The sequence below is a fragment of the Paenibacillus sp. 1SOY10 genome (genome assembly GCF_056836745.1).
In genome coordinates this window covers 458,744-689,429 of record NZ_JBXENK010000002.1, presented here as the reverse complement: position 1 = coordinate 689,429, position 230,686 = coordinate 458,744, and the positions used below count along the sequence as shown (strand labels likewise).

Sequence of the window (230,686 nt, the reverse complement as noted above, 5' to 3'; positions counted from 1 at the left end):
CAAATGAAACTCGTTCCTTGGTCGAAGCTATTTAACGGTGTATCAAACAAAATATATGATAACAAACTTATCTTAATAGCTGGCTGCTGTCAAGAAGTGAAGACAAGTCACCTAAACCCTTTGCCTACTGACCATAATAGGCTTGCAGCAGCGGAATTAATCCCAGCGGGTTCTTACGCAAGTCTTTGGCACTGAAGAAGATGCTGCCTCGTATTTCCGGAACCTGACGATTATAGTCCAGTTGGTTGATGATCTCCTGCGCACTCGACCAGCCAATCTCCGGCGTCCCTAGCTTGTATGGCGCGTGTCCGATGTACAGCTTGACGTTAGTTCCTTTGACTTCGCCTGCCCACCAGTCGGCCAACAAATCATATTGAACCTCTTTACGGGACATACTCCAATATAACTGTGGAGCTACATAATCAATCCACTCCCGCTTAATCCACGTGCGAACATCCGCGTACATATGATCATAAGTCGTAACCCCGGCCTTCGTATTTGAGCCGGTAATATCTACGGCCTTATTGCGCCATACCCCAAACGGACTGATACCGAAGGATACGTCTGGCTTAGATTGATTAATGCTTTGTCCCAGCTTCTCGACAAACCGGTTGATATTATCTCTTCTCCAGTCGCCTTTATCTTTCAGCTTCTGAGCATTATAGGTTCTATAGGTCGTATCGTCATTAAATTTCTTGCTGGAAGTTTCCCCGGTCGGGTAGAAATAATCATCTAGATGAACTCCATCGATATCATACCCTCGAACAACCTCCATAACTGCGGCAATAACATGATCACGAGCCTCCGGGACTCCAGGATTAATATACAATTTATCATTGTACTTGACGATCCAGTCGGGGTGCTCGTTAGCTACATGATTCTTCGGTAGCTTAGTAGCATCTCCACCCGTGCTAGCGCGGAACGGGTTAAACCAGGCATGGAACTCCATACCTCTGCGATGAGTTTCTTCAATAAGAAATTGAAGGGGATCGTATCCCGGGTCCTTGCCCGCGGTTCCAGTCAGGTAAGCCGACCAAGGAACCAGCTTGGATGGATAAATTGCATCGGCTTCCGGACGAACCTGTACAAACACAGCATTCATCCCCATGGCCTGTACCTCATCAAGCAGCTTGATATATTCCGCTTGTTGTACATCTGCCTTACCGTAAGAAGCTTTGGTTGGCCAATCGAGATTAAATACAGTGGAGACCCACACCCCACGCAACTCATCGGTAGAGCTGCCTGGCGTTGATGGCGGTAATGAAATATCAATTGGCGGAGTATCCGTGCCTGGCTCAGGTTGAGAAGCTTCTTCACCCGTGCCGGAGCTTAGGGTAATCGTCCGGTTTGTCTTATTCCAATTAACCGTAAGTCCAAGCTGTTCACTGACAAAGCGCAAAGGAACCATCGTCCGTCCCCCGCTGATTTCTACGGAAGCATCCAATTGAATCGTCGCCCCATTGACCTTGGCACTGGCGGCTCCGCTTGCCAGAATTAACGTATTGCCATCCTTCTCAATCGTTGCCGTCTTGTCCAGTTGGGACCAGGCCACCCGCGCGCCCAGGCCTTCGCTGATCACGCGAAGCGGCACCATTGTTACATCCGCCCTAGGCTTAATATACGGGGGAGCATCTGTGGACAACAATGCCCCGTCCAAATAAATGCGAATGTCGGGTGTACCAGAAGCTTCCAGCTTCCCGGCATTCGGCCATACCAGCATCAGAATGAAAATAGGAATCCACCAAACGCGTAATTTCATGAGTAACCTCCAAAACATTTTTGATGTACAAGCAAATGCGTGCACCCATATTAACGCTTTGAACCACCCAAGAGTTGCGTTTTTCTATAAAAGCAGGTTAAGCAAGCCAATCTAGGCGCACAGAAAAAAGCATCTGCCTTGGTCATAAGACAGATGCTTTCTCTAGGATTCATTTAATAATTCCTGATGAACATTCTCAAGCTCATTCATACGAGAAGCATCACGTTTGAAATACTCTACAAGCGTCGCGATACGCGTGATCGAGTCCCAGCTCAAATGATGCTCAATTCCTTCGACATCTTTATAAATGTTCTCATGCTCGACACCAATCATGCCAAGGAATTCCTCCAGCAGTTGATGGCGGTCCACAAGTCGTTTGCCGATTTTCTTCCCTTTGCTGGTCAGGACAAGACCCCTGTATTTCTCGTAAATCAAATATTCATCCTTGTCCAATTTTTGGATCATTTTCGTAACGGAGGAAGGATGAACCTCCAAACCTTCCGCAATATCGGATACACGAGCGTAGCCTTTCTCGTCGATCAGCTTATAAATCCGCTCCAAATAATCCTCCATACTGGGCGTTGGCATCTGATGATTCCCTCTTTTCCATGAGTTAACGCGGACTTAATGTACGCAAAACATTACTCTGTTAATGATACATGTTATGATTGTCCATTGGCAAGTACACTTCAGACACTGCCCGGTTTACTCTTAGAATTTCAGCCATTCGGGAGTGATTTGCTGGAGCCAGATGGTAATCTGTGCCATACGGTTTGTAAACAGTAGCACACCCATCAGCAACATAAGGGCCCCGCCGATCTTCATGATTACCGCAGAATATTTGAGAATCCATTTGGTCGAACCGATAAAAAAGGCCAGCACGAAAAATGGCAACGCGAAGCCAAGCGTATATGCTGTAATGAGTCCGATCCAAGCGCCCGGTTCCGTCACTGCCATCGCAATAATTGCTGCCAAAATCGGCCCTACACATGGCGACCACCCCGCCGAGAAGCCGATACCAAATATAAATGAACCAATATACCCGGCTGGCTTGGACGTAAGGTTCATCTTCCGTTCCTTCATCAGAAATTGCGGCTGGAACAAACCTAACAGGACCAAGCCCATCACCATAATCAATATAGCTGATAATTGCCGGATCAGAACGCGGTATTGATTGAAGAATTCTCCAAACAAGCCGGCCCCGAATCCCAGCGTGTAAAATACGACAGAAAAGCCAAGGATGAACGCCAATGTATGCGTCATCGTCCGGAAGCGAACTTCCCGCTTCCCCTGCTCCGTCTTGAGCTGTTGTACAGACATTCCTGTAATATAGGACAGATAGGACGGATACAAAGGCAGGCAGCAAGGGGATATAAACGATGCTATTCCCGCGCCAAAGGCAATGCCGAGATGAATATCAGCCATACAAACCTCCTATGTATATCCCAGGTAGGGGCTACGCGGAGAACCCCCGTTTTCCCAGCAGGGTTAATATAAGCATAGCAATCAACAACAGCACGATCGTCGCTCCGGGTGCCAAATTCCAGATACCCGCTACCATCAGCCCTGCCACCACAGCAATCTCTGCAATAATAACAGAGAAGATCACAGAAGATTTGAAGCTTCTGGCAATCAACAGGCTGCAAGCCGCTGGAATCGTTAGCAAGGCGGAAACGAGCAAGGCACCTACAATTTTGATGGCCGTACTGATAACAAGAGCCGTCATGACTGTAAGCAGCAGGTTCAGCATTTTTACAGGCAGACCGCTAACAGATGCGGCATCCTCTTCAAAGGTAAGCAGGAAGAACTCCTTGAAGAAGGCAAACACGACGACGATCACTACAATGGTAACGGCAAAAGCAACATATAAATCCGTAGTATTCAGTGTAAAGATGCTACCAAACAAATAACTGGTTACATCTGTATTGTAGCCCATTCCCAGCGTAAAGAACAAGGAAGCCAGTGCTACGCCCCCGGACATAATAATAGCGATGGATAACTCGGCGTATCCCTTGTAAGCCTTACGCAGCTTCTCAATAGCGAAAGAAGCCACCACGGCAAACACCAAGCCGACACCCACAGGATATGCCCCAATCAAGAGACCCAGAGCAACTCCTGCAATGGTCACATGAGCAAGGGTATCTCCAATCATGGACAAACGCCGCAGCACAAGGAAGATACCAATCAGCGGGGCCGTAAGCCCAATCAGCAGCCCACCGGTCAGCGCTCTTTGAAAGAAATCAGCAGTTAAAATTTCCAAAACCCACAACTCCTAAAGGTTCTGCCAAGCAAAACCAACTTCGCAAAACTTATGTCTATTTGTTTCAAGTACATCAACTGCCTATACCAATGAATGCTGTAGGTCTTGAATCGCGCAGTCCTGATCATGCGAGTGGCGCACATAGAATTTGATTCCGCCACACTCCTTGCGAGGCTCTTGTCCCAAGCGTCCTTCAATCATGGCAATATCATGCGACACCATAAGAAAGGTCATGTGATGGTGAGCATGCATATGGAAGATTAACTCAAAAAAATCAGCCTGCGTCTGCGCATCAATCCCCACCGTCGGTTCATCCAGCACAAGCAAATCCGGCTTATTGATTAAGGCTCTGGCCAAAAAGACGCGTTGCTGCTGCCCTCCGGATAGCTGCCCGATCCGCTTGTCGGCAATGCTGCCAATGCGCATCACTTCCAGAGCATCATTGCATTTCTGTTGCTCTACACGGCCGACCCGGCGGAAAATTTGCCGATTATGGTACAGACCCGACATGACCACCTCGCGTACCGTCGCGGGAAACAAAGGATTAAAAGCGTTCTTCTGCGGCACATAGCCAATTCGCTTCCAATCGCGAAAACGCTTGATGGATTGACCAAACAAGCGAATCTCTCCCTGCGTCGGCTGCAAGAGCCCGACCATCATGCGCAGTAATGTCGTTTTCCCGGCTCCGTTGGAACCAATCACCCCGACGAAATCCCGTTCATGCACCTCAAAGCTAAGGTCAGAGATGACCTTCTGCTCCTGATAGGAGAAGGACACTCGGTCCAGTTCAATGATGCTGTCATGACAAACGGCCTTTTCGGGCGTATTAACGTTGTATTTCATCCGTTTATAGCATCCTTCCGCGTACTAATATCTACTATCTATTGTAGGGCCAGCATCAAATTTTGCAAATTTTTCTCCATCAGCGTGAAATAATTATCTCCCGCCTGCTCCTGATTCTTCGTTAATCCTTCTACCGGGTTCAGGACAAGGGTTTCAACGCCAGCTTCGGCAGCCAAGGTCTTGGCTAACTTGTCAGAGACTAGCTCTTCAAAGAAAATGTAGCGTATATCCTCTTCCTTCACCATCTTCGCCAGCGCGATTAAGTCCTGCGCTCTAGGTTCTGCCTCGGGAGAAAGTCCCATAATAGCATGTTGAGTTAGACCATAATCCCGGCACAAGTAGCCAAAGGCCTGATGAGACACGACAATTTCTTTCTTAGGTAAGGACGCTAGCTGTTCAGTGAACTTACCATCCAATGCCTGCAGCTTGCTGACAAGCTCTTCATAACGAGCCTCATACAACTTCTGATGTGCAGGATCTGCCTCAATGTAGCTATTTTTAATGTTCTCCGCCATAATCATGGCCGACTTCGGACTGACCCAAGTATGCGGGTCCACGGCATGGCTATCCATCTCACCCTCAGACTCATGATTTGCGTCATGGTCCTCATCCGCGTGGTTATGTTCATTCTCAGCCCCATCTTCTTCATGATCATGAGCATGTCCATGTCCGTGACCATCATCACCGGTGGCTTCAATCAACTTAATGCCTTGGCTAACCTCTACTGCCTTCACGGTCGCATCAGCACTGAGTCCCTTTAAGAAATTAGGCACCCAGCCCTCCAGGCCCGCTCCGTTATATAAAAACAATTGCGCTTTGGACGTATTTAAAATGTCCTGGCTCCGCGGAGTCCAATCATGTGGCTCTACGCCGGTGGGCAACAGATTGATTACATTCGCTTCCTCGCCGCCGATCTCCTTGGCAAACTCATATATCGGATAAAAGCTGGTAATGACATTCACCTTGCCCTCTACGATGCCTCCGCCTGTACTTTTTCCGCAAGCGGACAATACCAGCAGCACCGTGAGCAGCAAGACTGCAAAGCCGGCTCTCCGTTTCAATTGGGGCAAAACCATATAAATCCTCCTCGTTACAAATCGTAATGATTACCAAAAGGATTATAGGACTATTTCGAGAGCATTGTCAACTTAAAAATCTATTCTGTCATAGCAATAACAAGTTTTAGCTGGAGGATTCCCCCTTAAATTTCAGCATGCCCACTTGGTCAAGGGATTCTACTCACAGTCCAAGCTTCCTGACTTCCAAGTCGAACTGGAGGAGGACTTAGGCAAGAAAAAAGCCACCGGGATGATGTCCCGGCGGCTAAAACAGCCCAAATTGACTATTTCACAACTGCTCCATTAGGCATCGAATCCGGCACTGTTGCCAGCGTCAGTTGCTCCCCTTGGGAAGCAGCCAAGATCATGCCCTGCGATAGCTCCCCACGCAGCTTAACCGGCTTCAGGTTGGTTACACAAATGACTTTACGTCCCACCAACTCTTCAGGCTTATAAAACTTGGCAATGCCAGACACGACCTGACGTTGCTCATAACCCAAGTCGAGTTGCAGTTTAAGCAGTTTGTCGGCCTTCGGAACGGGTTCACATGCTAATACCTGCGCCACGCGAAGCTCGACTTTGGCAAAGTCGTCAATACCGATTTCTTCCTTAAGCTCCGGTGTCTCCACAGCGGTAGTAGAAGCAGGGGCCGTCTCTGCTGCTGCCGCCGGAGTTCCGCCTGTCATTGAGCCTGCAATAAATTCAATCTCCTGATCCACCTCAAGACGTGGGAAGATCGGATCGCCCTTCACCAGCTTCGTGCCACCTGGAAGCTGACCAAAGGTCTTCAGGCTCTCCCATGAGGTTAATTCGCCCGAAGTGATTCCGAGTTGAGTCCAGATTTTCGCTGGAGCCTGGGTTAAGAACGGCTGTAGCAGGATCGAAGCAAAGCGCAGCGATTCGGCGAGATGCGCCATCACAGAAGCCAATTCTCCACGCTTGGCTTCATCCTTCGCCAGCATCCATGGTTGCGTCTCGTCTATATATTTGTTGGTGCGGCTAATGAAGGCACCGATATGGGTCAGAGCTACAGAAAACTCCATATTCTCCATAACTTCCTCAACTTTACGGACTGTCTCATGAGCTGTCTTCACCAATTCCTCGTCAAAGGCAGTAACATTTGGTACGTACGCCGGCGCCTCGCCATCAAAATACTTGTCAATCATCGCCACCGTACGGTTGAGCAGGTTGCCAAGGTCATTGGCCAGGTCTGAATTGACCCGTTGCACAAAGCTTTCCGGCGTAAAGGAACCGTCCGAACCGAATGGTACCTCGCGCAGCAAGTAATATCGAGTAGCATCGAGGCCATAACGATCAATCAATACATTCGGGTCAACCACATTCCCCTTGGATTTGGACATTTTGCCGCCCTTCATCAGCAGCCAGCCATGGCCAAATATCTTTTTGGGTAATGGTAGCCCCAAGGCCATCAACATAATCGGCCAATAAATTGTATGGAAGCGAACAATCTCTTTCCCCACCAGATGTACATCTGCTGGCCAATACCGTTCATAATTCTCGGCATGCTCTGTGCCGTAGCCAAGCGCCGTAATGTAATTGGTTAAAGCGTCGATCCACACATAAACTACATGCTTGGGATCACCCTTCACCTTGACGCCCCAATCAAAGGTTGTGCGCGAGACGGCCAAATCCTCCAGACCCGGCTTAATGAAGTTGTTGATCATTTCATTCTTACGGGATTCCGGCTGAATGAAATCCGGATTTTCTTCATAATATTGCAGCAACCGATCAACATATTTGCTCATCCGGAAGAAGTAACATTCCTCCTTGACCAATTCAACGGCGTGCCCGCTTTCCGGACTTTTCCCACCAATGACCTCATTGTTGTCATTCCGAACTACATCCACAAGCTGCGATTCCGTATAATACGTCTCGTCGGGAATGCTGTACCAGCCTTCATATTCTCCCTTGTAGATGTCCCCTTGCTGCAGCAACTGATCGAATATTTCTTCAACAACCAGCTTGTGCCGTGGTTCGGTGGTACGAATAAAATCATCATAGGAAATGTCGAGCTTATCCCACAATTGCTTGATTCCGGTCACGATACCGTCCACAAATTGCTGCGGGGTTTGTCCCTTTTCCTTAGCCTTCTGCTCAATCTTCTGCCCATGCTCATCCGTTCCCGTCAGATATCGAACATCAAAGCCGCGAAGTCGCTTGTAGCGCGCCATGGCATCCCCTGCCACCGTGGTATAGGCATGGCCAATATGCAGCTTATCACTTGGATAATAGATCGGTGTTGTAAGGTAAAATGTTGGTTTGTCAGACATCACATCTTCAGCTCCTTCTGTAAAATGACAACAAAAAAACTCCCATCCCCTATGGGACGAGAGAGTTCTCACGTGTTACCACCCAAATTCCCTGATTCTTCACAGAATACAGGCTCTGTTGGTCTTGACGACCTGCCGTTAACGCCGGCCCATGCGCTGCCCCCTTACCGAAGCCCCTCTCAGGTCTTTCAGCTCGAAAACAGTTCCTCCCGGACCATCTTCCAAAGAAGCTCCAGACCGGTTTGCAGCTCCCCCGGCTCTCTGTGGCTGGATTATCCCTTGTACTCATCCGTTCACTGGAAGTATATAGATATCATTTATAATAAAAGTTGTTCCATGGCATGTCAAGCCACCCGCTACCTCCAAACCTACGGCTTGGCCTGGTCGCTCTGCAGTGGAGTGGCTATCTCTTCGCCCCGTGGCTTCTGCACCTTGGGGGGAACCAGATCAATACCACCCGGATGAAACGGATGGCACTTCGCAATGCGCTTAGCAGCAAGCCAAGAGCCCACCAGCGGACCATGGACCTCAATCGCCTCTAAAGCATAAGCCGAACAAGTCGGATAGAACCGGCAGGTCGGCGGTTTGAGCGGCGATATGAACTTGCGATAAACGTAAATCGGAGCCTGGAACGTCTTGCGGACCACGCCCATCTTATGCCCCCTCGTGCTGCTCCGGTGACGGCTGTGCCTGTGCTTTGCCGTCCGTGCGGCAGTTCTTGCAATAGCCGAACACCTCGAACTTGTGCTTCACGACTTGGAATTGCTCCGGAGCATCCGCCATTGGCATCGGGCAGAAGTGGATAGGGTATGTCTTCTCACATTGCAGGCAGATCATATGATGATGATGGTGCCCTTCGCTACAACCCGCTCTGAACTTCAGACCATCTTCAAAGACAACCTGTTCAAGCACACCCAACTCCTCCATCACCCGCAAATTGCGGTACACGGTATCGAAGCTAAGTCCACTGTACTGCTTGCACATATATTGGTAAACATCCCTTGGCGTGAGATAAGCATCCCGTTCCGCGAACAGCTTGGCCAAGCTTCTGCGCTGGTCGGTAATTCTCAGGCCCCGGCTAGACATTACTCTGATAATTTCCTCTGTCGACAGCATGTGACATTCCTCCCGTCTACATCCTACCTCCATGCGTCTTATCTAATAATGCCCCAAATTCGCGGCTGCGTCAATGAAGGGGGGGATATGGGGAATGATTGCAAAAAGACACAGCGTGATTCAACGCTGTGTCTTGGTCCTTACTCTATTCGTTATTCTTCTCCGGCATTTGCTGGAACAACAGATTGACGGAAAGATTGCTGCCCGGCGAAGCGGTAAACAATATTTCTACAGTTTGCTCGCGCTCCCCGTTACGGAACAGTACGGCACTGTCATTCGGCGCATTGACCCCGCCGTTATTTGGCAAGTTGATAATGCTACCATTCACCATAATTGATCCGGAATAGAAGCCCCCCCGCGGATTGAAGGTAATCAACGTATTCGGAGCCACACGGTGAAGTCTTATCTTGTAGAGCACCCCGAAATTCCCGGCATTCATCCGGTATTCGCCCTTAATACCATCAGAACCTATCAAGAATGGATCACTGGAATTGTCACCAATCAACAATCTTGATGGCGTCTCGCCAACTAAACCGGCATAATCAATGTTCCGGTTGGCTTCCATATACGTACCACGATTATGAATATCAGGCTCAAGCGCACTGAGATAAGGCAAAGTTTTGAACGGATCTTGATCCTGATCTATCATGATTACCGTATAATTCAGGGTATGATCGCTGTACATATCGGCAAACAATGAGATTACGTCGCCTTGCTTCATCGCTGTAGCACTCAACTCATTTAAAATAATTTTGCTCTCTCCCGGTGCGAACCAGGTGTCTTTATACTTGCTACCTGTTTGCATTGATTCGAAATAACGCTGTACTGAAGCCTTACCTGCGGCCGTGGCGTAAATACTTGGGCCACCAAAGCCAAAGTTACTTTGCGTCAAACGAGCAGTAGCATCATTATTATTCGTTGCAATGACATACATTTTTACCGGTTTGCCTGTGGCGTTGACGTGATGAATCATAAAGCGCGTATCACCAATCGCCGTTTCACGATACACAACGCCTTTGGAATATACCGTTTCCGGGCTATTACTGCGAATCAGGGTTACATCCTCTGAGCTATACGAATACTTCACTCGCTCCCAGCTTGGTACCTGCGTTCCCTCAAAGGTATACTTCTCGCCAATCGGAATAAACAGCTTGTTGAATTCATCCCGCGTATAGAGTGTTTCATTCGTAATCGTAATCGTCTTCTCATAAGTCGAATGCAATCCGAATTTATTGACCACCTTCAGACGGATGGTCATCGTTCCTGGCGTAAAGAAAGCCCATTCCTGGTTTTCCCAATAACGCTCGGTAATACCAACCTCATCGGTACTAAGATCCGTATAGGTGATCAGTTCACCCATTTTATACGTATCTTTATCCGTCGTGAAGTTGGCCACCGGAGGTGTATGAGGTTTGTTCACTCGTATTGTTAATGAGTATGGATTACTCCATTGACCACTGGAGTCCTGCACCCGGTAAGTAACTGTGTAGTTACCCGGAGTTTCAAAGATCTCCTGACGTCCGATCCATTCTTCGTTCACAATCTCCAACCTGATTGGAGAAGTAGCCGTCGTAAGGTACTGTACCTGTGTCTCACCGGCGATGACTTCTTTATTACCAATTGTAAAGGAAGCTTCTGGCAGTGTGGACAAATTAACAACGACTCTCTTCCCTACCGCATCATACGAATAAGAGATATTTAAAGCCTTGGTAATCGCCGTTAACGGCACCATAAAATTGTTCTTTGCCGAGTAAGATTTGCCTCTCATCGTTTGTGTAACGCCATTGACTTTGTAACTGGTGGTATCTAATTTAAAGCGAAGTTCATCTGTTCCCCGCTTAATAATCGTTTCTTTGGTGGTATTGTCAAAAGAAAGCTGAAATCCCGCGCGTTCAACAATGGCACGAATGGAGATGTAGGATACTCCGTCCTTGACTTCCATCGGATGACCCGCAAGATACTCCTTGCCGTTCTGGTACATCTTGTTGCTGTTCACCATAAGCACTAGTTGGCCGGAGCCGCTTGTACTATTTTCAGTCTGATTGGTGGGCACTACAGGCGGAAGCACTACTTCGCCTTCAACTGTTCCTTGCTCTGTTTCACCTGTTACTACTTCGCCTTCGCTTTCCCCATTCACGTCAGCGTTAGGATCATTAGAAGTTTCTCCAGATTGTACTTCATTGGTAACCTCTTGCTCTGTACCCTCTTGATTCAAGACACCGGCTTCTGTTCCTTGATCGGTTATATGAACCTCCGGCTGGTTCTCCTGACCCAATTCTTCCGCACTTGCCGGAAGAACCATGGCGACTTGCGATGCTGCCAAAATCGTGGTGATTAACAATCTCCTAAAATTCATCCTTAAACTCCCTTTGCTCTCCCATTTTGTATATCCACTTTACTCACAATGTATTAAACGCAGGTAAACTCGAAAAGTTTCTGGCTTAGCCGACATTAATCACGTGATTTCCCCAATTTATTTAATAAGCCCTTCTATGGGCCATAAGACAGGCATCATAATTAAAGGGGGCGCCCTTAAATCATCTTGTGATGATTATTCGGGGCACCCCTAATTAAGCTATATAAGCTGAACTTATGTTTACGCAAAGAAGCAGACGAGATCCACTCAATTCATAGTTAAGCTGACTGGCAAAATGCCCTGCGGTTGCAAGCGGCCAACAAGCACTTTGGCAACGGCATCCAGTGCGGGTGGCCGATTCTCATACAAACACAAATAGGTACCCACCTCAGAAAATGCCCGCAGATCATAGGGGTTACGGGTGGAAACGACAATGATCCTCTTGTCGCTAGCTTGCTGTAGTAATCTCTGTACCAGGGTTTGTTGCCCCTGATCCAGTTCTCCTACCGCTGTGTAGGTAGCCACAACAATTTGGGTGAATGCCGCGCTCCGTTCCAATGCGGTAGCGATCTCTTGCTCGGAAGCGTGCACGCCGATAACCGCCACCTCTACCTGACGATGCAGAGGCTGCAATGCCTCCGCCAGCGTATAAGTGTACACCGCCGGTTCATCGACCTCGGTCGTATGTCGCAGCTCTGGCCAGACCACCAGAACCGGTTCATCCAGCCGAATCGGCAGGCTTCCCTCGTCACGCGCCAGCGTGACACTTCCCTCTGCCGCGCGGCGCAGAATATCCCCGCTCTCGTCCTCCCGCGTCAACGGGATGGTTACCGCCACCGGAGTGGCCCCCAGCGGCAGTGAACTTCCCAGCCGCTGCTGCTTCAAGGTCAAGACACGCTCGACCGAGCGGTCGATATGCTCCTCACTAATTCGCCCGCTGCGTACTGCTGCGGTCACTGCCTCAATCGCAGCGATCTGGTCTGCCAAGGTATGGCTCACCAGCACCAGATCAGCTCCCGCTTCAATCGCCCTTACCGCTCCCTCTCCCACACCAAAATGGTGGGCGATGGCCTGCATTTCCAGACAATCGGTCACAACTACACCTTCATAACCGAGTTCGCCGCGTAATAAATCCGTAAGAACCCGCCGCGACAGGGTAGCCGGAACCTCTTCCGGCTCAAAGGCCGGGAAGATGACGTGAGCGGTCATAATGGCGTCCACTCCCGCCTCAATAGCGGCACGGAACGGCAGCAATTCGACCTGCCGTAGCCGCTGCCGATCATGGGGAACACTAGCCAGGCCCAGATGGGAATCGACATCCGTATCTCCATGACCGGGAAAATGCTTGGCCGTCGCAATTACACCTTCGCGCTGATACCCGTGAATGGCCGCCGTGCCATGAGCTGCTACTTGTTCCGGCTTTTCGCCAAACGAGCGAACCCCAATCACCGGGTTGGCCGGGTTATTGTTAACGTCAACACACGGCGCAAAGTTGAAGTTAATGCCCAAGGCCAGCATTTCCCTTGCCGCTAGGACGGCCACCTCTTCCGTTAACGCCGGATTATTTGTCGCTCCCAGGGCCATATTGCCAGGAATCCGGCTCATCCCCTCGTGATCCAGCCTTGCGACCATGCCCCCTTCCTGATCTATAGAAATGAAGAGTGGCACCTCCTGGTGATGACGGGGAAGCTGTTGCAAACTGTGCGATAAACCAGCAAGCTGGGCTACTGATTGAATATTGCGCCGGAAATAAACGATCCCCCCAACATGATAACGCTGCACCAAAGTCTGAATTTGCTCGTCGGACTCCAGGCTGTGGAACCCGCAAATAAATAACTGTCCGAGCTTCTCTTCCAGACTCCATTCCGTCAAATTCACTTACACTCCTCCTCTTCTTCAGGATACGCTCGTTTCCTTAAGCCGAAAGTCTGACGGGGTCATTCCCGTATACTTCTGAAAGACCTTGGTGAAATAACGACGTTCCTGATAGCCGATCGAACTGCCAATTTGCGCGATGGAGCGCTCGCTGCTGCGCAGCAGGCATTTGGCCATTTCCATACGTTGCTTCGTCAAATACTCAACAAAAGTTTCCCCGAAATGATTCTTGAACAATAGGCAAAAATAGCTGCTGCTAATTCCTAAATAATCGGCAATATCCTCGATTCCGAAGTCATCGCCCAAATGGTTTTGAATATAATTTTGCGCCGACATCATCAGCAGTTCGGAGGATTTCTTGGCAGAGAGCGAGCTCCTCGATTGATCTATGAGCGACACAATGAGGGATAGAAGCTCCTGAATATCCAGCGGGTGCTGTAGCTTTTGCCATAATACCGCCTCCTGCTCTCCAGACAGCATCTGCAACTCACGCATCTCCCTCAGTAAATGGATCAGCAAATAATGAAGCAACTTCTCTGCCGCCCCTGCCCGCTGCTCTTCCAAATAACCGACATAAGTCTTCAGTTCTGAGGCAATATGCTCAAGAGCTTCATGGTTCCCGCCCCGAAGTGCGGTCCCAAGCTGCTCAATCCACCCCCACTGGGCTTCCGTTCGACTTGATTCCGAAGGATATTCTTCCATTCCTTGCACCTTGGCTTCTACGAGCCAATCCTGCCCTTTGTTTAGTATCAACTTCCGCCTTAATTGATGATAGACCGTGGACAACTCCTGCAAAGGATGAAGCTCGGATTCCAGACAGATACGAACCGGAAAGTCTTCCTTATCGCGCACTACCCGTTGTATCCGCTCATAGCCCGGGTATAGCTGTTCCTTGGCTATAGGTTCATCTCCGGGCTGCATGGCAAATACCAGACACCACTCGCCCTCCCGAATTTGCAGTACCGTCATACCTGGCAGCAGCTCTCCGAATAGCTCTCTGAGCGCATGTCTGATGTGCAGATTCCACGCCTTCCGCTCATGAAGCGTCCAAGTGATGGAACGGTGGGAGTACCCCTCCAGATCGAGGAGTAGCATAGCGTAAGAAGGGCGGATGACCACGCCCTCCTCTTCCTCCCAAAGCAGGTCCTCCTGGTCGGTCTCCTGACCCAGTAAAGAATGAAGCAGAAAGTTCTCGTTAGCCAAATCAACCACTTGATTCAGCCGCCGCTCCTTATTAAGCGTTTTGCGTTTTTCCCGGATTTGCCGGGCAATGCCTCGTACGGTGTCCTCAAGCTCCACATAATTGATGGGCTTGCATATGTAGTCCTTGACGCCATGCCGTATCGCCGTGCGCGCATATTCGAATTCCTGATAGCCAGTCAGCAGCAGGAACTCGCAGGATATCTCCCGTTCTCTAACCTGCTGCAACAGCATGATTCCATCCATAATCGGCATACGAATATCGCTTAAGATCAAATCGGGACGATGCTCGGAAGCTGCTTCCAGTGCATCCCTCCCGTTCCTCGCCAAACCAACGATTTCAAATCCCATGTCATCCCAAGGCAGCACCTTGGAAAGGTTGCTCAGGATATGAATCTCATCGTCAACCAATAGCGCCTTCAATCTCACCCGAATCACCCGCCCCATATCTAGGTATCACACATTGTATTATCGTTCCCTGTCCAGGCTGTGAACAAATAAACAAACCGTATTTCGCCCCATATTGAAATCTCAGCCGATCGTATACACTACGAAGCCCAAGACCTCGCCGCTCATGACTAGGGTATGGCGCTACCGCCCCTTCTGCCGGGTCTTCCATTTCAGCATATTGAATGCTGGCCAATTGTTCGCTAGTCATCCCAATGCCGTTATCCTCGACCCGCAGCAGAATTTGCTTCGGCGTAAGTCTTCCCGTAACGGTAATTCGTCCTTTATAGTCAATCCCTTCAAAGCCATGTTGAATAGAATTTTCCACCAATGGCTGAAGAGTCAGCTTAAGCAGCAGGCAATCCATCATTTCAGCCGGAACATCTAGCTCATAGTCAAACAAATCATCGAAGCGGAATTTCTGTATTTCCAGATAGTTGCGTAAATGCTCCACTTCCAGCCGCAGCTTGATCTCTTCCTTATCCTGAATACTGATTCGCAAAATGCTAGCAAGACGCAACACCATTTCGCTCACCTTGCGTCCTTCATTTTGCACCGCCAGCACATTAATGGATTCCAGGGTATTGAACAGAAAATGCGGCTTAATCTGTGCTTGCAGCACCCTCAGCTCCGCGTTCGCCTTTTGCAATTGCTCTCGCTTAACCTGCTCGAACAGTTCATTAATTTTGTCCATCTGGTTATTGAAGCCCTTTTGCAGCAGCAGTAGTTCGTCATCGCCCTTCTCATCCACTCTCGCGCCCAGATCACCGCTTTCGACCTTACGCATAAAGCGAACAATCACGCCAATTGTCCCGGTAATTCGGTTCATAAATATAAAGTTGAACAGCATCGCCGTCAGCACACAAATACAGATAATAGCCACGAACCATTTCGCAAAGGTCGTGACCTCCTGCGACAAATAATTCCATGAAGTAATGGATACCAGGCTCCACGAGAAATCCTGCAACTTGTATATAGAGACTACACTTTCCTGCCCGTTAAACTTGCTCTTGAAGCTTCGATAAGCTTGACCGGACTGCCACTCTTTAGGCATGTAAGCACCTAACTGCTGCCCGTCCAATTCCTCTTGATAATCGTATAGAATCAGTCCATTATCGTTGACCAGCATAAAGCGGGTATCCCGCATATTGCTGCCCAGCTTCAAATTTGTGAAAATCTTCTCAAGCTCCCAGTTCTTAATCTGCACCACCAGCACGCCAACGCGTTCAAGATTACTTAGCTCCTTGATCAAACGAATTTGAGTAAATACATTGTCCGATCCGGTCAACTCGGGATATTCGTGTGGAGCAATCCACTTCGGTTGACCATTTAGAGACATAACTTCATTGTACAAAGGATGCTCGCGAAATTGTTCATAAGGCAATGTCTCGAAATTTTCCTTATTGAAGATGGCTGTCACATTCGACTTCCGTCCCCCGTGAATATTGTACAGGAAAGCGTAATCAATTGCCGGGTGACTATAGAGCAGCGAGCGAAAGTTCTTCTGATTGGCGTTCAGCTCTAGCTGTGTGGTTGCCGTCAAGTCCTGACTATCAGGGTCCTTGGCGGATAATGCAGCCTGAAACACTCCCTTGGCAATTCCGTTATCCGTTACATTATCCATCTCTTGAAATACATTCTTGATGCTATATCCGATCGACTTGAGCGAATATTGCGTCTGCTGACTATATTTCGTTTCGATTGAACGAAATGTAACAAAGAAGGTAATAATACCCAGAATGAACAAAGGAATGATGACCAGGCCCAGAAAAGCGGTGAACAATTTAATCCGCAGGTTCAATGGCAGCAGCTCCCCATAGGTTGTAACTCCATTTTACCACGATGGCGCTACCCTTTTACGCTGCCCGCCGTCACACCTTCAATAATTTTTTCCTGCAATATTGCGTAAATTACCATGACCGGTACCACGCTAAAGACGATTCCCGCAGACATCTGGGCATAGTTGGTGTTGTAAGCATCCCGGAAGCCGACCATACCGACCGGCAGCGTACGCAGTTCATCATCGGATAGAAAATAGTTGGCTAGCAGGAACTCGTTCCAGTTGCCCAGGAAATTGATGATAAATACCGTGACAATCGCTGGAACCGTAAGTGGGATCATGATACGGACAAACAGACCTGCCGAGCCAAGCCCATCCATGACGGCTGCCTCCTCGATCTCGCCGGGAATGGAGCGCATAAAGGCCGCCAGTATAATTACAGAGAAAGGGATGGCGTTCGCCACATAAGGTAATATCAGCGCCATATGCGTATCCAGCACGCCCAGCTTGCTCATAATGCCGTATATCGGCAAGAGCAAGGAGTTGTTCGGAATCAGCATCCCAAGCAATACAAGTTGGAAGACGATGGCACTAATTCGGCCATACCGCATTCTTGTGACCGCAAACGCCAGCATCGCCGCCAGCAAGATCGACAGACATGCGGATAATACCCCAATATATAAGCTGTTAAAAAAGTAGGTGCTGATTCGCGCGTTCACCCACGCATTGACGTAATTGTCAAAAATAATGGATGAGGGCAGGCCAAACGGGTTAGAGGCAATCGCCTGGTTATTTGTCTTGACTGACGAGAATAGCACAAACAGAAAAGGATAGAGAATAACGAGCAAATAAGCCATCAGAAATAGATGCGGGATTGTCTTCTTCAGCGCTCTCATCAGTATTCAATCCTTTCCGTCCGTCGTGCCACAACCACCTGATACACTACGGTAATAATGATGGTGAATAAAAAGATCAGCACGGCAATCGCATTGCCGAAGCCATGCCGGAAGCTTGTAATAGCATACCTGATCATATAGGTCGCCATGACATCAGTAGAACCTGCCGGCCCTCCCTTGGTCATAACCAATACGATATCCGCTGCTTTCATAGCTCCAGCCATGGACAGCATAATGACCACCGAGATGATTGGCATAATCAGTGGTATTGTTATTTTCCAAGCCCGCTGGATACCATTGGCTCCATCAATCGCTGCCGCTTCATCCAGTTCCCGTGGAATGGATAAGATCGCCGCCAGTACCATTACGATATAAAATCCGGTCCATTGCCAGGCATTCGTAATCAGAATGGCGATCATAGCCCAATTCTTGTCAGAAAGCCAATAGATCGGAGAAATACCAAAGATGCCGAGCACTTCATTCATCAAGCCAAAATCGGGGTTGTAAATAAAACCCCATAAAATGCCGATAACCGCCGTAGACATAATGGAGGGCATAAAAACAGCCGTCTTATATAAGCCCTTGAATTTCTTCACATTGGCAATCAGCAACGAGAAGAAAATAATTAAAGGCACCTGAATCAAGCAAGAAAATAAAATAAAATAAACATTATTGCGCACCGACTTCCAGAAGGCTACATCCTGAAAAGCCATGACGTAATTGTCCAGGCCAATGTAGGTTACGTTCTTGGAGATTCCGTTCCAACTGGTGAAGCCGTTATTAATTGCCGTAAATATCGGATAAATAAAAAATGCCAAAAACAATATAAATGCCGGAAGAACAAACAAGCTATAAATTAACGGGTTCCTGAGCGCTTTGTTCATGCCATAACCTCCGTGGTTGGAAGTAAGGGCGCCCCCGCTTGTGGCAGGTGACGCCCTCGCTTCAATTCATCAATGTAATTACTTTATTCCCCTGTGGCATTGGCAGCTTCTTGAGCTGCTTGCACATTCTCCAGCATCTTGGCCGGCTCGATTTCACCGCCGATGATTTGTTGGATACCCATGCTAAGCGCGGTATTCACTTCGGCTTGCACCAGAGCATCAAATGCCGGGAAGGAGGTGCTGATTTCACTGACACCCTTGAAGATATCCTGCATGAGCGGATCATCCGATGCAGTCTTCATTTGCTCCAGATCCATCTTCATTGCTGGCAACACACCATCTTCCTTCAGTCCACGCAGTTGCATTTCTTCCGTCCACATATTTTTGATGAATTCCTTAACTGCTGCAAGCTTACGCGGATCTTCTGACACGGCATTCGAGAATCCGTACCCGTTGTTAGCATCTTGCATGACTACAACAGGATCGCCTGCATTAACTGGAGGCATATTGAAATAACCAATCTTGCCTACCATATCACCAGCTTGCTCCGGATCGCGGAACACCGAGTTAGCCCAGGAACCATCCATCATAATAATGGCTTCCCCTGTAATGATCTGGTTTCTCATATCGGCATATTCAAAGCCTAATTCGCCCTTCTTGTAATAGCCCTTCTCTACCCATTCCTTATGTTTGGCAATGGCCTGAACCATGCTATCGTCCGTCCATTTCGTTTGTCCTGTCTTGAAGCCATAGGTAATTTCCGGTCCGGCATAATAGGACCACAGGTTGTTGGTAGTCATTAACGGAATCCAAGCATCCTTAGACGATTGTGCGAAAGGAATTTTACCATCAGCTTTAATCTTCTCGGCAATTTGTTCCAGCTCACTTAATGTTTCCGGAACGGTCAAGCCTTTTTGTTCAAAGTATTCTTTATTATAGAAATAGCCTTCAATCGATCCACCGATCGGTAAGCCATAAACCTTGCCTTCATTAGTAAAAGGGTCCAGCGTCGTAAATGTATCCTTAATGCCCAATTCTTCGATAATTGGCGTGAGGTCCAGCATCAAGCCTTCCTTGGCGTAGAGCGCTGCATCCGGGCTACCGAATACATCGAACACTTCCGGTGGTTTGCCAGCAGCCATTTCACCGCGAAGCTTTTCCTTACGGTTAACTTCGGAATCCACTGCATCCAGCTTGATCGTTAACCCAGGTACGGCCGCTTCCGTCTGCTTCACAACATCTTCAAGCAACGCTAAGCGAAATTTCTTGGATTCCCCTACTTGTGTGTGGCGAATTGTAATTTCGAACGGATCATCCTTTGCCTGATTCTCACCCGCCCCGCTGTTGTTCGTCGTCCCCTGGCCTTCGTTAGCAGTATTATTCGCTTTGTTTCCAGAGTTTCCACAGCCCGCCAAAATCGCGGATGCGATGAAAACAAGAGACAGCAGCAGCACCAAACTCTTCTTCATGTTTCTAGACCCTCCTCAAAAGAACAATATATTGTAATACACCCTCATTATAGGAAGCGAAAGCGCCTTTGGTAAGGAGGACATTTTTCTATTAAGGGGATAATATCATCTAAAATACAAAATGAAAACGGTTAAACCTAACATATAAATGAAAGGTCTAACCGTCTAGTCTTAAAATATATAGTTTTATGTCAGGAAATATAACACGTTTATTTGTTAATTGCGGCTTGTTGCTCCCCTTCATGAATCAGTCGGTAGGCGTGCTCCACTTCTTCATCCGTAGGAGATGGTACCCCTTCAAGAGGGTAATCCCAGCCTAGTTCCTGCCACTTGTATACGCCCATTTGGTGGTAAGGCAAAATTTCAAATTTGTCCACACCACGAAGACTGCCAATAAAACGTCCAAGCGCAAGCAAATCCTGCTCGTCATCATGAATGCCGGGCACGTATACATGACGAATCCACATATGATGGTCGTGATCGGATAACCAATGGGCCATCTTCAACATCCGGTCATTGGGTTTACCCGTCAGCTTGATGTGCTTTTCATTATCAATGTGCTTCAAATCCAGCAACACCAGGTCAGTTACATCGAGCAAGTCTTTAATCTTGTCTCCATCATTATAGCCGTTGGTATCCAGTGTAGTGTGCAGATTCCAGCGTTTTTTCACTTCCCGGAACAATTCCGTTACGAAGGGAGCCTGTAACGTAGCCTCGCCTCCAGAAACCGTGAGTCCGCCACCGGAGGTACGATAATAATTCAAGTAAGGCTCAATCTCCGCCAATACTTCTTCAATGGTCATCTCGGTACCCTCAGTCAGGCTCCATGTATCCGGATTATGACAGTATTGGCATTGCAGCAAGCAGCCCTGCATAAAGAGCACGAAACGAATCCCTGGCCCATCTACCGTTCCGAATGTCTCCAATGAATGTATTCGACCTTTGAGCATTCTCCGTCACCCTCTCCATAATCATTCAAATGATAAGCAAATGAGGAGAAAGGCACGCCCGGCCATTCTCCTCATCCCTTTATTTGAACTATTTAACTGCCTGTCAACAGACAGGTTACTTACATTTTACCGTGGAATGTACGATTTACGACATCCAATTGTTGTTCGCGAGTCAGCTTGATGAAGTTAACCGCATAACCCGAGACACGAATTGTCAATTGCGGATAGTTCTCAGGATGATCCATCGCGTCGAGCAATTGCTCACGATTGAACACGTTGACGTTCAGATGATGCGCATGGCTACCGAAGTATCCGTCCATCATCGATACAAGGTTCGATTTACGAGAAACATCATCTTTACCCAGTGCCTTCGGTACGATGGAGAAGGTGTTCGAAATGCCGTCCAGGCTGTGCTCGTAAGGCAGTTTTGCAACAGAGCTCAGGGAAGCAAGTGCACCCTTCTTGTCGCGGCCATGCATTGGGTTAGCACCAGGAGCAAACGGTTCGCCCGCTTTACGTCCATCTGGTGTAGTTCCTGTCTTCTTACCATAAACAACGTTGGATGTAATTGTCAAGATCGATTGTGTTGGCATAGCATCACGGTACGTTGGATGTTTGCGAATCATGCCCATGAATTTCTCAACCAGATCAGCGGCAATCTTGTCAACGCGGTCGTCGTTGTTACCGTAGCAAGGATATTCGCCTTCAATTTCGAAGTCAACAGCGATTCCGTTTTCGTTACGAATTGGTTTAACTTTGGCATATTTGATTGCGCTCAGGGAGTCGGCTACAACCGACAATCCGGCGATACCGCAAGCCATAGTACGCAGAATGTCGCGATCATGCAACGCCATTTCGATGCGTTCGTAGTTGTATTTGTCATGCATGAAGTGAATCACATTAAGCGTATTGACATACAGCTTAGACAACCATTCCATCATTGGAACAAAGCGTTTCATGACTTCATCATAGTCAAGGTATTCGGAAGTCACGGCTGGATATTCTGGAGCTACTTGCGAGCCGTATCTTTCGTCTTTACCACCATTGATAGCGTACAACAAGCATTTTGCCAGGTTCGCACGAGCGCCGAAGAATTGCATTTGTTTACCGATTCTCATAGCGGATACGCAGCAGGCAATACCATAGTCATCGCCATATACCGGACGCATCAGATCGTCATTCTCGTATTGAATCGAGCTGGTTTCGATCGATACTTTAGCACAATATTTCTTGAAAGCTTCTGGCAATTGTTCAGACCAGAGAACGGTAAGGTTAGGTTCTGGAGCAGCTCCCAAGTTGTCAAGTGTGTGCAGGAAGCGGAAGCTGTTCTTGGTTACACGGGTCACGCCTTGTACGGACATCCCGCCGATGGATTCCGTTACCCAAGTAGGGTCACCACTGTAAAGTTCGTTATATTCTGGAGTTCTCAAGAATTTGACGATACGCAATTTCATGACGAAATGGTCAACGAGTTCTTGAGCTGATTCTTCAGTCAATACACCTTCAGCCAGGTCGCGTTCAATGTAAGCGTCAAGGAACGAAGATACACGTCCAAGGGACATTGCAGCACCATCTTGTTCTTTAACGGCTGCCAGGTAGCCGAAGTACAGCCATTGGAAAGCTTCCTTCGCATTGTTAGCCGGTCTGGAGATGTCGAATCCGTACATTTCACCCAATTGCTTCAACTCGGCCAAAGCACGAATTTGCTCGGACAGTTCTTCACGTTGGCGAATTACCGCTTCATTCATCACGTCAACTTCAAGTTCTTTGAGCTCTTGTTTCTTTTGTTCAATCAGGAAATCCACACCGTAAAGAGATACGCGGCGATAGTCACCAATAATACGGCCACGGCCGTAAGCATCAGGCAAACCTGTGATAATCCCTGTATGACGGGCATTTCTCATATCTGCAGTGTAAGCGTCGAAAACGCCTTGGTTATGTGTTTTGCGAACATTAGTGTAGAGATCTACGATTTCTTCCGGAAGCTCGAAGCCGTAAGCTTTACAAGCTGTAATAACCATCCGAACCCCGCCGTTCGGACGAATCGTCCGTTGGAACGGAGCAGAACCTTGAACGCCAACGATTTGCTCTTTAGCTTGATCAAGATATCCAGGTGCATGGGAAGTAATGGTCGAAGGCGTATTAACGTCAACATCCAGTACACCACCAGCATCTCTTTCTTGCTTGGACAAGCTTGATACGATATCCCACAGTGCTTTCGTGTTGGCAGTTGCGCCTTGCAAGAAAGCTTCGTCCCCATGGTAAGGCGTAATGTTCGTGTCAATGAAATCTTTAGTATTTACTTCATTCATCCACTTACCGGGTTTAAACCCTCTCCATGCGACTTGCTCATTTTTAACTTCTTTTTCGATCACCGACATCTTTATTCCCTCCATATTATATAGTGGTCGCGGACTGAAGGATTTATTCCGCGCCTCATGATCCCTTAAAATTTGTGATACTTTTCACAACTTTTATAAAAATTGCGCCCGGATATCACTTCCGGGTCCAGTCCGTCATAAATCTATGAGGGATCATTTATAATGTAATCATAGCTTAACTACCTATAAAAGATTGTGACAAATATCACATCAAGTGATATTTGTCACGTTTTCAAGCAGCTCTGTTCACTTATTTTTCAAATCTTCCGTAGAAGGCATCGCGGTAGACTTCAGCCAGTTCAGTTACGAGTGGCAGCTTAGGGTTAGCTGTTGTACATTGGTCTTCAAATGCACGATCTGCCAGGTAGTCAACACGCGATTCGAAGTCCTTCGGATCAAATCCAAGCTCTTCGAAAGTCTCTGGAATGCCCAGCTTGCTGTTCAGATCACGAATGGCTTTGATCAGGCTCTTAACGCCTTCTTCCGTAGTCCGGGCAGGCAAGCCCAGAATGCGAGCGATTTCTGCATAACGCTCGTCAGCGATAAAGTTGGTGTACTTAGGCCAAGCGGCAAATTTAGTTGGCTTCTTGGCATTATAGCGAATGACATGCGGCAGCAGAATCGCATTAGTACGTCCATGAGCCGTATGATATTGCCCGCCCCATTTATGCGCCAAGCTGTGGTTAATGCCCAGGAATGCGTTCGAGAAGGCCATCCCGGCAATAGTCGAAGCATTATGCATTTTTTCGCGAGCCAGCTTATCTCCAGTCAGGGCCGATTGCTCCAGGTATTCGAACACCAGTTGAATCGCCTTGATGGCCAGGCCGTCCGTATAGTCATTAGCCATTACAGACACGTAAGCTTCGATAGCATGTGTTAATACGTCCATACCTGTATCAGCAACGGCTGTTTTCGGCAAGCTGTAGACAAATACAGGGTCGATGATAGCCACATCTGGTGTCAGCTCATAGTCAGCCAAAGGATATTTGGTGTTTCCATTAATTTTATCGGTAATTACAGCGAACGAAGTTACTTCGGAACCTGTACCGGATGTTGTTGGAATCGCTACAAACTTAGCTTTGCGTCCCAGCTTTGGATACTTGTAAAGGCGTTTGCGGATATCCAGGAATTTTTGCTTCAGGTTAAAGAAGTCTTCATCCGGATATTCGTAGAACAACCACATTCCCTTGGCAGCATCCATTGGGGAACCGCCGCCGAGAGCGATAATGCAGTCCGGTTGGAATCTTGCCATCATTTCAGTACCACGTTCTACCGTTGTTGTCGATGGATCAGGCTCCACCTCGGAGAATACTTCAATAGCGACCGGTGTTTGACGTTGACGCAGGTAGTGCTCCAGTCTTTCTACATATCCAAGCTTCACCATCATAGGGTCAGTGACAATCAATACACGCGAGATATCCGGCATTTTGGCAAGATACTGAGTCGAGTTCTTCTCAAAATAAATTTTGCTTGGTACTTTAAACCATTGCATATTCACGGTACGACGATTCACCCTTTTCACATTGATCAGATTGACGGCTGTAACGTTCGACGATGTCGAGTTGCGTCCATAAGATCCGCAGCCCAATGTCAACGATGGCAGGTTGGAGTTGTAGATGTCACCGATACCGCCTTGCGAGGAAGGCTGATTGACCAAGATCCGGCAGGTTGGCATCTGATCCGAGAAGCTTTGAATGATATCTTCATTATTCGAATGAATAACCGAAGAGTGACCCATGCCTCCGAAATGAACGATTTCAAGCGCGCGTTCGATACCTTGCTCGGCATTTTTCACTTTGTAGCAAGCCAGAACCGGGCTCAACTTCTCAGCCGACAGCGGGAATTTCGTTCCCACGCCTTCGATTTCAGCTACCAAAATTTTAGTACCTGCTGGTACGTCAATGCCACACATTTCCGCAATTTTGCTGGCTGGTTGCCCAACGATAGCCGGGTTAACAGCACATTTCTCAGCAATGATGGCCCCTGCGGTCAATTTAGCTGCTTCATCCTTATTCACAAAGTAACAGCCGTTGGCAATCATTTTCTTCTTCACTTGATCGAAGATAGGCTCTTCAATAATAACCGCTTGTTCAGAAGCACAAATCATACCGTTATCGAATGTTTTGGAAAGGATCAGGTCGTTAACCGCTTGATTGATATCTGCACTCTTCTCAATGAAGCAAGGTACGTTACCAGGGCCTACGCCAAGCGCCGGTTTGCCGCAGCTATATGCTGCCTTTACCATTGCAGAACCACCGGTTGCCAAGATGCAGGCCACATCAGGATGATTCATCAAAGCGTTAGTGCGGTCCATCGACGGATTCTCGATCCATTGAATGCAATCTGCAGGCGCGCCATGCTTCACTGCTGCTTCAAGCAATATTTTAGCGGCTTCCGCGCTACAAGCCTGTGCGGATGGATGGAAGCCGAAGATGATCGGGTTGCGTGTCTTGATGGCAATCAAAGCTTTAAAGATGGTCGTTGAAGTCGGGTTGGTTACCGGAGTAATCCCCATAATAATTCCGACTGGCTCAGCAATCTTCTGGAAGCTGTCGAAATCATTGTCTTCGATGACACCTACCGTTTTGTCGTACTTGATGCTGTGATAGATGTACTCAGTAGCAAACATGTTCTTGATGATCTTGTCTTCGTAAACACCGCGTCCAGTTTCTTCGATCGCTAGTTTGGCCAGATGCATGTGCTTATCAAGTCCAGCCAGCGCCATAGCTTGTACAATGTTGTCAATTTGCTCCTGATTCATGCTCATGAACGCCTCAGATGCCTTTTTACCCTTGTTGATCAAAGTTTGAATGTAGTCCTCTGCAGTGGGTTGAGTTTTTGCTGCCACTTCGTTTTTAACGGCCATCTCTCTCATCCTCCTAAATTTGGTAAGGAAGTACCTGCGGTGTTGGAAGTTCTTTACATAGTGAAAATTTTCACTTACAGGTCCAACCTTCGGAAGCTGATGTGCTTCTCTTTATGGTTTGATCATATCACAGCCTTTTTCGTTTGTATAGTGAATTTTTTCACATACTTTAAAAAAGATGAAACTTTTCACTTGTTATGATTTTATTTTCATATATACTTTACATTATGTTGTTTTCTGAACACCTTCTGAGTAGCCTGCTTCTCCTGTTTTCGTATCCTTATTTTTACGGTTAGGATTATTCATGCTTCTCATTTGATAAAGTGAATTTTCTCACAATGTTGAAATTTCGACACTTTTTCAGGCTTGAATAGCCCCAAAAATGAAAAGAAACGTTATATAATTAATTTAAAATTTTCAGAAAAATTTGGAGTACAAAGGGGAAATCAATGATGAGTGAAATTGTAAGTGCCACCCTGCCCCGCGGCAATACGAGCTGTTTCACAGAGCAAAACTTCAACCGCCTTCTAGTCACAATGAAAGACAAAGCATATCCTGAGGGAACGCATTTGTTTTGGGAAGGTGATTTTTCCGATAAACTGTTTTATATCAAGCGTGGCCGTGTTAAATTAACCAAATCCACCGATGAAGGCAAAGAATTGATTCTTTATATGTATGGCCGCGGTGATATGGTTGGGCAAGCCGACCCCTTCTTCAGCACGAAGCATAGCTTCACGGCTGAGGTCATCGAAGATTGTGAAATTGGCGTTATCGAGCAGAAGGATCTGGAGATTATGATCTGTCAGCACTGCGATTTTGCCATTGACTTTATGAAATGGATGGGCATTCACCACCGCCTCACGCAAACCAAGTTCCGCGACTTGATGATGTATGGTAAGCCAGGCGCACTCTGCTCTACACTGATTCGCCTTAGCAATACGTATGGCGAACCACATGGGGACACCATTTTAATTAACAAGAAGATAACGCATACAGATCTGTCCAATATGATCGGCGCTACGCGGGAGAGTGTTAACCGTATGCTGAGTGATCTTCGTAAGAAGGATGCATTGGAATACGAGAATGGCATGATTGTGATCAAGGACCTCGTTATGTTGCAGGATATTTGCCACTGTGAATTATGCCCCAATGAAATTTGCCGCATCTAATCGGCTGGCTTTGTATACGCCCTCAGCCCGTTAAAACCGTCCCCCTGGTCCGTTGGAGACGGTTTTTTGCTGCGCTATTACCCGGTCTTGCGATAAACAGCAATAAATCAAAACCCCACTATACACCTATGCTCGCTTGCGCAGTGGAGAGACAAACCAGTAGGCCATACCTACGAATACAGCACCGCCGACCATATTCCCTAACGTAACTGGCACCATATTGTGCGCCCAGCCGACCACTGTAATGGTTTCTGGATGATTGGGCAACAGCAGGGACAGGCTTAATAAGGTCATATTCGCTACGCTATGCTCATATCCACTGGCGATAAAGGCATAAAGGCACCACCACAGCAGCACCAGCTTTGCGATATCCTCTTTCGTCCGATTAGCCATCCATAACGCGAGACACACCAGCCAGTTACATAGAATGCCGCGAAAAAACAGCTCCGTCACAGGTGCGCTCATCTTCTTCGCAGAAGCAGCAAATAGAAGATGCTCCGGGGCGGCGCTCTTAAATAACCCGCTGCCCACCATCAACAGACAAAGGAGTATTGCCCCAGCCAGATTACCCAAAAATACGAGGCTCCAGTTCTTGGCCGTATCCCTTACAGTAGTGCGTCTTGCTAAGGTGCTGATGGTAAAAAACATATTATTACCTGTAAACAATTCCGAGCCAGCAAAGACAACCAAGGTCAACGCCAAGCCAAAGGACATTCCCATCAGCATCATCTGATAAGGAGACTTCTCCGCTGCGAGCGGCGCCCCGATACTGAAGATCAATATAATAGCCAACCCCACGTAAGCGCCAGCCAGCATCGCCGACACAAAATACCTCGGCAGACTTTCATTCATTTTGTCCTTCTTCTTAACTGCCGATTCCACTAGCGCTTCTATATTAGAAGAAAACAAGTTTTTTCCCTCCCTATCGATATTAGACCTGTTCCGGTAGCGCCGCTATCCATACCTCACCGTTCTCTACCTTGACCGGCACCATCTGTAGCTGCCCGGTATCGGGGGCTTGAACTAGACCGCTGGTTAAATCAATCTTCCAATCATACAGCGGATCATACAGATAGTGTTCGGACACGATTCCTTCAGCAATGGGCCCTCCCTTAGGATGTGGGCTTTGATTCAGCGCAGCGAAGACTTGATCATCCGAGGTACGGAAGACCGCAATCTGCTGTCCTCTTATTTCAATTACTCGACCGATTTGTGGTAGAAATTCCTCTACCGAACCTGCCAAATAAAATCGTTCATTCATCTCCCGACTTTTCATCGTCATGCTCTCCCTTCATATTGATTAGTTCAACTGGTTGCTGACTTCAAGGCTGTGGAACAGTTTGTCCCGGCTTCCTTCATCCTTTAACATCTTCTTCCATGGGTCTGTAACCTGCTTTAATGCAAATTCTATCCGATGCATAAGCTGCTTCCGATTCTCAATATCCTCAACTACTATCGACTGGATATGCTCCAACCCCATGCGCTCTACCCATTCTGATGTTCTTTCCAAATAATTGCCCGTTTCACGGTAATATTGCATGATGGCTCCGCACAACTCAATCAGTTCTTCATCCGTCTTAACCTTGCACAGCGGATCTGCCAGCCGTGCCTTGATTCCGCCGTTACCACCAATAAAGATTTCCCAGCCTCCATCGTTCCCCACAATTCCGATGTCCTTGGTACATGACTCGGCGCAATTGCGCGGACAGCCGTTAACGGCCATTTTGAATTTTGCAGGAAAATCAAGCCGCTCAAATTTACGCTCAAGCAAGGCCCCCATGCCCATTGAATCCTGGGTACCAAATCGGCAGAACTGCGAGCCAACACAGGTTTTAACCGTTCTCAGCGATTTGGCATAAGCGTAGCCTGACGGCATATCGAGCTCTTCCCACACCTTAGGCACGTCTTCCTTCTTTACACCGATCAAATCAAGTCGCTGACCACCAGTAACCTTGACCACCTTCACGTCGTATTTGAGGGATACATCAGCAATTCTCTTCAAGTCCTCCGGTGTCGTCACTCCCCCATACATCCGTGGCACGACCGTGTACGTACCGTCCTTCTGAATATTGGCGCTCATTCGTTCGTTGACAAATCGAGAGGCCTTCTCGTCTTCATGCGTATCTGGATACACCATGCCCAGATAGTAGTTGATGGCCGGTCGACACTTGGAGCACCCCTCAGGTTGATCCCAGCCCAGTACATTCATGACCTCTTTGGTCGTCTGCAGGCCCTTCCCCTTGATCTCCGCTACAATCTCATCCCGACTTAGTGTTGTGCAACCACAGATGCCCTGCTTGGCCGTTTGTGTAAAGCCATCGCCCAATACATATTGCAATATTTGCTCAACTACCGGCTTACAGCCCCCACAGGAGCGAGTCGCACCAGTACAAGCTTTAATTTCATCCACTGTCGTCAATCCTTGGGTTGTAATAACATCCACAATCGTTCCCTTCGTTACCCCGTTACAACCACAGACAATTTCATCATCAGCCATCGCTTCAACAGAAGCACTTTTCTTGCCTCCTTCGCCACAACAACCGCCACCTATTAATGAAGTATATATTTCCTCAGTCATGTCCACCTGCTGCTTGGTCAGCTTTTGCAGCTCGGCTGAATCCGAAATATCTCCAAAGAGCACGGCACCTACGAGCTTGCCGTCCTTCAACAATATTTTCTTATAGGTACGCTTCCACTCGTCTTTGCTCACAATCACAGAATGCTCCGGTCCATCCAGGAACTCTCCGGTCGAGAACACGTCAACTCCGGAAATTTTTAATTTGGTCGATACAACTGAACCGACGTAAGGAGCCGTCTCAACACCACTGATATGCTTAGCCATCACCATGCCCTGCTCGAATAAAGGAGCAACCAGACCATAACAAGTCCCTCTATGCTCCGTGCATTCGCCGACTGAATATACGCCTTCCAGCGAGGTTTGCATGAAATCATCGACTACGATTCCCCGATTGACTGTAAGTCCACTTGCCTGAGCCACCGTTACATTAGGCTTGATGCCTACAGCCATCACAACGAACTCGGCAGCAAGCTCGGTCCCATCAACGAACCGCAAGCCGGTCACTCTCTGGTCTCCTAACAATTCCGAGGTTTGTGCGCCCAATTTGAACTTAATCCCTTGGCGTTCCAGCTCGGCTTTCAACATGCTGGATGCTTGGGGATCAAGCTGACGCTCCATCAGGTCTTCCATCAAATGGACCACCGTTACGTCCATGCCGAGCTGTACCAGCCCTTTGGCCGCCTCCAAGCCAAGCAATCCGCCAGCGATGACCGCCGCCGTTTTGCAAGTTTTTGCCGCATCTAACATCTGCTCACAATCCGCTATATCACGGAAGCCTACTACACCTTGTTTGTCACAGCCCGGAATTGGGAGAATAAACGAATTAGAGCCAGTTGCAATTAGTACCTTATCGTAAGGTACACGTTGCCCGTTTGTCGCTATAACTTCCTTGGCCCCGGCATCAATACGCTCCACGGTTGTCCCAAGATGCAGGCTAATGCCGTTATCCTTGTACCAATTCAAATCATTTAGTACGATATCATCCATCGTCTTACTGCCTTCAAGTACATATGAGAGCATAATCCGGTTGTAATTGGGATACGGCTCACTACCGAAGACGGTAATATCAAATTTGGATGTCAATTTGAGAATTTGTTCCACCGCACTCATGCCGGCCATGCCGTTACCAATCACGATCAATCTCTCTTTGTCTTTACTCATTAATTTGCCTCCTCCAGTTCAAACTGACTGTGCCTATGCACTTTAAGCTTCAACCTGAATCCTATACTAAAAGTGTATAGCTTCAGAAAGAGGTTATTGTGATTCTATTCACAACCAATGTGAAACGATTCATAATGAATTGTCATTTCTCTTGTTTGTCAGTGTGCTATTATTCATTGATTTGTGATGCAGATTCCTATCAGCAGCGGTATTTCTAGAACAAAATAAAGAGGCCTCCCTATGGGAAGACCTCTTTAGAAGCTTACTAATCAATGTATAATTGATAATTATTTAAGTAAATCATGGTCAACGTAACGCTCGCCATTTAATTCGCTAATCAATTCGATCGCGACTTTGGCACCATCTCCGGCGGTAATGATGGTATGCACACTCACACCAGCCACAGTACCGGCAGCCCAAACACGGGGTACGCTGGTACGGCCTTCACCATCTGTAGCGATTACCGTCTTAATGCGAGGCTCGCGCCCTTCCTTAAGCTCCAGTCCGGTAGCGCTTGCAAGTTCCGTGATTGCACCTGTAGCCAGAATGATATGAGAGGCTTCATAACTGCGGCCAGATTCCGTCTTCAGGGTGACCTTGGAGCCACCATTGGTATCAATCGCAATTACCTTTTCCTCAATGAATTTAGCGCCAAATTTCTCAGCTTGTTCCCGTCCGATCTTCAATAAATCGGGGCCGGAAATCTCCTTGGCACCATAATGATTTTCAATCCATGCTCGTTTAGTCATGCTGGCGTTGCCGTCCAGGACGAGCGTCTCTTTCCCCGCCTTGGCCAAAAAGAGTGCTGCACTGGCTCCGGCCGGCCCTGCTCCAATTACAATAACCTCAGCCACAAGTACACCCACTTTCTATATTATTCATGCCGTTCCAGCTAGCCTGAAACGGCATGCCAATCACTTAATCCATTCCGAGGCCCAGCTCTGAACCTCTTCCATGACCGGACGTAGTGCTCTTCCCTTGTCCGTCAATTCATATTCAATCCGTACCGGCGTCTCGGGATACACATGTCTTATTAAAATTCCTTCAAATTCCAGATCCTTCATCCGTTCCGAAAGCATCTTGTCACTCATGGAAGGAATCTGATTGGAAATATCCTTGAATCGCTTCGGCCCGCTCATCAGTGTCCTAATGATCAGCCCGTTCCAGCGCTTGCCCAGAAAGGAAAAAGCCGATTCGAAACGTGGACACATCGCATGAGAATGCTCTTCCATAACATCACCTCATTAATCATGGCCAGCTAAATGCTTAATGCTTACATTTAGTTAGTATATTTCATATTAGCATATTTAAGCGAATAAAGTAAGGGGGGCCTTTCGGATTTAAAAAAACGACCGCCTTGGCGGCGGCCGCTAATTACTATAGTATATTACATTCGCAGTGACTTATACCGGGCATATCTTCAAGCGCTTTATCACCGCGATACTTGTGATGCTTGAGCAGCTTGAAGCGCATCCTGACGCATCTTCTCTCTTCTTTTCTTCATTTGCGTACCCAGTCCTACAACAGCGAGGATAACCAGGATCTCAAAACTGTATTTAAGCCATCCGCTGGCAAACCATCCATGAATCAGTGGCTCGGCCACAATCATCTTGGATGCCGTCCAGGCCAGCACGGCTGCACCAATCGTAATAACAACCGGGAAGCGTTCTGTCAGCTTCAGTATCATTGTGCTGCCCCACACCATGATTGGAACAGAAATGGCAAGTCCCATAATAACCAGCAGATTATCACCATGGGCCGCACCAGCTACAGCCAGGATATTATCAAGGCCCATCATGGCGTCGGCTATGATAATCGTACGAATCGCTGCCCACATCTGATTACCGGCTTTGATATCATGGCTCTTCTCGTCGACCAGCAGTTGATAAGCGATCCATACCAAGGCAAGTCCCCCGGCAAGTCGCAATCCAGGAATCAAGAGCAGTTGTACCACCAACAAGGTCATAATGACCCGAATGATAATCGCTCCGACCGTGCCCCATATAATAACCTTCCTCTGGTCTTTCTGCGGAACATTTCTAGCGGCAAGTCCAATGACAATAGCGTTGTCCCCGGCAAGGACAAGGTCAATCAGGATGATGGATAATAAAGCCATCCAAAACTCAGGTGTTAATAACTCCATATTCTCTCCCCTTTCTATTCTCCATGCTGGGAACCCCACTTTGTTGGAGGATTTCTTCTGTGCAAAGCCGCCACTACCCGCAAACAGAATTAGTTTTGCTGTCTGCAAAACATTTCATGCAGCCGAAGCTACGGGAAGAAACTCCAGCCTTCCTCCAAAAAAAACACGCCGTGTCCGTATCGGGCACGACGCAAAATTTGCATCAAAAAAACCTTTACCCAATACTCGCTAGGGCAAAGGTCTCGCTAACAACTCATTGGTTGCCAATAAAGCCGGGGTATGTATGATTCCCGTATTGACGACTTTACTGTAACAGCTACTCCCCTTTGGGAACCATGCATGATCAATGGGATTATTATAGCACGTGCCCCTCAAGAGCACCAGCCTTTTTGAGTGCATTTTGGGTTTTGAGGAAAAGCCGCTATAATGATAATACGAAACGGAGGGATCTAGGCGATGAATTCAGAATCAAATTCCAATCTTAAATTAGCCGCTTTTGCAGGAGGCTGCTTCTGGTGTATGGTCTCCCCATTTGAGGAACTGCCCGGTATTCACGGTATTATTTCCGGTTATACGGGCGGACACACATCCAATCCAACTTACGAGGAAGTCTGTGCCAGTAACACTGGGCATTATGAAGCCGTTCAGATCACCTATGATCCGGCTGTATTTCCTTATCGCAAGTTGCTCGAACTCTTCTGGCAGCAGATTGATCCTACTGATGAAGGCGGACAATTTCATGACCGCGGCGAATCCTACCGCACGGCCATTTTTTACTACGACGAGCAACAACGGCTTGATGCCGAAGCCTCCAAGCTGGAGCTTGCCCAAAGCGGTCGGTTCGATAAACCGATTGTCACGGAGATTCTTCCTGCGGCAACCTTCTACCCCGCCGAGGAATATCACCAGCAATATCACCATAAGAATGCGGGGCATTACAAGCTCTATCGCAGAGCCTCCGGGCGCGAAGATTTTCTGGCTAGACACTGGTATGGCCCGTCCAATCCTGAAGCACTGAGAGCGCGTCTAACCCCAATTCAATATGAAGTTACGCAAAATAGTGGCACAGAACGTCCGTTCACCGGAGAATATTGGGATACGGAAGAAGACGGAATTTATGTCGATATCGTCTCAGGAGAGCCCTTATTCAGCTCTCGGGACAAATATGATGCGGGTTGTGGCTGGCCAAGCTTTACCCGTCCTCTGCAAAGCTACGTTATCAAAGAGAACACGGATACCAGTCATGCCATGGTTCGCACTGAGGTCCGCAGCAGACTGGGCGATTCCCATCTGGGCCATGTGTTCGAGGATGGCCCAGAACCTACCGGGTTACGATACTGCATTAATTCCGCTGCCCTACGCTTCGTATCCAAGGACAATTTAGTCAAGGAAGGATACGGAGAGTACCTGCAACTGTTCGACAATTAAAGTAACAGAAAAAACGGCACAAGCCTTCAGGCTCGTGCCGTTTTTTCCTTCACCCGTTGATAGGGTAAACGCATAGGTGCCAATTGTGCATGCCCGTAATGAACCGTCCAAGTAATAACCTTACCGGCAATGACAATGGCCATAATCGTAAACATTGTTTCCTTAAATGGCAAGAATAACAATGAAATCGTCAAGACTACAGCATCCATCAGTACAAATACAGTACCGATTTTCAGCCCGGACCATTGGCTCAGCATCATGGACAAAATGTCGTCCCCTCCGCTAGCCGCGCCTGCTCGAAGCACCAGGCCAGCCCCAAATCCGGTTAACAGACCTGATAATAAAGCAGCTAGCGGCAAATTGTCCTGCATGTTCATCGTCAGGGGCGAATACCTTTCGCATAGATCGTATACTAAGGAAAAGGATACCGATGCCACCAGCGTATACACGACAAATTTGTAGCCCTTCAACCAACAAGCCAATGCCATCACTGGCAAATCCAATACAATAATCGTCAATGCCGGTGGCAAGCCAAACAAATACTTGCCAAGCAAAGCTAAGCCTACGAAGCCGCCCTCCGACAATCCGTTCTGAAAGTTAATATGATAATACGTAAACGCCAATAAACATGAGCCCGCTAACATCATCAACAACCGAATTCCGTCAACTTGCCATTTTGCTTTTGTCCTCATTTGAAATCCCTCTTATTCGTAGGTTTGGTTGACCTTCCGGCAACACCTACGGAGGAAAATCCTGGAGGAGTTCATCCTTCGCATGAATTCACTCTTCTTTCGTAGGTTTGTCGCCTTTGCCGACTAACTACGAAAGGAGCTAAGTATAAGAGAGATCACAACGTTTCCAAATCGTCCTTTGGGATTTCGTCCTTCGGGGACACATGGTATCCTGATCCTTTCTGTTTTGAATTTCTTCTATATCTATTATATCACAGAGCTAGTCATGACTGCACGGCTTCCGCCGTGGGAACTCTTGTTTTTTTTCATGTTAAGATTTGTCATGCCCGTGGCCCCGGAGCAAGCGGTTCACCGTCTCACGGCGAACACCGATTAACTGACCAATCTCTTCCTGCGTCAAATATTCGGTTAACGGGACCCCATGGGCATGCTGGTCCAGCCACTTGCTAAGCAGTTCCATGCGTTCAGCCGGCGTCCCCACCGTCAAATGATCCAGGCGCTCCTGCATGAAACGGAACTTGTCCTGTAGCATCTCGGCAATCTCCAGCGGCTTCTTGGGGTCCTCCTGCAATTCGCGATACCAGGTCTTTGCTGGAATGACCTCGACCTCACTACGCATCAAGGCAATGGCAGTACCATGGATTTCTTTGGGCGAAATCAAAGAATGGTGAGGGACCGTTTCCCCCGGGTACAAAATGTTGAACAGCACCATATTCCCGTTCTCATGCAAACGCATCACTTTGAACAGACCGCTCTTAATTTGATATAAGTAAGTGCCTTCGTCCCCTTGCCGGAACAAGATCTCGCCTTTATGTAAAATCATGCCTAATCTCTCCATTCCATCATTGCAATTACATTTATTATAGCAAAAATAAAAAGACCTGTCCCCGTCCTCATATCCTCCCTTTGGAACAAGTCAAATCTGCGACATGCGACTGTTATATCAAGAGCCGGGGCTAAAACAAAAGAAGGATCAAAAAACGGCCTCTCAGGTTTGGTTGCACAACCCGAAAGACCGTCTAGGCATCACGTTATCTTAATGAGCCGTCAAGATTAATGGACCATCTCCGGTAATGGCAATGGTATGCTCATATTGCGCCGACCACTTGCCATCCGCCGTTCTCGCTGTCCAGCCGTCGTTATCGATCTGAATACGGAAGGTCCCCTCATTAATCATCGGTTCCACGGTGAAGACCATGCCCTCCTTCAGACGAATCCCCTTGCCTGCCACGCCGACATGCTCATAATTAGGTTCCTCATGCAAGCTGCGGCCAATGCCGTGACCCAGCAAATCACGAACCACCGAGAAGCCATTAGCTTCCGCATGCTGTTGAATGGCTGAGGTCACATCCCCAAGCCGTCCTCCAGGAAGCGCCTGAGCGATACCCAGTTCCAGGCATTCCTTCGTAACACGCACTAGCTTGGCAATCTCAGGACGCAACTCCCCAATAGGGAAGCACCAGCATGAATCACCGTACCACCCCTCATATTCCGCAACAATATCCAGCTTAAGCAGATCTCCCTCCTGCAACTTGCGATGGGACGGAAAGCCGTGGGCCACCACATCGTTGACAGAGGTACAAGTTTCCGCCGGAAAACCCTTGTAGCCTTTGGTGAACTGCTTGCCTCCCAATTTGGTAATATGTCTGGCTACAAAATCATTAATTTCCTGCGTTGTTATGCCCGGGGCGATTAGCTTGGCCACCTCGCGATAGCAATCAGCAACAATCTGGCTGGCCTTCTTCATCTCTTCAATTTCCCTTGGTGATTTCAATATAATCATTTCTGCTTCTACTCCTCCACTACTTCTATGTCCAGACTACCAAAATAGCTTTAACAATGCAAAGCTGGCAAGGTGTTTCATTTCATTTCAAGCTTGAAGTACAAACGTCGGGACCCGATAGACATCATCCACAGAAGTCACGGCAGAACAAACATCATAAAAAACAAGGACCTCAGGTAACTATACCTGGGTCCTCTTACTTGGCCTAGCGAAACATCCCCCACAGCCGAAGTAAATGTAGTGTATTGCGTGGATCAATCTTCTGATCGATGACAAAATGGACAATCTGCTCCTCCTGAGCTGTGCTGAGCCGTTCCCCAAGCACGGAGGCCGCTGATTTCACCAGTCTGCGCACCTTGACACGGTCCTGCAAATCTGTACGGGTCAGGCCGTCCACCATTTTTTTAATCCGGTCCTTGATAGCCGGATTTTTCATTTTCAGCTTAATGCGCTCTACCAGTTGTGGGCTAATTCCATATTGATGATAACTCGGCATCGTAACAAGCACCTCCTGTTCCGTCATACGGGCTCTAACCCTAATATATGACGTAAAGGCTGTACATAGTGCGGAGTAAATCCTCGCTAATCAATCAGCTCGCCTTGAAAAATCTGCTCCCGCCGCAAAAATTCCCGCAAGGCTTCATATTCCGGAGATGTCCAGAAGGACTCATCCCTCACCAGACGTGTGGTATCCTCTCTTGCTTTCTCCAGCACCTCATAGTCACTCACCATATCCGCAATACGGAAGTCAGGCACACCACTCTGCTTGGTACCAAAGAAGTCTCCCGGGCCACGCAGTTCCAAATCCCGTCGCGATACCTCGAATCCATCATCCGTCTCCGTCATGACCTTCATCCGTTCCTGGCCAATCTCCGACTTCGGATCGGCAATGAGTACACAATACGAAGCATGCTCCCCACGCCCTACACGTCCGCGTAACTGATGCAATTGAGATAAGCCAAACCGGTCGGCATCCATAACGATCATCAAGGTGGCGTTTGGCACATCCACACCTACCTCGACAACCGTAGTAGACACAAGGAGTTGCACCTCGTTGTCGTAGAAAGCCCGCATCACTTCATCTTTCTCGTTAGCCGTCATCCGGCCATGCAGCAAACCTACCTGAAAGTCAGGAAACGCTTGCTGCATCGATACGTACAAATCAATAGCGTTTTGCACGTCCAGCTTATCCGATTCCTCGATGAGTGGACAAATCACATACGCTTGTCGCCCCTGGGATACCTCCCTTGAGATAAAGCCCAACACGCGGTCCATCATACTATGCTTGACCCAATACGTCGAGATCGGCTTACGGCCCTTCGGACGCTCTGACAACGTAGATACATCCATATCACCAAAGGCGGTAATGGCAAGCGTACGCGGAATTGGCGTCGCCGTCATCGTCAGCACATCCGGATTAAAGCCCTTGCGGCGCAATATACTGCGCTGATTCACCCCAAAGCGGTGTTGTTCGTCCGTCACGACCAGACTGAGAGAACGGAAGAACACATCCTCCTGGATTAAAGCATGGGTGCCGACCACGATATCGGTTAATCCCATTTGCAGCGAAGCAAGCAAATCCTTGCGCTTGCGTCCCGTCACGCTCCCTGTCAGCAGCCCTACCGTAATGCCAAACGATTCAAACAGTCGGCTCAAGGAACGGACATGCTGCTCGGCCAATATTTCCGTAGGTACCATAAAGGCTCCCTGATGACCTGACCTTACCGCAGCATATAGCGCTATAGCGGCGATGACCGTTTTCCCGGAGCCAACATCCCCTTGCAACAGCCGGTTCATACAATAAGGAGAACGCATATCGCGCAATATTTCCAGCTCCACTTTCTTCTGAGCATCCGTTAGCTCAAAGGGCAAACTACGCACAAATTCACGGATCGTCGCATTATCCGCTTCATGAGCCACCCCATCCATACGCTCATGATTCATCGCCCTGTAGGCCTGCAACTTCAATTGGAACAGGAATAATTCCTCATAGACCATGCGGCGCCTTGCACGCTGACCTTCCTCATTATCTTGAGGCTGGTGAAGTCTTAAAATCGCTGCCTTCCGGGGCATCAGGTCGTATTGCCTCAACAACTCCTGCGGCAATATTTCCGGAATCATCTCCCCATATTGCTGCAACGCTTGTCCAATGGTCTTACGAATCCATGCCTGTGTAATTTTGCCCCCTACCGAATAGACTGGCTGGAGGCTTCCGCTGCGCACCGTCCCCCGGTCGGGGAACTCCGAATCCGTTGCCGTAAGCTGGCTACGACGCATATCCCATTTTCCGGTGAGAATAATCTCCCGTCCTGCGGTCAACTGGTCCTTGAGAAAATGACGGTTAAACCACGTAGCCGTAAACATCCAGTCCTCGGCCACCATCTTGCAGGTCAGTCGCGATTTTCGTCCATACCGCTGTAGCACGGGCACCCCCATGATCTTAGCCTGAACCGTCACCTTCTCCCCATCCTTCGCCTCGCTGAGAGAGCGCAGTCGGTAATCCTCATAACGGAAGGGATAATATTCAATTAGATCCTTTACCGTAAAGACGCCAAAGGCGTGAAGCTCTTCTTGCTTAAGAGCGCTCACGCCGTTAACTTGCCTTACGGGGATGTTGTTCAAGTCCATAGAACATAACCCTCGCTCATCTTATAATCACGATGCAGGCCATATGAAGACCGCTACAGTGCCATGTCCGACATGGGAGCCAACAACCGCTCCAATGCTGGTGCGAACCACCTCATGCAATGTGAAATGCTGACCCAGTAGATCAATAATTTCATTGGCACCTTCCGGATTAACGCTATCACACACAGCCACATTGATATCCTTGGTATCTTTGAAATCATTTACAAATAGTTCAATGACCCGGGAAACCGCCTTTTTGCGTCCACGGACCTTATCCACTGCATAAATGACGCCTTCCTGGTCAACTGACAAGATCGGCTTGATATTTAACAACGTCCCCAGAACGGCCGCCGCTTTGCCAATTCGCCCGCCCTTTTGCAGGTATTCGAGCGAGTCCACCAGAAAATACAATCGCCGCTCCTGGCCAAGATGACCAACCTCTGACACGATTTGCTCCAAAGGTGCTCCTTGTTTGGCCAGCCTTGCTGCATGCACAACTTGCAGTCCAAAACCATAAGTTGCGCAAAGCGAGTCAATCACGGTGATATCCAAAGCCTGTCCTAGCTCTTCCTCTAACATCTCCTTGGCAAGCACGGCAGATTGGTAACTACCACTCATACCTGAAGAGAGATGAATAGAAATAATCGGCGAGCCGGGATAGGCTCCCAAAAAATTGCGGTATACCTCAGCATAACGGGATGGAGAATTCTGAGAGGTCGTCGGCAACACCTTGGACTCGGCTAATTTGTCGTAAAATTGTTCAACCGTGATATCAATACCTTCAATGTAAGATTCTTCGCCGAAGGCGAGTCTCATCGGTACGATATGAATGCCATACTCCGACACCATCTCCCGGGGAATATCCGCCGTACTATCGGCAACAATAACAGCCTGAGTCATGGGGCCACCATCCTCTCTTAGCTCATTTCAATCAGGATTCTACCGAGAACAAATAATAATAAATCGGTTGTCCACCATTATGCACTTCCACTTCCACATCCGGATATTTCTCATGAATCCAGGCAACTAGTGCATCCGTCATCTCCCCGGCAGTTTCCTCGCCCACAAGAATCGTGACAATCTCGTCCCCATAAGCCAGCATCTTATCAAGCAAGCCCTGGCTTGTCTCCAGCAAGCCTTCCTCCGTAGCCACGATCTTGGAGTCGGCAATGCCTATATAATGTCCGGCAGTAATCTCAAGGTCATCAAACGTCGTATCGCGAACAGCATAGGTCACCTGACCTGTTCTTACATGCTGCACGGCGTTCAACATATTCTCCTCATTGCTGTCCGCGCTTTCTTCTTCCTGGAATGCAAACGCTGCGGCAATTCCCTGCGGAATACTCTTGCTCGGAATCACGATGACGCTGCGTTGTCCTTCTAACAAGTCGCGGGCCTGCTGGGCAGCCAATATGATATTCGAGTTATTCGGCAATACGAAAACATGCTCCGTCGAAATCGACTCAATCGCTTTAACAAAATCCTCCGTACTTGGATTCATCGTTTGTCCTCCAGACAATACGACATCCACACCCAAGCTGGTGAAAATATCCGAAATGCCTTGTCCCGATGCAACTGCAATAAAGCCATAAGGAGCCAATTCATCCGCTGGCAATCCCGCCGGATCTACTGGACGAGCCGGTTCAGCCGGAATATCGGCGAACAGTTCAGGCATAGATGCCGCATCCATCCCGGCCGTCAGCAAATCACGATGCTGTTCGCGCATATTCAGAATATGAATTTGCGTAATTTCACCATAACGAAGCGCCAAGTTTAAGACGTCGCCCGGTGTTTTGGAATGAACATGCACCTTAATAACTTCGTCGTCCGAAATTACGATAATAGAATCGCCATTTTTTGACAGCGCTTTCCGGAACTTCTCTTCATCAAACGGAACATCCTTGACATCCCCAAGCTTGCGATTAATGAAGAACTCCATATCATACAAAAATTCAATACCTTCCGTGTCAAGTTGAGCCTGCGCGGAAGAAGGGACATAAAGTGCGGCTGTCGCTGCTTGAGCCCGAAGCTCAGCATCCGGACGTACAGAAGCTTGTCCAGATGAATCCGCTAATTCCGGAATAGCATTTCCGGTCAGGTATTCCAGAAATCCTTCATAAATATATACGAGTCCTTGACCACCCGAGTCCACGACGCCCACCTGCTTAAGTACAGGTAACAAATCTGGTGTGCCTGCCAAGGCTTCCTTCGCCTTCGCGAGCACCTCGCCCATCAATTCCGTTACATCCGTAGTTCTGCGTGCGTAAAAAGCCGCGTGTTTGGCGGCTTCCTTCGCTACCGTCAAGATCGTCCCTTCCACCGGTTTGACAACTGCCTTGTAGGCCGTCTCAACACCGCTTTGCAACGCAGCGGCAAATTGAACCGTATTCAGTTCCTCCAACGAAGCGGCAGAGCGGCCAAAACCGCGGAATAGCTGAGACAAGATAACGCCTGAGTTCCCCCGTGCGCCCATCAGCAATCCTTTGGACAAGGTAGAAGCCCGGCTTCCCAAGCCTCCTGATCCATGATTTTTCAATTCGGTTACACCGGCCGTCATCGTCAAATTCATATTTGTACCCGTGTCTCCATCAGGGACCGGAAATACGTTAAGCGTATTGACATGCTCGGCTTGCTCGGCCAAACGCTGCGCTCCGGCCAAGACCATCGCGGTGAAATCTGTTCCATTTAAAGAACGCTTACTCAATGAAGATTCCCCTTCCTAGCTTGATACACATACGCGCTGGACAAGATCACTATAATAATATAGACCAAGTCCTGGCGGCTTCATTTAATTCATTACAACTTGATTATAATATAGTATAAAGTAATATCGCTAATGGATAGTCGAAGCTGACTTTCATAACCCAGGCCCCTGCTTCCTGACCCGGCGTATTTGGCAATACCGGCCTTGATCTGTGTCGGCTTGCCGCTCCTCCCATCCATAACACTCTATGGCGGTTGATTCGGCGATAACCTGAAAATCGCTTCTTTCCGATATGCTAATCCGTCCATACTCGGTTTAAAGCCCTGCGGCCACGCCTGCACTACTCCTCCCTAGAAATATTATGGACTGAACTATATTGTACTATAAGAACAAGGAGAAATAAATAAAAGAGTCGGCGACATATCAGTTGACGAGGCTTTTTTTACTGTGATATTATATTTAAGTATTGTCAATAACCGTGTATAGCTAATAAACTGTTATTTTCGAGACAGGTGTATTTGAACAGGAGGTGTAACGAATGGCTCGTAAATGTTATGTAACTGGCAAAAAGCCAAGCAGCGGTAACCATGTATCTCACGCGAACAACCGCAATCGGCGCTCTTGGGGCGTTAACGTGCAAAAGGTTCGTATCTTGGTAGACGGTAAACCAAAACGCGTATACGTCAGCACTCGTGCTTTGAAATCCGGCAAAGTGACCCGCGTATAATGACCGGGAAGCGACATATAGACAAAAAGCACCTTTTCTAATAGAGGTGCTTTTTTATTGCGTTTTTTTGTTAAAATGAACCGCTTTGGCGGGAAACACCGGGCGTGCCTATTCGCTGCTGTGGCGATGGCCAGGCCCGCCCGCTAGTTTTTGTGAAACGTGTTCAATATGGCCTTAACGAATCCTCCCAAAAACTTAGGCAGCTTGAATGTGTAAAATTTCATTCGTTCACCCTCCCCATCGTTCTCATGCCTTCACCCTATTTTATGTCCGCTGTCATTTGTCCGTGTATTCCCGCCACAAAAAAAAGGCTACATGAGAACCCTGCTCATGTAACCCATTCTATGCGAATTATCGCCCAGCTATGCCAAACCGGCTAAGCTATCCCGGATTTCCTTGATCGCCGCCTTACGATCTGCCCGGCCAAACACGGCGTTGCCTGCGACGAGTACATCCGCACCTGCTTCTACAACAAGCGGGGCCGTCTCAGCCGTAATGCCCCCATCCACTTCAATGCGCAGCTCAGACAAGCCTAATTCGTCCTTCCAGGCCTTCAGCTCACGTATTTTACGCAGTGTTCCCGGTATGAAGGCCTGTCCCCCAAAGCCGGGGTTCACGGTCATCACCAGCACCAGATCAAGATCCTCCAGCACTTCGCGGACAGCCGAAGCTGGCGTTGCCGGATTGAGAGCTACTCCGGCCTTGACGCCCTGCTCTCGAATCAAGTGGAGGACCCGGTGTAAATGCACGCACGCCTCTGCATGTACGGTAATCAGATGAGCCCCCGCTTGGGCAAATGCAGGAATATAGAGTTCCGGCTTCTCAATCATCAGGTGAACGTCCAGTGGCAATGAGGTGTGTGGCTGCAAAGCACCCATTACAAGAGGGCCAAAAGTCAAATTTGGCACAAAGTGGCCGTCCATGACATCGACATGCAACCAGTCGGCTCCACCGTTCTGCACATCAACAACCTCTTCGCCCAATTTGGCGAAATCAGCGGATAAAATGGACGGTGCTATATAAATCTCGTTCATGAAGTCAATACCTCCGCTTCTTCTCCTTCATTTCATCCTGAAATTGCACATAATGCTCGTAACGGCTGGAAGCGATCTGTCCAAGATCCACCGCTTCCCTTACCTTACATCCTGGCTCATGAAGATGGCTGCATCCCCGAAACTTGCAGTCCTCGGCATATTTGGTGAACTCGCGAAAGCAATAGGACAATTCTTCCACGCCCAATTCAAGGAAATCCAGTTGACTGAAGCCCGGCGTATCGGCTACATAACCGCCATTCTCCAGTTCAATCAGTTCCACATGCCTCGTCGTATGACGTCCCCGTCCCAACTTGAGGCTGATTTCGCTCGTTTCCAGAGAAAGGCCCAGCATGCGGTTCAGCAAGGAGGATTTCCCCACCCCGGACTGTCCCGCGAATACGCTAATCTCACCGGCCAAATGACGCATGACTTCTTCCGTGCCCGTTCCGGTTAGCGAGCTTGTCACAATGACCGTATAACCGATATCTTCGTACAATTGCTTGAGCTGTGTCAGACCCTCGGTATTCGCCTCATCTCCATCATCCTGAAGCAAATCCTCTTTGGTGAGGCATATCACCGGCTTCAATCCGGCGTGCTCGATGTGGGCAAGGAACTTGTCCAGCAACTGCAAATTCATGTCCGGCTCCCGCACCGAGAACAACAGGACAGCCTGACGCGCATTAGCCACTGGTGGACGAATCAATTCTGTCTCCCGCGGTAAAATCTCATCGACAGTGCCTTCCCCGTTCTCAGTCGGCGTATACAGTACCTCGTCTCCTACCAACGGCGTTATTCCCCTCTTCTTGAAGATGCCGCGGCCGCGGCACTGGACGTAACCGTCCTGTGCCTCAGCCTGCGACGCCGTAGGCTTTACATAGTAATATCCGCTTAGTGCCTTCACAATCAAGCCTTGGGGCATATATGCCGGCCTCGCTTTCTTCATGCTACTGCTCAGGATTATTCTCCAAGTCCGTGTCCAGCCCTTCCTCATCGGTTCCTTCCGGTTCCCCGCTTACCGGGAACTCCGGAACTGGAACTGTCCCCTGCTTGGCGTCAATATAAGAGATCGGGTAGGTATCCAGCAGCGCACCGTCACGATGAACGGAGACATAACCATTTTTATTCGGGGCTAGCACCAGATCAACAGCAAGATACTGTGCCTTGCCCACCTTCTGACTTCCCCACTCCCGGTTCTCGCCGCGAGCATCACCGTACACGATCCGAATTTGGCTAATCTTGCCTTCCTCGGCCGGAACCACCGGAACCTGGAACGTATACTGGATTGCTTCAGGTGGGTATCCTGTGCTAACGAACAAAGTGATCTCCGAGCCCGGAGCCACGTCGTCATTAGCAGCATATGGCCACTGCTTGGTCACCAGACCGGATTCGACCTCATAGCTGGCTTCCTCTTTAATCCCATCTTTGGCCAGCTTGAGACCAGCCTCTTCCAGAGCCTTCTCCGCTTCCGCCTGCGTTTTATTCACCAAGTCCGGCATCTTCACCTCAGACGGTCCCTTGCTGACCTTCAGCACCACATTAATCGATGCTGCATCAAATTCAGTATCCACTGCCGGCATTTGTTCAAATACCTTACCCGTTTCAATATCATCATTGTTCTCTTCCGTCTTGGTAACCCGGCTATCATCCACCCCAAGGTCTTCCAAAGCTTTCAGAGCCTCATCATAAGTGAGATTGCTTAAATCCGGCATACGGGACAACGGCTTGGCCGTACTGATCTTCAGATCCAGGACCGAGCCTTCCTTGACCATCGTGCCCTCGGGCTTACTTTGCTCGTACACGATACCTTCATTAACGCCTTCTTTGTATTCCCGCGCAATGGTACCAACCTCGATGCCCGCCTCGCTCAGCATATCCAGCGCCTTCTGCTCTTCCAAATTCAGCACATTAGGCACCTTGACCTCGGCTACAGTCACCAGACTGTTCACATACCAGGCAACCCCTGCCATAGCAATAAGTACAATTAGGGTTAGAATAATCCAGAGTGCAGCAGGTTTGCCCCCGCCCTTCTTCTTTGGTTCTTTCCACTGCGGGTCCGAGGAGCCTCCGGCATCACGAGTTAACTTAGAACTGCCAGATGCGGGTGATGAAGAATGTGACGGACGGATCGCCGGAATAATACGTGTGCTGTCTTCATCCTCATCATCAATGAAGGCCAGCTTGGATTCTGATTTGCGCTCCGGTAACAGACAAGTCTCCAAATCATGCAGCATCTCCTTGGCCGACTGATAACGCTCGGCTGGATTTTTGCGCATCGACTTGAGAATAATGTTCTCTACGCTTTGCGGAATCATTGGATTGACCGTTCTTGGTTCGTCAAAATGCTCCTGCAAATGCTTCAATGCCACACTGATTGGACTTTCCCCAAGAAACGGCAAACGCCCTGTGAGCATTTGATACAATACGATGCCCAGGGAGTAGATGTCCGATTTCTCCCCCGTTACAACCCCCTTGGCATGCTCCGGTGAGAAATAATGCACGGAGCCCACAACCGAGCCCGTTTGTGTAATTGTCGTAGAGGTTACCGCCCTAGCAATCCCGAAGTCAGTCACCTTCACGCGTCCATTGCGTCCTATTAGAATATTATGTGGTTTAATATCGCGGTGAATAATTTGATTCTGATGGGCATGGTCCAGCGCATCGGCAATCTGCGAAGCAACGCGAACAGCTTCATCCACCTGCAACGGTGCCCGCTCCTTGATAATCTCGTTCAGGTTTTGCCCTTCAATGTACTCCATGACGATATAATGGACATCTTCTTCTTGTCCCACATCGTACACGCTGACGATATTCGGATGCGACAACGATGCCGCAGACTGCGCTTCGCGGCGGAAGCGGCGGATAAATTCCTCGTCATTCACAAATTGCTGCCGCAGCACCTTGATGGCTACGTTGCGGTTCAACAGAATATCCTGCGCTTTATAGACAAGCGCCATGCCTCCCCCGCCGACCCGTTCGATAATTTGATATCGACCGCCAAGTTCGTGTCCGATCATGAATTCCACTCCTTTACGCCTGACGCGGCATCCTCATGTTGTTCCAGCAAGGCAACACTGATATTGTCGTCGCCCCCGGCATGCAGCGCCAACTGGAGCAAATGGTCGGCCCGCTCATCCAGACTCATGTTGTCTGACCCCAGCGTCAGAACCATCTGTTCCGGCGTCACACAATTACTGAGCCCATCGCTGCAGAGCAGCAAAATATCCCCCGTTTCCATGGTTAAGGGGGTCATATCAACCTCGACCTTTTCATCCGTGCCCAGCGCCCTTGTAACTACATTGCGATGAGGATGCACATCGGCCTCTTCCTTGCTAATTTGCTTATTCTTCAACAGCTCATTAACCAGGGAGTGATCGTCCGTCAACTGGGATAACTCGCCTTGACGGTACTGATAAGCCCGGCTATCGCCGATATGAGCAATCATACCTTCGCTATCAGCCAGAATAGCCGCCACGACGGTGGTCCCCATATTATGATATTCCGTATGCTCCATCGCTTTACGAAATACTACCTCATTGGCGTGAAGAACTGCCTTCTTAAGCTGTTCCCCGCAAGCGTCCGCTGGCAAGCCGGCTGGCAAAGCGCCAAGATCCTGCGCAATCGTGTCTACGGCAAGACGGCTGGCGATGTCTCCCGCCTGATGTCCGCCCATTCCGTCAGCCACGACGGCCAACGTATAACCTGGCTCCAATTGCTGCACAAAGGTGCAGTCCTCGTTAACGGAGCGTACTCTTCCTACATCACTTACAGTAACCGTTCTAATCAAATTCGCTCACCTCGCACCAGACTCCATGTGCTGAGCCCGCAATTGTCCGCAGGCTGCCGCAATATCATGGCCTTGCTCACGACGAATCGTCACGTTAATGCCTTGATCCGCCAATATGCGCTGAAATTGAAAAATATCATTGCGAGAAGTTCTAACGTACTTCCGCTCCGGAACATAGTTTACCGGAATCAGATTCACATGGCAAAGCATATCCTTGATGACACTCGCCAGCTCCTCTGCATGCTCCGGCTGGTCATTGACTCCGCCAATCAAAGCATACTCAAATGTAATTCTACGTCCGGTCTTCGCAATGTAATAATGCAGCGACTCAATCACATCGTTGAACGGGAAGCGCCGATTTACCGGCATCAACTTGGAACGAAGTGCATCGTTCGGCGCATGAATGGAGATAGCCAGATTAATCTGCGTCTCCTCATCCGCAAAGCGGTAGATGTTCGGAACGATGCCGCTGGTGGATACCGTAATATGCCGTTGTCCAATATTCAGGCCCTTCTCATGAATCATGATTCGCAAGAATTTCATTGTTTCATCGTAATTCTCGAACGGTTCCCCCGTTCCCATAATAACAATACTGCTGACCCGTTCCCCTCTAGGATCGAGAATTTTCTGCGCCTGTACGACCTGAGCCACGATTTCACCAGCCGTCAAATTGCGCTTCAAACCGCCCAACGTGGAGGCACAGAAGGTACAACCTACTCTACAGCCTACCTGCGTTGTCACGCAAATGCTATTCCCGTAATTATGCTTCATGATGACCGTTTCGATGGCATGATCGTCGTGCAGTCCAAACAGGAATTTCACCGTGCCGTCCTGGGATTCCAGCTTCGTAATCTCCTTGAGCATAACGAAGGAGAAATGCTCATCCAACTTTTGGCGAAGAGGCTTGGACAGGTTAGTCATTTCCTCGAAGGAAAAGACACGTTTGACGTAGAGCCAGTCAAAAATCTGGCCCCCGCGAAAGGCGGGCTCTCCCTGAAGAACAACCCACTCCTTCAACTCTTCCAACGTATAATCATATATAAAAGGTTTCATTTTACGCACCTGTCCTATCTTATTTTCATTTTTGCCAACTCATTCTTCCCATTTTAACATAAATAGCTATACTACTAAAGCATGTCTGGGTCAAGGGGCTCTTCAAGCCCGTTTAGCGCCTGCTTGCGGGTCATGTAGCCAACCCGTTCTCAGCCTGCAGCGACTCCCTTAATTGTTGAACGTCCAGCATAGGCGGATTACCGAACATGCGGGCATACTCGCGACTGAATTGCGATGGACTCTCATAACCCACCCTGAAGGCTGCATCGGCAACCTGGGTTCCCTCGGCCAGCATCAACCGTCTGGCTTCGTGCAAGCGAACCGATTTCTGATATTGCAGCGGACTAAATGTGGTAACCTGCTTAAAATGTTTGTGAAACGCTGATACGCTCATATTCACCATCTTTGCTAAATGCTCCACGGTCAGCAGTTGGTCATACTGACGATTTATGAAGCGAATCGCTTGAGCGATATTGTAAGCATGGCTGCCACTGATGCCAAACTGTTCAAGGCTACCCGATGGCTGATCCTGCACGATACGATATAGAATTTCACGTATAATAAGTGGTTCCAGCACAGGAATATCGCTTGGTGTATCCAGCAGACCCACAAGCCGGACAACGGCATTCAGCAACGCTGAAGAGGTTTGCTGTACCGCAAGGCCAGGATGGCTTTCCGTCCGCGATGTTTCCTCACGAGCCGCACCCAGCGAAGCCGCTTGCTCCACAATCTCCACAATTACTTCGGCATCAAAGCACAATTTCAGCCCCAAATAAGGCGTTGCGGGCGAAGCTTCGACAATATTGCTGGCTACAGGCAACTGCACGGAGGTAATGAAGTACGCCGAGGAATCGTATCGATAGGACTGGCCCGCGAGTGTAGATAGCTTGGCTCCTTGTGCCACAATACATATCGAGGGCTTGTAGACCGATTCGAAGGGGACCGACGGCTGGACTGCGTGCATTAATGACAAGGAAGGAATAGCCGTTTGAAACGTTCCCGCAACCGGGGCATGGCGGTACAACAGACGCGTCAATTGTTCTAACGCTTCAGTCCTTGCATGTGACCCATTCGCTACCTGATTCATCTGACCGGCTCCTTTTCAACCGAATTTACTCGTTGTTTTATTATAGAAGTGTGAAAGAGGATTAGGCAAGAACAGAAGATGAATGAGCTAACAGACAATCTTCCTCTCTGGTTATAATAATCTCACAAGGGCCGTGAAGACATACCCAAGCTTGGCCTTAATAATCGAAGCGGAGGAAAAGGACTATGCATGGAAAAGTAGCTATCATCACCGGAGCCTCACGAGGCATTGGAAGACAAACAGCCATTCAACTGGCCCAGGCGGGAGCCAAGGTCGTGATTAATTATTCAAGCCAGCGGGAAAAGGCAGAAGAAGTGGTGACAAGCATCGTAAAAAGCGGTGGCGAAGCTCTGGCCGTTCAGGCTGATATCAGTCAAGTTAATCAGGTAGAGGCATTGTTCGCAGAGACCATAAGCCGATTCGGCCACGTGGATATTCTGATTAACAACGGTGGTATCATGAACAACTATCCTCTTGAACATGTCACGGAAGAGATTTTTGACCGCCATTTTGCCATAAATGTGAAAGGGACCTTTTTTGCTTGTCAGCAAGCGATGAAGCATATGGCACCAGGCGGCTCCATCGTGAATTTCTCCACCTCTGTATCCGGAGCCATGCTGCCGACCTACAGCGTCTACGCAGCCACCAAAGGAGCCGTTGAACAACTGACGCGGCAATTGGCCAAAGAATTCGGACCGAAGAACATTACGATTAACTGTATCTCCCCGGGTCAAGTAGCTACAGAGCTGTTCCTGACTGGAAAATCCCCAGAGCAAATCGAAGGATTTACGCGGATGAATGCCTTTGGTCGACTAGGTGAACCGGGAGATATCGCCAGCGCCATCGAACTGCTTGTCAGCGACAAGGCACGCTGGATTACGGGGCAAACCTTAAGAGTCAATGGTGGATTTAACTAAGGGAAGGTCGTACTAACGAAAATAGGCGAACCCAGGTCAGTTCTCATAGACTTGGGTCCGCCTTTTTACATATCATAGCAGGCAGAATATCGGATTGTTTTTGTCTGCAAATTGGCAGATATCAATTGCGATAGGGTTGCAAATCGGCTTTGCTGGAGAGCCGTTTAAACAACTGATGCAACAAAATCATGACGATCGTGACCGCCAGGCAGGACCAGAAGTTAATGGGAACCGTCCAGATGCCCTTAAATAAAATGGTTGAGTAAGCATATCCGCCAACTGCTGCGATATAGACCAGTATGCCGAGAATAAACCAGGATTTGGTGCCGAATATGGATACTTTCAAAGCGTACAGCACGACCAGAACGGTAATTGCCCCTACAGCAAGAATGACCAGAAAGGGCAACAAGCTAATACTTTCCATTTTGAGCGAAGGGATGAAATAAGCGAGCAGTTGCACGACCGTATAGACTGCAAAAAGGGCTCCAAACAAGATGGTTATATATCTCGATATTTCCAGTAGCCAAGACTGTTTGCTCTGCCGGGGAATATCAGCAATTAAGGCATCGCAATAGGCATGCAGATTGTCGCCAAAAACATCCTGTGCGGATTTGCCATGCTCCTGAGCTTCAATCAGATGTTCCAGCAACTCGAGCAGGATACCTTCTGTTGCATATTCGGAGCGAGCATTTAACCTAATGTATATCATCGCATCTTCATATACCTTCAGGTTTTCTTTATTCAGAAGTTCACGTCGTTCATTGTTGCGCTTGGTCATTTCAGTTGTGTTCATCGCGTTTCCTCCTTAAATAAGTGATGGCCTGAGACAACTGGGTCCAGCTTTCGTCAAATTGTTGCAAGGCCTGTTCTCCTTGCTTGGTAAGGTGATAGTATTTACGGTCTGGCCCGGTTGCTGAAGGCTTCATGGTTCCCTCAATTAATTCGTTCTTTTGCATACGTAACAGCAATGGATATATACTACCTTCCCTAACCATGGTCAACCCTGCTTCATGCAACTTCTCACTCAATTCATACCCGTATACTTCCTTCTCGGAAATAATAGCAAGCATACAGCCCTCAAGCAGCCCTTTCAGCATCTGGCTCTGACTATCCAATTCCCGATTCCCCTCTCTATATTGCAATGCAAGGTAGATTGGCAAAAAACACTATATTGCATTACAAGTTAGGTGATAATTGAAGTGTAGCACACGCTACTTTGCAATGCAAGCTAGTGATAAAAAAAGCCAAGCCTGCCGGAAACGGCAGAGGCCTGACCCTGTATCCTACTTAATCATGCTTTTTGCGTAACCTCGCGATGTAGAAACCATCCGAATGAGCATCCTGAGGCAATATTTGCAAGCCGATGCTCCCACGTGCAGATGCCGCAACCAGTGGCTCAGTCTCCCAGCCGGGCGGCTTGTCCGTAGCCACTTCAAACTCCGGGTGACGGCTTAGAAAGTCGCTTACCATCTCTACATTTTCACGAGGCTCAATCGTACAGGTGCTATAGACCAGCAGCCCCCCCGGCTTGAGCAAGTCTCCAGCCGTGTCGAGTAATGTACGCTGAATACCGGCAATCTCCGCAATATCCCTAGCGGTCTTGGCCCATTTCAAGTCCGGCTTGCGGCGAATCACACCAAGCCCGGAGCAAGGGGCGTCCAACAAGACGCGGTCAAAGGAATGCTCTCCCAGATGCTCGCTCAGCTTGGATGCATCCCCGGTGGATATTTCGATATTGGTTAGTCCCAGACGGTCCGCCTGATCCTCGACCAACTTCGCCTTGTGCGGGTGAATGTCGTTAGCCAACACTCGGCCGCTGCCCTGCATCATCTCGGCGATGTGACAGGTTTTCCCTCCGGGAGCTGCGCAACAATCCAGCACAGACATATCTGCCTCTGGATTCAGCGCCTCTGCTACAAGCATAGAGCTTTCATCCTGCACAGAAATCAAACCCTCCCGATACCAAGGGGTGAGGGCCATGTTCCCCCCGCCCGCCACTATGATTCCATCTTGGGCAAGCTTTGAGGGGACGGCCGATAGCCCCTGTTCCTTCAGCAATCGCAGCATGTCATCACGGCTGGTCTTCGCCCGGTTCACCCGAATACTGATAGAAGGCGGCTCGTTATTGGCCCGGCAAATTGCCTCAGTGGGTGGTTCGCCATACTGCTCGAGCCAGCGCGCCACCAGCCATTCCGGGTGTGAGTGCTCCAAGGCAATGCGCTGAACAGAACTAAGTCCTTCCGGCAGCTTCAACTCCTCCTTACGGCGGAGGACATTGCGAAGCACCCCGTTAACCATCCCCGAAATCCCCTGATGGCCACGCTTCTTCGCCAGGTTCACTGCCTCATTAACCACCGCATGAGGAGGAATCCGATCCAGATAATAAAGCTGGTAGAAGCTCAGCCGTAGCAAATTGCGAACCCAAGGTGCCAGCTTGGCCATCCCCTTGGTTACAAACGGCTCCAGCAAGAAATCTATCGTATTGAGCCGCTGAATCGTCCCGTACACCAACTCTGTAGCCAGCCCCGCATCGGGCCCGGACAGCCCGGATTTCTGCAACGCCCCACCTAGTAACAAGTTGCTGTATGCTCCCTCTTGTTCCACAGCCGTCAGCACTTGCAGTGCCAAGCTTCGCGACGTGGTCTTGAGCGGACTTCGCCCGCCGCCACTCATAACAGAACCGCCCCTGGCTTCATGACGCCCCCGCGAATGAACTCTTCCGCTTCCATCGCCTTCTTGCCCGCAGGCTGAACCCGGGTCAACCATACGGAACCATCGCCGGTCTTCACTTCAATTCCTTGTGGTGAGAGGCTCAGCACGGTGCCAGGAGCTTGTCCAGCGGTTTGGCCGTTACCCGAAGCCGCCCCTTCCACCTTCCCTTGTTCTGCATCAGGCCTCGCAACCGCCCAGATCTTGAACACCTCGCCGTTCCAGGTCGTAAATCCACCGGCAAAGGGGACTAGTCCCCTTACGCGATCATAAATGGCGCGTGAACTGGCTGACCAGTCAATTCGCTCATCCTCGCGGGACAAGTTGGACGCATAAGTTGATTCCTCGTCATTTTGCGCAATGCGGTCAGACGTTCCTTCCAAGATGAATGGCAGTTGCTCTAGCAACAACTTGGCCCCAGCCTCACTCAGCTTCTCAAACAGCGTTCCCGAGGTATCCTCGTCTTCGATCGGAACAACGACTCTTGCGATCATATCGCCCGTGTCCAGCCCCTCAGCCATATACATCAAGGTGATGCCCGTTTCCTTCTCACCGTTAATAATGGCGCGCTGGATAGGCGCACCTCCGCGATATTTGGGTAGTAGGGAACCATGCACGTTCAGACACCCGTATTTCGGAAGCTCGAGCACACCTTTCGGTAGAATCTGTCCGTAAGCTGCCGTGACGATCAAATCGGGCTGCAAGGCAGCAACCTCTGCCACGGCCTCCGGTGCACGCATGCGCACCGGCTGCAACACGGGAAGACCGTGCCGCAGCGCCGCCTCCTTCACCGGTGTGGGTGTCAGCACCTTCTTGCGCCCTTGCGGGCGGTCCGGCTGGGTAACCACACCCACGATATTGTAACCTGCGCTAAGCAGACCTTCCAATGAAGGTACCGCAAACGCCGGTGTTCCCATAAATACAATATTCATCGTGCGCCGTCACTCCTTCTCTTCGCCCTCAGGGGTAATTTCGTACACGCGCTCCGCTATGTCCGTGTACAACACACCATTCAGATGATCGATCTCATGCTGAAATGCCCTTGCCAACAAGTCCGAGCCGGTATAGGTCACTTCCTTGCCATTGCGGTCGAGTCCCTTCACCGTCACGGTCAGTGCTCGTCGTACTTCACCACGATATCCCGGGATGCTCAGGCAACCCTCGGAGCCGAATTGCTCTCCTTCAGAGGATACAATCTCGGGATTAATCAACTCAATCAACCCATGCTCGTCGCCTACATCTATCACGATGACCCGCTTCAGAATGCCGATTTGCGGCGCAGCCAGGCCTACGCCTTCCGCGTCATACATCGTATCTGCCATATCCGTGAGCAGCTTCTGTACGTTGGGGGTTATTTTCTTAACTTCCTTGGCAACCTGATGTAATACCTCATCCGGTTCCTTTACAATAATGCGTATGGCCATGATGGCACTTCCTTTCCGTGATCGCCTTGCTTCTTTAGATATATATGTTATGCAATCCAAAATGGTTTGTTATCACTATACGTTACATCAGCATTTGCGGATCAACATCGATGCTGATCTGCAAGGTCGCATCCTTCAACTGCGTAAGCGTGGTCGAGGCCACCTCCCGCACAAGGTCCACCGCATCCAGATCACCGCGGTACTTCACCATGCATTGGAAACGATAGCGATTCTTGATTCGTGGAATAGGCGAGGCGACCGGACCCAAAATATCAAGAGCAGCCGCAGCAAAACGATCCAGGCTCCCGAACCAGCCTTGACGCTGGGCCTTGGCACGCAAGTCCCCGGTGAAATTCTCGGCCATCCTCAGTAGCAATGGCAGCTTCTCATGGGACAGCGTAACCAGTATCAAGCGGCTATAAGGCGGATAGTGCAGCGCCTTGCGATGCTTCAACTCATCGCGTACAAAGGCAAGATAATCATGGCCACTTGCATGGATAATCGAATAATGATCCGGGATATAAGATTGAATGAACACTTCACCCGGCAATAAATGACGACCTGCTCGTCCGGCCACCTGGGTCAGCAATTGGAATGTCTTCTCGGCTGAGCGGAAGTCAGGAAAGTTGAGCGCAGTATCGGCGGCAATCACGCCCACGAGCGTCACATCCGGGAAGTCCAGGCCTTTGGCTACCATTTGCGTCCCCAGCAGCACATCGCCCTTCTTCTCCCGAAATGCTTGTAACAGCTTCTCATGCGAGCCCTTCTCACTGGTCGTATCGACATCCATACGTATAACGCGGATGCCGGGAAACAGCTTCGCCAGTTCGTCCTCTACGCGCTGAGTGCCCGTGCCGAAATAACGGATATGCTCACTACCGCACTCCGGGCAGACCGCCGGAGCGGTCTCGGCGTAACCGCAGTAATGGCAACGCAAATTATTTGATTTCTGATGATAAGTCAGGGAGATATCACAATCCGGGCAACCCGCCACATAACCGCAGCTACGGCACATGACAAAGGTCGAATACCCTCGTCGGTTGAGGAACAGCACCGTCTGCTCCCCACGCTCCAGCCGTGCAGCGATACCTGCATGCAAGGGGCGGCTGAACATGGAGCGATTCCCATCCTTCAGTTCCTCACGCATATCCACGATATGTACGACGGGCAGCTTACTCCCGGATGGTCGCTGCTTCATCTCCAGCAAAACCGGGGAATATTCCCCAAGGTCGCCTCCCCCCGAACGTGCGGCATGGTAGCTCTCCAGCGATGGGGTCGCAGAACCTAGTATCACGGCAGCTCCATGTTGCCGGGCTCTGCGCACAGCTACATCGCGAGCATGATACTTAGGCGTTTCCTCCTGTTTATAGGAGGTTTCATGCTCTTCGTCCATCACAATGAGGCCCAGTTGCTTGAATGGTGCGAAGATGGCAGAACGAGCCCCTATGGCCACTTCCACACGTCCCTCGCGAATTTTGCGCCATTCATCATAGCGCTCCCCACCCGACAAGCGGCTGTGCATCACTGCAACCTTGCCGCCGAAACGACCTTTGAACCGCTCAACCATTTGCGGAGTCAAGGAAATCTCCGGTACAAGTACGATCGCCTGTCTGCCCGAGGAAATGCAACGCTCAATCGTCTGCAGATAGACTTCGGTTTTGCCGCTGCCAGTAACACCATGTAGTAGGAAGACTTCATGCTGACGAGCATCCAGCGCCTGGGCCAGTTGATGGTACACCACCTCTTGCTCAGGCGTACGTGACAACGGCTCGCTACTCTGGAAGCGCCGTCCTGCATAAGGGTCACGGAATACCTCCACGTCCTCAATATGAACGTAACCCTTCTCTGCCAGCTTCTTGACGGTTCCCGCAGTCACCTGCAACGTCGACAGAACCTCCTGCAAGGATAAGGCCATCCCGGCTTCCAGCAGGAACTGAAGCACTTCCTTCTGCCGACGTGCTTGCCCGGAGAAGGAGGCCAGTGCATCCTGTGCAGCCTGGCCACTGACGGCAGCCGTCACACTTTTTACCGTTTTCTTACGGACTTTATCCTTAATCGCCTGACTCTCTGTCAATACGCCCCGGCTTAGCATGTCTTTGATTAAATCTCCGGATTCGGGATACTTGCTCCCAAGTGAAGTCATCGTCACCTCACCGGAGGTGGTAATATGACGGATAATCGCCTCTTCCTCTGCGGTGAGCAGTCGAGGTACGGCCATCCAGGGACTCTCCGTCATCGTACGGTCCGGCCCGACTTCCTCCTGCTCGGCCTCCACAGCAGAGACCGCAGCCACACGGATATAGCGTTCGGCTTTTCCTTTCAGAGCAGCAGGTATCATGGCTTGCAGCACCTTGATCATGCTACAGGCATACTTGTGGCTCATCCATTCCGCCAAGGCTACCAGGTCCGACGGCAGAGGCGGCACCATATCCAACAGCTCCTGGATGGGCTTCATCCGGGTGCTATCCATTTCAAAATGCTCATGCAGGGATACAACAAAGCCCTGTACCGTACGGCGACCGAATGGTACACCCACCCGACTGCCAACCTCGATCCATCCCGCGATGGCATCTGGAATTAAATAGTCAAAAGGCCGGTCGGTTTCCCGGCTCGGCACATCGACAATCACTTTGGCCATTCTATAGGTCATCGGCTGGTTCCCGCCACCCTGGAAGCAGCCATCTCCATAATGCGAAGGGCCACCTCTTCTTTGGTTAACCGGGGCAGAGACTCTACCAGACCAGAAGCATCATAAATATTTACGATGTTGGTCTCTGTACCAAATCCCGCCCCTTGCGCAGTAACATCGTTGGCAACGAGGAGATCGCAATTTTTGCGTTTCAGCTTGTCCATGGCATGCTGTTCCACATTTTCTGTTTCGGCAGCAAACCCGATCAGAAATTGAGAGGTCTTCTGCTTGCCTAACGTTTCCAAAATGTCGATATTCTTTACCAGTTCAAGCACCAGCGAATCCCCGGTTTTCTTGATTTTATGTGCTGCGGTCTCCTTGGGACGGTAATCCGCCACCGCCGCAGCCTTCACCATGATGTCCGTCTGAGGCCACAAGGCTTGCACTGCCTCATACATCTCTTGCGCTGACGATATGCGAATCAAGGGAATTCCAGCAGGCGGCTCAGCCTGGGTATTTCCCGCAATCAGCGTGACCTCTGCGCCTAACCGCTTGGCAGCTCTGGCGAGGGCAAAGCCCATCTTCCCGGAAGAATCATTGGTGATGTAACGAACCGGGTCGATCCGTTCCACCGTGCCTCCGGCCGTTATCGCCACCCGCTTTCCAGAGAGTGGCTGTTTGTCCAAGGCTGCTTCCCGTGTAAAATACTCATCTACGACCCGCACCAATGTTTCCGGTTCTTCCATTCGTCCTTTGCCCGTGTAACCACAAGCCAGCAGCCCTTCTCCAGGCTCAATCATCATAACCCCGCGCGACACAAGCTCCGCCAGGTTTCGTCGTACTGCCGGATGCTCATACATATGCACATTCATCGCTGGCGCTACCATAATGGGCGCCTGCGTAGCCAGCAGCGTTGTCGAGAGCATATCGTCGGCAATACCCGCAGCCATCTTACCGATGATATTCGCTGTCGCTGGCGCTACCAGCACCAGATCAGCCCAATCAGCCAGATTGATATGGGCAATGGAATTGGCGTGTTTCTCATCAAATGTGTCGGTATAGACCACATTTTTGGACAGAGCTTGCAACGTCAGCTCCGTAATAAATTGAGTCGCCGATGGGGTCATAATAACCTTGACCTCCGCCCCTTCCTTCACTAGCTTACTGCACAAGGAAGCTGCTTTGAACGCTGCAATACCGCCGGTAACGCCCAGAAGAATTTTCTTGCCGGTTAACATCGCTACCCCTCGCTTTCCGAACAGAAAAAAAATAACAACCTCGCGGTTGTCTTGAAAAAAACGTCTATCGACGCCCCCCCTGAGGGGACAGACCGCGTATGCGGCAGTTGCTTCTTTGCAATATCAGAAGGCCTTCGCCCGGTTCAGATGATCGCCTTCTGATGATTCACAAAAAATAGAGCCGTAAATCCTACTTCTCGTTCTCGGGAGCCGGCTCCCCATCCAATTTAAGCTTGACGTAGTCGCCATAAATTTCTTCCAGTGCCACGCCAACCTGCTTAAACGATCTTGGCTGCTTGAGCTCACTTCTCTCGCCTTCGCGAAGTTGTCTTGCACGCCGTGAGGCAGCTACAACCAGAGAATATTTACTTCCTACCTTGCCAAGCATTTTATCAATCGATGGATACAACATCTTCACATACACCTCTTCTTCATTTGGTCATCGCTGAGGGTGAGCTATCACACGACTTTCTGATCTTGCAATGCTCAGCAACGATGATAGATTGAATTCTTTGGCAGGCCAGGTCAATCTCATCATTAACAACGGCATAATCATAATTCTCCATCAACCCGATTTCGTGAGCTGCCACCGTCATTCGATGATCAATCGTCGCTTGGTTCTCCGTTCCCCGCCCTTGAATGCGCCCCTTCAGCTCGTCGAGCGACGGCGGGAGCAGAAACACGAAGACGCCCTCAGGGAATTTCTCCTTGACCTTCAATGCGCCCTGAACCTCAATTTCCAAAATAATGTCCTGGCCACCGGCAATCGTCTCTTCCACAAAATCACGAGGTGTTCCGTAGAAGTTACCGACATACTCGGCATGCTCCAGAAGCTGATCCTTGTCGATCATATTCAGGAACTGCTCACGGCTCTTAAAAAAATAATTCACCCCGTTCACTTCACCCAAACGAGGTTGCCGTGTGGTCGCGGAGACCGAATAAATCAGTTCAGGCATCCGCTTGCGTAGCTCGGCGCATACCGTTCCTTTTCCAACGCCTGACGGCCCGGACAATACAATAAGTAACCCTTTTGCCATTGTTCTCTCCATTTTATTCGTCGTTGTCTTCATCTTTGGTGGATAATCGATGAGCTACTGTCTCCGGCTGCACCGCCGACAAAATAACATGGTCGCTGTCCGTAATAATTACGGCACGCGTCCGTCTACCATATGTAGCATCGATCAGCATATGGCGATCACGCGCCTCTTGAATAATGCGTTTGATTGGCGCAGATTCGGGGCTTACAATAGAAATGATACGGTTGGCCGATACGATATTTCCGAAGCCAATGTTAATAAGTTTGATTGCCATATTCAGGTAGTTCCCCCTATTTGATTTGACTCACCTTGCGTCCTTGTGCGGCCTTATTCCAGGTTCGCCGCTTGCTCGCGAATCTTCTCCAACTCAGCCTTCATCTCAACGACAAGGTTGACTAGAGCCAAATGATTGGCTTTAGATCCAATGGTATTGGTCTCCCGGTTCATCTCCTGTATGAGAAAATCCAGCTTGCGCCCTACCGGTTCAACAGATTGTAGCAGACTGTGGCATTGCTCCAGATGGCTCAGGAGCCGAATCAATTCCTCATCAATATTGGAACGATCGGCAAATACGGCAACCTCCATAGCAAAGCGCTGCTCGTCAAAGCTACCCTCCACAAGTTCCGCAAGTCGGCTCTTGAGCCGGCTCCTGTACTCGTTCACGACCTCGGGAGCCAGCCGAACCAGTTCAGCTTGAATCACTTCAAGCCGCTGCAAACGCTGCTCCAGATCAGCGACCAGATGCCGCCCTTCACGCTCTCGCATCCCAAGCAACCCGGTGACGGCTTCCTCCAGGCCTTCCGACAGTACCCGTTCCCACTCCGTATCGGCAGCTTCTGCAGAAGAAGACGGCTCAGGAGCTGTAAGCACGTCAGGGAGGGATAATAAGTCCTTGGCGGATACAGCAGCGTCAATGCCATAAAGCTCGCTAAGTTCCTCAGCAGCCCGCAGGTACGCTTCTGCCACTGTGCGGTTTAACACAAGCGGCAGCGCACTGGATTCTTCATGTTCTTTGCTAATGTAGACATCAATACGCCCTCGCTTGATGCGGGTCTGCACCAAACGGCGCAATGAATCTTCATAGCACGTCCACTCGCGCGGCAGCCGCAGAACAACTTCGGCATACCGATGGTTGACAGATTTTATCTCAAATTGCACGGCATAACCGCCATAAGATCTGGTGGCTCCGCCGTAGCCTGTCATACTGTGCGACACAAGCATCACATCCGTTATCCTATTGTAATTGATTATGTGAAGCGAGACAAGTGGGACGAGCTTCGTTTCGCCTTCTCTCCAACATAATTTGTCAAAGCCACATTCATTTCATAGAACATGAATGGCGTCATCAAATAAATTCCATTAAAATGCTCCATTGCCGTATCTAACAACTCCTTGGCAATTTCTACACCCATCGCCCGGCCTGCCTCGCCCTGTAATCCGTCCATTCTGGCCCGAACCTCTTCAGAGAGCTGGATTCCCGGCACTTCATTGTGCAAGTATTCCGCGTTCTTACCGCTGGCCAGTGGCATGATCCCTATAAAGATTGGAATCTCCAGATGGGCTGTCGCCTGCTTGATCGCTACGATAAGCTCAGGATCGTAAACCGGCTGGGTCATAATATAATCCGCTCCAGAAGCGATTTTCTTCTCCAGACGCTCCACCGCTTTATTCAGATGCTTAACATTTGGATTAAAAGCCGCTCCGACCACAAATTTCGCCTTCTGCTTGAGCGGCTTGCCCGAGAAGGATACCCCGGTATTCAACTGCTTAATCATCCGAATAATCTCAAATGAAGTCAGATCATAAACAGAACTTGCCCCGGGCAGATCGCCAAATCTGGCAGGATCGCCAGTGACGGCCAGAACATGATCGATACCCAGCGCGTCGAAGCCCATCATATGGGACTGAGTGCCGATCAGATTGCGATCCCGACAAGCGATGTGAATCAGCGGACGCAAGCCAAGCTCCGACTGAACGAGATGGCCCAGCGCCATGTTGCTCATACGCGTGACAGCCAGAGAATTGTCCGCTAGCGTCAGAGCGTCCACGCCAGCCTGCTTCAAGGCCGCCGCCCCTTCCATGAACTTGCGGATATCGAGATCCCGCGGCGGGTCCAATTCAACAATAACCGTATGTCGTTCTTTCACGAGCTCCGTCAGACTAGGCGGAGCCGTATGACTACCAGCTCCTTCTCCCTTGTCCATTTCCCGGACTTCCGGAGCCCGAAGCGAAATGCTTACGGAACCACGCGGTTCCGGCAGCTTCCGTTCGTGGGCCAGTGGCGGCACATGGGTATGTGCAAGGGCCCGTACGGTGGCAGCAATATGCTCCGGCGTGGTGCCGCAGCAACCGCCGATTAATCTGGCTCCCAGGTCAACGAATGAACCAGCACATTCGCCAAAATATTCGGGAGTGGCTCCATATACATACTCCCCATCCACATAATCCGCCAAACCTGCGTTTGGAAAAACAGACATCGGCACATCAAGCGGACCGTGCAAATCTTCCATGACGCCCATAATCCCCTTAGGACCGGAATGGCAGTTAAAGCCCAGCATATCCGCTCCCTCTTGCAGCAAAGCGCTGAAGGATTCGGGCATAGTGAAGCCATCCAGCGTCCGGCCAACCTGGTCCACGGCAAATTGACAGATGGTCGGAATGTCACTTAGCTTGCGTGCCTGTACCAGCGCAATCCGCAACTCCTGCAGATCGTAGAATGTCTCGAACAACAGTGCGTCCACGCCTTCCGTAAGTAGCGCGGCAATCTGCCGTTCGAAATAGTCCTCCAGTTCACGCGAGCTAACATTCACCCGCTTGCCGCCACGAATAGAACCGACAGCACCGGCTACATAAGCATCCTCACCCGCCGCCTGTTTGGCGATGCGAACTGCAGCGCGATTGATCTCCTCCATCTTGGACTCCAGCCCAAATTTGGACAATTTATAATAATTGGCCGAGAATGTATTGGTCTCCAGCAGCTTCGCCCCTGCTTCTATATAACGACGATGCACATCGCCAATCACATCCGGACGCAATAAATTAAATTCTTCATAGGAAATGCCGACCGGAAATCCCAAATGGTATAGATAAGTTCCCATCGCCCCGTCACCAACAATGACTTCCTGTTTCCAAGCCGTGCGCAAATCCTGCTTCATCAAAGATATCCTCCCGCCTGCCTCTAATGTCTCCTGCTGCATATCAAATCCCCGCAGCAAGCCATTTCGCTAGTAGATTATCGTACTAATGTATCATAAATCCATCAGATTGATAAGATATCTGTTCTGATTATAATCTGGCAAGAACAAAGAGCCGGATGTTCCCGTAACGGAACACCCGGCTCTGCCCTAATGATTAACCTGCTATCAGATATGAACTTCTCCTTCATATACCGCCGCTGCTGGCCCGGTCATGTAGACATGATTATCACGTTCATCCCATTCAATGAACAGGTCTCCGCCCTTGAGGCCCACCCAGGCAGCCCGGTCTGTCAACCCATTCATCACCGAGGAGACGAGTGTAGCACAAGCGCCCGTGCCACAAGCAAGCGTAGGGCCAGCCCCCCGCTCCCATACCCGCATCTCTATACGAGACCGGCTCGCGACCGTAGCGAATTCTACATTGATTTTCCGTGGGAAATAGGGATGTACCTCCAGCTTCGGTCCCCAAGTCATAAGCGCGAAGCTTGGGGCATCCTCGACATAAATCACGCAATGTGGATTACCCATGGAGACAGCAGTGAACTCAAATTCCTGATCGTCCACGGCAATTTGCTGACCGAGTACAGGATTCCCTTGAATGGTGGTCGGCACGGCTAATCCATCCAGGACAGGTTCCCCCATATCAACCCTCACCGTCTGAACAATACCGTCTTCCACCTGCAAGGTTACCTGTTGAACCCCCGCTCCCAGCGTCTCAATCGTCACGCTCTCTCTGTCGATCAAGCCGTTGTCATACACGTACTTGGACACGCAGCGTATAGCATTGCCACACTGTTCGGCTTCCGTACCATCCGAATTGATGATTCGCATCTTGAAATCTGCTCGCTCCGAAGGGAGAATGAACACTAGTCCATCTCCGCCTACCCCAAAATAACGGTCACACCAGGTTATCGCTAGCTCGGATACGTTCTCCGGCAGTTCTTGATGTCCTTCAAATACGAGAAAGTCATTACCTAATCCATGCATCTTAGTAAATTTCATCTTACTCCACTCCTGCATCGTCAGTATATATCAAGGGAGAACCTCCCCCTCAGCCAAGCTTGCCTATGGGGTAAGTCTATATTTTGCAGGGGTGAAAGGGTATTGATTTTATGCACGAATATTTGTACTTTTCGCGGTGATCAACGGACGCGAGCCCTTGGAACGACGCCGTTTACCGGACCACACGCTGCCTGCCCCCATCAAGAAGGTTGGGATGCCTGCGGCTACCAGCGTCAGAGCCCATTCCCGCGTACCGAGGGGCACCGTTTTGAAGATCGGCTGGAGCGGCTCCACATAAATGACCGCTAGCAGCAGGGCAACCGACGATAGAACAGCCCCCACCAAATATTTATTTTGCAAAATATTGCGGTGAAAGATGGACCTAGAGCTACGGCAGTCAAATACATGGATAAGCTGAGCCATGACCAAAGTTGCAAAGGCTACGGACTGCGCTTTGATCAACTGATTCGCATCATCTGGAGCCACTTGCAGCGTAAACCAGAAGGCGCCCAGCGTACATAGACCAATCAAAACGCCGCGGCTGATAATCTTCCAACCCAAGCGGCGGGCGAATATATTCTCTCTGGCTCCCCGCGGCTTATGCTCCATCAGGTCTTTCTCCGGTTGATCAACGCCAAGCGCCATGGCAGGCAGACCATCGGTTACCAGGTTAACCCAAAGAATTTGAATCGGTAGCAAGGGCAAGGGCAAACCGGCTAACATGGCGAAGAACATCGTCAGGATCTCCCCTACATTGGAGGCCAGCAAATAACGGATAAACTTGCGAATATTCTCGTAAATGTTGCGACCTTCTTCTATGGCCGCCACGATAGATGTAAAGTTATCATCGCTCAAAATTAAGGAGGAAGCCTCCTTGGAGACATCTGTCCCCGTCATGCCCATGGCGATGCCAATATCGGCGGCTTTGATGGCCGGAGCGTCGTTCACGCCATCCCCGGTCATAGCGACGACATGGCCGTTCCGCTGTAGTGCCTTGACAATCCGCAATTTATGCTCGGGTGAGACCCGCGAATAGACGTAAATATTCTCCACTTGCTTCTCTAATTCCTCATCATCCAGGACCTCCAATTGTTGTCCCGACATGGAGGTCCCGCCCCGTGGCAAAATACCAAGATCGGCAGCAATCGCCTCTGCGGTCAGCCCGTGGTCCCCGGTAATCATCACCGTCCGAATACCTGCACGGCGACAGACAGCAATGGCTTCACGAGCTTCACGCCGGGGAGGATCAATCATCCCCGCTAATCCAATGAATATGAGCTGCGATTCCACTGCGTTCTCATGAACTCCTTCTTCATGTGGCTTCAAATCACGGTAAGCCATCCCCAGTACGCGCAGCGCACCCCGAGCCATCTTCTCGTTAGCGGCCTGCACTTTCTGTCTTAACGTACCCGTAAGGGGAACAATCTTACCTTCCCATGAAATGTAGGAGCAACGCTCCAGCAACATATCAGGTGCTCCCTTAACGAGTGCCATTCTTCCCCCTTGATGAGAAACGATGACAGACATCCGTTTGCGCCGCGAATCGAACGGGAACTCCTGCTCGCGCACATAGATGCCGTTCAAGGAGGAGGGGGATAGTCCCATCTTGGAGGCCAATGTCACTAGCGCTCCTTCTGTTGGATCTCCCTTAAGCTTCCAAGAGGGGGAGATGAGCGGCTCTTCCTTCACCTTACGCCGTCCCCGCATGTCGGAATCATCTTCATAAATCGTTGCGTTCCCGCAAAGAGCACTTACCTGCAACAAACGGCGTAGTCCCTGCTCCTTGCGTAAGTCCACAGGAGCTTTCTGATGCAGAATATTGCCGACTGGCTCATATCCTTCACCTGTTACCTCCAGCATCCGACCTTCCAGCCAAAGCTTCGTCACCGTCATTTTGTTTTGCGTTAAGGTGCCGGTCTTATCCGAGCAAATAATTGAAGCACAACCTAGCGTTTCCACCGACGGCAGCTTGCGGACGATCGCCTTGCGCTTAATCATGCGCTGTACGCCAAGGGCTAATGCAATTGTGACGATAGCAGGCAGGCCTTCTGGAATCGCAGCAACCGCCAGACTTACACCAGCGAAGAACATCGCGCTGGCCGGCTGCCCTTGGATGATCCCCAAGACGACTACGATGACCGTAAGCGCAAGTGCCGTGTAGATCAGAATTTTGCCCAGTTGTTCCAGCCGCCGTTGTAATGGAGTCTCTTGAACCTCAGTATTCTGAATAAGATCGGCAATTTTGCCCATCTCGGTATCCATTCCCGTGCGTATGACCAATCCCCGGCCCGTGCCTCGCGTAATCATTGTCCCCATGAAGCCGAGATTCTTCTGGTCCCCCAGTGGGACGTCGCTAGCCATAAGTACCCCGGCATGCTTGCCCACCGGATGGGATTCACCGGTTAATGCGGACTCCTCTACATCCAGGCTATTAGTGGATAGCCAGCGGATGTCCGCCGGAATTCGGTCTCCACTCTCCAGAAGAACAATATCTCCGGGAACCAACTCTTTAGCCAAAATATTTTTGGAGACACCTTGACGTAATACGTTGGCATGTGGTGCGGAAAGTTCCTTAAGTGCACGCAAAGATCGCTCTGCGCGAAATTCCTGAATAAATCCAAGCACCCCGTTCAGAAGAATGATTGCAATGATCGTGATGGCATCTAGATATTCGCCCAGAATGCCGGAAATGAGCGTAGCACCCATTAAGACCAGCATCATAAAATCCTTAAACTGATTCAGGAACAACAGGATCGGGGAGATACGTTCCCCTTCCTGCAATTCGTTCCAGCCGGATTCCTCGCGTCTTCGCCCCGCTTCTTCATCGGTCAGGCCCTGTCCAAGGGCAACGCCGAAGTGCTCCATAAGCGCGTCGCTGCTCCACTGGTGCCAGTTTTTTTGTTCCATCCTCCCTCTTCCCCTTCCGTTTTTGTAGATACGACAAGTATGCTGATCCACGCGTCGCCATCGTGAAGGCTTTTCCACCTAGGGTAAATGTATTCTGGCCAGTCCCAAATTATCACAGCGCTCCTCTTAAGTTTTTGCCGTAAGTATGGCATCATGGAAGGAGCGTATATTTTGACGCGAGCGGCTTCATTCGTTATGATTAGCCTCACATCCCTATATTTAGAAGGAACAGGAGATTACACAATGGCACTTGACGGTATCGTGACAAGAGCGATCGTCCATGAACTGCAACTTTGCATTGGCGGCCGCATTCATAAAATACACCAGCCCGCAAGCAGCGATCTTATCTTCCATCTGCGTACCCAGGCTGGAACCAAGAAGCTGCTACTATCGGCTAATCCGACCTATCCACGTATTCATCTGACTGAAGCTTCATTTCCCAATCCGATGGAAGCTCCGATGTTCTGCATGCTCATGCGCAAGCACTGTGAAAATGGAACGATCGAGTCCATCACTCAAGTAGGCATGGAGCGGATAATTCATATCGACATTCGCACACGTGACGAACTTGGCGATTTGTCGACCCGAAGAATCATCGTGGAGTTGATGGGACGCCACAGCAACATTATCCTCATCGACCCGGCAACCGAAACACAGCTTGACGGCATCCATCATGTAACCCCGGCCATATCCAGCTTCCGTGTCGTTATGCCTGGCTTTGCTTATAGCAAACCGCCGGAGCAGCACAAGCTAGACCCTTTAACAGCAGATTTGGCATCCTTTACATCAGCTTTGCGCAAGGCGGAGAAAGCAGACAAGGGGAGCGGCTGGCTGGTCGAAGCTTATGAAGGCCTCAGCCCGTTGATTGCAGGGGAGATCTATGCACGAGCCGAGCTAGGAAATAACGTCATACATCTTGGTCTGGGTGAGATAGAAACGAAGCGGCTCTGGGAAGCCTTCTCTGGACTGATGGACAGTATTCGTCAGCATCAGTACCAGCCCATGAGTGGAGAGAATGCCAAGGGCAAGAGTATATTTTCTGCCATCGAGCTGACCTCAATTCATGGTGAAGTTCAGACCTATCCTTCCATTAGCACTTGCATGGAGGACTACTACGGGGATAAGGCGCTCCGAGATACGGTTAAGCAGAAGACCGGCGACCTGCTCCGGTTCTTGCAAAATGAGAAGAGCAAAAATATCAAAAAGCTAGCCAATCTGGAGCAAGACTTGAATGAGGCCGAGGATGCTGAACGCTATCGAATTTGGGGAGAATTGCTGTTATCCTCTCTCCATACCATGCACAAAGGTGACGCTTCCGTGGAACTGGTCAATTATTATGATGAAGAGCAGCGCACGGAGACCATCCCGCTTGACCCGTTGCTAACCCCTTCGGAGAACGCCCAACGCTACTTCAAGAGATACAATAAATTCAAGAACAGTCTGGCTGTGATCGATGAGCAGAAGAGGCTGGCCCACGCCGAGGTCACCTATTTGGAAGGACTATTACAGCAATTGCACGATGCCAGCTTAAGCGATATTGATGAAATTCGCGAGGAACTGACCCAGCAAGGATATTTACGGGATCGGAGCAAGAAAGGCAAGAAGAAGAAAAAAAACGATAAGCCCACCCTGCATCTCTACACCTCTTCGGAAGGCATCGAGATTTACGTAGGCAAGAACAATCTGCAAAATGAGTATGTCACCAATCGGCTTGGCAAACCAAACGATACCTGGCTGCATACCAAGGACATTCCCGGATCGCATGTCGTAATTCGCAGCGACTCCTTCGGCGACGCGACCTTGAATGAAGCCGCTCAGCTAGCCGCCTACTTCAGCCAAGCCAAGCAATCCAGCAGTGTGCCTGTCGATTGCACCTTGATCCGGCATGTCCGCAAGCCGAGCGGAGCCAAGCCCGGCTTTGTCATCTACGATCATCAGCGCACCTTGTTCGTAACCCCGGATGAGCAGTTGATTAAGGGACTGCCTAATATGGTCAAGAATGGCTGAATTCCCCGTTCTTAAAACACCAAGAACCGGAGCATACCCGACTGAGTTCAGGTCACTGCTCCGGTTCTTTCTGTTGCCCGTGCTTGATTGTTGTTGCTCTTATTCCTCCTGGCTCCGTGCTTTTGCGGCTACTTGCCGAAGCTGATCTACCGCGGCGGATGGTGCAACATGGCTGCCCAGATCTCCGTGGAACACAACGCCTTGACGCACACCATGGTAATCAGAGCCACCTGTTACGATTAACTCATATTGGGCTGCCAGGTCCAGATAACGCCGTTCTTCCTCCGGGCCATGATCGGAATGGTACACCTCGATGCCCGAAGGTCGTCCTTGCTCCAAGATATCCTTCACTAATTCGTCATCACCATATAAGCCAGGATGAGCAATGACCGCGGCTCCTCCAGCTTCACGAATCCAGTGGATAGCTTCCTCGGGAGAAATTCGCGGTAGGGAGGCATATCCGGGCTTACCCTCGGCTAAATACTGATTAAAAGCATCGCGCAGGTCAGTTGCATGGCCCTTGCGAACCAGACAATCGGCAATATGTGGTCGGCCAAGACTTTCATCCGGGCGTAACGTCCTGCCGAGCCCCTCCCTGACCTCCTGAAGCGTAATTGCTATCCCTAATTGCTGTAATTTTCCAATCACAAGCTCATTCCGTTCATCGCGCACCGACCGCAGCCGATGTAGCCTGTCACTTAATTGCTTATCCTCCGTATCGATAAAATAACCCAGGATATGAATATCCTTGTCTTTGGCACGGGTGCTAATCTCAATACCCGGAACAACGTCTATCCCCAGTTTCTGCCCGGCCAATCTGGCCTCAGCCACACCTGCCACCGTATCGTGATCCGTAATCGCCAGACCCGTTAGCCCCTTACCCTTAGCTAATTCCACGTTGGCACTCGGACTGTTCATTCCGTCCGAGGCTTGCGTATGTGTGTGCAAATCATAGCGCTCTACTTTATGGGTCATGATTGATTCCCTCGCTTGGAGTATTCCCGTAAGAAAGTCAGAAACGTGACCGCCGTTACGGGTAGTAGCGTTGACTTGAGATGAATGGAATAAAACATGCGTTTGAAAGCTACACCTTGGATATCCAACGTCTTGATCAAGCCCAGCGCCTCTTCATGCTTGACGGATGAGGGCGAAATAATGGTAATACCGATCCCCGCCTCCACCGCTGACTTCACGGCTCCCGTGCTTCCAAGCTCCATCACCGTTTGAATCTGTTCCATGTGAAAGCCCTGCCGTCTTAATTCGTCTTCCATCACCTGACGGGTGCCTGACCCCTTCTCTCGCAACACAAAAGGATAGGCCACGACCTCTTCAAGCGTAACGGAAGATTTGTCAGCCAGTGGATGTGCGGACGGCACAATGAGCTTCAGTTCATCCTCCATCACGGGCTCTGATACCATATCCGGATGCTGCACCGGGGCTTCAACCAGTCCAAAGCTAAGCTGATGGTTAACGATCTCTTCAATAATTTGCGTCGTATTGGTTACTTTCATCATAATTGAAATATGTGGATATTGTTGACCGAATGGAGCTAGCATGCGAGGCAGTACATATTCGCCAATCGTCAGACTGGAGCCCAGTTGCAATCTCCCTTGAAGCATGGAAGTATACCTGGACATCGCCTGCTCTGTCTCCCGGATAAGCTCTACGCTTTGTTCAGCAAACGGGAGCAAAGCCCGTCCCGCTTCAGTCAGGTCAATCTTCTTGGTTGACCGCACCAGCAGCTTGACGCCGAAATAATCCTCCAATGACTGGATTTGCATCGTTACCGCAGGCTGGGTCATATGAAGTGCTTGAGCTGCCGCTGAGAAGCTCCCCCGCTGGGCTACGTTATAAAAAATATGAAGCTGATGGTAGTTTAGCGCCATCCCATGACCCCCTCTCTTCTCTAACCATAGCACGCCGGGCGCAACAAAAAAAGCATGCCTTGTATGCATGCCCTGAGTAAATCCACCTAACCGTTCGTTCTTCTAACCTACTATACTTAATCATCTTATCTGCGTTTACGACTGTTCTTCATCAAGGTCATACGACGGGAATGCCGCAGCCAGGAATAATAGGATTTCAAATCCCGCAGTTCTATAGTCTCTGACATCCGCCCGAGAAAGGTCACAATGATCATGCGGTGCAACGGACTTCCAGTAAGATCAACTTCACCGGGAATTTCCGCAAACTCCGCGACCATTACCAAATCATCATCGATTAGATAAACATCTTCCTCTTTTCGATAATACGGGGTTATCCGTCCTTGCTTCAAGCAATCCCAAGCCCAGTTGGCAATTTGCTCAAATCCCATTTGCTCCCGGTCAATTCTGTCATGATATCTGAGCTTGGCATGGTTGGTCACTACGATGTCGGCAACTCTCTTGTCTCCCAGCACAATATGAAAAGCTTCGTAGGTCCCCCAACGTTCTGTCGCCCGATCTCTCATGCCACACCTCACATTAATAGGTCTTTTTAACTAAGCACTTTTACCTATCATATTACAACATTCTCCAACTATCTACAAGATAAGCGCTACCATTTTTCAGACAGAAGAGCCTAAAGATCCAAAAAAAGTCACAAATGCATGTCCCTGGTCCTACCAAAATAAGATAAAAGAACGCCCCGGCAACTTATTATAGTTGCCGGGGCGTTCTTTTGCTCCTTCACTTCCCTACCTATATACCATAGTATTGTGTCTTGTCAGGAACATTCTTACTATACTCCGTCTTGATCTCCCCTCGATAAGAGCGCTCGATCTTGCGAACATAGGATAGCTTCCGAACATTACGCATGATATCCTCCGCCCGTTCGGCGTTTACATACATCACCACGTAATGCATGCGGCGGGATAAATAATGCACGCTTCCGTATTTATCCAGATTTCTTGCCGCCTTCAAGTCACTTACCCATATAATAAAGCCTGTACGCTCCGGAAACATGAATTTCCCCCTTCCCTGTTACGCATTCCTCTGCGTCTTCTTCTTAACCACAACTGCACTTTCCGCCGCTTCCGCAACCACCTTGAGGATGGGGGTCGTTGCTAGGTACCTTGATGGAATCCGAGACGGCAAAGGCAATCATTTCGGACATCTGATGCAGAATATCGTCCAGTTCACTCTCAGCAGCCTTAAAATAACGGACCGCCTCGATCTGCTCCAGTTCACGCTCCACTTCAGCGACCCGATCCTTCGCTTCATGGTAGTTTGGATGGAAATGTCCGAAACGTTCCGTCTCACGGAACAGCTCCTTCTGCGCCTCCAGCTTCTTGACTAAAGCCTGGACATCCGCACTTTCATCTACGCGCTGCTTCCAATACAAATATTCGGAAACGGCTGTAGATTGATTTATCATATCGCCTAATTCATAGGCGTATGTCAGCACTTCGGCCATATCGACCGTGTTCCTTGCAATTACGCTCATGAATTTCAACTCGCTTCTATGCAGGTATTCTACCCAAAGTAGACGTCATTATCATAACACAATCCTTTAGCGAGCAGAAGAGTTTCATTCTTCCTAATGGAAGGCCTGCCAGATTCCTTCGGGTAAGACAAGCTGAATTGCCCGCCATTCCCCGGGAGCAAGGAGCCGCTCTGTCTCTCTGTTCCACGCTTCCAGAGAAGACGACAAGCAGCGTACCTTAAGTTGCCACACTTCTTCCCCCTCCACAGAGAGCGGCAGGCACAGGAGTTCTTCGTCGCCAATTTTCACTCTCAATTTGGTTTGCCATTCCAAGGCCAGTTCCACTAGCTTTCTCGCCGTAGACAAATGGTACGGTCTGAGCTCCTTCCACCAAATGGAGGGTAGAGAAGTGAGGCCAGGGAATAGCTCTTCAGGTTCAGGTACCCCATGCTCCGATTCATAGAAATGCAAGTCAGCGCCCTTGTAAATCCACCCCTGAGCCTCAAATGCTTCCGAAGACTTATGGTTATGCTGGTCCTCATCCTTGGCAAATTCATCGTGAGTAACTATCAGCTTTGGATAATTAATCCCTTCGCTACTGTTGACCTGGCTGGAAGACACTGGCGCCAGGCGCTCAGTCTCAAGTCGCTTAATGATTTCAGCGCTTTGCTGGCCAATGACTATGAAGTGCTGCGGCCCAATCCGCTCAAGCTTTCCGCCAAGATCAGACATGGAGGCAATTCGCTCAGCCGCCTCCAGATCGGCGCAACACAGCAATTGCGCCTCCATAAGCTCCGTCCGTCCAATCTCCTTGCCCCACTGCACAAGCGCAACACGAATGGACTCCGGTAAGGTGAGCGCATACCTAGAGAGGAAATCCATAATATCTTGTACCGAGCGTCCCAACCGCGCTGCCTGCTCCACTGCACCCCGACTAATCCGGTAGACACTCATGACATCCGTAGTAACATGCTCCGCACACGCTTCCAGTTCGAAGCGTACCGTAAGTGGAAGTTCAGGCGGCACAAGAATCTCAAAATCCGGCTGCACAATGAGTCCCACTGGAAGGCCACTACTTCTCTCCCCGCTTGGTTCGTCCGCGTGATCGTCGATCTGAGCCATCTTGGACGCGATCACACTTTCCCGGCCAAGCCTTGCCAAACCCTTCCTGTCCAGTAACCAGCGAAACGCCGTACCCTCGGTCATCATTTCCCCGAGTTCTAGAAAGCCAAAGCCGCATAAGGCTTCCAGCCAGCGGCCTATCCAGTTCCGCTGCTCTACGGTCAATTCTCCCTCCACCAAGCCTCGCTCTTGAAGCGAGCCAAGCAATTCATGGAGAGAATACCACTGTCCGGATTGAAGGTCAGACGCGACTAGCCTAAGAGCTATGTGTTGAAGCCGAGTATCCGCAGGCACGTAACGCTGAAGCACTTCCAGCAGTAATTGCTCATTCATCTCCCGGATATCCTGGGATAACCAGGACGAGAGCAGGGCTGAATGAAGGCTCCACTTGGAACGATCTTTGACAATTAGCCCTTTAGCCAACAGCATGTCCAGAACAATGGCAAGCGCAGGCGAATAGACATCGGTATGAGGATAACTAAGTCCCAGGCCCACTGCATCTTGATCAGATAACCTGATTAACGCTTCCAGTCTGCTTCGTTCCTTCTGGTGAATTGTTCCTTTGGCTGTAATGCGCAAGCTGTGCTTGGCAATCCAGGCCAGACTGTGGAACAAATCCATCGCAAGTCCGCTTCCCGCCTCTCGGCGCAACGTAATTAACCCCGAGTCCTGTTCCCGGAGTAGAGGATATGCCTTTATGTATGGAACACCCAGCAGATTGGGAAGAGATAGATAGTACAATTTTTCTCCCCAGGCTTTGCGTACGGCTGACACTATACCCGAACTGAGCAGGGTAGGCATTGCTGCAAGGATATCTGCTCCGCTTATTCCTCCCATTGCTGCCTGGCGGGCCTGCTCCAATTTGAAGGGTTGTCCCGCAAACCGGGAAAATAAACAGCCTAAGGCAGAGGTCGTTATTGTATCTCCTAACTTCTTACTCGTTCCCGCATTCATGCGTTAAGTACCTCCCGCTCTTGCTGCACGGCATATTCATAACCTTGCTCCAGCAAGAAGAGCTGCCTGCGCTGGGCAAAATCCTGCTCTCTGGTGTTCTCTGATACCAGCGTATAGAAGAAGGCACGACTCCCATCCGTCTTCGGCCGCAATATACGTCCCAGACGCTGAGCCTCCTCCTGACGTGAGCCAAAACTACCCGAAATTTGAATAGCTACTGAGGCATCCGGCAGATCCACCGCAAAGTTAGCAACCTTAGATACGACCAGGACTGGCAACTTGCCTTCACGGAAAGCTTGGTAGAGTCGGCCCCTCTCACTTTGGGGCGTACTCCCCGTAATGAGGGGAACCCCCACCTCCTTGGCAACACTTTGCAACTGATCCAGATATTTTCCAATGATCAGCACTTGGCGGTCCCGGTGTCGATTCAGCAATTGCTCAATGACCGGCTGCTTGCCCGGATTCTCGGCAGCAACCCGGAATTTCTCACGGCCCTCGGCCCGCACATATCGTTCTTGCTGGTCTTGTGGCATCGACACCCGGATCTCCCGGCAATCGACCTCGGCAATATGCCCGCTCTCTTCAAGTCTTCGCCATGGTGCTTCATACCGTTTCGGTCCAATCAGTGTGAAAACATCCCGTTCACAGCCATCCTCACGCACCAGTGTGGCTGTCAGCCCTAGCCGCCGGGTCGCCTGGATATCCGCGGTCGCCCGGAAGATCGGCGCAGGGAGAAGGTGCACCTCATCATAGATAATCAATCCCCAGTCCCGTTCATTGAACAGGGACATATGACGAAATTCCTCATCTTTGCGCGAGCGATGGGTCAAGATTTGATAAGTCGAGACGGTAACCGGCTTAACCTGCTTCTTTTCCCCTGTATACTCCCCGATTTCTTCGGCTGGCAACGTCGTCTTGGAGCTCAACTCGGCTACCCACTGACGGACTGAGGTCACGTTAGAGGTTAGTATTAGCGTCTCGCACTGAAAGCGTTCCATGACCGCCAGACCAATCACGGTTTTCCCCGCTCCGCAAGGAAGAACGACAACTCCGCTTCCGCCTTCTCCTCGCTCACCAGCAAATGCCGCCTCTGCCTCCGTCTGATATGACCTTAGTTGGAATGGGTGACCGGAATCCGGCAACACAGCACGAAGCTTGAAGCTCAGAGGACGGCCCTGATGGTAACCTGCTTCATCTAACACAGGGTAACCAAGCTGGCCCAGTTCCCGCTTGAGCCTTCCTCGAAGCGCAGCACTTAGACGGCAATGCCGCTCCCCTTGGAGAGTAATGCATCCGTCGGCCCAGTTCAGTTGTGTCAGCAATTGCTGCAGGAGCTCCCTATCCGGGCCACAATTCTCCAGTTCAAGCAAATCAGCTTCGTCAGGCACGGGATACAGCTTCAGTTGACCGTATCTTTCCATCCATTTACGGATATCCTGAGCTACCCCACCAGGGAGGGGATAACGGGCAAGTTCAGCCAAATCCTTAACAATGGCTTCTGCATCAATGCCCCCGGCTGCGGCATTCCATAAGGTTAGCGGGGTCATACGGTAGGTGTGGTAGAAGGCCGGAGTTTTTACCAATTCAGCAAATGAGGATAACCGCTCCCGCGCCTCTTCAAAACCGGGATGATCCTTCTCCAGCAGCACCGACAAATCGCGCTGAACGATACAAGCTCCGAGATTATTCATCGGCTTCACCTCACCCTGATATATTTAACCTTGAGTTATTCTTAAGTTCATAGTTTGCTATATCTGGAAATATTTATGCGTGCTCTGTAAAGTAGGACTCTGCCATCGCTATCAGAAGTCCTGCTGCGTGCAGCATCGCTTGCTCATCAATGTCAAATTTCGGATGGTGGTGTGGATACACGGCATTTTGGCCGTTACCTGCTCCCACAAGCATGAAACAGCCTGGCACCTTCTGCACATAGTAGGCGAAATCTTCAGCGGGCATAATTGGAGTCGACAATTCGGCATGCAAGCCAAATACATCCGAAGCCGCCTCCATAAAGCGTTCATATTCCCGTTCATGATTAATTAGACTTGGGTAACCAGGCATATAATTAATAATTGCATCGGCCCCATAGGCTTGAGCCGTCCCATCGGTCAAGGCGTGAATTCGCTGACGAATCAATGCACGCGTCCCTTCCTCGAAGCAGCGCACCGTGCCGGACAACTTACACCGGTCGGCAATAATATTTTGTGCTGTGCCTCCCTGAATCGCCCCAATCGTAACCACCGCGGGGTCCAGCGGGTCTACCGAGCGGCTGACCACGCTTTGCAATTGCAAAACCAGCGCCGAAGCGGCAACGACACTATCTACCGTTTTATGAGGCATGCCTCCATGCCCGCCTTGTCCCTGCATTTCAATGAAGAATTCATCGGTGGAAGCCATCAAGGCTCCCGGCCTGCTAGCTACAGTCCCGACTGGCAAGGGGGTCCAAAGATGAACGCCGTAAATGACATCTACGTCATCCAGTGCACCCGCTGCAATCATCGAGGTTGCCCCGCCAGGGCAGACTTCTTCTGCTGGCTGGAAGAGCAAGCGAATCTCTCCACGCAGTTGCTCCCTCGTCTTGGCGAAATATTCGCCAACCGCCAGCAGAGTTGCGGTATGGCCATCATGCCCGCAAGCATGCATGACCCCTGGTTGCTCTGAGGCATAATCGCAAGTTTTCTCGTCCTGAATGGGCAAAGCATCCATGTCCGCTCTGAGTGCTACAGTCTTCCCCGGGAGCGCTCCGTATATCTTGCCCACTACGCCAAAGCCGCCAACGTTAACAGAAACCTCAATCCCCAGTTCCCGCAACCTCTCAGCAATATAGGCCGATGTCTTCTCTTCCCTAAAGGAAAGCTCCGGATGGCGATGAAGGTGTCGCCGCAGCTCCACCATTGCCGGAAATAACTCATGTAACAAACCTACTTCCATGGTCTCCCCCTCTTCCTTCTCCCCGGAACCTTCTGTTACTTCCAATCCATGCCGTCCGTCCGGTTGCCTTATTTAGCTCTATTGTAGCAGAAAAAAGCCAGGCAAATCATGTTGAACGGAAAGGGCAAGCGGACAAGGCTTTCCCGGCTTGCACAAGCGCTGGAAACATAATATCATGGGGTAGAGAAGATTTGAGAAAAGTTCACAATTTAAGGGGGCAAATTACCATGATCGTGGAAAATACCGGCTTGGACGGTTTGCAAAGCGATTTGGCTTATTTGGATGAATCAGCGGAGAAGCTGGGTTTTGTACGCTGGCAATGGGAATATTACCGCGCTACATACGATTATAAAATTGAATACAACAATAGCGATTATTACTTGCGCATTAATACGCGAGCTTTGGAGGGCAAGTTGGAGCGCCCGGATACCGTGCTTGCCATCGAAGCGGTCTATATGGGGCGGGCCACTTTTCCACACGGGTTGGAGTACGAATCGGAGATTCCGCCGCTGGTGATGAAAACCGCCAATTACAAATTGACGGAATTGAAGGAACTTCTTGAGTCCTAAAGTGATGCAGTCATGAGAGAAGAAGCCGAAAAGCCAAGACGCGGAGCCCCCGACTTTCAATTACTCATCTTGACACTACTGCTGGTTGGTTTCGGAATCGTGATGGTGTTCAGCTCCAGTTCCAGTATCGCACTAGTAAGCAAGCTGTTCGATAACGATCCCATGCACTTTACCAAACGGCAGATCATCTTCAGCCTGCTTGGTATTGTCGGCATGTTTATCACCATGAATATTCCTTATCCCAAATTCAAGAAGCTATTCATACCTATATTTATTCTTGCTATCGTCATGCTGCTGCTCGTCCCCTTCATTGGAGGACGCATTAACGGCGCTACCAGTTGGTTTGCCATCGGAACGCTTGGCATTCAACCTACAGAGCTAGCCAAGATTACGACAATCTTGTATCTTTCGGCTCTTATCTCCAAGAAGGGAGAACGATTCCGGGATTTGCGCACCGGCTATATTCCTGTCATGGTCATTGTCGGGTTTATTGCCGGGCTCATCATGCTTCAACCGGATTTGGGCTCCTGCCTCATTCTGGTCGCTACCGCCGGCTTAATTATCTTTGCCGGAGGAGCCAACCTCAAGCATATTGTGGGCTCCATTGCCTTATTGATATTTGGTGCAAGCATCGTAATCGGTATCGGGGCCTTGTGGGAGCAGATTAACCCGCCAGACCCGGCCACCGTCACGGGAGATAACTATAGACTTGGCCGCATACAGGCTTTCCTGAACCCTTGGGAAGACACACAGGGTACTGGATACAACCTGATTCAATCCTTAACGGCGATTGGCCATGGCGGCGTCACTGGCACCGGATTTGGACAAGGGATTCAGAAGCTGCATTATCTGCCCAACGCATATAATGATTTTATCTTCGCAGTCATTGGCGAGGAGTTCGGACTTATTGGTACCTTAATTTTCCTGATGGTCTATATTTACTTTATTTGGCGAGGACTACTAGTTTCCCTTCGTTGCAAGAGTACGTTTGGCACCTTAACCGGTGTTGGCATTATGGGGCTCATAGCTATCCAGGCATTCGTCAATATCGGCGGTGTCACCAACACGATTCCGGTTACAGGAGTCACCTTACCATTCATCAGCTATGGCGGCTCTTCTCTCCTGGTCATGATGATAGCGATGGGAATTGTATTAAGTATCTCACGGGAATCGTCATTGCCGGTCAAGCAAGAACGCACTAAGTCCGTCATCGTCCGTGAACCAACGCCGTTTGAAGTGCGCAGCCAGCGCACTCAGCAACGGAGACATATGTAAAACGTGATAATAACCAAAAGACTACGGAGCACGCTCCGTAGTCTTTGTTTTGTTCATCGATTATTCAACTTAACTTACTTGAGGCCGAAAGCAAAACCTTGTATCACAGCGCAGCCTTAAGGCTACCTCTTAGAGCTCATCGTCTTTGAACGCAACGCCCTCAACCTTAACATTGACTTCTACAATTTTCAGTCCGGTCATGCTTTCGACCGCTTCACGTACATTCTGCTGGAGCATCCGGGAAACCTCATGGATCGGCGTTCCATACAACACGATGATACGCAAATCAATCGCCGCCTCCAACTGACCGACTTCCACTGTAACGCCCTTTTGCACATTCTTACCGCTTAACCGTTTGGCCCAGCCCTCAGACAGTCCTCCGGACATCGCAGCGATTCCCGGTGTCTCCAGAGCGGCCATTCCGGCAATCTTCGCCACGACATCGTCTGAAATGCGAATCATTCCACTATCTAATTGCAGTTGCTCGGTCATGGTTATTCCTCCTTCAACCTCATTAATTTCATTGTAAAGCGTAAGCCCATTTAAAGCAAATGACATGCCTCTGGCCTATGTATGATGAAACAAGCGTATTCCCCTTGTAACAACGGAGTATACGCTTGCACTATTTGAAGACAAACCGGTTCACTGTTTATTGTTCATGGCTTCATATAGCGAGGCCAGGTTCCGTTCAAGTCTGCTAAGAATTTGTTTGCCTGCCATTTCTTCAATAAGTCCAACGCGAGTCGCGTAATCCACTTGCCTGGAGAATCCATACATCTGGGTATCCAGCACTTCCTCATAGAGAGGACAGTAACGTGTAGCCAAGTTCTCCATCTGTACTTCAATCAGCTTCTCTATTTTATCTGCATCTTCTTTCAGAAGATTAAGTGCTTTCTGGTTCAGTTGCTCCTGCAACTCAGATGAAGTCATGCCTCTTCCCCCCCTATGTCCAAAAATCGTCACACCTCTGTTCTATCCTAATATTAGACGAAATCGAGGGCCAATACAAGAACCTGTGTAAATTAACCTTGTACCCACTCGGCTAATCTGCAGTGTACGAAGAGCATTAAAAAACACCCCCGCAAAGCGGGAGTGTTTTCTTCATTTTCTATTCTGCAACAACTTTGACATCCAGCCCATGCTTGGCAAAGGCTTCGGTTACAGCTTTCTTAGCTTCATCTGCATCCGGTCCATGGACGTGAAGCTCATAACTCTTGGTGTTCACCAGTGTAGTGAAGAGACCAAGAATGCTCTTTACATCGATGTACTTATTGTCTGCCTGAAGCACGATGGAAGAAGTAAATTTACCCGCGATTTGGGCAATTTCTACTACTGCTTCATTATTCGTAGCCATATGGATCCCTCCGTGATCAACTTTGGAAATAACATACTTTCATCATACATTGAATCCGCTTTCCTAGCAAGGGTATTTCTCCTTATTTCAAGTTCTCCGGATTTAAAGCCGCCAGTTCAGGTATGACAAAAACACCATCCTTGCGGATTAATACGTCGTCAAAATAAATCTCTCCACCGCCGTAATCCGGACGTTGAATTAATACCAGATCCCAGTGAATCGAGGAACGGTTACCATTATCGGCCTCTTCGTAGGCTTGACCCGGCGTAAAATGCAGGCTACCTGCTATCTTCTCATCGAACAAAATATCCTTCATCGGATGCAGAATGTACGGATTGAAGCCGATGGCAAATTCACCGACATATCTTGCCCCTTCATCAGAATCCAGAATATCATTCATTCGCTTCGTATCATTGCTGGTCGCCTCAACAATTTTACCATTCTCAAAGCGGAACTTGATGTTCTCGAACGTGATGCCGTTGTACAATGTAGCTGCATTGTAGCTGATCGTACCGTTTACGGAGTCACGAACGGGAGCACTGTATACTTCTCCATCCGGGATGTTCTTTTGTCCAGAGCATTTGATTGCACCAATATCTTTGATCGAGAACGACAAGTCCGTACCTGGCGAAACAATACGAACTTTATCCGTTCTGCTCATCAGTTCAGCCAAGGCATCCTGTGCCCGGTCCATCTTGGCATAATCCAGATTGCATACATCGAAGTAGAAGTCCTCAAAAGCTTCTGTGCTCGTATTGGCCAACTGTGCCATACTAGCGTTAGGATAACGCAGTACCACCCACTTCGTCCGCTTTACCCGTTGTTCGCTATGCACCGGATGAGAATACAGCGAGTTGTACAATTTCATCTTATCTTCGGCTACGTCAGATAAATCATTGACATTGGCACCTGCACGAATACCAATATAACAATCCATCATTTGCATCCGCTTCAGATCATATTCGGCCCATGCCTTGATCCCTTCGGCTGTGGCATATTTCAATTGTGCGCGCTGTACGGTACGGTCAGTAATTTCTACAAAGGCGTTACCGCCCTTTTTCCCTATTTCTTCCACGACCGCCTTCAGCAAATCTCGTTCATCGCCAATCATTTCGACCAGCACGTTCTCTCCAGGCTGAACGCTTACGGAGTAACCTACGAGGTTTTCCGCCAGTTTTTGAATTCTCGGATCACGCATCTGACTCACTCTCCTCATTATGTAACGGGAACCTGTCAAGGAATAGCTCATGGAAGGCTTCCCGCTCGTTAACCATTGGTTAATTCTTCTTATATTGTAGCACGAAATCGCACCCAGCGTCAGCCTGAGCTTAACAGAGAGGGGGCTATCGGTAGCTTTCGAACCTATTATCGGTACGTAATATTTCCTGCTGCTCCGTGCCTTCCACCGACAGGTAAGAAACTGCGGTCTCCGAGGTCAATCGTGCCGGAAGTCCGGACTTCCGGTCTATGGTCAAGTGATACACGGACTCTGCCTTCATCTGCCGGAGCATCTGTTGCAGTTGTTCGTTCCCACCTGTCCAGACAAGTAATAGCTCATTTTGCAGTGCCTCCTGCTGCTCAGAGGGTACACCGGCCAGTTGGTCTTTCCAGTTCTCACCAAGTTGATTCATCTCAGACAACAAACGTTCCTTCAAGCGAAGGCTGGCCTCATCCGGATCAACCTCAATTCTTAACACCATCGTTCCCCGCGCAGCGCCACTTTCTGTAGTGATCTGCTTACTAGAGATTTGCCTGATCTCCTCAAGCTGACCCAAAGGATTTAGTCGAGCGACACCTTCCCGAAGAGCATCTCCCTCCCGGGGTACCGCAGACTGCCATATCCCGTCCGCCCAATAGAGCTTGGCACGCCAGCCCGAAGCCCCGGTCAGCCCGGCCGCATGCAACGAGTTACCAGGCAGCGAAGAGGCGTTAACAGCAGGCTGAGCGCTCATATGCAGTTCCCTGTGCGCACGTAGTTCTCCCGTATAGCGCAAGCTCTCGCCTTGCCCTTTTCTGTTCCCCCGCTCTAAGACAGCCAAGCCGCGAAAAGTAAGCTCATCGCAGCCCGCTAGCCCAGACCAGGTAAAGTCAAACCACTGCTCCGGCGTTTTTTCCAGAGGACTACAGGAGGAGAGCAGCAATAGAAGTAGCCACCCACAGGCAGCGGTTCGTCCAGCCTTATTTATCCGTAGCAGTTCCATCCGCAAGCACTCCTCATCCGAGTCATTTGCCCATCCGGCTAGCGTCACAGCCCTCAGCTTCAGCCGTTTAAGCCTGAGTTTCCATTTAGCTGTATCCTCCCACCCCACTCTTGAATCTATGCGTGCAGGCACGCAAAAAAAGCATTCTGCGGTAGAGCAGTTCCACCCGCAGAATGCTTACTCTAGAATCGTAACTATGAACCCTGTTCTCCAGTAGCTGTATGCGTCTGATTACGCCCGCTGTTCTTGGCACGATACAGGGCCATGTCCGCTTGGTAGAAGAGAGATTCCACCCCCGGCTTATCCTTACCTCGCTGCCATTCAGCGATTCCACAAGACACGGTCACCTTGGGCTCCGTTTCCATCGCTACCCGGAGGCGGACAGTCTCTGCAATTTGGTAGGCGCTGACCGCTGTGGCCCCCGGCAAGTATATCGCCAGTTCCTCGCCTCCCCAACGAGCAGCAATATCCGTCTTGCGGATCGTCCCCTTCACAATATGACATACTTGCTTGAGGATTTTATCGCCCACCTGATGTCCGAAGGTATCGTTTACCTGCTTAAACTGATCAATATCCACAATAATCAGCGAGCCGTTGCTGTCCTTCTTCTGGAACTCCTGGATGGCATCATCAACGTAATGCCTGGCGTATAATCCGGTGAGCATATCCCGGTTAGCCATCCTCCGCACCTCTGCATGAAGTAAAGCGTTGGCCACAGCCAAGCCAATATGAGAGGAGAGAGCCTGCAGAAGCTTGTAATTGTCGTATGAGAAGAAACGGGGCTGTCGATGGGCCAGCATAATCCCCCCGATTGCTTCACCACGAACGATAACCGGTGCCGTAATGAGCGAACGTGATTCCGTCTCCTCCATAAAGCGTGAGTTAATCTTGCTGCCATACGCGCGATAGTCAGATAGAATAATAGGTTCATTTGTAGCATAAAGCTGACCGCTGAATCCATAATCACTCGGGAACTGCTCGTTCGCTAGCCCGGGCACATTGCTGGACACGATTTCAAAAGTACCATGCTCCCGGTTCAACTGAGAAATACAACAATATTCCGCCTTGAAGATAGACAATAATTCTTCCATAGCAAACTGAAATACATCGTCAATTTGAAGACTTTGATTCAGCCGCTTAGTTAATTCGTTAATTAACCGCAGCTCATCGATGAGCAGATTGGATTGCTCGTACAATCTGGCGTTCTCGAAGGCGGTACCCGCTGTGTCGGCCAACATCCCAATAAGCTGTAAATCAATCTCGTCAATTAAATCCTGCTCAATTGATAGATGAAACACTCCGTAGCTGCCTTGCTTCCCACTTAGCGGAACGGCTATCTCCAAGCCAGCCTTCTCGCCCTCATCCTCGCCGTGCAGTCGTCGAAGTTGCATGCTTCCTTCCATGAATGCCTGTACGCAAAGATCGTCACCTTGCTCGTAGAGCTGCAAGGACTTGATTCTGGGATCACGGCTAAGATGATCCTGGGACATCAGTAATTCCAGCTTGGCCGCCGGATACATCCCGGACAACCGTTCAAACAATTCCGTCAGTACGGAATCCACGTCGATCTTGTCATGCAGCTTCTGCACAACGGAGGATAGCTTGGAGCGACGCTGCTCCTCCCGCTTGGCTCTCTGCTGGGCTAGCAGCAGATCGGAGACCAGCAGAGCTTCAAAGCACTGATAGAAGCAGGTGCGCAGGAGTTCCGCCGCCATCTTCATGAATAAATCGGCAGCCGGGGCCTCATAACCCGTCAGGCGGCAGCCGAATATGGCGAACATGTCACCATGCAAACGGGTAAACATCGGTACGGCAGCATAAACACTTCCTGCCTCTTCCCTGGTCATGGATTTCTTCTCATTGATGGTAGATGTAATGATGTCAACCATGGGGCCAGGCTCGTCTAATCTCCCCGTGGCAGAGAGCGGAATGTCCGGGTCAGCTACCAGCGCCGTTCCAAGGTAATCCGTAACCATAAAGCTCGCCTCGCCTAATCCGGGCAGATCAGGGACCAGCTTACGCCAATGACCATAGGCATCCATTAAAATAGAATCAATGTAAGGATAATCATAAGTAGTAATGTCGAGTTGCCGCAACCAGTCTGTGTAATTGGTACCTTCTTCAAGCTGCGGCAGAAAAGAAGCATGATTAGAATTCATCGTTGGTTGCCTCCTGATCGATTGGCCATAAAAAAGAGCTCTTTTACAAAGCTTTATATTTTGCGCCATCAGCTTGTCTGTTTCTATCACTTGTGATCCGTTCTTGATCAATACATTTATTTTACTATCTCCACAAAGGTTTTGCACTACATTTCCCGTGTTTGGAACTATATTTTTAGGACAAAAGACCTATCGACAAAAAGTAGCAATTTCATACAAAAACACCTAGTTGACTTTCACTGATTAAATCGTATAATATATATTGTTGAAAAAGACTGGATAGAGTCTTTGCTTAGGGCGTAACGCATGCGAGCACCCTCTCGGTGTTTTGTTGCTGATAAGACAGCGGCTGAACTTTCTTATCAGAGAACGTATTCATCTATCCTTACGTTCGATGAAACAAAATCCGCGCAAGTAGAACCCTACACGAAATATAATTATAAAGGAGTCTACCTATACAATGGCACGTTACACTGGTCCTAAATTTAAACTCAGCCGCCGCCTTGGCATTTCCTTGAGCGGAACAGGCAAAGATTTGAAGCGCCCTTTCCCTCCGGGACAACATGGCGCTAACCAACGCAGAAAAATCAGCAACTATGGTGCACAATTGCTCGAGAAGCAAAAATTGCGTCATATGTACGGCTTGGGTGAAAAACAATTCCGTACTCTGTTCGAAAAAGCTCAAAGCATGCCTGGTATCGCGGGCGAAACTTTCATGTTCTTGCTTGAAAGCCGTCTGGACAACCTGGTATACCGTCTTGGCTTCGCGAACTCGCGCGCTGGCGCTCGTCAGCTCGTAGCTCATGGTCACGTAACCGTTAACGGCAAGAAAGTCGACATCGCTTCTTACCGTGTTAGCCTTGGCGACGTTATCAGCCTTCGTGAAAGAAGTCGCGGTCTTGCCTTGGTGAAGGATGCCATGGAGAACCGTTCGCATCTTCCGGCTTACCTGGAATTTAACGACACCTCCCTGGAAGGCAAATATATCCGTTTGCCTGAACGTTCCGAGTTGTCCCAAGACATCGACGAGAAGCAAATCGTCGAATTCTACAACCGCTAAAATTAAGCACATTAAAACCGGCCCAAGTCGACATCGACTTGGGCCGGTTTATTTGTTTCGTTTATTTTACCGTCAGCTTGGCGAACTTGCGCTTGCCTACCTGAATGATCTCGCCACCAGCCAATTCAAGTTCGGCATTCGGATCGGTCAACTTCTCTTCGTTAAGCTTTACCGCGCCCTGTTGGATGCTACGTTTGGCCTCCCCGTTGGAAGAAGCAAAACCAATCAGAGTCAACAGCTTAATCAAGCGGATTTTGCCATCCTCCAGTTCAGATGCAGGAATTTCCTTATCCTCAATATCCTCAGGCAATGCCCGCTGTTGGAATACAGTGACAAAATGCTCCTGCGCTGCTTCAGCAGCTTCTTGACCGTTATACATCCGTACCAGTGTATAAGCCAGCTTCATCTTGGCATCACGTGGATGAATCTCGTCCGAGTTCACTCCTTCAGTCAAAGCCGTCAGCTCTTCGTTTGAGAGGTCGGTTACCAACTCATAATATTTAAGCATTAACTCATCGGGCACTGACATGGCTTTACCATATATTTCATTAGGCTCCTCATCGATGCCGATGTAGTTGCCCAAGCTCTTACTCATCTTCTGGACGCCGTCCAGCCCTTCAATAATCGGCGTCATGATAGCAACCTGCGTCTCTTTGCCGTATTCCTTCTGCAAGGTCCGCCCCATTAGCAAATTAAACTTCTGGTCCGTCCCCCCGAGTTCAATGTCGCTCTCCAGTGCGACCGAATCCATTCCCTGCATCAGCGGGTAGAAGAATTCATGGATGCTAATCGGCAAATTGCTGTTATAACGCTTCGTAAAGTCGTCCCGTTCAAGCATACGTGCTACCGTTACCTTGGCAGACAGCTTGACCACCTCGGCAAATGTCATCGGGGCTAACCACTCCGAGTTGAAATGAACATGTGTTTTCTCTGAATCAAGAATTTTGAAGATTTGTTGGCGGTAGGTCTCCGCGTTGCGTTGCACATCTTCTTCTGTAAGCTGCTTGCGAGTCTCCGACTTCCCCGTAGGGTCACCGATTCGGCCCGTGAAATCACCGATGATCAATTGCACCTGATGTCCCAACTCCTGGAACTGGCGCAGCTTCTGCATGACAACCGTATGTCCAACATGAATATCGGGCGCCGAGGGATCAAGTCCAAGCTTTACCTTCAACGGTTGTCCGGTGACAACGGATTTCATGACCTTCCGCTTCAGTTCATCCTCGGGCACAATCTCTACGACCCCCCGGGAAATTACCTTGAGTTGACGCTCTACCTCCGCTTGCTGCGCTCCACTTAATTCTTCCCATTTCATCAACCTGTTCCTCCAATATAATGATGTATTGCCGCCTGTAAGAACACAAAAAAGCCCCTTCTTGTCCCAAGGGACGAGAAGGAGCGCTCGCGTTACCACCCTAATTAAAACCGCTAGCCTTTGCTATTGGCAGCCACAAGAGGCACGGTTTTCACTTCATTCGCATAACGGATTAATCCGGTACCGGACTACTGGCACATGACTTGCACATCGTGCGTTCCCCCGGACGGCTCCAGACGGTAATTCAAAAGCGATCCGCTCATTCGGTTCACAGCCACCACCGATTCTCTGAGCAGCGGGATTCCGCCTTCTACTTAGTCTTTCCAAGCCTTTATTGATATGTAATTCAAATAATATATATCACAGATGTATTTCCAAAGTCAAACCTCGCGACACTAAAACAAGGGTGGTTCAAAGGACCTGAATTTGTCGAAACCGCCCCGTAAATCCGTTAAAGTAGGCTGAAAAAACATCCAAAACCCCTTTTTTGTGCTATAATGTTGCTGTTTATAAAGGAGGATCATTCATGGCTCATGAGAACGACAACAACTCCAAGCAGCCTCAGACCGAACTCAAGCGAAGATCTCGGAGCGATAAGACGGCCACCAAACCGGCGCGGAAGCGCAAGAAGGGTCGTATCGTCTGGGCGATCCTAGGATGGCTTGTTCTGCTGGGGTTTGCGAGTGTGCTATTTGTGGGAGGTGCTGTATTCGGCTACGTGTCCTCGATCGTCAAGGAGGAGCCGGTACGCTCACGCACAGATATTGAAGAGAAGATCAACCATAACGAGATGACAGGGTTCGCTTACTTCCGTGACGGGCAGCCTATTGGCCAATTGCGCTCAGAAGAAGACCGGCGCCCCATCTCTTATAAGGAAATTCCGCAGAACGTGCTGGATGCGGTAATTGCCATTGAGGATAACCGTTTTGAAGAGCATATGGGTATCGACTTTCAAGGGACCCTGCGCGCCGTCAAACAGCGGGTGCTTAACGAAGCTGTACAGACCGGCGGCAGTACGCTGACACAGCAATTGGCACGACGTGTCTTCCTCAACCTGGACGTTACAGAGGACCGTAAGGTGAAGGAAATTTTGCTGGCCCTTCGCCTGGAACGCTTCCTGTCCAAGGAAGAGATTATGTCAGCTTATATGAACAAGGTTCCCTTCGGCAACGGATCAAACGGCTATCAGGTCTACGGCATAAAGGCAGCCGCCAAAGGGATATTCAATATCACAAATCTGGAAGATTTGAATATTGCCCAGTCCGCTTATTTGGCTGGCTTACCCCAGTCGCCTTCCTCCTATTCGGCCTTTAATGGTAAAGGAGAATTTAAGGAGGAAGCTTTCCAGCGAGCAACCAAACGCCAGCAATTGGTGTTACAACGCATGCTGGAGGAGAACAAGATTACAACCGCTGAATATAACGAAGCGGTGGCCTTTGATATTCAAGGAGCACTAGCTCAGTCAACCAAAAAGGCCTATGATACCTTCCCTTACCTGATGTTGGAGACGGAACGGCAAGGGGCCATTGTCATTGCGATGATGAACAACCCACAGTTGACCAAAGAAGAGATTTCCGGTAATACGCAAATGCTGGAGGAAGCCCGCCAGGAGTTGCTAACCGGAGGTTACCGGGTATATACCACCATCGATAAGAAGATTTATAATTCGATGCACCGGGTTTCGGATAATGCCGAGAACTTCTCACCGTTCAGCGAGAAGAAAGGGCTGGAGCAAGTAGCCGCTATGATGATGGATAATCGATCCGGGGCTATACTAGGCATGATTGAGGGACGTGACTTCTACACCGAGCAGATGAACTATGCCACGCAAATGAAGCGGCAACCCGGCTCAACCATGAAGCCAATCGCCGCATATCTGCCCGCCCTCGACACCGGCCTGGTTCAGCCAGCCAGCATTCTGGATGATTCCCCTATCATTTTACGGGATTATCAGAAGGGCTATCATATTCCAGGCAATGCCAGTGGCGGTTATAAAGGACTTGTTACCGCCCGTACGGCTCTGAATGAATCGCGTAATATCCCCGCACTGAAGGTGTTTAACAATGTCGTGGGGATCGAGAAGGCTTGGGATTTCAGCAAAAAGCTGGGCATTACCACTCTCGAAGAAGAAGACTACGGTGCACAAACCGGGGTCCTTGGCGGTCTTAAATATGGGGTTACGGTTGAAGAGCTTACCAATGCCTACAGCACGATTGCCAATGGCGGTCAGTTCACCGATGCTTACATGATCGAGAAGATTATTGACCACAAGGGAAATGTCGTCTACAAGCATCAAGTCGAGCCACAACAGGTGTTCTCCGAGCAGACAGCCTATCTTATGACCGATATGCTGCGGACCGCCCTGAGAGATGGTACTGGTAAATCGATCAGAAGCGACTTCAAGAGCTATAGCAAGATTCCTGTAGTCGGCAAAACCGGATCAACTCAAAACTATGCCGATGTCTGGTTCATGGGATATTCGCCGGACGTCACGCTAGGCGTGTGGATTGGCTACAAGGAACCGAAAAATACACTTTCCGATGCTGGTAAGGCCAGAGCACGTAAAATATGGGCGCTGGTCATGAATGAAGTCACCGAAAACGTCAGCGACGTGTTCAAGACGGATTCGTTCACCAAGCCGGAAGGCATCGTTACCAAGACCGTGTCCGGCTACAGTGGTAAATTGCCAACTCAATTGACCCAACAAGCCGGGAAAATGGTTACTGATATCTTCAATGCCAAATTTGTGCCAACCGAGCCGGATGATGTTTTAATCCGTGCCAAGTATGTCACCTACAATGAGGTCAACTATATTCCGCTGGAGACTACGCCTTCCGATATGCTGCGTGAGAAGGTTGTTGTCAAGCGCGAGAAACCGATTGCCGAACTTAAAGAAGAGCTTGAAAAAGCCTTTGCCCGCATGTCAGGAGGCCATAAGTCGCTCAGCTTCTACATGCCAAAAGACATTGGCGAGGATGCCCCATACAAGGAGGACCCTCGCACTGATGATGGCAAGGCACCAAGCGCCCCTGGGGGCGTAACCTTGATTGGCCTTGGCGGAGGATCCAAGATCAGTTTCACCGCAAGTCCAGAGAAGGATGTTGTTGGTTACCGGCTATACCGTACGGATGACGGCGTGAAATTCCAGTCCACCGGCAAGGTTGCACTGACCGGAGATTCCACCGTTATTGCGGACGCCCGGGCCGCAGGTTTCGGTACGGCTTACTACGTAACCGCCGTAGACGTTGCTGGCAAGGAATCTGAGCCAAGCGCTGTGGTTAGCCCTCTAGGTGGTGGTGGCATCCCTGGCGGCGACAACGGAGAGGGTCAAGACAATGACGATGGTAGCGGCAATGGAGAGGTTGGGGGAAATGCTCCTTCCTCACCATCGGGTGTCTCAGTGAATAAGGATGAAGGCGGTTATACGGCTAGTTGGAAGGCTAGTCCCCTGCTGGATCTCGTCACGAGCTACAATGTTTACGTCTCGGACAGTGAGGGTGGCTCCTATTCCAAGATTGGCTCCACGTCCGATACACATTACACGATCAAGACAGACTACACCAGCATCTGGGTCAAGATTAGTGCAGTTAACGTATTGGGCGAGTCCGCCCTCTCGGCTCCAGCACAATTTACCCAGTAAGCTTCAAGCGAATAAAAATCCTCCGTCCCCATTTCAAGGTGGGAACGGAGGATTTTTTATTTATATCCATCGGACTTACTAGTCCTCAATCGTTGATAAGTCACCGGTCGGCAAATTAAGCTCCCAGGCCTTCAACACGCGCCGCATAATTTTCCCCGAGCGAGTCTTGGGCAATTTATCCTTGAACTCAATCTCACGGGGAGAAGCATGAGCCGAGAGCCCTTCTCTGACGAACTTGGCAATGTCTTGCTTCAGTTCCTCCGACGGAGTGAAGCCTTCGCGCAAAGAGATAAATGCCTTAATGATCTCTCCCCGGACCGGGTCCGGTTTACCGATGACTCCAGCTTCCGCAATGGCCGGATGCTCCACCAATTTGCTCTCGACCTCGAACGGACCAACTCGCTCCCCGGAGGAATTAATGACATCATCAATGCGCCCCTGAAACCAGAAGTAGCCATCTTCGTCCATGTACGCCGTGTCCCCGGAGATGTACCATCCAGGAATACGGAAGTATTCCTCGTATTTGGGCGCATTGTTCCAGATCAGTCGCATCATGGATGGCCAAGGCGTACGAATGGCCAGATTGCCCATCCGATTGGGTGGCAACTCCCGGCCATTATCATCGATAATCGCCGCCTCAATGCCCGGCACAGGCTTACCCATTGAACCTGGCTTGATCGGCAAGGTCGGGTAGTTACAGATGAGTTGACCACCAGTTTCGGTCATCCACCACGTATCATGTATACGCCGGCGGTATACCTTCAGTCCCCAGCGTACCACTTCGGGGTTCAGCGGCTCTCCCACCGACAATACATGGCGTAACGAGGATAAGTCATACTGACCAATCAAATCCTGTCCTGCCCCCATCAGCATACGGAAAGCCGTTGGTGCACTATACCAGACCGTAACCTGGTTCTGCTGAATCGTTGCGTACCAATCTGCCGGACTGAAGCGGCCACCCCGCACTACATTCGTCACGCCATGAAGCCAGGGAGCAAAAATTCCGTAAGACGTACCCGTGACCCAACCCGGATCAGCGGTACACCAGTAAATGTCCCCTTCCTTCAAATCCAACACCACCTTGCCGGTGTGGTAATGCTGAAGCATGGCGTTATGCACATGATAGACGCCCTTGGGCTTCCCGGTAGAACCGGATGTATAGTGTAGAATCAAACCGTCTTCACGATTAACCCAGGTAACTTCCGCTTCCGGTGAAGCGGCATGAAGTTCCGCTGTGAAATCCGCAATCCCCTCACTAGCAGTCACTTTATCTCCGACCAGGAAGACTGTTCGCAAGGTGGGTAACTCCTCCCGGTTAACCCGAGCCAACAGCGCAGGAGTGGTGACCAAGGCCACTGCACCGCTATCCTCAAGCCGGTCCTTGACTGCCGTCTCCATAAACGCCTCGAACAACGGGCCTACCACGGCCCCTACTTTTATAATCCCGAGAATGCTAATGTACAGTTCCGGCGTTCTGGGCATGAACACAAATACCCGATCTCCCTTGCCAATTCCATAGTTGCGTAGCACATTGGCAAACCGGTTAGTCGCTTGCCGCATCTCCTCATAGGTGTAGGTCTCCTCGCGCTCCGGATCGCTGAACTTTAGGGCGACTTGCTCCCCTTTCCCTGCATCTACATGGCGGTCAATCGCTTCATAAGCCATGTTCACGTTACCTGTGGTATACCAAGAGAACTGCTGCTCCACATCGTTCCAGTTAAAATCAGCACAAGCCTCGTCATAGCTGTTCATATTGGCGGACGGTACGTCCACGGAAATGATTTCCCCTTGCAATTGACTCATCCCTTCATCCTCCTCAATCTCTGAATCCAACAATATCGTAGATCAAAGTTCATGAAAACGGATACATATTCATATAAGTCAAGGTCGCTTTTCGAGAGCATTTATCACATATCAGTTTTAATATATGAATTTTTTGTGTCGGAAATCATTATAGCACAGGTTTTCATACACCGGCTATACTTTTCAAATTTTCATTTTTCTGTTATAAGTGAGGGGAATGAAGCAAAGGAGGCGGCTTAGATGGAACATCCCAAAACGTATATCCGCCATACCCTACCCCATCAGCAAGGTGAAATCGTCGTGGAGGGACCGGTTACCCCTTCCCATCTACGAACCCTGAATATGCATCCGGATCTGGATGCCTTCCGCAAGCCGAAGGAACAGCATGAGGCACTCATTGAAATTGCCGAGCTGCCCGAGGGACGTATTATTCTGGCCAGGGACGAGTTGACCATCATTGGATATGTTACTTTTCACTATCCCGATGATATGGAGCGTTGGTCACAAGGGCATATGCCTGATCTGCTTGAGCTAGGTGCCGTTGAAGTTGCCAATGCCTACCGTTCTCTCGGCCTGGGATCAACCCTGATCCGAACCTCTTTCGAGGACCCTCAAATGGAGAGCTATATCGTATTTACCACCGAATATTACTGGCATTGGGATTTGAAGAGCAGCGGCCTGTCGGTCTGGGACTACCGCAGCATGATGGAACGGCTGATGAAGACCGTCGACATGGTCTGGTACGCTACGGACGATCCCGAAATTTGTTCTCACCCGGCCAACTGCTTGATGGTAAGAATCGGCAAGCAGGTTCCTCTTGCCTCCGAGGAGCAATTCGACAGGATCCGGTTTCAGCAACGCTTTATGTATTGACCGTCAAATAAGGAAGGCGTGTGATTACGTGTCTGCCAGCGCTTTATTCGTACATCATAAACAAGCGATGAATTATCGCTTCCATGACCAACATCCCTTCCACCCGATTCGGTGGGAATTGACAATGGATTTATTAAATGAGATGCAAGCGCTTTCTATAGACCAAAAAATTTCTTCACGCCCAGCCACGGAGGAAGAATTACTGTGGATTCATCAGCCGGCCTATGTGGAAAGCGTTAAGCGGCTTAGCTCGGCTGCCCCCGAACCTCACTGGATCAGCGAGGGAGAGCCTTACGGGCTCCTGGATGAGGATACGCCTTATTTCCCCGGTATGCATGAGGCGGCCTCCTGGATTGTTGGGGGTAGCATAACCGCAGTAGAAGCCGTGTTATCCGGAGCCAGTCCCCATGCCCTGCATTTGGGTGGTGGATTGCACCACGCTTTGCCAGCAAAGGCTGCTGGCTTCTGCATCTACAACGATGCCGCTATCGCCATTGATTATGCCCGCCGCCATTATGGTGCACGCATCTTATATGTGGATACCGATGTACATCATGGAGATGGCGTACAATGGAGTTTCTATTCGGACCCGGATGTCTGTACCTACTCCATTCACGAGACGGGGAAATATTTGTTCCCCGGCACCGGACATTTGCCCGAACGGGGCGAGCATCAAGGTTATGGAGCCTGTATGAACTTACCGCTCCAGCCCTACACGGAAGATGCTTCCTGGCTGGAATGCTTTGAGGAATCCATTCGGCGATTAACGAAGTATTTCCAACCGGATCTGATCCTTAGTCTGCATGGCTGTGACGCCCATGCGCTGGACCCATTATCCCACATGCACTGCAGCATGGAGATTTACCGCCAAATGCCAGCCATCTTGCATGAACTGGCCCACACCTATTGTGAAGGGCGCTGGGTCGCTTTGGGGGGAGGCGGATATGACTTCTGGCGTGTCGTGCCTCGGGCCTGGAGTCTGCTGTGGTTAGAGATGAGCAGCCACCCTCTGGCAGATGCGCTCCAGACTGACGCCCGCTCTCCGCTTCCCCAAGCCTGGATCAATCGCTGGCAGCCACATACTCCCCAAGCGCTACCCTCAGAATGGCTGGATGACCCGCAACGCTGGGAGAGCATCCCCCGGCGTGACGAAATCACGGCAAAAAACCGCGAGACACTCGCGGTAGCTATGCAGGATTATCCGTGATACCTGCCATCGATACGGATAGCTAGATCAAATTAGTAGCATGCTGCATCATATCGTTGACAATGGCAAAAGAGCGGGCAGCCGCCATCACGGTAAACTCGGCGAAGTTCACTTCTGCTTCGCCATCAGCTTGATCCGATATGGAGCGGAGCACGATGTAGGGAATAGCATTCATGTAGCACACCTGAGCTAAAGCCGCTCCCTCCATCTCCACACAAGCTCCACCTAGCTGTTGGTACAGTACCGTCTCCACATAGCCAGGATTGGCAATAAACTGATCACCAGACAAGATACGCCCCAGCACATGCTTGTGATCCGTGCATTGACGTTCACACGCGCCTTGAGCCAAAGCAATCAGTGCAGGATCAGCCGGAAAATCGGACACGGCCTGGTACGGTGTAACCCCTCTTGTATATCCGAGTGGAGCTACATCCATATCATGCTGCTGGCAGGAAGAAGAGATTACGATGTCCCCCACAACCAGATCAGGATGAACCGCTCCAGCCACCCCGGTGAACCACATCTGTTCTACCTGAAAGCGGTCGATCAGAAGCTGCGTAGCCACCGCTGCATTGACCTTTCCTACCCCAGATTTACAAACGACCACCTCATGGCCATACCAGCTTCCCTGTACAAACTCAATTCCTGCAACAACAGACGACTCCTGATTCTGTAACACTTGTAGTATCTGCACAACTTCCTCGTCCATGGCCCCCATCAGGCCTATTTTCATGCCCATCCCCTTGCTCCCTTCAACGACTCTTGGAGGAATATGCTGCTGTTCTCCTCATTCCTTACCTCTCCTGACACTCAAAAAAGCTCCTTTGCAGGAGCTTTTTCCGTTTCATAACCTTTTTCATATATATATTTCTCTATGTTTATTATTTTTCTACCCGTTTAGCTTGTCCATTAAACGTGGCTAACTGATAACCGCAGAATCGTCTCATGCGGCAAGATAACCCGTGGATTCTCAACGGCTTCCTTCTTCATCAACTTGGTCAGCAAGCGCATGGCTACAGCTCCAAGATCGTACATCGGCTGAGCCACGGTCGTCAGTTGCGGACGTACCATGGAAGCCATACGAATGTTGTCCACACTAATGATGGAAATATCGTCCGGTACCTTCAAGCCTTCGTCCTGAATGCTGTGAATGGCCCCAATCGCCATCTCGTCGGTAGCAGCAAAGATCCCTGTTGGCCGTTTCTTCAAGCCGAGGAAGTACTTCATCGCTTCAACACCCGACTCATAGCGATAGTTACCGATCCGAACCAAGTCTTCCTGATATTCAATCCCTGCCGTCTCCAGCGCACGCTTGTACCCTTGGAATCGGGCGTACCCGTTCGCAGGGTCCTGCAGCGTGCCACTAATCATCGCAACCTCACGGTGACCATGACGAATCAAAGTGCTCACCGCATCAAACGCTGCCGACTCATGATCGATATCCACAGATGGATACTGGCCATTGTCGTCACTAGTTGCGCAAAGCACAATCGGCACCGACGAAGTCCGGAACGCCTGAATGTGCTCCTCCGTTACCGTACCGCCCATGAAGAGAAGCCCGTCCACCTGCTTCTCAAGCAGCGTGTTAATAACTCGGATCTCCTTCTCCTTGCGCTTGTCGGCATTACACAAAATGATGTTATAGTGGTACATGTTGGCAATATCTTCGATGCCCCGGGCAATTTCTGCAAAGATTGAATTCGAAATATCAGGGATCACCACACCAACTGTGGTGGTCTTCTTACTGGCTAGTCCTCTCGCTACCGCGTTAGGACGATAACCTAACCGTTCAATCGCTTCGTAAACCTTTTTCCGGGTCTGCGGTTTCACATTCGGATTGTTGTTGACAACCCGGGAAACCGTGGCCATCGAGACGCCTGCTTCACGTGCCACATCGTAAATGGTAACCGTCACATTCTTCTCTCCATTGCCATAGATTTTCACTCATTCATCCGGTAAAGTTCCAGAGCTCCAATTAAAGTTTATGATACGACAAAATACTTCTTTATGCAATGACAACGCTTCAATGTGAAGTCAATGCCTCGCTTAAAGCCGTTTTTGTAATCCTGGAGTGGGAAGTATGCCAGATGGCTTGCCCATCCTTAACCAAAATCGCCTGCGGCGATTCATGTCTGACCTCAAGTCGGTCTGCCGCTTCATTCGACACGTCCCGACTTTGGATCACATGTATCAGTCCATATGTAACATCCTCGCGCGGCTCATCCTGCAAGTAAGCCTCTACCGCTTTGTGAGCCTTCGCGCTGATGGAACAGCGGGTGCTGTGCTTAAAGAGCAACAAGGGCTGACGGCTGGAATCCGCCAACGCAGTCTGGAGCTCCTGGATCGTTTGTATTCTCATCATGTCGGACATAGCGCATATCCCCTTCTTTGAATAAGAATCGCCAGATGTTCTGATGCTCTGATGATATCTTAACAAAAAAAATTATGAAAACACAAGTTCATTTACAAATTCATTTGCAAAATCCGTCAAAAAGACTGTTAATTCGTACTGGAAATCTGACGGTTTCTTACAAATTTAGACAAGGGATGAAGACGTTTGGAAATACTGTCCATCCATTCCAAGTCACCAAGGTGTTTTGCCCCACCATACAAATCCAGCAACAAATTAATCCGCTCCTCACACTGCCGCTCCAGCACACTCTCGAAAGAAGCCTCCTCCGTCCCCGTCCATTTATCTGACACAGCTAAAATCAGCCCCGCCAGCTCATTTTGCTCGGAGAAATCAACCCATTCCACGATTCCTTCTTCTTTTAGTCTGGCCAACAAATCTGTCAATTCAACCTTTACCTCGGGAAGCACTTCGTAATGACTGCACTCTTCACATTCATAAATAGGAACATTATCAATTTCATAGATTCCTTCAAAAATGACCGTTCTAAAACCAAGGTTCATCATTTGCCCGCAATGGCAGTGCTTACGCACAGGATCACCTCATCCTAACACTTCATAGATTGCTATGTTTGATGTTTAAGAAACTGAAATTTAGTCTAAGCATAATTATAGAGGTGTTCAAACCGATTTTTTTGAACACGCACTTATAGTAATTATTTGTTCTCATTAAAATATTAGAACGGGCTTTCGTCAAGAGCCAGCCTGGTAAGGAGGAGATTGATTTGAGACTTTCTGGAAAAAACATTATCGCTTTGGTGGATGAGGAATTCGAGGATTTGGAGCTGTGGTACCCGATCTATCGCCTGCGCGAAGAAGGTGCCCAGGTTCATTTAACCGGTCCGGAGAAAGGAAAAAAGTACATTGGCAAATACGGGGTGCCTGCTGAAGCGGAATATGCTTTTGAGGAAATGAATGCCAGCGATGCCGATGGCATCATTATCCCTGGTGGATGGGCTCCCGACAAGCTTCGACGTTACCCGGAAGTGTTGGAGCTGGTCCGGAAGCTGCATGAAGCAAGGAAGCCCATTGGGCAAATCTGTCATGCAGGATGGGTGCTCGTCTCTGCCGGTATTCTTGAAGGCGTAACGGTCACTTCCACACCGGCCATTCGCGATGATATGCAAAATGCCGGAGCGATCTGGAAGGATGAGCCGACCATTGTAGACGGTCATATCATTTCAGCCCGTCGGCCTGCGGATTTGCCTATTTACGCCAAGGCTGTTGCCGATGCGGTAGCACAGCGTAAGTAACTCTTCCCTAAATACAGGCAGGCCGCCCGGTCATATGGACCATGGGCGGCCTGTGTTTGCTTATTATTTGCTTAGTCGTTCCTGCCCTAGCTCGTATCCATACCGGATTAATTCAGTTTCAACTTCGTCACTGGTTGTCAGGCGGTAGCAGGTAGCTCCAATCAGCTTGCCTTCTTGTGCGTGGGAATTGAGGACGCGATGCTTCACACGCAGCAAGGCTTGAGGCGACATGCTAAGCTCAGTCACACCTAAATGCAGCCACAACGGAACCGCCTTCTCATCTCCCGCCATCTCTCCGCATACACTCACAGAAATCCCCGCTTCATGGGCCGCTTGTACCGTTTGACGCAGCAAGCGCAACACCGCGGGATGGAATGGATGATACATATGGGCAATCTTCTCATTCATGCGGTCAACAGCCAGCACGTATTGAACCAAATCATTTGTCCCAATGCTGAAGAAATCCACTTCCTGGGCCAGCAAATCCGAAATGGCCGCTGCTGCAGGAACTTCGATCATGATGCCCACTTGAATGTCAGGGTCGTAGGCAATGCCTCGCCAGGACAAATCCTGCTTGGCCTCTTCCAGAACTTCCTTCGCTGCCCGGATCTCCTCAAGTGATGAGATCATCGGAAGCAGCATTTTGACTTTCCCGTAGGCACTTGCCCGCAAGATAGCACTCATTTGTGTCTGGAACAGTTCCCGGCTATCCAAGCTTATCCGAATTGCCCGATACCCCAGGACCGGATTATCCTCTTCCGGCAAGGCAAAATATTCAAGTTGCTTATCTCCACCAATATCCAAGGTGCGAATTACGACGGGATGTGTACCCGCCTTCTCCACAACCTGACGATACACTTCGAATTGCTCATCCTCGCCAGGGAAGGTAGCCCGGTCCATATACAGAAACTCCGTACGGAACAGTCCTACTCCCTCTGCGCCATGCTTGATCGCCAGCTCCAAATCCTTGACGGAGCTGATATTACCAGCAAGTCGCAGGCGTACACCATCCTTCGTAACGGCCTCTACAGAAGCCAGCAGTTGAAGCTGCTCTTTACGCCGTCGCTGCTTCGCGGCAAGCTCTGTAAATCGTTCCACCACGGCCGTCTCCGGGTTTAGGTAGATCAAGCCCTCATCCCCGTCAATGACCAACAAATCACCGGTCTGCAAAGGCTGCGGTAGCTTGTTCTCCAGGCCCGACACGAGCGGTATGCCAAGAGCACGCGCCATAATGGCCGAATGCGAGGTTTTCCCGCCAGCCATCGTCACCATACCAAGCACGTTATCCGGATTCAGATGGACCAACTGTGAAGGCGATAGCTCCTTGGCGACCAGTATGTAAGGCTGGGTATCTGCTGGCAAAGTAATATCCGGTGTCCCCAGCAGATGCTTGAGCAAGCGATTACCGACATCCTTGATGTCTAGCGCCCGTTCCTTCATATACTCATCATCCAACAGGTCAAACATCGTCACAAAATGATCGATCGCTTCTTTTACTGCTACTTCGGCCGCTTTGTACTGACGTTCGATAATTCCCTGAATCTCGCTCATAAAAACAGGGTCCTCCAGGATGGCCAGATGAGCATCGAATATGCCCGATTCCTCCGCCCCTACCGTCTCCTTGATCTCCCTCTTCATCACTTCGATTTCGCTTTTGGATGTACGAATGCCCTCGTACAACCGTTCAAACTCTTTGGCCAAGTCGACCTTATCCATGCGCCGATCAGGCACATCCCACTCCCAGGCGGGCAGCACAAAGGCTTTGCCGATCGCAACCCCTGCTGCTGCTCCGATCCCCTGTATCATGTAGTGACCCCCTAGTCTTGCTTGTGAGTTCCTTGTCTGAAGCTTCCGTTACCAAGTACCTTCTATCTATCTCATAATGGTAAGCCCTGCCCGTCAAATTTGTCAAAGGAAAAAGCGCAAAAGCCAAAGAGACCCCTCCTTAAGGACGGGTCCTTTGGACGTTGGAATAGCCATGCATCGGCCACTTAGCTGCGTTTTCCAATTAAGATGCTATCCTCGACCTTGATGCAACGGTCCATAATCACGGTGAGTCCCCCTTGGGAAGCGATCTCATACGCTTCCTCACTCACAATCCCTTGCTGTAGCCACAGGGCCCTGGCACCGATCTTAACGGCTTCCTCGGCTACCGGAGGCGTCTGCTCGCTACGGCGAAATACATTGACGATATCCACCGGCTCGGGAATATCCGACAAAGAGGCATACACCTTCTCACCCAAAATCTCGCCCGTTACGGTCGGATTCACCGGGATAACACGGTAACCGTTGCTTTGCATCGCCTGAGCCACCATATAAGAGGTCCGGTCCGTTTTATCAGATAACCCGACCACCGCAATGTTGCCAGCGTTCTGTAAGATTTCCTTGATTTGCTCACGACTTGGATTCTCAAATGCCATATTCGTTCCTCCTCGGATGCGGATGGCGCTTCAACGTTATTCCACTCGTTCTATGGATGCGCCAAGCGCTGTAATGTGATCAAAAAATTGCGGATAAGATTTGGCGACATGATGAGCATCTTTGATAACCAGCGGCTGGCGGCAACGAAGGCCTACTACCGTCAAGGCCATAATCACCCGGTGGTCGTAGTGGGCGTTAATCTCCACTCCGCCTTCCAGCCCGAGCGGACGGCCATGCACGATAATCTCGGCTTGACGCTCCTCCACCTGGGCTCCCGCTTTCTTGAGCTCAGCCAAATAATCCGTAATGCGGTCACATTCTTTATAACGCAAATTCTCGACATTGTAAAATCGGGAGGTGCCATCGGCAAATACAGAAGCGGCTACCATCGCCAGCACAGCATCCGTAGCTGCGTCACCATCGAATTCTACCGGACGAAGTCGTCCATTACCGCGAACATGAACCGTACCATCCTGATGCGTCAGCGGCACGTCCATCATCTGGAGAACATCAACGATGGCTCGTTCCCCCTGCTTACTCTGCTCGGCAAGACGATGTACCTTGATATCCGATTTAGTCACTGCTGCCGCAGCCAAAATTGCTGCCGAGCCTGGGTAATCTCCCTGTACGGTATAGGTCTTCGCTTGATAGGATTGCCCACCCGGCACAAGGAAATGCATATAATCATGGCTAGCATGAATCACGATACCGGCCTGCTCCAGCACTTCCAGCGTCTGACCTACCACAACCTTGGATTTCAGGTCATCCAGCACCTCAATTTCGCTATCTTCCGCCAGCAGCGGTGTCAGAAATAACAAAGCGCTCAGATACTGCGAGCTAACCGCGCCAGATACCTTGATCTTACCGCCCTTCGGCGCCCCGCCACGAATGGTAATGGGTAAACGTCCTGCTTCATGCGTTACCTCGACGCCCAATTGGCCCAGCGCGTCTATCAAGTCGTCATGCGGGCGCTTGCCCAGCGAATCAGGATATGTGTTTACAAAGGTTACCTCGGGACAAAGCGCTGCAATAGCCATCAGGAAACGTAGCACCGCTCCCGCATTGCCCACATTCAAGGTTTTGACATCCTTGGGCCGGCTTCCGAAGCCAGTGATGACGATCTTCTCCTCATCCTCCTCCAGCACCGCTCCCAAATCAGCGATACAGCGGCGAATCGCCTCGCTATCTTCGCTATGAGCCGGATAATATACCGTACTGGTTCCCTCCGCTAGTGCGGCAACCAACAAATAACGGGTCGTATAATTTTTGGAGGATAACGCTCCAATTTCGCCATTTAGCTGCGCCGTTGGCCTTACGATAACATCCATATTCAACTTCCCCTTTTATCGTTATTAATCTTTAACCGCGGTAATGCGTTAAAATCTCAGCAGCCACGCGGGCCGCATCTTTACCTGTCGTGTCTATGGCATAATGGGCAAAATCATAGGCCTGCTTCCGTTCATCCAGCAATGTCTTGATTCGCTGCTCTGCATCACCTGCGAGCAAGGGGCGATTCGGGTCCTGGCCTACGCGACCGATGATCTCCTCGGCGGTAGCCCGTAGAGCAAACACTTTGCCACCGGCAAGCATCGCCTTACGATTAGCTTCCCGTAACACAGCACCTCCACCCGTAGACAAGATGATGCCTGATTGGCGCAGTACTCTGCTAAGCAGATCAGACTCAAGGTCACGAAAATAGGCTTCGCCTTTACCAGCAAAGATCTCCGGAATGCTTAGTCCTGCCTCCTGAACAATTTGCTCGTCCAGATCCACCATCTTCATGCCTGTCTCTGAAGCCAGCAACGCGCCCACCGTCGATTTGCCAGTACCCATCATACCGATCAAGACGATGTTGTCTATTGCTTTATGCAATTATCTTCACCCGCTTATAGCAAAACTTTTTCATATCATAACACAGGCCGATACATTTTCAAGATATAAAAAAAGAAAACCGGAGGAACGCATTCGTCCCTCCGGCTTCCGGGCCAAACTGCCCGGGATTTAGAACCATTGATGATGGAAGACGCCTTCCTTGTCTACACGTTTGAAGGTATGCGCACCGAAATAGTCGCGCTGTGCTTGCAGCAGGTTAGCTGGCAGGCGCTCCGTGCGATAGCTGTCATAGTAGGACAGGGCGCTGGCAAAGCCAGGAACAGGAATTCCATTCTCCACGGCTGCGGAGATCACTTTACGCCAAGCACCTTGATAGCTTTCCACTACATTTTTGAAGTAAGGATCCAGCAGCAGATTCTTAAGCGCCGCGTCGCGGTCATAAGCTTCCTTAATGTTCTGCAGGAATTGGGAACGGATAATGCAGCCCCCCCGGAAGATCATCGCGATGTTACCATATTTCAGATCCCAGCCGTATTCGTCCGAAGCCGAACGCATTTGCGCAAAGCCTTGGGCATAGGAGACAATCTTGGAGGCAAACAGCGCCTTGCGTACATTCTCGATGAACTCTTGCTTGTCCCCATTGAAAGCTTGCTTCTCAGGGCCATTCAGAATCTTGCTGGCCGCGATACGCTCTTCTTTCATGGCAGACAAGAAGCGGGAAAATACAGACTCGGTAATCATGGACAACGGCACACCCAAATCAAGAGCACTTTGGCTTGTCCATTTACCTGTACCCTTTTGTCCGGCTGCATCCAGAATCACGTCAACCATCGGCTTACCCGTCTCCTGATCATATTGGGAGAAGATATCTGCCGTAATCTCGATCAGATAGCTGTCCAATTCGCCCTTGTTCCATTCCGTGAAAATTTCGTGCAGTTCCTTGGCATCTACGCCGAGCACATCTTTGAGCAGGTGATAGGCTTCACCAATCAACTGCATGTCGCCGTACTCGATACCGTTATGCACCATTTTCACATAATGGCCGGCGCCATCCGGTCCAATATATGTACAACAAGGATCTCCATTTACCTTAGCGGAAATCGCAGTCAAAATAGGCTCCACAAGCTTATAGGCACTCTCTTGTCCACCCGGCATAATCGCAGGGCCCTTCAGTGCTCCTTCTTCGCCGCCGGATACCCCGGTGCCGATAAAGCGGAAGCCCTTGGCTTCAAGCTCTTTGCTGCGGCGCTGCGTATCCGGGAAGTGAGCGTTACCGCCGTCAATGATGATATCGCCTTGGTCCAGGAAAGGCAGCAACTGCTCAATAGTTGAGTCGGTCGCAGGACCAGCTTGTACCATAATTAAAATTTTACGCGGAGTTTCCAAGGAATTCACAAATTCCTCGATGGAAAATGCCCCTGCCAGATTCTTGCCCTTACCTTCGTTAGCCAGCAGGTCATGCGTTTTCTCCGGAGAACGATTGAACACCGAAACGGTGAAGCCCCGGCTTTCAATATTAAGGGCTAAGTTCTTGCCCATGACAGCTAAGCCAATAACGCCGATTTGTTGTTTTGACATGGTCTCCATCCTTTGTCACTCATATTTTTTTCAATATTATCATTTTAACTCTTTTGTGTACAGAAGTGAACCCTGAACCAGCAAGCCAAAAAACAACCCCCACGATGTGGGAGCCAAGGATTAGCACTTTTATTTATTTGTAGGATGAACCGGCAATGCCATTACCATTCCAGCCTGAGCAATTCAAGCCGCAGCTTGCGCAGCCGCTCCTTGCAGGCTTCCTTTGTCTTATCGTCTCCATGCTCCATAGCCTCGAACAACCGCTCTAACTCTACATCCAATTCCTGCTGCAATTGCTCCAATTGTCGCTCTGCCGACCGTGAGGCGAACATTTCCGCCATCTCCACGGTGTCGACCAAGGGACTCTTCTGATAAATGACCCGGTGCTCCATGCCGGAGATTTCCACCGAACGGATGACTTCACCGAACAGGATATTCTCGACGAGAATTTGCCGATCCTTGAAACGTTTGACTACGGCGTGGCCCCGGAGGTCGCCAATCAGCTTCTCCAGCCACTCCGCCAGCTTGGCATCGCGGATGACATAATCCCCCGCCAGTTTATATCCCCGGGCCAGACGTTGAAAACGTAGCTTGGTGAGCTTTCTCCCGGTGCGTACGGAGATGATAAAGAGCGCCTCATTTTCGCTCCAATATAAAGAATACCCATCTTGGATCAAATCACGAATCAGTTGTTGAATGTGCCGGCGGTCGAATCGGAGTTCCAGGTTACAATATTCTACCTCGTAACTTTTATTCACGGCACTCCCTCCTCTTAAGTCATCCTATACTCCATCTTATGTAAAGCAACTTGGTTTATTGATTATTTTTACCCTTAACGGGCCTGGCTTGACGCATGAAATATGATATACTGTCCATTATTCATGAAGAGTAGCTGATTTACCAACTAAGCTTGGAGGGAAGACCATGACCTTTGCAGGATTTGCGGAGCAGGATTTCGAGGCGTTATCGGTTCCGGGGTTACAGCCCCGAATGGAAGCGATCAGCACTTACGTTAGACCCAAACTGGCAGAGTTAGGAGCAGAGATTGCCCCTTACCTATCTGCGCTATGTGGAGAGGATATGTACCCTCATGTGGCCAAGCACGCCCGGAGAACGGTCAATCCACCTAGAGATACATGGGTTGCCTGGTCTACCAGCAAACGCGGTTACAAAGCTTTGCCTCACTTTGAAGTTGGGCTGTTCCCAAGCCACCTGTTCATTATTTTCGCTGTCATTTATGAAAGTCCAAATAAAGCAATCTTCGCTCGTTATCTGGACAAGCACGCCGCTGCCATCAACAAGGTGATTCCTGAGAATTTCTACTGGTCCTTGAGCCACAGGGACCCTGCAGGTGTTCCGCACCATCAGGTTGATGTCAAGCAGTTGAAGGCTTGGGCAGAGCAGCTTGCAACAGTCAAGAAGGCCGAAGCGATCTGCGGACTTCGCCTGGAACACGATGATGCGCTTGTCCGTGATGGAGCGAGACTCGTTCAAAGCGTCGAACACACTTTCGAGACTCTCCTGCGGCTGTATCGAAATGCCTTCTATTCAGGCTGAATCCTATTAGCAAAGCCCCTGGGCCGTTCCGGTTTTACGTTGCCGGGGCGGCCTTTGGCTTGCGGACGAGGCCCAGATGCAGGAAGAACAGCAACAGCATCACTCCGGAGCTGGCGAGGAACGGTGCGGTTGGGCTGACCATATCCCACAGCTTCCCGGAGATGATGGGACCAGCCACCATGCCAGAGCCCTGGATGGTCAGGAACAGGCCCCAGACCGTTCCCTTCTCCTTCTCCGGCAGCATATGGGAGATCATCGTATCCCAAGTCGGCAAGATGAAGGCATAGCTCAGTCCGATTAATAAAACGAATAGCCAAATCATGGGAAGCTCCCGTGATAAGGCAAACATTCCGACGGAGGTGGCGGCCAAGGCGAAGCCAATATGGAGAAACCATCGTGTGCCCAAGCGGTCCACCAGCTTGCCGATGGGAATCAAACCAGCTACGGTAACTCCACCACCGATGACCAGCATGGCGCTGAACATTTCTGGTGACAAGCCCAATTCGGAGCGGACATACAAGGTAATGACCGGCGTCAGCAGGCCAACAGCGAAGGACTGCAAGAACAGAGCTGGATAAAGTAGCGGGCTGACGTGTAACTGGCTACGAATATGACGAATCGAGGCATGAACGCGGCTCCACACATTCCCCTGCTCCTGCTGACGAATGACCTCTGGAGAGGCAGTTCCCGGGGCAGCCTGCTGTCCAGCAGTTACGGCCTTCCTTTTTCCCGGCAAAGTAAGGGAGACAATAACCAAAAAAGCAATGCAGCCGAGCAAAAACCAAAAAATAGGTTGATACGATCCATGCAGAAAAAAGTTAATGATAACGGGCCCAAGGCCTGTGCCTCCGAGACTGGACATTTGTATGACGCCCATGGCCGTGGCAAAATTGTTATTTCCTTCGGTCACCGCCGTGATGCCCATGAGCACGCTTGGCCAAAGAGGAGCGGTTCCGATGCCAAGTAAAGTACAACCCAGAACCAAAAAGCCCAGCGTCTTGAGAAAGGCGATGATGGCCACTGCCCCTAGCGTGATACATAAGCCCAAGGTCATGGTCAGGCGGAAGCCCAGCCGTTCAATCAGCCAGCCTGCCGGACTGCGAAACACGTTATCTCCTATGTACATCAGGGAGAAGGACAACCCGATAGCAAAGGCTCCGAGCATCAATACATTCCCCATATAGATTGGCAAAATCGAGACAATTAACGCGCCCTTGACGAACTCTACCAGAAACATGATGATCCACAGACCGATGAATGTAGGATTCAATAGTTTCCTGGACGCTGCTACAGAAGTCAATGACACAAGTAAGCCCCCTTCTCTTTTCAAATCGAACGCTCCCTGCTTAGCCCGATACTTCCAGTTTGTCCGCTTTCGCTCGTGAATTAACCTCCAGTTTGTCAAATTTCTGTAAAGCTCGCAGCTACTGCTTGCATTCCGGGCTCTTTTTGCTATACTCAAGCTTGTTTGAAAATTATCTCGACGAAAGGCAGGGATGGCCCGTATGGATCATCAAAACACGCCGCTCTTCACCGCTCTCAAAAAACACGCGGCCGGCAATCCCGTTCAATTTCACATTCCCGGGCACAAAAAAGGGCTCGGTACCGATAAGGAATTCCGCGAATTTATTGGCGATAACGCCTTATCCATCGATTTGATTAACATTGCGCCGCTGGATGATCTTCACCAGCCAACTGGAGTTATTGAAGAAGCACAGAAGCTGGCTGCCGACGCGTTCGGTGCGGACTATACCTTCTTCTCCGTGCAGGGCACAAGCGGAGCCATCATGACTATGATACTATCCGTTTGTTCTCCCGGTGATAAAATTATCGTTCCGCGCAATATTCATAAATCCGTCATGTCTGCTATCATTTTTGCCGGGGCGAAGCCGGTCTTTGTCTCCCCGGCTCAGGATACTAATCTCGGCATTGACCACGGCATTACGACAAGCTCAGTAGGACGGGCCCTCAAGCGCCATCCTGATGCCAAGGCAGTAGTCGTAATTAATCCGACTTATTTTGGCGTGTCCGCCAATTTGAAGGAAATTGTGGAACTCGCTCATAGCTTCCATGTGCCTGTACTGGTCGATGAAGCGCATGGCGTTCACATTCATTTCCACGACAAGCTGCCGATGTCTGCTATGCAAGCCGGTGCCGATATGGCGGCAACCAGTGTGCACAAGCTCGGTGGTTCCATGACGCAAAGCTCCATTCTGAATTTGAATACGAAGAATGGCTACGTCAATCCGCAGCGTGTTCAAACCATCATTAGTATGCTTACGACGACTTCTACTTCTTACCTATTGCTCGCTTCGCTTGATACCTCTCGTCGCAACCTGGCCCTGCACGGGCATGAGATGGCGGAAGAAGCGATGAAGCTGGCGAATTACGTTCGTGACGAAATCAATCAAATTCCTGGCTTGTACTGCTTTGGCCGGGAAATTCTGGGCGGAGAAGCTACCTACGACCACGACCCTACCAAGGTCACTATTCATGTGCGTCATTTGAGTATCACGGGCTATGAGACGGAGAACTGGCTGCGTGAGCATTACAATATCGAGGTTGAGCTCAGCGATATGTATAACATCCTGTGCCTGATTACTCCAGGCGACACACAGGAGACGGCCGACATCCTACTGACGGCTCTACGCGAGCTTTCGCAGATTAATTATACGGAGGATCATGCGGGAGAGTTGGTTGTTAAAGTTCCGGAAATTCCGCAGCTTTCCCTGATTCCGCGGGATGCCTTTTATGCCGAAACCGAGGTTATTCCCTTCAAGGAATCTGCGGGGCGCATCATCGCCGAATTCATCTATGTGTATCCTCCAGGCATTCCAATCCTGTTGCCGGGTGAGGTCATCTCCCAGGATAACATTGATTACATCGTGGACCATGTGGAAGTGGGTCTGCCGGTTAAAGGCCCGGAAGATCGTTATATTCAAAACGTGAAGGTGATCATTGAAGCCGACCCTATATTCTAATACTTGCGCTGCAACCAAAGAAGCTCCCCGGCAACCCGGGGAGCTTCTTGTAATTATCATACCTATATCATTCTGACGACCACGTGTTAAGCTTCGTCTGCTTGGGAGACCAACTCGTTGTAAGCTTCCTCCACTTGTTTCCATTCTTGCTCGTCTTCGATATTGTACAGCACCATTTCTTCATTTTCTTCTTCCATGCGGAGAATGATACCATCCGCACCCGGATTGTTGCGTTCAAGCAGCAATGCGTATACTTTCTCACCGACATCGAACGTCTCGACGAGAACCATCTCTACGTCGTTACCTTGCTCGTCCGTCAGCGTCAGCACAAATTCTTCATGCTCATGATCGTGATCATGGTCATGTCCGCAGCCGCACGCTTCGCCGTGTTCGTGATTGTGGTCGCTCATGAAATTACCTCGCTTTAATTGTGTTTTTAATCCCTTCGTATCGTATCATTTTCATATGAACAGGTCAATTTGGATAAACACAAGCTTACAGGTAACTCGCTATTATTTCAGCACGTTGATTCCTTTTTCCGTAATCAGGACATAATCGGACCCCGAAGATGCCTTCATATAGAAGCCGACTTTATAGCGGCCCGCAGCTTTGAAGTCATACGTAAAGTCCTTGGTACGGAACCAGAAATTGTCGCGCTGGTCCTTGATTTCATCAGTTTGAATCTCCTTCGTCGTCCCGTCCGGCGCCGTAATGGACACCCGTACCGCCGAAATGTCGGTCCGCAGGTTATCGATTTGCGAGAACACGTTGAACTTCAGCTTGCCCGTCTTCTTGACATCTCCGAACACTCCCTCTTCGGTAAAGAGAAACATGTGAACGTTTGGCTTATAATAACTCACCGTTTTGGTGCTGTCGTTGTATTCAACCAATCCCTCGAGATGACGTACAGGAACATACGTCTTCCCATCTACCATATAACCGCCGTCTTCCACCTCATGACCGTTAAGTACCAGCTTCACCTTTTGGGTGGCCGCATCGGCAAACAGCAGTGAACCTCCCATTAGAGAAAAAGCAACTACGAGTAATGCAACTCTTCTCCATTTCATTGATATGAACCTCCAATTTGATTCATGTTGATGTAAAGTTATACTCTTTGACGAGAAGCAAGTTGCGGTGTTTTCCGGCAAAATCATTACTTTTTTTCATCTGGCGGACAAGACTTTCGTTTCCACCGGAATTTGTGTACATTTAAGGAAGATAGACTATTATTTAAGGAGGAAGATGATGCCACTACGTCTACAAATGCTAGGAACAGGCGGAGCCTTCGCCAAGACCTATTATAATAACAACGGATTGTTGTTCGCCGATGATTACACGCTGCTAATTGATTGCGGAATTACCGCTCCGATGGCGCTGCATAAGCTGAACCAATCTCTGGACGATATTGATGCCGTGCTAATCACACATATTCATGGGGACCATGTGGGAGGGCTTGAAGAGTTTGCCTTCCGTATGAAGTATGTCGTGGGCCGCAAACCGCGATTGTACGTCGCAGAACCATTGCTAAAGCCTTTATGGGAAAATACGCTTAAGGGCGGCCTCAGTCAGGAGGGTATCATTCATTCGCTAGAGGACGTGTTCGAGGTGTACCCTCTAACGGAAAGACAGGCTACCCAGCTTGCGCCCGGCTTATCGGTGGAACTGCTGAGAACGCCCCATATTCCCGGGAAAAGCAGCTATTCGCTGTATCTGAATGACGAGATATTTTATAGTGCGGATATGACATTCCAGCCCAAGCTATTAGAGCAACTCGTTCATGAACGAGGCTGTCGTAAAATTTTGCATGAGGTACAACTGACCGGCCCGGGAGAGGTACATACGACACTCCAAGAGCTGCTTACTCTTCCTGAAGAGGTTCAGGAGATGATTCTGCTGATGCACTATGGGGATGAGATGGAGAACTTTATAGGGGCTACAGGTAAAATGCAATTCTTGAAGCAGCACGAAATTTATACGTTGTAATAGTGACCTAGGTGCTGACAATGTAACTTTGAAACTCACTTTACTAATGATTAAGGAGCGCTCCAGCATGGCTGGAGCGCTCCTTAATTGAGGTTAGCACTTTAAGGTGCCTGTATCGTTCTCTTGTTCGAGTTCATTCAAAGTTTGGCAGATTATCCAGGTTGTTTGTAGGATCTCCGTCGGCATCGCCGCGCAGATACATCTCCCCGTCCTTCCCTTTGAATGCGTTCACGCCAGCAATTGCTCCGGCATTCACCTCTTGCAGTGCTTGCTGGTAATCCAGCACACGTCCGCTGGACGTCTTAAATGCTTCCAAATCCCCGTCACCGTTCTTGCGTACGGCAATAATGGTCTCTCTGCTGTTCAGGGCCATCTGCAATCACTCCTTTTAAAGGTTTGATCTCAGTGTGCCCCAAAGTTTTGCAAACTATGATTTCAGCGACTTCACCATACGCACATGCGGAATTCCGGCATCATCAAAGGGCTCCGTCGAAATGGTCTCATAACCCAGCTTGGCATAGAACCCTTCCGCCTGACATTGGGCATCCAGCACAGACTGGGACAAACCCAACTCACGCGCCAGTTCCTCCAGAGCCAACAGCAAGATGGTCCCTACCCCTTTGGTACGGAATGCCTTGTGAACCGCAATCCGTTGAAGTTTGGCACTCGTATCCTGATAATAGATCAGCCTGCCGGTAGCTGCGTACTCTCCGTCCATTTCGATCAACACATGGTATACATCTGGTCCCAACTTGTCGTAGCTGTCTATCTCCAGGTCTACCGGAACCTGCTGTTCCTTGACGAATACTTCTTTTCTAATGTCCAGACACCGTTCTAGCTGTTCTTCGGTCTGAACCCGAATAATTGTTGCAGCGCCCACTTCGTTCTCCTCCCAGCATGGTCTGTATAATCGATGTAAACTGCATTATTATACAAAAAAAACGTTTTCCTGTATAGTTGAACTATGCTTTGGAGCTTCAAAATGGTGGCTGAAAGGAGCTGACAGAATGAATATGGTCATGGGAATTACAATCGCTGCTGCGGTACTAATCTGCGTAGTGTTAATTGCGTCCATGTTCTATGTGACGAAGAAAGGCTACTCTCGCAAATGGGACGAGGAATAACTTCTAACTTACTCCAACGAATAGACATCCTCCACAATCGTGGGTGAATACACCTCATCCAATACCGATGCCGAGCCAAAAGGCCAAGGAAACGCCTTGGCCTGGCGACTCATCGTCTCCGCATCCGGCTCAAGGGTGCAGGCGGTGGTTAGAGTGAGGGAGGTGAGAACGATGGCTCCAAGGGTCAAAAGCGTTTTATATAATTGCTTGCCGCTACTGCCCTTATTGCTGTTCAAAAGCTCTGATACTGTATATTTTTTTCTCATTCCTATTCTCTCCTTTACTCGCAGTTCTTGATTAGTAAGAACTTATGAATACATTGTTGGCCGTGGACTAGACGGTTATACTTTCATTTTGCACAAAAAATCCGTTGCCTCTGGCAACGGATACTTATCTTTAGGTATAAATTCAACTAAATCAGGCACATTACATTGCCCATAAAAAAAGCAAAGAACCCTTACTAGGTAAGGGTTCTTAAAGTATGATCTGCAGTGGGCTCGAACCACTGACCCCCACCCTGTCAAGATGGTGCTCTCCCAGCTGAGCTAGCAGATCAAGTTTATAGCGAAGATGAATTTTATATTAACAGGAAGTAGGATCATTGTCAATCTGCTGCTTGGAGAACCTAGCAAATACTTAAAAATGAGCCTCCTCCGTTTAATGGGGGAGACTCATTATAGTTTTAAAATTTTTCATGCCTATAATTTACACATAGCTGAAACGCAGTGCAACTTAATATTCGTTTACTTCAAAAGCGATGATTTTATCATACAAAATGTAATCCTGTCTTTGTTTAAACGGACCAATATTATTCTGATGCTTATTAATTGCATACGTAATAGAACCATTCCCATTGGCTTTATCTTCGTACCACTGAATGAATTGTTGAACTTCCCGCATTGAAAGATCATACTCTTTCTCTACGCCGTGGCTCAAGATAATGGTAAGCAATGCCCGTTCTCCCACAGGGTCTACTGGAGGATTAGGGTCAACCGGAGGATTGGGATCAACGGGTGGTTCTCCCCCTGCTATTTCACCTCCAATTGCATATATATATCCCTTACTGTTAGTAAAGTACAAGGTACCCTCACTATCAATAGTTATATTATTGGAAGCATACCCAGGTGTGGCGACTTCAAAAGGAGCCATTCTGGAGCCATCTTCAAGGAAAATATACAGTTTGTTTGTGGAATTTATATAAACATTACCTTTTTTATCCACCAAAGGAGAATTATAAGATCCTACTCCATTAGTGAGATCTTGCCATTTGATGGTCCCATCTAAATTGATAGCATATAAACCTAAAGAACTCGTAACATACAACACTTGTTGCTTTTCGTTTAAAGCGGGGGTTGCATAGAGATTGCCTTCAAGCTGTAGACTCCAATTTAAAGTCCCGTCAGATGTTTTCACACTATACAATTTCTTCCCCTGTATACTAACCACATATAGATTTCCATTTGAATCAAGCTGCGGAGCACTGAAACGTGGAGCATCACTTAAGTTAATGTGGTCTACTTTACTTTGCCACTTTATAGTTCCATCAGGAGATACAGAAGAAACGAATAAATCATTCCCCGATTTGCTTCTTACAAGGATATCTCCGTTCACATCAATAACAGGTTGACCAAAAGGATAACCTATATCCGATTGCCATTTAGTCATTTTAAGATTTGGATCAAAAGCAATTAATAATCTTCCTTGTGAACCTATATATAACGTCCCGTCACGACCAATTGCAATGTGCCCCAGGCTCCCAATCCCCATATTAATACTTTCCCATCGTGGATTACCTGTCTTGACATCTACCCCATGCAAAATACCATTTGTCACAAAGTAAACATAGCCATCCTGACTTATCACAGGTGATGAGTCATCGAGATTAGAAGTTATTGCATATTCCCACTTGATGCTGCCATCCGGATTCAAAGCAAGCAGTTTATTACTTTGGGTTCCTACAATAATTGTTCCATCCTCTGCGATAACAGGAGAGAATAATGACGCCGGGGACAACTCTAAGCTCCATTTTTCATATAAATTGCTATTTACGCCATCAAAACGTGAATGTCTTGTCCAGTTAAGCTCTGTAGGCTGATCCCCCAACTGATCATAGGCACCTTGGTCATACCCTCCGCCTTGTACAAAGGGGGTGCTGGCCGCATTAGCTACATTTGCAAGAGACAGTGCAAAGCACAGCATCAGCAATACGACTACTCGTCTACCAAATTTCATTTTTCCTCGTCCTCTCTTAGCTGTTTTTATTTTCAACTATAATATCGGATCGTTCCCCAGTAAGAATGAGTGATTAACACGAAAAGTTAGATAACAAGAAAAATCCGCTGCCCCTGGCAACGGATTTTTCTCACTTCATCCTTTACACAAACCTACCCCAGCTCCACCCGAAACTGCGCTGACTCGATCCATTCGCCCTCGGTGAAGTCGCGGCCGCGAACAAGGACATGGTCGTGGTAGACCTCGACATAGTAACCTTGGCTGCCGTCCTTGTGCTCGTCCTCGTCGGTCCACAGATAAGCTACGGATGCAGCGTTGAACATGGTTGGCAGTGCCCCTTGTCCATCAAAGTGGTTATGGGGTGCCTCCAGTTCCCAATGCGTGTGCCCGGTGAACAGGATTGTTTGCGGATGGCGAGCCAGCACAGCCTTGAGTTCAGCATCCTGTACCACGCCATACCATTTCTGCTGCTCGTAAGAGCCGGCCACCGTATCTTTCAATGGCTGGTGCAAGAACAGAAATATGGGCCGATTCGGTTCCGCCTTTTCTCCGAGCTTGGTATCCAGCCAGTTTAGCTGCTCCTCTGATAGCGAACAGAAGATTTCCAAGCCCTCTTCGGTCCCAAGGAAGATAAAATGATAGCCGTTAATCCAGTGATCATGGTATATGTCTTCCGTCCCCGTCTTCGCCAGAAAACGTGCCAAGCGTTCTTGCCAATGCTCCAGGCTGATATCATCGCTAACCTCCATACCCACCACTTGCTGGAGGAAGTCGCCCAGTTGACCCTTCCCTATATCCGAATGGCCTTCCCTCTGCTCTGAAGCAGCCTTGGCCCGAATTTCTTCCAGTCGTTCTTTCCAGTTATCCAGTGTAATGTTCTGCCCTTCCAGTCCAGACAGACGGAGAAATTGGCTAAGTCGTTCCTCCCAGTTGCCCAAACCCACATCATGATTGCCCATCGTCAGGTATAGTTGTGGCAAGGAATCACCGTACTCGGCCCAAATGCGCTCCCATTCAGCATATTCTTCCGGCAACCCATGATCGGTCACATCCCCAACATGCATAATTCCCGCGCTCCCCTGACCCTGAGCCTTCAAATCCTGTAGAGCACGAACCAAATTCATATTGTACGTATGGTTCGGCTCTGTTCTTACATGGGTGTCAGTAATGACCTGGAAGGAAAGAAGCGCGGATTCCCCCTGCTGCTTACCTGCTTGACCTGGTACACTCATTTACTTCATCCTCCCTTACTGCTTATATTCAGCCCGATGACCCCAATGACAATCATGCCAATCCAAAGCACTGAGGACAACGACAGCTTCTCCTGAAACATAAATCCGCCAATGAACGAGATCAACACGATCCCGATTCCCGACCAAATCGCATAGACCGTAGATACCTTCATATAACCCAGCGCATAATTCAAACAGGTAAAGCTGGCGCCATAAAAGATAAACATAAATATCGACGGCATCAGGCGGGAAAAGCTATCCGACAGCTTCATGGAGACTGTGCCGGACACCTCCAGCACAATCGCCAGAGCCAGGAATAACCACCCCATCTTGTTGTCCACCTTCCATCATTCACAAAACAACTATCCCAGTCTTAATTCATCATATCCTGCCACCACAGCATGTGCTGCCGGATATCCCTTCGGTCCGGATACTCGTCCCTCATCCAGGCCGATGGCTAAGGCCGCGCCCGCAGCCCGGGCCATCTGCATATCTCCGTTGGTGTCGCCAATGACTGCCGTGTGCTGCACGGCCACACCCAGCTCCCGGCAGGCCAGTTCCACCATATCCGGATAAGGCTTGCCCTGTCTGACCAAATCAGCTCCGATAACTACGTCAAAATAAGCGCGGATGCCAAGCCAGTCCAGGTGCTTATTCGCCGCCTCGGTTTCATCTGAAGTGACAATACCAAGCTTGGTTCCACTTTGCCGACAAGCTTCCAGAAACGACTGAACATTTGGCAGCAACCTGGCAATCCGCAGCCGCTCCAGTGCTTCGTCTGCTTCCAGGCGACACTGCTCAGCCAGCACCTTGGCCTCTGCCCAGGACAAGCCCGCTTTGTAGCCCTCCAGCGCCAGCAGAATCAATAGGTCATGGACCGTTCCCATTGACAAGGGACTATTACGATCATAACCCGAGATTTTGCCATTCTCGTCATAATCAATTCCCCAGATTCCCAGCAGATTGTCCGGAAGTACGGGGAGTCCTTGCTGACCCAGCGCAGTGGAGAAACGGGCGAGCAACTGCTCGCCCCAACTCCCCCAGGTATATATGAAATCCATCAACGTACCATCCTTGTCGAACAGAATCGCCTGGACTTCAGCTTCACTACCGGGAGCGCTTAGCTTGACTGCGGGCAGCGACTTACTTATTGATCCGGTCAAGTTCACGCTGAGCCGTCTCCTTTGCTTCCTTCAAAGCTTCCGCCGCAGGCACATTGCTGATTTGAACCTTGTCCGCAGCAATGTTTAGAGCATCCTGGATTTTACCGCCCGTCGGGTCCTGGAACGGCTTGGAGGCATGAGTCGCTTGCTTCAGCGGAATGGTTGCTTGTGGGTTCTGCTCACTGAAAGCTACAAATTCAGGATTGTCCAGTGCCGATTGACGTACTGCGATATAGCCCGTATTCATCGACCAGAAGGCTGTATTTTCCGCGTTCATGAAGAAGGTATACCACTTCATGGCAGCTTGCTGCTGCTCGGGACTAGCTGCAGCGGGAATACCGGCCATGATCGCCTCTGCTACCGGCTTGCCTTCGCCAATACCTTCCCAGCCCGGTTGTTCCATAGCAGCAACAATGGAGAAGTCCAAATCACCTTGGTCACCGCTAGAGCCTGTATACCCTGCTGCTTGACCCTTCATCACGTCATCAATTGTCTTGTACCAATACTCCCAGCCTTGGCCACCGGAGTGAATGCGCATGATCTTGTCCTCATGAATCCATTTACGGAACAGATCCCAGGTTTCCACCCATTCAGCAGAGTCGATCAACACCGTTTTTCCATCTTCACTAAGAATTGTGCCACCTTTGCTATATACCGCATCGATCATGTTACCAGCGCCCCACATCGGCTCCCAGCCATAGAATGAGGTTTTGCCACCTTCTTGGACTGCCATTTTCTCAGCAGCGGCAGCCAGCCCTTCCCAGGTCTTCATATCATCCGGGGTCAGACCATGCTTCTCCAATGCATCCTTACGGTAGTACATGACTTGGGTGGTCCCATACATCGGCAGGAAGAACTGCTTGCCATCTACCTTGCCTTGCTCCAGGAATGTAGGTACGACATCCTCCGGATTAAAATCAGCCGTAGCAGCAATCAGCTCATCAATGGGTGCATAATAGCCCTTGCGAGCCCAATCGGCGTTCGAGGACAGAATGGCACCTGGTACATTGCCAGAGGCAATTGCAGCTTGAAGCTTACGCTCTGTCTCGCTGTAATCAGCTTGTACAACCGGCTTAACGATAACCTCTTGCTGTGAACTGTTAAACTTATCAATCAAGGTTTGCATGTTCTCGCCGAGCTTACCGCCCAGGCCATACCAGAATTCAATCGTTACCGGCTCTGCAGGAGCTTGAGTCTCCGACCCGGCATTTCCACCTGCGGCCGACTTGCTCGGCTCCGCCGTGTTGCCACCAGCCGTATTGACTCCACCGCCACAAGCGGTAATCAATAGGAATGTGCATGTCATCAAGAGTGCAAGAAACTTGGTTTTCACTTTAAACATTGTATAACCTCCATGATCTTTATTTTGTTCGTTCAAAAGGGGAATTTACCCCTTGCTAGCACCTGCGGACATATTAAAGCTTTGCATGATCGTTTTCTGGGTCAGCGCGAACAGCACCAGCAATGGCGCAATCGTGAAGGCGCTGGCGGCCATAATAAGCGGCCATTTCAGCCCGTAAGCACCCCCTTCCACGAAGAAGCTGCGCAGCCCTGCCGAAACAAGCTGCAAATCCTGACTTTTCGTAATCAGCATCGGCCAGAAATAATTGTTGTACTGGTCGATGAACGTAATCAAGCCCAATACGGCAAAGGATGAGCGCGTGAGCGGCAACAGAATTGTCCACAAAATCCGGAGATGAGAAGCACCGTCAATCTGTCCAGCCTCGACCATCTCGTGGGAGACTTGGAGAAAGGCCTGACGAATCAGAAAGATGGAGAACACACTCACACAGTTGGACAAAATTAAGCCTGTGTAAGAATCCAGCAAGCCCATTTGCCCCAATAGGATGTAGCCAGGCAAATACACGGCTGTGCTCGGAATCATGTAACCTACCAGCACAAGTCCCGTGAATACCCCTTTCAGGCGAAATTTCATATGAGTCAGGGCATACGCCATCATGCCGGAGTTAATGACTTGCAGCACGATAATGGACAACGCCACGAAAATACTGTTAAACATATAACGTTCAAAGGGAGCCGCTACCCAAGCCTCGACAAATTGCCCCCAATCGGGATTCTCTGCCCACAGCGTTGGCGGTGTTTGCCAAATCTCGTCATTACTCTTGAGCGCATTGGTCACCATCCAATAGAACGGAAAGGCCATAACCATTGATGCAGCAGCAAGCAAAATATGACGGCTTAAGGTACCGAGTTTGTTCAAACCTTGCATACGTTCCTTCTCCTTTACTGGCAATTAGTTATAGTGGACCGTACGTCGACCGATCCAGAACGAGAGCATCGATAAGGCTACGCAGGCTATAATGAGCGTAATCGCCACTGCCGAGGCTTCGCCAATCTGGAAGGAATCGAAAGCGGCTTGATAATATAGATACAGCAAGGTCCTGGTGGAACCCGCCGGCCCCCCTTGGGTCAATACGTTAATCTGATCGTAAGCCTGCAAGGCGGAAATAATCTGCACGACGATCAGGAAGAAGGTCGTAGGCGAAATAAGTGGCAACGTAACATTCATGAACTTACGCCAGCTATTGGCCCCATCTAATTCAGCAGCTTCGAGCAAATCCGTAGGAACATTGCGCAGCGCTACGAGATAAAACACCATCCCCCATCCAGCTGACTTCCATATAGTCACGATCAAGACTCCGATGAGCGCCCATTTGGGATCTTCCAACCAGCGAACACCCTCCAACCCTATGGCTCGGAGCAAGGTATTGGCCATTCCTACCTCAGGCTCATAAATCCAAGACCATACAATAGAGACTGCAACCATCGGGGTAACCCAAGGGGAGAACATGAGCAACCGATATACCGAGCCGCCCTTCATGTTTCGGTTCAGCAACAGAGCAAGCAACAAGCCGATAACCACAATGGGCAACACGCTGCCAAGACAGAATAGCAGGGACACCTTTAAGGATTGATAGAAAGCCGGATTACTAAAAAGATTTGTGTAATTTTCCAATCCGACAAACAGCTTGTCCGGGCTCATAAAATCCCACTCCATAAAGCTGAGATAAACGATCAATATCATCGGGTAGAACCAAAATAGCGACAGCGGAATCATTGCGGGGAGGGTAAATAGCACTGCTCGCACATCTTCCCGCCATTTCAAACGTTTCATGAATCCTCCTCTTTTTCCATTCATTATTTTTTGAATATTTGTTATAATCGAGTTATAAACAATGTTTTATCTCATTTGTACAATAATTATTGTACGTTCAAAGCTTCAACAAAGGGTTATCGCTATGTGAAACGACTATTAATTTTATGTAAAATCTCTACATTTCTGAGGCAGGTGTACTGATGAAAAAGTCAATTTTGGGAAAAATGGAAAATCCAATTAGTGCTCGTGAGGAACTACGAGCCAAGGTCATTGACGCCATTGCGCAAACGATGGATTTGTATGGGGTGAACTACTCCTACGGTCAACTCTATGGAATTATGTTTTTCGAAGATCGCCCGATGACACTGGAAGAAATGCAGCAAAGCATGAATATGAGCAAGAGCAACATGAGCTACGCCTCACGAGCTCTAATTGAATCTAAAATGGTGGAGAAATTAAATGAGAAGGATGCCCGGAAGGATTTGTACGTGGCAGAAACGAACTTTTACAAGGCCTTTCAAGCCTTCTTCGCCACCAAGCTCCAGCGGGAGATTGATGTTATGCGCGAGGCACTCGATATTGCCATTCCGGTATTATCTGAAATGATTCTTGATATTTCTACGACCACAGAGGAACGGGAACTGTGCTTGGAGGATTTGCACAAGCTTAAGCACGCCGCAGAATATTACGATTGGCTCCAGCAATTTGTACACGGCCTGCAAAGTGGTGATTATTTCACAGCCAAGGATGCTTCCTCTAAAGAAGGATAAAAATCGCGACCTCCAGCCAAACTAAGCATCAATGCTAAATGCCGGAGGAGCTATTCATGACAAAAAGTAAATCGGGTGCCGTGCTGGCTGTAGTGCTTACGGCTACACTGTTATCCACCTCTGCCACCGCTTCCACCCCATCCTGGGCAAAAGCGCGGAGCTATTACGAGGAACGAGGCGATATCGTGTGGGAGGTTCCTACCTCAGAGAAATATATCGCCTTCACTTTCGACGATGGACCCGACCCTAACAAAACCCCTGAAATTTTGAGTGTATTAGAACAGTATCAGGCAAAGGCAACCTTCTTCGTAGTAGGCGAACGTGTGGAACGTTTCCCGGAAATTGTACGTATGGAACTGGCCAAGGGACATGAGCTAGGCAATCACTCCTATCAGCATCCTGCCTTTAATCGGCTGGCCTTAAGTTCCGTATCGAAGCAACTTGATCTCACCCAGGAAGCTATATTTGAAGCAACTGGCACCAAGCCGGTGCTGTTTCGCCCGCCGGGAGGCTACTATAATGAAGGAATTGTGGAGTTATCCAAGAGTAGCAGCTTGCAAATGATCTTGTGGTCCTGGCATCAGGATACCAAGGATTGGGCCGCACCCGGGGTATCCGCGATTGTGCGCAAGGTGCTTGATAATGCCCGGAACGGGGATATTATTCTGATGCATGATTACGTGTACAACAGCACACAAACCGTCGAGGCGTTAAAAGAGATTTTGCCGGAACTGAAAAAACGCGGCTACTCCTTCGTAACCGTATCTGAACTATTAACTCACAAAGTCACTCCAGATCACCATATCAAGGTAAGTCACTAAGCCTGCGATAAGACTTCTGAAAGCGGCAAGACACGAGTATTCTCGGTCCTGCCGCTTTTTTCTTATATTTATTTTATTTAAATTTTATTAATTGTGATTTAAATCACTTGATGTGTGAAAAATATCACTTATTATAAAGACATCAAAGATGTTCTACTAAAAATAAAGAGAAAACAAACCTAAGGAGTGGTAATTCATGTTTAACAATTTCCTCAGAACAAACAAAGTGGCCATGTGGTTCTTGACCTTCATCCGTATTTATCTTGGCTATCAGTGGATTACCGCAGGTTTCAAAAAAATTACTGGCGGCTTCGATGCCGCAGGCTTCCTGAATGGAGCGATTGCCAACAGCACCGGTGACCATCCTGCTGTTCAGGGATGGTGGGCATCCTTCCTGCAAAGCTTTGCTTTACCGAATGTGGACCTCTTCAACGTCCTTGTTCCTTACGGTGAATTTCTGGTCGGACTGGGCTTGATTCTCGGTACTTTTACTACCTTTGCTGCTCTGATGGGCTTGGTTATGAACGCAGCCTTCCTCTTCTCGGGTACTGTCAGCACGAACGCGCAGATGTTGATCCTTGAAGTTCTGGTTGTTGTGGCTGCCGCTAATGCTGGCAAAATCGGCCTGGACTACTACCTGCTCCCTTACTTGCGCAAGCAATTCGGCAAGAAAGACAGAGCTAATAAAGCACAGATTACGGCACCGAAGCAAAGCTTGAACGTTTAACTTGGCGACTTTTTGAACTACCTCTAATAGAGAAACCATACTATGTGACAAGAGACCCCAAGCGGGTCTCTTGTTTCGTATTCAGATTTGATCATTCATTGTATATGAACCTGACCCGTGATAATATACTTACTATACTTAAATATGTAATAAGCTTCTTTAGAGGAAAGGAGCATCGCTTATGAATGCTAACAAAGACCTCTCTACCCGGGAACGTATTTTGCATATGATGAAGACGTCCGGTCCACTTAGCGCCAAAGAAATGACTACTGAATTACAAATTACCGAAATGGCCGTACGGAGACATATCGGCACGATGGAACGAGATGGACTCATTGAATCCAAAATGATTCGGCAAACTCTGGGACGGCCCACTGCTGTCTATGGGCTTACCGATGTTGCCGAAGGATTATTCCCTAAGAAATATCATTCATTGACCCTGGACTTGTTGGATGAATTGGCGGAGGAAAGCGGCCAGCAGATGGTTAACCGCTTGTTCGATCGCCGCAAGGAGAAGCTTAACCGGCGGTATGTTGATGAAATGGAGGGCAAATCCTTCGCTGAAAAGGTACAAACACTATCGCAAATTCAAAGCGATAATGGATATATGACGGAGCTTACGAAAAATGACAAAGGTGACTATGTTCTAATGGAGCATAATTGCCCGATTGCCCAAATTGCTAACCGGTATAATCACGCCTGCGATTGCGAGCTTCACTTGTTTGAGTCGCTGCTTGATGCCAAGGTGGAGCGAACGGAATGCCTGGCCCAGCAAGGCAAGAAATGTGTATACATTATTCGGCAGGAGAGCCGTGACGATCAGACAGTGCAGGTGGAGCAAGCCTCTGATGTCCAGAAATAAGCACCACTTCACTTACCGCTGAATCGCTTCATCTATTCGGTATACCTCGCGATATAATACGGCTTGGACATGATTAAATTGATTCGCTGATAAAAGCTGAGGATAACTCATGATCTTGAGGGGAATGGGATCTTGGCCCGCCTGAAGCGGTGGCTGCGTATAATCAAATTTATTAAGCTGAAAGCCCAATCGCTGATAAAATCCGATTCTTCGCTGAGCCCATTCTGTATTCGGCAGTTCTACTTCCAGCAGAACGGGAGTGTCTGCCTGATCCAGCAGCTCGGTCACCAGCAGTTTGCCAAGTCCGCCTCCCCGTGCAGAAGGATTCGTCGCCAGGTGCTCCACAAACCGGAACTCTGCAAATATCCAGGCAGCGAGAAATGCGATAATTTGCCCCGCCTGATCCTTCTTCGTCATCAGACGATAATGAGGATTGGCAAGCAACTCAGCTTGACCATCATAAGTGCGTCGCTCGCTTGGAGGAAATGAGGCCTCCATAATAGCATATACCTGCTTAAACTCCTCTTCCTGGATGTTCATGCTCATAATCTCCCTTGCTCTCTATAAATGATGATAAAGGCAGCCCTGAGGCTGCCTTATCTTGTATTCTACATCTCATAGATGCTCAACTCAGCTTCGATTGCTTGCTTGACCAGACCCAGGCAATCCTCTGTTGTCTTGGCGACAACCCGCTTGCCATTTACCAGTGCATACGGCTTTAATTTGCATAAACCACACAAGCTAAGGCACTCAGCACGCATAACGGCAATCTCCGGATACTCTTGCTCCAGTTGTTCCAAATCAAGCGCGCTCATCAGGTTGCTACCGCATACTTCTACGATGACAATGCCCATTCCCATGCCACATTCACCCCAACTATAATGCCTTCATTTGAACATTTATTATGATGAACCCTCTTGACTTTGTCAATGTTGACTCCGGTTTAACATACTTAACATACATTTATGTTGACTAAGTTTAGGCAACCCTTTATAATAGGGATTGTCGGAATTACTATTACATATTACAAATAAGGAAGGATTGATTTGAACATGGCACATCAATTACCTGCATTACCTTACCCTAACAACGCTCTTGAACCTCATATCGATGAAACAACGATGATGATTCACCACGATCGTCACCATAATACCTACGTTACTAACCTGAATGCTGCTCTGGAGTCTGCTCCGGAATTGCAATCCAAATCTGTAGAAGAACTGATTGCTGACCTGGACAGCGTACCGGAAAGCATTCGTACGGCGGTTCGTAACAACGGTGGCGGTCACGCTAACCACTCCCTCTTCTGGGAAACGATTGGTCCTAACGGCGGTGGCCAACCATCCGGCAAGCTGGCTGATGCAATCAGCAGCGAACTGGGCAGCTTCGACAAGTTCAAGGAAGATTTCACCAAAGCAGCGACTACTCGCTTCGGCAGTGGCTGGGCATTCCTCGCTGTAGATGCAAACGGCAAATTGTCTGTATCCAGCTATCCTAACCAAGACTCCCCGATTATGGAAGGCAAGACGCCGATCTTGGGTCTTGATGTTTGGGAGCATGCTTACTACCTGAAATATCAAAACAAACGCCCTGACTACATCGGTGCCTTCTTCAACGTCATTAACTGGTCTGAAGTTGAGAAACGTTACGAAGCAGCACTGAACAAATGAGAAATAGAGCAATCCCCCTGAAGCCGAAGGTCGGTTCTCAGGGGGATTTTTTTATTTAGGTTGTATGGACTCACGCACTATTAATGTCGGCTGCACCTGCCAATGCAGTGCCTCTCTAACATGACCAAGATCAGATAATAACAGCGCCATAGCGGCATCGCACATCTGCTCCTTCTCCACCCGCATCGTCGTCATGTTCAAACCTTCATCACTGAAATAATGAAGATCATCAAATCCTGCGATTGAAATATCCTCCGGTACACGCAGGCCTCTCTCCTTAAGCAGTCCGGCAAGCAAATAACCCATCCGATCATTTGCACAGAAGAAGGCGGAAGGCCATTCTTGAATATGGTCCAGAAAAGCCCCAATCTCCCTCGATGTATAGTCATACCCGCGCGAAGTCGTCAAGCAGAACTCCGGGCGAAAGGGAAATCCGGCCTTGAGCATCGCCTGCTCATAGCCAAACCAGCGCTCCTCATGACTTGTTGATAAATTGGTGGGGCCAATAAAGCCAATTTCCCGGTGCCCCATCTCAATCAGATAAGCGACTGCCCTAGAGGCACCGTCTAAATTAGCGGAGGTGACAGCCGGGCAAGGTAAATCCCGATGATAGGAGTCCATCATGACTAAGGGTGTATCCAGCTCCCAAATCAGCTTGGCATAATTCAGGTCCGTAATGCCAAATAATATAACGCCACGATACGGAATATCTGCGAATTGGCCCGGCAAGGTCAAAGACGCTTCCATAGCCTGATCCAGCGGGGTGATAACGGCGTTGCAGCCCTGCTTTCTCGCACTTTTCTCCAGTCCCCAAATCATATCATGAAAAAATTGAAAGTGGTCGTTGTCCTGATAGCTCATAATCCGCTCCGGTACTACAACCAGTATATTGGCATTTCTGCCGGTCTTGGGTGCGTAGGGACCATAGCCCATCTCCCGGGCAGCTTGCTGCACCAGATTACGGACTTCCTCGCTCACTCCCTTCTTTCCCATAAGGGCCAATGACACGGCATTTTTAGAGATTTGCAGCTTGTCGGCGATGTTTTGCATGGATACTTTCTTTTTCCGGCCCATTCTTTTCAATCCTTCCGAAACATGCTAAACTTAGCCTAAATATACTTTACAAATTTTATTTTTGTCAAGTTTGTCAAGTTATAGGTTTGGACCTTTTATAGGAGGAATGTATTTTGAAATTCGCATTGGGTATTGACATTGGCGGGACAAAGACGGCTATCGGGCTGATCAGCGATACCGGCCAGGTTCAGGCCAAGCTATCCCTGCCTACAGATCAAGCGGTGTCGCCGGAAGTCATGGTCGACCGGATCGCGGAGGCGGTCCTTGGCATGCTTGGGGAACAAAACGTCAAGGAAACCGAGTTGCTGGGTATTGGTGTGGGTGCACCGGGACCGCTTAATACGAAGGAAGGAAAGATCGCCGAGCCACCTAACTTGCCAAGCTGGTGGGACTTCCCCGTTGTCTCTTCCTTACAACGTCATTTTACTGTGCCCATTAAATTAGAGAATGACGCTACAGCCGCAGCCTTGGCAGAGAAATGGCTGGGTGCCGCGCAGGACGCCGAGCATTTCGTCTTCATCACCATCAGTACAGGGATTGGAGCCGGCATCTATTCTCATGGTCGCTTGATCACTGGTGCTACCGGCAACGCCGGAGATGTTGGACACTTTGTCGTCGACCCTTCCGTTGAGGGAACCTGTGTGTGCGGGCAACAAGGTTGCTGGGAATATGTAGCCTCCGGGACAGCCATCGCCAGACAAGCCTCGGCGTTGCTTGGTCGGGAAGTATCCTCCAAGGAAGCCTTTGATCTGGCCGCAGCAGGGGATGCACCCATGAACGAGTTGGTAGAGCGTGCCTTCAAGAACATCGGAATTGGCTGCGTCACCTTGATCAATACACTTGATCCAGAGAAGCTGATCATTGGCGGAGGTGTCTCCCAAGTAGGCGCCCCACTGTTCGATGCTGTCCGCGATTATGTATCCAGATATGCGCTGAATCCGTCCGGTCGCAAGACTCCTATCGTTCCGGCGGCCCTTCAGCAGGATGCCGGTCTTATCGGCGCGGCCGCTCTAATCCACATTAACTACTAACCATTAACTAACCCACTCAGAGAAGGAGCTTGATTCAACATGAACGAACCGATTTTTTTACAGCCAATTTTTCAAGAGCGCATTTGGGGAGGAACTAAGCTAAAGGATTTGTTCGGCTATGACATTCCTAACGAACATACCGGCGAATGCTGGGCGATCTCCGCTCATCCCAATGGACAAAGCACCGTGAAAAACGGCCCGTTCCAAGGCATGAAGCTTGGCGACCTGTGGACCTCTCAGCCCGAACTGTTCCGTTCCGAGTCCAAGGTATTTCCGCTGCTGACCAAGCTGCTCGATGCCTCGGATGATCTGTCCGTCCAAGTCCACCCGGATGATGAATATGCTGGCAAATACGAGAACGGCGAATTAGGCAAAACCGAGTGCTGGTACATTGTTGATGCCGAGCCAGGTGCTGTAATTATTTATGGCCATGGAGCGCAAACGAAAGAAGAGCTTGTGCAAATGATCGAGAATGGCGACTGGGAACGCTTCTTGACTAAAGTTCCTGTTAAGCCAGGCGACTTCTTCTATGTTCCTAGCGGCACGCTTCATGCTTTGGGCAAAGGTATCGTCGTGCTGGAAACCCAGCAAAGCTCGGATACCACCTACCGCGTATACGATTATGACCGCCGCGACAAGGACGGGAATACTCGCGAGTTGCACCTGGAGAAAGCGATCGACGTCACCGGCGTACCTCAAGTGTATGAGCCGGTTCGCTTCGAAACGGTTCAACAAGGCGGCCTTAAGGTAACCTCCTTCGTCTCCAACTCCTTCTTCACCGTAGAGAAGTGGAACGTAGCCGGAGAAGCCAAGCCTGCTGTTAACGAAAAATATACGATATTCAGCGTTCTAGCGGGCAAAGGCTCGCTGGAAGTAAACGGCCAAAGCTACGAGTTGACCAAGGGGGATCATTTTATCCTTCCAGTAGGCTTTGGACCTTATAGCCTTAAGGGCGAACTGGAATTCATCATGGCACACGAATAATAAAGTGAAAACGGACGGGACCTCGCTCTTGAGGTTCCGTCCGTTTTTGTTCATTCATCTTCTTCCCACACCGCATCCATCAGCTTGCGAATATGCTCGGCCCGCTGACGTGTGGCTTCCGCATCGGCTACCCATTTAGAGCCGTTCCACTCCACCACATCCCCAACCTTGACCCCGGTATCTACCTGATCCCGCGGGATGTTGCGAGTCTTCCCTTCTACCTCCAGGATACACTTATCGCCTTCGAACCCCTCGATAATATGGCTCATTGACTGTCCTCTCCTTTATAAAGCAGCTTCACCGTCTTAATCTCGTAAGGATGGAAGTCCAGACAAATGCCACCTCCATCCATGAGCACTTCTTCCAATATGTCTTCCACTAGGTTAACAATCACGGCCTTGTGCACGGGCTGTTTCCAGTGCAGACGAATTTGCTCGCGTGCACCTGAGGATTCATAGAACCTTAATACAATTCCCGTTCCATCTTCCGCTAACTTCATTGCATCCAAAATGACATACTCGCTGTGCAATTCCAGGAACGAACCTGCACTAGGCAGGACGCCCCCCTGAACCTTGGCTTGTTCTACCACCACGGGCTGATTCAGATCAGCCGCAGCACGTACGACGTGGGCTTCTCTCCAATTCCCTTGATGCGGATAAAGTGAATAAGTGAACTCATGATGCCCCAAATCCGCCTGCTTGTCTGGCCATTTCGGCGCACGAAGCAAGGAAAGTCTCAGCACGCCTTCCTTAATATCATAACCGTATTTACAGTCATTCAGTAGACTAACGCCGTACCCACCCTCGGACAGATCAGCCCAGCGATGGCCACACACCTCAAACTGCGCTTGCTCCCAGCTAGTATTATTCGTAGTGGAGCGTTCCAAAGCACCAAACGGGATTTCATACGTCGCCTTCGTCGTCACAAGATCTACCGGGAAGGCCACCTTCCATAGCTTATGAGCTTCCTGCCAATCTACGGTTGTCTTGAAATCTACCCTTCGGGTGCTTCGATGAAAGATCATGTCCTGTTCAATGGTAGAACGGCTCCAGGTCCAGCGTAAACGCAGCACATCCCTGACGCTGCCGCATTCCACGACCTTGAAGGATTCCAGCTTGGCAGCTCCCGCAGACTGCTGGGCATACCGGTTATCTACATCCCATGCATCCCACTCGACAGGTCTGTCATGGAAAAATTGCAACTCGTTAGCCACCGCTCCATCCTTCAAGAGCTCACGGTTTGCTCCCTTGTCCAGCCAGCGGGTAATCTCCCCACGGTCATTGAATTCCAGGATATAATCATCCGTCTCCCAGCGTACTAGTGGCTCAATACCTGCTAATTCTCCGGAAAAATGACTTGAATTCGAGGCAGAACTCTCCTCTCTCAGCCACACCGTCGTATAACCAAAGGCCGGAACTACAGGAATCTCCACCAGCAAGCCGTGCCCTGTATTCTCTTCCACAAGCTGCGAAGACAACTGTCTTCCCTGTTCGTCAACTACAACTCCCTCTACTGCTCCGCTGAGTGGTAGCTTGACTACGGCAGATCGTGCCCATCCCAAGCTATTGAATACCACATAGGGAATTCCCTCTCCTTCAGTATTCATTTTCGAGCGCAGATTGTCCAGTCCACGGGTTAACACGGAGTGCCCAATTTGAGATACGGCACCATACTCCTGTAGAGAAGTGTCATATACTTCGGGAATGGACGAGCCTGGAATAATATCATGAAATTGATTTAATAAAATTAGCTTCCAGCCTTCCTCCAAATCCTGCAATTCGTCCCGGTTAAGCACAAGCTGACCATCCCAGCAGGCAGATAGGCTGCTCCACACCTCGGCCTCCCGATATAACAACTCCATCTTCCGGTTCAGCCTTTTATTTCTGGCCTGGGTCGTATACGTTCCGCGATGATATTCCAAATACAAATCACCATACCATTTTGGGAAAAGCTCTGCCGAGTCGTCAAGCCCACGGAAATAAGCCTCAGCGGTAGAGAATTTGCTGGCTGGAAGCCCCGGTAGACTCGCTGAGCGCGCTACGTATTCAATCATTTCCCGGTTGGCCCCGCCGCCGCCATCACCGTGTCCATAGAGCAGCATCTCCTCGTTATGGACCTTCTTTTGCCGGAAGAAATCCCAATGCTCCTTGATCTCCTTCGGCTTCGTATCCTCGCCCAAGCCATGGTTCAGGTAGGACAGAATGGCTGTGCCATCTATGCCCACCCAATGGAACAAATCGTACGGGAACGAATTGGTGTCGCTCCAGTTGAGCTTGCTGGTCATAAAGTATTCCACGCCGGACAACTTCAAGATTTGCGGCAGGGAAGCGCAGTAGCCAAAGGTGTCAGGAAGCCATTCAATAAAGGAACGCTTGCCGAACTCCTCCAGATAAAATTTTTGTCCATATAAGTTCTGCCGTACCAGGGACTCTCCACTCGGGATGTTCAAATCAGGCTCAACCCACATGCCTCCTACCAATTCCCATCCTCCATTGGCTACCTGTGCCTTCACCCGTTCATAGAGCTCAGGGTCATGCTCTTTGACATAGGCATATAATTGGGGTTGGCTCTGGGCATAGCTGAATTCCGGGAATTCTTCTATCAAGCTTAGCGCCGTCGAAAATGTACGACTGCCCTTCCGCACCGTCTCCCTCACAGGCCATAGCCAGGCAAGATCAATATGAGACTGAGCGACCATATGCATGACGCCAGCCTTCTCGCCCGTCGAATCTTCACGGAGTACCGTAAGCAGCATGTTCTCAAGCTGCCGGATCTCTCCCTCCTCCGGAAGCCTGGCTTGATCCTCATCTGCCTGTCCTGTCAAGTGAGAGAAGGCATCATGGACTACATAGAGGGCTTGCATCAGACGATGCTTTTCCAAACTTTGCTCATCCAGCAATGCCGCCGCACCTGTCGCTACAGTCAGCGTATACAGCAGACTACGAAGCGGGCGGTTGACTTGAACCAATCTAATGCTAATGTCCGCCATCGGTTGTCTTCGGGGGTAGAATTGCTGATTCAGCGGCTCCTCCGGATTAGGCTCCGGGTCCATCAGCTCTATTTCCAGTTCAGGAGTGTTTCCAACCTTAAGTGGATTAAGCGGCACGAAGCTATGGTTGCTATCCAACCCGTGGTAGGAACAGCCATTAATCCGCAGTAGTCCCTCCCCGCCCGATTCCATCACGAGTCCCACGTCCTCTGCGGGCCACTCCAACGGGATATTTATATTTTTTTGCAGCAAATAGGTAGTTCCCGAGGTCCCATCCAGCCGATCTCCTGCCTGTTCTATCTCAGCTTGCTCTATCCAATCATATTGTCCGGGCTGGATATAGCGACCCCGCTTTAGCTTCCAGCCAGTCAGAGTTCTCCTATCCGTCCACTGCAACTCGCTCAAATGGCGTATTAATCGTTCTATTCTGTTCATCGTTTCTCTCCATTCCCGGTGCTATAGTTCTGTAGTTCAACGCACGCTGCATAACATCACTATTCTTTTAATGAACCCACCGTAAGTCCCTGAACGAAAAAGCGTTGGAAAAACGGATAAGCCAAGACGATAGGACCTGTCGCCAGTACCACCATAGCCATCCGTGACGTCTCTTGAGGCAGGCTGGCCGCTACGCTGCCCAAACCGCTGGTATTGGCATTTTGCAAAATAAAGGCCATGCTGCTCTCAATGCGCATGAGCATCGATTGCAGGGGAACCAGATTCGGATTGTCGATGTATAGAAGGGCATTAAACCAGTCATTCCAATAACCCAGTGTACAGAACAGACCAATGGTGGCGAGACCCGGCAAGGAGAGCGGAAGCACAATTTTACGGAAAATTTGAAACTCGGTTGCCCCGTCAATCTTCGCGGATTCGATAATGCCATCGGGCAATCCCTTGAAGAAAGTCCGCATAATCATAATGTAGAAGGCATTCATCGCCATCGGTAGAATAAGCGCCCATATCGTGTCCTTGAGATGCAGCACCTGTGTGACCACAATAAACGTAGGTACAAGTCCGCCGTTGAACAGCATCGTAAATAAAGCCAAAAATGAGAAAAAACTGCGATATTTGAAGCTGGATCGAGAAATTCCGTAAGCATATAGCGCAATGACCAGCACACTGATTAACGTCCCTACCACAGTCACCGTGATGGTCACCACGTAGGATTGCAGAAGCTGGGAGCCATTTTGGAATAAATATTCGTAGGCATAGGTGCTCCACTTCTCAGGAATGAGTCGATAGCCATGCAGGGCCAAACTCTTCTCATCCGTAAAGGAGAGAATGACGACAAAGGCAAAGGGAAACAGGCAAATCAAAGCAAACAGAGCAGCAACCACGTTAAACACTATATTCATTAAGGGCGAGAGACTATGAATATCCCGGTATTTTCTAGTCTTGATCGACATCAAGCATCCTCCTCTTCCAGTGGCCGTTGCTAGAACAGCGCGTTATCCTTATCCAGTTTGCGCACGGTATAGTTGGAAGCCATGACCAGAATAAAACCAACGATAGATTGATATAACCCTGCCGCCGTAGCCATTCCCATTTCACCGGTAGTTTTCAAGCCGCGAAATACATAGGTATCGATGACATTAGTCACCGGATATAGAGCACCTGAGTTGCGTGGAACATTATAGAACAAGCCAAAATCGGCATAAAAAATTCTGCCCACCGCCAGCAAGGTCATAATAATGACTAATGGCTTGAGCAAGGGGAGTGTAATACTGCGAATCTGCTTCCACTTGCTAGCCCCATCCATCATCGCCGCTTCGTATAATGAACGATCAAATCCTGTGATGGCCGCCAAATAGACAACACTGCTATAGCCAATACTCTTCCACAGATTCGTCAAGATCAGAATAAAGGGCCAATATTCGGGAGTGGTGTACCAAGAGATTCCTTCCATGCCGAAGCGTTCCAGTATGCTGTTCAGCAGACCCTTGTCCATATTCAAGAAGCTGTAGACGAAGAAGCCAACAATGACAAACGACATAAAGTGCGGGAGAAACATTCCCGTCTGATATAGCTTGGACAAGCGTTTGTTGACGATTTCAGACAATACGATAGCCATGGCTACCGCCGCCACAGTGCCTAACACAATAAATGCAATGTTGTATAGCAGGGTATTGCGGGTGATGATGTAGGCATCATTCGTGCCGAACAGGAAGGTAAAATTTCTGAGTCCTACCCATTCGCTGCTGAAGAAGCTGGATAAGAAGCCTTCACCGTTATACCGGTACTGCTTGAAGGACAGCAGTGTCCCACCCATCGGCAAATAGGAAAATAGAATAAACCCTAACGCTCCCGGTAACACCATAAGCAGAATAGGCAGGTTTTTATGAAAATCCTTGAACAATCGGAGTATTGCTTGCATCTTCCATCCTCCCATCCAGGTTATATTCCGTCTTGAAGGAGCAAACCAGACTGGGAGGTTCCCAGTCTGGCCCACTGCTTGCTACAACCTGGTTATTTATTTCTGAGTAGCCCGCCATTCGTCTAGTTGCTTCTGAGCTTCTGCAATAATCGTATCCAGACCAGCGGCCTTGAACTGTTCAATAGCCATTGGCAGGTACTTATCCGGGTCCACGGACCCTGTCATCAGAGGAGCCCAGAACTGATCCTTGGCATTATTCAAGGCAGCCAGTTCTGTCAATACATTAGAACCGTCGAAATTAAAGCCCAGAAGGGGTGCCGGTACTCCTTCATCATTAAATTTGCGGAAGCCTTCCCACTTATCGCTTGGATCGTCTTCCGATAAATAATTCAGCATGACATTACCTATGGCGAACGTAGGCATGTCGTAGTCTCTCGACTTATCCAGGTTCTTCGCTACGTTCTCGCTAACCTTCTCATAGTGGACACCCTCGATTCCGGAGTCTACCAGATTGCGCAGATATACATCGGTATTCAGCAAGTTGAGGAATTTCATCGCTTCTTCCGGATGTTTCGAGTTTGCCGAGATGGCTTGCAGCGAGCCCATGACCGACCAGTTATAAATCAGGGAATCCGTCGCTGGTGTAGATACTACCGGATAGCCAAGCGAAGCGGTCCACAGATTGTCCGCGAACGGTTGAGTGGTAGGACGATCCACGAACCAGTTCCCCGTCGTCGTCAAATCTGTATTATTCGTAGTTGTAGCTACCTCGGAAGCAATATAGCCCGCTTGGTAGAATTTACGCATCGTGGTCAAGGCTTCCTTCAGTTCCGGAGTCTCCAGAATGTTGATGACCTTGAAGTCCTCCGTATCCAGTTTGACGGCCATCGGCAGATTTTGAATGATGTAGTCGTAAGGCAGGTTCGGAACATAGTTCCGGTCGATCATGAACGGCACCACACTCGGCTCATTCTCCTTAATGACTTTCATGAGGGGTTCCAGACTTTCCAGGCTCCTCACACCAGCAATATCCAGATTGTATTTATCGAGCCATTGCTTGTTAAAACGCCATACATCCTGTGCAGGAAGCTCCTTATTGGCTGGAATGCCATAATTCTTCCCGTCGACCTTCGAACCCTCAAGGAAGGCCGGATCAAGCGTTTCCTTGATGCCCTGACCGTGTTTATCCAGCAGGTCATTCAACTCCAGGAACGCACCCTTTCTGGCATTCTGTACATAATCAAAGCCCCATGAGGCCGTGAATAAGATATCCATAGGCTCGCCGGATTGTGTCAGGACTTGCATCTTCTGGGTGTAATCGCCGAAGTCAATTTGCTTCATCTTCACGGTAACGCCAATTTTCTCTGCCGTATATTTGCTTACTTCCTCCATTACCAAATCCGTATCCTTCTGAGGCGTACCAATGTTGTACCAAATCAATTCCACCGCTTTTTGATTCCCGGCATCAGGGCTACCAGCATTCGCTGCCCCTTGCTCTTTGTTGGTCCCGCCGCAGGCAGATAGTATCGCTGTACAAGCCAGTACCAGCACGAGAAGCAGAGACAATCTTGATTTTTTGTTCATCTGTTGAAGCCTCCCTTTTATATGAAACCGCTTTATGGTTACGTTTTCAGGTTATCAAATCTTACTCTATAACAGTAGCAGACAAACCTAAGATCGCTTAAACAAACTTAAGAAAAACTTGATCCACCCTTTATTTCGATCCTATCTCCATAAAAAAAGAACGCTGTGAGCACCTTCTGGCTACAGCGTCCTGGCTTATCTATATTGTTCGCTCATACGAGGGATTTATATTCCATGGGAGATACCCCGACAAACTTTCGGAACTGCCTGTTAAAGTAGGCTGCTTCCCAATAACCAACTTGACGGGCCACCTCATTGACCTTCAGATTCGTTTCGCGCAACATTCTCTTGGCCTGCTCAATCCGGTAACGATTCATATAACCGGCAAAGCTCTCCCCCGTCTCCTTACGGAACAATTGTCCCAAATAGACGGGATGTATATTGAAGCGGTCTCCCAATTGCATCAGTGTCCAATTCTCGGTATAGGTCTCCTTCACCAGCTTCAACACCTGCTGAATGACGGGGCTACTGCCGGTCGTTTGTAGCAAGTCAATAGACAACTGGGCTATCTCGGCCAAAATCTCCATCAGCTCTGCCCACTCTGAGGTGGTATGGAGGCTCTCCACATACTCTGAAAATAACTCCTCTAATGCAGCATTCGTAGACTTGACCTCTTCTGCCGCCAGCTTCAGCCGGAATGCAACCTCAGCGGCACCCCACCATAAATGCCTGGGGCTCATGCCCTCTTGCTCCCGCAGATTCGCAAAATCCTCCTGAATTGCTACCTTCAATCCTTCAGCATTACGGGCATGGAGTAGTTGCGTATATTGCTCCCAGCGGATATTGCCCTCCCAGCGAATTAGCTCTTTGGACAGGTTAAGCGTCTCGTAAGCGATGATCTGCTTCTTCGGATACAGCAAGAAATAAGCTAGTGCTTGCTTAGCCTCATCATAGCTCAGACCTTCGGAAGTCTCAGAAATTTCAGAGACATTGGAGACTTCCACTCGCCCTACACCGATACGTATAGCTTCTTCGTCTCCAAGCTGCACCGTGGAGCTTACCTTCTCGATCCACCGGTGTACATACTCGGCAAGCTCCTTCTCTTCGTTTGCCTGGAATATAATAACAACATCCTCATCCAGATCACGGTAGGCCAGGGGATGGTCATCGCCCGTTGAGTTTACCAGTTCAGCAAAGATCTGATCGGCCAAGTCTCCCTTCCTGATTACTGCCGCCAGTCGATAACAGCGGGTAGGCGCAAGCTGGAGCAACTCGCGTCGTTCCTTCCATTCGGCTGGAGCAATCTGTCTGGTCATCCACCGATGAAGCGTATTGTTCTTAATAATATAAATGTCATTGTCAAAGAGATAATCTGGCTTAACGGCCTCAAGCTTGTCCAGCAAAGTGACCAGTGTATGCTTCAGTTCAGAAACGTTGACCGGCTTCAGTAAATAATTCTCAATCCCAAGGCTCATTCCCTCCTTGAGATAGTCAAATTCGTTATAGCCACTGAGGATAATTACCTTAAGCTGGTCATGCTCCTGCCGGGCGACGCGTATCAACTCCAGTCCGTTCATACCCGGCATAGAAATATCAGTAATCAGAATATCTACGTTCGTGGAGGCCAGCATCTCCAAAGCCTTCTTGCCCCCTCTGACCATCCCTACAATCTCCAGTCCCAAGGCAGACCAATCGATCAACTGGCTTAGCCCCTCCAGAATGAACTTCTCATCATCTACAAGAAGAACCTTGTACACCTACGCTTCCCCCTCTGCATAAGGCATAGTGATCGTGACGGTTGTCCCTTCCCCAGGCGTGCTATCCACCTCTAACGTGCAACTGTCCCCATACAAATAGACCAATCTTTGATAAACGCTGCGAAGTCCAAAGGAATGACCTTCGGCTTGGTTCTCTGACAAAGAGTTACGAATGAACGCCAACCTCGCCCCCTCCATTCCCATCCCGTTATCACGGACAACAATATACACACGCTCATGTTCGCGGCGGGAGGTTACCTCAATATGATTCACTTGATCATCGTCACGAAGGCCGTGGACGATGAAATTCTCAATCAGAACCTGTAAGGACAGCTTAACCATGCCATGCTGAGCTGTTTGTGGGTCCATTTGAATCTCATAGCTGAAATCCTCCTGGTAACGCGACTTGAACAGTTCCAGATATAGTCGGCAATTCTCCAGTTCTTGCTGAAGACTCACAAATGTCTCTTCTTCCACCAAATTGCGAAATAAATTCGCCAAGTTGTAGACCATGTCCCCTATCTCGGTAACGCCCAGCGAGACGGCCCTCATCCTGATGACCTCCAGGGTGTTGAACAAGAAGTGGGGATTCACCCTGGCCTGGAGCGCCGTCATTTCTGCCCGGCTTTGCTCCGCTTCCGCCTTATAGCTACGGTTGATATGATGCGTAAGTTTATTAAGCATTTGATTAAAGCTACCCGCGATCAGCCCTAACTCATCCTTGCGTTGAATGGAAATTCGGACGCCCAGTTCACCGGTCTCCACACTACGCATGGAACGAATGATGAGATGCATCTGTTTGGTGTAATTCATAACAAATCCAAAGGGAATCAGAACAATAACCAGCACACAAATCAAACTCAATATGATAACTGTCCGCCGGATATCCGCTAGCCCATCAGTAATCTCCGCCTTGGGAACGATACTAAGCACAATGAAACCGCTATTATTTTGCACCGCACTAACCCATGAATTCTTCTCCATCACGGCCGAACCATTATGCAACAGAACCTGCTCCGTGTAGGGATAAGGCTCGCCATAGTATTGGCCTGATTGATCATAAATGACCTGACCTTTGGGGGTAAGCACGAGGAGATTCCCTTTGAGCTTGTCCTCATAAGGCGCAATCGCCGAACTGATCTGCTCGGAATCATAATACACGATCAAATGACCGATCGTTTTCAGATTGTATCCACTCGCAATCGTTGTACGTATGGCATACATTCGGTCCTGACTCCTGCCAATCAGCTTCTCAATCCACAGATTAGGGACAAGGATTCGAGCCGTCTCCTGAATGATAGCGCCAGGTACATAGGATTTCTCGGCATCCACAGGATGCGTCTTCAAGCGTCCATGCCATAAATGATAAAGATGCTTGCTGTCCTCGCCGTATAGCACCATTTCCTGAATCGCTGGGTTCGTTCCCATCTTCCGTTCGAAGAATCCGGTGGCATCCCAATAGGCAATACCGGACCCGGTGATTTGCTCCATGCGGTAGCTCAAATACTCACTGTAGGTATGGGTGAGAAAGAAGGTAACATTATCCGCGAGTGCCGTTTGACTATAAATTTCATTGGTGATCTGCTCGGTGTAGTCTACATTCGTCTGTACATAATCATTGATGCTGTCCAAAGCTCTGCGCTGAATATCCATCTGGTTGTCGACTGCCGAATCTGTCATACTTCTGAGGATTCCCTGGGCAAGCACAAGCACCGTAATCATGGCAATCAAGCTGTAAAGCATCACCATCTTCGAAAGTGTCTTATCTTTAAGAAAGGTCTGATACCAGTTATTCAGCAAGATGGCTTCCTCCTGTATTCGTCCCTGTATCGTATCATCAAGCCTGCTTCAGCTTCGCTCTGTATTCATTGGGCGTACAACCATGCTGCCGTTTGAACAGCTTGTAGAAATGCGACGAATTGACAAAGCCCGCTTGCTCCGCCAGAACGGCAACACTCTGGTCGCTGGTGATCAACATCCGTTCAACGATCCGCAGACGCCGCAAATTAACATAATCTACAAAGGAATCGCCCGTTGCCTTTTTGAAAAATTTGGAGAAATAAGTGTAGCTCATCCCGGCCAGTCGGCTAGCTTCTTCCATCGAGATACGGTCTGCCAGATTCAGGTCTACGTAATCAATAATACGTTTCAGCGTATCGGCGTCGCCCCATTCCGCTGGTTCCAGAATACCACGCCGGTCGGCACGCAGAAGCAGCAAGAGCAAGTGCTTGATATGCATGCTGGCAGCAATCTCATAACCTTTCGATTTCTCCAGCATTTCCTGCCGAATTTGATAGAGAATCCCCGCTACCTTTGCCTTGAATTCAGGGTCCTCTGTAAAAAGATCATTCAATTCATCCAGGGGATGATGGATCTCGGAGAAATGGCGGTAATAGCTCATCATAGCCGGATCAAAGTAAGGCTCCAGATCAAAATGCAGGACGAAGCATTTCATTTCGCCTGAACCCTTTTTATGTCCATAGTGGAGCTGGGAAGAGCCAACAATGGCCACATCCCCCGGAGCCAGCAGGTAGTTGCGCTTCACGGTTCGAATCTCATGAAGTCCCTGCATCACCATCACAAACTCGATTTCTTTATGATAATGCCAGGCAGAGATCTCTGTACTCTCTTGTTCACTACAGACGAAATCCAGCGTTTTGATACAAAGCTGCGGATGCTGGTACAGAATTGGTTCCTGAAAAATATCCATGCCGTATCTCCTTCATGCCAGAGAATAAAATAGCACATAAACATGACTAATCGGGGCCTAGTCTCTTATGAGTCTACATTATATGCTGGTATCAGTTGTTCGTCCATTATAGAAAATGTGTCAGGAGTGAACCGATATGAGGATTGCTATTGCCGGATGCGGCGGCATGGGCCGGGTGCATGCAGGCGAATTCGCCCAGATGCCCGGTGTGGAATTGGTTGGCGTTTGTGATATTGAATATCAATTGGCTGAAGAGTTAGCGGCAAAAACAGGGGCTAGTGCATTTGCTTCGTATGAGGAAATGATGTCCGCAGTAAAGCCTGACGTAGTTAGCTTGGCCTTGCCAAGTTACTTGCACAAGGAATATGCCTGCCGGTCCGCCCGGCTGGGAGTGCATGTCATATGTGAGAAACCTATCGCGCTAACAGCAGAGGATGCGCGGGAGGCCATGGCGGTATGCAAGGAGCATGGTGTGCAGCTATTTCTGGGACACGTCGTACGTTTTTTTCCCGAATATGTACAAATCAAGGAAGCCGTGAATGCAGGAAGCCTGGGGCAAATGGGCGTCGTCCATCTGAAGCGGGTAGGATCGCATCCGGGAACCGTACGTGAATGGTACAACGATGAAGCGAAGAGTGGTGGTGTCATTGTCGACCTGATGATCCATGATATTGATTTTGCCTTATGGACCTTGGGAGAACCGAAATCCGTATATACGCTTCGCCGCACCTGGGCCGGCTCGGATTATGCTCTCATTACATTGGTGTTTCATAGTGGTGCCGTGGCTAACCTGGAAGGGTATTGGGGCGATCCCGGGAGCTTCCGCACCTCCGCCGAATTTGCCGGTAGTGGCGGAATTATTCGTACAGACAGTGAAAAAAGCCGCTCTGTAACTATCCGTAAGTCCGCACAGAATGCTAAAGGGCAGCGGTTTGCAGAAATTCCGGAAAGCCCGTCACTGCATTCTCCGTATTATCTGGAACTGGAGCACTTCATCACCTGTCTCCGCGAGCATCGGGAGCCTGCCGTGACAAAGGAGGATGCCTGCCGGGCACTAATCGTAGCTAATGCTGCCAGAGAATCCGCCGTCACCGGCCAGGCCGTGCATTTCGGCCATGACTTTGTAAGGGAGGGACAACAATGAAGAAACAAGTCAAAGTGGGAATGATCAGCTTTGCCCATGGCCATGCTTTCTCCTATCTGGAGGGACTATCCAAGCTTCCTCAGGCGGTAGTAGCCGGGATTGCCCATCCCGTCAGAAGTGAGGTTGAGGGGGCTCTCCAGCAGACGGGGGCCGCTTACTATGCCGACTATCACGATTTATTGCGTACAGATATCGATGCTGTCATTATTTGCTCGGAGAATGTCCATCACGCACAATTAACGCTGGATGCCGCCCGGGCCGGAAAGCATATCATGTGCGAAAAGCCTTTGGGGCTCTCCGTTGCGGAGATGGAGGAAATGATCTCGGTCTGTGCGGATGCCGGCGTTCAGTTAATGACGGCCTTTCCTTGCCGCTATCTATCCGCAGTGGTCCGTGCCCGAGAGGCTGTAATGAACGGCGAAATTGGCGAGATTGTTGCTATCAAGGGGACAAACCGCGGTACGATGCCTGGCGGCTGGTTCATTGACCCTGCTCTTTCCGGCGGTGGAGCGCTGCTCGACCATACCGTGCATGTGATGGACTTGATGAATTGGTTCATGCCGGACTCCAAAGTTGCCGAGGTTTATGCCTATGCCAATCGCATCTTTCATGAAGACATTCATGTGGAGGATGCTGGAATGATGCATGTGAAATTCGATAACGGCGTGTTTGGCGTCATCGATACCAGTTGGTCACGTTCCAAGTCCTTCCCGACTTGGGGAGATGTCACCCTGGAGATTGTGGGCACGGCGGGCACACTGTCCGTAGACAGCATGGCGCAACACAACGAATGGTTCATCGACAAGGATGGAAAGGGCCAATATCATTTCTGGGGCGACTCTATGGATCATCTGATCGTTAAGAGCTTCATTGAAGCCCTTGCCGAGGGTCAGCCTGTACCTATTAACGGCGTGGACGGACTTCGATCCACTGAAGTGGCCCTGGCTGGCTACCGTTCCGTAGCCTCGGGACAACCCGTTAAGCTATAATGCATGATATATAAAGAGGAGCAGCCGAGGTCCTGGATGAAACTGGACTAAGGCTGCTCCTTTTATTGCATGGTAAACAATTAGGTCTACTATCGGGGGGCTTGTTCACCACACTTTCCCTTGTGGGGCTCTGGCCTTACTTGTCCGTGGTAATCCGATAATCCCGCCCGTCGGTCGTTATTTCCACCGTACCCTGGGTATCATTGCGGTAGGTTTGTACATTTTGCTTGTCCAAGCGATCCAGAATCGTCTGTGTAGGATGTCCGTAAGAATTCGGACCGACCTGAATGACCGCATAGGTAGGCTGAACCAACTGCAAGAACCGCCGCGTTGTTGATGATTTGGAGCCGTGGTGGCCCACCAGCATGACATCGGCCCGCAGATCGGCTCCACTCTCTATCATGGCCTGCTCGCTTTCACTTCCTGCATCTCCGGTCAGCAGGTAGCTGGTGCTTCCGTAGCTTAGCTTGACCACGGCACTCATATTGTTGCTATCGTCCGTTGTTGTTACCGGGGCCAGCATTTTGACCCGTACCTGCTCGCCAAATGGCAGGTCAAGCCCGGCCTTGGCTGTCTTTACCTTGAGCCCTTTGCGCTGGATGGACTCCAGCAGAGATTGATAGGTCTTCGTATTCGCCTGTATCCGGGGCATATATATGTCCCCGATCTCCAGGTGATCTACTACCTTATCCAAGCCCCCGATATGATCGGCATCCGGATGCGTTCCAATCAGGATATCCAAGCGTTTTACGCCATAACGGGCTAAATAACTGAGCATCAAATCTTCCTTGTCATTGTTCCCGCCGTCGATGAGCATGGTCTTCCCCTCAGGGCTGATAATCAATTGCGAAGCTCCCTGCCCTACATCAAGAAAAATCACGCGAAGCTGTCCTTCTGCATCCACTTGAGTCGCGGCATCCCTCTGGGCAAATCCTCCAATTTCACCCGACAGCCACCCTTTCATGGAATCCCATTCCAGCGATCCGCCAGATAGCCAGCTTCCTATCAGCAATACAACCGCAACCATTATCGTCATGAACCATTTGTTCTGCTGATTGCTCTTCCGTCTCCGTCTCTGTCTCCTCATCGATGCCTTCCTTTTCTCCATGTTGTCATTAGTTCAATAGCTTATCGCTCGCCACACAAGAACATATGTTCCAATTATATAAGATTACCTGCTTGGGTAGCAACCCTTGTTGGGGAATGAGAAGCAAATGAAAGAGCCTGCCCTTCAAGGAAAGGCAGGCTCTCTGGTTAGCGTATTCGCTTATTTCACCGAAACTCTGACCGTTACGGTCTTACCGCCGTATTTAGCTTTAACCGAACTGGTTCCTTTGGCTACGGCCTCAATTTTCCCTGCCGTGACCTTAGCCGCTGCTGGCTTCGAGCTAGTCCATACTGCGCTTGTAGTAACATCTGCTACCTTGCCGGTATCATACGTCGCCTTGAGCACTAAGGTTTTTGCAGAGCCTGGAGCAAGCTGCAGACTCTTCTCGCTAACTTCCAGCTTCGTCAATTTCGGTACTACATTGACTTTCACCGTTACTGTCTGCCCTTGATATGAGCCAGTAAGTGTGACAGATCCCTCAGCCACCGCCTTCACTGAAGAGGAGGACACGGTAGCTACACTATCGTCTGAGGAGACCCAGCCCATTTTAGTGGACAATGTTACTTTCTTACCATCTGTATAGTAGCCAGTCACCTTGATCGACTTTGATTTTTTGATGTTCAGTTCGACTGTTGTTGGTTCAACAACTAGCTTCGTAATTTTAGGTTCAATAGTTACCGAGACACTCACCGTTTTATTGGAATAGGTCCCTTTCAGCGTAGCAGAACCTTTTGTAAGTCCCTTGATTTTTTTGCCCTCTGCCGTTGTTTTCAGTACCGCGTTAGCACCGGACAACGTCCATTCAATATCGCTTGGGTTAGTAAGCTCTTCCCCATTTTCATAAACGGCAATCACGCTTGGTAGATCTGTCTCCTCGCCAATCACGATGCTCAGCTTATTGTCTGGAACGAGAATCGTCAGTACCTTCTCATTTACCGTAAGTTGAATGGTCACTTCACTATCTGCTGTTCCCCGAATCGGGAATGCCGGGTTAGGAGTCACTCCCGCTCCTGCGTCAGCAAGCTTACCCGTAATCGTAACTATAGCGGAAAGTGTTGTATCATCTGTATCCTTGGTTACAATCTTTCCGTCTTCAATGGTAGCAATATCTTCCCGAGCGGAAGACCAGATGATTTCATCACTGAAATCAATCTCCTCACCGTCAATCTTCGTAGCTGTAACTGCTGGCAATTTTACCGATTCGCCCTTGAACAATTCCAGCTCGTCCTTCTCTACTTCAAGCTTGGTGATTGTAGGAGACACAACCAGCTTGAAGCTCTTGCTAATGCCTTGGAAGCTGGCCTTAATGGTCGTCGACCCTGCTGCCTTGGCTACAATCAAGCCGTCGTTATTAACCGTGGCAATTAATTTATTGGACGAAGTCCAAGTAGCTCTGCTGCTAATATCTTCTGTCGAATTTGCACTGCTTCTCACACCAGCTTCTGCCTTCAACGTTTCTCCGAAGAAGATCATTGCATCCTCCGAAGGCGTCAGCAGAATGGCTTCGTAAGGAGCGCGAACGTAAATGTCCACTTGTGCCCGATTACTAAGGTAGGAAGCGGCAATCGTCGTTTTCCCGGTCGACAACAGCTTCACTTTTCCATCCTCAACCGTAGCTACCGCAGAATCCGAGGAAGTCCAGACGGCCTTATCGGACACGTCCGTTGTTGTTTTATCATTAGCCAGAATCGTCTTGGCCAGCAATTCAATCTCACCATCGGCCATGATCAGTTCCAGATCTTCCTTCTCACCAATCTCTGTGTCCGGTGATTCGCTGCGATACAGCTTCAGACCGGAATAAGGAGAAGTTACCGTCACTTTAAACGAAGCAGTCAAGCCGGAATATTTGGCTGTCACTGTCGCTTCGCCTGCTCCTAACAGAGTGAGTTGTCCCTTGTCCACGGTCACTACGGCCCCATTGGAGGTACTCCACTCTGCTTCCGTAGTTACATCCTTTGGTTCTACCAAGGTACTGTCGACCTTAGCCTTGGCTGTCACCGTCAGGTCGCTTTCATCCGTATCAAGACTGAACTTGCCGTCCAGCTTATAATCCAATGTCAACGCCGAATAAGTATCAACTGTTTTAATAGTAATGATGGATACCGAACCGGAATAAGCTGCCTTGACCGTAGCCGTACCACTCTTGACGGCAGTCACCAGTCCCTCATTCACCTTCAGGATACTCTCATCCGAAGAAGTCCACGTTACGGTTGCGGTAACGTCCTTCTTGGAAGTAGAGCCTTCCACGTTAGCCCATACCTTCAACTGCTTCGTCTTGCCAACAGCCAGCTCGATCGTCGTGTTCTCCCCATCAATAGCGATAGAGTTAATGTCGCCAGCAGCCGCCATGGCACCTGTCGGAAGGACCACCGAAAGGAGCAGCGCCACAATCAGCAGCCAATGCGTTGTTTTCCTGTTCGTAATCATCAATTTCTCTCCTTTTTTATTGCTAGAATGCCGGGATTCTTTTCCCAGCCCTTTGCGTTTTATATCGGTATTTGGTAGGAATTTCATAACCTTTTTAAATGAAAATAATTCCTTTGGCCTATAAAATATTGCTTATTACTTTTCCATTTACATCTGATTCATTTTGGGTTTAGAATAGTTTACATCAAGTAATCATTAACACGATGTAAACACAAGGAGTTATCTCATGTCTCATTCCATCTCTAAGTCCGCCAAATTTCCTCTCTTTATCGTCATGCTTAATTTATTTATTGCCCTACTGGGACAGGGGATGGTCATTCCTATTTTACCGGATTATCTCAAGCAGTTTGATGCGGGAGGAACAGCGGCTGGCTACCTAGTCGCTGCTTTCGGAGCAGCACAGTTCATCTTCTCCCCTATTGGTGGACAACTTTCTGATAAATGGGGGTAAGAAATTAATTATGTCCGGCCTATTCCTGACGGTCGTATCCGATCTTATATTTGCTGCATCGACCACATTGCCCTGGTTGTATCTTGCCCGCTTTCTCGGGGGCATCGGGCTTGGGCTGATGGTTCCTTCCGTCATGGCCTACACTGCAGATATTACAACTCCAGAGACACGGGCAAAAGGAATGGGCTACTTGAGCGCTGCTATGAATTTGGGGATGGTTTTGGGTCCCGGGCTGGGCGGGATGATTGCCGAGTTTGGCATACGCGTCCCCTATTATTTTGCATCAGGTCTTGGCCTTATAGCAACCCTACTCACTTTTTTTATGCCGGAAACCCGTAACACTCAGCAAAGTCTATCCTCTCAAGGCACGGCAAGCCGAGAACCAATAGGTCACCAAATAGTAGAATCATTTCGCACCCCATATTTCCGGTACCTTCTTTTAATCCTGATTATGACGTTTGGCTTAGTGAACTATGAGACGGTATATGCTCTGTTTGTGGAGCAGAAGTATGGCTTTGATGCTGGACAAATCTCTATTATCATCACCGTTGGAGCCATTACAGGCATTATCGTCCAGGTCTGGCTACTGGATCAACTCATTAAGCGGCTTGGCGAGACCTGGCTTATTCGTTTATCACTAATCATGACGGGCGTTGCGCTATTGCTCATGCTTGTGAAGATTAATTTGTTCTATTTACTGGCCGTATCGATTTTGTTCTTTGCCTTTAATTCCCTCTTAAGACCGACAGTTAACTCGCTAATTGCCAACGCGGCTAGAGATCGACAAGGGTATGCCTCAGGGCTGAATACGACTTACATGAGTGTGGGTAATATTCTGGGCCCCATCATAGCTGGAACCTTGTTTGACAAAAACATTAATATGCCCTATATTTTGGGTGCATTTATTCTTCTGGCTACCCCGTTTCTTACGGTAAACCGCCAGAAAGCTAAAGGGACGGATTAAGGCTTATGATTGACAATTGGCATCAAAAGCTAAAAAATAAAAATCGTCGGGAACTCATTGCTGCAGGAAAAGCATTATTCACAGAGCAAGGGCTTTCCCATGTCAATATTAAGGATATATGTGAGCAGGCTGACATGAGTCGAGTTACGTTCTACAAGCACTTTGAGTCTATTGATGAGCTGATTTTTGAGGTCCAAATGGAATTGATGGAGAGCATGTCTGATTTCGTAGAAGCCGCTGGCACAGACATATCTTCAGGCAAAAATAAGCTCCGCTCCATGCTAATGGCCTGGGCTGAATTCGCTAGACGACACCCTGGCTATATTAAATTTATCGTATCCTTTGACCTCCATTATAGCGCCTATCAATCAAGCCCAGAATTGGTAGGACGATATAAATCCTTTGTAAAAGATAAAATCAAGCATCATTTCCTCTTGGACCCTATCAAGGCTGGTATCGCCGATCAATCACTGCGGCCGGAGCTTAATGCTTCCGAAACCGCCCAATTCCTCTTCGTCTCCATGATGGGGCTGCTGCAAAGAATTAGTTTATCTTCAACAAGCCCCAAAGATTCTTTAACCCCTCAGCGATTTATAGACATGTTGATCGAATACATGAGTAACGATCATTCGTGAGTTGAAAATTCGAGTCTGCACATACAAAAGGAGAGAGCTCTAACGAGCCCTCTCCTTTTGTAGCTTCAACGTGCCGCTAACCACCTAAAATGCCGAGGACGGGGGTCGAACCCGTACGGTACTCACGTACCGCAGGATTTTAAGTCCTGTGCGTCTGCCTATTCCGCCACCCCGGCAAAATCATAAGGATTTTAAAAAAATCCCGTATTTATGATTATATACAGAAGTAAACGCAAATTCAACCAGAAAATAATGACGAACAGGCCGAGTAAGCTGAAAGAGCCTTTCTAGGGGTCCTTTCCCTTTTGCCATAAACCTACCATAGAAACGAAACCGGGAACTTGACGTATTATTAATAGAAGAGGCTCAATACTGAAATCAGTGCTTGACATGTGAGCAATGAGGCCCTCCGGGTTCGTAGGGTTCTTCCGATCGCTGCCCCTCCTGGATTTTCTGATTCAATAAATTCTGATAAGGTAGAAATCCACTCGCAAAGGCGAACACTTCGTTTCTCCAGAATCCCTACGACCCTCCGTTCTATAGATGTCTTTGGTCAAGCAGTGATTCTTGAATTGAGCCATAGAAGAAACACCATTTATGAGGGAGGGAACTTTTTGCTTGCTCTTGGAGGATTTTTCATTATAATTATCGGCTTGGTCAATACTGTTGCACCTTCCTTTGCCTGGTATATTAAAGAAGGCTGGAAGGTCGATGGCGATTCCGAACCAAGTGAAGCCTATCTGTCCATGACAAGATTTGGTGGTATTGTGGCCATCATTGCAGGCATTATTTTATTTCTGGCAGGGCTTTCCTCTTCCTAAAAAAATCGTCTGAACTAACTAGTTACTATTCTCCAGTCTCTTATTTGGTCGCCGACAGCCAGTCAGCAGATAAAATATCTGCCAGGCGAACCCACTGCCATTCTCCTGGCTCCGTCGTCAGCTTAATCTCTCTCAAATAAGTTTGTACCGTGGTGACCACTCCACATAACTCTTCATCCTCATACTCTCCCCAGACTCGTAGCCTGATCTTCCTCCGTTCCCGAAAAGAACCCGCCAGCACCCGTTCAATCAGTTCTATCTCCTGAGCATCCAGTTCCGGATGGGGTTTGGACTTTTTGGCATAATGCTCTCGATTAATCGCTTCTTTATGCTCAGGCAACATCATTCGGCTGGATGCCCATAACCCGTTGCCTTCCAGCTTTTTCATCTGTAATGTCCCCCGATCATTTCCGCCCTTTGCTTGGCCTGACCGGATGTGGTCAACGATGCCGCCCGCAGAATAGCCGTTTCCCCAAACCGACGTTTGATCTCATCCGTCACCTTCTCCAAAGCCTGATACTTGGGTCGTTCATCAAATAAGGTTAATTGGTATTCATCATCTCTAATGAAGCCCGACAACGTAACACCAACCTTACGGATGGGCTGGTGATCCCAATGACGCCCGAACAACGCCATTACGCTCTCATATACTTGCTTGGTAGCATTCGTCGGATCAAGCAACTTCATTTGCCGGTGGAAGCCGGTGGGATGGTCCAAATCAATTCCCCTAGAGCTCACCATGACCACCCCGCCCATATATCCCTTCTCCCGGCAACGGCGGCACACCAGTTCCGTCAGCTCCAAGAGAGGCACGGCTACCTCCTGCAATGAGTAAAAATCTCGCGGCAAGGTCATTTCGTGGCCGATGGATTTTTCGCCAGCGTGGCTACTGGGATCTACCTGTGAATCATCCAGACCATGAGCAAGCCGCCATAGCACCTCGCCATTAATCCCCCACCGCTGACGCAATTGAACGAGCGGCGTATTCGCCAAGGCCCCGATCGTATGAATCCCCATTCCCTTCAAATGGCGCTCCATCCGGGAGCCAACCATGTACATTTGGCGAATCGGCAGCGGCCATAGCGCTTGGGTCGTCTGTTCCCGGGTCATCCAATATAAGCCGTTCGCATTCTTCTTGGCAAAATTATCGCAGGCCATTTTACTAACCGCCTTGTTGTAACTAATACCAAAGCGGCTGTATATCCCGGTCTCTCGTTTGATCTCCTGTTGAATTCTGTACGCCAAGGCAAGTGGATCGCCGAACAGAGATAAGCTTCCGGTCACATCCAGATGCTGCTCATCAATGCTGTACGGCTCAACCAAGTCCGTAAATCGCAGCAAAATATTCGTAATTTTCATTGAAACGGCAATATATCGCTCCATCCGCGGGCGCATGACGACCATCTCCGGATTTTTGGCCAACGCCGAGCCTAAGGTTTCCGCCGTAGTCACGCCAGACCGCTTGGCCAGCGGACAGGCAGCCAAGACGATGCCAGACCGTCGCTCACGGTCTCCGGCAACGATCAGCGGCCGGTTCCAATACTGCGGATGATCTGCCTTCTCAACACTCGCGTAAAAAGATTGACAATCCGCCAACATAACAACTCTTTCTTTCACGGTGAGGTTCCTTCTTTCGTGATGTCGATTCCCGAGTAGTCGCCTAATAGCTGAAAAATTTCTGCCTTTACTAATCCCCAGAGCATGTCGAACTCATAGCGATACCCACGACATAAATAGCGTGCCTCCAGACCAAAATTTGTTCGCCGCTCCTCAAAGACCTTGATTCCATGCTTACGCATGTCTTTGCGCACCTGGGCCAGTTCATCCATAGCCGCACCCTGTAATGAACCAATAAATCCCCTATAAATGTGCGGTACCTTTAACGGAATATCCGCCAGCGCTTGCCGATCCCTTTCCAGAAGATCCAACAGCACAGGCAGCAAAATGGCCCGCTTCACCAACTCCGCTTCTGCTTCAGTTTGCCAGGGTACAGGCATCCACGTCCCTCCCTAATTACAGCTCAGTGATCGGGCAACAGTCTGTATAGTCTGGTGTTATTATATGCGAACATATGTTCTTTATTCAACAAGAAAAGATTTCCTCCAGCCGCATGCCAAACGCCGTATTGACACTATCAGCCGGTACCTTTGGATTATCCCAGTGGCGACGAAAATAAATCTAAACACCTATATTCATATGTTTGGTAACTGGGTAATAATTTAAAAGTGATTATTACAATTTGGAGGGATATCCATGAAAAAGCTTGTTGTATCTTTAACCGTCTGTGCTTTGCTCGGCACAGCATCCGTTGCCGCTGCCGCTCCCATCGGGAAGACCGCCAAGGCAACCATTCAATACTTTAAATTTATTGTTGGAGGACAGAACCGAGCAACCGCTGACGCACTCGTATTCAACTCAACAACCTATGTACCCATCCGGGAAGCCGCGAGTTTATTTAACTACAGTACCTTTTACGACCCAGCCTTAAAATCAATCTCCTTCGAGTCTAAAAACGAATGGGTTACTCTGTCCGAGCTCGTTGCATCCAACAGCGAACTGTCTGCCAATGCACAATCAAGCAATCCGCTCATCTATGAAGTGAAGAAAAAAGGCGAAGTCACTTTCAGAATCGACAGTTCCTCGCTTTCCGACGGATTGAGCACTACTATTCGAGATGACCAATCCCGCGAATTTACCGTTAAGAAGGAGCTTGGCTCCTTGGTTATTAGTAAAGATGACGTCCTGGCTGCCGGGTACAAAGCTTATTAATAGGACGTGATATTGATCCTAGTGATAATATGAGCAAAAGAAAGAAGCCGCAAATTGGCGGCTTCTTTCTTTTGTGGCTTGATGTTCGTATCAACGTGTTACTGCTTTATTTAACCCTATCCCATCACTTAATATAGTGGATTATTATTCATAAATTTGATAAAATTTAGTAAAATAATCCAATGCGAGGTGTCAAATGAGACATCAAAGAACTAAACTCGAAAAATGGGCTGACCGACTAACATGGATTTCAGAATTATTATGGTACTTGCCGAGATTGATTATTAAGCTGCTGACTTAACAGCGTTGCTTGTCTGAGTGCAGCCGCATCATGATGATGCGGTTTGTTTAGTGCCAGCAATTCCAATAAAACAGTCCCACTCAAGGTTCAATAAGAAAATCATTTTCCCTAGATAAACATCATATTACATATATAGGATTTTATGTTTGGACATTCCATAAATATAATTATATTCTTCTTTATAAAATTATATTTAAGGAGCTCTATTTATGAAAAAAATACGCCTTTCCGTAATTTTTATTTTATTACTCTTCTTTACGTTTGTCCCCAATGCCTTTTCTGATTCAATAGGCGACATTTCAAATACTCCTGAAAAGGGTTGGACCAGATATCTTTATGATGAAGTTGATATCACTTATGAGGGACAATGGACAGTTTGCGAAGTTTCTCGCTGTACCAAAAATGTATGGCAAACTCCTGAGTCGAAGATAAAATTTAATTTCATAGGCGAAAATTTCCGTTTTATTTCTTATATTTATAATAATAGCTCTGATAACATCGATGTTTATATTGATGGAGAAAAAACAAGCAACTTTTCACTCTATGGAAAAAATGATAGTTCTCCAAGAATTATATATGAGAGTCCTAAACTGGAGCAGAAAGAACATTCTGTAGAGATTGTCAATAATAAATTGGAGTATTTGTATATCGTCGCTTTAGACTTACCTGGTGAAGGAAGTTTGGAGCCTTACAACCCTATTCCTGGACCAAGTATTCCCGAACCAACTAGTTATCGTGCTATCCTCACTATCATTATGTTAACTGGGCTTGAGAAAGAATACGACCTCTCTATGAGTGAAGTAGATGCCTTCATCAACTGGTACGATACCAAAGACGCTGGCTCAGGCCCATCCAAGTATGCCATCAACAAGCATGACAACAACCGTGGACCATTCAGCAAGCGCACAGATTACGTCATCTTTAACAACATTCTTACCTTTGAGATAAGTGAATATGGCACGGTTACTGCTGCTACATATCAATAAATTCATAGAGCCGCATTCAGCGGCTCTTATTTATTCTCAACCTTGAAATTGACTGCAGATTATTCCCACGGACCACCACTACGCACCTCTTCTTGTTTAACATTTTCATTGCCCTCTCGATTTTATTCCACCAGAATTCCCGCAGCTCGCCGCAAATGTTTGCATGTGCGTTAAACTGCTTCCCCAGCATGGCTTACCATCAGACTTAGCCTTAAACCTTCTACGAGACAACACCAAAAGATGATTTTCGTTTCTATCTCGCCATCTGAAAATTCAATTGCTTCTGTACTGTGTCGGTTAATATCCAATCGGTTTTTGCCATGAATAAGTATCTCCCCTAGTTCCAGCAGCCAGTTCTTATCTCTGCTAGGTAAAAGCACGGGATATTTATCGGCCTTATTAGGGACAGTAAGAGGGCATGAGGAGGACAAAAAAATGGTTTTTCTTACTTCACCAACCTTGCTTATCTTTGATGTTATCGCGATCCTTAAAAAACTGTTTTAAAGATTTCGGTGAAAATCAATCTTTTTGTATATTCTGACGATATCAACTACTTTGTTTGAATTTCCTTACCTTAATCAACATGATATTGCAGATTTAGGCTTTTATGTTTAGACATAGTTTCTCTGAGAATTTATGATTATTCTTGTAAATAAGCTAAAAGGAGAATGTACATGAAGAAATTGATAAGTCTATTGGTGTTGTCAGCAACACTGATTCTCCCTGTAGGAACGGCTGGCGCCCAGAGCGTCCCTTATGAGCAAGGAGGAGGTTTTAATCCCGGTAAATATGATTTAGAAGCTGACCAACCTACTACCTTTAATTGGACTAGACAATCCAGATTTAAAAGTATTGATTCTGATCCAGTAGAAAAGTGGATTTACAAAAAGGAAGGTTCCCAATATGGGGCTGCTGTAATTGGAAGTGATGGCACTATATATGCCAGTGATTTTAAAAACGCCAGTGTTGATGCAATTAATCCCAATGGAAGTTTGAAATGGTCCTATTCAAAAGAAGAGTATGGGACGAGTTTCAGTACAATAACAAGCAATCCCGTTATAGGTGTTGATAAGACGTTATATGTTGGTACTAATCAAGGTTTATTAGCTTTAAATCAAGACGGAACGAAAAAGTGGATGCAAATTACAAAAAATCACGTAACCTCTGATCCTTCTTTGGCACAAGATGGAAGTATCTATTTTGTAACTGATAAAAATAAAATAACAGCTATTAATCCAGATGGAAGCATTAAATGGAATGTGTCAATTGCAGAAACAACTGGTAGTGTAAGTGTAGGTAATAATAACACGCTATACATAGCACATAACTCAGGGTTATCAGCTTATGATAATAATGGAAATTTATTATGGACATCACGAATAGCAGGCTTTTATAATACTGGATCCCCTACTATTGCAGAAGATGGAACTATATACGTAGTTAATAGAATATTGTATAACTCTATAACAGCAAGCGTCTATGCTTTCCATCCTGACGGAACGTTGAAATGGACTTATAAAACTGAGAATAGCCTTTCAGCTTCTCCTGCAATTGGAAATGATGGTACACTTTATATTGGACAAGAAAATATTCAAAAATTTTTTTATGCTATAAATCCTGATGGAACACTAAAATGGAAAACTCAAATGCCCTACTTCTACATGAGATACACACCAATCATAGACTCATATGGAAATATTTATGTTACTAGTGCCTCGAATCAAACTACATCAATACATGCATTATCGAATTCCGGAGAAATACTATGGTCCTACAGTACAACAGGAACGCTAGTAGCTCCGGCCTTTGATCAGAGTGGGGTAATTTATATTTCTTCAAATGAAGGATTAATTGCACTCGGAGGAACAATTAAGAATAATCCTAACCCAACTAATCCTACTGATCCTACAGACCCTACAGACCCTACAGACCCACAACCAACGGGAAACCGTGCAATTCTTACAATAACTATGAATAACGGTCTGGAGAAGGAGTTTGACTTAAGTATGGGTGAAGTGAATGACTTCATTAACTGGTACGATACCAAAGATGCCGGCTCTGGCCCTTCTAAGTATGCCATTAATAAGCATGATAACAACCGCGGACCATTTAGCAAGCGCACGGATTATGTCATCTTTAACAACATCCTGACGTTTGAGATAAGCGAGTACAGTACGGTTACTGCTGCTACATATCAATAAAACTCTCTGGGCCGCCTAGTGCGGCTCTTTTTCTTTCAAGTAGTCAACATACGCCATATATTCAAATTCCGAATCCCCCCTTCAATCAATGTACGCCCAGCGCCGCGTCGTTGGAATTATATCCAAAACGATCGTTATCCGTTGTCACGTTATACAGGACATGCCAGGCTTTCTCGGCCGGATCGGAGCCGCTCCGGTCGGAATGATCTCCAGGATTCGCTTGTCGTCGATAAAGACATGCGCTGATGCGCACCGGTCCTTAAGATTGCTAAAATACGTGAAATGATTATCCGCCGGTGGCTCCTGGATTACCCGTGTCATGGGCAACAAAAAAAGCCGGGCTCCCCGTTCTCAAACGAGTGCCAGGCCTTGTATTTGAGCGCTTAGTGATATACCGGCGCTCTATTTGATATTTGGTTGTATTCAAGGTTTAACCTCCTCCTAGATTTATGGCCGCTAGTACCACCGTTACCAAAGATCCACCGATGGCCACAATTACGGCGCTATAAAAAGTCCGCTTAAACCATTTCTGGTCCTCGTCTGCTCGGTCAAGCCTCTGTAGCGCGGTCTCGGCTTTACGTCGACCGTCTTCAGCGATTTCTTTTGCCGGACCAAGTCCGTCCAGACGCAGATGTGCAGACTTGGCTGACTGCTGGGCATCCCGGGCAACCTCTTTGACTGCCTCAAGAGTCGCTGCCATCATCGGGACTGTTACCAGTGTCTTTTCGATTCGGGCTAATTGAATCTGAATCTCTACGTGCAATTTCGATTCATTCTCTGCCACCTCGCTCACTCCTTCACTCAAGCTTCTCCCTCCTTAATGCTATTGCTTCCCCTGTTCCAGGGCATAAAAATAACCGCCATCCTTAAGATGTGGTTTCTTCTGTAACTTCTTCGTATTTTTCTATGAGCTGGTCGTAGTTGCATACCCCGATCTTACCGCTGCTTTCCTTGTAAACATACTGCCCGACATTTACGACCAAGAGATTACCGGGGCTTTTGATAACCCCGGCTCTAACATTTCCGTCAAGGTCATAATCAACCGTTACCGGGAAGCCGGTGAACTTAATGATTTCTTTGACCGTTGCCATCTCGCCTTTCAATGGCTTCTAGGTGCTTTTTGAAAGGGGCATTCTAATTATTGTCAACCCCCATCTTTATAGAACTACATTTTGTCCGAAAATCGACAACGCGGGGTTAATGCTTATCCGAAAATTCTGATAAGAGCCTCTGGCGTTAATTGAGTTACCCCATAGCCATAATTCAATTTCATCGCCGCCAGATGCCGCTATAGTTTCAACAAAATATGTGAAATCTTCGGACCCAACGGATTGAACAGTCCCTGTCGGAACACCATTAACATATATTTGTCCATATGTTCTGTTGTTATCGCCATTTAAAAAAAAAGAAACACGATAAGTCCCACTGATGTAAACCTTAACTCCCGCCTTTTTTGTTGGCGTTTGTACGAGAGTTGTATCCGTATTTGTTTGTAACGGAGTTATATCTAATTCGCTACCAGCAACGACCGAACCCAGCCCCGAATACATGCCACGCACCCCAAACAAATCCACCCCACTCCGAATATTCCCCGGTACCAAATCCGCATCCCCCAGCACCGTAATCGGGCTGCTATAATACCCCACTGCTTTGGTCTGGTTGGCCGTACCCGGTGTGACTGTGCCGCCTGCTCCACGGTTGGGCATCGTGCCGGTAATAGGCCCGCTTGCATTCGATGCCGTTTTACCCACCAGCACATCCGCCGCCGTTACATTCCCCGTGGCCTTGATGACCGTCGACATCTTGCTGATCAGCACATCCCAACTATCGGCCATGGACGCTGTCACTCCTAAGGCAATGAGGGCGTCCATGACTTCTTGCTTACGCTCATTGCCAACTGTTAAAGACGATTGTGCCAGATCATAAGCAGCCTTTACCGCTTTTGATGTTGCAGCCTGCACCTCACTTGTACTATCCGTTGCATTTGACAGTTGCACAATCCCCGCTTCTGTTAAAGATGCCGTGGGAACCTCAATATGATCTACATCCGTCCGAAGTTGATTAATTTCTCTCCCAATGTCATTAAAATCATTCGGTTTCACTGTGTCGGTTAATGTCCAATCGGTTTTTGCCATGAATGAATACCTCCACTTTTTTTATAGTTCCAGCAGCTATTTCTTATCTCTGCTAAATTCATTTTATAAGAAGCACGGGGTATTTATCGGCCTTATTACGGACAGTAAGAGGACATGAGGAGGACAGAAAAACGCTTCTGCTTACCTCGCCAACCTTGCTTGTCTCTGATATCTCTGTTGTTATCGTATTCTAAATACTCAGTTGCAGATCCCGTATATCTTTCCACGATATAAGCTTAATTCGTTCTTTTTGAATTAAATCCTTAATTTCAACATCATGGAGTAGACGAAACTCTATCTCTCTTTCCTTGAAGCAGTCCGTGATTTCCATCAACTGGTCAGTTATTTTAGACGGGTGTAGGGTCAGTTGGGTAATCCCAGGTTTTAGGGTCTTTAACATGCCAGTTAACTGCTTTTTCATTCCACCATACCCCATAAATGGACTAGAACAGTAGGGAAGAGAAATCATATCATCAATTAATAGAATTTTTCTATCTTTTGCCGATGATATTCTTTTATGAAACAACTTAAGCTGCTCTGGACTAAAAAAGGATTGCTCTAATATTCTAGTAGGCAAGTTAAACGGAAGACGGTACTTTTCGCACAAATCAAATGTTATCTCTAAAAAATCTCGCCCTGTGAATAACCCCATAATGCTCCCGGCGTGGCTATCAACATGGGTTGGATCAATTCCTTTCAACATGGCGCTTTGAATCTGAGATTCTATCTCCATTCGCACCTCATCCTCATCGGCGTTTCTTTCTAGCAAAGCACCATCCGTGTGAAAGTAGCCTTCTGCTGTAACTAGACTATGTAATTTTCCTTTTTTGAAAACAGGTGTGAGAGGATCTAGCATACTACTTGTTAACGTAAGATGAATCCCAATATTCTTTATGCCCTTTTGATTGCTTATCTCCATGGCCTCATTTGAATCTGAACAAGGAATCATGATCGATGTAGAGGTTATAGAGTTTTTCTCAAACAAGTGAACAATGGCTTCGTTAGTTCCCTTAGTAATTCCAAAATCATCTGCATTAATAATTAACAAACGGTCATCCGCTGAAAAGCCTAGTTTTTGAATCATTGATCTTCCTCCTATCATTAATAGAAAACAAAAAAATGATACTCCAAACTGATATAGTTTGAGCATCATTTATTGACTGGAAATATTGACTTGTTGCTTGCGCGTTTCACTGCCTCTTTAGGAACAGCCTTCATTGTCACCTCCTTTATATGATAGACTAAACCAATATAAACAAGAGTATCAGGAGGAACCATATGAACCTTGCAACTTTTTTTCCCTACCGAAATGATGTAAGAAAGATATTAATTCCTTACTTAAAGGAACTGACGGTGGAACAGTGGTATGCAACACACTCCAATCACCCTAACTCAATAGCCTGGATCGTTGAACATATCACTCGTAGTGAAGATGAATGGATCAATGTCATTGCTTTGAAGGCAACGTTGCAATTACCCCCAAAGCTAGAATCCCCCCAGCAACTTTTGCAAGCTTATATAGATGTTCGGAATCAAACTGATTTGAGACTCAATTCAATACTATTTGATGAGAATGCCCCCGCAATTCAACTACCTACTTATTCGGATGGTTGGCAGCCACCTTCTCCTCCCACTCTACGTTGGATATTTCATCATGTGTTTGATCATGAGACATACCACGTAGGGCAAATTGGAGTAATCTCCCGGCTAAATGGATTTGCGGGGCCATCTTTTTAAACATTCCGGGGATTTTAACCCCGGCTCTAATATTTCCGTCAAGATCATAATCAGCTGTCACCGGGAACCCCATGAACTTAATGATTTCCTTGACCGTTGCTATCTCACTGTCTGAGAATTTATGATTTCTGCGCTTCCTTTTAAATAAAGCTTCTGATCATTGTCTGTCTATGTCCCAAAAACAATGTAGCCCAATGTGCCTTGCTCGTAAACGAGTTGTAGAGATACAGAGTTCGCCCCAAATGCTACGTCTCTAAAATTGTTTGAAAAATGCACTCCGTATATATCATCTCTAAGATACCCGTTAAAATTAGAGCCATTTTTGACCCCACCTCCCACGTCATATGCAACAATATAGCCGTTGACATCTAAATTAGCGGTGTGACCTGTGTAGGTATAAAATCCAAGGTAACCTAAGAGTACCTGTGGTCTAAACGGTAAATTAGTTATTGTCCCACCGTTATTACCTATGGTCACAAAGCCTGTGGCAACTTTTAATCCTGTGGGAATCTGCCCAACCTTTTGAGCCAGTACTGCAAACGTATCGCTGCCAGATGCCGGAACTCCCTTGCCAGTAATCGCGGCAGCGATTTGGGTTTTACCGTTACTGGCAGACGTAAAAAGCTCGTTGATTGCGGCGACCGCATTGCCCTTGGCCGTGGTCTGTAAGCTTGCAAGATTGCCCACTGAAGCATTTACTTTGGCTTGCGCTCCTGTCGGGGTTTCTGCTGCATTGGCCTTGGTTTGCGCCGCTCCTGCCGCAGCATTAGCTGCGTTCGCCGTCACCTGTGCAGCAACACCAGCATCATACGCTGCTTTTACCGCCTTCGGCGTAGCTGCAAGGTCTTCAGCGTCACTGTTTAGAGCATTGGAGAGTTGTACCTTCCCTTTGACATCGAGGGAAGCTTCAGGGATATCAATATCGCCCATAGCTGCATCAATCTTATCCCAGTTATCATTGAGCATGGTTTGAATGTTGAATGTATCATTCCTGTCGACTATAGGGTCTTTTTTTAACAAATTGAGATTCGGCGTATTACTGGCCATTCGGATCTCCTCCTGCAAATTTATTTAGCAACAGTTATCTGCTACCTTCATTCTAGCGGAGGTAGTAGGTATTTATGGGCCTGATTACGGACAGTAAGAGGACTTGGAGAGGACAGAAATAACCAGACCAGCCCCTCCCTTTGAGCAAAATAAAGAGCCTGCGTAAATCGCAGACTCATGGTATAATTTGGCTTGTACAACTGAACTTGGGTGGGAAGTATTACCTCCAGACGGAGGTGATGCTTATGCATTTTTCGTTTTCAGAAGTTATGATGCTTGGAATGTTTGTCCTTGCACTCCTCACTTATCTGAATAAACGAAAATAACCCGCCCAGGTTAAGCGCCAAGGGAACGGGTTATTTTCAAGCTCATTCTTGGAGGTATTCCACCCAAGTGTTGTACCGGGGAGGCTGTGGCGCAGCCTCCTTGTTTCTATTGTTATCTTAACACAACGAATGGCATACCTCAATTATGCGTACTACAAAAAATCTTAATGAAACCAAACTCAAAACCACACTAAAAATTTCTGGAACCCGTGGACATTCAATTCACGTCAGCACATATAGCCATTTGCACGACCAACTACAGCTTATTCATCACTGAAATCAGCTAATCCCGTATCAATATAGCGACTAAAGCTATCTTCCTTAAGAGTTATTTTCTGATCTATGGGCATTTGCCGTGATCGGAATGGGTTGAAGTCCATAGACTGTAGTCGAGTAATAACTTCGAGGAGGTCATCCATGGATACCAATTATCAACAACTCGCATGGAATTGTATGAATAAGTATGTCGGTATTACTACTTCTGACGGACAATCTCATGATGGGTTCATCGCACATGTTGATCAAGAGTATATTACGCTTGCTATTCCGACAAACGAGATGTATGGAATGAACGGAATGCCCGCAAGAGAGACTACGTATAGACAATTTGGATTTTTTCCAGGATTTTATCCACGTCGCCGCTTCTATCCGAGACGGGTGCCACTCGGTGCAGTTACCGCGTTATTTTTGCTACCGTTTTTCATTTGATAATATTTCATGAACTATCCCACTCAAAAGCGTTTGTTCATCCTTTTAGGTGGGGTAGTTTATTTTGCTGCCGTCCAATTCCAAGGCTGCTACATCCCCATCCAAAAATAATCTTATCGATCTTCCCCCCAACTCTACCACCCTACCAAATAGCAAAAACCCCTTGCTAGGCAAGGGGTTCACGCATTATGGGCCCTGAGGGACTTGAACCCCCGACCAATCGGTTATGAGCCGACCGCTCTAACCAACTGAGCTAAGGGCCCGAACGACTTAAATGGATTGCGGGGGCAGGATTTGAACCTGCGGCCTTCGGGTTATGAGCCCGACGAGCTACCGGGCTGCTCCACCCCGCGTCAATAAACAGCGACAATTAATAATATACACGATTTCCGCAGTCCACGTCAAGCCCATGGGTCGGTTGAGCTGACTCATCGATCAGACAATAAAGCGTACGCCGTATTTGCCCTTACGGGAACGGTAAATTTCAATTTGTCGCATATCGTCGAAGCCGTAGATCCATCCATCTTGTTCCAGCCGGCGGGCCAGGCATCCAGCTTGAAATTTAGTTCGATACAACTTGTTAAAATACACCCAGCGCATACGTCTCGCCATCATCCTTTCACCAGAGTAGCTTTCTTTCCTCATTTTGGGCCTGGTTATAGAATACCCATTAATAGCAAAAAAAGCCGTCGGTTTAGCACCGTACGGCTTTTTATAAGCTGGTAAATTCAGAGAATTATCCTTCCACAGCCGCATCGGTCGGAACAAATGGCGTACCGTCACCCTGGAACTGGGTTTTCGGATTGTTCTTAATCTCTTGCAGCATGGTATTTCCTTTCTCTTCCCACGCCTTCAAGGCTTCCTCAGGCGTTTTCTTATTCTCCAGTACCTCTTGGAAGAACTGGCGTCCACTATCGTTGACGCTGTACAGTCCCGGCTTCTCCATCATCAATTTATCGAGCTTGGAATCACTAGGCGGTACCGGCTTCAACAAATAAAATGCTTGAATGTTGTAATCCAGTCCGTTTTTCGGTTGAATATAAGTTTTCCGGGCCAGCATTTCATAAGAATTGCTGCGGGATTTTAATTTAGCCCAGTCCGCACCATTAATAAATTTAATGAAATCCCAGGCCGTCTCCGGATTAGGGGCAGCGCTATTGATAGCAAATAAATTATTAAGCCAAATGTTGCCCCCCACACCCGGCTTCTCCGGATGGGAAGGAACCGTAACTACGTCCCAATCCACAGCCTTAAAGTTTTTGATTTTTGAGGCGTTATTATTAGCATCATTGATTTCGTTGACATAGTAATTCTCGCCAATCGTCATCGCTACTTTGCCTGACAGGAACATATCGCTGCTGATCGGAGTCCAGTTGCCATCCATTCCATCCATCATAGAGTTGCTATCCGGAAGGATTTTCTCCTTGGACAGCTTGCTAATCGTCTCCCACACCTTCGTCCATTGCGGCGTATTCACCGTCATCGTCTCCGCTTTGTCGTCAAAGGTCTTGAGCTGAAGCGCAGGGATATAGTTAGATTGCATATCCCAGAATGGATCATTACCCATATAGCGACTGAAGGTGAAGCCATAAACCCGTTCTTTCCCCTCACCCTTCGTTACCCGGCGGGCCAGATTAAAGATATCTTCCCAGGTCATATTGTCCGTAGGAGGCTCTACACCCGCATCCGTGAAGATTTGTTTGTTATAGTACAATGCCGAGGAGGAGAAGGAAGGGGTCAGAGCATACAGATTGCCTTCCCCCATATCCTTGATTCCGTCAATGACCGCAGGAACAAAGTCCGCTGTATCAAATTTATCCTCCTGAATCAACGGGTCCAGTGATTTAAGCATGTTTTCCTTAATCAATTGATTAAGCACGGCAATATCAGTCACAACAATATCGACCGGATTGCTGCCGCCCATCACTTGCTTCATGCTTTCCAGATAATCAGGCTGAACATATGGCTGCGAGCCGTCCTGATACCGATACTGGGATTGATCAATCGCCGGAACAATTTCAATACGGACATTCTGATTCATAAACTCATATACATCAGTGTATTGTTGACGGAAATAAGAGTCGTCATATCCCCCGTACAGTACCCCGATACGCAGAACCTTCTCCTGCTGATTGTCCACGGCTTTGCCGCTGTTGCAGCCTGCCAGCAGGCCCAAGGCCAGCGTAGCAGTCAGGGAAATGGACAGCAGCTTCTTAAGCCTCCCATATTTCTTAGTCATGATTGTTCCTCCTCCAATGGTTTAGGTGCCGTAATCACAATCTTCTCCCCATCAAACTCCATCGACGCCCGGCCGCTAATTCCTACGGAATCCAGATACTCTTTAGGAACTTGCAGCCGACCCACGCGGTCAACGACCACAAACGCCTCATGCACCTCTTGGAGCCCACCAGCCAGTTCTGCCGCAGCCAAATCCAGGTTGGGATTGCGCTTCACGAACTCGGTGCTGGTCAGACCATCACGAATCGCTACCACCCGATCTACCTTACCTGCTAACGTCAAGTCATGCGTAACTATAACGACCGTAATGCCAAGCTCCCGATTGACTTGCCGGAAGATCTGCATGATTTGATCGGAGGTCGCCGTATCCACCGAACCCGTAGGTTCATCGGCCAGCAGCAGCTTCGGACGATTAGACAGCGAAATGGCAATCGCCACCCGCTGCTGCTCCCCCCCCGAAAGCTGGTGCAATTTATTGTGCATTCTATCCTTCAACCCTACGCGTTCCAGTAGTTCCTGAGCGTAGGCCCGATCCAGCTTGCCGGTCAACAGCATCGGCATCTCTACATTCTCCAGCGCCGTTAAATAGGGCAGCAGGTTACGGGCATTATTTTGCCAGACAAACCCCACCGTATTGCGCTTATACTCTACCAATTGGTCATCCTGAATCTTGAGCAGGTCCCACCCTCCGACAGACACTTGCCCTGCCGAAGGATGATCCAGCCCGCCCAGAATATTCAGCAGCGTTGATTTACCGCTACCACTGTTGCCGATGATCGCCATCATCTCGCCCTGCTCAACCGATAAGTTCAGGCCTTGGAGCGCCACAACCTCGATGTCTTCGGATTTGAAAATCTTGACGAGTCCTTCGCATTGAATCATCTTTAACGCTCCTCTCCCATTTTAACGGCCTGATGCACCCGCAAGCGCCGGATTTGCCAGAGCAGCAGCCCGGCACCCAGCAGCAGCATTACGAATACCACCACATATAGTTGAAGCGTATCCTGAGAATCGAACACAATGCGGAACGGCGGTACTTGCGTCGTCACATTATCAGCCGTTTGCAGGAAGGGCAGGTACAGCTTCCCGGCAATCTTCCCGATAACGATCCCCAGTGCAATAGACAGTCCTGCCGTCAAAATCTGCTCAGCCAGCAGCATAAACGTCAACTGCTTCCGCGATAGACCCATCGCCCGCAATATCCCGAACTGAACGACCCGGCCTGAGAGATTGAAGAACCAATACAGGATGTAACCGATCAGTGAGACAATGACCGAAACGAGGAAGCCCAGGCTCAAAATACCGAATACTCCGCCCCGTGTCGGGTGCTTGCTTTGTGCTGCCAGTTCGCTGCGCACGTCATCAACCGAATAGAGATCAATGCCTTGCTCGGCTAACTTGGTAATCAGCGGAGCCACCTTGGCTCCTGGCTCCATTTTCAACCATACCTCATAAGGAATGAGCGGAACCTGATCATAAATATAGTCCAGATTGGCGATGACAAACGGAGTTTGATCCGGGTATTGGCTAGGCCAATATGGCAAAATACCATAAACGGCAAATTCCACCGTCTGATCGCCGATCGCAATCGTGAATACATCCCCCGACTTCAGCTTGTATTTCTCCGCCATGTTAGAAGGTATTAACGCTGCACTTTCATTCATGCCAAGAAACTGCAAATAACGGAAGGGATGAGTAGGGAACAGATCATTTCGGAACCAGCCCACCTTGGAAAAGTCCAGGTTATCAATCCCCATCACATTCCCTTGCCCGGCCGAACGTCCGGACACAATAATATTCCCCTTGGTTTGAAGCACACGTGCGGCATGCTCAACACCATCAAGCTCCCGGAAAATTTCAAACGGAGGTTCAGAGTAAATCACCTTAGATGGTGGCTGATTTTGACCTCCTCCCGGAGCACCGCCACCAGAGCCGCCGCCCCCACCTGGAGCACCCGGATTCCCACCACCGCCTCCCGGTTGCCCGGAATTTCCGCCTTGACCGGGATTTTGATTCCCCCCGGAACCCCCTTGGGTTGGACGAGTAATCTCAGCGGTCCCTTCCCATACGGTCCGCATAATGACATCCGAGCCGTACTTGTAGAGAGTGCGTTCCGTTGAATTCAAATCAATTGTCCGGGCTGCCGAGGCGTTATACACACCAAGCCCCAGAGTCAGCACAAGCAAAATCATCAACGGATAATAAGACGAAGAAGAACGGGATAGCTGGGTTAAGCTCAAATAGTAAGGCACCGGCAACCACTTCTTGCCGAGCCAGCCGATCAGCTTCAACAACCACGGGAATACCCGCAGGAAGAAAAGGCCGATGGAGAATATCGCCAGTGCAGGCACGAAGAACAGAAACGGCTGCACCTGTAATTCATCCGTCGTCATACCGGTCTGGAAGGTCAGCATCTGCCGCTCATTAAACAGGTAGTAACCATAGCCCGCGATGGCCATCAACACGATATCAATGAACCACCGTTGCCAGAATGGCGCACGATCGGAACGGGCTTGCTTCTGCTTCGCCTTTACAATGGATGACCTGGCGTAGGACACCGCCGGCAGCAAGGTAGCCAAGATAGCGATAACTACCGCTGCCCCGCCTAACGCGAGAGCATCCAGATTAAATCCAACCGGTATGGATTGACGATTGACGAAGGTCAGAAAACCGTCCGCAGAACCGATACTTTTGGACATAAACCAACCCAGCAGAGGTCCGGCAATCAAAGAAATAGCTCCAAGGATCAGGCTCTCCAGCAAATAAATAAGAATAATCTGCTTCGTTGACGCGCCCCGGCTACGTAGCACCGCAATATCGCTCTGTTGCTTATCCAGCGCCTGGCGGGCATTCATCACGATGTAATAGAATACCATCGCTATCATTGGAGCTGCCAGCGTGAACAGCAAGGTCTGCATTTGCAAGCTTTGCTTGCGGAAATCACTTAGCAGACTGCCGAATGAAACATCAACCTTGGTATCCTTGAGTTTCTGATACAGGTCCACGTTCAGCCGATTCAGCGTATCGGATAGCGGTGACAACTGACTGGTCTGGATTTCAGATAAGTTGAAGGCATAATACCAGCTTGAATTATGCAAAGGTATAGATAATTGCTTTAACAATACGTCATTAAACGCTTTTTCCGAGATGTAGAAGCTGTTCATCATCCCTTCAAAGCCTTGATACCAATAAGAATCGCTCTCATTTTCAGGCTGGAAAGTGCCGATGATTTTGACCTTGAGCGTGATATCTACCCCGCTGTATACCGGGTATTCCATCACATCACCGACGTGAAGGTCCTGGCGATACATCGCCTCCTCCAACATCAGTGCCTCGACCATATTGTCGTTGACACTATCCGAAAACATTTGACCGCCCGAAAGTGAAATATGCTCCTGCAAGCCGCTCATTGAGAGGATCGACATGGTTCTCGTCCGGCTGGCATCCACCTTTGTGGGATCTTCCGGAAATACCTCGGTACCACGAATGGCACGAGTATTTACGTAAGAATCGTACGGAAAACCAATTTCCTGCGGAACCTCGTCAACAATATATTGGTTAACAGCCTCCAAGGCGCCCTGATCCGTTTTTGTACCGCCCGCCGCCTGATAACTCATAATTAAGGAGCCTGCCGGCAGCCCTTCACTTTCGCTCTTCAGCGTTGTAGCGACCACTCGCTTCAGCGAGCCGTCCGAATACATCGGGATGCTGACAGTGAACGAGACGGCGACAATCAGGCCTAGCAAAGTGCTCAGCGTCAGCCATTTCGTGTTCCACATCTTACGGAACAGCAGGCGTAATAAAGGAATACCCATCTAGCGACCCACTACTTTCTGTCCCGGGGTAAGTCCCTTCACAATTTCTACATCCGTGGAAGTTTGCAGCCCGACCTCAACATCCACCTCACGTTTGGCGCCATCCGATTCAACAACCTGAACATAAGTCCGCGAGCCAATGGTACGCAGGGCAGACGCAGGAATCAACACGGCATTCTCCTTGCGTTCAGTCACGATAGCCACGCTAAGCGGGCGGCCCCGTTCAATGCCTTCCGGCCATTTGGCAAGTTCAACAATCACGTACTTATCAATAGAATCCTTCTCCGGCTGGTTCGGATTGCTGTTATTGTTACCATTATTGTCAGAGCCCGTGCTCACCGGCATAACCTTGACCTTACCGTCGTAAACCCCGGACGCATTAATATCCACCTTCGCCTTCATACCTACGGCAATTTTGGTCAAATCTTCCTTGGCAAAAGACGCCGCAACCACCAACGAAGATGTATCCGAAAGAACGGCTACCGTATCATAGGATTTAATCGAACCGCCCTTCTGCGCTGCAATAGACACAATCGTACCGGAGAACGGTGCTTTGAGCGTACCGTCCGCAATCGTTTTTTCCAAGTCCGCCAGATCCTGACGCTGCTCTTCGAAAACGATCGACGCCTCTTCAAATTCGATAGGGTCCTTCTCATCCTTGGTCCGCAGCAGCTCTTTCATAGCGATTTCCTGCTTGCGGAACTCCAATCTTTTCTTACGAAGGTCCTTCTGCATATCCTCCACGTCCAACTGAATCAGCACATCGCCTTGCTTCACATTGTCTCCAGCTTTAACGAGCACCTCTTTGACATGAAGGTTATCCTCTGTGAAGAATAGAGGCTCCTCCCGTTGACTCATAATTTTACCGACCGCGCTGACGTTCAATTCGATCGTCTCCGTGCGCACCTCGTATTCCGGTTTCTTGGATATCGTCGGCGGCGTGATTACAGGCAAGTCCTCTTCCGCCTCTTCATCCGGAAGCAAAGCACAGCCGGATGCGGCTACTAACGTTAGACTCAAGGTCAAAATGCCCGCCAGCCGAACAACTCTCCCCCCTTTACCTGATAAATTTGCCATCCACCATTTCGTAAACATGGTCTGCTACCTCCAGGATTGTAGGATCGTGTGTCGTCATACAAATCGTGACATGCTCGGTTTGTATGATATTTTTGAATACTGCCATAACTTGTGCTCCCATTTGCGAATCGAGATTGGCCGTTGGTTCATCCGCCAGCAACAGCTTAGGCCGGTGCGCAATCGCTTTGGCAATCGCTACCCGTTGCTGCTCCCCACCGGACAACTCAAACGGTCGGTGAAACATTCGCTTGCCCAGTCCAACAAGCTCCAGGCAATGTGTGACGCGTTGCTTCCACTCCTGGGAAGGAACTCCGGCCATACGCAGTGACAGCTCCACGTTCTCCCAAGCGGACAACAAAGGAAGAAGCGCGTAGGCCTGAAAGATAAAACCAATCTGATCACGTCGCAGCAGCGTCCGCTTATCATCATTTAATTGATGTAGGGGCTGCCCACGAAACAAAATTTCACCGGATGTCGGCTGATCGAGGCCACCGAGCATATTCAGAAGCGTCGTTTTTCCCGAGCCGGACCGGCCTTTAAGCATCACCAATTGGCCAGCGAGCACCTCCATATCAATTCCCTTCAGAACCTTGATTTCTCCGCTGCCCACCGGGAATGATCGGTGTACGTCCCTGACCGACAATATCGGCCCCTTCTCGCGCTCGTCCTCTACCCGTGCCTTAGCAGCTATACGAGCCTCCGGTTCAGCCTCCTCCACAGCGCTTTCATCCAAAGCCACAGCAATCTGGGCCCGTGAAGCGCGTGACTCTTCTTCGGACTTACCTTTCACTTTTTCCGTTTTGCGAAGCCATCGCATCATCGTGTATCGGTCTCCCATTTCTTGATTTGTGGTGCGTATCTTGCCTTGTCCAGCAAGTCAGTATGTCTTGCATTATAAACGAAATACGATGTCAAAAAGTTACAACGACTTTTACGAAATTGATAATATATTTCCAGATTTTAAACACTGATGAAAGATTACAATTCTGTTAGAATTAAGGACAATTCTACCAAATTCACCAAGGAGCACTACTTTATGAAAAAAATAATTTTGCTTATGCTCATAGGAACGTTGCTATTTTCATATACCACCACTCGCCAAGAACCAGCATCAGCCGCCACGCTTCCCTACCATGATATCTCAACCAGCTTTGCTAGGGAAGCTATTTCCCGCCTGCATGCCAGCGGCATCATGCAAGGGACTACAGCAACAGCCTTCTCCCCGAAACGTCCCGTCACCAGGGCTGAGTTCATCACCGTACTGATCCGAGCCTTTGGAATCACTCCCGCCACCTCCGCTATTTCCGCTTATACCGATGTGCCAAGGAGCACCTGGTATTATGGAGCGATTCAGGCTGCAACCGAGCTTGGATTGACCAATGGCCTCGGGAACGGTACCTTTCGGCCTGATCAAGCACTAACACGTCAAGAAGCCGCAGTATGGCTGGGCAAGACGCTCAAGCAAGCCATACCTGCCGCAAGCTCGCTTTCTACCTACCGGGACAACTCAAGCATCGCGGCTTGGGCCAGCCCCTATGTCACCGCCATATCGGCACTCGGGCTGATGCAAGGGAGTGAAGGACTCTTCCACCCGGCTCAATCCATTACTCGTCAGGAGACGGCTGTTATTTTCGATCGTCTGCTGGAGGATGCCCGTTGGAAGGATACGCTGACAGCAGGCGCTGAACCGTCTTCGTCCCCAACCCTTCATATCGGCTGGCAATACGGTCAATCTACCGAGGCTTATCAGAAGTCTGTGCTACAATCCAATGTCAACGTGCTGTCGCCCAGATGGTATTTTCTCGAAAGCACAGGGCATATTTCAGATTCAACCGTTCCTTCATTGAATACATGGGCCAAGAGTAACGACAAGCAGATATGGGCCATGGTAGGGAACCGCTTTGACCAGAAGGCCACTCATCAGATGCTCGCTTCCGCTGCATTATCGTCCACCGCGATTCAGAGCATCAAGTCCTATGTCCAAAAATACGACTTGGCGGGTATTAACATCGACTTTGAGAATGTTCACGCCTCGGATCGTGACTTGTTCACCAGTTTCATTGCCAGGCTGGCCGAGGAGTTGCATGACCTTGATACGGTTCTATCCGTCGACCTCCCGCCTGATCTCGGCAACGATTGGTCCGCAGCCTACAGCTATGCCGAATTGGCCAACCACGCTGATTATTTGGTCATCATGGCCTATGACGAGCACTGGACGGGATATAAGGCCGGCTCTGTAGCCTCATTAAACTGGGTAGAGCAGCAGCTCGACAAGCTAGTCACCCAAGTCCCCGCGAATCAATTGATACTTGGCATGCCGCTGTATACCAGGGATTGGGCCATCAATACCCAAGGGACCACCCTCTCGTCCGAGGACCTCTCGTTGCCAGAGCAGAACAAACGGGTACAGGCAGCCGGAAGCACTCTGAAGTGGAACTCCGAAGCGGGGCAGTACACGACCGAATACTGGAAGGCAAACACCAAGCACCGTATATGGCTGGAGGATGCCCGCTCCCTATCCGCCAAGCTGCAACTAGGGACTCATTTCGGTCTCGCAGGTTATGCGTATTGGCATATCGGCGGTGAGTCCCCGGACATTTGGACTAGTCTGCGAAATGTGGAAAAATACCAGAATTATCAATTTAACCGCAGCAAATAAAAGAAGACCATCCGCAGGGGGAGGGCTAAGCCGCTGTCCTATCCTGTGGATGGTCTGTTTAGTTAAGTAGCCTGTCTTACTTCCCGAACGCCGCCGGGTTTTCCCGCCAGGATTGCAGCAGTGACAGGTCTTCCTGCTTGATATCTCCACGCTCCGCGGCTACATCGATCAGGGCCGTGTAGTTAGAGAGAGTTTGCAGGGGAATATCAGCATCGGCGAATCCCTGAACAGCCTTATCCAATTGATAGCTGAAGATGGCCAGCACAGCGAGGGGTTCAGCCCCAGCGGCACGTACGGCCTCAGCGGCCTTGATTGAGCTGCCACCTGTCGAAATCAGGTCCTCGATGACCACGACCTTTTGACCCGGCTTGATTAACCCTTCGATTTGATTCTCCTTGCCGTGGCCTTTAGCCTTATCACGGATGTATGCCATGGGCAGGCCCAGCTTTTGGGCTGCGAAGGCGGCATGCGGAATGCCCGCAGTTGCGGTTCCGGCAATCACTTCGGCCTCCGGATATACTTCGCGGATCAGAGCCGCAAACGAGTCGGCAATCAGATCGCGAATTTCGGGATAAGACATCGTTAGTCGGTTGTCGCAATAAATCGGGGATTGAATGCCCGAGGTCCAGGTGAATGGTTGATGTGGACGAAGTGCTACCGCTCCAATATCAAGCAAGCTAGCTGCAATTTTAGCCTCTACAGAAGTAAAAGAGCTATGAGTCATTGTTGCATCATCTCCTCAATAATGGTTTCCGCCGCTTCGCGGGGCTGCGCCGCCGTAGTAATCGGCCGGCCTACCACGATATAATTGGTTCCCTGCTGCATCGCCTCTCCAGGGGTAAGCGTTCGCGACTGATCCCCCATGGCGCTACTTACCGGACGAATGCCTGGCGTCACCGTCAGGAAGGCTTGTCCGCAGCGTTGTTTGATTGCCTTCACTTCAAGCGGGGAAGCGACTACGCCGTCCAGACCAGCCTCTCGGGCCAGGGAGGCATAATGCACTACTGCATCCTCTACGTTCCCGAGAATGCCGATTTCTTCATTTAATGTCCGCTGATTCGTACTAGTCAACTGAGTTACCGCAATAATCTGTGGAGTTGGTAGCGAAGCATCGGCCTCCATAGCTGCCAGAGCGCCTTCTCTAGCCGCTTTCATCATATCGAGTCCCCCGGCCGCATGAACATTGAACATATCAACGCCCAGCCGGGTAATACTGTTCGCCCCGCCCTTAACGGTATTCGGTATATCATGCATTTTTACATCTAGAAAAACGGAGTAGCCCTGCCCCTTCAGCTCACGGATGAAATCGGGTCCAGCCGTATAAAAGAGCTGCATGCCAACCTTCATATAACAAGGAATTCCCGCAAGCTCCTTCAAGAGATTTCTTGCCTGCTTCGCCTCCGGAAAGTCCAGTCCGACGATCAGCCTGCCGGCCGCTTCTTCAAATGAACGCAAATTGGCTCCCCCAGTCATGCGTGCGGCTCCGAAGCTATTTGCTTCCGAGCCGCCGCTTAAGTGTAGTTGGTTCTTAGCTTTGAACTTCTTTTATAATGACGGCATTGCTTGGGAGGAGAAGTTAATCGTCTCCAGCATCTCCAGCAAAGCGCGAACCGTATCCAGCGAGGTCATGCAGACTACCCCGTTCTCTACGGCTTCACGGCGAATACGGAAGCCATCCCGTTCCGGTGCCTTGCCCTTGGTCAGTGTATTGATGACAAAGTGGGCTTCCCCATTCCGAATCAGATCCAGAATGTTCGGCACCCCTTCCGACAGCTTGTAGACTGTCGTGACATGAATGCCGGCTTCAATCAAAGCCGAAGCCGTACCGTCGGTCGCAATGATTTGATAGCCTAGCTGGTAGAAGCCACGCAATAGCTCCACCGCTTCTTGTTTATCTTTATCAGCTACCGTTGCAATGATGGCGCCTGTCGCCGGAATTTTCATTCCAGCCCCGATCAAGCCCTTGTACAACGCTTTGGCATATTGCGGATCGCGTCCCATGACTTCCCCGGTGGATTTCATCTCCGGTCCCAAGGTCGGCTCTACCCGGCGCAGCTTGGCGAAGGAGAAGACTGGAACCTTGACCGCTACCTGACTGCTCTCTGGCCATAGGCCGTCCTTGTAGCCCAGATCGCTCAGCTTGGTGCCAAGAATGCACTGCGTTGCCACATTAGCCATCGGTATGTTGGTCACTTTGCTGAGGAATGGCACCGTCCGCGAGGAACGTGGGTTCACCTCGATGACGTACACTTCACCTTTGTAGATGACAAACTGGATATTGACCAGCCCGACCGTGTTCAGTTCGCGGGCAATCTTGATCGTAATAAGCGCAATCTTCTCCTTCAATTCATCGGACAGGTGCTGTGGTGGATAGACAGCGATCGAGTCTCCAGAGTGAATTCCGGCCCGTTCAATATGCTCCATGATCCCCGGAATCAGTACCGTTTCTCCGTCGCAGATCGCATCGACCTCGACTTCCTTGCCCAGCATGTAACGGTCGATCAGCACCGGATGCTGTGGATTGATATTCACCGCTTCTTCCATGTATTTCAGCAACTCGGCATCCGAGTAGACAATCTCCATCGCCCGGCCCCCCAAGACATAGGAAGGTCTGACCAGCACCGGGTAACCCAGTGACTGTGCCGTGCCTACTGCGGCTTCTACCGAAGTTACTGTGCTGCCTTGTGGCTGGGCAATATCCAGGCGTGACAGCAATGCCTCAAACCGTTTGCGGTCCTCCGCTTCATCGATGCTTTCCAGCGATGTTCCTAGAATTCGCACGCCTGCCTCTTGCAGAGGTGCCGCGAGGTTAATCGCTGTCTGTCCACCGAATTGCACGATAACGCCAACCGGCTTCTCTTCGTTGATTACGTTCATAACATCTTCGAAGAACAAAGGCTCGAAGTAGAGACGATCCGAGGTATTGAAGTCCGTAGATACTGTCTCCGGGTTGTTATTAATGATAACCGCTTCGTAGCCGGCCTTCTGAATCGCCCAGACGGCATGCACCGTCGAGTAGTCAAATTCAATCCCTTGCCCGATGCGAATCGGACCGGAGCCAAGTACAACAATCTTCTCCTTATCCGTCCGCAGCACTTCGTTCTCCGTCTCATAGGTAGAGTAGTAATAAGGAGTGGAGGCTTCGAATTCGGCCGCACAAGTATCAACCATTTTGTATACAGGGCGCAAGCCGTGCTCCAGACGGTAGTCTCTAACATCTGCTTCGGCCAAATGCGTGCCGGCCGGCTGAGCCGCAGCCCGAAGCTCGGCAATCGCCCGGTCCGTAAAGCCCAGACGCTTCGCCTGGTACAGCGTATCGTAATCAAGCTGCGCATCACGCGTGATTTCTGCCTCGAAGGCCACCAATCTCTCGATTTTGTCCAGGAACCACCAATCAATCTGGGTCAAATCGTGAATTTGTTGCAGCGTATAACCGCGACGGAAAGCTTCGGCAATCAGGAACAGACGCTCGTCGTCCGCTTTGATGAGCCGCGTGTTCAGCGTCTCGTCATCCAGCTTATCTGCCCCTTTCAAATACAGGCGGTGCGTACCGATTTCCAGCGAGCGAATGGCCTTCTGGATCGATTCCTCGAAGGTTCGGCCAATTGCCATCACCTCGCCAGTTGCCTTCATTTGCGTGCCCAGCTTCCGGTTGGCATGGATGAATTTATCAAACGGCCAACGTGGAATTTTGCTGACGATATAGTCGAGTGTTGGCTCGAAGCAAGCATAGGTTTGCCCAGTCACTGGATTAATGATTTCGTCCAGCGTATAGCCAAGGGCAATCTTGGCTGCCATCTTGGCGATTGGATATCCCGTAGCTTTGGAAGCTAGGGCCGAAGAGCGGCTCACCCGCGGATTCACTTCAATAACATAGTATTGGAAGCTTTGGGGATCCAGCGCAAATTGTACGTTACATCCACCTTCAATGTTAAGCGCACGAATGATCTTGAGCGACGCGGAGCGCAGCATTTGATATTCGCGGTCGGAAAGAGTCTGGCTTGGCGCTACGACAATGCTGTCCCCGGTATGTACACCGACAGGATCGAAGTTCTCCATATTGCAGACCACGATGCAGTTGTCGTTGGCATCCCGCATAACTTCATATTCGACTTCCTTCATGCCAGCAATCGATTTCTCGATCAGGCATTGTCCGATGGGACTGTAGCGAATCCCCGAAGCAACGGTCTCTCGCAGTTCCTCTTCCGTGGCGCAAATACCGCCGCCCGTACCGCCAAGTGTATAAGCTGGCCGCACAATAAGAGGGTACCCAATCTCTTCTGCGAAATTCAGGGCTTCCTCCAGCGTAGTAATAATTGTGCTATCCGGTACCGGTTGCTCCAGTTCACGCATCAGCTCGCGGAACAAGTCCCGATCCTCTGCCTTCTCGATGGAAGTTAACTGTGTTCCCAGCAGCTTCACGTTCTCCCGCTCTAACACGCCTGCACGAGCCAACTCCACAGCCATATTCAAGCCCGTTTGTCCGCCGAGCGTTGGCAACAGACCATCAGGACGTTCCTGACGGATAATCTGCGTAACAAACTCCAGAGTAATCGGCTCGATGTAAACCTTATCGGCCATGTTCGTATCTGTCATGATGGTAGCCGGGTTACTGTTAATCAGCACAACCTCGACGCCTTCTTCTCTAAGGGCCTGACAGGCTTGCGTTCCAGCATAGTCAAACTCGGCCGCCTGACCGATAACGATCGGCCCGGAGCCGATAACGAGAATCTTCTTTAGGTCTTTTTTGATCGGCATGGAATTACAATTCTCCTTTCGCAGCGGCCATAATCTCGGCCTGACGAGGCTTTTGCGGGTACAACCGTTTGTGCTCACGAATCATCTCGATGAATCGATCGAATAGATAGCTATTGTCATATGGTCCCGGAGCTGCCTCTGGGTGGTACTGCACCGAGAATGCCGGATACTTCTTATGTTGCAAGCCTTCTATAGTCTTATCATTATTGTTGATATGCGTAACTTCCAATTCCGTACCGGAGATGGAAGCTTCGTTGACGGTATAACCGTGGTTCTGCGAGGTAATATAGCAGCGTCCTGAGGCCAGTTCTTTCACCGGATGATTGCCACCGCGATGTCCGAATTTCAGCTTCTCGGTATCCGCACCCGAAGCAAGGGCAAACAGTTGATGTCCCAGGCAAATGCCGAAGATCGGATATTCACCAAGCAGTTCGGAGATCATGTCTACGGCATAAGGAACATCCTTCGGGTCCCCAGGTCCATTGGACAATTGGATTCCGTCAGGATGGAGGCGACGAATTTCTTCGGCCGTTGTGTTGTGCGGCACAATCACTACGTCGCAATCCCGTTTGTTCAGTTCGCGCAAAATACCACTTTTCGCCCCGAAGTCTACCAGCACGATCCGCTCCTTGGAGCCCGGGCTACTGTAGACATGTTGTGTCGAGGTTTGCGCCACTTGATTGCGCAGCTCGGAAATGCTTGTTGCGAGCATCATTTCTTGTAGTTCTTCAATCGACTTGGTTGATGTCGTCAAAATCCCTTTCATCGTCCCTTGATGACGAATCAAGCGGGTCAGCATCCGTGTATCAATATCGGTAATGCCGGGAATGCCGTACTCCTTAAGCAGGTCACCCAAATTGTACTGCGCCCGCCAGTTGCTTGGGGTTGGTTCATAACGGCGGACGACAAAGCCGTGGATCGACGGTGCAACGGATTCGAAGTCATCACGCGAAATTCCGTAGTTTCCGATTAGCGGATAGGTCATCGTCACGATTTGACCGCAATAAGATGGATCGGACAGAACCTCTTGGTAGCCTGTAATCCCTGTATTAAAAACGACTTCGCCGGTTTTGTCCCCTTCTGCTCCAAACGAGGTTCCGGTAAACAACGTGCCGTCCTCCAACAACAATCTTGCCTGCATCTTTCAGCACTCCTTTATGCATCACTTTTAAAGGTATTTATATCTTGTCTTCAATCACTCCGACCAAACGAGCTTGCCCTTGACGATGGTCGCCACAGGCCAGCCCTTCAGCTTCCAGCTAGTGAACGGGGTATTGCGTCCCTTGGAGGCAAAGGTCTCTGGATCAACCGCTCGTTCTTGCTCCAGATCCACAATCGTTAAGTCGGCTTTCGCACCTGGCTCCAATTTCCCTGTACTTAATCCAAAGACGCGAGCGGGATCGGCTGTCATCCGTCCGACCAGGAAATCCAGACTCCAGCGTCCTTCTGCGACAAACTTGGTGTACAGCAGCGGGAAGGCTGTCTCGAAGCCAACAATGCCGAACGGTGCAAGTTGCATGCCCTTGGCCTTCTCCTCCGCACTATGCGGAGCGTGGTCGGTCACCACGATGTCGATGGTTCCATCCTCCAGCGCAGCAATACAGGCTTCCACATCCCGCTTGGAACGCAGGGGGGGATTCATTTTCCAGTTGGCATCCAGTTCAGGAATGTCTTCTTCCGAGAGTAGCAAATGGTGCGGGCATACCTCTGCTGTGACACGGATGCCGATTTCCTTGGCCTGACGAATCAGGCGAATCGACTGCTCGGTACTAACATGGCATACATGATAATGCACCCCGGTTGCTTCTGCCAGCAGAATGTCCCGACCGACATGAATCGCCTCCGATTCGTTCGGAATCCCCTTCAGCCCATGCTTGCGGGCAAATTCCCCTTCAGCCACCGGCGCGCCTTCCACCAGCGAATTATCCTCGCAGTGCGCAATGACCGGCATATCCAGGGAAGCAGCCAGCTTCATAGCATCCTTCATCATCTGCGCGTTTTGCACACCAACACCATCATCCGTGAAGCCGATGGCTCCTGCGGCTTTTAATGCCGCAAAGTCGGTAAGCTCCCGGCCCAGCTCGCTTTTGGTGATCGCCGCATAGGGTAGCACGTTAACGAAACCCGCTGCATCCCCTTTTTGCTTGACCATACTGACCGTTTCCGGGTTATCCGTAACTGGCTTCGTATTCGGCATACAAGCGATTGTAGTGAATCCTCCCTTGGCCGCTGAACGTGAACCCGTCTCAATCGTTTCCTTATGCTCAAAACCCGGCTCCCGCAAATGCACATGCATATCGATGAAGCCTGGAGTCACCAGCTTGCCTTTGGCATCCAGCACCTGTGTAGCCCCATCTACCGGAGTTCCATCCTCCCTAACTCGCTCGATACTGACGATCAAGCCATTTTCTATCGTAATCCGGGAGAGTTCCTGCTCCCCGTGTCCATTCAAAATGTTTGCATTATCGATTATAAAGCTCATCCCTGTACCCTCCGCTCTAATACGTTCCGATTTCATCCTCACGCCCACTCGTCCGTCATCGGGCAAAAGTCTACAATAACGCTCGCTCCATGACCGCCATACGAATGGGTACGCCGTTCTGCATCTGTTTGAAAATCCGTGACTGCGGATGTTCCACAACCGCATCATCAATTTCCACACCCCGGTTGACTGGAGCCGGATGCATAATTAGGGCGTGTGGGGCCAGCCGTCCGGCCCGTTCTTCGGTTAGTCCATATTGCATACGGTAATCTTCTGTCGAGCTAAAAATGCCGACATGATGCCGTTCCAATTGAACTCTGAGCATCATCACCACATCGGCACAGAGCGCTTCATCCATCGTGACGTAAGGCGCGTAGGCTGAGAGCTCCGGAGCCTGCATATTTTGCGGTGCACAAAGCTTGACCTCGGCCCCGAACTTCTGCAGGGCCCACAGATTAGAGCGGGCTACCCGGCTATGCTGAATGTCCCCGATAATGGACACCTTCAGGCCGCTTAATTCTCCAAATTGCTGCTTCATCGTATACAGATCCAGTAAGGCTTGCGTAGGGTGCTCGTTATTGCCATCCCCGGCATTCACCAGAGGCACACTCACCTTATTCGCCAGCTCAGCTAGCATACCGATGGGCTTCAAGCGAATGACTCCAGCATCGATTCCCATAGATTCCAGCGTCCGCACCGTATCATATATCGATTCGCCCTTCTCCACGCTGGAAGCCGCGGCCGCAAAGTTCAACACTTGAGCGTCAAGCCGCTTTTCTGCCATTTCGAAGGAAAACCGGGTTCGCGTACTATTCTCAAAAAACATGTTAGCTACAAATGAATCCTTCAGCACCGGAATCATTTTCTCTTCTCTTGCATCCCAATAGGCTGCCCGATTCAGGATGGAGTTGATCTCATCCGCACTTAAATCCTTCAGCCCCAGAAGGCTGCGCTCTTTCACCGCGTTCGCTGTCATTCCCATGCTCAGTTCCCCTCCCGCGTATGCAGGATACGAACCATGTCACTGCCATCCTGCTCTGTCAGGAGCACTTCTATTTCTTCTGAGCGTGAGGTTGGAACATTCTTCCCGATGTAATCAGCTCGTATCGGCAATTCCCGATGTCCCCGGTCAGCCAGCACCGCAAGTTGAATCGATTCCGGCCGCCCGCAATCCATGATGGCATCCATCGCCGCGCGGATGGTGCGTCCCGTGTAGAGAACATCATCCAACAGGATGACTTTCTTCCCATGAATGGAGACCGGGAAGGTCGCTTTACTCGTTCCGCGTACCGAGCTCTCCGTGTCATCGCGATAATTCCTTACATCCAGCTCTCCCCATGGAATGGCCTTTCCCTCTATGCTCTCCAGCCGCTCAGCTAACCGCTTCGCCAGATGCACCCCTCTGGTTTTGATCCCTGCCAGCACACAACCTTCAATTCCTTTATTACGTTCCAAAATTTCATGTGCAATTCTTGTCAATGCCCTCCGAATCGCCGTTTCATCCATAATGATATGACTTTCGATGCTCACAGCTTACGACCTCCTTAAGGACGATGTTCACCTAGTTCGGGTCCGTGATGGCGCATAAAAAAGACTCCTTGCCTGATTCGGGCAAGGAGTCCTCAGTCATAGTATGACCATGACTGTCACGTGGGTCTTGGGCAGAATCGCTGCATATGAGCGTAGTCTACCCCATTTCCCCATTCACGTTACCTTGCCAGCCTCACGGGACTGAATTAAAGGTGCTTATGATTTACATGAATTATGACAGAAGGAGGTTAGCCTGTCAAGACGCCCGGCCGGAAAATATACGTAAGCCGTAAGTATCATAAACTCGCTTTATGCTAATAATTATACATTTTAAGTTATATTTATTCAACTATATTTTATAGTGTATGGGGTTCCGTTGCATAAAATAAAAAAAGAGCTGCCTCAGGTCTGAAAAAGACCCCTTGAAGGCAACTCTCAAGCTACTTCACACTAAAAAATAAACTTCACTTCGCCCAAACGACGTTTGATTTCTGAGATAACACGACGTTCCTCTTCTTCGCCATGCGCAATGAAGGTCACAGAGAAGCGTACATAATGTCCGGCATCATCCCACGGTACCGTCGAAATTAACTTCTCACGGATTAAATACTGGGAGAAATCTTCAGCCGTAGCAAAGGTAGGGCCACCCTCTACACCACTCGGAGCCTTCACGTACAAGAAGAACGAACCTTTCGGCTTCTTGGCGGTAAATCCCAAGTCATTTAATGCAGCAACCAGCAGCTCATGCCGACGGGAATATTTAGCCGCAATCTTCTCCGTAATCTCGGGATGCTCAAGCCCGTACGCCCCCGCCTTCTGAATAGCAATGAATTGGCCGGAATCATTATTATCCTTCACGTCGCTGAAGGCCTTGACAATCAACGGATTACCGGCAACAAATCCAATTCTCCAACCCGTCATGTTATAAGACTTGGACAAGGAATGAAGCTCAACGCCCACATCCTTCGCTCCAGGCACGGATAAGAAGCTGAGCGGCTTTACCCCATCATAGGTCAATGCTGAATACGGAGCATCATGCACGACAATAACATGATATTTCTTAGCCCAATCCACCACTTTGGCGAAAAATTCCGGTGTTGCGCTTGCTCCAGTCGGATTGTTAGGGTAATTCAGATACAGCAACTTTGCCTTCTCGGCAATCTCCCCCGGAATGGCATCCAGATCCGGAAGGAATTGATTCTCTTCCGTCAACGGAACGGTATACACCTGACCACCCAGATATTTGGTATGTGTACCGATAACCGGATATCCGGGAACCGTCATAATCGTGATATCTCCTGGGTTAATGAAGCAAGACGGAAGCATGGCAATCGCTGGCTTTGAACCAATGGAATGCACAACCTCCGTTACCGGGTCAATACCCTCTACGCCAAACACCTCATGCAAATAGGTGGCAGCAGCCTCTTTAAACTCCGGAATACCGTTATCAGCGTAGCCGCGATTTTCCGGCTTAGCTGCTTCTTCGGCTAGCTTGGCAACGATGCCAGCATCCGCCATATCGTCAGGTTCACCAACACCCATATCAATTAATTCAACGTCTGGAAAATCTTTTTTTGCCGCGGCCTTAGCCCGTTTTATCTTCTCAAATTTATAAATAGCGGTATCTTTACCATAGTTCGATCCGCCAATTCGTTCTGCAAATTGCTGCTGAATGTAGGTCTCTTGCCCGTTCAACGTACTCATATCAAAGTTCCACTCCTTCATATCATAAAAAAAATCTGCGCAATATAAATATGCAGGAAGCGGAATCAATATTGAATGGATTAATCACCTGATCGTTTGTACTATTTGATCAGGCTGTCTCCTGGACATGTACATTCCGAAGCTATCTTAACGATTCCTAAGCGATACTAATAAAGCTTCCATATCCTCGGGAATCGGAGCTGAATACTCCAGATACCGTGCATCCTCGGGATGTTCAAATCCCAGCACAGCCGCATGCAACGCCTGACCGTTCATCTTAATCCCCTTACTTCGTCCATAGAGTGGGTCTCCCACCAGCGGATGACCGATAAACTTCATGTGTACGCGGATTTGGTGAGTACGACCAGTCTCCAGCTTCAGCTCCAGCAAGGTGTAATCCCCAAAGCGTTCAACAACGTGAAAATGCGTAATTGCCTGCTTGCTGTTGCGCTCAATAACGGTATACATCTTGCGATCCTGTGGGTCACGCCCGATTGGCGCATCCACTGTACCCTGATCATGACTTACGTTGCCATGCACCAGTGCGAAATATTTTCTGGTCACGGAATGTTCCTTCAATTGAGACGCCAGCGACGCGTGAGCCTTATCATTCTTGGCTGCCATAATTAGCCCTGACGTATCCTTATCAATCCGATGCACAATCCCCGGACGCAGTTCACCATTGATGCCGGATAGATCGCGGCAATGAAACATCAAGGCATTCACCAAGGTCCCGCAGGCATGTCCTGGAGCGGGATGCACGACCATTCCCCGCTGCTTATTAACCACGATGACATCCCGGTCTTCATAATAAATATCAAGCGGGATATCCTCTGGTTCAATCTCTGTGGCTTCAGCTTCGGGTACGGTTAGACAAATCACGTCTCCTGAAGTGAGCTTATAATTGGTCTTCACAGAAGTGCCGTTAACAACAAGGTTTCCCGCCTCAATCCACAATTGAATTTGGCTACGGGATACCTCTTCGCCTAACTGCTGCTTCACGTATTTATCAATTCGTTCCTTGGCTTCGGCAGGACTGACTACCCACTCCAGTTGCTCATCTGCTTCTGCCTCATAGGGCTTACTTGAACTCATACCTTCTCCTCATGATCTTGCTGCGCTGCTGCAATTTGCTTCTCCCGGCGAATCTCCATCAACGAATCCAGAATGATCAAGGCTACGCCCACCACGATGCAGGAGTCTGCCACGTTGAAGATCGGAAATGTATAATTACCGAAATTAAACTGGAGAAAATCCACGACTTCGCCGCTTATAGCCCGGTCCAGGAAATTGCCAATGGCACCGCCCAGCACGAGAGACAACGCTGTAGGCAGCATTTTATTAGGCTGATGCTTCACTTTTTGCAAATACCAAATAATTCCGATTACGACCACGGTTGTTATTACGATAAAGAACCAGCGCTGATCCTGCAAAATGCCGAATGCGGCGCCCCGGTTGCGATGGGACGTAATCAGAAAGAAATCACCGATGACCGGAATTTGCTCTCCGATGGTCAAACGGGTTGCGATCAAGTATTTTGTCCCCTGATCAATGAGAAACACAATTAATGCAATCAAGAAATATACCACGCGGCAAGTCACCTCGTTTTTCATTTCCTGTCCGCGTGAAGCGGCAGGATGTTCCACGTTCAAGCCTTGTTTATTGTAGCACAGCGGGAATTGGCCCGTCCATGCGCGAAAGGTTTTTCCTTAGGTATTTCGTCTTGATTCTGTGCAAAATATCCGTAGATATAGAACGAAAGGAGCAGCAAGCTTATGTCTCATTTAACAGCAACTCAACTGGAACAGCTTACAGCTAAGCTGACCGTAACCCATGACTCCCTTGTTCATCAGCAGCAAGACGGCCAACGTCATGGAATAGCAAGCTCCCTGCGTGATCAAACAGATGAATTAAGCGTTATTGATAACCATCCCGCTGATCTTGGCTCGGAAATGTACGAACGTGGTAAGGATTTGGCTTTGGCAGAACACCAACAATTGCACCTTACCCGTATCGAGGACGCCATGAAGCGGCTTGAGGATGGAAGCTACGGTACTTGCACCGTCTGCGGTCGTCCCATCGAATTTGAACGGCTTGAAGCTATCCCCGAAACAGCTTATTGCTTAGAACATAGTCCGCAAACCTCGGTTTCCACCAGCCGTCCGGTGGAGGAGATTATCTTGGCCCCTTCATTTGGACGAACAAATCTGGATGATCGGGACGACCAGAATGGCTTCGACGGTGAGGATACCTGGCAGGCGCTGGAGCGCTTTGGCACGTCTGGCGTTCCCGCCATCATTGAAAACTCGGATATGGCTGAATACAATGAGCTTGAGAACGAAAGCCCCACCGAGTTGGAGGGGTTCGTAGAGCCTTATGAGAGCTTCATCGCCACCGATATTTATGGTCAGCACGCCTGCTTTTACCGCAACCATGCTTATCGCCAGCATATGGATGCCGAAGAACATCTAGAGAGCGAAGACTCCTTGGAATAATCAAGGCTCCCTGGGAAGACGACTTTTTGAACAACCTCTTTAATAATCAAGCTCAAGCTGTCTTTGCACAATCCGTACAATGTCAGCGATGTAATCACCGATAATCGGCAAATTAAGTGCTCCTAAGATTTGAAGCACATAAATGATGGTAGCCGCAAAAAAGGTGAACCCTATCGCAATTCCAACGCCGCGGGCTGTGCCGGATATCAGGTTCAGCCAAACCAGACGCCAGGGACGATTCAGCAGCTCCGTATATTCGGCAATACGTGATTTCTCCAATTGCCTAGTCCATTTCAACGTCAGACGATAAATTGCATTCATTTGTTCTTCGGGATTTTCCGGGTATTCGGCTGGTGGTTCGATAGGTGTTTGTTGACTACGAGTCATTAGCTTCCCCTCCCCATAAATGGCCGCAAGATTTTCCCTTTATTAGCGCAAACGAGCCCGGCTCTCTGCCATGCAGAGATTTACCCAGGGCTCATTTGCATACTTTTAGTACATGTTCAACCTTTATCTATTATGTTCCACCTGAAACAGACCCATGCAGCCCAGTAGCACGTCGTTACAGGCTAAGCATCAATGAATCCAAAGCTGGATTGTCTTCTGGCCAAGATCGGCCGTTTCCGGTTTTCCTTCCGCCTTCCCGAAGGTAAGCTCATTAACCAATACATTCTCCCGCAATACATGTTCAAAGGCCTGAATAGCCGCCTTCAACTCATCATCTACATCCAGGGTAAGCTGGACGCGCTTCTCGATGGCCAAATCAAGCTTCTTGCGCGTATCCTGCACGGCACGCACCACTTCGCGAACCCAACCCTCCTGCTCCAATTCAGGAGTGATATCTGTATTCAGCGCCACCGTCAATCCATATCCCGAAGCTGAAGCAAAACCCGGTTTGGCTTGCTTTTCGATCAGCAACTCTTCCGCCGTTACCGTTAGCTCTTCACCATCCGCAGATACAATGGAGAATTGCCCCTGGTCCACGATTGCCCGAGTCTGCTCAGCCTCAAGCCCCTTCAGATAACCCTGCAAAAAGCCGACATTCTTGCCGTATTTTTTACCAGCCACCTTTAAATTGAGCTTCAGGGTGAAATCAACAAAGCCGCTGTCGCTATGTTCAATCTCGATCGCCTTGACATTGATCTCTTCCTTAATGATCTCCTCGTATTCTTCAACCGCAAAATGACGATCCATGGAGACAATCAAGCTGGACAAAGGCTGGCGTGTCTTGATGCCACTCTCGTTGCGGACATTGCGAGCAAGCTCAACAATTTGCCGTGCGCTTTCCATATCTTGCTCTAGCTCCAAATCGATCAAAGTCTCATCCGGCTCTGGATAATTCGCCAAATGCACACTCTCTCCACCACCGAGATTAGTAAAGATATCCTCAGCGATCATCGGCGCAAACGGAGCAATCAGCTTAGAGACAGTCAGCAATACATGGATGAGTGTCTGATAGGCCGATACTTTATCTTCACCCAGACCACTTCCCCAGAAACGATCACGCGACCGGCGGATATACCAGTTACTCAATTCGTCGACGAAACCTTCAATAGCTTGCGCAGCATTTACATAATCATTAACCGCAAGTCCCTTATCAATAACAGGAATCAGACTATTTAACCGTGAAAGAATCCAACGATCCAGCTTATTGCTGGATGGACGATACGGATGCTCCTCCGGTTTGTAACCGTCAATACCCGCATACAGCGTCAGGAAAGCATGAGTATTAACCAAAGTATCAATCACCTTCGATTTGGCTTCACCCACAATTCCCTTCGAGAACCGTTTGCTGTTCCAAGGTGCGCTATCGGACAGCAAGGCCCAACGGAACGCATCCGTACCAAACTCGTTGATGATCTCCCAAGGGTCGATCACGTTCCCTTTGGATTTGGACATCTTCTGTCCGTTCTCGTCCAACACATGTCCTGTGGCAATGACCGCTTTGTATGGTGCCTTGCCGGTATATAACGTAGATACGGCGAGCAAGCTGTAGAACCAACCGCGCGTCTGATCGATCCCTTCGCAAATCATATCGGCCGGGTATTGCTCCTGGAAGGTCTCCTCATTCTCAAACGGATGATGATGCTGCGCGAACGGCATCGAGCCACTGTCGAACCACACATCAATAACTTCGCTTGTACGCGTCATTACACCGCTCTCGCAATGTGGACAACGTACCTGGACTTCATCCACGTATGGCTTATGCAACTCAAGATCTTCGCTGATCTCGCCTACGGCATGTTCGCGAAGCTCCTGTAAGCTGTGTGGCGCGAATTGTTCTCCACAATCCGAACATACCCACACATTAAGCGGCGTGCCCCAATAACGGTTCCGGCTAATGTTCCAATCGACCAATTCTTCAAGGAATTTACCAAAGCGTCCTTCGCGGACATGTCCGGGATACCATTCAACCGAATTGTTGTTGGCAATCAACTGATCCTTAACAGCGGTCGTTTCAATGAACCAACTCTCCATCGCGTAGTAGAGCAGCGGCGATTTGCAGCGCCAGCAGAATGGATAGCTGTGCTCGTATTTTTCCTTGCTATATAGCAAACCTTGCTCCGATAACATCTTCACAATATCAAGGTCGCAATCCTTCACAAAGCGCCCGGCAAAATCTGTAACCTCATCCGTGTACCGGCCTTGACCGTTCACCACACTGACGAAGCTGATACCGTTCTCGCGACAAACACGATAGTCGTCCTCGCCATGAGCCGGTGCCATATGCACGATTCCCGTACCGCTTGCATCTGTTACGAACGAAGCGCCTACGATCACGTTGATTTTATCTGCTTTGATGTAGCCAAATGGTGGTGTGTAGGTTTTGCCAATAAATTCGGCTCCCCGATGAGTCGACAACACCGTGTAATCGCCCTTCATCACTTTCTCAACCAGGTTCTTGGCCACAATGTACACACCATCTTCTTGCTGCACCTTGGCATATTCCATCTCGGGATTCATCGCCAGCGCTACGTGAGCCGGCAATGTCCATGGAGTAGTGGTCCAAGCCAGCACGTATTCGCCGGAATCCTGAAGCTTGAACTTGGCGGTAGCACTAAGGTCCTTCACATCCTCATAGCCCTGTGCAACTTCATGAGAACTCAGGGATGTCTGACAACAAGGACAATATGGGCTAACCCGATGCCCACGATATAACAATCCCTTATCATGAATCGTCGCCAGAATGTTCCAGACGCTCTCGATATAGCTATTATTAAGGGTAATATAAGGGTCATCCAAGTCTGTCCAATAGGCGATGGCTTCGGTGAATTCACGCCATTGCTTCTCATAGCCAAACACGCTGTCCTTACATTTCTTGACGAACGCTTCAATGCCGTATTTCTCAATCTCCTGCTTCCCGGAAATGCCCAGTTCCTTCTCAACCCCAAGTTCAACCGGCAAGCCATGCGTATCCCATCCCGCTTTACGAACAACCCGGTAGCCCTTCATCGTCTGGTAGCGACCGACAAAATCCTTGATGACACGTCCCAACACATGACCGATGTGCGGTAAGCCATTGGCCGTAGGTGGACCCTCGTAAAATACATAATTCGGCCGATCCTTGCGGTTCTCAATGCTCCGCTTGAACGTATCCTCCCGATTCCATTTGTCCAAAATCCGCAGGTCGCGCGTACGCGCATGTTCTCTGACATCCACTTTTTTCATGTTTTCGCTTCCTTTCACTTGTTTACATAAAAAAACAAAAAAGCCTCGCCCCAAAAGGGACGAGACCTGGCTCGCGTTACCACCCTTGTTCCATGAACCTAGAAAGCACTAATTAAAACGACACTGTGCTTCAGGCGAACATGACACCTTGATCCCATACGCTTCATATGGGGTCGGTATAACGGCCGACAGCCGGCAAAGCTTACTTAACCATTTCAGCTTGGCTTCTCCGGGACGATCTTCCACTCGCGCTTCGAACGTTGGCTTGCAGCAAATCGCCAACTCTCTGGGGAACAAAATCGCGGTGTACTGGTTCCCATCATCAAATGTGTAACCTATTCAAGTACATTATGTACATAGTTATAACGCATTTAGTACTTTCATGTCAATGAGGCCTAACAAAATGCCATTTGCTGCTCCTCACGGAAAGGCAAATGGCATTTATGAATTGCAGTATCTAGATTAATATAACTCCGGTACTTCCCGTCCCTTATCACTAGCTTGCTCACGAGTATCCAGCGTATCCCAGCCGTCGCTTGCGAGCAGGTCAAGCTGAGCTTCTACTAATGTCCGGAACCGCGCTCTGTAGATGGATGCTTGCTTCTTCAGCTCTTCAACCTCCAGGGCCACCTTGCGGGATTTGCCAAGCGACTCGTTCACAATGCGGTCAGCATTCTTCTCCGCTTCCTTCACGATGAGCTGGGCTTCTTTCTTAGCGTTATTTCTGACTTCATCTGCAGCTTCCTGAGCCACAATAATCGTCTTGCTAAGTGTCTCTTCAATATTGGAGAAGTGATCCAGCTTCTCCTGTATCGTAAGCAGTTGATTATGAAGCTCTTTATTCTCACGGATCACAATTTCATAGTCCTTAATAACCTGATCAAGAAATTCATTGACTTCATCTTCATCATAACCGCGAATTCGTCTGGAGAACTCTTTGTTATGTATATCTAACGGCGTTAATGGCATGATCCCCACCTCCTATAATTTTCGAGAACTTCCCACAATGGGGAAGACGCGGTCATTATCCATATCCATGTGACAATAGATAGTTTGAACTATCTTATTCGACAAGAATTCAGCATCTCCTGCAAAGCCAATCACACAAATTTACCGATTTTGACACGATGTCTCCCTTTTTTGGTCAATCCATCTACTTCAAGCACCTTAAAACGACCAAATCCTTGCAGTGCTACGATATCTCCTACCTTAAGCGGCTTGGAGGGGTCCTCCTCAACACGCCAGTTCACCCGGCAACGCCCCGCCTTAATCGGGAGCAGTACCTTGGTGCGGCTAAGCCTAAATACGTCGCTGGCAATGCCATCCAACCTTAAAGAAGCCACCGTCAAGTCCAGCGGCTCTAGCTCCTTCTCTATCCTTCTTAGCTCGCTTAGCTCCAAAATATCCGTCATTACACCCACACGGTGCACTTGGCGAAGATGGAGTTCCACAAATGGAGCAATCTCTTCAGCTATCACTACATGGCAGCCATCCTCCAGCACATGGATATCACCGATCTTGTCCCGCTTAAGTCCCAAGCCCAAAATCGAACCCAAATAATCACCGTGCTGAAGTGAAAGAAACTTCTGGTCTCCCGAAGTAACTGCCAGCACCTTCATACCCATCGCTTCTTCACTAAGGTCCCGATAATCAGGAGCTATTAGCGCGCGGCACCGTTCAGCACCTTCATAACCGCCATCCAGCCGAATCGTCACATCCGGGTGACGATTCGCGAGCGATTCCAGGATGTACCCCTGTCTTGGATCGAGAAAATCGCTACGCTTGACCTCATGGTATTCCCCTGCGTTGACAACCCATTCCCAAGCCCGGTCCACAAAGGGACGTTCTTCCGGACTGAAATGCTCATATAGTTCTGTTCGCATTGAATTCACGTTACCTGATGATGATAAAGTGCAGCACGCTCAGTAATCCGTAGACGGCCAGGCGCAACACGAACAAGGCCACGATCGGGGAAATATCTATGGCTCCCATAATCGGAGGAATAAAGCGCCGGAATGGAGCCAGGTAAGGTTCAACCAGCTTTCCAAGCAATTCGCCAATGAAGCTCTCGCGAGCATTCGGCACCCAAGACATCAAGATATAGACCAAAATCATGTAGAAATAGATATTGTAAAGCAGTAGTACGATAGAATCGATAGTCCCTATCAAGCAGTCTTCACCTCATTCTGTTATAGTCAGGATCCTCGGTTAGTATTTCCGTAATGGCACCCTCAATTTCAACGGTGTCGGGCGTACATAGAAAGATATTTCCGCCTATCTTGGAAATGCTGCCGCTTAACGCATAAATTGTTCCACTCAGAAAATCGATAATGCGCATAGCCTGATCATTGCGCACTCGTTGCAAATTGACAACCACCGATCGGTGCGAACGCAAATGATCGGCAATTTCCTGTGCCTCATCATATGAACGAGGCTCATAGAGAATAACCTTCACATTCTTCTGGGAGTGAATGCTCACAACGTTATTTCCTCTCTGATTTTTACGGGATTCAAAGCTTGGAGTTTCAAGTTCTGTATCATCCTCAGCATCGGAGAAACGTTCACGCTCCACAACTTCCTCTTCTTCCTGCAGCCCTAGATAATTCATAAACCGGTTCATGACTCCCATGTCATCTCTTCCCCTTTCCCCACTAAAATGGTCCCTAGGCGCACCCATGTTGCCCCTTCCTCAATCGCCACCTCAAAATCACCTGACATCCCCATCGACAGCTCTGTTAGTGGTTCATTGGTGATGCCCAGATCGTTCAACTCGTCACGCAGTTTGCGGAGCCTGCCGAACACGGGTCTCGTTCGCTCCGGATCATCCTCAATCGGAGCCATCGTCATGAGTCCAATGACCTTAATATGGGGATAGGCTTGCATCTCGCGCAAGAAATCAGCCGCTGTTTCAGGCGTAATCCCCTGCTTGGAGGCCTCCCCGGATACATTGACCTGCACAAAGGCGGAGACCGTAGTATCCAGCCCCTCGGCCCGCTTCTCCAGTTCACTCGCCAGCGAAATGCGGTCTAGCGAATGAATATATTGAAATCTACCGATGACATCTTTGACCTTTCTGCTCTGCAAATGGCCGATGAAATGCCATACGCCTTGTCCACCAAGCGCTTCCCACTTCGGCACGGCATGCTGAGGGCGGTTCTCTCCAATATGGGTAATTCCTTCCTCCAGGACCGCGCGGGTTAAGTCCGATGACACGTATTTGGTGACGGCTACAATGTGCACGTCCTCGCGTCTTCGTCCGCTACGCTCGCAAGCCGCTTGAATTCGCTCTTCCACTAGCTTAATCTGTTCCTTCAGCGACAACGAAAGGATCACCTCTCTTTCATGCCAATCCAGCTTGCCATCCTTCCTGTTACACCGTTTTGCTTACGGTAGGAGAAGAAAAATTCAGGATGACAGCTTGTACACCAAGTTGTACATTCGATATGAGTCGGCAATATTCCTGCTTTAATCATAATGATTCGATTCAATTCTTTCAAGTTCAGCATCGTTTTTCCTTCATGAACCGAGGGAGAACACCATTCTGATTCCGTCGTCGCTCCCTCTTCGGGTAGCGCTAGGCGCGCCTGCACCATGACCTTCTCGTCTACTTCATAGCAGCATTCCCCAATGCTTGGCCCTATGGCTGCGCGAATATTCGCCGGCCTGCTGCCGAAGTCCTGCTCCATTCTGGACACCATCGCGGTTGCCATTCCCGCTACCGTTCCCTTCCAACCGGCATGGGCCAGACCGACGACCCGCTGCACAGGGTCCACAAAATAGAGGGGGACACAATCGGCATAGAAGGAAGTGAGCAGGACACCGGGAACATCGGTAATCAAGCCGTCGGTTTGCTGGAAGGCATCTTGACGGTTCTGATAACCTCGCCCAGCATCCTCTGCACGTACCACAGCAATGTTCGTACCGTGAATCTGCTCCCCGCAAGTCCATGCCTCGGGAGCAAATCCCAGCTCCTCTGCCAGGAGGCGCCGATTCTCCAGCACATGCGCGGGATTATCCCCCACATGGTAAGCAAGATTCAACCCGTCATAGGGGGCCTCTCCGACCCCGCCTGACCTCCCGGTGAACCCCACGCTCAGTTCAGGAATTAATAAACTCCAGGAGCGAAGTTCAAAGCGCTCCGGCTGCTTATGATTAGGATTGCTAATAAACGGTTCCATCATCCATCTCCTGGTCAAGGTTATTTAGATTATGAGTTTTGAACAGCTTCGTTCTGGGAAGAAGATTTTTTGAACTACCTCTTCAATATGTGTTCAAAAAGTCGGGTTTTCAGGACCAAGAAGGTTGAATGAAGTCAGGGACTGAGTAGCGGAGCTACACGTTTTCGGAGAAAACGACTTCGGAAGCATAGCTACGTGAGCAACTGAAATGTTTCTGAAGGAAACATACTACGGAAGCATATGCTAGGCCCGGCTGAATTCAAGATTCGATGTCGAATTTGCTTCTCGCACAGCTTCGTCCTGGGAAGACGACTTTTTGAACTACCTCTTGATAGTTTACCATAAAGCCAGGGCTGCTTGCCTCTATACCCGCCGTTCGGCCTTTCCATCCCGATCGATATATACCGTAGTATCGTAGGCGCCCCCTCTTGGCTCCCTGGCCTCCTCCATCTTCACCAGTACCACATCAGAACCTATCTTCACAATGTTTCGCCAGGGAATAATCAAATCGCTGCCCCCACCAAACAACCCCATAAATTTAGCTCCCGCCGGAACCACGATAGCCTCGATTACCCCTTGCCGCAGATCCAGTTCCAAGTCGCTGATATGACCAAGCCGTTTGCCGTCTACCACATTAATGACATCCTTCGTCTGAAAATCGGAAATTTTCATATTTGCCCTCACCACATTATCCATGTCACATATACCTCCCGTTCCCGCGAATTCACCGTCCCTTTAACTATATGACTCGTATTTTGCGTACATGCGCCTAAGCATGGGAAAGAGCCATGTCGGCCCTAACGTTTACCTTCGGATAAGCAGGACCAAAAAAAGAGCCATGCCCGGCAGAACGCTAATCGTTCCAGGGGCACAGCTCCTCTGTATCTGTTACTCGCAATATTTTGACTCCGACTCTACTTACCTAATGCACCAGTTGCCGCACTCTCGCCACCAAGTCGTCCGGATGTAAAGGAATAACCAATACCTACGCCGTTGCCCACATAAGTATCGTTATACAATACTCCTTCGGATTCCAAACCGACTGCATACAGGCCTTTGACCGGTACCCGCTTGTCATTGAGCACCTGGAATTTGCTGTTCACCAGCAAGCCGCCGACAGAACCCAGGTTATTGATTTCGGCAATCACTGCGTAGTATGGTCCTTCGCCCATAGGTTGCAGATATTCCTTGGACTTGCCAAATTCACTGTCCACACCGCTTTGTGTAGCTTCTGTATATTGCTCAAATGCATCCTTGAACACTTCTGCATCCATTCCAGCATTTTGAGCCAGTTCTTCAATCGTATTCCCCTTGTAGCCGTCTCCGTTCTTGACCATCGCTTCGAACACCGTTTCTACATTCGTCCATGGGGTGTCCAATTTGAATTGATCCGCAAAATCAGCGTAGAATTCAGGCGGCATTCCCGGCAGACTTGGCGCTTTAATGCCATTCATACCTTGAGTCTCCAGCGCTTTAAGCTGAGATTGCGACACAACCACCAGATGATACGGCCCATTGAATGCACTCGTATTCGCCGCTGCTACAGCCGTCAAGGTCGCGGCTTCATCTCTGAAACGGGCACCCGATGGGCCCACATTCATCAGCGTCGGTAAATAGCTAAGCATTACCGGGTAGCTCGCTTCAAAGGATGAATATTCCTTCTTCAAATTGCTGGTTGCTCTTGCCAACGTTTGATGCAGCATCTGTCCGCCGAAATTGTCCGGCACTTTGGCGCCTGCTTCCCAGGCCATTTCCAGGCCCTCGCCAATGTTCTGCCCGAGCCCGCCGTTGACTCCTTCAAAGCCAAAGGCTTCCTTCACCATTTCCTTATTGCCGGCATATCCACCCGTCGCCATAACGACACTCTTAGCTGTTATCTCCAGCGTTGTTCCGTCTGCCTTCTCGGCGATGACGCCGGTTACCACTCCCTCGGTATCCGTAATAAGCTTCTTGGCCGTCGTTTCGGTAATGACCTGTCCCCCACCTTGCTCTACAGAACTCGCCAGCATGTTGCGAAGCGTTTCTTCACGAGTCTCATAAGCCGGTAGCACATGAAGCTGTTCTCCGCCAAAGTTCATGAACGTAGTCACGTATCCCTTGCTCTTCAGCCAATCGTAAGTATCTCCCGATTTGGTGACGTATTGACGCAGGCTGGCCGCATCTACCCGCCAGTGGTTGTTCACAATCCAATCGGCAATCTCCTTTTCCACATTAACCTTCAAGCCACCTTCTACCGCGGCTGAGGAATTATAAAATTTCCCGGCCCAAGACAGGTTACTGGCACCGCCTATGACCGCTGTTTTCTCGATAATGACAACCTTGGCCCCTTTGTCTGCAGCAGTAACCGCCGCTGATACACCGGAAGCGCCTGCGCCAATCACGACGACGTCGGCCTGCAGTTGCTCTGTTTTGCCTTCTCCCGCTTTCTTGACACCCTCGCTCTTCAAGGCCGTCAAATCACCACCTGCTTTCTTGACGGCATCTTCCACCGCACTAAGCAAGGCGTTACTGGACAAGCTGGCTCCACTCACAGCATCCACAGCCAACGTTTGATGAGACAGAATCTGCTCCTTCATCTTGTTCAAGGCAGAATCCCCGAGTCCTTCCGTTTCCGTCTGACTTACAATTTGGATATCCTTGATTTCATCAGCTTTTTCCATAGTTACTTCTACTTTAATCGTACCGTCTTTACCCTCTGCTTCCCCTGTGTAGGTACCTGCCTTGAATGAAGACGCTGCTGAGGAGTTCGAATCTCCTTCACCCTGCTTCCCGCCCATACATCCGCTAAGCACAGATACGATCAGTATCATGCAAATCGTAAGCAGAAGCACCTTGTTCATTCCTTTGTTGCGCATTGCCTTTCTCCCCCTATTGCTTATTGAAGCCTTTATTAATGTGATTATTTTCACATATATTTAGCTAAAAATCGGCTTCTCTTCAAAGCATAAACCTTGGTCCAACACCAAGGTCAATAGGGCGTTCAAATAAGATTGTTATCGTCTACTCTGCGGGGATTAAGATCTCAAGATAAGAGCGCTTGACTCCATCCCTCTTCTCGGTCAGCATTAATCTCCCGGTCACATCACCAGCCACAGCTAGCCCTTGCTCCTCCAGAGCATCTATCATGAATTGGAGAATATCCTTCGTAAAGTGTTCCTCATTGGGTGACAGAATGATTGCAGACAAACAAGTGGAAGGTGGAATATATTCCAGTATCCCTTCTTCCAATTCCATATTTAATAGGCGGACATCCTCCTCGGAGATTGTCAGGCCCCAGCCATAATCCAGGCTGAACGATTCCGAAACGAACACTTCCCGCTCAATACGGAAGCAATAGAATGTATAGGGCAACCATTCCATCAGCGTATTGATAACTCCCTCGGTGCCCTTTGTATCCAGCAAGTTATTTTTGTCAGTCTGTTGAATTCGGTATAATCCAGGTCTCTCCTTCAGCTTACATTGGAGAAGATTGCCTTCGATACCCTGGATTTCCTTGGCCAGCTCATCAAGTTTGCCCAGCAGCATGGTACTTCGGCGAATATCTTCAGTCAGTTGGCTCCTGCTCTCCTCTACGCTATCAAGAATCTTATCCAGTGGAGATTCCTTGATCAATTGAGCTACGTCCTGCAAAGGAATTTGCAAGCTGCGATACCATCGGCTCATGAGCATATCCCGGGCATCCAGGTCGTTAAAATACCGGTAGTTGTTATTCTCGTCTTTCATCGGTTTAACAATATCATGCTTCTCATACAATCTCAGCGTATCTCTGGAAATTCCTAGCAGTGAAGAAAACTCACCTATGCAATAGTTCATGTTGTTCGCCCTCCACCCTTTTCATATTACATTCGGAGCTTGCCCTTTGCTTTCATAATACAGGGAAATGGCCCCCTGCGGTGTGGCCTTGTTCACAACCATTTGCCGTCCCTCCACATGAAAAAGGCCCCTGACGGGGCCGGTCCAACTTCTACGACTTCACATGCTTCTGCATTTGTAAAATGGCGGACTTCTCAAGCCGGGAGACCTGAGCCTGGGAGATGCCAATTTCGTCGGCCACCTCCATCTGCGTCTTTCCCTCAAAGAAGCGCATGGACAAGATCATCTTCTCGCGTCTGCCCAACCGCTGCATCGCTTCCCGAAGTGCAATCTCCTCAATCCAGGAGACATCTTTGTTCCTGTCATCACTAATTTGATCCATGACGTAGATCGGGTCGCCCCCATCATGATAAATCGGTTCAAACAAGGAGACGGGGTCCTGAATGGCGTCCAAGGCAAATACGACGTCTTCCTTCGGTATCCCCAGCGCCTCGGAAATTTCAAAGATCGTAGGCTCACGTGAATTGCGGTTGGTTAAGCTATCCCGCATTTGCAAAGCCTTATAAGCGATGTCACGCAGACTACGGGATACGCGAATCGGGTTGTTGTCCCGCAAGTACCGGCGGATTTCCCCGATAATCATCGGCACCGCATAGGTAGAGAATTTCACGTTTTGCGATAAGTCAAAATTATCGATGGCTTTCATGAGTCCGATACAGCCGACCTGGAACAGGTCGTCCACATATTCCCCGCGATTGTTGAATCGCTGGATAACACTCAGCACGAGCCTCAGATTGCCATTGACAAGCTTTTCTCTGGCGGATCTTACGTGGTCCTGCTGCAAGGAGCGGAATAGCTCTCGCATTTCCACATTGGTCAATACGGGTAACTTGGCGGTATCTACGCCGCAAATTTCAACTTTATTTCGGGTCATCGTGTCTTAACCTCCCAAGGAGAAACTAATGATCAGTATCTCCCCGGACTGCATTTTTATTCCGGCTATACCATCTTGTTGAATTCCTTACGCAGCCGTTTAATGATACGCTTTTCCAGTCTGGAAATGTAAGATTGTGAAATGCCCAGCAGATCAGCCACATCCTTTTGCGTCTTCTCGTCACCATCCACCAGACCAAATCGCAGCTCCATAATCATTCGCTCACGCTCGGTTAATTTGTCCAATGCCTTGTGCAAGAGCTTCCGGTCCACCTGCTCCTCAATATTGCGATATATCGTATCATTCTCCGTGCCAAGCACGTCTGACAGCAGCAATTCATTACCATCCCAATCGATATTAAGCGGCTCATCAAAAGAAACCTCGCTACGGATTTTGCTATTACGCCGCAGATACATCAAAATTTCATTTTCAATGCAACGGGAGGCGTAAGTGGCCAGCTTGATTTTCTTCTCCGGGTCAAAGGTATTCACCGCCTTGATCAAACCAATGGCTCCAATGGACACCAGATCCTCAATATTGATTCCAGTGTTCTCGAACTTACGAGCAATATAAACGACCAGGCGTAAATTACGCTCAATCAACATGGCCCGAATACTTGAGTCCCCGCCCGGAAGGCGCTGAAGCAGATACTCCTCCTCTTCGCGCGTCAGTGGGGGCGGCAGTGCTTCACTTCCGCCAATATAATAGATTTCTTCACTTTTTAGTCCCAAAAGAAACAGTAACCGGTAGTATTGAAGTTGCAGCATCATTTTCCACTTTACACGCATATCCTCTGTCCTCCCATATTACGTTCCCGTTTTGCTGACGGTATTCAGCATAGATTCGTGGGTCTCGCCCGCTTCCGCCGTTTCAACCAGGGCTGGATGAATAATAGCCCGATAAGCACCTTCTGCCGATAGACGGCCGCCATCCCAACCAATCAATACACGTGTGGACCGGTAAACACACCCATCCAAACGTACTGTTACCTCATCCGGCTTCAAAGCCAGCATGAATTGGGCATTTCGGTTTACACCCCGATAAGGAACCAGGCGCAACCGATTGGGCCATGGAAAGGCCTCCGCCTCTGACCATTCGAGAATGAGGTTGTCCGCTCGCTCATGAGCCAGCTTTCCCTGATAGGCAGCAGGTAGAACCTCTTCCCACAGCGATGCCTCCATTACCATCACCGGTAAGCCGCTAAGCGGATCGGATAACTGGTTCCCCGTATCAATCAGACCTGTACAGGCAATCACCAGCCCCTCCAGACGCACCTCGACTTCCGCCAGAAAGGTGGTAATCCTCTCCTGCCTTTGCCTAGCGGCCATAACCCGCCGGAACCATAACAACACAATGATGAAGCACACCACCATAAAGGCTGTACCGATTTGCAGCGAAAAACCAAGGCCTCCGGAAGCCGAATACCAAATTCCGCTCCAGACCTCTCCGCGATCCTGCAGCATATAATGAATGCCTACAATTCCGCCCGCCGCCACAAAGTTAACGATATAGAACGCGCCCATATTTCTTAAATAATTTTGTAAGCTTCCAAATCCAAAGGCGACCCACAACATGATGACAGAGAAAAGAAACTTCACCAGAAAAGTAAACATAAAATCCAGTTCCGGTAAAAACATCATCACCACATATAAAGCTCCCACCACAGCCGAGAGAATGACACGCCAGAGAATAACCTTCTGCTTGCGTAGCCATGCCGTAGCCAGCAATAAACAAGCATCAATGGCTAGGTTCATCGCGAATATAAGATCGATATAGACTATCAACGGCATTCACCTGCCTGGGGAGATGCTTATCAGTATAAAGAGAAACATTTATAAAGTCTGTCTAAAATTGCAAGCAAAAAGCCACTAATTTTGTCGAGTATAGAGATAGTAAAGAAAGAGGAACCGGCCAACTCCAGTAGAGGAAAGCCTAGAGGGATAAACCATCGCAAAAAAGACCTTAGCCCACTGGGGGCCAAGGTCTCGGGGAAGACGAAACGGTAATTTCTATCTACTCGTTATTATTCCGGGAACGATTGCGCAGAAATGTCGGAATGTCCAGTTGATCACTATTGGATGAGTTTCCAAAAGGTCTCAACGACGGAGCCTGACGGTTATCTTGGGACTCTGGTGTACTTGGAGCACTTGAGGTACCTGGAGCACCCGGAGCCGTAGCTGTCGGTTTGCGGTTCAGATGACTCATATCCTTATGCTCAAACCCAGTGGCAATGACCGTCACCTTGATCTCTTCCTTCATATCCTCATCAATGATGGCACCAAAAATCATATTTACTTCCGGATCGGAAGCAGCAATAACGATTTCAGCAGCCTCATTAACCTCATACAACGACAGGTTCGCCCCGCCGGTAATATTCATGATCACGCCACGAGCACCTTCGATGGAAGTCTCCAGCAACGGACTCATGATCGCTTTGCGTGCTGCTTCAGCCGCACGATTCTCGCCAGTAGCCAGTCCAATTCCCATCAGAGCCGATCCACGTTCTGTCATGATCGTCTTCACGTCCGCAAAGTCCAAGTTGATCAAACCAGGTACGGCGATCAGATCAGAGATACCTTGTACCGCCTGACGCAAGACATTATCCGCTTCACGGAATGCTTCCAGCATCGGTGTCTTCTTGTCCACGATCTCAAGCAAGCGATCGTTTGGAATAACGATCAGCGTGTCCACTTTTTCCTTCAAAGCTTCGATACCCAGTACAGCCTGGGAAGAACGCTTGCGTCCTTCAAACGTAAACGGTCTCGTAACTACCCCAACCGTCAACGCTCCACACTCTCTGGCAATTTCAGCAATGACCGGCGCAGCACCCGTACCGGTACCACCGCCCATTCCAGCGGTAACGAACACCATGTCCGCACCCTTCAACGTATTCGCAATCAAATCGCGGGATTCTTCAGCCGCTTTCTTGCCGACCTCCGGATTTGCTCCGGCTCCGAGTCCACGCGTAAGCTTGTCTCCGATTTGCAATTTATGCTCGGATTTGGCCAGATGCAATGCTTGCGCATCTGTATTCACCGTAATGAATTCTACGCCTTGTACACCATTTTCAATCATCCGGTTGACGGCATTGCTTCCACCGCCGCCAACTCCGATAACCTTGATTTGAGCCAAGCTCTCCATTTCAAAATCAAATTCCAACATACTCTTCCATCTCCCCCTCAATGTGCGTGGATGGCCCGTTTATCATCCCAGAACCAACTATATGAATTCACTGAATATATTTTTTAGCCGTTCCATCAGGCCTGTCTTATTCCGTGCGGCTTCTTGCGCCCCCGGAGATTTGGTCCGGTTAGCCGACTTCTTGGGGCTCCCCGTGTTGTTACGCACGCGAATATTCTTGATGACCTTGTAGAGGATACCTACCCCACCTGTGAACGCAGGATCACGAACCCCGATATAATCGGGAACCGCAACACGTACAGACGCTGATAGCTCTTCCTGGGCAATCTTAAGTAATCCAGGCATCGAGGCCGTCCCCCCGGTGAGTATGAACCCTCCGGGCTGCTCCGCGTAGCCAAGACGCTTCACTTCCTGATGAATCAGTTGGAAAATTTCCTGCACGCGTGGTTCCGCGATTGCAGCCAAATCCTCCTGCGTAAACTCCTTGTCCACATTGCTGCCGATACGCGTTACCTTGAAGGTCACGTCCGCCGCCGCATCCTCAATCGAAGCACAGCCATATTTCAGTTTGGCCTTCTCCGCCTGATCCGTTAACGTCCGGAGACCGTAGGCAATGTCGTTCGTTATAAATTCTCCCCCAATCGGAAGCGTGGATGTCGATACGATCGTGCCGCTTTCAAATACAGCGATCGTGGTAGAGCCAGCACCAATATCCACAAGCACAGACCCCATAGTCTTCTCATCCTTGGACAACGCCAATTGGCCGGAGCCCAGCGACAGCAATACGAGATCCTTCACTTTCAAGCCGGATTTCTCCACGCAACGAAGTAAGTTATGAATAGCTGTCTTGGCACCGGTAATGATGGTCGCCTCAACTTCCAGACGTACTCCAATCATCCCGCGAGGATCAGAGATCCCCTCAAGCCCGTCCACTACATATTGTTTTGCTACAACATCGATAATCTCACGTTCCGGCGGCAAGGCAATGACTTCGGCCGCTTTAAGAACGCGGTCGATATCCTCCTCACCAATTTCCCGGTCTTCATTTTGTACGGCTACAACCCCGTGGCTCGTTTGGAGTCCGATATGATTTCCCGAAATGCCGACATATACTTCCGATATTTGAATACCTACCATCCGTTCCGCATGATCCACAGCACTGCGAATCGATTGTACCGTCTGGTCAATATCTACAATCGCACCTTTTCGAATGCCTTCCGAGTCGGCAGACCCAACCCCAATAATATTAAAGGTTCCATTATTAATTTCCCCAATAATAGCACGAACTTTGGATGTACCGATGTCCAAACTAACAATGATGTCATTGTTACTCAAGCCCCTGGCACCTCCTATTTCCCAATCAAATATACTTGCCGTGTTGGATTCACTCTCTACATATTCAACGCCATTTAATCTTTCCCTCTTTTTTCTACAAATTTTTTGACTTCCAACTTTATACAAAGAACTAGGCATGAAGTACCTGAAACCTAAATCTCAGCTCTTGCCTTGTACGAGGTTGTTTAAAAAGTCATCTTTCCAGAACAAAGCTGTCCGAGAAGTAGTTTCGGGCGTCGAATCTTGAATTCAGCCGGGCCTAGCATATGCTTCCGTAGTATGTTTCCTTCAGAAACATTTCAGTTGCTCACGTAGCTATGCTTCCGAAGTCGTTTTCTCCGAAAACGTGTAGCTCCGCTACTGACGTCCCTACTTTATCCAAACTTCTTGGTCCTATAAACCCGACTTTTTAAACACGTATTGTAAGCAAAATCAGAAGAAAAAAGAGGGAGGTCGGCAAGCTGCCCATAAAACGTATTTTAACATTGTTTTTCACTCATGAGTAGTATCATTTTCCTTGTCACTACCGTTCTCCAGCGATTCGTACGGAACGTAGGAATCCGCGTCCAGCATCGTGAGTCTCCCGGGGTCCTGAACTTGCAAAATCTCGTTCATATATCCGGCCTTTTTGGCCAGAAGAGACACCGCAGAAATGATCTCGAATTGGGATCTGGTGTACATCTTGATCCGGTCCGGATAAGACAAGGTTGGTGACGGTACAATTTCAGAAATGTCCGCTGTAAGCTCACTCGGAATCTGCGAGAGAGTCAGACATAGCTTGGCCAAGGTCTCCTCATCTGCTTCCCAGCCTGTCAATATGGGCTTGTCCACCGGCATGGAACCATTCCCCAGCTCAACCTTCGTTCCATTGGCCAACAGCCCTTGCAACGTGCCATCGGCAGTCAACTGGTAAGCCGCAATCGGATATTCCTCGATGAGCACCTTCACATTGCCGGGGAACGTCTTGTTCACCGTAGCCTGCTGCACCGCCGGAATCTCTTCCAGCCTTTGAGCTACATGATCAGAGCTGACGGCAAAGAACGGTGACCCGACCTCCACCCCGCTGGCCAGCAATAACTCTCCGCTTGTTATATACTCGTTGCCTTCAAACGTAATAACCGATATCTTGCTTAAGGACGAGCGGAAGAACAGAACACACAGCAAAGAGATGAACAAGAGTATGAGAATGATCTTGATTTTCCGGCCACCTTTCTTCTTCGGCACCGGCGTTTTCAATACAGGAACATTAGCTTTTGGCATGTCATTTCTCCGCAACTTTCTGAATAAGTATTACAAAGCCCTGTATCCCCTCCATAGGGAGGGGACCCTGATCAGGCCAAGGCATGGCACCCATGCATCATACCGTCTACGCAAGGTCCAGCTTCAATGCGGGAGCTTCGCGATGCACCGCGCCTCCAAGCCGCTGGAACATATGTTCAATCCGATCATAACCGCGATCAATATGGTGAACCTGTTCAACAACCGTCTTACCTTGTGCCGCCAGGCCTGCGATGACCAGTGCGGCTCCGGCTCTCAAGTCTGTCGCCTCTACAGTCGCCCCGTAAAGCCGAGGCACCCCACGGATAAACGCAGAGTTCAAGTCTACCGAAATATCGGCACCCATGCGAACAAGTTCATCAACATGCTTGAATCTACCTTCAAACACTGTTTCTTTCATAACGCTAAGTCCGTCTGATAAAGACAGCAACACCATCACCTGGGACTGCAGGTCCGTAGGAAAAGAAGGATATGGCGAAGTAACAATTCGCTCCACCGCCTTGAGACGCCCTGCGCTGCTTATCGTTATTATATCATCGGAAGCTCCGATTTGAACACCGGACCGCTTGAGCACGTGCAAAAGCGAGGTCAAATGGGCCGGGTTGCAATGGGTCAGCGTTACACTGCCACGTGTCGCCGCGACAGCAAGCAAGGCAGTTCCGGCAACAATGCGGTCGGGGATGACCTCATAATCGCAAGGATGAAGACGTTTTACCCCACGAATCGTAATCGTATCTGTGCCTGCCCCCATAATGCTGGCGCCCATCGCGTTAAGAAAGTTCTGTAAATCCTGAATCTCAGGCTCACGGGCCGCATTGGTCAAAATCGTAGTACCTTCGGCCAGCGCCGCGGCCATCATAATATTCTCCGTAGCACCCACGCTCGGAAAATCCAGATGGATATCGCTGCCGACCAGTTTGCCTGCCCTGCACCAGATCTGTTGGTCATACTCCTCAATCTTGGCACCCAGGGCTTCCAGCCCTTTTAAGTGCAAATCAATTTTACGCTCTCCGATCGCACATCCTCCAGGCTGATAAATGCACGCCTCACCAAATCTGGCTAGTAAAGGTCCCATCAGGAAGATGGAGGAACGCATCTGCTTCATCAGGTCCTCCGGCACGTGGCTGGAATCCGCACTTCCCGTATCCACGGTGACCGTCTCCCCCAAGTGCACGGTCCTGCAGCCCAAACGGCCTAGAATGCCCAGCATGACATCAATATCGAGCAGACGGGGGACATTTCGAAGTTGTACTTTGCCTTCTGCCAGCAGACTAGCCGCCAGAATCGGCAGTGCAGCATTTTTCGCTCCATGGATACGAATGGTTCCTGAGAGGGGTCTCCCGCCTTCAATCACCAATTTGTCCAATGTATCACCTCCGAGTTTACCGTTCACCCACGTAGAAAACCTCTGGCACCAGGGCTACACCGAACTGATCGGCTACCACGGCCTTGATCTTCTCCATGAGCGCAAGAACGTCCTCTGCTGTCGCTTGCCCGGTATTGACGATGAAATTGGCATGCAGCGTAGATACTTCGGCTCCGCCGACCTTCATTCCCTTGAGTCCCGCCGCTTCGATAAGCCTTGCTGCATGATCGTCCTGCGGATTACGGAAGACACTGCCGCAACACGGCTGAGTGAGCGGCTGAGTTTTACGCCGTCGGTCCTTGTACGTCGCCATGGCTGCCGCAATCTCCAACCTGTCCCCGGCAGCCAGCGACAACCGGGCCTCAGCCACGATGCCGCGCTGTTCATGCAAGATGGAATGCCGGTAGGCAAACTTCATGTCGCTTGCGGTATAAGTTACCAATTCACCTGTCTCCAGAACAATGTCAGCGGATTTGAATATTCGTGACACATCCGACCCATGAGCCCCTGCATTCATATAGACGGCACCGCCAACCGTACCCGGAATGCCCCCGGCAAATTCCAGACCCGTCAGCCCCGCCTTGCCCGCCATCACGCTTAACCGGACGAACGAGGCACCCCCGCCAGCGGAGATTGCCACACCATCAATCGCGATACTCTCCAGATCCCCGCCAAGCCGAATGACGCAACCGCGAATCCCCTTATCGGACACCAGCATATTAGAGCCTTTGCCCACCGTCATCCACGGGATTTGCTCTTCGTGTAGCAGCCGAATCAATTCTTGCAACTGCCGGACATTCTGGGGAACAATCATCGCGTCTGCCGGGCCGCCGATTTTCCATGTTGTATGTTTTGACATCGGCTCATCGGGTAAAATCTCTCCGACCTCCAGCCGGGCCAATTTCGATAACCACTGCTGCATCGTAAAACCTCCTTGACTTGAATGGCGGAAAAGCGCCAGACACCCAGGCTATGGATGCCATCTATTTTCTTGCTTCCGGGCTCCGTGTGGTTTGTCACGATGTATAGAGTATCTTATGCCTTCCCGGGAAAGAGTGTGACAATCGCCCAGTCCCGAGGCTTATGCTTCCGATGTGCGTTTTTTTCAAACCAGCCTTTGCATTTCTTCCACAACCAGACGAGCCGCCTCCGGTTTGCCCAAGGTACGGGAGGCAGAAGACATGGACACCTGCAGCGCGTGATCGCCCATCACCTGTTCAACCACTGCATACAGATTGGAACCGGAGAGTTCCGGCTCCAGGATAACCTTGGCCGCACCGGAACGCTCCAACGAGCGTGCGTTCTTCTCTTGGTGATTGTTAGTCACGTTCGGTGACGGAATCAGAATTGCCGGTAGGCCCAAGGCCGTAATTTCGGCCAAAAAAGAAGCCCCGGCACGGTTCACGATCAGCGAGGTGCACGCCAATACCTCAGGCATGTTGTGCACATACGGCAGCACCCGCAGATTAGCTGGAAGCTCACCTGTCTTCGCCTGGATCGCCTCCACCGTCGAGGCATAATAACTTTCGCCTGTTACGTATACGTATTGCAAATGCGGAGAGTTACGCAGAAGCGGAGCCATCTCGATCATCGCCTCATTAATAGCCCTTGCTCCTCGGCTGCCGCCCACGACAAGCACCACGGAACTACTGGCAGGCAAGCCCAGTGTCTCGAACCCCTTGTCCTTGTCGGCTGCGTATACGGTTGTTGCCCGCGGATTCCCCGTGTACACGACGCGGCGAGCAGCAGGAAATGCAGATTCTGAATCCTCAAAGCTGACGGCCACTGCCGAGACATATTTGCTTAGAAAACGGTTCGTCAGACCGGGAACGGCATTCTGCTCGTGAATGATGCTTGGAATGCCCAGCTTTGCCGCCGCATACACAACCGGACCGCAAACATAGCCACCTGTACCGATGACTACATCAGGCTTGAATTCGCGAAGCAGCTTTTTCGAGGTGCGAACCCCCTTGAGAAACCGCATAACTGTTTTTACATTATCCAAAGACAGCTTCCTGCGGAAGCCGGTAATATCAATTGCTTCAAACGGAATATCCTGCTTCGGTACCAGCGAACTTTCCAACCCTCGCTGGCCACCGATATAGAGAAACTCACAGCCGGGAAATTCCGTAGCGCATTGGCTTGCAACAGCGAGCGCCGGGTATATATGTCCTCCGGTACCGCCGCCACTCAGTACGACGCGCATAGTCTCACCTCGCATAACGGGATAAATTTAATAGAATGCCTAGCGCCGTCAGCATCAGGGTCAGCGACGACCCCCCATAGCTGATTAGCGGCAGCGTAATACCTGTCACCGGCATCATGCCAATGACTACGCCGATGTTAATGACGACCTGAACCGCCACCATACCGACAATACCAACAGCCAGGAGACTGCCGAATGCATCGTCAAGCGTCATGGCTACTCTCATCCCTCTCCAGACCAGGATCAGGAACAACAGCAGCACTAGCAGTCCACCGATGAAGCCTAGCTCCTCCGTAAGGATGGAGAAGATAAAGTCAGTTTGCGGTTCCGGAACATAGCTGTATTTCTGCCGACTCATGCCAAGTCCCAGACCCGCCAAGCCCCCAGGGCCGATGGCGTACAAAGATTGAATAATTTGATAGCCTGCACCCAAGGGATCAGACCAAGGGTCGAGAAATGCGGTAATCCGCTGCAGTCGATAGGGCGCCGCAAGGATCAAACCGGCAAACCCCAGCACTCCTATACCGGCCAAGCCAGCCAAATGCCTGATTCGCGCTCCCGCCGTAAACACGATCAACAGCGCAGCTCCCAGCATCACCGTTCCAGTGCCCAGGTCAGGTTGAAGCATGATCAGGCCAAAGGCAAGTCCAATCACGCCGAGGGGAGGTAACAAACCTCTCGTAAAGTGAGTGATTCTGTAATTCTCCTTACTAAGCCAATAGGAGAGAAATAGAATCATGCCCAGCTTCATAAACTCGGAAGGCTGAATGCCAAAGGAACTGATGCCCAGCCAGCTCCTTGCCCCACCTCGAACGACGCCGATACCGGGAATAAGCACGGCGATTAGCAGTACAAAGCATAACAATAGACCTATCTTTGCGTATTTTCGCAATAAGCGGTAATCAAAGTTCATCATGAAGAACATGGCAGCCAAGCCCAGCACAGCAAACAGTAACTGCCGTTTTACAAAATAAAAAGAATCGCCGTAATCATGGAAAGCGAGTACCGAACCCGCGCTATACACCATCACAATTCCGATGGCGAGCAGCCCAAGTATGCTGACCATCATCCAAAAATCCGGCGCCGTACGGCCCTTGCCCATCGTGGATGCCACCTCTTAACAGAAAGTAGGGGCTTTTCCACCCCCCTACTTAAAGGGTATGCACCGCCTCTTTAAAAATGCGTCCACGCTCTTCATAGGAAGCGAACATATCCCAACTTGCGCAAGCCGGTGAGAGCAATACGATGTCTCCCGGCTCCGCCAGGGCGGCCGCCTCCTTCAGCGCGTCACGCAACGTATCTGCGGCGCTGTCTCCATTATCGACCAGCACGATGCGGGATAGACCCGCCAGCTCGGACACGCGCGCGATTTTTTCCTTTGTTTGCCCTAAGGCGACAATAGCCTTCACCTTCGCCTTGAAGGCCGGCAGTAGTTCCATATAGTCCGACCCGCGGTCCAGCCCCCCTGCAATCAGGACAATCCCCTCATGCAGAGCATCCAGCGCCATCAAGGTCGCTTTGGAATTGGTTGCCTTGGAATTGTTGTAATATGTAACCTCATTCTTCTCAGCCACGAATTCCAGTCGATGTTCTACCCCTCGGAACGTGCGCAGCGGCTCAGACAGCGCCTCCGGCAACGCTCCTGCCGCAATGGAAATCGCCACGGCTGCCAGGGCATTCTCCACATTGAACCGACCAGGCAAAGCAATTTCATCCACATTAACGATATGCTGCACTTCACCGTTAGCATCTCGGTAGATGACGCTTCTTGGCAGCCCGTCCTCCTGCCCCGGCACATAGGCCGGATGAACATACACGCCTTCGGTTAGCAATTCCTCCGTCATGGAGAAGGGAATGAGCTTGGCGCGAATGTATGGAACCAGTTCCCGGCATGTCGGGTCATCCCAATTGATAACCGCCCGGTCCGTCTCCCGTTGATTGGCGAACAGCTTGGCCTTGGATGAGACATAATCCTCCATCGTGCCATGGTAGTCCAGATGTGTCTCAGTTATATTTAGCAGGCACGCCACCTCCGGACGGAACTGCCCGGTTCCCTTCAACTGGAAGCTGCTAAGCTCAGCAACCAGCCAGTGCTCTGCATCTGCTGCCTCCGCCGCTTCACAGAGCGGAGTACCAATGTTACCCGCCACAATGGGATGGAGGCCCACCGCTTCCAGCATGCGTCCGACCCAGGTTGTGGTTGTGGTCTTGCCATTAGAGCCCGTGATGCCGATGATCGGCGCCGGGCTGAGTAGATAGGCAATTTCCACTTCCGTAACTACCTCAAGGCCCAATTCCTGCGCTTTAGCTACAGGGGGAGCCGTATAAGGAATTCCGGGATTCTTGACCACCAAGGCTACACCTTGATGGACAAGCCCATCCGGATGCCCTCCGCATACAACAGAAATTCCCAAAGCTTCCAGTTCGGATGCTTCGGGACATTGTTCCCTTTCCTTCTTGTCGTTGACCGTCACGACGGCGCCGTGGCAATGCAACGTTTTGGCGACCTGAACGCCGCTCTTGGCCAGACCGAGAACGACAACCTCACGCCCCCGGTATTCGTCTGGATGCTTCATCAATTACAGCCCCTTGTTCAAATAAAGTCCGATCACTGCCAATATCAGGCCAGCAGCCCAAAATGTGACCACTACGCGCCACTCCGACCAGCCCGACAATTCAAAGTGATGATGAATCGGACTCATTTTAAATACCCGTTTCCCTCGGGTTTTAAACGAGATGATCTGAATGACAACCGACAACATCTCGATAACGAAGATGCCCCCGATGACCAGAAACAGCAGCTCGGTTTTGGTAATGATTGCAATGGCTCCAATCGCCCCACCGATTCCAAGCGAACCGGTATCACCCATGAATACCTTGGCCGGATGCGCATTGAAGACGAGAAAGCCCAACACCGCTCCAATCATGGCTGCCGCACAAACCGCTGCGGGTAGTGAAGTGACCTGCATCGCAACGACGGCAAATGCCCCCAGCGCGATCGCACTAACGCCAGATAACAGACCATCCAGCCCATCAGTAAAGTTAACGGCATTCGTTACCGCAATGAGCATAAATACGATAAAGGGATAATAAAACCAGGGTCCAAAATCGAGGAACATCTTTGTTCCCGGGATGCCAATCGCTGTACTATGACCTTCCGTAATTAACAGAACGCATATGATACCGGCGAGCAGCAACTGCCCGATCATTTTCTGTGCGGGCGTTAGTCCCAAGGATCGTTTAAAGATAATCTTGATGTAATCATCCAGAAAACCAATTAATCCAAAGCCTAATGCAGCGACCAGAAGCACGTAAAAATCCGTATTAACTACAGAAAATTTCAGATACGAGAGTGTAAATGCGAGTAGAATAATGATGCCGCCCATCGTAGGCGTACCCGCCTTTTTCTGATGGCTTTCCGGCCCTTCTCCGCGAATCTGCTGCCCGAACTTTAACCTTCTTAGCAGCGGAATAATTAACGGAGCCGAAATAACGGCCAAGATAAATGAAACGCCTATCGTTAATAAAATCAGTCCAAAATCCATGGGTCTCCCCCCTTTCGCCGGTGTTATGGTTGGTCAAGCTTGCTGTATTTGACGGCTTCAACGACCTCTTCGAGTCTCATGCCTCTGGAGGCCTTGACCAGGACGACATCTTGAGGATGTAAATGTTCAATCAGCTTGCCTATCAACTCAGACTTATCAGTATATGCATGGATGCTGGAGGGTGTCAAATGCTCCTGTGCTCCTCGGGCAATGTGCCCGGAGAGCGGGCCATAGGTGAACAGCATATCCGCCTTGTCCGCCGTCAGGGAAGCTCCTACTTCGTAATGATAAGCTTCTTCATCCGGTCCGAGTTCCAGCATATCTCCCAGAACAGCAATTTTTCGGCCATAGCCTTTCATAGTCCCCAGAACACCAATCGCGGCTTTCATCGAAGTGGGACTAGCATTGTAGGCATCGTTAAGCACTGTAATTCCGTTCTCCCCAACTACGATCTCAATACGCATGCCCGTTAGTTCTGCTTCGCCCAGGCCCTTGCGGATGGAGGCTTCGTCCACACCGTAATGGCGAGCAATAGCGATAGCCGCCAGAGCATTCGATACGTTATGCTCTCCCAAGAGCGGCAGCTCCACAGGATCAGCCTGTTCCCCGCATGGTGTAAAGAGCGTACGGTTGTCCATGAACATCATTCCGGAAGGATACAGATCATTATGCGGCGTCAGGCCGAAGGTCATGGTCTGAAGGCGCTCTGGCTTGGTCGTCCCCTGCTCTGCCAAGGCACTGGCAATGAGAGGTTCGTCCCCGTTGTAAACAAGTAGTCCCCCCGGCTTCATTCCTGCAAGAATTTCCAGTTTGGCCCGAGCAATCTCCTCCCGCGAGCCAAGCTGAAGCAGATGGGATTCTCCAATGTTAGTCACAATGGCCGTCTCCGGCTCTCCGAGCCTCGACAACAGCTCGATTTCGTGGCGGCCGCTCATCCCCATCTCCAGCACCGTAATCTCCGTCTCCTCCGGCATGGCCAGCAGGGTCAGCGGCAAGCCGATATGATTATTGAAATTGCCTTGAGTCTTATGAACTTTATATTTCTTGCACAAGAGGGCAAATACCAGGTCCTTGGTCGTCGTCTTCCCGTTGCTTCCCGTTATACCAACTACCTTGACTCCTGTCTCATCCCGGTACGCCTTGGCAAGCCTCTGGAGCGCTACCAGCGTATCGTCCACCAGCACCGCAGGTCCTGGCGGTGTTCCCTTCGTTTGCTCCCATAAGCAGGCGCTTGCGCCAGCCCCGAGACAATCAGCAGCGAATTGATGTCCGTCAAAACGCTCGCCCACGAGCGGAACGAACAAGCAGCCCGCCGTAATTTGCCGCGAATCTGTAACAACGCCCTCAATGGAGAGTGACGAATCCGCTGAATTTTGTAGCTGTCCACCGCACATGGCGGCAATGTCCGCTAAACTTTTCTTAATCACTTCGCCAAACCCCTTATCGCTTCTCTGGCTACAATTCGATCATCAAAATCAAATACCTTGGAGCCGATCAATTGGTAGGTCTCATGACCCTTCCCCGCAATCAATACTACATCGTCATGGCTTGCCATTTCAATAGCCTTTTGAATGGCCTTATGGCGGTCTACCACAAGCTCATAGCGATCTTCCGGCACACCATCCTTCACCAACCCTTGCTCAATATCTAGCAGGATGGCATCTGGGCTTTCGGTCCGCGGATTATCGGAGGTAATGATGACATGCTGCGCATATTTGGCGGCAATTTGTCCCATTAACGGACGCTTCGTACGGTCCCGGTCTCCGCCACAGCCAAAGACACAAATGACACGTCCCTTGGCAAATTCATTCACGGTACGGAGCACGTTCTCCAGTCCATCCGGGGTATGGGCATAATCAACAATGACAGCAAAGGGCTGACCTTCGTCCACCGCTTCCACACGTCCTTCGACCCCGTGGATCGCTTCAAGACTCGTCTTGATTTGCTCAAGTCCAATCCCTTCCAGCAAAGCAGCCGAGATTGCAGCAAGGGCATTATATACATTAAACTTCCCAACCATCTTCAAGGTAATGTCCGTACTCCCGCAAAAAGTCTCTACATGAAACGAGGTTCCCTTGGACGTGACGGAAATAGCGGATGCCCGAACATCCGCCTGATGGTCCACTCCGTACAAAATCGTCTCCGCCGCTGTCTGCTTGGCAAAATAAGCGCTAGCCTCATCATCTGCATTCAGCACCGCATAACTGCGCTTATCAGAGCTGTCCGCATACGTGTTGCCCAGCCGGGAGAAGAACAAGGCCTTCGCTCCCCGGTACTCCTCCATCGTCTTATGGTAGTCCAGATGATCTTGCGTCAGGTTGGTGAATATGGCGGTACGGAAGGCCGTTCCTTTTACCCGCCCCTGATGCAGCGCATGGGAGGATACCTCCATCACGCAGTACTCACCACCGGCATCGGCCATATCATGCAGATAGGACTGCAACTCAAGCGATTCCGGGGTCGTTCCGGACATCGGGAACGTCTGTCCGGCGAAGCGACGCTGAATCGTGCCGATCAGACCGGTCTTGTGCTTCTGATCCTGCAAGATACGTTCGATTAAATACGTCGTCGTCGTTTTACCGTTCGTGCCGGTAACCCCGATCACCTTCATTCGCGAGCTTGGCGATTTGAAGTACACTCCAGCCAGGATCGACATGGCTACCCGGCTATCCTTCACCTTCAATTGAGGAAGGGCCACGCCCTCCAGCCACCGCTCCACTACAAGCGCGGCTGCGCCCAAATCGGCAGCTTGCTGAGCATAATCATGCCCATCCACCGTATGTCCAGGCAGGCAAATAAACAAATCACCCTGCTGCACTCTCCGCGAGTCGATGACGATGCCCGTACACGCCGTACTTTCGTCGCCCTGAATTTGTGATGCCATCAAATAAGTCGCCAATTCCTTAAGCTGCATAGATACCCCTCCGTTAAATTCAACAACGTTCTCTATGTTGACTCATAGAGCAATACACTCACTCTATATTATCACCAAATATTGCAAAGTTCAGGAAATTTATTCACGATGATTATGCAATTGCTCCGCATCCGCTTCCTTCCCCATATAAATACGAATGGTTGACCCTTTTTCTACCCGTGCCCCTGCCTTCGGAGCTTGATTAATGACCACGTTGCCTGCCCCCGACTTCGCCAGATTGAAGTTCATATTCATATCTTCATAGATCTCCGCAGCAGTATGGCCAATCAGGTCTGGCACAGTAACGATAGGTGTTTCCCCATACTTATATTTCTTGGCTACCTGTTGCTGGCGTGGAGGAATCTTCAAATATTCCAACGCATCTTCCATAATATTACGGACGATTGGTGCCGCCACCACACCGCCGAACTGAATGCCTTGGGGATTATCTACCGCCGTATACACAACGATTTGCGGATCATCCGCCGGGGCGAATCCAATGAAGGACACGATATGTTCGTTTGGAGAGTACCGGCCATTGATGACTTTTTGTGCTGTTCCTGTCTTCCCGCCAACCCGGTATCCGTCGATAAAGGCATTGCCACCCGTGCCGTTGGCCACTACGCTTTCCAGGGCCGTACGAACACGCTCTGAGGTCTCCTCCGAGATAACCTGACGTACCAGCTCAGGCTTGGTCTCAGAGACCACCTCTCCCGTCTCTGGATGAGTCCATGCTTTTGCTACATAAGGCTTGTAAAGCTTGCCACCATTAATCGCAGCAGACACCGCAGTAATTTGCTGAATCGGGGTCACTGATACCCCTTGGCCAAATGAAGTTGTCGCCAGTTCCACCGGCCCCACCTGAGGCAATTTGAACAAAATACCATTTTCTTCACCGTTCAGGTCAATACCGGTTTTGCTGCCAAACCCGAAGTCACGAATGTATTCGAACAGCTTCTCCTTACCCAGACGCTGCCCCAGAGCTACAAAGCCTGGGTTACAAGAGTTCTCTACCACCTGCAAGAAGGTTTGGCTGCCGTGCCCGCCCTTCTTCCAGCAACGAAGCGTCGCTCCGCCCACCTTCACGTATCCGGGATCAAAGAAGCGATCATTCAGCAAATCAACCTTCTTCTCCTCCAGGGCTGCGGCGAGCGTAATTATCTTGAAGGTGGAGCCCGGCTCATAGGTCATCCAAATCGGCAAATTACGATTGTACACTTCGGCCTCATATTCCTGGTAGGCTCCCGGTTCATAACCGGGCCTAGCAGCCATACCTAAAATTTCGCCAGTCTTGGGATTCATCGCGATCGTCAAGGCCGAGTCGGCTTGCAGTCGGTTCATGGCTTGATCCAGTTCGCGTTCGATGATGCTTTGCACCGTCTTGTCGATGGTCAAGGTTAAGTTAAGTCCATCCTTTGGCTCCACGTATTTCTCCGAAGAGCCAGGCATCAGACGTCCGCCCGCATCCGACAAATAAGAGACACTTCCATTCATTCCGCTAAGCAGCTCATCATATTTGCTCTCGACGCCGGTCAGTCCTTGGCTGTAACCCCCGGTGAACCCGAGAATATGAGCCGCCAATCCGCCAAAGGGATAATAGCGTTTGTTGTCCTCCGCGACAACAATGCCCGGCAGAGCCAAATCACGAATTTGCTGCGCTTTCTCCATCGTAATTTTGCGTCCACCGGGCTGAAGTCTGACTATAGATTGTCTCTTGGTGATTGATTTGAAGATGACGTCTTCACCCATATCCAGCAGAGGTGCCAGGCTTTTAGCCGTCTGCTCCGGGTTCTTGACTTGCACCGGAATAGCCATAACGGTAGGTGTTGTAATATTATAAGCGAGCACATTGCCACTGCGGTCGCTAATCTCTCCACGCTTGGCGGAATAAGGAATATTGCGGCGCCATGAGTCCTCCGCCTTGGCAGACAACTCCGCCCCCTTCCCAATCTGTACATAAGCCAGGCGCATGGCAAGTGCGGTAAACAACACACACATCATCATCAAGAGCCAGAACAATCTTCTTCTGACAGTAAGCTTGGAAATTTTCACAGGTTGCCCTCCTATCTACCCTGACACATGAATGTTCTCATCTCATGAGTATTCAGGACAACCTGGGGTTAGAACAAGCTACGGAGAGTCTCCGCCGGCATCGCCACTGTCTGTATTTGCTGCTTCTTCCGTCGTTTCTCCCTGTTCTTGCTCACCGTCAGAAGCTTCTTCGTCTTCGCCGTCCTCCTCATGATCTGGAGGCCTCAGCGTCAATTCAACTCTTCTTCCACCATTGTCTTCAATCACCTGCTGAGATACCACGTACCCTTCGCCTTGCGCCGTAACCGGAATCTGCAAGATGGAGAGCAGTTCCACGGCATCCCTGAGCGATTCCCCCTTCAGATTAGGCACATTAATTGCCGCTCCATCCTCGGTCAGCAGGTATACGAATTGACCCGATTTCAAAATACTGCCTGCTTTTGGAAACTGTGAGATCACTTCCGTGCCCGTTCCAAGGGTAGCATAGGAGATTTGCTCATCCACCAGCTTTTTCTTCGCATCGAGCACAGCCAACTTTTTGAGATCGGGTACCTTTCGTGCGCTGCTAACCTTACCTGGTCCCTTTGCCGCATCGCCTTCTGTGCTTTTAGGTACGCCCATATATTGAAGCGTTTGGCTGACAATTTCCTTAAATACCGGGGCCGCCGCTGTCCCCCCGCCCAGCTCCGAATCCTTGGGTTCATCAATCAATACAATGATAGCGATCTTCGGATCATCTACTGGTGCATAGCCAATAAAGGAAACGACCTGCTTCGTATAATCGTATACCCCATTGACCGGTTTAATTGCGGTCCCCGTTTTACCAGCGATTCGGTAGCCTTCGATGTAAGCATGGCGACCCGTACCGATTTCGCGGTCAGATACAACTTGCTCCAGGTAACTGCCGACTTCCTTCGCTTTTTCAGGAGTAATCACTTGTCGGATTAACTTAGGTTCCGTTTTTACCGTTTCTCCAGTTTGTGTATCTGTAATGGATTTGACGATATGAGGCTCCATCAGTCGACCTCCATTGGCAATCGCCGATACGGCAGCAATCTGTTGCAGCGGCGTAACCAGAAGCTTACCATGCCCATAAGCCATCGCTGCATAGTCAGCCTGTTGAACCGGGTTTACAATCCCTTTGGATTCGCCGGGTAACTCAATCCCGGTCTTCTGACCAAAACCGAACTGATCTACATAAGCTTTCAGCCGTTCGGGACCCAGCATCTCATATCCCAATTTAACAAAGGCAACGTTACTGGAGCGCTTAATCCCTTCCAGATAACTGATTTCGCCCCAACCTGATCTTCTCAAGTCATGAATCGTTTGCCCGGGGACCCGAATGCTCCCCGATTTGTATGTCGCGTTAGGATTCAACAAGTTCTCTTCAACCGCTCCGGCCAAGGTAATGATCTTAAAAGTCGAACCCGGTTCATAAACCGACTTGATGGCATGATTGTAAAAGTTCTTCTGGTCCACATCTGCCCAATATTCGTTTGGATCATAAGTAGGCATATTGGCCATACCGAGGATTTCCATCGTATTTGGGTCCGCTGCAATGACTGTCATACTGATTGGCTGAAGCTGGGCGAAGGCCTCTTGCATCGCCTTTTCGATATAATATTGAATGGTATAATCGATCGTCAGCTTCAGGTCATCGCCGTTCTGAACTGGCGTGTATATCTCACTGGCCTTCGGGATCTCAATCCCCCGCCCGTCCCGTTTATACTCTAGTGATCCATCAGTGCCCTTTAGTTGTTCATCAAAGTAAGCCTCAAGACCCGAGACAGCATTGCCCTCCCGATCTGTGTAACCCAGTACATGAGCAGCCAGGCTATGTTTAGGATAATATCGCTTCTGATCCTTAATCAGATAAACGCCCACGTCCTCCAGCTTGTTATGCTTCTCCTTCAATTCATTGATGAAGATCTGCACCTGATCGCGCAACTCCTGGTCAATCTTCCAACCTTCGTTGCGCACCTCACGCTGGGCGTAATAACCACTACCATCGGCTTTTTCTGCCCCGATAATATCCCGCAGTTCACTCTCATTTTTGCCAAGAACCTTGCTAAGGCCTACGGCAATCTCGTCCTGAAGTTGATATTTATTAATAATTTCAGGATTGACGGCTACTGTATACGCCGGCGCATCCACCGCCAGCACATCCCCGTTTCGGTCTGTAATCGTGCCCCGCGTGGCTGGCAAAGTCTTCTTGGTGGACCAAAGCTTCTCCGCATGCTCTTGCCAGAAATCCGCCTGAACGACCTGCAGCCAGAATACTCTCCCCATCAATACAGCAAAAAAGAGGGTGATAATTCCCCCTATGAGCAGTGTTCGCAGCTTTATTCTCTTAATCATGGCACAACCTCTTTTGACTGTTATTTCTTAGCGGTAGTTACGCTATCCGCAGTCTTTGTCTCCTCATGATCAGCAACCTGGCTTTTATCTGTGTTCGTCCCTTCAGGAACCTGAACATGCAGACCTTCCATTTCAGGTTGCACATACCCAAGTTCATTCATCGCTCTCTCCGGAATTTGTTCCTCCAGCTTCTGCTTTTGAATAGAAAGTTCTTTAATTTCTGTAGTAATGGCCTGAACGTCCGTATTCAAATTAAACATTTGACGCTTGATATTGTAAAGCGCCACATTTTGCCATAAAATAGCCGCCATGACAGCTACGCAAAACATGACCGTGAACATGTACAGCAATTTTTCCCGAACCGGCAACGGGGAACGGCGCGTAACCACCTTGGTTGTTTCCCGATAACGCTGTGAGGGGTTGCTGCGTTTCGATTGTTGTTCCTGAACTGCTAAGTTTCCCCGTGTATATGCCATCTACAATTCCTCCACTAATGTTTGCAATTTCTCTGCCACACGCAGCTTGGCTGAGCGGGCCCGCGAATTATCGGATAACTCCTCTTCCGAGGGAACGATAGGCTTGCGGTTAATTAATTTAATCCTCCCTTTCCCCCCGCACACGCACATCGGAAAGTCCGGTGGACAAGTACACTTTTCCACGTATCCGGCCAAGATTTGCTTGCAGATACGGTCCTCCAAGGAATGGAACGTAATAACAGACACCCGTCCTTCCGGAGCCAGACAACGAATGGAAGCATGAAGTCCTTCCTCAAATGCGCCCAGTTCGTCATTGACTGCAATACGCAAAGCCTGAAAGCTACGCTTGGCCGGATGCCCGCCTGTTCGTCTTGCTGCTGCCGGAATCCCTTCCTTAATCAACTCAACAAGTTGCTCCGTAGTGTCAATTGAACCCTGCGCACGTCGTTCGGTAATCACTTTGGCAATTCGTCTTGAGAATTTCTCTTCCCCATATTGGAACAAAATACGAGCAATTTCACGTTCGGGCCACTCGTTAATAATCTCCCAAGCGGTTAGCGGTGCGGACTGATCCATCCGCATGTCCAGCCTGGCATCTGCATTATAGCTAAATCCGCGTTCCCCCTCATCGAACTGAGGGGAAGACACGCCAAGGTCAAACAATATTCCATCGACCTGAGGAACCCCATCTTGCTGCGGGATACCCTCAATCTCCAATAGCTTCTGCTCCAAATAACGAAAATTACTTCTAACCAATGTCAACTTGTCTGCATAAGACGACAGTCGCTCTCTGGCATTGTCCAGCGCCCAGTCGTCCTGATCAAAGGCAATAAGCCTTCCTCCGGGACCAAGCTTGGAAAGAATGACCGAACTATGCCCGCCGCCTCCCAGCGTACAATCCACATAAATACCGTTCGGCTTGATGCGCAGCCCTTCTGTCGCTTCTTCTTTGAGTACCGTGATGTGATGGAACAAGACCTACGCCTCCAAACCTAAAGTGTTAAAGATCAAAGTTAAAATCCACCAGCTTCTCGGCAATTTCGTTGAACGTATCCTCCGATTGCTGGAAATATTGCTCCCAGGTATCTTTACTCCAAATTTCTACCCGGTTCGACACGCCCAAGACGACACAATCCTTCTCCAGCTTGGCGTACTGTCTTAAATTGCCCGGCAGGTTTACCCTTCCCTGCTTATCCCATTCGCATTCCGTCGCACCAGAGAAGAAGAATCGGGTAAACGCCCGTGCATCGGATTTCATCAGCGGCAAAGCCTTCAGCTTCTGCTCCAGCACTTCCCACTCCTGCGAGGGGTAGACGAATAAGCACTGGTCCAGACCACGGGTAACCACAAAAGAGCTTCCGAGGAGATCACGAAACTTAGCCGGGATAATAATCCGGCCTTTATCGTCAATGCTATGTTGGAATTCCCCCATAAACATTGTTGCCTCACTCCTTACCTCTTTCCCCCACTTTACACCACTTTACACCACTGTGATAAGTAACTATTCTGCATTGATTGTTAAATTCCTTCTAATGTTCATAATTTTTTTTGGAACAAAGAAGGATGAGGTCGTTGCCAAGCGACAAAAAGGGCTAGTCCACACAGATTTTATCTGCGGACTAGCCCTGCTTAAGTCTATTTATTCTTGCCTGACAGTCAACCAAAGCCTTACTGGCTTTTCGGGACTATTAGTGGAGTTCAAAAAGTCGGGTTTACAGGACCGAGAAGGTTGGATGAAGTCAGGGACTGAGTAGCGGAGCGTAGACAGATCTACGTGAGCAACGGAAGGCCCGGCTGAATTCAAGATTCGATGTCGAATCTACTCCTCGATCTGCTTCGTTCTGGAAAGACGATTTTTTGAACATCCTCTATTAATGCTCTTGCCAGCTATCGAGATAAACGCGTTGCTCTTCAGACAAGGCATCGATGCCAAGTCCCAGGCTCTCCAGCTTAAAGCGGGCTACCTGCTCATCCAGTTCATAAGGCACATTCACCACAGTATTGCCGATTTGCTGATATTGCTCATTCACAAATTTCAGCGATAATGCCTGTAGTGCGAATGTCATGTCCATAATTTCAGCCGGATGTCCATCTCCTGCTGCCAGGTTAACCAGACGTCCTTCCGCCAGTAAATAGATTTTACGACCATCCTTGAGCTGATACTCTTCAATATTACGACGCACCGTACGTACGGAGGATGAACGTTCCTGAAGTTCAGGCTTGTTCACTTCCACGTCGAAGTGACCAGCGTTAGACAATAGAGCGCCATCCTTCATCACGTCATAATGCTCTCCACGAATGACATCGCGATTTCCGGTGACCGTCACGAAGAAATCGCCAATTTTGGCCGCTTCCAGCATCGGCATCACTTGGAAGCCATCCATATAAGCTTCTACTGCTCTAATGGCATCTATTTCTGTAACTACGACATTGGCCCCCAGACCCTTGGCCCGCATAGCAACCCCTTTGCCGCACCAGCCGTAACCTACTACTACTACCGTCTTCCCAGCAACCACCAGGTTTGTCGTACGGTTGATGCCATCCCATACGGATTGACCTGTACCATAACGGTTATCGAACAAGTATTTACAATAGGCATCGTTAACCGCAACCATCGGAAATTTCAGTTGCTCTTCCTTATCCATTGCCTTCAAACGTAAAATACCCGTCGTTGTCTCTTCGGCTCCACCCCGGACTTGAGCCAGCAGGTCTGGACGCTCGGAATGTAGTGTGGAGACCAGGTCGCCCCCGTCGTCAATGATCAGGTCCGGCTTGGTTTCCAGCGCCTTAACCAATAAGGCCTTGTATTCCTCAGGCTCTGGATTATACTTGGCGAACACGGTAACACCATCCTCCACCAAAGCAGCGCAGACATCATCCTGCGTGGACAATGGATTACTGCCGGTAATCGTCACTTCAGCTCCACCCGCTTGCACTACCTTGGCTAGATAAGCTGTTTTGGCCTCCAAATGAAGGGAGATGGTCACTTTGAGTCCTTTAAATGGCTGCTCGGCCTCGAATTGCTTACGCACTCGATTGAGTACAGGCATATGAGCCTCGACCCAATCAATTTTTAAATGCCCCTCCGGTGCAAGTTTCAAGTCTGTAATAATGCTGTTTTGAATAGCTGTTGAGCTCATCCTATTTCCTCCTATAAATAGATAATGCGATGCTTACCAGTCTCGTCATAAGAAATATCCATCAAACCGTCAATCCAGTCAAGTCCAAACCGATTAAGATAATAGAAGATATTGTACACTCTCTCTTGTGGCTTACTTAAGGGAAACAAGGATAATTCAACCCGGGCGAACTGCCGCAGGCCAGTGTCATGATTTCTGGCTAGAGTATCCTTCGTCTTGCCCCGCAGATAATTGATCTGCTCAATAATCTTGTCCCTGTTAATGCCACCGAGCTTATGTAGACCGTTGTCAATGCTGGATAACTGTTCAATAAGCGGGTTGTACATATCTGTAAATGCCCCAATCACTTCATCAAATCGGGTATCGGTTTGCAATGCATCCTGGGCGGACAACCAAGCTTCACGCTTCTGGCGAAAGTCTTCACGCTCCTTCACATCGTTCCACTTCAGCGCGTATTTGTTCATATATTTCTGCACCGTCGGTTCCACAACCGTGAAGGATTCACGAGGAAGCAGCAATGGCATCCGTAACCCCAACTTACGGAAGGCGCGCCGAGTCAGCCCCCAATATGATATTTCCCCGGGACCCAACACTGTAGCTAGTACCGGCAGTACGCTGTCTTGCATCAACGGACGAGTAAGGACATTATTACTAAAGCGTTCCGGGTATTTATGCAGTTCAGCCAGTAGTTCCTCCTGTGAGAAGGAGACCTTATGCTTACGATCACTGTAGCGACCCGACTGCTTAAAGAGCAACCGACGCTCATGATCGTCAACATAAAATAAATTGGCTCCATTCTCCGCTACTTCAGCAGAGGGGGTATATCCCAAGTCAGCCATATCACGCACCGTATCGAAATAAGCGCCCTCCAGTTCATCATTCTGAGCAATAATCGCCTCAAAAACCGGAATCTCCAACTGGCGGAGCTTGGGATCTGCTGAATCCAGCAATATCAGTCCATACTTACCAAATAAATTGCCCATCAAGCGAGCGAACATTTCACTCAGACTTGATGTGCCCTTACCTTCCAATTGATGTGCCATATCCAAGAGTTGCGCCTTGAACTCACTGTCCGGAAGCTGCTGCTCCAGTTCGCCAACCGCTCGTTCCCACTCCTCCGGGCTGACGCTGGTATAACTGACAGGGCGCCGATCCACCGCATCACGATGGATACGAATTCGCCGGACCTGGAGTTCCGGAGACAAAAAGTAAGAATGATTTACTTCATCCCAATCATGATCCTCACCCGCAATCCAGAATACCGGCACCACCGGACGCTGCAATTGAGCTGAAGCCTTCTTGGCCGCTTTGATTACCGTCAGTGCCTTGTAAATAACCAGTAGCGGCCCAGTAAACAATCCGCTTTGCTGACCACCTACAATGACCGCCGCTCCAGGTTGCTCCAATTCAGAAATTGCCTGCTCCACTGCCGGATGCGGGTTAAACTCGCGGTTATACCCACGCAGATAAGTCGCTAGGTCAGCCCTTCCCAGACGTGTATGCTCGGATTCGTCCAGCCATGCAGCACGCTTACTCCAACTCGTGGACTGAGCCGGATCACTTTCATATAGCAACTCGACCGCAGAGAACTGATTTACATAAACCTCAGCCAGCGGTTGAGCGGATGATAGTTGTTCTTGAACCACATTCATCAGGTCAAATCCTCCTGTTCTCCATCAAACCTTTCTTGATTGTACCGGATGTCCGGCTGCTCCGTCAAAGAACTTCTAACTTTTTGTAACCTTGGACAAAAAAACTCCCGCAGCATCAAAGTATGCTGCAGGAGTTTGCTTCAATATTAGTTTAACCTTTTTTCGGCATGGATACGAAATGACCTTTGGACACTTCGACAAGCTCGGAATTGTCCAGATCAAACAATCCGTTACCAGCATCGCCATCTTTGGAACTAATCGGTCCACTCGCTGTATCCTCCAAGTGAATCCGTTTCTTGTTAGCCTCCACTTCCGGATCGGGAATCGGAATAGCCGACAAGAGCGTTTTTGTATAAGGATGCGTCGGATTAGCGTAGAGTTCTTCACTTTCGGCCAGTTCCACGATTCGTCCCATATACATCACCGCAACGCGGTCACTGATATGCTTAACCATGGACAAGTCATGGGCGATAAACAAATAAGTTAATCCCAGACGATCCTGCAAATCCTCAAGCAAGTTAACTACCTGTGCCTGAATAGATACGTCCAGCGCTGAGATTGGTTCATCACAGATGATGAATTTAGGATTTACCGCAAGTGCACGGGCAATCCCGATCCGTTGGCGTTGGCCCCCGGAGAATTCATGTGGATAACGAGTAGCATGGTCAGGGTTCAAGCCGACCAGGTCAAGCAGTTCTTCTACGCGTTTCTTACGCTCTGCACGGGAGCCCGCCATCTTATGAATATCCAGAGCTTCCCCAATAATATCCGTGACGGTAAACCGTGGATTAAGTGAAGCATAAGGATCCTGGAAGATCATCTGCATATCCCGGCGCATAGCCTTCATTTTACCGGGCGACAACTTATTGATGTCGACACCATTAAACCTAACACTCCCGGCCGTTGGCTCATAGAGACGAAGAATCGTACGACCGGCAGTGGATTTACCGCAGCCGGATTCACCTACCAAACCTAACGTTTCACCTTCGGCGATGGAGAAGCTAATGTCATTAACGGCCTTCAATACATTGCCGCCTCCGACATTAAAGTATTTCTTTAAACCTTCAACCTCAATCAGGGTTTTTCCATTACTCATGACGATTGTACCTCCTTGGCCATCGGATGGAGATCCCAGCAGCGGGCCAGGTGCGAATCGCTAAACACAGTAGCTTCTGGATCGATACGTTCGCAAATCGTCATCGCATGATCACAACGAGCTGCAAAAGGACAACCAATTGGCGGCTTGATCAAGTCAGGCGGTGTACCGATAATCGGAATCAACGGTTCGCCCTTCTTCTGATCCAGACGCGGCATGGAGCGCAACAACCCTTTGGTATATGGATGCTGCGGATTTTTGAAGATCTCCCATTTCGTTCCGGTCTCTACCACTTCACCGGCATACATAACGATGACGCGGTCGCACATCCCGGCAACTACACCGAGATCATGCGTAATCAGGATAATAGAAGTACCCAGACGAGCCTGCATATCCTTCATTACGTCCATAATTTGTGCCTGAATCGTTACATCAAGCGCTGTTGTAGGTTCGTCTGCAATCAACAGCGCCGGACGGCAAGCGAGGGCAATCGCAATCATAACACGTTGACGCATGCCCCCGGAAAATTCGTGAGGATATTGGTTAAAGCGAGCCTCTGCATTTTTGATGCCAACAAGCTTGAGCATTTCAACAGCTTGTTTCTTGGCTTCGGCCGCTGACATATTCTGATGTTTGATTAATACTTCAGTAATTTGTCGGCCTACCTTAATCGTAGGATTGAGGGAAGTCATCGGGTCCTGAAATATCATGCCAATATCTTTACCGCGGATTGATTCCATGTGCTTGTCGCTTGTTTTCAACAGGTTTTGCCCTTGAAAGATAATTTCACCTTGCTTAATGATAGATGGAGGGGACGGAATCAAGCGCATGATCGTTTGGGCCGTGACACTCTTGCCACTGCCGGATTCGCCGACGATCGCAACCGTTTCGCCTTTCCCCACTTCAAAGTTCATCCCGCGAACGGCCTTAACTTCTCCACCGTTCACTTGGAAGGAAACATGCAAATCTTTGATTTGTAAAATCGGCTCCAATCTTTCCACCCCCTATTTTTTCAATTTTGGATCAAGCGCGTCACGAAGACCGTCGCCGAAGATGTTAAATGCAAGCATGATCAAACTGATTAAGATGGCCGGGAACAGCATCCGCCAAGGATAGTACAACCAGCCGGTCAAGGCATCATTAATCATCGAGCCGAGGGAAGCAATTGGGGCTTGCACACCAAGGCCAAGGAAGCTTAAGAAGGCTTCGGCAAAAATTGCATTAGGTACGGACAATGTCACCGTAACGATGATCGGACCTACCGCATTCGGCAGCAAGTGACGGAACAATAAACGTCCCGAGCCAGCGCCCATCGAACGGGAAGCCAATACAAATTCACGGTTTTTGAGTTGCATAATTTCACCACGAACAATCCATGACATATTGATCCAGCCTGTAATAGTCAAGGCCAGTATGATCGTTCCAAGGCTTGGCTCCAGCACAACCAGCAACAAGATCGTAACGAGCAGATAAGGAATGGAATACAGGATTTCGGAGAACTTGTTCATAATTTCATCCACACGTCCACCAAAATAGCCCATAATGCCACCATATATTACGCCGATCAGAAGGTCGATACAAGCAGCAGCCAAACCAACGATTAAGGAAATCTGCGCCCCTGTCCAGGTACGGATAAACATATCACGTCCAAGATCATCTGTTCCAAACCAGTGAGTGGAAGAAAAAGAAGGAGCTGCATTTGTATTCAACAGATCATTCGTATAATAATTGTAACCGTAAATTTTACCAACCAGCCACGGAGCAACCCAGGCTGTAATTGTAATTAATATCAGTATCACCAACGCGGTCATGGCCAATTTGTTTTCACGCAATCGTTGCCAGGCATCACGCCACGCCGAGATACTCTCGCGTTGAATGACCTCCGCTTCCTTCTCGTCTGTTCCGATCTTGCGGAAATCCTCAGGTCTAAGGTCGGCAGGAGAAGGCATCACTTTAATCGGGTTAGTATCCATACTCCGTTAGCCCTCCTTCCCTTTTGTAAGCTTAATCCGCGGATCTACAAACACATAAGCAATATCAGTGATAAATCGGGCAAGCATCAGCAGAATACCGTAGAAGATTGTTATCCCCATTATTACAGGATAATCACGCCCACCGATAGCTTGTACAAATTGTTTACCAATCCCACCGATACCGAAAATTTGTTCAATAACAACAGAACCCGTTACGATATTGGCAGTCATCGGTCCAACATAGGTAATCACTGGCATAATCCCGTTTCGAATAACATGGCGGGACAAGATAGCCATCCAGCCAAGTCCTTTGGCTTTAGCTGTCTTGATATAATCCGCATGTAACACTTCCAGCATGCTTGAGCGGGTAAGACGCGCGATAAACGCAATCGGCTGAGCCGTCAAAGCTGCCACAGGCAAGACATAGTACAAGGGCCCCTTAAAGCCCATGGTTGGCAACCAGTGTAGTTTGGACGCAAATACATATTGCAGCAGAGATGCGATAACAAAGCTTGGTACTGCAATCCCGAGTACAGCAACCACCATTGCAATATTATCAATCAGCTTGCGATGATATAATGCTGCCAACATCCCCAGCAGGACACCAACCACGATCGCTACAACAATCGCTACCGCCCCAAGCTTCAGTGAAGCAGAGAAGGTTTGACCTATAATATCGGATACATCCTGATTAATAAGCTTCATTGAGATTCCCAAATCACCCTGTACAACATCACCTAGATACTTAAAATATTGTTGGTAAACGGGCTTGTCTAATCCGTATTGTTCATACAGACGTTCCTGAATTGCAGCTGGGACTTTTTTCTCTGACGTAAAAGGATCGCCTGGAATGGCTTTCATCAGGAAGAAAGTAGCTGAAATCAAAATAAATAGCGAGACCAACATGAAAAAAAACTTATTGGCTATATAACGTACCACGCCCGCCCACACCTCCTTAACAAAAAATTTCGACACAAATCGATTTTAGGTGAAAATGCTCACTTTGTCTAATCCATATATTTGTATAAGGACAAAAAGCTTGGAAGAAGACCACACACAAAAAAAACGGGATATATATGGAATACCCACATATATATCCCGACATCTCTATTTAATTTAACACCAATGTCATTAATTATTCTTCCGTCAAGTAAGCACGAGAGTAATCGATTGCACCGCTGTAATCAAGTACTGCACCTTTAAGGTTCGGCTTGGTCGCGGAAACACTAGTGTAGTAGTAAACAGGCATCAAGACCTGCTCATCGCGAATCAGAATTTGTTCTGCTTTCACGAAGTTTTCTTGACGTTTCGCCAGATCTTCAGAAGTCTTAGCTTCTTGGATCAGCTTATCATATTCTGCATTCGAGAAGAACGCATCATTGTTACCACCGTCAGTTACCCACATATCCAGGAAAGTCATTGGATCATTGTAGTCAGCTACCCAACCTGCACGTGCAACTTGGTAGTTACCGCTTTGACGGTTCTCAAGGAATACAGCCCATTCTTGGTTTTCAGTTTTCACATCAACCCCGAGGTTGTTTTTCCACATATCTGTAACTGCCAAGGCGATTTTCTTATGTGCTTCACTGGAGTTGTAGATCAAAGTAATTGCAGGCAACGTAGTGTAACCTTCTTCTTGCATACCTTCTTCAAGAAGCTTTTTGGCTTCCTCTACATTTTCTCCAAACAGTTCACTATCTTTGTTTTCCGTACGGAATTCATCGTCCAACCCCTTGATACCTGGAGGTACGAAACCAAAGGCAGGAATTTGACCACCAAGGGTTACTTTATCTACAATCAATTGACGATCGATTGCCATAGAGAAAGCCTTACGAATTTTTGCATTGTCAAAAGGTGCAGCAGTAACGTTAAACTCATAGTAATACGTACTTGCAGTCCCTTTGATTTGCAATTCATCTTTCAATTGATCTTTCAAAATTGGAATTTGGTCGGTTGGAATTTCGCCGTTTGGATGACCGGCGCGATCCAATTCGCCGTTTTGGTAACTTGCCAACTCAGTAGCGCTACTGTTAACGATAGACATATTAATTTTGTTCAATTTAATGTTGTCTTTATCCCAATAGCTTTCACTTTTAGTCAATTCAATCGTTTGACCTTTAATCCAGCTTGTCAGGGTAAATTCACCGTTTACGATCATTTTGCTTTGATCAACGGCCCATTTCTCATCATCCTTAACAGATTGATGAACCGGGAAGAAAGTATAGAAAGAAGTCAGACCCAAGAAATAAGGAGTAGGCGTAACCAATTCCACTTCAAGCGTGTAATCATCAACTGCTTTTACACCAACTTGACTGAAATCAGTAATTTCTCCTCCATTATATTGTTCTGCATTTTTGATGTAGTACAATTGGTACGAATATGGAGGTGCTGGAGTTGTGTTCGGGTTAAGCACACGTTCCCAAGCAAATATAAAGTCATTTGCCGTTACAGGATCTCCGTTGCTCCATACTCCGTCTTGACGAAGATGGAAGGTGTATTTATTACCTTCAATTTCCCAGCTTTCAGCAGCCGCTGGAAGAGATTGACCAGACTCGTCCATACGAGTCAAACCATCATACATCAAGTTTAACACCGTGTTAGCTTGGCTATCTTGAGCTTGGCCAGGGTCGAAAGTTGGCGGTTCAGCACTCATGTTAATTCTAAGTGTTTGGTCGGCAGCCAATTTCTCTCCACCGCTATTGCCACTATCGGTAGCTGTGTTGTTGCCTCCGTTTGATGCGCCACCATTAGCAGCACCATTGTTTCCGCCATTCGAACCGCAAGCGGCAAGTAAAGTACCGACTGCAAGAACGAGCGTCAGAAGAAGCAATAGACTTTTATTCTTCTTCATCTAGCAATATCCCCCTTAAAATGTTGTGGTATATGTTTTATGATTATACAACCAGCGGTCAAAAAAATCCAACACAAATTTTAAGATTTTACATTTCATTTGACAAAATTAGCGGTTTTCCTTAACAAAATAGTCCAATATACAATATTGACAATTGTTTTTCTTAACAATTAACCCCGCATGTCACTGATTTATTCGTTATTTCCCTTTATTTAGCTTAACCTAGATTGAAGAAATATATGTAATGATGCTGATTAGGAACAATAAAATATAGGCAACGCCCGTTGCGGCGAACGCCAATCGCCATACTACGCGCAGCAACTTCCGTACATCGGCTTTCCCCTTCACACGCGTCTGCATCCCGCCAATCAGCCCACCAGTAATCAACAATATAATGACAATCAGATAAAAACCGAAGGTAGAATGAAATACATTGTTAAACAAAGCCGATACCGAAAAGATCAGAAATAGTGTAGTGACATCCATCGCTAGCTTAAGCGCCGCTTTCTTATCATGCCGGAGCGAGAAATGAATGAAATAAACTAGGAAGAACGGGACGAATGGGACGATGGCCAACACGATAAAGGAAGAGACTAAAGCTTCCAATGCCACACCTCCTTCAATAGAATATGAACAGTAAGAAAAACCTAACTTGAAAAGTAAACGACTTGATTTTTATATGCATGTTAGGTTATAAATATAAATCTGTCCGACGGCAAAATATACGGTATAGGTATTTTTCGACAAAAGGCCGGGAAATCCTGCCGTTCTCAGTGGAATAACCGAGTTTATTTCCATCTCAGAGGAAATAAACGTTGATTATGATATGGTATTTTATAACTTTACTTCATTAATATATAATAAAATCTATCATCATCCACGAATAACCATTTTAGTGTCATTTATCCTCGAAAGCACGAACCAGTCTCCATACCATCTCATGACCCGGTGCAGCAATTTCTTTGGTACGAGCCATCTCAACCAACCATCCATTGATATAATCAATTTCCGTGGCTTTCCCTTCCAGCACATCCCCCAGCATAGATGACGTATTTGAAGAAGTCGCTTGGCATACAGTGACGATTTGCTCATACAACTCTGTACCTAGGTGAATTCCATAAGCAGCACAGATCTGCTCCCCCTCATGGCATAATTGCCGAACTATGGCCCGGCGTTCTTTTGTAGCCAATAACTGACCATTTGATATCCTCCATAAGGCGGTAAGCGGGTTGATTGCAGAATTAATTAGTAACTTCCAGTAGATCTCTTTGATGATATCTTCCGCTATAACTGCAGGAAACCCCGCTTTTTGAAGCAAAGCTACTACCGCTTCTTCCACAAGGTTGGTGGACATCGTATCGGTAAGGAACATACCACCAATTTTCGTCTCTCCGTGACCTGACCGCGTTACACTGCCCCCATTCGTCCGCTTCGCTCCCTCAGTCGTAATTGCAGCAAGCAAGATGATGTCAGGCAGCACCTTCTGGATTTTCTCCATGTGCCCCATTCCATTTTGGAAGCATACCCACTTGGTACTAGGCTGACTTCCTTCTTTGAGCTTGTACAATAAACTCTCATCTATATCCTTTTGCTTTAGAGTAAGAAATAACCATTCTGCTTCGATTAACGGCAATGTCTCTTCCGTGAACTGATCCAGATAAACAGCCTCAAATTCCTCTCCCTGAATTACCTGTTGCTTGCCGTCTCCCTCAGTCAACCGGATTCCTTCTTTCTTCAAGAGAACCGACTGCTCTTTGGTTCTTGTCCAAAATCTAACCTTCTCTCCCGCTAGTACCAGCTTACTGCCAAACAATAAACCCAGTGCTCCCGCTCCAATAATGTCTATCCCCATACTTAGTACCGCCCTTTCAATCAACTTCCTCTGGTCAATGCTTCCTATTATTGTTTATAACAGACCTGCCCCTCTGCACGCAAAAAAACCGCCTTATCGGCGGATTTTCGCTTACTAACCTATTCTTATTCAATGCGTTCCAAATTACCGTTAGCATCCATCTTGAATCTCGACTTACTTTCATCTTCCTCTTCATTTAAGAAAGCGAGTCGTCTGGCGCGATCCATAATTTGAATCAACGCCTTGTAATCATCGTTGACTACCCGATAATCGGTCTGAACCTCATTGACCTGGGCTGACAAGCGGTCATTCTCTTCCCGGAGTACGGCAAGTTCCTCATCTTTCTCTTGAAGCTCCTTCTCAAGCAACTTCACATGGCGGTTCGTATCCTGAACCGTATTCTTCCATCCCCGCAGGAAACGAATAACTGCATCAATGGAAATCGTCTCTTCCGTGACGACATCACTCCGGTATCCCCCATCATCCACCTCTACTGAGGTCAGAGACGCAATGCCGGAACTTACCGATAGTGGAGCCTGCTTCTTTAGATAATTACGTTTTTGTCTCTGAGCCTTGGCAATACCAATGGCCGCCTCGTATTTCTTGCGGACACAACTGTTCCAACGGAATCCGCAAGCGGCAGCCGTTCGACCAATACGCTCTCCGACTTCTTCAAAGGCAGTTAATTGTGTGCTGCCCTCACGAATATGCCGAAGCGTCACCTCGGCCAAAATCAAATCATCTTCTGTACTCCATGCATCTTGTCTCACCGCTGTCATGCTATAAAAACCTCCTAACGACATCCTAATCTGACCGTCTTCTCACCAGCTTTTGGTGAGCGTATGGATAAAATGCTTCTTACTTCATTTCTATGCCTCTCATAGAGTTCATAGAATCTATTTGATACTAAAATGTATTTCCAAAATCAAGGTTGTCCATACATGACGCAGATCGAAATAAATTTCTTTAGATTACACAATCAATAAACGACATTAAATAAATCACAATTGCAATATATTTATTTGTCATAATATTGACTTTTCGTTTACACTTCGCAGCCTTAAGGTTATAATTAGGGAAAAATAGGTTGTCGTGATACATAAGAAAGGGGGATTTATTCGTGGCACGCATGTTCCGTGTTCTTGGTTTCTTCACCCTGACCATTGGACTGATGGCGTTTGCGGGTGATCTGACAGAAATGGCTTTGCTTTTCTTCATGCAAACGGCGTTTTTCGTTCTCTTCGGTTACCTTAAGTTTACGGAAAGAACCTACATCCTGCTCTTTTGGGGGTATATGATCGTCGCCTTCACTGGCTTTAGCTACTGGACGATTTTCAAGATGGGCCTACCACTGTAATCCAAAATTTATACACTCAAGAAGACGCTTCGGTCTCAGACCGAAACGTCTTTTTTCATAACTGTTGCTATTTTTGGTGCCTGCCCACATATATATAGTACAACTATGAACAGGAGAGGATCGCTTTTGAGAAAACGCAGATTGGCCTTGTTTCTGCTACTATCCCTATTCGCTACCTATCCTTTCTCCACGACCCTTCAGGCGGCTCCGTTCTCCCCTCAGGAACAACAGGTTCTTGAGCAAAGCTTATCCATCAAAGAAATTGACCGTGAGATTGACCGGATTGAAATTCAACAAAACCAAATGCAAATTGATCTTGCAAATTTAGAGGAGCGTCTGGAGGCCAAAAATCAGCAAATCTACACCAGTCGTGAACGAGCTGGAGCAAGAATCCGTGCTTATTACATGGGAGAACAGCAGAACTTCTTAGGTGCGTTGCTCTC

The 230,686-nt window shown here is 49.1% G+C and carries 205 protein-coding genes, 4 tRNA genes, 1 pseudogene and 2 other annotated features (1 of these 212 only partly in view); of the genes and pseudogenes, 36 read left to right on the top strand and 174 right to left on the bottom strand.

Annotation, left to right across the window (positions count from 1 at the left end; genetic code table 11):
• Positions 1 to 124: 124 nt before the first annotated feature.
• The 19 genes from AC1VOR_RS08975 to adhE form a co-directional block, all read right to left on the bottom strand.
• Entirely contained in the window at positions 125 to 1,759 is a 1,635-nt protein-coding gene (locus AC1VOR_RS08975; RefSeq protein WP_482617295.1) for a family 10 glycosylhydrolase, read from the bottom strand.
• A gap of 162 nt (positions 1,760 to 1,921) precedes the next feature.
• Positions 1,922 to 2,347 carry a transcriptional regulator MntR gene (mntR, locus tag AC1VOR_RS08970; protein WP_018751529.1) on the bottom strand — a complete coding sequence of 142 codons (426 nt, stop codon included), beginning with the start codon at positions 2,345 to 2,347 and terminating at the stop codon, positions 1,922 to 1,924.
• Positions 2,348 to 2,470: 123 nt separating this feature from the next.
• On the bottom strand, positions 2,471 to 3,184 hold the full coding sequence (locus tag AC1VOR_RS08965; RefSeq protein WP_482617294.1) for a cytochrome c biogenesis CcdA family protein: 714 nt from the start codon (positions 3,182 to 3,184) through the stop codon (positions 2,471 to 2,473).
• A gap of 31 nt (positions 3,185 to 3,215) precedes the next feature.
• Positions 3,216 to 4,019: a metal ABC transporter permease gene (locus AC1VOR_RS08960; RefSeq protein ID WP_482617293.1), complete on the bottom strand. Its 804-nt coding sequence runs from the start codon at positions 4,017 to 4,019 to the stop codon at positions 3,216 to 3,218.
• A gap of 81 nt (positions 4,020 to 4,100) precedes the next feature.
• Positions 4,101 to 4,862, bottom strand: coding sequence for a metal ABC transporter ATP-binding protein (locus AC1VOR_RS08955; RefSeq protein WP_482617292.1), 762 nt, complete (start codon positions 4,860 to 4,862; stop codon positions 4,101 to 4,103).
• 38 nt (positions 4,863 to 4,900) lie between these two features.
• Positions 4,901 to 5,938 carry a metal ABC transporter solute-binding protein, Zn/Mn family gene (locus AC1VOR_RS08950; protein WP_482617291.1) on the bottom strand — a complete coding sequence of 346 codons (1,038 nt, stop codon included), beginning with the start codon at positions 5,936 to 5,938 and terminating at the stop codon, positions 4,901 to 4,903.
• A 266-nt stretch (positions 5,939 to 6,204) separates the two neighbouring features.
• On the bottom strand, positions 6,205 to 8,211 hold the full coding sequence (metG, locus tag AC1VOR_RS08945; RefSeq protein ID WP_482617290.1) for a methionine--tRNA ligase: 2,007 nt from the start codon (positions 8,209 to 8,211) through the stop codon (positions 6,205 to 6,207).
• Positions 8,212 to 8,579: 368 nt separating this feature from the next.
• The gene (yidD, locus tag AC1VOR_RS08940) at positions 8,580 to 8,864 is read right to left on the bottom strand and encodes a membrane protein insertion efficiency factor YidD (RefSeq protein WP_482617289.1); all 285 of its coding nucleotides are present in this window, start codon (positions 8,862 to 8,864) and stop codon (positions 8,580 to 8,582) included.
• A gap of 1 nt (position 8,865) precedes the next feature.
• Positions 8,866 to 9,327, bottom strand: coding sequence for a Fur family transcriptional regulator (locus tag AC1VOR_RS08935; protein WP_482617288.1), 462 nt, complete (start codon positions 9,325 to 9,327; stop codon positions 8,866 to 8,868).
• Positions 9,328 to 9,472: 145 nt separating this feature from the next.
• The gene (locus AC1VOR_RS08930) at positions 9,473 to 11,683 is read right to left on the bottom strand and encodes a stalk domain-containing protein (protein WP_482617287.1); all 2,211 of its coding nucleotides are present in this window, start codon (positions 11,681 to 11,683) and stop codon (positions 9,473 to 9,475) included.
• A 267-nt stretch (positions 11,684 to 11,950) separates the two neighbouring features.
• Positions 11,951 to 13,561 (bottom strand): beta-N-acetylhexosaminidase, encoded by a 1,611-nt coding sequence (gene nagZ, locus AC1VOR_RS08925; RefSeq protein ID WP_482617286.1) that lies wholly within the window; start codon positions 13,559 to 13,561, stop codon positions 11,951 to 11,953.
• Between the two features lie 18 nt (positions 13,562 to 13,579).
• Positions 13,580 to 15,187 carry a response regulator gene (locus AC1VOR_RS08920; protein WP_482617285.1) on the bottom strand — a complete coding sequence of 536 codons (1,608 nt, stop codon included), beginning with the start codon at positions 15,185 to 15,187 and terminating at the stop codon, positions 13,580 to 13,582.
• On the bottom strand, positions 15,162 to 17,006 hold the full coding sequence (locus AC1VOR_RS08915) for a cache domain-containing sensor histidine kinase (protein WP_482617284.1): 1,845 nt from the start codon (positions 17,004 to 17,006) through the stop codon (positions 15,162 to 15,164). The genes AC1VOR_RS08920 and AC1VOR_RS08915 overlap by 26 nt, the downstream gene beginning before the upstream one ends.
• A 47-nt stretch (positions 17,007 to 17,053) precedes the next feature.
• Entirely contained in the window at positions 17,054 to 17,881 is an 828-nt protein-coding gene (locus tag AC1VOR_RS08910; protein WP_482617283.1) for a carbohydrate ABC transporter permease, read from the bottom strand.
• Positions 17,881 to 18,765, bottom strand: a complete 885-nt coding sequence (locus AC1VOR_RS08905; protein ID WP_059052336.1) for a carbohydrate ABC transporter permease — start codon at positions 18,763 to 18,765, stop codon at positions 17,881 to 17,883. Before AC1VOR_RS08905 ends, AC1VOR_RS08910 begins: the two co-directional genes overlap by 1 nt.
• 83 nt (positions 18,766 to 18,848) lie before the next feature.
• A complete protein-coding gene (locus AC1VOR_RS08900) occupies positions 18,849 to 20,234 on the bottom strand; it encodes an ABC transporter substrate-binding protein (protein ID WP_482617282.1) in 1,386 nt (461 codons plus the stop codon).
• A gap of 209 nt (positions 20,235 to 20,443) precedes the next feature.
• On the bottom strand, positions 20,444 to 21,184 hold the full coding sequence (gene pflA, locus AC1VOR_RS08895; protein WP_482617281.1) for a pyruvate formate-lyase-activating protein: 741 nt from the start codon (positions 21,182 to 21,184) through the stop codon (positions 20,444 to 20,446).
• A gap of 119 nt (positions 21,185 to 21,303) precedes the next feature.
• On the bottom strand, positions 21,304 to 23,565 hold the full coding sequence (gene pflB, locus AC1VOR_RS08890) for a formate C-acetyltransferase (RefSeq protein WP_482617280.1): 2,262 nt from the start codon (positions 23,563 to 23,565) through the stop codon (positions 21,304 to 21,306).
• A 250-nt stretch (positions 23,566 to 23,815) separates the two neighbouring features.
• On the bottom strand, positions 23,816 to 26,431 hold the full coding sequence (adhE, locus tag AC1VOR_RS08885; protein ID WP_482617279.1) for a bifunctional acetaldehyde-CoA/alcohol dehydrogenase: 2,616 nt from the start codon (positions 26,429 to 26,431) through the stop codon (positions 23,816 to 23,818).
• 452 nt (positions 26,432 to 26,883) lie between these two features.
• On the opposite strand from adhE, the gene AC1VOR_RS08880 reads away from it, so the two are divergent.
• Positions 26,884 to 27,600, top strand: coding sequence for a Crp/Fnr family transcriptional regulator (locus AC1VOR_RS08880; RefSeq protein WP_059052331.1), 717 nt, complete (start codon positions 26,884 to 26,886; stop codon positions 27,598 to 27,600).
• Between the two features lie 126 nt (positions 27,601 to 27,726).
• On the opposite strand, the gene AC1VOR_RS08875 is transcribed toward AC1VOR_RS08880, so the two are convergent.
• The 6 genes from AC1VOR_RS08875 to AC1VOR_RS08850 all read right to left on the bottom strand — a co-directional run bounded on the left by AC1VOR_RS08875 (position 27,727) and on the right by AC1VOR_RS08850 (position 33,482).
• On the bottom strand, positions 27,727 to 28,509 hold the full coding sequence (locus AC1VOR_RS08875) for a formate/nitrite transporter family protein (protein WP_482617278.1): 783 nt from the start codon (positions 28,507 to 28,509) through the stop codon (positions 27,727 to 27,729).
• A gap of 22 nt (positions 28,510 to 28,531) precedes the next feature.
• Positions 28,532 to 28,876, bottom strand: a complete 345-nt coding sequence (gene nirD / locus AC1VOR_RS08870; RefSeq protein WP_482617277.1) for a nitrite reductase small subunit NirD — start codon at positions 28,874 to 28,876, stop codon at positions 28,532 to 28,534.
• Positions 28,877 to 28,900: 24 nt separating this feature from the next.
• Positions 28,901 to 31,339, bottom strand: coding sequence for a nitrite reductase large subunit NirB (nirB, locus tag AC1VOR_RS08865; protein WP_482617276.1), 2,439 nt, complete (start codon positions 31,337 to 31,339; stop codon positions 28,901 to 28,903).
• A 287-nt stretch (positions 31,340 to 31,626) separates the two neighbouring features.
• Positions 31,627 to 32,193 (bottom strand): FAD-dependent oxidoreductase, encoded by a 567-nt coding sequence (locus AC1VOR_RS08860; RefSeq protein ID WP_482617275.1) that lies wholly within the window; start codon positions 32,191 to 32,193, stop codon positions 31,627 to 31,629.
• Positions 32,194 to 32,253: 60 nt separating this feature from the next.
• On the bottom strand, positions 32,254 to 32,571 hold the full coding sequence (locus tag AC1VOR_RS08855; protein ID WP_482617274.1) for a winged helix-turn-helix transcriptional regulator: 318 nt from the start codon (positions 32,569 to 32,571) through the stop codon (positions 32,254 to 32,256).
• Positions 32,572 to 32,771: 200 nt separating this feature from the next.
• Positions 32,772 to 33,482, bottom strand: a complete 711-nt coding sequence (locus AC1VOR_RS08850; RefSeq protein WP_482617273.1) for a TerC family protein — start codon at positions 33,480 to 33,482, stop codon at positions 32,772 to 32,774.
• A 456-nt stretch (positions 33,483 to 33,938) separates the two neighbouring features.
• Here AC1VOR_RS08850 and msrB point away from each other — a divergent pair, with 456 nt between their 5' ends.
• The gene (msrB, locus tag AC1VOR_RS08845; RefSeq protein WP_482617272.1) at positions 33,939 to 34,910 is read left to right on the top strand and encodes a peptide-methionine (R)-S-oxide reductase MsrB; all 972 of its coding nucleotides are present in this window, start codon (positions 33,939 to 33,941) and stop codon (positions 34,908 to 34,910) included.
• A 26-nt stretch (positions 34,911 to 34,936) separates the two neighbouring features.
• Here the strand turns inward: msrB and AC1VOR_RS08840 are convergent, their stop codons facing one another.
• The 7 genes from AC1VOR_RS08840 to AC1VOR_RS08810 form a co-directional block, all read right to left on the bottom strand.
• Positions 34,937 to 35,602, bottom strand: a complete 666-nt coding sequence (locus tag AC1VOR_RS08840) for a YitT family protein (protein WP_482617271.1) — start codon at positions 35,600 to 35,602, stop codon at positions 34,937 to 34,939.
• Between the two features lie 310 nt (positions 35,603 to 35,912).
• Positions 35,913 to 36,425 carry a Crp/Fnr family transcriptional regulator gene (locus tag AC1VOR_RS08835; RefSeq protein WP_059052324.1) on the bottom strand — a complete coding sequence of 171 codons (513 nt, stop codon included), beginning with the start codon at positions 36,423 to 36,425 and terminating at the stop codon, positions 35,913 to 35,915.
• A gap of 213 nt (positions 36,426 to 36,638) precedes the next feature.
• A complete protein-coding gene (gene map / locus AC1VOR_RS08830) occupies positions 36,639 to 37,385 on the bottom strand; it encodes a type I methionyl aminopeptidase (RefSeq protein WP_482617270.1) in 747 nt (248 codons plus the stop codon).
• Positions 37,386 to 37,590: 205 nt separating this feature from the next.
• Entirely contained in the window at positions 37,591 to 37,881 is a 291-nt protein-coding gene (locus AC1VOR_RS08825; protein WP_059052322.1) for a stage VI sporulation protein F, read from the bottom strand.
• An 86-nt stretch (positions 37,882 to 37,967) separates the two neighbouring features.
• The gene (gene recG / locus AC1VOR_RS08820) at positions 37,968 to 40,013 is read right to left on the bottom strand and encodes an ATP-dependent DNA helicase RecG (protein ID WP_482617269.1); all 2,046 of its coding nucleotides are present in this window, start codon (positions 40,011 to 40,013) and stop codon (positions 37,968 to 37,970) included.
• A gap of 27 nt (positions 40,014 to 40,040) precedes the next feature.
• Positions 40,041 to 40,913 carry a DegV family protein gene (locus AC1VOR_RS08815; RefSeq protein WP_482617268.1) on the bottom strand — a complete coding sequence of 291 codons (873 nt, stop codon included), beginning with the start codon at positions 40,911 to 40,913 and terminating at the stop codon, positions 40,041 to 40,043.
• 31 nt (positions 40,914 to 40,944) lie between these two features.
• The gene (locus AC1VOR_RS08810) at positions 40,945 to 42,717 is read right to left on the bottom strand and encodes a DAK2 domain-containing protein (protein ID WP_482617267.1); all 1,773 of its coding nucleotides are present in this window, start codon (positions 42,715 to 42,717) and stop codon (positions 40,945 to 40,947) included.
• Positions 42,718 to 43,255: 538 nt separating this feature from the next.
• Here AC1VOR_RS08810 and rpmB point away from each other — a divergent pair.
• On the top strand, positions 43,256 to 43,444 hold the full coding sequence (gene rpmB / locus AC1VOR_RS08805; protein ID WP_059052318.1) for a 50S ribosomal protein L28: 189 nt from the start codon (positions 43,256 to 43,258) through the stop codon (positions 43,442 to 43,444).
• Positions 43,445 to 43,587: 143 nt separating this feature from the next.
• Here the strand turns inward: rpmB and spoVM are convergent, their stop codons facing one another.
• The 7 genes from spoVM to AC1VOR_RS08770 all read right to left on the bottom strand — a co-directional run bounded on the left by spoVM (position 43,588) and on the right by AC1VOR_RS08770 (position 50,402).
• Positions 43,588 to 43,668 (bottom strand): stage V sporulation protein SpoVM, encoded by an 81-nt coding sequence (gene spoVM, locus AC1VOR_RS08800; RefSeq protein ID WP_018751565.1) that lies wholly within the window; start codon positions 43,666 to 43,668, stop codon positions 43,588 to 43,590.
• 138 nt (positions 43,669 to 43,806) lie between these two features.
• Positions 43,807 to 44,478, bottom strand: coding sequence for a ribulose-phosphate 3-epimerase (gene rpe / locus AC1VOR_RS08795; RefSeq protein WP_482617266.1), 672 nt, complete (start codon positions 44,476 to 44,478; stop codon positions 43,807 to 43,809).
• 4 nt (positions 44,479 to 44,482) lie between these two features.
• Positions 44,483 to 45,397, bottom strand: coding sequence for a ribosome small subunit-dependent GTPase A (rsgA, locus tag AC1VOR_RS08790; protein ID WP_482617677.1), 915 nt, complete (start codon positions 45,395 to 45,397; stop codon positions 44,483 to 44,485).
• Between the two features lie 25 nt (positions 45,398 to 45,422).
• Positions 45,423 to 47,492, bottom strand: a complete 2,070-nt coding sequence (gene pknB, locus AC1VOR_RS08785; RefSeq protein WP_482617265.1) for a Stk1 family PASTA domain-containing Ser/Thr kinase — start codon at positions 47,490 to 47,492, stop codon at positions 45,423 to 45,425.
• The gene (locus AC1VOR_RS08780; protein ID WP_482617264.1) at positions 47,489 to 48,262 is read right to left on the bottom strand and encodes a Stp1/IreP family PP2C-type Ser/Thr phosphatase; all 774 of its coding nucleotides are present in this window, start codon (positions 48,260 to 48,262) and stop codon (positions 47,489 to 47,491) included. The genes pknB and AC1VOR_RS08780 overlap by 4 nt, the downstream gene beginning before the upstream one ends.
• Positions 48,263 to 48,268: 6 nt before the next feature.
• Positions 48,269 to 49,315 carry a dual-specificity RNA methyltransferase RlmN gene (rlmN, locus tag AC1VOR_RS08775; RefSeq protein ID WP_059052313.1) on the bottom strand — a complete coding sequence of 349 codons (1,047 nt, stop codon included), beginning with the start codon at positions 49,313 to 49,315 and terminating at the stop codon, positions 48,269 to 48,271.
• A 130-nt stretch (positions 49,316 to 49,445) separates the two neighbouring features.
• Positions 49,446 to 50,402, bottom strand: coding sequence for an AraC family transcriptional regulator (locus AC1VOR_RS08770; protein ID WP_482617263.1), 957 nt, complete (start codon positions 50,400 to 50,402; stop codon positions 49,446 to 49,448).
• Between the two features lie 185 nt (positions 50,403 to 50,587).
• Between AC1VOR_RS08770 and AC1VOR_RS08765 the strand changes: the two genes are divergently transcribed.
• Positions 50,588 to 51,319: an SDR family oxidoreductase gene (locus AC1VOR_RS08765; protein WP_482617262.1), complete on the top strand. Its 732-nt coding sequence runs from the start codon at positions 50,588 to 50,590 to the stop codon at positions 51,317 to 51,319.
• Between the two features lie 121 nt (positions 51,320 to 51,440).
• On the opposite strand, the gene AC1VOR_RS08760 is transcribed toward AC1VOR_RS08765, so the two are convergent.
• The 14 genes from AC1VOR_RS08760 to AC1VOR_RS08695 all read right to left on the bottom strand — a co-directional run bounded on the left by AC1VOR_RS08760 (position 51,441) and on the right by AC1VOR_RS08695 (position 67,462).
• Positions 51,441 to 52,112, bottom strand: a complete 672-nt coding sequence (locus AC1VOR_RS08760; RefSeq protein WP_482617261.1) for a DUF1129 domain-containing protein — start codon at positions 52,110 to 52,112, stop codon at positions 51,441 to 51,443.
• Complete coding sequence (locus AC1VOR_RS08755) at positions 52,099 to 52,416, bottom strand: PadR family transcriptional regulator (RefSeq protein ID WP_482617676.1); 318 nt, start codon at positions 52,414 to 52,416, stop codon at positions 52,099 to 52,101. The genes AC1VOR_RS08760 and AC1VOR_RS08755 overlap by 14 nt, the downstream gene beginning before the upstream one ends.
• Positions 52,417 to 52,606: 190 nt before the next feature.
• Entirely contained in the window at positions 52,607 to 53,992 is a 1,386-nt protein-coding gene (gene rsmB, locus AC1VOR_RS08750; RefSeq protein WP_482617260.1) for a 16S rRNA (cytosine(967)-C(5))-methyltransferase RsmB, read from the bottom strand.
• Positions 53,989 to 54,960 (bottom strand): methionyl-tRNA formyltransferase, encoded by a 972-nt coding sequence (gene fmt / locus AC1VOR_RS08745; protein ID WP_482617259.1) that lies wholly within the window; start codon positions 54,958 to 54,960, stop codon positions 53,989 to 53,991. The genes rsmB and fmt overlap by 4 nt, the downstream gene beginning before the upstream one ends.
• A gap of 9 nt (positions 54,961 to 54,969) precedes the next feature.
• On the bottom strand, positions 54,970 to 55,452 hold the full coding sequence (def, locus tag AC1VOR_RS08740; RefSeq protein WP_482617258.1) for a peptide deformylase: 483 nt from the start codon (positions 55,450 to 55,452) through the stop codon (positions 54,970 to 54,972).
• Between the two features lie 82 nt (positions 55,453 to 55,534).
• Positions 55,535 to 58,102 (bottom strand): primosomal protein N', encoded by a 2,568-nt coding sequence (priA, locus tag AC1VOR_RS08735; protein WP_482617257.1) that lies wholly within the window; start codon positions 58,100 to 58,102, stop codon positions 55,535 to 55,537.
• Positions 58,099 to 59,319 carry a bifunctional phosphopantothenoylcysteine decarboxylase/phosphopantothenate--cysteine ligase CoaBC gene (gene coaBC / locus AC1VOR_RS08730; RefSeq protein WP_482617256.1) on the bottom strand — a complete coding sequence of 407 codons (1,221 nt, stop codon included), beginning with the start codon at positions 59,317 to 59,319 and terminating at the stop codon, positions 58,099 to 58,101. The genes priA and coaBC overlap by 4 nt, the downstream gene beginning before the upstream one ends.
• Before the next feature lie 190 nt (positions 59,320 to 59,509).
• A complete protein-coding gene (gene rpoZ / locus AC1VOR_RS08725) occupies positions 59,510 to 59,731 on the bottom strand; it encodes a DNA-directed RNA polymerase subunit omega (protein ID WP_059052305.1) in 222 nt (73 codons plus the stop codon).
• Between the two features lie 19 nt (positions 59,732 to 59,750).
• Positions 59,751 to 60,356, bottom strand: a complete 606-nt coding sequence (gene gmk, locus AC1VOR_RS08720; RefSeq protein WP_059052304.1) for a guanylate kinase — start codon at positions 60,354 to 60,356, stop codon at positions 59,751 to 59,753.
• A 13-nt stretch (positions 60,357 to 60,369) separates the two neighbouring features.
• Complete coding sequence (remA, locus tag AC1VOR_RS08715) at positions 60,370 to 60,630, bottom strand: extracellular matrix/biofilm regulator RemA (RefSeq protein WP_018751582.1); 261 nt, start codon at positions 60,628 to 60,630, stop codon at positions 60,370 to 60,372.
• A 53-nt stretch (positions 60,631 to 60,683) separates the two neighbouring features.
• The gene (locus tag AC1VOR_RS08710; RefSeq protein ID WP_482617255.1) at positions 60,684 to 61,571 is read right to left on the bottom strand and encodes a YicC/YloC family endoribonuclease; all 888 of its coding nucleotides are present in this window, start codon (positions 61,569 to 61,571) and stop codon (positions 60,684 to 60,686) included.
• Positions 61,572 to 61,603: 32 nt separating this feature from the next.
• Positions 61,604 to 63,511: a bifunctional homocysteine S-methyltransferase/methylenetetrahydrofolate reductase gene (locus AC1VOR_RS08705; RefSeq protein ID WP_482617254.1), complete on the bottom strand. Its 1,908-nt coding sequence runs from the start codon at positions 63,509 to 63,511 to the stop codon at positions 61,604 to 61,606.
• A 207-nt stretch (positions 63,512 to 63,718) separates the two neighbouring features.
• Positions 63,719 to 64,555 (bottom strand): diaminopimelate epimerase, encoded by an 837-nt coding sequence (gene dapF / locus AC1VOR_RS08700; protein ID WP_482617253.1) that lies wholly within the window; start codon positions 64,553 to 64,555, stop codon positions 63,719 to 63,721.
• Between the two features lie 108 nt (positions 64,556 to 64,663).
• On the bottom strand, positions 64,664 to 67,462 hold the full coding sequence (locus tag AC1VOR_RS08695; RefSeq protein WP_482617252.1) for a calcium-translocating P-type ATPase, SERCA-type: 2,799 nt from the start codon (positions 67,460 to 67,462) through the stop codon (positions 64,664 to 64,666).
• 243 nt (positions 67,463 to 67,705) lie between these two features.
• Here AC1VOR_RS08695 and AC1VOR_RS08690 point away from each other — a divergent pair, with 243 nt between their 5' ends.
• Positions 67,706 to 69,469, top strand: a complete 1,764-nt coding sequence (locus AC1VOR_RS08690; protein WP_482617251.1) for an Rqc2 family fibronectin-binding protein — start codon at positions 67,706 to 67,708, stop codon at positions 69,467 to 69,469.
• Positions 69,470 to 69,568: 99 nt separating this feature from the next.
• Here AC1VOR_RS08690 and AC1VOR_RS08685 read toward each other — a convergent pair whose 3' ends face one another.
• The 8 genes from AC1VOR_RS08685 to AC1VOR_RS08650 all read right to left on the bottom strand — a co-directional run bounded on the left by AC1VOR_RS08685 (position 69,569) and on the right by AC1VOR_RS08650 (position 77,878).
• Positions 69,569 to 70,444, bottom strand: coding sequence for a PHP domain-containing protein (locus tag AC1VOR_RS08685; protein WP_482617250.1), 876 nt, complete (start codon positions 70,442 to 70,444; stop codon positions 69,569 to 69,571).
• Positions 70,441 to 71,355, bottom strand: a complete 915-nt coding sequence (locus AC1VOR_RS08680) for a selenium metabolism-associated LysR family transcriptional regulator (RefSeq protein ID WP_482617249.1) — start codon at positions 71,353 to 71,355, stop codon at positions 70,441 to 70,443. Before AC1VOR_RS08680 ends, AC1VOR_RS08685 begins: the two co-directional genes overlap by 4 nt.
• Positions 71,356 to 71,480: 125 nt before the next feature.
• Positions 71,481 to 71,918 (bottom strand): hypothetical protein, encoded by a 438-nt coding sequence (locus AC1VOR_RS08675; RefSeq protein ID WP_482617248.1) that lies wholly within the window; start codon positions 71,916 to 71,918, stop codon positions 71,481 to 71,483.
• Between the two features lie 229 nt (positions 71,919 to 72,147).
• The gene (locus AC1VOR_RS08670) at positions 72,148 to 72,411 is read right to left on the bottom strand and encodes a YlbG family protein (RefSeq protein WP_018751591.1); all 264 of its coding nucleotides are present in this window, start codon (positions 72,409 to 72,411) and stop codon (positions 72,148 to 72,150) included.
• A gap of 43 nt (positions 72,412 to 72,454) precedes the next feature.
• On the bottom strand, positions 72,455 to 72,892 hold the full coding sequence (locus AC1VOR_RS08665; protein WP_482617247.1) for a YlbF/YmcA family competence regulator: 438 nt from the start codon (positions 72,890 to 72,892) through the stop codon (positions 72,455 to 72,457).
• A gap of 93 nt (positions 72,893 to 72,985) precedes the next feature.
• On the bottom strand, positions 72,986 to 74,947 hold the full coding sequence (locus AC1VOR_RS08660) for a helicase-associated domain-containing protein (protein WP_482617246.1): 1,962 nt from the start codon (positions 74,945 to 74,947) through the stop codon (positions 72,986 to 72,988).
• Positions 74,944 to 76,638, bottom strand: a complete 1,695-nt coding sequence (locus AC1VOR_RS08655; RefSeq protein WP_482617245.1) for a DNA repair helicase XPB — start codon at positions 76,636 to 76,638, stop codon at positions 74,944 to 74,946. Before AC1VOR_RS08655 ends, AC1VOR_RS08660 begins: the two co-directional genes overlap by 4 nt.
• Positions 76,639 to 76,711: 73 nt before the next feature.
• Positions 76,712 to 77,878, bottom strand: a complete 1,167-nt coding sequence (locus tag AC1VOR_RS08650) for an amidohydrolase (RefSeq protein WP_482617244.1) — start codon at positions 77,876 to 77,878, stop codon at positions 76,712 to 76,714.
• Between the two features lie 227 nt (positions 77,879 to 78,105).
• On the opposite strand from AC1VOR_RS08650, the gene AC1VOR_RS08645 reads away from it, so the two are divergent.
• Positions 78,106 to 78,447, top strand: a complete 342-nt coding sequence (locus AC1VOR_RS08645) for a YugN family protein (protein ID WP_059052293.1) — start codon at positions 78,106 to 78,108, stop codon at positions 78,445 to 78,447.
• 12 nt (positions 78,448 to 78,459) lie between these two features.
• On the top strand, positions 78,460 to 79,722 hold the full coding sequence (gene ftsW / locus AC1VOR_RS08640; protein WP_482617243.1) for a putative lipid II flippase FtsW: 1,263 nt from the start codon (positions 78,460 to 78,462) through the stop codon (positions 79,720 to 79,722).
• Between the two features lie 129 nt (positions 79,723 to 79,851).
• On the opposite strand, the gene AC1VOR_RS08635 is transcribed toward ftsW, so the two are convergent.
• From AC1VOR_RS08635 to AC1VOR_RS08610, 6 genes are all read right to left on the bottom strand, one after another.
• Positions 79,852 to 80,214: an Asp23/Gls24 family envelope stress response protein gene (locus AC1VOR_RS08635; RefSeq protein WP_059052291.1), complete on the bottom strand. Its 363-nt coding sequence runs from the start codon at positions 80,212 to 80,214 to the stop codon at positions 79,852 to 79,854.
• A gap of 150 nt (positions 80,215 to 80,364) precedes the next feature.
• Positions 80,365 to 80,652, bottom strand: a complete 288-nt coding sequence (locus AC1VOR_RS08630) for an Fpa/YlaN family protein (protein ID WP_482617242.1) — start codon at positions 80,650 to 80,652, stop codon at positions 80,365 to 80,367.
• 178 nt (positions 80,653 to 80,830) lie between these two features.
• Positions 80,831 to 81,076: an HPr family phosphocarrier protein gene (locus tag AC1VOR_RS08625; RefSeq protein WP_059052289.1), complete on the bottom strand. Its 246-nt coding sequence runs from the start codon at positions 81,074 to 81,076 to the stop codon at positions 80,831 to 80,833.
• Between the two features lie 82 nt (positions 81,077 to 81,158).
• The gene (locus AC1VOR_RS08620) at positions 81,159 to 82,274 is read right to left on the bottom strand and encodes an aminopeptidase (RefSeq protein WP_482617241.1); all 1,116 of its coding nucleotides are present in this window, start codon (positions 82,272 to 82,274) and stop codon (positions 81,159 to 81,161) included.
• A gap of 145 nt (positions 82,275 to 82,419) precedes the next feature.
• The gene (locus tag AC1VOR_RS08615) at positions 82,420 to 83,277 is read right to left on the bottom strand and encodes a hypothetical protein (RefSeq protein WP_482617240.1); all 858 of its coding nucleotides are present in this window, start codon (positions 83,275 to 83,277) and stop codon (positions 82,420 to 82,422) included.
• 194 nt (positions 83,278 to 83,471) lie between these two features.
• Entirely contained in the window at positions 83,472 to 85,436 is a 1,965-nt protein-coding gene (locus tag AC1VOR_RS08610; RefSeq protein ID WP_482617239.1) for a sensor domain-containing diguanylate cyclase, read from the bottom strand.
• 460 nt (positions 85,437 to 85,896) lie between these two features.
• Here AC1VOR_RS08610 and rpsD point away from each other — a divergent pair, with 460 nt between their 5' ends.
• A complete protein-coding gene (gene rpsD / locus AC1VOR_RS08605) occupies positions 85,897 to 86,496 on the top strand; it encodes a 30S ribosomal protein S4 (RefSeq protein ID WP_059052285.1) in 600 nt (199 codons plus the stop codon).
• Between the two features lie 61 nt (positions 86,497 to 86,557).
• Here rpsD and tyrS read toward each other — a convergent pair whose 3' ends face one another.
• Positions 86,558 to 87,811: a tyrosine--tRNA ligase gene (gene tyrS / locus AC1VOR_RS08600; protein WP_482617238.1), complete on the bottom strand. Its 1,254-nt coding sequence runs from the start codon at positions 87,809 to 87,811 to the stop codon at positions 86,558 to 86,560.
• 66 nt (positions 87,812 to 87,877) lie between these two features.
• Positions 87,878 to 88,146: a binding site (T-box leader), on the bottom strand.
• A gap of 191 nt (positions 88,147 to 88,337) precedes the next feature.
• Here tyrS and AC1VOR_RS08595 point away from each other — a divergent pair.
• Complete coding sequence (locus tag AC1VOR_RS08595; RefSeq protein ID WP_482617237.1) at positions 88,338 to 91,451, top strand: transglycosylase domain-containing protein; 3,114 nt, start codon at positions 88,338 to 88,340, stop codon at positions 91,449 to 91,451.
• Between the two features lie 78 nt (positions 91,452 to 91,529).
• Here AC1VOR_RS08595 and acsA read toward each other — a convergent pair whose 3' ends face one another.
• A complete protein-coding gene (gene acsA / locus AC1VOR_RS08590) occupies positions 91,530 to 93,254 on the bottom strand; it encodes an acetate--CoA ligase (RefSeq protein ID WP_482617236.1) in 1,725 nt (574 codons plus the stop codon).
• 240 nt (positions 93,255 to 93,494) lie between these two features.
• Between acsA and AC1VOR_RS08585 the strand changes: the two genes are divergently transcribed.
• A complete protein-coding gene (locus tag AC1VOR_RS08585; RefSeq protein ID WP_482617235.1) occupies positions 93,495 to 94,127 on the top strand; it encodes a GNAT family N-acetyltransferase in 633 nt (210 codons plus the stop codon).
• Between the two features lie 28 nt (positions 94,128 to 94,155).
• Positions 94,156 to 95,334 (top strand): acetoin utilization protein AcuC, encoded by a 1,179-nt coding sequence (locus tag AC1VOR_RS08580; protein ID WP_482617234.1) that lies wholly within the window; start codon positions 94,156 to 94,158, stop codon positions 95,332 to 95,334.
• A 22-nt stretch (positions 95,335 to 95,356) separates the two neighbouring features.
• Here AC1VOR_RS08580 and AC1VOR_RS08575 read toward each other — a convergent pair whose 3' ends face one another.
• The 4 genes from AC1VOR_RS08575 to AC1VOR_RS08560 form a co-directional block, all read right to left on the bottom strand.
• Entirely contained in the window at positions 95,357 to 96,073 is a 717-nt protein-coding gene (locus AC1VOR_RS08575; RefSeq protein WP_482617233.1) for a 5'-methylthioadenosine/adenosylhomocysteine nucleosidase, read from the bottom strand.
• A gap of 170 nt (positions 96,074 to 96,243) precedes the next feature.
• A complete protein-coding gene (ccpA, locus tag AC1VOR_RS08570; protein ID WP_059054491.1) occupies positions 96,244 to 97,248 on the bottom strand; it encodes a catabolite control protein A in 1,005 nt (334 codons plus the stop codon).
• A gap of 109 nt (positions 97,249 to 97,357) precedes the next feature.
• Complete coding sequence (gene ytxJ, locus AC1VOR_RS08565) at positions 97,358 to 97,705, bottom strand: bacillithiol system redox-active protein YtxJ (protein ID WP_482617232.1); 348 nt, start codon at positions 97,703 to 97,705, stop codon at positions 97,358 to 97,360.
• Between the two features lie 128 nt (positions 97,706 to 97,833).
• Complete coding sequence (locus tag AC1VOR_RS08560; protein WP_482617231.1) at positions 97,834 to 98,277, bottom strand: hypothetical protein; 444 nt, start codon at positions 98,275 to 98,277, stop codon at positions 97,834 to 97,836.
• A 191-nt stretch (positions 98,278 to 98,468) separates the two neighbouring features.
• Here AC1VOR_RS08560 and AC1VOR_RS08555 point away from each other — a divergent pair, with 191 nt between their 5' ends.
• The gene (locus AC1VOR_RS08555; protein ID WP_482617230.1) at positions 98,469 to 98,996 is read left to right on the top strand and encodes a type 1 glutamine amidotransferase domain-containing protein; all 528 of its coding nucleotides are present in this window, start codon (positions 98,469 to 98,471) and stop codon (positions 98,994 to 98,996) included.
• 63 nt (positions 98,997 to 99,059) lie between these two features.
• Here AC1VOR_RS08555 and ptsP read toward each other — a convergent pair whose 3' ends face one another.
• The 6 genes from ptsP to AC1VOR_RS08525 form a co-directional block, all read right to left on the bottom strand.
• Complete coding sequence (gene ptsP / locus AC1VOR_RS08550) at positions 99,060 to 100,802, bottom strand: phosphoenolpyruvate--protein phosphotransferase (RefSeq protein WP_482617228.1); 1,743 nt, start codon at positions 100,800 to 100,802, stop codon at positions 99,060 to 99,062.
• A 185-nt stretch (positions 100,803 to 100,987) separates the two neighbouring features.
• Positions 100,988 to 101,416, bottom strand: a complete 429-nt coding sequence (locus AC1VOR_RS08545; RefSeq protein WP_482617226.1) for a CoA-binding protein — start codon at positions 101,414 to 101,416, stop codon at positions 100,988 to 100,990.
• A 36-nt stretch (positions 101,417 to 101,452) separates the two neighbouring features.
• Positions 101,453 to 102,745, bottom strand: coding sequence for a 3-phosphoshikimate 1-carboxyvinyltransferase (aroA, locus tag AC1VOR_RS08540; protein ID WP_482617224.1), 1,293 nt, complete (start codon positions 102,743 to 102,745; stop codon positions 101,453 to 101,455).
• A 31-nt stretch (positions 102,746 to 102,776) separates the two neighbouring features.
• Entirely contained in the window at positions 102,777 to 103,289 is a 513-nt protein-coding gene (locus AC1VOR_RS08535) for a shikimate kinase (protein WP_482617222.1), read from the bottom strand.
• Positions 103,290 to 103,418: 129 nt separating this feature from the next.
• Entirely contained in the window at positions 103,419 to 104,828 is a 1,410-nt protein-coding gene (gene gndA, locus AC1VOR_RS08530) for an NADP-dependent phosphogluconate dehydrogenase (protein ID WP_482617221.1), read from the bottom strand.
• A 161-nt stretch (positions 104,829 to 104,989) separates the two neighbouring features.
• Complete coding sequence (locus AC1VOR_RS08525; protein WP_482617219.1) at positions 104,990 to 105,586, bottom strand: hypothetical protein; 597 nt, start codon at positions 105,584 to 105,586, stop codon at positions 104,990 to 104,992.
• 166 nt (positions 105,587 to 105,752) lie between these two features.
• On the opposite strand from AC1VOR_RS08525, the gene AC1VOR_RS08520 reads away from it, so the two are divergent.
• Positions 105,753 to 106,385 carry a YktB family protein gene (locus AC1VOR_RS08520; protein WP_482617218.1) on the top strand — a complete coding sequence of 211 codons (633 nt, stop codon included), beginning with the start codon at positions 105,753 to 105,755 and terminating at the stop codon, positions 106,383 to 106,385.
• Positions 106,386 to 106,419: 34 nt separating this feature from the next.
• Here the strand turns inward: AC1VOR_RS08520 and AC1VOR_RS08515 are convergent, their stop codons facing one another.
• Positions 106,420 to 107,691, bottom strand: a complete 1,272-nt coding sequence (locus AC1VOR_RS08515) for an MFS transporter (RefSeq protein ID WP_482617217.1) — start codon at positions 107,689 to 107,691, stop codon at positions 106,420 to 106,422.
• A gap of 199 nt (positions 107,692 to 107,890) precedes the next feature.
• Here AC1VOR_RS08515 and AC1VOR_RS08510 point away from each other — a divergent pair, with 199 nt between their 5' ends.
• Positions 107,891 to 109,366 (top strand): aminotransferase class I/II-fold pyridoxal phosphate-dependent enzyme, encoded by a 1,476-nt coding sequence (locus AC1VOR_RS08510; protein ID WP_059052269.1) that lies wholly within the window; start codon positions 107,891 to 107,893, stop codon positions 109,364 to 109,366.
• An 86-nt stretch (positions 109,367 to 109,452) separates the two neighbouring features.
• Here the strand turns inward: AC1VOR_RS08510 and AC1VOR_RS08505 are convergent, their stop codons facing one another.
• The gene (locus tag AC1VOR_RS08505) at positions 109,453 to 109,776 is read right to left on the bottom strand and encodes a DUF1292 domain-containing protein (RefSeq protein WP_059052268.1); all 324 of its coding nucleotides are present in this window, start codon (positions 109,774 to 109,776) and stop codon (positions 109,453 to 109,455) included.
• 102 nt (positions 109,777 to 109,878) lie between these two features.
• A complete protein-coding gene (locus AC1VOR_RS08500; protein WP_482617215.1) occupies positions 109,879 to 110,433 on the bottom strand; it encodes a copper amine oxidase in 555 nt (184 codons plus the stop codon).
• A 178-nt stretch (positions 110,434 to 110,611) separates the two neighbouring features.
• Between AC1VOR_RS08500 and AC1VOR_RS08495 the strand changes: the two genes are divergently transcribed.
• Entirely contained in the window at positions 110,612 to 111,349 is a 738-nt protein-coding gene (locus AC1VOR_RS08495) for an MBL fold metallo-hydrolase (RefSeq protein ID WP_482617673.1), read from the top strand.
• A 133-nt stretch (positions 111,350 to 111,482) separates the two neighbouring features.
• Here AC1VOR_RS08495 and AC1VOR_RS08490 read toward each other — a convergent pair whose 3' ends face one another.
• From AC1VOR_RS08490 to AC1VOR_RS08440, 11 genes are all read right to left on the bottom strand, one after another.
• The gene (locus tag AC1VOR_RS08490) at positions 111,483 to 111,722 is read right to left on the bottom strand and encodes a DUF3892 domain-containing protein (RefSeq protein ID WP_482617214.1); all 240 of its coding nucleotides are present in this window, start codon (positions 111,720 to 111,722) and stop codon (positions 111,483 to 111,485) included.
• Between the two features lie 54 nt (positions 111,723 to 111,776).
• Entirely contained in the window at positions 111,777 to 112,229 is a 453-nt protein-coding gene (locus AC1VOR_RS08485; protein WP_482617213.1) for a GNAT family N-acetyltransferase, read from the bottom strand.
• A gap of 252 nt (positions 112,230 to 112,481) precedes the next feature.
• Entirely contained in the window at positions 112,482 to 112,739 is a 258-nt protein-coding gene (locus AC1VOR_RS08480; protein WP_482617212.1) for a hypothetical protein, read from the bottom strand.
• Positions 112,740 to 112,955: 216 nt separating this feature from the next.
• Positions 112,956 to 113,028 (bottom strand) — tRNA-Val (locus AC1VOR_RS08475).
• 177 nt (positions 113,029 to 113,205) lie between these two features.
• Positions 113,206 to 114,705: an outer membrane protein assembly factor BamB family protein gene (locus tag AC1VOR_RS08470; RefSeq protein ID WP_482617210.1), complete on the bottom strand. Its 1,500-nt coding sequence runs from the start codon at positions 114,703 to 114,705 to the stop codon at positions 113,206 to 113,208.
• 152 nt (positions 114,706 to 114,857) lie between these two features.
• Positions 114,858 to 115,937: a metallophosphoesterase family protein gene (locus AC1VOR_RS08465; protein WP_482617208.1), complete on the bottom strand. Its 1,080-nt coding sequence runs from the start codon at positions 115,935 to 115,937 to the stop codon at positions 114,858 to 114,860.
• Positions 115,938 to 115,942: 5 nt separating this feature from the next.
• On the bottom strand, positions 115,943 to 116,266 hold the full coding sequence (locus tag AC1VOR_RS08460; RefSeq protein ID WP_482617207.1) for a DMT family transporter: 324 nt from the start codon (positions 116,264 to 116,266) through the stop codon (positions 115,943 to 115,945).
• Positions 116,267 to 116,299: 33 nt separating this feature from the next.
• A complete protein-coding gene (locus AC1VOR_RS08455; protein WP_482617205.1) occupies positions 116,300 to 117,106 on the bottom strand; it encodes an HAD family hydrolase in 807 nt (268 codons plus the stop codon).
• Positions 117,081 to 118,442 (bottom strand): ABC transporter substrate-binding protein, encoded by a 1,362-nt coding sequence (locus AC1VOR_RS08450; RefSeq protein WP_482617203.1) that lies wholly within the window; start codon positions 118,440 to 118,442, stop codon positions 117,081 to 117,083. Before AC1VOR_RS08450 ends, AC1VOR_RS08455 begins: the two co-directional genes overlap by 26 nt.
• A gap of 45 nt (positions 118,443 to 118,487) precedes the next feature.
• On the bottom strand, positions 118,488 to 119,330 hold the full coding sequence (locus AC1VOR_RS08445) for a carbohydrate ABC transporter permease (RefSeq protein WP_482617202.1): 843 nt from the start codon (positions 119,328 to 119,330) through the stop codon (positions 118,488 to 118,490).
• A gap of 24 nt (positions 119,331 to 119,354) precedes the next feature.
• Entirely contained in the window at positions 119,355 to 120,236 is an 882-nt protein-coding gene (locus AC1VOR_RS08440) for a carbohydrate ABC transporter permease (protein WP_482617200.1), read from the bottom strand.
• 182 nt (positions 120,237 to 120,418) lie between these two features.
• On the opposite strand from AC1VOR_RS08440, the gene AC1VOR_RS08435 reads away from it, so the two are divergent.
• From AC1VOR_RS08435 to AC1VOR_RS08420, 4 genes are all read left to right on the top strand, one after another.
• Positions 120,419 to 120,988, top strand: coding sequence for a GbsR/MarR family transcriptional regulator (locus AC1VOR_RS08435; RefSeq protein ID WP_482617198.1), 570 nt, complete (start codon positions 120,419 to 120,421; stop codon positions 120,986 to 120,988).
• Positions 120,989 to 121,044: 56 nt separating this feature from the next.
• Positions 121,045 to 121,809, top strand: coding sequence for a polysaccharide deacetylase family protein (locus AC1VOR_RS08430; protein WP_482617196.1), 765 nt, complete (start codon positions 121,045 to 121,047; stop codon positions 121,807 to 121,809).
• Positions 121,810 to 122,005: 196 nt separating this feature from the next.
• Positions 122,006 to 122,536, top strand: a complete 531-nt coding sequence (locus AC1VOR_RS08425; protein WP_482617194.1) for a DoxX family protein — start codon at positions 122,006 to 122,008, stop codon at positions 122,534 to 122,536.
• A gap of 181 nt (positions 122,537 to 122,717) precedes the next feature.
• Complete coding sequence (locus AC1VOR_RS08420) at positions 122,718 to 123,398, top strand: helix-turn-helix transcriptional regulator (protein ID WP_482617192.1); 681 nt, start codon at positions 122,718 to 122,720, stop codon at positions 123,396 to 123,398.
• 12 nt (positions 123,399 to 123,410) lie between these two features.
• On the opposite strand, the gene AC1VOR_RS08415 is transcribed toward AC1VOR_RS08420, so the two are convergent.
• Together AC1VOR_RS08415 and AC1VOR_RS08410 are read right to left on the bottom strand one after the other, a co-directional pair.
• Entirely contained in the window at positions 123,411 to 123,938 is a 528-nt protein-coding gene (locus tag AC1VOR_RS08415) for a GNAT family N-acetyltransferase (RefSeq protein WP_482617191.1), read from the bottom strand.
• Positions 123,939 to 124,006: 68 nt separating this feature from the next.
• Positions 124,007 to 124,258 carry a YuzB family protein gene (locus AC1VOR_RS08410; protein WP_482617190.1) on the bottom strand — a complete coding sequence of 84 codons (252 nt, stop codon included), beginning with the start codon at positions 124,256 to 124,258 and terminating at the stop codon, positions 124,007 to 124,009.
• Between the two features lie 192 nt (positions 124,259 to 124,450).
• Here AC1VOR_RS08410 and AC1VOR_RS08405 point away from each other — a divergent pair, with 192 nt between their 5' ends.
• Positions 124,451 to 125,068 carry a superoxide dismutase gene (locus AC1VOR_RS08405; RefSeq protein ID WP_482617188.1) on the top strand — a complete coding sequence of 206 codons (618 nt, stop codon included), beginning with the start codon at positions 124,451 to 124,453 and terminating at the stop codon, positions 125,066 to 125,068.
• Positions 125,069 to 125,119: 51 nt separating this feature from the next.
• Here AC1VOR_RS08405 and AC1VOR_RS08400 read toward each other — a convergent pair whose 3' ends face one another.
• Positions 125,120 to 126,142, bottom strand: coding sequence for a LacI family DNA-binding transcriptional regulator (locus tag AC1VOR_RS08400; RefSeq protein WP_482617186.1), 1,023 nt, complete (start codon positions 126,140 to 126,142; stop codon positions 125,120 to 125,122).
• Between the two features lie 113 nt (positions 126,143 to 126,255).
• Here AC1VOR_RS08400 and AC1VOR_RS08395 point away from each other — a divergent pair, with 113 nt between their 5' ends.
• Positions 126,256 to 127,173 carry an ROK family protein gene (locus AC1VOR_RS08395; protein ID WP_482617184.1) on the top strand — a complete coding sequence of 306 codons (918 nt, stop codon included), beginning with the start codon at positions 126,256 to 126,258 and terminating at the stop codon, positions 127,171 to 127,173.
• A 39-nt stretch (positions 127,174 to 127,212) separates the two neighbouring features.
• Positions 127,213 to 128,157, top strand: coding sequence for a mannose-6-phosphate isomerase, class I (gene manA, locus AC1VOR_RS08390; RefSeq protein WP_482617183.1), 945 nt, complete (start codon positions 127,213 to 127,215; stop codon positions 128,155 to 128,157).
• 50 nt (positions 128,158 to 128,207) lie between these two features.
• Here the strand turns inward: manA and AC1VOR_RS08385 are convergent, their stop codons facing one another.
• The 8 genes from AC1VOR_RS08385 to AC1VOR_RS08350 all read right to left on the bottom strand — a co-directional run bounded on the left by AC1VOR_RS08385 (position 128,208) and on the right by AC1VOR_RS08350 (position 139,571).
• Positions 128,208 to 128,426, bottom strand: coding sequence for a DUF3006 domain-containing protein (locus AC1VOR_RS08385; RefSeq protein ID WP_482617181.1), 219 nt, complete (start codon positions 128,424 to 128,426; stop codon positions 128,208 to 128,210).
• On the bottom strand, positions 128,423 to 131,581 hold the full coding sequence (locus AC1VOR_RS08380; protein WP_482617179.1) for an alpha-mannosidase: 3,159 nt from the start codon (positions 131,579 to 131,581) through the stop codon (positions 128,423 to 128,425). Before AC1VOR_RS08380 ends, AC1VOR_RS08385 begins: the two co-directional genes overlap by 4 nt.
• Before the next feature lie 59 nt (positions 131,582 to 131,640).
• Complete coding sequence (locus tag AC1VOR_RS08375) at positions 131,641 to 132,552, bottom strand: carbohydrate ABC transporter permease (protein WP_482617178.1); 912 nt, start codon at positions 132,550 to 132,552, stop codon at positions 131,641 to 131,643.
• A gap of 29 nt (positions 132,553 to 132,581) precedes the next feature.
• Positions 132,582 to 133,520, bottom strand: a complete 939-nt coding sequence (locus tag AC1VOR_RS08370) for an ABC transporter permease (RefSeq protein WP_482617176.1) — start codon at positions 133,518 to 133,520, stop codon at positions 132,582 to 132,584.
• A 96-nt stretch (positions 133,521 to 133,616) separates the two neighbouring features.
• The gene (locus tag AC1VOR_RS08365) at positions 133,617 to 135,104 is read right to left on the bottom strand and encodes an ABC transporter substrate-binding protein (RefSeq protein ID WP_482617174.1); all 1,488 of its coding nucleotides are present in this window, start codon (positions 135,102 to 135,104) and stop codon (positions 133,617 to 133,619) included.
• Between the two features lie 212 nt (positions 135,105 to 135,316).
• The gene (locus AC1VOR_RS08360; protein WP_482617173.1) at positions 135,317 to 136,861 is read right to left on the bottom strand and encodes a response regulator; all 1,545 of its coding nucleotides are present in this window, start codon (positions 136,859 to 136,861) and stop codon (positions 135,317 to 135,319) included.
• Positions 136,862 to 138,661 carry a sensor histidine kinase gene (locus tag AC1VOR_RS08355; protein ID WP_482617171.1) on the bottom strand — a complete coding sequence of 600 codons (1,800 nt, stop codon included), beginning with the start codon at positions 138,659 to 138,661 and terminating at the stop codon, positions 136,862 to 136,864. It lies immediately after the preceding gene.
• 37 nt (positions 138,662 to 138,698) lie between these two features.
• Positions 138,699 to 139,571, bottom strand: coding sequence for a helix-turn-helix domain-containing protein (locus AC1VOR_RS08350; protein WP_482617170.1), 873 nt, complete (start codon positions 139,569 to 139,571; stop codon positions 138,699 to 138,701).
• Positions 139,572 to 139,707: 136 nt separating this feature from the next.
• On the opposite strand from AC1VOR_RS08350, the gene AC1VOR_RS08345 reads away from it, so the two are divergent.
• Both AC1VOR_RS08345 and AC1VOR_RS08340 read left to right on the top strand, forming a co-directional pair.
• Positions 139,708 to 140,715: a Gfo/Idh/MocA family protein gene (locus tag AC1VOR_RS08345; RefSeq protein ID WP_482617168.1), complete on the top strand. Its 1,008-nt coding sequence runs from the start codon at positions 139,708 to 139,710 to the stop codon at positions 140,713 to 140,715.
• Positions 140,712 to 141,704, top strand: coding sequence for a Gfo/Idh/MocA family protein (locus tag AC1VOR_RS08340; RefSeq protein WP_482617166.1), 993 nt, complete (start codon positions 140,712 to 140,714; stop codon positions 141,702 to 141,704). The genes AC1VOR_RS08345 and AC1VOR_RS08340 overlap by 4 nt, the downstream gene beginning before the upstream one ends.
• 136 nt (positions 141,705 to 141,840) lie before the next feature.
• Here AC1VOR_RS08340 and AC1VOR_RS08335 read toward each other — a convergent pair whose 3' ends face one another.
• Together AC1VOR_RS08335 and AC1VOR_RS08330 are read right to left on the bottom strand one after the other, a co-directional pair.
• Complete coding sequence (locus AC1VOR_RS08335) at positions 141,841 to 142,791, bottom strand: ComEC/Rec2 family competence protein (protein WP_482617164.1); 951 nt, start codon at positions 142,789 to 142,791, stop codon at positions 141,841 to 141,843.
• A gap of 180 nt (positions 142,792 to 142,971) precedes the next feature.
• The gene (locus AC1VOR_RS08330) at positions 142,972 to 145,239 is read right to left on the bottom strand and encodes an Ig-like domain-containing protein (protein ID WP_482617162.1); all 2,268 of its coding nucleotides are present in this window, start codon (positions 145,237 to 145,239) and stop codon (positions 142,972 to 142,974) included.
• 226 nt (positions 145,240 to 145,465) lie between these two features.
• Between AC1VOR_RS08330 and AC1VOR_RS08325 the strand changes: the two are divergent.
• Positions 145,466 to 146,654 (top strand): annotated as a pseudogene (locus tag AC1VOR_RS08325) (MFS transporter).
• Positions 146,655 to 146,659: 5 nt separating this feature from the next.
• On the top strand, positions 146,660 to 147,289 hold the full coding sequence (locus AC1VOR_RS08320) for a TetR/AcrR family transcriptional regulator (RefSeq protein ID WP_482617160.1): 630 nt from the start codon (positions 146,660 to 146,662) through the stop codon (positions 147,287 to 147,289).
• A 90-nt stretch (positions 147,290 to 147,379) separates the two neighbouring features.
• Here AC1VOR_RS08320 and AC1VOR_RS08315 read toward each other — a convergent pair.
• A tRNA-Leu gene (locus AC1VOR_RS08315) sits at positions 147,380 to 147,465 on the bottom strand.
• A gap of 438 nt (positions 147,466 to 147,903) precedes the next feature.
• Here AC1VOR_RS08315 and AC1VOR_RS08310 point away from each other — a divergent pair.
• Positions 147,904 to 148,110: a DUF6199 family natural product biosynthesis protein gene (locus tag AC1VOR_RS08310; RefSeq protein WP_482617158.1), complete on the top strand. Its 207-nt coding sequence runs from the start codon at positions 147,904 to 147,906 to the stop codon at positions 148,108 to 148,110.
• Between the two features lie 40 nt (positions 148,111 to 148,150).
• On the opposite strand, the gene AC1VOR_RS08305 is transcribed toward AC1VOR_RS08310, so the two are convergent.
• The 3 genes from AC1VOR_RS08305 to AC1VOR_RS08295 are packed head-to-tail and all read right to left on the bottom strand — an operon-like array spanning position 148,151 to position 150,107.
• Positions 148,151 to 148,498: a YolD-like family protein gene (locus AC1VOR_RS08305; protein ID WP_482617157.1), complete on the bottom strand. Its 348-nt coding sequence runs from the start codon at positions 148,496 to 148,498 to the stop codon at positions 148,151 to 148,153.
• The gene (locus AC1VOR_RS08300; protein WP_482617672.1) at positions 148,495 to 149,709 is read right to left on the bottom strand and encodes a DNA polymerase IV; all 1,215 of its coding nucleotides are present in this window, start codon (positions 149,707 to 149,709) and stop codon (positions 148,495 to 148,497) included. Before AC1VOR_RS08300 ends, AC1VOR_RS08305 begins: the two co-directional genes overlap by 4 nt.
• Before the next feature lie 14 nt (positions 149,710 to 149,723).
• Complete coding sequence (locus tag AC1VOR_RS08295; RefSeq protein ID WP_482617155.1) at positions 149,724 to 150,107, bottom strand: YhjD family protein; 384 nt, start codon at positions 150,105 to 150,107, stop codon at positions 149,724 to 149,726.
• 256 nt (positions 150,108 to 150,363) lie between these two features.
• Between AC1VOR_RS08295 and AC1VOR_RS08290 the strand changes: the two genes are divergently transcribed.
• The 3 genes from AC1VOR_RS08290 to AC1VOR_RS08280 all read left to right on the top strand — a co-directional run bounded on the left by AC1VOR_RS08290 (position 150,364) and on the right by AC1VOR_RS08280 (position 154,367).
• On the top strand, positions 150,364 to 150,879 hold the full coding sequence (locus AC1VOR_RS08290; protein WP_482617153.1) for a hypothetical protein: 516 nt from the start codon (positions 150,364 to 150,366) through the stop codon (positions 150,877 to 150,879).
• A 510-nt stretch (positions 150,880 to 151,389) separates the two neighbouring features.
• Positions 151,390 to 152,166 carry a bacterial surface protein gene (locus AC1VOR_RS08285; protein ID WP_482617152.1) on the top strand — a complete coding sequence of 259 codons (777 nt, stop codon included), beginning with the start codon at positions 151,390 to 151,392 and terminating at the stop codon, positions 152,164 to 152,166.
• Between the two features lie 674 nt (positions 152,167 to 152,840).
• Positions 152,841 to 154,367 carry an outer membrane protein assembly factor BamB family protein gene (locus tag AC1VOR_RS08280; RefSeq protein ID WP_482617150.1) on the top strand — a complete coding sequence of 509 codons (1,527 nt, stop codon included), beginning with the start codon at positions 152,841 to 152,843 and terminating at the stop codon, positions 154,365 to 154,367.
• A 144-nt stretch (positions 154,368 to 154,511) separates the two neighbouring features.
• On the opposite strand, the gene AC1VOR_RS08275 is transcribed toward AC1VOR_RS08280, so the two are convergent.
• The 5 genes from AC1VOR_RS08275 to AC1VOR_RS08255 all read right to left on the bottom strand — a co-directional run bounded on the left by AC1VOR_RS08275 (position 154,512) and on the right by AC1VOR_RS08255 (position 157,586).
• Complete coding sequence (locus tag AC1VOR_RS08275) at positions 154,512 to 154,697, bottom strand: hypothetical protein (RefSeq protein WP_482617149.1); 186 nt, start codon at positions 154,695 to 154,697, stop codon at positions 154,512 to 154,514.
• Between the two features lie 100 nt (positions 154,698 to 154,797).
• On the bottom strand, positions 154,798 to 155,172 hold the full coding sequence (locus AC1VOR_RS08270) for a hypothetical protein (protein WP_482617147.1): 375 nt from the start codon (positions 155,170 to 155,172) through the stop codon (positions 154,798 to 154,800).
• A 61-nt stretch (positions 155,173 to 155,233) separates the two neighbouring features.
• Entirely contained in the window at positions 155,234 to 155,458 is a 225-nt protein-coding gene (locus AC1VOR_RS08265) for a hypothetical protein (protein ID WP_482617145.1), read from the bottom strand.
• Positions 155,459 to 155,524: 66 nt separating this feature from the next.
• Entirely contained in the window at positions 155,525 to 156,502 is a 978-nt protein-coding gene (locus AC1VOR_RS08260) for a phage tail protein (protein WP_482617143.1), read from the bottom strand.
• A 190-nt stretch (positions 156,503 to 156,692) separates the two neighbouring features.
• Positions 156,693 to 157,586, bottom strand: a complete 894-nt coding sequence (locus AC1VOR_RS08255; protein ID WP_482617142.1) for a polysaccharide deacetylase family protein — start codon at positions 157,584 to 157,586, stop codon at positions 156,693 to 156,695.
• 194 nt (positions 157,587 to 157,780) lie between these two features.
• Between AC1VOR_RS08255 and AC1VOR_RS08250 the strand changes: the two genes are divergently transcribed.
• Positions 157,781 to 158,239, top strand: coding sequence for a DinB family protein (locus AC1VOR_RS08250; protein ID WP_482617141.1), 459 nt, complete (start codon positions 157,781 to 157,783; stop codon positions 158,237 to 158,239).
• A 168-nt stretch (positions 158,240 to 158,407) separates the two neighbouring features.
• Here AC1VOR_RS08250 and AC1VOR_RS08245 read toward each other — a convergent pair whose 3' ends face one another.
• Positions 158,408 to 159,286, bottom strand: a complete 879-nt coding sequence (locus tag AC1VOR_RS08245; protein WP_482617139.1) for a phage tail protein — start codon at positions 159,284 to 159,286, stop codon at positions 158,408 to 158,410.
• Between the two features lie 743 nt (positions 159,287 to 160,029).
• Here AC1VOR_RS08245 and AC1VOR_RS08240 point away from each other — a divergent pair.
• Positions 160,030 to 160,320, top strand: coding sequence for a phosphatidylinositol kinase (locus AC1VOR_RS08240; protein WP_482617137.1), 291 nt, complete (start codon positions 160,030 to 160,032; stop codon positions 160,318 to 160,320).
• A 189-nt stretch (positions 160,321 to 160,509) separates the two neighbouring features.
• Here the strand turns inward: AC1VOR_RS08240 and AC1VOR_RS08235 are convergent.
• The 8 genes from AC1VOR_RS08235 to AC1VOR_RS08200 all read right to left on the bottom strand — a co-directional run bounded on the left by AC1VOR_RS08235 (position 160,510) and on the right by AC1VOR_RS08200 (position 168,270).
• Positions 160,510 to 160,583, bottom strand: a tRNA-Ile gene (locus tag AC1VOR_RS08235).
• A gap of 16 nt (positions 160,584 to 160,599) precedes the next feature.
• A tRNA-Met gene (locus tag AC1VOR_RS08230) sits at positions 160,600 to 160,673 on the bottom strand.
• Between the two features lie 82 nt (positions 160,674 to 160,755).
• Entirely contained in the window at positions 160,756 to 160,932 is a 177-nt protein-coding gene (locus AC1VOR_RS08225; RefSeq protein ID WP_222860901.1) for a hypothetical protein, read from the bottom strand.
• Positions 160,933 to 161,056: 124 nt separating this feature from the next.
• The gene (locus AC1VOR_RS08220) at positions 161,057 to 162,559 is read right to left on the bottom strand and encodes an ABC transporter substrate-binding protein (RefSeq protein WP_482617136.1); all 1,503 of its coding nucleotides are present in this window, start codon (positions 162,557 to 162,559) and stop codon (positions 161,057 to 161,059) included.
• Positions 162,556 to 163,440, bottom strand: a complete 885-nt coding sequence (locus AC1VOR_RS08215; RefSeq protein ID WP_482617135.1) for an ABC transporter ATP-binding protein — start codon at positions 163,438 to 163,440, stop codon at positions 162,556 to 162,558. Before AC1VOR_RS08215 ends, AC1VOR_RS08220 begins: the two co-directional genes overlap by 4 nt.
• 2 nt (positions 163,441 to 163,442) lie before the next feature.
• Positions 163,443 to 166,373, bottom strand: coding sequence for an ABC transporter permease (locus AC1VOR_RS08210; protein ID WP_482617134.1), 2,931 nt, complete (start codon positions 166,371 to 166,373; stop codon positions 163,443 to 163,445).
• On the bottom strand, positions 166,374 to 167,468 hold the full coding sequence (locus AC1VOR_RS08205; protein WP_482617132.1) for an efflux RND transporter periplasmic adaptor subunit: 1,095 nt from the start codon (positions 167,466 to 167,468) through the stop codon (positions 166,374 to 166,376).
• Positions 167,431 to 168,270, bottom strand: a complete 840-nt coding sequence (locus AC1VOR_RS08200) for an ABC transporter ATP-binding protein (protein WP_482617129.1) — start codon at positions 168,268 to 168,270, stop codon at positions 167,431 to 167,433. The genes AC1VOR_RS08205 and AC1VOR_RS08200 overlap by 38 nt, the downstream gene beginning before the upstream one ends.
• A gap of 216 nt (positions 168,271 to 168,486) precedes the next feature.
• Here AC1VOR_RS08200 and AC1VOR_RS08195 point away from each other — a divergent pair, with 216 nt between their 5' ends.
• On the top strand, positions 168,487 to 170,109 hold the full coding sequence (locus AC1VOR_RS08195; protein ID WP_482617127.1) for an S-layer homology domain-containing protein: 1,623 nt from the start codon (positions 168,487 to 168,489) through the stop codon (positions 170,107 to 170,109).
• A 76-nt stretch (positions 170,110 to 170,185) separates the two neighbouring features.
• Here the strand turns inward: AC1VOR_RS08195 and pyrE are convergent, their stop codons facing one another.
• From pyrE to lspA, 10 genes are all read right to left on the bottom strand, one after another.
• Positions 170,186 to 170,833 (bottom strand): orotate phosphoribosyltransferase, encoded by a 648-nt coding sequence (pyrE, locus tag AC1VOR_RS08190; protein ID WP_482617126.1) that lies wholly within the window; start codon positions 170,831 to 170,833, stop codon positions 170,186 to 170,188.
• On the bottom strand, positions 170,830 to 171,582 hold the full coding sequence (gene pyrF, locus AC1VOR_RS08185; protein ID WP_482617125.1) for an orotidine-5'-phosphate decarboxylase: 753 nt from the start codon (positions 171,580 to 171,582) through the stop codon (positions 170,830 to 170,832). Before pyrF ends, pyrE begins: the two co-directional genes overlap by 4 nt.
• A gap of 72 nt (positions 171,583 to 171,654) precedes the next feature.
• Positions 171,655 to 174,867 (bottom strand): carbamoyl-phosphate synthase large subunit, encoded by a 3,213-nt coding sequence (gene carB, locus AC1VOR_RS08180; RefSeq protein WP_482617123.1) that lies wholly within the window; start codon positions 174,865 to 174,867, stop codon positions 171,655 to 171,657.
• Positions 174,868 to 174,871: 4 nt separating this feature from the next.
• Positions 174,872 to 176,008 (bottom strand): glutamine-hydrolyzing carbamoyl-phosphate synthase small subunit, encoded by a 1,137-nt coding sequence (carA, locus tag AC1VOR_RS08175; RefSeq protein ID WP_482617121.1) that lies wholly within the window; start codon positions 176,006 to 176,008, stop codon positions 174,872 to 174,874.
• A 54-nt stretch (positions 176,009 to 176,062) separates the two neighbouring features.
• Entirely contained in the window at positions 176,063 to 177,349 is a 1,287-nt protein-coding gene (locus AC1VOR_RS08170; protein WP_482617120.1) for a dihydroorotase, read from the bottom strand.
• A 70-nt stretch (positions 177,350 to 177,419) separates the two neighbouring features.
• The gene (locus AC1VOR_RS08165; protein WP_482617117.1) at positions 177,420 to 178,331 is read right to left on the bottom strand and encodes an aspartate carbamoyltransferase catalytic subunit; all 912 of its coding nucleotides are present in this window, start codon (positions 178,329 to 178,331) and stop codon (positions 177,420 to 177,422) included.
• Between the two features lie 2 nt (positions 178,332 to 178,333).
• On the bottom strand, positions 178,334 to 178,879 hold the full coding sequence (gene pyrR / locus AC1VOR_RS08160) for a bifunctional pyr operon transcriptional regulator/uracil phosphoribosyltransferase PyrR (protein ID WP_482617116.1): 546 nt from the start codon (positions 178,877 to 178,879) through the stop codon (positions 178,334 to 178,336).
• A gap of 450 nt (positions 178,880 to 179,329) precedes the next feature.
• Positions 179,330 to 180,583 carry an LL-diaminopimelate aminotransferase gene (locus tag AC1VOR_RS08155; protein ID WP_482617113.1) on the bottom strand — a complete coding sequence of 418 codons (1,254 nt, stop codon included), beginning with the start codon at positions 180,581 to 180,583 and terminating at the stop codon, positions 179,330 to 179,332.
• Positions 180,584 to 180,730: 147 nt separating this feature from the next.
• Positions 180,731 to 181,678, bottom strand: a complete 948-nt coding sequence (locus tag AC1VOR_RS08150) for an RluA family pseudouridine synthase (RefSeq protein WP_482617112.1) — start codon at positions 181,676 to 181,678, stop codon at positions 180,731 to 180,733.
• Positions 181,675 to 182,172: a signal peptidase II gene (lspA, locus tag AC1VOR_RS08145; RefSeq protein WP_059052199.1), complete on the bottom strand. Its 498-nt coding sequence runs from the start codon at positions 182,170 to 182,172 to the stop codon at positions 181,675 to 181,677. Before lspA ends, AC1VOR_RS08150 begins: the two co-directional genes overlap by 4 nt.
• 186 nt (positions 182,173 to 182,358) lie before the next feature.
• Here lspA and AC1VOR_RS08140 point away from each other — a divergent pair, with 186 nt between their 5' ends.
• Entirely contained in the window at positions 182,359 to 183,078 is a 720-nt protein-coding gene (locus tag AC1VOR_RS08140; RefSeq protein ID WP_482617110.1) for a TraR/DksA C4-type zinc finger protein, read from the top strand.
• Positions 183,079 to 183,117: 39 nt separating this feature from the next.
• Here AC1VOR_RS08140 and AC1VOR_RS08135 read toward each other — a convergent pair whose 3' ends face one another.
• The 40 genes from AC1VOR_RS08135 to AC1VOR_RS07940 form a co-directional block, all read right to left on the bottom strand.
• Entirely contained in the window at positions 183,118 to 183,399 is a 282-nt protein-coding gene (locus AC1VOR_RS08135) for a DUF5665 domain-containing protein (protein ID WP_482617671.1), read from the bottom strand.
• A 255-nt stretch (positions 183,400 to 183,654) separates the two neighbouring features.
• Positions 183,655 to 186,747 carry an isoleucine--tRNA ligase gene (ileS, locus tag AC1VOR_RS08130; protein WP_482617108.1) on the bottom strand — a complete coding sequence of 1,031 codons (3,093 nt, stop codon included), beginning with the start codon at positions 186,745 to 186,747 and terminating at the stop codon, positions 183,655 to 183,657.
• A 52-nt stretch (positions 186,748 to 186,799) separates the two neighbouring features.
• Positions 186,800 to 187,079 (bottom strand) — a binding site (T-box leader).
• Between the two features lie 130 nt (positions 187,080 to 187,209).
• Positions 187,210 to 187,716 (bottom strand): DivIVA domain-containing protein, encoded by a 507-nt coding sequence (locus tag AC1VOR_RS08125; protein ID WP_059052195.1) that lies wholly within the window; start codon positions 187,714 to 187,716, stop codon positions 187,210 to 187,212.
• Positions 187,717 to 187,847: 131 nt separating this feature from the next.
• Positions 187,848 to 188,630 (bottom strand): YlmH family RNA-binding protein, encoded by a 783-nt coding sequence (locus AC1VOR_RS08120; RefSeq protein WP_482617106.1) that lies wholly within the window; start codon positions 188,628 to 188,630, stop codon positions 187,848 to 187,850.
• A 10-nt stretch (positions 188,631 to 188,640) separates the two neighbouring features.
• Complete coding sequence (locus AC1VOR_RS08115) at positions 188,641 to 188,916, bottom strand: YggT family protein (RefSeq protein WP_082673106.1); 276 nt, start codon at positions 188,914 to 188,916, stop codon at positions 188,641 to 188,643.
• 7 nt (positions 188,917 to 188,923) lie between these two features.
• Positions 188,924 to 189,376 (bottom strand): cell division protein SepF, encoded by a 453-nt coding sequence (locus tag AC1VOR_RS08110; protein WP_482617105.1) that lies wholly within the window; start codon positions 189,374 to 189,376, stop codon positions 188,924 to 188,926.
• Positions 189,364 to 190,068, bottom strand: coding sequence for a YggS family pyridoxal phosphate-dependent enzyme (locus tag AC1VOR_RS08105; RefSeq protein ID WP_482617103.1), 705 nt, complete (start codon positions 190,066 to 190,068; stop codon positions 189,364 to 189,366). The genes AC1VOR_RS08110 and AC1VOR_RS08105 overlap by 13 nt, the downstream gene beginning before the upstream one ends.
• Positions 190,069 to 190,076: 8 nt before the next feature.
• Complete coding sequence (gene pgeF, locus AC1VOR_RS08100; protein ID WP_482617102.1) at positions 190,077 to 190,925, bottom strand: peptidoglycan editing factor PgeF; 849 nt, start codon at positions 190,923 to 190,925, stop codon at positions 190,077 to 190,079.
• A 363-nt stretch (positions 190,926 to 191,288) separates the two neighbouring features.
• A complete protein-coding gene (locus tag AC1VOR_RS08095) occupies positions 191,289 to 191,621 on the bottom strand; it encodes a YlmC/YmxH family sporulation protein (RefSeq protein WP_059052190.1) in 333 nt (110 codons plus the stop codon).
• A 218-nt stretch (positions 191,622 to 191,839) separates the two neighbouring features.
• Positions 191,840 to 193,780 carry an FAD-binding protein gene (locus AC1VOR_RS08090; protein WP_482617100.1) on the bottom strand — a complete coding sequence of 647 codons (1,941 nt, stop codon included), beginning with the start codon at positions 193,778 to 193,780 and terminating at the stop codon, positions 191,840 to 191,842.
• A gap of 145 nt (positions 193,781 to 193,925) precedes the next feature.
• Entirely contained in the window at positions 193,926 to 194,738 is an 813-nt protein-coding gene (locus AC1VOR_RS08085; protein WP_482617099.1) for a MerR family transcriptional regulator, read from the bottom strand.
• A gap of 151 nt (positions 194,739 to 194,889) precedes the next feature.
• Positions 194,890 to 195,672, bottom strand: a complete 783-nt coding sequence (gene sigG, locus AC1VOR_RS08080) for an RNA polymerase sporulation sigma factor SigG (RefSeq protein ID WP_059052187.1) — start codon at positions 195,670 to 195,672, stop codon at positions 194,890 to 194,892.
• A gap of 65 nt (positions 195,673 to 195,737) precedes the next feature.
• Positions 195,738 to 196,460, bottom strand: a complete 723-nt coding sequence (sigE, locus tag AC1VOR_RS08075) for an RNA polymerase sporulation sigma factor SigE (RefSeq protein ID WP_018753244.1) — start codon at positions 196,458 to 196,460, stop codon at positions 195,738 to 195,740.
• An 18-nt stretch (positions 196,461 to 196,478) separates the two neighbouring features.
• Complete coding sequence (gene spoIIGA / locus AC1VOR_RS08070) at positions 196,479 to 197,456, bottom strand: sigma-E processing peptidase SpoIIGA (RefSeq protein ID WP_482617098.1); 978 nt, start codon at positions 197,454 to 197,456, stop codon at positions 196,479 to 196,481.
• A 229-nt stretch (positions 197,457 to 197,685) separates the two neighbouring features.
• Positions 197,686 to 198,834, bottom strand: a complete 1,149-nt coding sequence (ftsZ, locus tag AC1VOR_RS08065; RefSeq protein ID WP_482617097.1) for a cell division protein FtsZ — start codon at positions 198,832 to 198,834, stop codon at positions 197,686 to 197,688.
• Positions 198,835 to 198,891: 57 nt separating this feature from the next.
• A complete protein-coding gene (gene ftsA / locus AC1VOR_RS08060) occupies positions 198,892 to 200,148 on the bottom strand; it encodes a cell division protein FtsA (RefSeq protein WP_059054472.1) in 1,257 nt (418 codons plus the stop codon).
• A 492-nt stretch (positions 200,149 to 200,640) separates the two neighbouring features.
• On the bottom strand, positions 200,641 to 201,408 hold the full coding sequence (locus AC1VOR_RS08055) for a cell division protein FtsQ/DivIB (RefSeq protein WP_482617095.1): 768 nt from the start codon (positions 201,406 to 201,408) through the stop codon (positions 200,641 to 200,643).
• Between the two features lie 106 nt (positions 201,409 to 201,514).
• A complete protein-coding gene (gene murA, locus AC1VOR_RS08050) occupies positions 201,515 to 202,792 on the bottom strand; it encodes a UDP-N-acetylglucosamine 1-carboxyvinyltransferase (protein WP_482617093.1) in 1,278 nt (425 codons plus the stop codon).
• 16 nt (positions 202,793 to 202,808) lie between these two features.
• Positions 202,809 to 203,714 (bottom strand): UDP-N-acetylmuramate dehydrogenase, encoded by a 906-nt coding sequence (gene murB, locus AC1VOR_RS08045; protein WP_482617091.1) that lies wholly within the window; start codon positions 203,712 to 203,714, stop codon positions 202,809 to 202,811.
• 183 nt (positions 203,715 to 203,897) lie between these two features.
• The gene (gene murG, locus AC1VOR_RS08040; RefSeq protein ID WP_482617089.1) at positions 203,898 to 204,998 is read right to left on the bottom strand and encodes an undecaprenyldiphospho-muramoylpentapeptide beta-N-acetylglucosaminyltransferase; all 1,101 of its coding nucleotides are present in this window, start codon (positions 204,996 to 204,998) and stop codon (positions 203,898 to 203,900) included.
• A 4-nt stretch (positions 204,999 to 205,002) separates the two neighbouring features.
• A complete protein-coding gene (gene spoVE, locus AC1VOR_RS08035; protein ID WP_482617088.1) occupies positions 205,003 to 206,100 on the bottom strand; it encodes a stage V sporulation protein E in 1,098 nt (365 codons plus the stop codon).
• A 49-nt stretch (positions 206,101 to 206,149) separates the two neighbouring features.
• On the bottom strand, positions 206,150 to 207,574 hold the full coding sequence (gene murD / locus AC1VOR_RS08030) for a UDP-N-acetylmuramoyl-L-alanine--D-glutamate ligase (protein WP_482617086.1): 1,425 nt from the start codon (positions 207,572 to 207,574) through the stop codon (positions 206,150 to 206,152).
• A 3-nt stretch (positions 207,575 to 207,577) separates the two neighbouring features.
• The gene (gene mraY / locus AC1VOR_RS08025) at positions 207,578 to 208,543 is read right to left on the bottom strand and encodes a phospho-N-acetylmuramoyl-pentapeptide-transferase (protein ID WP_482617084.1); all 966 of its coding nucleotides are present in this window, start codon (positions 208,541 to 208,543) and stop codon (positions 207,578 to 207,580) included.
• Positions 208,544 to 208,566: 23 nt separating this feature from the next.
• Positions 208,567 to 209,970 (bottom strand): UDP-N-acetylmuramoyl-tripeptide--D-alanyl-D-alanine ligase, encoded by a 1,404-nt coding sequence (locus AC1VOR_RS08020; RefSeq protein ID WP_482617083.1) that lies wholly within the window; start codon positions 209,968 to 209,970, stop codon positions 208,567 to 208,569.
• Positions 209,967 to 211,457, bottom strand: a complete 1,491-nt coding sequence (locus AC1VOR_RS08015; RefSeq protein ID WP_482617082.1) for a UDP-N-acetylmuramoyl-L-alanyl-D-glutamate--2,6-diaminopimelate ligase — start codon at positions 211,455 to 211,457, stop codon at positions 209,967 to 209,969. The genes AC1VOR_RS08020 and AC1VOR_RS08015 overlap by 4 nt, the downstream gene beginning before the upstream one ends.
• Positions 211,458 to 211,556: 99 nt before the next feature.
• The gene (locus tag AC1VOR_RS08010) at positions 211,557 to 213,509 is read right to left on the bottom strand and encodes a stage V sporulation protein D (protein ID WP_482617080.1); all 1,953 of its coding nucleotides are present in this window, start codon (positions 213,507 to 213,509) and stop codon (positions 211,557 to 211,559) included.
• 78 nt (positions 213,510 to 213,587) lie between these two features.
• Positions 213,588 to 215,846, bottom strand: a complete 2,259-nt coding sequence (locus AC1VOR_RS08005; RefSeq protein WP_482617078.1) for a penicillin-binding transpeptidase domain-containing protein — start codon at positions 215,844 to 215,846, stop codon at positions 213,588 to 213,590.
• Positions 215,847 to 215,866: 20 nt separating this feature from the next.
• Positions 215,867 to 216,322, bottom strand: coding sequence for a hypothetical protein (locus AC1VOR_RS08000; RefSeq protein ID WP_482617076.1), 456 nt, complete (start codon positions 216,320 to 216,322; stop codon positions 215,867 to 215,869).
• Positions 216,323 to 217,297: a 16S rRNA (cytosine(1402)-N(4))-methyltransferase RsmH gene (gene rsmH / locus AC1VOR_RS07995; RefSeq protein ID WP_482617074.1), complete on the bottom strand. Its 975-nt coding sequence runs from the start codon at positions 217,295 to 217,297 to the stop codon at positions 216,323 to 216,325.
• A 25-nt stretch (positions 217,298 to 217,322) separates the two neighbouring features.
• Positions 217,323 to 217,760 carry a division/cell wall cluster transcriptional repressor MraZ gene (mraZ, locus tag AC1VOR_RS07990; RefSeq protein WP_059052172.1) on the bottom strand — a complete coding sequence of 146 codons (438 nt, stop codon included), beginning with the start codon at positions 217,758 to 217,760 and terminating at the stop codon, positions 217,323 to 217,325.
• 433 nt (positions 217,761 to 218,193) lie between these two features.
• A complete protein-coding gene (locus AC1VOR_RS07985) occupies positions 218,194 to 219,462 on the bottom strand; it encodes an adenosylhomocysteinase (RefSeq protein ID WP_482617073.1) in 1,269 nt (422 codons plus the stop codon).
• An 11-nt stretch (positions 219,463 to 219,473) separates the two neighbouring features.
• A complete protein-coding gene (gene bshC / locus AC1VOR_RS07980; protein WP_482617071.1) occupies positions 219,474 to 221,114 on the bottom strand; it encodes a bacillithiol biosynthesis cysteine-adding enzyme BshC in 1,641 nt (546 codons plus the stop codon).
• 151 nt (positions 221,115 to 221,265) lie between these two features.
• On the bottom strand, positions 221,266 to 222,210 hold the full coding sequence (locus tag AC1VOR_RS07975) for an ABC transporter ATP-binding protein (protein ID WP_482617070.1): 945 nt from the start codon (positions 222,208 to 222,210) through the stop codon (positions 221,266 to 221,268).
• Positions 222,207 to 223,202: an ABC transporter ATP-binding protein gene (locus tag AC1VOR_RS07970; RefSeq protein WP_059052168.1), complete on the bottom strand. Its 996-nt coding sequence runs from the start codon at positions 223,200 to 223,202 to the stop codon at positions 222,207 to 222,209. Before AC1VOR_RS07970 ends, AC1VOR_RS07975 begins: the two co-directional genes overlap by 4 nt.
• Positions 223,203 to 223,214: 12 nt before the next feature.
• The gene (locus AC1VOR_RS07965) at positions 223,215 to 224,183 is read right to left on the bottom strand and encodes an ABC transporter permease (protein ID WP_482617068.1); all 969 of its coding nucleotides are present in this window, start codon (positions 224,181 to 224,183) and stop codon (positions 223,215 to 223,217) included.
• Positions 224,184 to 224,189: 6 nt separating this feature from the next.
• Complete coding sequence (locus AC1VOR_RS07960) at positions 224,190 to 225,122, bottom strand: ABC transporter permease (protein ID WP_482617065.1); 933 nt, start codon at positions 225,120 to 225,122, stop codon at positions 224,190 to 224,192.
• A 196-nt stretch (positions 225,123 to 225,318) separates the two neighbouring features.
• A complete protein-coding gene (locus AC1VOR_RS07955; RefSeq protein ID WP_482617062.1) occupies positions 225,319 to 227,034 on the bottom strand; it encodes a peptide ABC transporter substrate-binding protein in 1,716 nt (571 codons plus the stop codon).
• 222 nt (positions 227,035 to 227,256) lie between these two features.
• Positions 227,257 to 227,640: a DUF3397 domain-containing protein gene (locus AC1VOR_RS07950; RefSeq protein ID WP_482617061.1), complete on the bottom strand. Its 384-nt coding sequence runs from the start codon at positions 227,638 to 227,640 to the stop codon at positions 227,257 to 227,259.
• Between the two features lie 292 nt (positions 227,641 to 227,932).
• The gene (locus AC1VOR_RS07945) at positions 227,933 to 228,886 is read right to left on the bottom strand and encodes a ketopantoate reductase family protein (protein WP_482617058.1); all 954 of its coding nucleotides are present in this window, start codon (positions 228,884 to 228,886) and stop codon (positions 227,933 to 227,935) included.
• A 125-nt stretch (positions 228,887 to 229,011) separates the two neighbouring features.
• Positions 229,012 to 229,665 (bottom strand): RsfA family transcriptional regulator, encoded by a 654-nt coding sequence (locus AC1VOR_RS07940; RefSeq protein WP_059052162.1) that lies wholly within the window; start codon positions 229,663 to 229,665, stop codon positions 229,012 to 229,014.
• A gap of 341 nt (positions 229,666 to 230,006) precedes the next feature.
• Here AC1VOR_RS07940 and AC1VOR_RS07935 point away from each other — a divergent pair, with 341 nt between their 5' ends.
• Both AC1VOR_RS07935 and AC1VOR_RS07930 read left to right on the top strand, forming a co-directional pair.
• On the top strand, positions 230,007 to 230,243 hold the full coding sequence (locus AC1VOR_RS07935) for a DUF2626 family protein (RefSeq protein WP_482617057.1): 237 nt from the start codon (positions 230,007 to 230,009) through the stop codon (positions 230,241 to 230,243).
• A 126-nt stretch (positions 230,244 to 230,369) separates the two neighbouring features.
• Positions 230,370 to 230,686 carry the start of a coiled-coil domain-containing protein gene (locus tag AC1VOR_RS07930; protein WP_482617055.1) on the top strand. 760 nt of this gene lie beyond the right edge of the window, so 317 of the gene's 1,077 nt are visible here — the first part of the coding sequence; it begins with the start codon at positions 230,370 to 230,372; its stop codon lies beyond the right edge, outside the window.

Bases quoted from the DNA above. Each gene is read 5' to 3' on its own strand.
- AC1VOR_RS08880 (WP_059052331.1), top strand. From the start codon at position 26,884: ATGAGTGAAATTGTAAGTGCCACCCTGCCCCGCGGCAATACGAGCTGT.
- AC1VOR_RS07945 (WP_482617058.1), bottom strand. From the start codon at position 228,886: ATGGGGATAGACATTATTGGAGCGGGAGCACTGGGTTTATTGTTTGGC.
- AC1VOR_RS08460 (WP_482617207.1), bottom strand. From the start codon at position 116,266: ATGGGGTGGTTATTCCTGGCTCTGGCGATTGTGCTGGAGGTGTCCGGC.
- AC1VOR_RS08135 (WP_482617671.1), bottom strand. From the start codon at position 183,399: ATGAATGCAATTTATCGTCTGACGTTGAAATGGACTAGGCAATTGGAG.
- AC1VOR_RS08285 (WP_482617152.1), top strand. From the start codon at position 151,390: ATGAAAAAAATACGCCTTTCCGTAATTTTTATTTTATTACTCTTCTTT.
- AC1VOR_RS08630 (WP_482617242.1), bottom strand. From the start codon at position 80,652: ATGACTTCATCTGAGTTGCAGGAGCAACTGAACCAGAAAGCACTTAAT.
- AC1VOR_RS08935 (WP_482617288.1), bottom strand. From the start codon at position 9,327: ATGCTGTCGACAGAGGAAATTATCAGAGTAATGTCTAGCCGGGGCCTG.
- AC1VOR_RS08260 (WP_482617143.1), bottom strand. From the start codon at position 156,502: ATGGCAAAAACCGATTGGACATTAACCGACACAGTGAAACCGAATGAT.
- AC1VOR_RS08125 (WP_059052195.1), bottom strand. From the start codon at position 187,716: ATGCCATTAACGCCGTTAGATATACATAACAAAGAGTTCTCCAGACGA.
- AC1VOR_RS08435 (WP_482617198.1), top strand. From the start codon at position 120,419: ATGAAAAAGTCAATTTTGGGAAAAATGGAAAATCCAATTAGTGCTCGT.
- AC1VOR_RS08320 (WP_482617160.1), top strand. From the start codon at position 146,660: ATGATTGACAATTGGCATCAAAAGCTAAAAAATAAAAATCGTCGGGAA.
- AC1VOR_RS08470 (WP_482617210.1), bottom strand. From the start codon at position 114,705: ATGAAATTTGGTAGACGAGTAGTCGTATTGCTGATGCTGTGCTTTGCA.
- AC1VOR_RS08140 (WP_482617110.1), top strand. From the start codon at position 182,359: ATGTCTCATTTAACAGCAACTCAACTGGAACAGCTTACAGCTAAGCTG.
- AC1VOR_RS08240 (WP_482617137.1), top strand. From the start codon at position 160,030: ATGGATACCAATTATCAACAACTCGCATGGAATTGTATGAATAAGTAT.
- rsgA (WP_482617677.1), bottom strand. From the start codon at position 45,397: ATGCCCCAAGGCTTGATTGTGAAGGCACTAAGCGGATATTACTATGTA.
- rsmB (WP_482617260.1), bottom strand. From the start codon at position 53,992: ATGAGTGGCGGCGGGCGAAGTCCGCTCAAGACCACGTCGCGAAGCTTG.
- AC1VOR_RS08685 (WP_482617250.1), bottom strand. From the start codon at position 70,444: ATGACCCATAAAGTAGAGCGCTATGATTTGCACACACATACGCAAGCC.
- AC1VOR_RS08505 (WP_059052268.1), bottom strand. From the start codon at position 109,776: ATGAGCGACCACAATCACGAACACGGCGAAGCGTGCGGCTGCGGACAT.
- pflB (WP_482617280.1), bottom strand. From the start codon at position 23,565: ATGTCGGTGATCGAAAAAGAAGTTAAAAATGAGCAAGTCGCATGGAGA.
- AC1VOR_RS08085 (WP_482617099.1), bottom strand. From the start codon at position 194,738: ATGAACTATTGCATAGGTGAGTTTTCTTCACTGCTAGGAATTTCCAGA.
- rpe (WP_482617266.1), bottom strand. From the start codon at position 44,478: ATGAACGAGATTTATATAGCACCGTCCATTTTATCCGCTGATTTCGCC.
- gndA (WP_482617221.1), bottom strand. From the start codon at position 104,828: ATGTCAAAACAACAAATCGGCGTTATTGGCTTAGCTGTCATGGGCAAG.
- tyrS (WP_482617238.1), bottom strand. From the start codon at position 87,811: ATGAAATGGGAAGAATTAAGTGGAGCGCAGCAAGCGGAGGTAGAGCGT.
- AC1VOR_RS08660 (WP_482617246.1), bottom strand. From the start codon at position 74,947: ATGAATGCGGGAACGAGTAAGAAGTTAGGAGATACAATAACGACCTCT.
- AC1VOR_RS08225 (WP_222860901.1), bottom strand. From the start codon at position 160,932: ATGGCGAGACGTATGCGCTGGGTGTATTTTAACAAGTTGTATCGAACT.
- dapF (WP_482617253.1), bottom strand. From the start codon at position 64,555: ATGAAATTTACTAAGATGCATGGATTAGGTAATGACTTTCTCGTATTT.
- AC1VOR_RS08415 (WP_482617191.1), bottom strand. From the start codon at position 123,938: ATGAACATCCAGGAAGAGGAGTTTAAGCAGGTATATGCTATTATGGAG.
- AC1VOR_RS08095 (WP_059052190.1), bottom strand. From the start codon at position 191,621: ATGGATAATGTGGTGAGGGCAAATATGAAAATTTCCGATTTTCAGACG.
- pknB (WP_482617265.1), bottom strand. From the start codon at position 47,492: ATGATCGGACACGAACTTGGCGGTCGATATCAAATTATCGAACGGGTC.
- AC1VOR_RS08440 (WP_482617200.1), bottom strand. From the start codon at position 120,236: ATGAAACGTTTGAAATGGCGGGAAGATGTGCGAGCAGTGCTATTTACC.
- rpoZ (WP_059052305.1), bottom strand. From the start codon at position 59,731: ATGTTGTATCCATCGATTGATAAAATGCTTGGCAAGGTAGGAAGTAAA.
- AC1VOR_RS08665 (WP_482617247.1), bottom strand. From the start codon at position 72,892: ATGAGCGTAATTGCAAGGAACACGGTCGATATGGCCGAAGTGCTGACA.
- AC1VOR_RS08155 (WP_482617113.1), bottom strand. From the start codon at position 180,583: ATGAGTACGTTGAACGGGCAAGAGACCTACATTCAGCAGCAATTTGCA.
- AC1VOR_RS08005 (WP_482617078.1), bottom strand. From the start codon at position 215,846: ATGATTAAGAGAATAAAGCTGCGAACACTGCTCATAGGGGGAATTATC.
- AC1VOR_RS08120 (WP_482617106.1), bottom strand. From the start codon at position 188,630: ATGCGAACAGAACTATATGAGCATTTCAGTCCGGAAGAACGTCCCTTT.
- AC1VOR_RS08595 (WP_482617237.1), top strand. From the start codon at position 88,338: ATGGCTCATGAGAACGACAACAACTCCAAGCAGCCTCAGACCGAACTC.
- AC1VOR_RS08165 (WP_482617117.1), bottom strand. From the start codon at position 178,331: ATGGGAATGACAGCGAACGCGGTGAAAGAGCGCAGCCTTCTGGGGCTG.
- AC1VOR_RS08210 (WP_482617134.1), bottom strand. From the start codon at position 166,373: ATGGGTATTCCTTTATTACGCCTGCTGTTCCGTAAGATGTGGAACACG.
- recG (WP_482617269.1), bottom strand. From the start codon at position 40,013: ATGGACTTGAACAACATCCCCGTAAGGCAAGTTAACGGCGTGAGCGCT.
- AC1VOR_RS08975 (WP_482617295.1), bottom strand. From the start codon at position 1,759: ATGAAATTACGCGTTTGGTGGATTCCTATTTTCATTCTGATGCTGGTA.
- metG (WP_482617290.1), bottom strand. From the start codon at position 8,211: ATGTCTGACAAACCAACATTTTACCTTACAACACCGATCTATTATCCA.
- murG (WP_482617089.1), bottom strand. From the start codon at position 204,998: ATGCGCGTCGTACTGAGTGGCGGCGGTACCGGAGGACATATATACCCG.
- AC1VOR_RS08205 (WP_482617132.1), bottom strand. From the start codon at position 167,468: ATGTTTACGAAATGGTGGATGGCAAATTTATCAGGTAAAGGGGGGAGA.
- AC1VOR_RS08385 (WP_482617181.1), bottom strand. From the start codon at position 128,426: ATGAGCCATATTATCGAGGGGTTCGAAGGCGATAAGTGTATCCTGGAG.
- AC1VOR_RS08635 (WP_059052291.1), bottom strand. From the start codon at position 80,214: ATGACCGAGCAACTGCAATTAGATAGTGGAATGATTCGCATTTCAGAC.
- AC1VOR_RS08905 (WP_059052336.1), bottom strand. From the start codon at position 18,765: ATGAACAAAGCGCTCAGGAACCCGTTAATTTATAGCTTGTTTGTTCTT.
- AC1VOR_RS08425 (WP_482617194.1), top strand. From the start codon at position 122,006: ATGTTTAACAATTTCCTCAGAACAAACAAAGTGGCCATGTGGTTCTTG.
- AC1VOR_RS08375 (WP_482617178.1), bottom strand. From the start codon at position 132,552: ATGTCGATCAAGACTAGAAAATACCGGGATATTCATAGTCTCTCGCCC.
- AC1VOR_RS08000 (WP_482617076.1), bottom strand. From the start codon at position 216,322: ATGGCATATACACGGGGAAACTTAGCAGTTCAGGAACAACAATCGAAA.
- AC1VOR_RS08345 (WP_482617168.1), top strand. From the start codon at position 139,708: ATGAGGATTGCTATTGCCGGATGCGGCGGCATGGGCCGGGTGCATGCA.
- bshC (WP_482617071.1), bottom strand. From the start codon at position 221,114: ATGAATGTGGTTCAAGAACAACTATCATCCGCTCAACCGCTGGCTGAG.
- AC1VOR_RS08655 (WP_482617245.1), bottom strand. From the start codon at position 76,638: ATGAATAATCTCGGAGCTTGTATCGTTCAGCGCGATTTGTCGGTGCTG.
- AC1VOR_RS08420 (WP_482617192.1), top strand. From the start codon at position 122,718: ATGAATGCTAACAAAGACCTCTCTACCCGGGAACGTATTTTGCATATG.
- AC1VOR_RS08770 (WP_482617263.1), bottom strand. From the start codon at position 50,402: ATGAATCAGGTAGCGAATGGGTCACATGCAAGGACTGAAGCGTTAGAA.
- AC1VOR_RS08675 (WP_482617248.1), bottom strand. From the start codon at position 71,918: ATGAGAGATCGGGCGACAGAACGTTGGGGGACCTACGAAGCTTTTCAT.
- AC1VOR_RS08195 (WP_482617127.1), top strand. From the start codon at position 168,487: ATGAAAAAAATAATTTTGCTTATGCTCATAGGAACGTTGCTATTTTCA.
- ytxJ (WP_482617232.1), bottom strand. From the start codon at position 97,705: ATGTCCGACATGATGAGAATACAAACGATCCAGGAGCTCCAGACTGCG.
- AC1VOR_RS08620 (WP_482617241.1), bottom strand. From the start codon at position 82,274: ATGCGTGATCCGAGAATTCAAAAACTGGCGGAAAACCTCGTAGGTTAC.
- AC1VOR_RS08410 (WP_482617190.1), bottom strand. From the start codon at position 124,258: ATGGGAATGGGCATTGTCATCGTAGAAGTATGCGGTAGCAACCTGATG.
- adhE (WP_482617279.1), bottom strand. From the start codon at position 26,431: ATGGCCGTTAAAAACGAAGTGGCAGCAAAAACTCAACCCACTGCAGAG.
- AC1VOR_RS08840 (WP_482617271.1), bottom strand. From the start codon at position 35,602: ATGAGGACAAAAGCAAAATGGCAAGTTGACGGAATTCGGTTGTTGATG.
- AC1VOR_RS07985 (WP_482617073.1), bottom strand. From the start codon at position 219,462: ATGAGCTCAACAGCTATTCAAAACAGCATTATTACAGACTTGAAACTT.
- AC1VOR_RS08910 (WP_482617283.1), bottom strand. From the start codon at position 17,881: ATGAGAGCGCTGAAGAAGACAATCCCGCATCTATTTCTGATGGCTTAT.
- carB (WP_482617123.1), bottom strand. From the start codon at position 174,867: ATGCCGATCAAAAAAGACCTAAAGAAGATTCTCGTTATCGGCTCCGGG.
- ftsW (WP_482617243.1), top strand. From the start codon at position 78,460: ATGAGAGAAGAAGCCGAAAAGCCAAGACGCGGAGCCCCCGACTTTCAA.
- AC1VOR_RS07965 (WP_482617068.1), bottom strand. From the start codon at position 224,183: ATGGATACTAACCCGATTAAAGTGATGCCTTCTCCTGCCGACCTTAGA.
- AC1VOR_RS08150 (WP_482617112.1), bottom strand. From the start codon at position 181,678: ATGAGTTCAAGTAAGCCCTATGAGGCAGAAGCAGATGAGCAACTGGAG.
- AC1VOR_RS08705 (WP_482617254.1), bottom strand. From the start codon at position 63,511: ATGAAGCAGGATTTGCGCACGGCTTGGAAACAGGAAGTCATTGTTGGT.
- ileS (WP_482617108.1), bottom strand. From the start codon at position 186,747: ATGAAAAAAGTGGATGTCAGAGAACATGCGCGTACGCGCGACCTGCGG.
- pyrE (WP_482617126.1), bottom strand. From the start codon at position 170,833: ATGACTCATAGCTCTTTTACTTCTGTAGAGGCTAAAATTGCAGCTAGC.
- AC1VOR_RS08645 (WP_059052293.1), top strand. From the start codon at position 78,106: ATGATCGTGGAAAATACCGGCTTGGACGGTTTGCAAAGCGATTTGGCT.
- AC1VOR_RS08340 (WP_482617166.1), top strand. From the start codon at position 140,712: ATGAAGAAACAAGTCAAAGTGGGAATGATCAGCTTTGCCCATGGCCAT.
- AC1VOR_RS08930 (WP_482617287.1), bottom strand. From the start codon at position 11,683: ATGAATTTTAGGAGATTGTTAATCACCACGATTTTGGCAGCATCGCAA.
- AC1VOR_RS08245 (WP_482617139.1), bottom strand. From the start codon at position 159,286: ATGGCCAGTAATACGCCGAATCTCAATTTGTTAAAAAAAGACCCTATA.
- AC1VOR_RS08430 (WP_482617196.1), top strand. From the start codon at position 121,045: ATGACAAAAAGTAAATCGGGTGCCGTGCTGGCTGTAGTGCTTACGGCT.
- AC1VOR_RS08465 (WP_482617208.1), bottom strand. From the start codon at position 115,937: ATGAGTGTACCAGGTCAAGCAGGTAAGCAGCAGGGGGAATCCGCGCTT.
- AC1VOR_RS08835 (WP_059052324.1), bottom strand. From the start codon at position 36,425: ATGATTTTACATAAAGGCGAGATCTTGTTCCGGCAAGGGGACGAAGGC.
- mntR (WP_018751529.1), bottom strand. From the start codon at position 2,347: ATGCCAACGCCCAGTATGGAGGATTATTTGGAGCGGATTTATAAGCTG.
- AC1VOR_RS08290 (WP_482617153.1), top strand. From the start codon at position 150,364: ATGAAAAAGCTTGTTGTATCTTTAACCGTCTGTGCTTTGCTCGGCACA.
- aroA (WP_482617224.1), bottom strand. From the start codon at position 102,745: ATGGATGTTATCGTAAGGCCAACGGCGCAGCTAAATGGCGAAATTGGA.
- ptsP (WP_482617228.1), bottom strand. From the start codon at position 100,802: ATGATACAGGGGATCGGAGCAGCAGCAGGGGTTGCGATCGGCAAAGCC.
- AC1VOR_RS08610 (WP_482617239.1), bottom strand. From the start codon at position 85,436: ATGAATTCTAATCATGCTTCTTTTCTGCCGCAGCTTGAAGAAGGTACC.
- AC1VOR_RS08545 (WP_482617226.1), bottom strand. From the start codon at position 101,416: ATGGCATTTGAGAATCCAAGTCGTGAGCAAATCAAGGAAATCTTACAG.
- AC1VOR_RS08255 (WP_482617142.1), bottom strand. From the start codon at position 157,586: ATGATTCAAAAACTAGGCTTTTCAGCGGATGACCGTTTGTTAATTATT.
- AC1VOR_RS08690 (WP_482617251.1), top strand. From the start codon at position 67,706: ATGGCACTTGACGGTATCGTGACAAGAGCGATCGTCCATGAACTGCAA.
- sigE (WP_018753244.1), bottom strand. From the start codon at position 196,460: ATGCGTGTAAAGTGGAAAATGATGCTGCAACTTCAATACTACCGGTTA.
- mraZ (WP_059052172.1), bottom strand. From the start codon at position 217,760: ATGTTTATGGGGGAATTCCAACATAGCATTGACGATAAAGGCCGGATT.
- def (WP_482617258.1), bottom strand. From the start codon at position 55,452: ATGGCCATACGCATTATTGTAAAGGAACCGGATGAGGTATTACATCAG.
- AC1VOR_RS08495 (WP_482617673.1), top strand. From the start codon at position 110,612: ATGCCACTACGTCTACAAATGCTAGGAACAGGCGGAGCCTTCGCCAAG.
- AC1VOR_RS08850 (WP_482617273.1), bottom strand. From the start codon at position 33,482: ATGGAGTTATTAACACCTGAGTTTTGGATGGCTTTATTATCCATCATC.
- AC1VOR_RS08520 (WP_482617218.1), top strand. From the start codon at position 105,753: ATGACCTTTGCAGGATTTGCGGAGCAGGATTTCGAGGCGTTATCGGTT.
- AC1VOR_RS08765 (WP_482617262.1), top strand. From the start codon at position 50,588: ATGCATGGAAAAGTAGCTATCATCACCGGAGCCTCACGAGGCATTGGA.
- nirB (WP_482617276.1), bottom strand. From the start codon at position 31,339: ATGAGTAAAGACAAAGAGAGATTGATCGTGATTGGTAACGGCATGGCC.
- AC1VOR_RS08950 (WP_482617291.1), bottom strand. From the start codon at position 5,938: ATGGTTTTGCCCCAATTGAAACGGAGAGCCGGCTTTGCAGTCTTGCTG.
- spoVM (WP_018751565.1), bottom strand. From the start codon at position 43,668: ATGAAATTTTACACATTCAAGCTGCCTAAGTTTTTGGGAGGATTCGTT.
- AC1VOR_RS08015 (WP_482617082.1), bottom strand. From the start codon at position 211,457: ATGCAGCTTAAGGAATTGGCGACTTATTTGATGGCATCACAAATTCAG.
- AC1VOR_RS08305 (WP_482617157.1), bottom strand. From the start codon at position 148,498: ATGAAAAAGCTGGAAGGCAACGGGTTATGGGCATCCAGCCGAATGATG.
- AC1VOR_RS08955 (WP_482617292.1), bottom strand. From the start codon at position 4,862: ATGAAATACAACGTTAATACGCCCGAAAAGGCCGTTTGTCATGACAGC.
- AC1VOR_RS08280 (WP_482617150.1), top strand. From the start codon at position 152,841: ATGAAGAAATTGATAAGTCTATTGGTGTTGTCAGCAACACTGATTCTC.
- manA (WP_482617183.1), top strand. From the start codon at position 127,213: ATGAACGAACCGATTTTTTTACAGCCAATTTTTCAAGAGCGCATTTGG.
- rpsD (WP_059052285.1), top strand. From the start codon at position 85,897: ATGGCACGTTACACTGGTCCTAAATTTAAACTCAGCCGCCGCCTTGGC.
- AC1VOR_RS08110 (WP_482617105.1), bottom strand. From the start codon at position 189,376: ATGGGAGTCATGAACCGGTTTATGAATTATCTAGGGCTGCAGGAAGAA.
- AC1VOR_RS08575 (WP_482617233.1), bottom strand. From the start codon at position 96,073: ATGGGCATGAAAATAGGCCTGATGGGGGCCATGGACGAGGAAGTTGTG.
- sigG (WP_059052187.1), bottom strand. From the start codon at position 195,672: ATGACCCGAAATAAAGTTGAAATTTGCGGCGTAGATACCGCCAAGTTA.
- gmk (WP_059052304.1), bottom strand. From the start codon at position 60,356: ATGGCAAAAGGGTTACTTATTGTATTGTCCGGGCCGTCAGGCGTTGGA.
- fmt (WP_482617259.1), bottom strand. From the start codon at position 54,960: ATGAATATTGTATTTATGGGAACACCGGCGTTTGCGGTACCTTCATTG.
- AC1VOR_RS08335 (WP_482617164.1), bottom strand. From the start codon at position 142,791: ATGAGGAGACAGAGACGGAGACGGAAGAGCAATCAGCAGAACAAATGG.
- AC1VOR_RS08405 (WP_482617188.1), top strand. From the start codon at position 124,451: ATGGCACATCAATTACCTGCATTACCTTACCCTAACAACGCTCTTGAA.
- AC1VOR_RS08965 (WP_482617294.1), bottom strand. From the start codon at position 3,184: ATGGCTGATATTCATCTCGGCATTGCCTTTGGCGCGGGAATAGCATCG.
- AC1VOR_RS08380 (WP_482617179.1), bottom strand. From the start codon at position 131,581: ATGAACAGAATAGAACGATTAATACGCCATTTGAGCGAGTTGCAGTGG.
- murD (WP_482617086.1), bottom strand. From the start codon at position 207,574: ATGAAGCATCCAGACGAATACCGGGGGCGTGAGGTTGTCGTTCTCGGT.
- AC1VOR_RS08055 (WP_482617095.1), bottom strand. From the start codon at position 201,408: ATGCCAAAAGCTAATGTTCCTGTATTGAAAACGCCGGTGCCGAAGAAG.
- AC1VOR_RS08450 (WP_482617203.1), bottom strand. From the start codon at position 118,442: ATGTTTAAAGTGAAAACCAAGTTTCTTGCACTCTTGATGACATGCACA.
- carA (WP_482617121.1), bottom strand. From the start codon at position 176,008: ATGCAGGCAAGATTGTTGTTGGAGGACGGCACGTTGTTTACCGGAACC.
- AC1VOR_RS08090 (WP_482617100.1), bottom strand. From the start codon at position 193,780: ATGCGCAACAAAGGAATGAACAAGGTGCTTCTGCTTACGATTTGCATG.
- pyrF (WP_482617125.1), bottom strand. From the start codon at position 171,582: ATGACTGGGGGAGCCAATTTGCGTTCATTTGAAGAAGCGGCCGGCAGG.
- murB (WP_482617091.1), bottom strand. From the start codon at position 203,714: ATGCAGCAGTGGTTATCGAAATTGGCCCGGCTGGAGGTCGGAGAGATT.
- AC1VOR_RS08480 (WP_482617212.1), bottom strand. From the start codon at position 112,739: ATGAGAAAAAAATATACAGTATCAGAGCTTTTGAACAGCAATAAGGGC.
- AC1VOR_RS08510 (WP_059052269.1), top strand. From the start codon at position 107,891: ATGGATCATCAAAACACGCCGCTCTTCACCGCTCTCAAAAAACACGCG.
- nirD (WP_482617277.1), bottom strand. From the start codon at position 28,876: ATGAAAAGTCGGGAGATGAATGAACGATTTTATTTGGCAGGTTCGGTA.
- mraY (WP_482617084.1), bottom strand. From the start codon at position 208,543: ATGGATTTTGGACTGATTTTATTAACGATAGGCGTTTCATTTATCTTG.
- map (WP_482617270.1), bottom strand. From the start codon at position 37,385: ATGATTATATTGAAATCACCAAGGGAAATTGAAGAGATGAAGAAGGCC.
- AC1VOR_RS08900 (WP_482617282.1), bottom strand. From the start codon at position 20,234: ATGAAGAAGAGTTTGGTGCTGCTGCTGTCTCTTGTTTTCATCGCATCC.
- msrB (WP_482617272.1), top strand. From the start codon at position 33,939: ATGAATTCAGAATCAAATTCCAATCTTAAATTAGCCGCTTTTGCAGGA.
- AC1VOR_RS08220 (WP_482617136.1), bottom strand. From the start codon at position 162,559: ATGACTAAGAAATATGGGAGGCTTAAGAAGCTGCTGTCCATTTCCCTG.
- pflA (WP_482617281.1), bottom strand. From the start codon at position 21,184: ATGCTCAAAGGTCGAATACATTCATTGGAGACATTCGGAACGGTAGAT.
- AC1VOR_RS08650 (WP_482617244.1), bottom strand. From the start codon at position 77,878: ATGGAAGTAGGTTTGTTACATGAGTTATTTCCGGCAATGGTGGAGCTG.
- spoVE (WP_482617088.1), bottom strand. From the start codon at position 206,100: ATGGGCAAGGGCCGTACGGCGCCGGATTTTTGGATGATGGTCAGCATA.
- AC1VOR_RS08265 (WP_482617145.1), bottom strand. From the start codon at position 155,458: ATGGCAACGGTCAAAGAAATCATTAAGTTCACCGGCTTCCCGGTAACG.
- AC1VOR_RS08695 (WP_482617252.1), bottom strand. From the start codon at position 67,462: ATGGAACAAAAAAACTGGCACCAGTGGAGCAGCGACGCGCTTATGGAG.
- AC1VOR_RS08370 (WP_482617176.1), bottom strand. From the start codon at position 133,520: ATGCAAGCAATACTCCGATTGTTCAAGGATTTTCATAAAAACCTGCCT.
- AC1VOR_RS08350 (WP_482617170.1), bottom strand. From the start codon at position 139,571: ATGGATATTTTTCAGGAACCAATTCTGTACCAGCATCCGCAGCTTTGT.
- AC1VOR_RS07955 (WP_482617062.1), bottom strand. From the start codon at position 227,034: ATGAAGAAGAATAAAAGTCTATTGCTTCTTCTGACGCTCGTTCTTGCA.
- pgeF (WP_482617102.1), bottom strand. From the start codon at position 190,925: ATGGAACCGTTTATTAGCAATCCTAATCATAAGCAGCCGGAGCGCTTT.
- ftsZ (WP_482617097.1), bottom strand. From the start codon at position 198,834: ATGTTGGAATTTGATTTTGAAATGGAGAGCTTGGCTCAAATCAAGGTT.
- AC1VOR_RS08215 (WP_482617135.1), bottom strand. From the start codon at position 163,440: ATGATTCAATGCGAAGGACTCGTCAAGATTTTCAAATCCGAAGACATC.
- AC1VOR_RS07940 (WP_059052162.1), bottom strand. From the start codon at position 229,665: ATGACAGCGGTGAGACAAGATGCATGGAGTACAGAAGATGATTTGATT.
- AC1VOR_RS08755 (WP_482617676.1), bottom strand. From the start codon at position 52,416: ATGCTGAAAGGGCTGCTTGAGGGCTGTATGCTTGCTATTATTTCCGAG.
- AC1VOR_RS08400 (WP_482617186.1), bottom strand. From the start codon at position 126,142: ATGGGCCGGAAAAAGAAAGTATCCATGCAAAACATCGCCGACAAGCTG.
- AC1VOR_RS08585 (WP_482617235.1), top strand. From the start codon at position 93,495: ATGGAACATCCCAAAACGTATATCCGCCATACCCTACCCCATCAGCAA.
- rlmN (WP_059052313.1), bottom strand. From the start codon at position 49,315: ATGAAACCTTTTATATATGATTATACGTTGGAAGAGTTGAAGGAGTGG.
- AC1VOR_RS08250 (WP_482617141.1), top strand. From the start codon at position 157,781: ATGAACCTTGCAACTTTTTTTCCCTACCGAAATGATGTAAGAAAGATA.
- AC1VOR_RS08670 (WP_018751591.1), bottom strand. From the start codon at position 72,411: ATGTTTCCGGAGCGTACAGGCTTTATTATATGGGTAAGTGACTTGAAG.
- AC1VOR_RS08680 (WP_482617249.1), bottom strand. From the start codon at position 71,355: ATGGCGCTAAACTACCATCAGCTTCATATTTTTTATAACGTAGCCCAG.
- yidD (WP_482617289.1), bottom strand. From the start codon at position 8,864: ATGGGCGTGGTCCGCAAGACGTTCCAGGCTCCGATTTACGTTTATCGC.
- AC1VOR_RS08500 (WP_482617215.1), bottom strand. From the start codon at position 110,433: ATGAAATGGAGAAGAGTTGCATTACTCGTAGTTGCTTTTTCTCTAATG.
- AC1VOR_RS08445 (WP_482617202.1), bottom strand. From the start codon at position 119,330: ATGCAAGGTTTGAACAAACTCGGTACCTTAAGCCGTCATATTTTGCTT.
- AC1VOR_RS08815 (WP_482617268.1), bottom strand. From the start codon at position 40,913: ATGACTCAGGCTGTTATTGTTGCCGATAGTACGGCGGATATTCCCCGG.
- acsA (WP_482617236.1), bottom strand. From the start codon at position 93,254: ATGAGTCAATTGCAAGGGGAAATCATTTCCGTGGACGTACCGTCCGCC.
- priA (WP_482617257.1), bottom strand. From the start codon at position 58,102: ATGACCTATAGAATGGCCAAAGTGATTGTCGATGTGCCGAGCCGGGAA.
- AC1VOR_RS08295 (WP_482617155.1), bottom strand. From the start codon at position 150,107: ATGCCTGTACCCTGGCAAACTGAAGCAGAAGCGGAGTTGGTGAAGCGG.
- AC1VOR_RS08330 (WP_482617162.1), bottom strand. From the start codon at position 145,239: ATGATTACGAACAGGAAAACAACGCATTGGCTGCTGATTGTGGCGCTG.
- AC1VOR_RS08490 (WP_482617214.1), bottom strand. From the start codon at position 111,722: ATGGCCCTGAACAGCAGAGAGACCATTATTGCCGTACGCAAGAACGGT.
- coaBC (WP_482617256.1), bottom strand. From the start codon at position 59,319: ATGTTAACCGGCAAGAAAATTCTTCTGGGCGTTACCGGCGGTATTGCA.
- AC1VOR_RS08300 (WP_482617672.1), bottom strand. From the start codon at position 149,709: ATGTTGGCGGATTGTCAATCTTTTTACGCGAGTGTTGAGAAGGCAGAT.
- AC1VOR_RS08200 (WP_482617129.1), bottom strand. From the start codon at position 168,270: ATGATGCGATGGCTTCGCAAAACGGAAAAAGTGAAAGGTAAGTCCGAA.
- remA (WP_018751582.1), bottom strand. From the start codon at position 60,630: ATGGCAATCAAACTTATTAACATTGGCTTCGGAAATATCGTATCGGCC.
- AC1VOR_RS07975 (WP_482617070.1), bottom strand. From the start codon at position 222,210: ATGAGTAATGGAAAAACCCTGATTGAGGTTGAAGGTTTAAAGAAATAC.
- AC1VOR_RS08825 (WP_059052322.1), bottom strand. From the start codon at position 37,881: ATGCCGAGTTATCATCAATATGGAATTAGCCCACAACTGGTAGAGCGC.
- AC1VOR_RS08615 (WP_482617240.1), bottom strand. From the start codon at position 83,277: ATGGAACTGCTACGGATAAATAAGGCTGGACGAACCGCTGCCTGTGGG.
- AC1VOR_RS08170 (WP_482617120.1), bottom strand. From the start codon at position 177,349: ATGAGCTTTATAATCGATAATGCAAACATTTTGAATGGACACGGGGAG.
- AC1VOR_RS08625 (WP_059052289.1), bottom strand. From the start codon at position 81,076: ATGGCTACGAATAATGAAGCAGTAGTAGAAATTGCCCAAATCGCGGGT.
- AC1VOR_RS08855 (WP_482617274.1), bottom strand. From the start codon at position 32,571: ATGGAAGAGCATTCTCATGCGATGTGTCCACGTTTCGAATCGGCTTTT.
- rpmB (WP_059052318.1), top strand. From the start codon at position 43,256: ATGGCTCGTAAATGTTATGTAACTGGCAAAAAGCCAAGCAGCGGTAAC.
- AC1VOR_RS08760 (WP_482617261.1), bottom strand. From the start codon at position 52,112: ATGAACACAACTGAAATGACCAAGCGCAACAATGAACGACGTGAACTT.
- AC1VOR_RS08365 (WP_482617174.1), bottom strand. From the start codon at position 135,104: ATGAACAAAAAATCAAGATTGTCTCTGCTTCTCGTGCTGGTACTGGCT.